This is a genomic window from Nocardia canadensis (assembly GCF_032656385.1).
Taxonomy (GTDB): domain Bacteria; phylum Actinomycetota; class Actinomycetes; order Mycobacteriales; family Mycobacteriaceae; genus Nocardia; species Nocardia canadensis.
Genome location: NZ_JAVCWB010000004.1, coordinates 339967 through 540000, shown reverse-complemented (window position 1 = coordinate 540000; position 200034 = coordinate 339967). Strand labels below are relative to the sequence as shown.

Annotated in this window: 203 protein-coding genes, 3 tRNA genes, 1 other RNA gene and 2 pseudogenes (2 of these 209 cut by a window edge); 101 read left to right on the top strand and 108 right to left on the bottom strand. The window is 70.1% G+C overall.

Annotation, left to right across the window (positions count from 1 at the left end; all coding sequences use genetic code 11):
- The 3 genes from Q7X29_RS11405 to Q7X29_RS11395 form a co-directional block, all read left to right on the top strand.
- Positions 1-519: the 3' portion of a SanA/YdcF family protein gene (locus Q7X29_RS11405; RefSeq protein WP_316574025.1), read on the top strand. The gene continues 105 nt to the left of window position 1, outside the view; only the last 519 of its 624 coding nucleotides appear in the window; its start codon lies beyond the left edge, outside the window; the stop codon is at positions 517-519.
- Positions 520-683: 164 nt separating this feature from the next.
- Positions 684-938: a hypothetical protein gene (locus Q7X29_RS11400; RefSeq protein ID WP_316574024.1), complete on the top strand. Its 255-nt coding sequence runs from the start codon at positions 684-686 to the stop codon at positions 936-938.
- A 90-nt stretch (positions 939-1028) separates the two neighbouring features.
- Positions 1029-4349: a DEAD/DEAH box helicase gene (locus Q7X29_RS11395; protein WP_316574023.1), complete on the top strand. Its 3321-nt coding sequence runs from the start codon at positions 1029-1031 to the stop codon at positions 4347-4349.
- Here Q7X29_RS11395 and Q7X29_RS11390 read toward each other — a convergent pair.
- Positions 4331-5389, bottom strand: a complete 1059-nt coding sequence (locus tag Q7X29_RS11390) for a methyltransferase domain-containing protein (RefSeq protein WP_316574022.1) — start codon at positions 5387-5389, stop codon at positions 4331-4333. The genes Q7X29_RS11395 and Q7X29_RS11390 overlap by 19 nt on opposite strands.
- 167 nt (positions 5390-5556) lie before the next feature.
- Here Q7X29_RS11390 and Q7X29_RS11385 point away from each other — a divergent pair, with 167 nt between their 5' ends.
- Positions 5557-5877 (top strand): hypothetical protein, encoded by a 321-nt coding sequence (locus Q7X29_RS11385; RefSeq protein WP_316574021.1) that lies wholly within the window; start codon positions 5557-5559, stop codon positions 5875-5877.
- A gap of 69 nt (positions 5878-5946) precedes the next feature.
- Here the strand turns inward: Q7X29_RS11385 and Q7X29_RS11380 are convergent, their stop codons facing one another.
- Together Q7X29_RS11380 and Q7X29_RS11375 are read right to left on the bottom strand one after the other, a co-directional pair.
- Positions 5947-6402 (bottom strand): PTS sugar transporter subunit IIA, encoded by a 456-nt coding sequence (locus Q7X29_RS11380; RefSeq protein ID WP_218721808.1) that lies wholly within the window; start codon positions 6400-6402, stop codon positions 5947-5949.
- On the bottom strand, positions 6399-6629 hold the full coding sequence (locus Q7X29_RS11375) for a glucose PTS transporter subunit EIIB (RefSeq protein WP_218721810.1): 231 nt from the start codon (positions 6627-6629) through the stop codon (positions 6399-6401). Before Q7X29_RS11375 ends, Q7X29_RS11380 begins: the two co-directional genes overlap by 4 nt.
- A 227-nt stretch (positions 6630-6856) precedes the next feature.
- Between Q7X29_RS11375 and Q7X29_RS11370 the strand changes: the two genes are divergently transcribed.
- The 6 genes from Q7X29_RS11370 (at position 6857) to Q7X29_RS11345 (ending at position 13007) form a co-directional block, all read left to right on the top strand.
- Complete coding sequence (locus tag Q7X29_RS11370; RefSeq protein ID WP_218721811.1) at positions 6857-8203, top strand: PTS transporter subunit EIIC; 1347 nt, start codon at positions 6857-6859, stop codon at positions 8201-8203.
- A gap of 4 nt (positions 8204-8207) precedes the next feature.
- Positions 8208-8468, top strand: a complete 261-nt coding sequence (locus Q7X29_RS11365; RefSeq protein ID WP_218721813.1) for an HPr family phosphocarrier protein — start codon at positions 8208-8210, stop codon at positions 8466-8468.
- Positions 8468-10132, top strand: coding sequence for a phosphoenolpyruvate--protein phosphotransferase (gene ptsP, locus Q7X29_RS11360; RefSeq protein WP_218721814.1), 1665 nt, complete (start codon positions 8468-8470; stop codon positions 10130-10132). The genes Q7X29_RS11365 and ptsP overlap by 1 nt, the downstream gene beginning before the upstream one ends.
- Before the next feature lie 208 nt (positions 10133-10340).
- Positions 10341-11495 (top strand): N-acetylglucosamine-6-phosphate deacetylase, encoded by a 1155-nt coding sequence (locus Q7X29_RS11355; protein ID WP_316574020.1) that lies wholly within the window; start codon positions 10341-10343, stop codon positions 11493-11495.
- Positions 11495-12274 carry a glucosamine-6-phosphate deaminase gene (gene nagB / locus Q7X29_RS11350; protein WP_218721818.1) on the top strand — a complete coding sequence of 260 codons (780 nt, stop codon included), beginning with the start codon at positions 11495-11497 and terminating at the stop codon, positions 12272-12274. Before Q7X29_RS11355 ends, nagB begins: the two co-directional genes overlap by 1 nt.
- A 1-nt stretch (position 12275) precedes the next feature.
- A complete protein-coding gene (locus tag Q7X29_RS11345; protein ID WP_316574019.1) occupies positions 12276-13007 on the top strand; it encodes a copper homeostasis protein CutC in 732 nt (243 codons plus the stop codon).
- Between the two features lie 115 nt (positions 13008-13122).
- On the opposite strand, the gene Q7X29_RS11340 is transcribed toward Q7X29_RS11345, so the two are convergent.
- Complete coding sequence (locus Q7X29_RS11340; RefSeq protein WP_218721821.1) at positions 13123-13764, bottom strand: HD domain-containing protein; 642 nt, start codon at positions 13762-13764, stop codon at positions 13123-13125.
- A gap of 62 nt (positions 13765-13826) precedes the next feature.
- Positions 13827-14483, bottom strand: coding sequence for a class I SAM-dependent methyltransferase (locus tag Q7X29_RS11335; RefSeq protein ID WP_255588699.1), 657 nt, complete (start codon positions 14481-14483; stop codon positions 13827-13829).
- Between the two features lie 100 nt (positions 14484-14583).
- Between Q7X29_RS11335 and Q7X29_RS11330 the strand changes: the two genes are divergently transcribed.
- Complete coding sequence (locus Q7X29_RS11330) at positions 14584-15165, top strand: TetR/AcrR family transcriptional regulator (RefSeq protein WP_316574018.1); 582 nt, start codon at positions 14584-14586, stop codon at positions 15163-15165.
- On the opposite strand, the gene Q7X29_RS11325 is transcribed toward Q7X29_RS11330, so the two are convergent.
- A complete protein-coding gene (locus Q7X29_RS11325; RefSeq protein WP_218721825.1) occupies positions 15098-15394 on the bottom strand; it encodes a hypothetical protein in 297 nt (98 codons plus the stop codon). The genes Q7X29_RS11330 and Q7X29_RS11325 overlap by 68 nt on opposite strands.
- A gap of 172 nt (positions 15395-15566) precedes the next feature.
- On the opposite strand from Q7X29_RS11325, the gene Q7X29_RS11320 reads away from it, so the two are divergent.
- Positions 15567-16502 (top strand): NAD(P)H-dependent flavin oxidoreductase, encoded by a 936-nt coding sequence (locus Q7X29_RS11320; protein WP_316574035.1) that lies wholly within the window; start codon positions 15567-15569, stop codon positions 16500-16502.
- A gap of 116 nt (positions 16503-16618) precedes the next feature.
- Here the strand turns inward: Q7X29_RS11320 and Q7X29_RS11315 are convergent, their stop codons facing one another.
- Together Q7X29_RS11315 and Q7X29_RS11310 are read right to left on the bottom strand one after the other, a co-directional pair.
- Positions 16619-18271, bottom strand: a complete 1653-nt coding sequence (locus tag Q7X29_RS11315) for a CocE/NonD family hydrolase (RefSeq protein WP_316574017.1) — start codon at positions 18269-18271, stop codon at positions 16619-16621.
- Between the two features lie 59 nt (positions 18272-18330).
- Positions 18331-19131, bottom strand: coding sequence for a thioesterase family protein (locus tag Q7X29_RS11310; protein WP_316574016.1), 801 nt, complete (start codon positions 19129-19131; stop codon positions 18331-18333).
- 118 nt (positions 19132-19249) lie between these two features.
- Here Q7X29_RS11310 and Q7X29_RS11305 point away from each other — a divergent pair, with 118 nt between their 5' ends.
- The 3 genes from Q7X29_RS11305 to Q7X29_RS11295 all read left to right on the top strand — a co-directional run bounded on the left by Q7X29_RS11305 (position 19250) and on the right by Q7X29_RS11295 (position 22064).
- Positions 19250-19876 (top strand): TetR/AcrR family transcriptional regulator, encoded by a 627-nt coding sequence (locus Q7X29_RS11305; RefSeq protein WP_316574015.1) that lies wholly within the window; start codon positions 19250-19252, stop codon positions 19874-19876.
- A 109-nt stretch (positions 19877-19985) separates the two neighbouring features.
- Positions 19986-20456 carry a hypothetical protein gene (locus Q7X29_RS11300; RefSeq protein ID WP_218721830.1) on the top strand — a complete coding sequence of 157 codons (471 nt, stop codon included), beginning with the start codon at positions 19986-19988 and terminating at the stop codon, positions 20454-20456.
- Positions 20457-20852: 396 nt separating this feature from the next.
- Positions 20853-22064, top strand: coding sequence for a lipase family protein (locus Q7X29_RS11295; RefSeq protein WP_316574014.1), 1212 nt, complete (start codon positions 20853-20855; stop codon positions 22062-22064).
- 228 nt (positions 22065-22292) lie between these two features.
- Here the strand turns inward: Q7X29_RS11295 and glnA (Q7X29_RS11290) are convergent, their stop codons facing one another.
- Positions 22293-23729: a type I glutamate--ammonia ligase gene (gene glnA / locus Q7X29_RS11290; RefSeq protein WP_218721833.1), complete on the bottom strand. Its 1437-nt coding sequence runs from the start codon at positions 23727-23729 to the stop codon at positions 22293-22295.
- 251 nt (positions 23730-23980) lie between these two features.
- Here glnA (Q7X29_RS11290) and Q7X29_RS11285 point away from each other — a divergent pair, with 251 nt between their 5' ends.
- Together Q7X29_RS11285 and Q7X29_RS11280 are read left to right on the top strand one after the other, a co-directional pair.
- Positions 23981-24436: an RDD family protein gene (locus Q7X29_RS11285; protein WP_218721835.1), complete on the top strand. Its 456-nt coding sequence runs from the start codon at positions 23981-23983 to the stop codon at positions 24434-24436.
- A 36-nt stretch (positions 24437-24472) separates the two neighbouring features.
- Positions 24473-24856 (top strand): YrdB family protein, encoded by a 384-nt coding sequence (locus Q7X29_RS11280; RefSeq protein ID WP_218721837.1) that lies wholly within the window; start codon positions 24473-24475, stop codon positions 24854-24856.
- A 54-nt stretch (positions 24857-24910) separates the two neighbouring features.
- On the opposite strand, the gene Q7X29_RS11275 is transcribed toward Q7X29_RS11280, so the two are convergent.
- Positions 24911-25654: a DUF4191 domain-containing protein gene (locus Q7X29_RS11275; protein WP_218721839.1), complete on the bottom strand. Its 744-nt coding sequence runs from the start codon at positions 25652-25654 to the stop codon at positions 24911-24913.
- 128 nt (positions 25655-25782) lie between these two features.
- On the opposite strand from Q7X29_RS11275, the gene Q7X29_RS11270 reads away from it, so the two are divergent.
- From Q7X29_RS11270 to Q7X29_RS11260, 3 genes are read left to right on the top strand one after another with little or no spacing between them, the layout of a single operon-like run.
- Positions 25783-27195 carry a M20/M25/M40 family metallo-hydrolase gene (locus Q7X29_RS11270; RefSeq protein ID WP_316574013.1) on the top strand — a complete coding sequence of 471 codons (1413 nt, stop codon included), beginning with the start codon at positions 25783-25785 and terminating at the stop codon, positions 27193-27195.
- Positions 27192-28028: an alpha/beta hydrolase gene (locus Q7X29_RS11265; protein ID WP_316574012.1), complete on the top strand. Its 837-nt coding sequence runs from the start codon at positions 27192-27194 to the stop codon at positions 28026-28028. Before Q7X29_RS11270 ends, Q7X29_RS11265 begins: the two co-directional genes overlap by 4 nt.
- 24 nt (positions 28029-28052) lie before the next feature.
- Positions 28053-28517 carry a 6,7-dimethyl-8-ribityllumazine synthase gene (locus Q7X29_RS11260; protein WP_218721845.1) on the top strand — a complete coding sequence of 155 codons (465 nt, stop codon included), beginning with the start codon at positions 28053-28055 and terminating at the stop codon, positions 28515-28517.
- Here Q7X29_RS11260 and Q7X29_RS11255 read toward each other — a convergent pair whose 3' ends face one another.
- Both Q7X29_RS11255 and Q7X29_RS11250 read right to left on the bottom strand, forming a co-directional pair.
- Positions 28518-29963, bottom strand: coding sequence for a neutral zinc metallopeptidase (locus Q7X29_RS11255; protein ID WP_316574011.1), 1446 nt, complete (start codon positions 29961-29963; stop codon positions 28518-28520).
- Positions 29964-30039: 76 nt separating this feature from the next.
- The gene (locus tag Q7X29_RS11250) at positions 30040-30990 is read right to left on the bottom strand and encodes an endonuclease/exonuclease/phosphatase family protein (protein ID WP_218721848.1); all 951 of its coding nucleotides are present in this window, start codon (positions 30988-30990) and stop codon (positions 30040-30042) included.
- 106 nt (positions 30991-31096) lie between these two features.
- Here Q7X29_RS11250 and Q7X29_RS11245 point away from each other — a divergent pair, with 106 nt between their 5' ends.
- Together Q7X29_RS11245 and Q7X29_RS11240 are read left to right on the top strand one after the other, a co-directional pair.
- Entirely contained in the window at positions 31097-31381 is a 285-nt protein-coding gene (locus Q7X29_RS11245) for a hypothetical protein (RefSeq protein WP_218721849.1), read from the top strand.
- Positions 31382-31410: 29 nt separating this feature from the next.
- Positions 31411-32076, top strand: a complete 666-nt coding sequence (locus Q7X29_RS11240) for a phosphoribosylanthranilate isomerase (RefSeq protein WP_218721851.1) — start codon at positions 31411-31413, stop codon at positions 32074-32076.
- Between the two features lie 18 nt (positions 32077-32094).
- Here the strand turns inward: Q7X29_RS11240 and Q7X29_RS11235 are convergent, their stop codons facing one another.
- Positions 32095-34608: a GmrSD restriction endonuclease domain-containing protein gene (locus tag Q7X29_RS11235; RefSeq protein WP_316574010.1), complete on the bottom strand. Its 2514-nt coding sequence runs from the start codon at positions 34606-34608 to the stop codon at positions 32095-32097.
- Positions 34609-34724: 116 nt separating this feature from the next.
- Positions 34725-35744 carry a hypothetical protein gene (locus Q7X29_RS11230; protein ID WP_316574009.1) on the bottom strand — a complete coding sequence of 340 codons (1020 nt, stop codon included), beginning with the start codon at positions 35742-35744 and terminating at the stop codon, positions 34725-34727.
- Positions 35745-35966: 222 nt separating this feature from the next.
- Between Q7X29_RS11230 and Q7X29_RS11225 the strand changes: the two genes are divergently transcribed.
- Complete coding sequence (locus Q7X29_RS11225; protein WP_218721900.1) at positions 35967-36170, top strand: cold-shock protein; 204 nt, start codon at positions 35967-35969, stop codon at positions 36168-36170.
- Between the two features lie 59 nt (positions 36171-36229).
- Here the strand turns inward: Q7X29_RS11225 and Q7X29_RS11220 are convergent, their stop codons facing one another.
- From Q7X29_RS11220 to Q7X29_RS11210, 3 genes are all read right to left on the bottom strand, one after another.
- Entirely contained in the window at positions 36230-39241 is a 3012-nt protein-coding gene (locus Q7X29_RS11220; RefSeq protein ID WP_316574008.1) for a bifunctional [glutamine synthetase] adenylyltransferase/[glutamine synthetase]-adenylyl-L-tyrosine phosphorylase, read from the bottom strand.
- A gap of 61 nt (positions 39242-39302) precedes the next feature.
- Complete coding sequence (glnA, locus tag Q7X29_RS11215) at positions 39303-40640, bottom strand: type I glutamate--ammonia ligase (RefSeq protein WP_218721857.1); 1338 nt, start codon at positions 40638-40640, stop codon at positions 39303-39305.
- Between the two features lie 121 nt (positions 40641-40761).
- Positions 40762-42294, bottom strand: a complete 1533-nt coding sequence (locus Q7X29_RS11210) for an alpha/beta hydrolase (protein WP_394358674.1) — start codon at positions 42292-42294, stop codon at positions 40762-40764.
- A 212-nt stretch (positions 42295-42506) separates the two neighbouring features.
- Between Q7X29_RS11210 and panB the strand changes: the two genes are divergently transcribed.
- The 4 genes from panB (at position 42507) to Q7X29_RS11190 (ending at position 45927) form a co-directional block, all read left to right on the top strand.
- Positions 42507-43364, top strand: a complete 858-nt coding sequence (gene panB, locus Q7X29_RS11205; RefSeq protein ID WP_218721861.1) for a 3-methyl-2-oxobutanoate hydroxymethyltransferase — start codon at positions 42507-42509, stop codon at positions 43362-43364.
- 296 nt (positions 43365-43660) lie between these two features.
- A complete protein-coding gene (locus tag Q7X29_RS11200; RefSeq protein WP_218721863.1) occupies positions 43661-44104 on the top strand; it encodes a hypothetical protein in 444 nt (147 codons plus the stop codon).
- Positions 44104-45066, top strand: a complete 963-nt coding sequence (gene pip / locus Q7X29_RS11195) for a prolyl aminopeptidase (RefSeq protein ID WP_316574007.1) — start codon at positions 44104-44106, stop codon at positions 45064-45066. The genes Q7X29_RS11200 and pip overlap by 1 nt, the downstream gene beginning before the upstream one ends.
- A 3-nt stretch (positions 45067-45069) precedes the next feature.
- Positions 45070-45927, top strand: a complete 858-nt coding sequence (locus Q7X29_RS11190; protein ID WP_218721866.1) for a CHAD domain-containing protein — start codon at positions 45070-45072, stop codon at positions 45925-45927.
- A gap of 284 nt (positions 45928-46211) precedes the next feature.
- Here the strand turns inward: Q7X29_RS11190 and Q7X29_RS11185 are convergent, their stop codons facing one another.
- A complete protein-coding gene (locus Q7X29_RS11185) occupies positions 46212-47642 on the bottom strand; it encodes an RNB domain-containing ribonuclease (protein ID WP_316574006.1) in 1431 nt (476 codons plus the stop codon).
- A 20-nt stretch (positions 47643-47662) separates the two neighbouring features.
- Entirely contained in the window at positions 47663-47995 is a 333-nt protein-coding gene (locus Q7X29_RS11180; protein ID WP_218721870.1) for a hypothetical protein, read from the bottom strand.
- A 412-nt stretch (positions 47996-48407) separates the two neighbouring features.
- On the opposite strand from Q7X29_RS11180, the gene Q7X29_RS11175 reads away from it, so the two are divergent.
- Positions 48408-48779: a hypothetical protein gene (locus tag Q7X29_RS11175; protein ID WP_316574005.1), complete on the top strand. Its 372-nt coding sequence runs from the start codon at positions 48408-48410 to the stop codon at positions 48777-48779.
- Positions 48780-48846: 67 nt separating this feature from the next.
- Here Q7X29_RS11175 and rnpB read toward each other — a convergent pair.
- An RNA gene (gene rnpB, locus Q7X29_RS11170) (RNase P RNA component class A) lies at positions 48847-49252 on the bottom strand.
- Positions 49253-49362: 110 nt separating this feature from the next.
- On the opposite strand from rnpB, the gene Q7X29_RS11165 reads away from it, so the two are divergent.
- Positions 49363-50250 (top strand): alpha/beta hydrolase, encoded by an 888-nt coding sequence (locus Q7X29_RS11165; RefSeq protein ID WP_218721874.1) that lies wholly within the window; start codon positions 49363-49365, stop codon positions 50248-50250.
- A gap of 16 nt (positions 50251-50266) precedes the next feature.
- Here the strand turns inward: Q7X29_RS11165 and Q7X29_RS11160 are convergent, their stop codons facing one another.
- A complete protein-coding gene (locus Q7X29_RS11160; RefSeq protein WP_316574004.1) occupies positions 50267-50701 on the bottom strand; it encodes an SgcJ/EcaC family oxidoreductase in 435 nt (144 codons plus the stop codon).
- Between the two features lie 185 nt (positions 50702-50886).
- Here Q7X29_RS11160 and Q7X29_RS11155 point away from each other — a divergent pair, with 185 nt between their 5' ends.
- A complete protein-coding gene (locus tag Q7X29_RS11155; RefSeq protein ID WP_218721876.1) occupies positions 50887-51429 on the top strand; it encodes an NUDIX domain-containing protein in 543 nt (180 codons plus the stop codon).
- A gap of 68 nt (positions 51430-51497) precedes the next feature.
- Here the strand turns inward: Q7X29_RS11155 and Q7X29_RS11150 are convergent, their stop codons facing one another.
- Entirely contained in the window at positions 51498-51890 is a 393-nt protein-coding gene (locus Q7X29_RS11150) for a hypothetical protein (protein WP_316574003.1), read from the bottom strand.
- 112 nt (positions 51891-52002) lie between these two features.
- Between Q7X29_RS11150 and Q7X29_RS11145 the strand changes: the two genes are divergently transcribed.
- Entirely contained in the window at positions 52003-52794 is a 792-nt protein-coding gene (locus Q7X29_RS11145; RefSeq protein WP_316574002.1) for a helix-turn-helix domain-containing protein, read from the top strand.
- Positions 52795-52799: 5 nt separating this feature from the next.
- Here the strand turns inward: Q7X29_RS11145 and Q7X29_RS11140 are convergent, their stop codons facing one another.
- The 6 genes from Q7X29_RS11140 to Q7X29_RS11115 form a co-directional block, all read right to left on the bottom strand.
- Positions 52800-53297: a GNAT family N-acetyltransferase gene (locus tag Q7X29_RS11140; RefSeq protein WP_316574001.1), complete on the bottom strand. Its 498-nt coding sequence runs from the start codon at positions 53295-53297 to the stop codon at positions 52800-52802.
- A 108-nt stretch (positions 53298-53405) separates the two neighbouring features.
- Positions 53406-54095 carry a S1 family peptidase gene (locus Q7X29_RS11135; RefSeq protein ID WP_218721884.1) on the bottom strand — a complete coding sequence of 230 codons (690 nt, stop codon included), beginning with the start codon at positions 54093-54095 and terminating at the stop codon, positions 53406-53408.
- A 143-nt stretch (positions 54096-54238) separates the two neighbouring features.
- Positions 54239-55390 (bottom strand): bifunctional RNase H/acid phosphatase, encoded by a 1152-nt coding sequence (locus tag Q7X29_RS11130; RefSeq protein ID WP_316574000.1) that lies wholly within the window; start codon positions 55388-55390, stop codon positions 54239-54241.
- Between the two features lie 4 nt (positions 55391-55394).
- Positions 55395-56132, bottom strand: a complete 738-nt coding sequence (locus Q7X29_RS11125; protein ID WP_218721888.1) for a zinc ribbon domain-containing protein — start codon at positions 56130-56132, stop codon at positions 55395-55397.
- Positions 56133-56242: 110 nt separating this feature from the next.
- Positions 56243-57358 (bottom strand): Nif3-like dinuclear metal center hexameric protein, encoded by a 1116-nt coding sequence (locus Q7X29_RS11120; protein WP_316573999.1) that lies wholly within the window; start codon positions 57356-57358, stop codon positions 56243-56245.
- Between the two features lie 241 nt (positions 57359-57599).
- Positions 57600-58949, bottom strand: a complete 1350-nt coding sequence (locus Q7X29_RS11115) for a pyridoxal phosphate-dependent aminotransferase (RefSeq protein WP_394358673.1) — start codon at positions 58947-58949, stop codon at positions 57600-57602.
- A gap of 44 nt (positions 58950-58993) precedes the next feature.
- Between Q7X29_RS11115 and Q7X29_RS11110 the strand changes: the two genes are divergently transcribed.
- Together Q7X29_RS11110 and Q7X29_RS11105 are read left to right on the top strand one after the other, a co-directional pair.
- Positions 58994-59497 (top strand): low molecular weight protein-tyrosine-phosphatase, encoded by a 504-nt coding sequence (locus Q7X29_RS11110; protein ID WP_218718870.1) that lies wholly within the window; start codon positions 58994-58996, stop codon positions 59495-59497.
- Entirely contained in the window at positions 59497-60366 is an 870-nt protein-coding gene (locus Q7X29_RS11105) for an SURF1 family cytochrome oxidase biogenesis protein (protein ID WP_316573998.1), read from the top strand. Before Q7X29_RS11110 ends, Q7X29_RS11105 begins: the two co-directional genes overlap by 1 nt.
- Positions 60367-60376: 10 nt before the next feature.
- On the opposite strand, the gene Q7X29_RS11100 is transcribed toward Q7X29_RS11105, so the two are convergent.
- A complete protein-coding gene (locus Q7X29_RS11100; protein ID WP_218718872.1) occupies positions 60377-60928 on the bottom strand; it encodes a dihydrofolate reductase family protein in 552 nt (183 codons plus the stop codon).
- A 55-nt stretch (positions 60929-60983) separates the two neighbouring features.
- Entirely contained in the window at positions 60984-61883 is a 900-nt protein-coding gene (locus Q7X29_RS11095) for a cobalamin biosynthesis protein (protein WP_394358681.1), read from the bottom strand.
- Positions 61884-62034: 151 nt separating this feature from the next.
- Here Q7X29_RS11095 and sigJ point away from each other — a divergent pair, with 151 nt between their 5' ends.
- Positions 62035-62973 (top strand): RNA polymerase sigma factor SigJ, encoded by a 939-nt coding sequence (sigJ, locus tag Q7X29_RS11090; RefSeq protein WP_316573996.1) that lies wholly within the window; start codon positions 62035-62037, stop codon positions 62971-62973.
- Positions 62974-62987: 14 nt separating this feature from the next.
- Here the strand turns inward: sigJ and ald are convergent, their stop codons facing one another.
- A complete protein-coding gene (ald, locus tag Q7X29_RS11085; RefSeq protein WP_316573995.1) occupies positions 62988-64100 on the bottom strand; it encodes an alanine dehydrogenase in 1113 nt (370 codons plus the stop codon).
- A gap of 81 nt (positions 64101-64181) precedes the next feature.
- On the opposite strand from ald, the gene Q7X29_RS11080 reads away from it, so the two are divergent.
- Positions 64182-64802, top strand: coding sequence for a hypothetical protein (locus tag Q7X29_RS11080; RefSeq protein ID WP_316573994.1), 621 nt, complete (start codon positions 64182-64184; stop codon positions 64800-64802).
- 41 nt (positions 64803-64843) lie between these two features.
- Here Q7X29_RS11080 and Q7X29_RS11075 read toward each other — a convergent pair whose 3' ends face one another.
- Positions 64844-65614: an MBL fold metallo-hydrolase gene (locus Q7X29_RS11075; RefSeq protein WP_218718877.1), complete on the bottom strand. Its 771-nt coding sequence runs from the start codon at positions 65612-65614 to the stop codon at positions 64844-64846.
- A gap of 71 nt (positions 65615-65685) precedes the next feature.
- Between Q7X29_RS11075 and Q7X29_RS11070 the strand changes: the two genes are divergently transcribed.
- The 3 genes from Q7X29_RS11070 to Q7X29_RS11060 all read left to right on the top strand — a co-directional run bounded on the left by Q7X29_RS11070 (position 65686) and on the right by Q7X29_RS11060 (position 68100).
- Positions 65686-66642 carry a GlxA family transcriptional regulator gene (locus Q7X29_RS11070; protein WP_316573993.1) on the top strand — a complete coding sequence of 319 codons (957 nt, stop codon included), beginning with the start codon at positions 65686-65688 and terminating at the stop codon, positions 66640-66642.
- 7 nt (positions 66643-66649) lie between these two features.
- On the top strand, positions 66650-67165 hold the full coding sequence (locus Q7X29_RS11065; protein ID WP_316573992.1) for a gamma carbonic anhydrase family protein: 516 nt from the start codon (positions 66650-66652) through the stop codon (positions 67163-67165).
- Positions 67166-67476: 311 nt separating this feature from the next.
- Complete coding sequence (locus Q7X29_RS11060) at positions 67477-68100, top strand: TetR/AcrR family transcriptional regulator (protein ID WP_218718881.1); 624 nt, start codon at positions 67477-67479, stop codon at positions 68098-68100.
- Here the strand turns inward: Q7X29_RS11060 and Q7X29_RS11055 are convergent.
- Both Q7X29_RS11055 and Q7X29_RS11050 read right to left on the bottom strand, forming a co-directional pair.
- Entirely contained in the window at positions 68094-69965 is a 1872-nt protein-coding gene (locus tag Q7X29_RS11055) for an Eco57I restriction-modification methylase domain-containing protein (protein WP_316573991.1), read from the bottom strand. The two genes, Q7X29_RS11060 and Q7X29_RS11055, sit on opposite strands and share 7 nt — an antisense overlap.
- Positions 69966-70169: 204 nt before the next feature.
- A complete protein-coding gene (locus tag Q7X29_RS11050; RefSeq protein WP_218718883.1) occupies positions 70170-70331 on the bottom strand; it encodes a hypothetical protein in 162 nt (53 codons plus the stop codon).
- A 266-nt stretch (positions 70332-70597) separates the two neighbouring features.
- Between Q7X29_RS11050 and Q7X29_RS11045 the strand changes: the two genes are divergently transcribed.
- Positions 70598-71293: a nitroreductase gene (locus Q7X29_RS11045; protein ID WP_316573990.1), complete on the top strand. Its 696-nt coding sequence runs from the start codon at positions 70598-70600 to the stop codon at positions 71291-71293.
- Between the two features lie 88 nt (positions 71294-71381).
- Here Q7X29_RS11045 and Q7X29_RS11040 read toward each other — a convergent pair whose 3' ends face one another.
- Together Q7X29_RS11040 and Q7X29_RS11035 are read right to left on the bottom strand one after the other, a co-directional pair.
- On the bottom strand, positions 71382-71846 hold the full coding sequence (locus Q7X29_RS11040; protein WP_316573989.1) for a winged helix-turn-helix transcriptional regulator: 465 nt from the start codon (positions 71844-71846) through the stop codon (positions 71382-71384).
- Between the two features lie 7 nt (positions 71847-71853).
- A complete protein-coding gene (locus Q7X29_RS11035) occupies positions 71854-72093 on the bottom strand; it encodes a hypothetical protein (protein WP_316573988.1) in 240 nt (79 codons plus the stop codon).
- A 460-nt stretch (positions 72094-72553) separates the two neighbouring features.
- Here Q7X29_RS11035 and Q7X29_RS11030 point away from each other — a divergent pair, with 460 nt between their 5' ends.
- The gene (locus tag Q7X29_RS11030; RefSeq protein ID WP_316573987.1) at positions 72554-73000 is read left to right on the top strand and encodes a DUF4279 domain-containing protein; all 447 of its coding nucleotides are present in this window, start codon (positions 72554-72556) and stop codon (positions 72998-73000) included.
- 75 nt (positions 73001-73075) lie between these two features.
- On the opposite strand, the gene Q7X29_RS11025 is transcribed toward Q7X29_RS11030, so the two are convergent.
- The 6 genes from Q7X29_RS11025 to aceE all read right to left on the bottom strand — a co-directional run bounded on the left by Q7X29_RS11025 (position 73076) and on the right by aceE (position 81525).
- The gene (locus tag Q7X29_RS11025; protein WP_218718887.1) at positions 73076-74506 is read right to left on the bottom strand and encodes an acyl-CoA carboxylase subunit beta; all 1431 of its coding nucleotides are present in this window, start codon (positions 74504-74506) and stop codon (positions 73076-73078) included.
- Positions 74507-74711: 205 nt separating this feature from the next.
- Complete coding sequence (locus Q7X29_RS11020) at positions 74712-75962, bottom strand: KasA/KasB family beta-ketoacyl-ACP synthase (protein WP_218718888.1); 1251 nt, start codon at positions 75960-75962, stop codon at positions 74712-74714.
- Between the two features lie 10 nt (positions 75963-75972).
- On the bottom strand, positions 75973-76272 hold the full coding sequence (gene acpM / locus Q7X29_RS11015; protein WP_019046010.1) for a meromycolate extension acyl carrier protein AcpM: 300 nt from the start codon (positions 76270-76272) through the stop codon (positions 75973-75975).
- Positions 76273-76353: 81 nt separating this feature from the next.
- Positions 76354-77268, bottom strand: coding sequence for an ACP S-malonyltransferase (locus Q7X29_RS11010; RefSeq protein ID WP_218718889.1), 915 nt, complete (start codon positions 77266-77268; stop codon positions 76354-76356).
- 127 nt (positions 77269-77395) lie between these two features.
- Positions 77396-78697, bottom strand: coding sequence for a PucR family transcriptional regulator (locus tag Q7X29_RS11005; protein WP_218718966.1), 1302 nt, complete (start codon positions 78695-78697; stop codon positions 77396-77398).
- Positions 78698-78741: 44 nt separating this feature from the next.
- Positions 78742-81525: a pyruvate dehydrogenase (acetyl-transferring), homodimeric type gene (gene aceE, locus Q7X29_RS11000; protein ID WP_394358680.1), complete on the bottom strand. Its 2784-nt coding sequence runs from the start codon at positions 81523-81525 to the stop codon at positions 78742-78744.
- Between the two features lie 492 nt (positions 81526-82017).
- On the opposite strand from aceE, the gene Q7X29_RS10995 reads away from it, so the two are divergent.
- The 6 genes from Q7X29_RS10995 (at position 82018) to Q7X29_RS10970 (ending at position 85886) form a co-directional block, all read left to right on the top strand.
- A complete protein-coding gene (locus tag Q7X29_RS10995; RefSeq protein WP_316573985.1) occupies positions 82018-82575 on the top strand; it encodes a hypothetical protein in 558 nt (185 codons plus the stop codon).
- A gap of 117 nt (positions 82576-82692) precedes the next feature.
- Entirely contained in the window at positions 82693-83115 is a 423-nt protein-coding gene (locus Q7X29_RS10990; protein ID WP_218718892.1) for a DUF3052 domain-containing protein, read from the top strand.
- 73 nt (positions 83116-83188) lie between these two features.
- On the top strand, positions 83189-83653 hold the full coding sequence (locus Q7X29_RS10985; protein WP_218718893.1) for a peroxiredoxin: 465 nt from the start codon (positions 83189-83191) through the stop codon (positions 83651-83653).
- 32 nt (positions 83654-83685) lie between these two features.
- Positions 83686-83757: transfer RNA gene (locus Q7X29_RS10980), tRNA-Val, on the top strand.
- A 580-nt stretch (positions 83758-84337) separates the two neighbouring features.
- Positions 84338-85159: a hypothetical protein gene (locus tag Q7X29_RS10975; RefSeq protein ID WP_316573984.1), complete on the top strand. Its 822-nt coding sequence runs from the start codon at positions 84338-84340 to the stop codon at positions 85157-85159.
- Between the two features lie 112 nt (positions 85160-85271).
- On the top strand, positions 85272-85886 hold the full coding sequence (locus Q7X29_RS10970; protein ID WP_316574032.1) for a histidine phosphatase family protein: 615 nt from the start codon (positions 85272-85274) through the stop codon (positions 85884-85886).
- Positions 85887-85966: 80 nt separating this feature from the next.
- Here Q7X29_RS10970 and Q7X29_RS10965 read toward each other — a convergent pair whose 3' ends face one another.
- The 5 genes and pseudogenes from Q7X29_RS10965 to Q7X29_RS10945 all read right to left on the bottom strand — a co-directional run.
- Entirely contained in the window at positions 85967-86257 is a 291-nt protein-coding gene (locus Q7X29_RS10965; protein WP_316573983.1) for a hypothetical protein, read from the bottom strand.
- On the bottom strand, positions 86238-86816 hold the full coding sequence (locus tag Q7X29_RS10960) for an RNA polymerase sigma factor (protein WP_218718897.1): 579 nt from the start codon (positions 86814-86816) through the stop codon (positions 86238-86240). Before Q7X29_RS10960 ends, Q7X29_RS10965 begins: the two co-directional genes overlap by 20 nt.
- Before the next feature lie 151 nt (positions 86817-86967).
- On the bottom strand, positions 86968-87768 hold the full coding sequence (locus Q7X29_RS10955; protein ID WP_316573982.1) for a class I SAM-dependent methyltransferase: 801 nt from the start codon (positions 87766-87768) through the stop codon (positions 86968-86970).
- 218 nt (positions 87769-87986) lie between these two features.
- Positions 87987-88562 (bottom strand): hypothetical protein, encoded by a 576-nt coding sequence (locus Q7X29_RS10950; RefSeq protein WP_218718967.1) that lies wholly within the window; start codon positions 88560-88562, stop codon positions 87987-87989.
- A 189-nt stretch (positions 88563-88751) separates the two neighbouring features.
- Positions 88752-88886 (bottom strand): annotated as a pseudogene (locus Q7X29_RS10945) (NAD(P)-binding protein); the annotation flags it as partial.
- A 182-nt stretch (positions 88887-89068) separates the two neighbouring features.
- On the opposite strand from Q7X29_RS10945, the gene Q7X29_RS10940 reads away from it, so the two are divergent.
- Positions 89069-90022, top strand: a complete 954-nt coding sequence (locus tag Q7X29_RS10940) for an ADP-ribosylglycohydrolase family protein (RefSeq protein ID WP_316573981.1) — start codon at positions 89069-89071, stop codon at positions 90020-90022.
- A gap of 3 nt (positions 90023-90025) precedes the next feature.
- Here Q7X29_RS10940 and Q7X29_RS10935 read toward each other — a convergent pair whose 3' ends face one another.
- Entirely contained in the window at positions 90026-90367 is a 342-nt protein-coding gene (locus tag Q7X29_RS10935) for a DUF4377 domain-containing protein (RefSeq protein ID WP_316573980.1), read from the bottom strand.
- A gap of 173 nt (positions 90368-90540) precedes the next feature.
- On the opposite strand from Q7X29_RS10935, the gene Q7X29_RS10930 reads away from it, so the two are divergent.
- Both Q7X29_RS10930 and Q7X29_RS10925 read left to right on the top strand, forming a co-directional pair.
- Positions 90541-91356, top strand: a complete 816-nt coding sequence (locus Q7X29_RS10930; RefSeq protein ID WP_316573979.1) for an SDR family oxidoreductase — start codon at positions 90541-90543, stop codon at positions 91354-91356.
- Positions 91357-91500: 144 nt separating this feature from the next.
- The gene (locus Q7X29_RS10925; RefSeq protein WP_316573978.1) at positions 91501-92079 is read left to right on the top strand and encodes a GNAT family N-acetyltransferase; all 579 of its coding nucleotides are present in this window, start codon (positions 91501-91503) and stop codon (positions 92077-92079) included.
- Positions 92080-92103: 24 nt separating this feature from the next.
- On the opposite strand, the gene Q7X29_RS10920 is transcribed toward Q7X29_RS10925, so the two are convergent.
- The 3 genes from Q7X29_RS10920 to Q7X29_RS10910 all read right to left on the bottom strand — a co-directional run bounded on the left by Q7X29_RS10920 (position 92104) and on the right by Q7X29_RS10910 (position 93971).
- The gene (locus tag Q7X29_RS10920) at positions 92104-92472 is read right to left on the bottom strand and encodes a hypothetical protein (RefSeq protein WP_218718902.1); all 369 of its coding nucleotides are present in this window, start codon (positions 92470-92472) and stop codon (positions 92104-92106) included.
- Between the two features lie 45 nt (positions 92473-92517).
- Positions 92518-93054 (bottom strand): DUF3145 domain-containing protein, encoded by a 537-nt coding sequence (locus Q7X29_RS10915; protein ID WP_316573977.1) that lies wholly within the window; start codon positions 93052-93054, stop codon positions 92518-92520.
- 101 nt (positions 93055-93155) lie between these two features.
- Positions 93156-93971, bottom strand: coding sequence for a serine hydrolase domain-containing protein (locus Q7X29_RS10910; protein WP_316573976.1), 816 nt, complete (start codon positions 93969-93971; stop codon positions 93156-93158).
- Between the two features lie 38 nt (positions 93972-94009).
- Between Q7X29_RS10910 and Q7X29_RS10905 the strand changes: the two genes are divergently transcribed.
- Positions 94010-95206 (top strand): serine hydrolase domain-containing protein, encoded by a 1197-nt coding sequence (locus tag Q7X29_RS10905; RefSeq protein ID WP_316573975.1) that lies wholly within the window; start codon positions 94010-94012, stop codon positions 95204-95206.
- A gap of 48 nt (positions 95207-95254) precedes the next feature.
- On the opposite strand, the gene aztD is transcribed toward Q7X29_RS10905, so the two are convergent.
- From aztD to aztB, 3 genes are all read right to left on the bottom strand, one after another.
- Positions 95255-96421, bottom strand: a complete 1167-nt coding sequence (gene aztD / locus Q7X29_RS10900) for a zinc metallochaperone AztD (protein WP_316573974.1) — start codon at positions 96419-96421, stop codon at positions 95255-95257.
- Positions 96422-96447: 26 nt separating this feature from the next.
- Positions 96448-97353, bottom strand: coding sequence for a zinc ABC transporter substrate-binding protein AztC (aztC, locus tag Q7X29_RS10895; RefSeq protein WP_394358679.1), 906 nt, complete (start codon positions 97351-97353; stop codon positions 96448-96450).
- Positions 97354-97484: 131 nt separating this feature from the next.
- Positions 97485-99665, bottom strand: a complete 2181-nt coding sequence (aztB, locus tag Q7X29_RS10890; protein WP_316573973.1) for a zinc ABC transporter permease AztB — start codon at positions 99663-99665, stop codon at positions 97485-97487.
- Here aztB and aztA point away from each other — a divergent pair.
- Both aztA and Q7X29_RS10880 read left to right on the top strand, forming a co-directional pair.
- Positions 99627-100301, top strand: a complete 675-nt coding sequence (gene aztA, locus Q7X29_RS10885) for a zinc ABC transporter ATP-binding protein AztA (protein WP_316573972.1) — start codon at positions 99627-99629, stop codon at positions 100299-100301. The genes aztB and aztA overlap by 39 nt on opposite strands.
- A gap of 49 nt (positions 100302-100350) precedes the next feature.
- Positions 100351-100707, top strand: a complete 357-nt coding sequence (locus tag Q7X29_RS10880; RefSeq protein ID WP_218718908.1) for an iron chaperone — start codon at positions 100351-100353, stop codon at positions 100705-100707.
- 1 nt (position 100708) lies between these two features.
- Here the strand turns inward: Q7X29_RS10880 and Q7X29_RS10875 are convergent, their stop codons facing one another.
- From Q7X29_RS10875 to Q7X29_RS10865, 3 genes are all read right to left on the bottom strand, one after another.
- Positions 100709-101839: an NDMA-dependent alcohol dehydrogenase gene (locus Q7X29_RS10875; protein ID WP_218718909.1), complete on the bottom strand. Its 1131-nt coding sequence runs from the start codon at positions 101837-101839 to the stop codon at positions 100709-100711.
- 105 nt (positions 101840-101944) lie between these two features.
- Positions 101945-102469, bottom strand: coding sequence for a DinB family protein (locus tag Q7X29_RS10870; RefSeq protein WP_316573971.1), 525 nt, complete (start codon positions 102467-102469; stop codon positions 101945-101947).
- Positions 102470-102539: 70 nt separating this feature from the next.
- The gene (locus Q7X29_RS10865) at positions 102540-103604 is read right to left on the bottom strand and encodes a phosphotransferase family protein (protein ID WP_394358678.1); all 1065 of its coding nucleotides are present in this window, start codon (positions 103602-103604) and stop codon (positions 102540-102542) included.
- Between the two features lie 49 nt (positions 103605-103653).
- Between Q7X29_RS10865 and pabB the strand changes: the two genes are divergently transcribed.
- A complete protein-coding gene (gene pabB, locus Q7X29_RS10860) occupies positions 103654-105702 on the top strand; it encodes an aminodeoxychorismate synthase component I (RefSeq protein ID WP_316573970.1) in 2049 nt (682 codons plus the stop codon).
- Here the strand turns inward: pabB and Q7X29_RS10855 are convergent.
- Entirely contained in the window at positions 105699-106187 is a 489-nt protein-coding gene (locus tag Q7X29_RS10855) for a hypothetical protein (protein WP_316573969.1), read from the bottom strand. The two genes, pabB and Q7X29_RS10855, sit on opposite strands and share 4 nt — an antisense overlap.
- Positions 106188-106439: 252 nt before the next feature.
- Between Q7X29_RS10855 and Q7X29_RS10850 the strand changes: the two genes are divergently transcribed.
- The gene (locus Q7X29_RS10850; protein ID WP_316573968.1) at positions 106440-108218 is read left to right on the top strand and encodes a TerD family protein; all 1779 of its coding nucleotides are present in this window, start codon (positions 106440-106442) and stop codon (positions 108216-108218) included.
- Here the strand turns inward: Q7X29_RS10850 and Q7X29_RS10845 are convergent.
- A complete protein-coding gene (locus tag Q7X29_RS10845) occupies positions 108215-108505 on the bottom strand; it encodes a hypothetical protein (RefSeq protein WP_110040221.1) in 291 nt (96 codons plus the stop codon). The two genes, Q7X29_RS10850 and Q7X29_RS10845, sit on opposite strands and share 4 nt — an antisense overlap.
- Before the next feature lie 205 nt (positions 108506-108710).
- Here Q7X29_RS10845 and Q7X29_RS10840 point away from each other — a divergent pair, with 205 nt between their 5' ends.
- On the top strand, positions 108711-108983 hold the full coding sequence (locus Q7X29_RS10840; protein WP_110040220.1) for a hypothetical protein: 273 nt from the start codon (positions 108711-108713) through the stop codon (positions 108981-108983).
- Between the two features lie 166 nt (positions 108984-109149).
- Here Q7X29_RS10840 and Q7X29_RS10835 read toward each other — a convergent pair whose 3' ends face one another.
- Positions 109150-109638: an FBP domain-containing protein gene (locus Q7X29_RS10835; RefSeq protein ID WP_218718914.1), complete on the bottom strand. Its 489-nt coding sequence runs from the start codon at positions 109636-109638 to the stop codon at positions 109150-109152.
- Between the two features lie 14 nt (positions 109639-109652).
- On the opposite strand from Q7X29_RS10835, the gene Q7X29_RS10830 reads away from it, so the two are divergent.
- Complete coding sequence (locus Q7X29_RS10830) at positions 109653-110444, top strand: nucleoside deaminase (RefSeq protein ID WP_316573967.1); 792 nt, start codon at positions 109653-109655, stop codon at positions 110442-110444.
- Position 110445: 1 nt separating this feature from the next.
- Positions 110446-110982 (top strand): annotated as a pseudogene (locus Q7X29_RS10825) (antibiotic biosynthesis monooxygenase); the annotation flags it as partial.
- Positions 110983-111312: 330 nt separating this feature from the next.
- Here the strand turns inward: Q7X29_RS10825 and hpnE are convergent.
- On the bottom strand, positions 111313-112671 hold the full coding sequence (gene hpnE, locus Q7X29_RS10820; protein WP_316573966.1) for a hydroxysqualene dehydroxylase HpnE: 1359 nt from the start codon (positions 112669-112671) through the stop codon (positions 111313-111315).
- A gap of 102 nt (positions 112672-112773) precedes the next feature.
- Here hpnE and Q7X29_RS10815 point away from each other — a divergent pair, with 102 nt between their 5' ends.
- The 3 genes from Q7X29_RS10815 to Q7X29_RS10805 all read left to right on the top strand — a co-directional run bounded on the left by Q7X29_RS10815 (position 112774) and on the right by Q7X29_RS10805 (position 114960).
- Positions 112774-113739 carry a GlxA family transcriptional regulator gene (locus Q7X29_RS10815; RefSeq protein WP_316573965.1) on the top strand — a complete coding sequence of 322 codons (966 nt, stop codon included), beginning with the start codon at positions 112774-112776 and terminating at the stop codon, positions 113737-113739.
- Positions 113740-113752: 13 nt separating this feature from the next.
- The gene (locus Q7X29_RS10810; protein WP_316573964.1) at positions 113753-114490 is read left to right on the top strand and encodes a DJ-1/PfpI family protein; all 738 of its coding nucleotides are present in this window, start codon (positions 113753-113755) and stop codon (positions 114488-114490) included.
- Between the two features lie 143 nt (positions 114491-114633).
- Complete coding sequence (locus Q7X29_RS10805) at positions 114634-114960, top strand: putative quinol monooxygenase (protein ID WP_316573963.1); 327 nt, start codon at positions 114634-114636, stop codon at positions 114958-114960.
- A 34-nt stretch (positions 114961-114994) separates the two neighbouring features.
- Here Q7X29_RS10805 and Q7X29_RS10800 read toward each other — a convergent pair whose 3' ends face one another.
- The 7 genes from Q7X29_RS10800 to Q7X29_RS10770 form a co-directional block, all read right to left on the bottom strand.
- A complete protein-coding gene (locus Q7X29_RS10800; protein WP_316573962.1) occupies positions 114995-116245 on the bottom strand; it encodes a vWA domain-containing protein in 1251 nt (416 codons plus the stop codon).
- 87 nt (positions 116246-116332) lie between these two features.
- Positions 116333-116596, bottom strand: coding sequence for a hypothetical protein (locus Q7X29_RS10795; protein ID WP_316573961.1), 264 nt, complete (start codon positions 116594-116596; stop codon positions 116333-116335).
- Positions 116597-117031: 435 nt separating this feature from the next.
- Entirely contained in the window at positions 117032-117652 is a 621-nt protein-coding gene (locus Q7X29_RS10790) for a response regulator transcription factor (RefSeq protein WP_316573960.1), read from the bottom strand.
- A complete protein-coding gene (locus tag Q7X29_RS10785; RefSeq protein WP_316573959.1) occupies positions 117649-118791 on the bottom strand; it encodes a sensor histidine kinase in 1143 nt (380 codons plus the stop codon). The genes Q7X29_RS10790 and Q7X29_RS10785 overlap by 4 nt, the downstream gene beginning before the upstream one ends.
- Entirely contained in the window at positions 118788-119591 is an 804-nt protein-coding gene (locus Q7X29_RS10780; RefSeq protein ID WP_316573958.1) for an ABC transporter permease, read from the bottom strand. The genes Q7X29_RS10785 and Q7X29_RS10780 overlap by 4 nt, the downstream gene beginning before the upstream one ends.
- Complete coding sequence (locus Q7X29_RS10775; protein ID WP_218718920.1) at positions 119588-120532, bottom strand: ABC transporter ATP-binding protein; 945 nt, start codon at positions 120530-120532, stop codon at positions 119588-119590. Before Q7X29_RS10775 ends, Q7X29_RS10780 begins: the two co-directional genes overlap by 4 nt.
- Positions 120533-120690: 158 nt before the next feature.
- Entirely contained in the window at positions 120691-121710 is a 1020-nt protein-coding gene (locus Q7X29_RS10770) for an aldo/keto reductase (protein ID WP_218718921.1), read from the bottom strand.
- A 132-nt stretch (positions 121711-121842) separates the two neighbouring features.
- Here Q7X29_RS10770 and Q7X29_RS10765 point away from each other — a divergent pair, with 132 nt between their 5' ends.
- The 3 genes from Q7X29_RS10765 to Q7X29_RS10755 all read left to right on the top strand — a co-directional run bounded on the left by Q7X29_RS10765 (position 121843) and on the right by Q7X29_RS10755 (position 124716).
- Positions 121843-122415: a TetR/AcrR family transcriptional regulator gene (locus tag Q7X29_RS10765; protein ID WP_316573957.1), complete on the top strand. Its 573-nt coding sequence runs from the start codon at positions 121843-121845 to the stop codon at positions 122413-122415.
- A 124-nt stretch (positions 122416-122539) separates the two neighbouring features.
- Positions 122540-123421 carry an alpha/beta hydrolase gene (locus Q7X29_RS10760; RefSeq protein WP_316573956.1) on the top strand — a complete coding sequence of 294 codons (882 nt, stop codon included), beginning with the start codon at positions 122540-122542 and terminating at the stop codon, positions 123419-123421.
- Positions 123422-123510: 89 nt separating this feature from the next.
- Positions 123511-124716 (top strand): NAD(P)/FAD-dependent oxidoreductase, encoded by a 1206-nt coding sequence (locus tag Q7X29_RS10755; RefSeq protein ID WP_218718924.1) that lies wholly within the window; start codon positions 123511-123513, stop codon positions 124714-124716.
- A gap of 108 nt (positions 124717-124824) precedes the next feature.
- Here Q7X29_RS10755 and Q7X29_RS10750 read toward each other — a convergent pair whose 3' ends face one another.
- Positions 124825-126537, bottom strand: coding sequence for an ABC transporter ATP-binding protein (locus Q7X29_RS10750; protein WP_316573955.1), 1713 nt, complete (start codon positions 126535-126537; stop codon positions 124825-124827).
- The gene (locus Q7X29_RS10745) at positions 126537-128321 is read right to left on the bottom strand and encodes an ABC transporter ATP-binding protein (protein WP_316573954.1); all 1785 of its coding nucleotides are present in this window, start codon (positions 128319-128321) and stop codon (positions 126537-126539) included. The genes Q7X29_RS10750 and Q7X29_RS10745 overlap by 1 nt, the downstream gene beginning before the upstream one ends.
- Before the next feature lie 180 nt (positions 128322-128501).
- On the opposite strand from Q7X29_RS10745, the gene Q7X29_RS10740 reads away from it, so the two are divergent.
- Together Q7X29_RS10740 and Q7X29_RS10735 are read left to right on the top strand one after the other, a co-directional pair.
- The gene (locus Q7X29_RS10740) at positions 128502-129098 is read left to right on the top strand and encodes a TetR/AcrR family transcriptional regulator (protein ID WP_218718927.1); all 597 of its coding nucleotides are present in this window, start codon (positions 128502-128504) and stop codon (positions 129096-129098) included.
- 255 nt (positions 129099-129353) lie between these two features.
- Positions 129354-129863 carry an anti-sigma factor antagonist gene (locus Q7X29_RS10735; protein WP_316573953.1) on the top strand — a complete coding sequence of 170 codons (510 nt, stop codon included), beginning with the start codon at positions 129354-129356 and terminating at the stop codon, positions 129861-129863.
- Positions 129864-129871: 8 nt separating this feature from the next.
- Here Q7X29_RS10735 and Q7X29_RS10730 read toward each other — a convergent pair.
- Positions 129872-129945: transfer RNA gene (locus tag Q7X29_RS10730), tRNA-Ile, on the bottom strand.
- Between the two features lie 107 nt (positions 129946-130052).
- Here Q7X29_RS10730 and Q7X29_RS10725 point away from each other — a divergent pair.
- A complete protein-coding gene (locus Q7X29_RS10725) occupies positions 130053-130493 on the top strand; it encodes a nitroreductase family deazaflavin-dependent oxidoreductase (protein ID WP_316573952.1) in 441 nt (146 codons plus the stop codon).
- Between the two features lie 190 nt (positions 130494-130683).
- Here the strand turns inward: Q7X29_RS10725 and Q7X29_RS10720 are convergent, their stop codons facing one another.
- Complete coding sequence (locus tag Q7X29_RS10720; protein ID WP_316573951.1) at positions 130684-131688, bottom strand: zinc-binding dehydrogenase; 1005 nt, start codon at positions 131686-131688, stop codon at positions 130684-130686.
- 71 nt (positions 131689-131759) lie between these two features.
- Here Q7X29_RS10720 and Q7X29_RS10715 point away from each other — a divergent pair, with 71 nt between their 5' ends.
- Positions 131760-132011, top strand: coding sequence for a hypothetical protein (locus Q7X29_RS10715; protein ID WP_316573950.1), 252 nt, complete (start codon positions 131760-131762; stop codon positions 132009-132011).
- A 226-nt stretch (positions 132012-132237) separates the two neighbouring features.
- Positions 132238-132741: a glycine-rich domain-containing protein gene (locus tag Q7X29_RS10710; RefSeq protein WP_218718932.1), complete on the top strand. Its 504-nt coding sequence runs from the start codon at positions 132238-132240 to the stop codon at positions 132739-132741.
- A 7-nt stretch (positions 132742-132748) separates the two neighbouring features.
- On the opposite strand, the gene Q7X29_RS10705 is transcribed toward Q7X29_RS10710, so the two are convergent.
- The 5 genes from Q7X29_RS10705 to Q7X29_RS10685 all read right to left on the bottom strand — a co-directional run bounded on the left by Q7X29_RS10705 (position 132749) and on the right by Q7X29_RS10685 (position 138426).
- Positions 132749-134521, bottom strand: a complete 1773-nt coding sequence (locus tag Q7X29_RS10705; RefSeq protein ID WP_316573949.1) for an SDR family oxidoreductase — start codon at positions 134519-134521, stop codon at positions 132749-132751.
- Positions 134522-134553: 32 nt separating this feature from the next.
- Positions 134554-135660 (bottom strand): PDR/VanB family oxidoreductase, encoded by a 1107-nt coding sequence (locus Q7X29_RS10700; RefSeq protein ID WP_316573948.1) that lies wholly within the window; start codon positions 135658-135660, stop codon positions 134554-134556.
- Positions 135657-136559 (bottom strand): metal-dependent hydrolase, encoded by a 903-nt coding sequence (locus Q7X29_RS10695; protein WP_218718935.1) that lies wholly within the window; start codon positions 136557-136559, stop codon positions 135657-135659. The genes Q7X29_RS10700 and Q7X29_RS10695 overlap by 4 nt, the downstream gene beginning before the upstream one ends.
- 132 nt (positions 136560-136691) lie before the next feature.
- Positions 136692-137687 carry a YdcF family protein gene (locus Q7X29_RS10690; protein ID WP_316573947.1) on the bottom strand — a complete coding sequence of 332 codons (996 nt, stop codon included), beginning with the start codon at positions 137685-137687 and terminating at the stop codon, positions 136692-136694.
- 52 nt (positions 137688-137739) lie between these two features.
- Positions 137740-138426: a rhomboid-like protein gene (locus tag Q7X29_RS10685; protein ID WP_308248511.1), complete on the bottom strand. Its 687-nt coding sequence runs from the start codon at positions 138424-138426 to the stop codon at positions 137740-137742.
- A 99-nt stretch (positions 138427-138525) separates the two neighbouring features.
- Between Q7X29_RS10685 and Q7X29_RS10680 the strand changes: the two genes are divergently transcribed.
- Positions 138526-139308 (top strand): DUF72 domain-containing protein, encoded by a 783-nt coding sequence (locus tag Q7X29_RS10680; RefSeq protein ID WP_316573946.1) that lies wholly within the window; start codon positions 138526-138528, stop codon positions 139306-139308.
- Positions 139309-139439: 131 nt separating this feature from the next.
- Complete coding sequence (locus Q7X29_RS10675; protein ID WP_316573945.1) at positions 139440-140705, top strand: FAD-dependent monooxygenase; 1266 nt, start codon at positions 139440-139442, stop codon at positions 140703-140705.
- Positions 140706-140777: 72 nt separating this feature from the next.
- Here the strand turns inward: Q7X29_RS10675 and Q7X29_RS10670 are convergent, their stop codons facing one another.
- A complete protein-coding gene (locus Q7X29_RS10670; protein WP_316573944.1) occupies positions 140778-142811 on the bottom strand; it encodes a CocE/NonD family hydrolase in 2034 nt (677 codons plus the stop codon).
- A 162-nt stretch (positions 142812-142973) separates the two neighbouring features.
- Between Q7X29_RS10670 and Q7X29_RS10665 the strand changes: the two genes are divergently transcribed.
- Positions 142974-143627, top strand: a complete 654-nt coding sequence (locus tag Q7X29_RS10665) for a TetR/AcrR family transcriptional regulator (protein WP_218718940.1) — start codon at positions 142974-142976, stop codon at positions 143625-143627.
- Positions 143628-143656: 29 nt separating this feature from the next.
- Positions 143657-143824 carry a hypothetical protein gene (locus Q7X29_RS10660; RefSeq protein ID WP_218718941.1) on the top strand — a complete coding sequence of 56 codons (168 nt, stop codon included), beginning with the start codon at positions 143657-143659 and terminating at the stop codon, positions 143822-143824.
- 16 nt (positions 143825-143840) lie between these two features.
- On the opposite strand, the gene Q7X29_RS10655 is transcribed toward Q7X29_RS10660, so the two are convergent.
- Complete coding sequence (locus Q7X29_RS10655) at positions 143841-144359, bottom strand: hypothetical protein (RefSeq protein ID WP_316573943.1); 519 nt, start codon at positions 144357-144359, stop codon at positions 143841-143843.
- Positions 144360-144559: 200 nt separating this feature from the next.
- Between Q7X29_RS10655 and Q7X29_RS10650 the strand changes: the two genes are divergently transcribed.
- Positions 144560-145570, top strand: coding sequence for a GlxA family transcriptional regulator (locus tag Q7X29_RS10650; RefSeq protein ID WP_218718943.1), 1011 nt, complete (start codon positions 144560-144562; stop codon positions 145568-145570).
- Here the strand turns inward: Q7X29_RS10650 and Q7X29_RS10645 are convergent.
- Both Q7X29_RS10645 and Q7X29_RS10640 read right to left on the bottom strand, forming a co-directional pair.
- On the bottom strand, positions 145551-146471 hold the full coding sequence (locus Q7X29_RS10645; RefSeq protein ID WP_316573942.1) for an alpha/beta fold hydrolase: 921 nt from the start codon (positions 146469-146471) through the stop codon (positions 145551-145553). The two genes, Q7X29_RS10650 and Q7X29_RS10645, sit on opposite strands and share 20 nt — an antisense overlap.
- Positions 146472-146528: 57 nt before the next feature.
- The gene (locus tag Q7X29_RS10640; RefSeq protein ID WP_316573941.1) at positions 146529-147293 is read right to left on the bottom strand and encodes an ankyrin repeat domain-containing protein; all 765 of its coding nucleotides are present in this window, start codon (positions 147291-147293) and stop codon (positions 146529-146531) included.
- A gap of 279 nt (positions 147294-147572) precedes the next feature.
- On the opposite strand from Q7X29_RS10640, the gene Q7X29_RS10635 reads away from it, so the two are divergent.
- Genes Q7X29_RS10635 through Q7X29_RS10620 form a run of 4 tightly spaced genes read left to right on the top strand, consistent with a single transcriptional unit; the run spans position 147573 to position 150467 of the window.
- Complete coding sequence (locus tag Q7X29_RS10635; protein WP_218718945.1) at positions 147573-148448, top strand: hypothetical protein; 876 nt, start codon at positions 147573-147575, stop codon at positions 148446-148448.
- Between the two features lie 38 nt (positions 148449-148486).
- On the top strand, positions 148487-148705 hold the full coding sequence (locus Q7X29_RS10630; RefSeq protein WP_218718946.1) for a three-helix bundle dimerization domain-containing protein: 219 nt from the start codon (positions 148487-148489) through the stop codon (positions 148703-148705).
- Between the two features lie 53 nt (positions 148706-148758).
- On the top strand, positions 148759-149844 hold the full coding sequence (locus Q7X29_RS10625; protein WP_316573940.1) for an S-(hydroxymethyl)mycothiol dehydrogenase: 1086 nt from the start codon (positions 148759-148761) through the stop codon (positions 149842-149844).
- Complete coding sequence (locus tag Q7X29_RS10620; protein ID WP_316573939.1) at positions 149841-150467, top strand: MBL fold metallo-hydrolase; 627 nt, start codon at positions 149841-149843, stop codon at positions 150465-150467. Before Q7X29_RS10625 ends, Q7X29_RS10620 begins: the two co-directional genes overlap by 4 nt.
- 75 nt (positions 150468-150542) lie before the next feature.
- Here the strand turns inward: Q7X29_RS10620 and Q7X29_RS10615 are convergent, their stop codons facing one another.
- On the bottom strand, positions 150543-150935 hold the full coding sequence (locus tag Q7X29_RS10615; protein ID WP_218718949.1) for a DUF6223 family protein: 393 nt from the start codon (positions 150933-150935) through the stop codon (positions 150543-150545).
- 212 nt (positions 150936-151147) lie between these two features.
- Here Q7X29_RS10615 and Q7X29_RS10610 point away from each other — a divergent pair, with 212 nt between their 5' ends.
- Entirely contained in the window at positions 151148-152248 is a 1101-nt protein-coding gene (locus Q7X29_RS10610) for a sensor histidine kinase (RefSeq protein WP_316573938.1), read from the top strand.
- Complete coding sequence (locus Q7X29_RS10605) at positions 152245-152916, top strand: response regulator transcription factor (protein WP_316573937.1); 672 nt, start codon at positions 152245-152247, stop codon at positions 152914-152916. The genes Q7X29_RS10610 and Q7X29_RS10605 overlap by 4 nt, the downstream gene beginning before the upstream one ends.
- 16 nt (positions 152917-152932) lie before the next feature.
- On the opposite strand, the gene Q7X29_RS10600 is transcribed toward Q7X29_RS10605, so the two are convergent.
- The 5 genes from Q7X29_RS10600 to Q7X29_RS10580 are packed head-to-tail and all read right to left on the bottom strand — an operon-like array spanning position 152933 to position 155469.
- Positions 152933-153532 carry a methyltransferase family protein gene (locus Q7X29_RS10600; RefSeq protein WP_316573936.1) on the bottom strand — a complete coding sequence of 200 codons (600 nt, stop codon included), beginning with the start codon at positions 153530-153532 and terminating at the stop codon, positions 152933-152935.
- 12 nt (positions 153533-153544) lie between these two features.
- Complete coding sequence (locus Q7X29_RS10595) at positions 153545-154207, bottom strand: cation transporter (protein ID WP_218718953.1); 663 nt, start codon at positions 154205-154207, stop codon at positions 153545-153547.
- Positions 154207-154524, bottom strand: a complete 318-nt coding sequence (locus Q7X29_RS10590) for an ArsR/SmtB family transcription factor (RefSeq protein ID WP_218718975.1) — start codon at positions 154522-154524, stop codon at positions 154207-154209. Before Q7X29_RS10590 ends, Q7X29_RS10595 begins: the two co-directional genes overlap by 1 nt.
- Positions 154525-154579: 55 nt before the next feature.
- Positions 154580-155059 carry a DUF1772 domain-containing protein gene (locus Q7X29_RS10585; RefSeq protein WP_218718954.1) on the bottom strand — a complete coding sequence of 160 codons (480 nt, stop codon included), beginning with the start codon at positions 155057-155059 and terminating at the stop codon, positions 154580-154582.
- A gap of 17 nt (positions 155060-155076) precedes the next feature.
- Complete coding sequence (locus Q7X29_RS10580; RefSeq protein WP_218718955.1) at positions 155077-155469, bottom strand: nuclear transport factor 2 family protein; 393 nt, start codon at positions 155467-155469, stop codon at positions 155077-155079.
- Positions 155470-155546: 77 nt separating this feature from the next.
- Between Q7X29_RS10580 and Q7X29_RS10575 the strand changes: the two genes are divergently transcribed.
- Entirely contained in the window at positions 155547-156134 is a 588-nt protein-coding gene (locus Q7X29_RS10575) for a TetR/AcrR family transcriptional regulator (RefSeq protein WP_316573935.1), read from the top strand.
- A gap of 10 nt (positions 156135-156144) precedes the next feature.
- On the opposite strand, the gene Q7X29_RS10570 is transcribed toward Q7X29_RS10575, so the two are convergent.
- Positions 156145-159372 (bottom strand): BTAD domain-containing putative transcriptional regulator, encoded by a 3228-nt coding sequence (locus Q7X29_RS10570; protein WP_316573934.1) that lies wholly within the window; start codon positions 159370-159372, stop codon positions 156145-156147.
- A gap of 109 nt (positions 159373-159481) precedes the next feature.
- Between Q7X29_RS10570 and Q7X29_RS10565 the strand changes: the two genes are divergently transcribed.
- From Q7X29_RS10565 to Q7X29_RS10555, 3 genes are all read left to right on the top strand, one after another.
- On the top strand, positions 159482-160378 hold the full coding sequence (locus Q7X29_RS10565) for an alpha/beta fold hydrolase (protein ID WP_316573933.1): 897 nt from the start codon (positions 159482-159484) through the stop codon (positions 160376-160378).
- Positions 160378-160959 (top strand): NADPH-dependent FMN reductase, encoded by a 582-nt coding sequence (locus Q7X29_RS10560; RefSeq protein ID WP_218718959.1) that lies wholly within the window; start codon positions 160378-160380, stop codon positions 160957-160959. The genes Q7X29_RS10565 and Q7X29_RS10560 overlap by 1 nt, the downstream gene beginning before the upstream one ends.
- Positions 160960-161035: 76 nt before the next feature.
- Positions 161036-162064 carry an alpha/beta fold hydrolase gene (locus Q7X29_RS10555; RefSeq protein WP_316573932.1) on the top strand — a complete coding sequence of 343 codons (1029 nt, stop codon included), beginning with the start codon at positions 161036-161038 and terminating at the stop codon, positions 162062-162064.
- A gap of 9 nt (positions 162065-162073) precedes the next feature.
- On the opposite strand, the gene Q7X29_RS10550 is transcribed toward Q7X29_RS10555, so the two are convergent.
- From Q7X29_RS10550 to Q7X29_RS10540, 3 genes are all read right to left on the bottom strand, one after another.
- The gene (locus Q7X29_RS10550; RefSeq protein WP_316573931.1) at positions 162074-163294 is read right to left on the bottom strand and encodes a serine hydrolase domain-containing protein; all 1221 of its coding nucleotides are present in this window, start codon (positions 163292-163294) and stop codon (positions 162074-162076) included.
- A 304-nt stretch (positions 163295-163598) separates the two neighbouring features.
- Positions 163599-164753 carry a S8 family serine peptidase gene (locus Q7X29_RS10545; protein WP_316573930.1) on the bottom strand — a complete coding sequence of 385 codons (1155 nt, stop codon included), beginning with the start codon at positions 164751-164753 and terminating at the stop codon, positions 163599-163601.
- An 11-nt stretch (positions 164754-164764) separates the two neighbouring features.
- Positions 164765-165784: a trypsin-like serine peptidase gene (locus tag Q7X29_RS10540; protein WP_218718962.1), complete on the bottom strand. Its 1020-nt coding sequence runs from the start codon at positions 165782-165784 to the stop codon at positions 164765-164767.
- A 302-nt stretch (positions 165785-166086) separates the two neighbouring features.
- Between Q7X29_RS10540 and Q7X29_RS10535 the strand changes: the two genes are divergently transcribed.
- Positions 166087-166596: a DUF1269 domain-containing protein gene (locus tag Q7X29_RS10535; RefSeq protein ID WP_316573929.1), complete on the top strand. Its 510-nt coding sequence runs from the start codon at positions 166087-166089 to the stop codon at positions 166594-166596.
- 36 nt (positions 166597-166632) lie between these two features.
- On the opposite strand, the gene Q7X29_RS10530 is transcribed toward Q7X29_RS10535, so the two are convergent.
- The gene (locus Q7X29_RS10530; protein ID WP_316573928.1) at positions 166633-167835 is read right to left on the bottom strand and encodes an FAD-dependent oxidoreductase; all 1203 of its coding nucleotides are present in this window, start codon (positions 167833-167835) and stop codon (positions 166633-166635) included.
- A gap of 456 nt (positions 167836-168291) precedes the next feature.
- Positions 168292-168364 (bottom strand) — tRNA-Asn (locus tag Q7X29_RS10525).
- A gap of 214 nt (positions 168365-168578) precedes the next feature.
- Between Q7X29_RS10525 and Q7X29_RS10520 the strand changes: the two genes are divergently transcribed.
- Positions 168579-168824, top strand: a complete 246-nt coding sequence (locus tag Q7X29_RS10520) for a hypothetical protein (RefSeq protein WP_218721605.1) — start codon at positions 168579-168581, stop codon at positions 168822-168824.
- Between the two features lies 1 nt (position 168825).
- Here the strand turns inward: Q7X29_RS10520 and dnaG are convergent, their stop codons facing one another.
- The 4 genes from dnaG to Q7X29_RS10500 form a co-directional block, all read right to left on the bottom strand.
- Entirely contained in the window at positions 168826-170760 is a 1935-nt protein-coding gene (gene dnaG / locus Q7X29_RS10515; RefSeq protein WP_316573927.1) for a DNA primase, read from the bottom strand.
- A 25-nt stretch (positions 170761-170785) separates the two neighbouring features.
- On the bottom strand, positions 170786-172039 hold the full coding sequence (locus Q7X29_RS10510) for a deoxyguanosinetriphosphate triphosphohydrolase (protein ID WP_218721602.1): 1254 nt from the start codon (positions 172037-172039) through the stop codon (positions 170786-170788).
- Positions 172040-172045: 6 nt separating this feature from the next.
- A complete protein-coding gene (locus tag Q7X29_RS10505; RefSeq protein ID WP_218721600.1) occupies positions 172046-172738 on the bottom strand; it encodes a YdcF family protein in 693 nt (230 codons plus the stop codon).
- A 720-nt stretch (positions 172739-173458) separates the two neighbouring features.
- Entirely contained in the window at positions 173459-174136 is a 678-nt protein-coding gene (locus tag Q7X29_RS10500) for an MBL fold metallo-hydrolase (protein ID WP_218721598.1), read from the bottom strand.
- Between the two features lie 72 nt (positions 174137-174208).
- On the opposite strand from Q7X29_RS10500, the gene Q7X29_RS10495 reads away from it, so the two are divergent.
- Both Q7X29_RS10495 and Q7X29_RS10490 read left to right on the top strand, forming a co-directional pair.
- A complete protein-coding gene (locus tag Q7X29_RS10495; RefSeq protein ID WP_316573926.1) occupies positions 174209-176224 on the top strand; it encodes a TPM domain-containing protein in 2016 nt (671 codons plus the stop codon).
- A gap of 45 nt (positions 176225-176269) precedes the next feature.
- Positions 176270-177088, top strand: a complete 819-nt coding sequence (locus tag Q7X29_RS10490) for a MerR family transcriptional regulator (RefSeq protein WP_218721596.1) — start codon at positions 176270-176272, stop codon at positions 177086-177088.
- A 9-nt stretch (positions 177089-177097) separates the two neighbouring features.
- On the opposite strand, the gene Q7X29_RS10485 is transcribed toward Q7X29_RS10490, so the two are convergent.
- Both Q7X29_RS10485 and Q7X29_RS10480 read right to left on the bottom strand, forming a co-directional pair.
- Complete coding sequence (locus Q7X29_RS10485) at positions 177098-178366, bottom strand: phthiocerol/phthiodiolone dimycocerosyl transferase family protein (protein ID WP_316573925.1); 1269 nt, start codon at positions 178364-178366, stop codon at positions 177098-177100.
- Between the two features lie 128 nt (positions 178367-178494).
- Positions 178495-179895, bottom strand: a complete 1401-nt coding sequence (locus tag Q7X29_RS10480; protein ID WP_378827429.1) for a glycine--tRNA ligase — start codon at positions 179893-179895, stop codon at positions 178495-178497.
- On the opposite strand from Q7X29_RS10480, the gene Q7X29_RS10475 reads away from it, so the two are divergent.
- The 10 genes from Q7X29_RS10475 (at position 179855) to Q7X29_RS10430 (ending at position 186866) form a co-directional block, all read left to right on the top strand.
- On the top strand, positions 179855-180103 hold the full coding sequence (locus Q7X29_RS10475) for a hypothetical protein (protein WP_316573923.1): 249 nt from the start codon (positions 179855-179857) through the stop codon (positions 180101-180103). The genes Q7X29_RS10480 and Q7X29_RS10475 overlap by 41 nt on opposite strands.
- An 11-nt stretch (positions 180104-180114) precedes the next feature.
- Positions 180115-180465 carry an ArsR/SmtB family transcription factor gene (locus Q7X29_RS10470; RefSeq protein ID WP_218721590.1) on the top strand — a complete coding sequence of 117 codons (351 nt, stop codon included), beginning with the start codon at positions 180115-180117 and terminating at the stop codon, positions 180463-180465.
- Between the two features lie 4 nt (positions 180466-180469).
- Positions 180470-180919, top strand: a complete 450-nt coding sequence (locus Q7X29_RS10465; RefSeq protein ID WP_218721588.1) for a Fur family transcriptional regulator — start codon at positions 180470-180472, stop codon at positions 180917-180919.
- Between the two features lie 128 nt (positions 180920-181047).
- Positions 181048-181338 (top strand): hypothetical protein, encoded by a 291-nt coding sequence (locus tag Q7X29_RS10460; protein WP_218721587.1) that lies wholly within the window; start codon positions 181048-181050, stop codon positions 181336-181338.
- Positions 181338-183194 (top strand): alpha/beta hydrolase, encoded by a 1857-nt coding sequence (locus Q7X29_RS10455; protein WP_316573922.1) that lies wholly within the window; start codon positions 181338-181340, stop codon positions 183192-183194. The genes Q7X29_RS10460 and Q7X29_RS10455 overlap by 1 nt, the downstream gene beginning before the upstream one ends.
- A complete protein-coding gene (locus Q7X29_RS10450) occupies positions 183191-183700 on the top strand; it encodes a hypothetical protein (protein ID WP_218721584.1) in 510 nt (169 codons plus the stop codon). The genes Q7X29_RS10455 and Q7X29_RS10450 overlap by 4 nt, the downstream gene beginning before the upstream one ends.
- A 138-nt stretch (positions 183701-183838) precedes the next feature.
- Positions 183839-184417 carry a DUF3558 domain-containing protein gene (locus Q7X29_RS10445; protein WP_316573921.1) on the top strand — a complete coding sequence of 193 codons (579 nt, stop codon included), beginning with the start codon at positions 183839-183841 and terminating at the stop codon, positions 184415-184417.
- Between the two features lie 13 nt (positions 184418-184430).
- On the top strand, positions 184431-184811 hold the full coding sequence (locus tag Q7X29_RS10440; protein WP_316573920.1) for a hypothetical protein: 381 nt from the start codon (positions 184431-184433) through the stop codon (positions 184809-184811).
- Positions 184808-186109 carry a hypothetical protein gene (locus Q7X29_RS10435; RefSeq protein ID WP_316573919.1) on the top strand — a complete coding sequence of 434 codons (1302 nt, stop codon included), beginning with the start codon at positions 184808-184810 and terminating at the stop codon, positions 186107-186109. The genes Q7X29_RS10440 and Q7X29_RS10435 overlap by 4 nt, the downstream gene beginning before the upstream one ends.
- Positions 186096-186866, top strand: coding sequence for an ESX secretion-associated protein EspG (locus Q7X29_RS10430; protein ID WP_218715958.1), 771 nt, complete (start codon positions 186096-186098; stop codon positions 186864-186866). The genes Q7X29_RS10435 and Q7X29_RS10430 overlap by 14 nt, the downstream gene beginning before the upstream one ends.
- Before the next feature lie 6 nt (positions 186867-186872).
- Here the strand turns inward: Q7X29_RS10430 and Q7X29_RS10425 are convergent, their stop codons facing one another.
- Entirely contained in the window at positions 186873-187676 is an 804-nt protein-coding gene (locus Q7X29_RS10425; RefSeq protein WP_316573918.1) for a hypothetical protein, read from the bottom strand.
- Positions 187677-187848: 172 nt separating this feature from the next.
- Between Q7X29_RS10425 and Q7X29_RS10420 the strand changes: the two genes are divergently transcribed.
- Positions 187849-189459, top strand: coding sequence for a GMC family oxidoreductase (locus Q7X29_RS10420; RefSeq protein ID WP_316573917.1), 1611 nt, complete (start codon positions 187849-187851; stop codon positions 189457-189459).
- Positions 189460-189568: 109 nt separating this feature from the next.
- Here the strand turns inward: Q7X29_RS10420 and Q7X29_RS10415 are convergent, their stop codons facing one another.
- A complete protein-coding gene (locus Q7X29_RS10415) occupies positions 189569-190543 on the bottom strand; it encodes a hypothetical protein (protein ID WP_316573916.1) in 975 nt (324 codons plus the stop codon).
- Between the two features lie 103 nt (positions 190544-190646).
- Here Q7X29_RS10415 and Q7X29_RS10410 point away from each other — a divergent pair, with 103 nt between their 5' ends.
- Positions 190647-191255, top strand: coding sequence for a TetR/AcrR family transcriptional regulator (locus Q7X29_RS10410; protein ID WP_218715962.1), 609 nt, complete (start codon positions 190647-190649; stop codon positions 191253-191255).
- A 107-nt stretch (positions 191256-191362) separates the two neighbouring features.
- Entirely contained in the window at positions 191363-192115 is a 753-nt protein-coding gene (locus Q7X29_RS10405) for an LGFP repeat-containing protein (protein WP_308248320.1), read from the top strand.
- A gap of 3 nt (positions 192116-192118) precedes the next feature.
- Here Q7X29_RS10405 and Q7X29_RS10400 read toward each other — a convergent pair whose 3' ends face one another.
- The 5 genes from Q7X29_RS10400 to Q7X29_RS10380 form a co-directional block, all read right to left on the bottom strand.
- Entirely contained in the window at positions 192119-192472 is a 354-nt protein-coding gene (locus Q7X29_RS10400) for a YbjN domain-containing protein (RefSeq protein WP_255586597.1), read from the bottom strand.
- 74 nt (positions 192473-192546) lie between these two features.
- On the bottom strand, positions 192547-193359 hold the full coding sequence (locus Q7X29_RS10395) for an isoprenyl transferase (RefSeq protein ID WP_218715964.1): 813 nt from the start codon (positions 193357-193359) through the stop codon (positions 192547-192549).
- 118 nt (positions 193360-193477) lie between these two features.
- Positions 193478-194254, bottom strand: coding sequence for a DNA repair protein RecO (recO, locus tag Q7X29_RS10390; protein WP_218715965.1), 777 nt, complete (start codon positions 194252-194254; stop codon positions 193478-193480).
- Between the two features lie 54 nt (positions 194255-194308).
- The gene (locus tag Q7X29_RS10385; protein WP_316573915.1) at positions 194309-194911 is read right to left on the bottom strand and encodes a TetR/AcrR family transcriptional regulator; all 603 of its coding nucleotides are present in this window, start codon (positions 194909-194911) and stop codon (positions 194309-194311) included.
- Positions 194898-195764 carry an alpha/beta fold hydrolase gene (locus tag Q7X29_RS10380; RefSeq protein WP_218715967.1) on the bottom strand — a complete coding sequence of 289 codons (867 nt, stop codon included), beginning with the start codon at positions 195762-195764 and terminating at the stop codon, positions 194898-194900. Before Q7X29_RS10380 ends, Q7X29_RS10385 begins: the two co-directional genes overlap by 14 nt.
- Positions 195765-195914: 150 nt before the next feature.
- Between Q7X29_RS10380 and Q7X29_RS10375 the strand changes: the two genes are divergently transcribed.
- Positions 195915-197342: an amidase gene (locus tag Q7X29_RS10375; RefSeq protein ID WP_218715968.1), complete on the top strand. Its 1428-nt coding sequence runs from the start codon at positions 195915-195917 to the stop codon at positions 197340-197342.
- Position 197343: 1 nt separating this feature from the next.
- Here Q7X29_RS10375 and Q7X29_RS10370 read toward each other — a convergent pair whose 3' ends face one another.
- Together Q7X29_RS10370 and Q7X29_RS10365 are read right to left on the bottom strand one after the other, a co-directional pair.
- Complete coding sequence (locus Q7X29_RS10370) at positions 197344-198936, bottom strand: serine/threonine-protein kinase (RefSeq protein WP_316573914.1); 1593 nt, start codon at positions 198934-198936, stop codon at positions 197344-197346.
- A protein-coding gene (locus Q7X29_RS10365; protein WP_316573913.1) for a DUF7373 family lipoprotein crosses the window boundary here: on the bottom strand, positions 198933-200034 show its 3' portion. The gene runs 107 nt beyond the window's last position; 1102 of the gene's 1209 nt are visible here — the last part of the coding sequence; the start codon falls outside the window, past its right edge — the gene reads right to left on this strand; its stop codon occupies positions 198933-198935. Before Q7X29_RS10365 ends, Q7X29_RS10370 begins: the two co-directional genes overlap by 4 nt.

Below are 200034 nucleotides of genomic sequence, written 5' to 3'. Positions count from 1 at the left end.
GCGATGTGGGTCTTGTCGTCCGGGCATCGCAGTGACGTGGGCGGGGCGGTGGGGGCGCCGGTGGTGATCGTGCCCGGGGCGAAGGTCGCGGAGGACGGGACGCCGATGGCCTATCTCCAGGGGCGGTTGGATGTCGCGATCGAGTTGGTGGCGGCGGGGAAGGCCGGGCAGATCCTGTTGTCGGGGGACGCGGGTGGGAGCTCCGGGGACGAGATCGCCTCGATGACGCGGTATCTGCTCGAGCACGGGATCGATCCGGCGATCGTGAAGGCCGATGGGGAGGGACTGTCGACGCGGGAGACCTGTGAGCGGGCGCGGTCGATGTTCGGGATCGAGCGGGCGATCATCGTGAGTCAGTATCAGCATCTGCCGCGGGCGGTGGCGTTGTGCCGGGCGGCGGGGATCGAGGCCGACGGAGTGGTCGCGTATTGCGATTGCCGGCGCAGTACCGAGGTGCGCAACAACGTCAGGGAGTGGCTTGCCGCGCCCAAGGCGGTCGCGGAGATGGTGTTGCGCTGAGGCGTCGTGCCGGGTCGGGGTGCGGTTGGCGAGGAATGGGCGGCGATGCAATTTCGAGGACGACGTTTCCTCGGCGAAGGATCGGTCAACCCTGTCGGTCGGTCCGGGAGCTGCGCGGACCGATTCCGATCATCGCGCTGATCAGCGCTTTTCAGGAGGACATTGTGCGAATCGTCAAGGCGGTAGCGGTCGGTCTGGCTGTTGCGGCCGCCACAGTCGTGGGGGCGGGCTCGGCCGCCGCGGAGCCGGAGCAGAAGGAGAACATCTACATCGACGTGTCGGTGCTCGGGTGCTCGGTCGGTGCCGGGCTGGGTGGTGACGTGCTCGTCGCGCTGGGCGGCGGCGGTGGGTCGAGCGCGCTGGTGAACTCGTCGCTGGCGGCGCGGCTGCGGGCCGCCGGCTGCCTGCCGCGACTGTAGGACCTGCGCCGATGGTCTCGCCACGCGCGGCGAGACCATCGGGGTGCCGTGCTCGGGGAATCGCGATCGCGTACCGTGATCGGGGTTGTCATGATGGCCGACGGAATGGGGTGCATCGTGGGCGGATCCGAGCACGCCGCGCGGCTCGTACGTTTCTGGCAGACCGTGGAGTTGTTCGGTCCGCAGCGGGTTCCCGAGGTCGGGGCGCTGCCCGAGGACGGACTCGTGGTCGAGCCGGCGGCCGACGATCTCGCGCCGTGGGAAGACCTGGCCGCGCTTCCGCCGCTGAAGGCGGGGCGAGTGTGGCAGTTCGTGGTGTACGGCGGACTGTTCGGAATCGGGCGGGCGCGGGAGGCGCTGGTTCGGGCGTTCGGGGAGGACCGGCTCGAAGCCGATGCCCGGCGTGCCGGTACCACTGCCGCTTTCGCGGTGACACTGACCGAGGACGGGGTGGTCGTCGGTGGTTCGGCGAGCCTGTCGGGGCTGGCCTGGGCGGTGAATCGGTTGCGGTCGCCCGGTCCGGCGGACAGTGGCTGGGCCGAGGGGTTCGAGCATGATTCGGCCGCGTTCACGGCGGCCTTCGATACGTTGACCCGCGAAGCCGCGGCCGCCGATCCCGAACAGGTCCAGCACTCGCCCCGGTGGCGGGCGCTGGACGTGGTCGGTCGTGGTGTCGGGGCTTCGCTGATCGCGGCGGGCGCGGACGGGGTCATCTCCCCCGGGCTCGCCGGCATGTCGGCGCTGGCCTTCGCCGAGCGACTGTTACCCCGGGACCCGGAGGAACCGGCCGAGGCGCCGCGGCTCACCGGGCGGGATCTACAGACGTTCACCGGCGAACTGTGTGGGGCGCTGGGGATTCGGTCGGAATTGCGCGCGGGTGGCGTGCGCGTCGCGTGTGTGCAGGTGGCGGCGCGCGACAGTGTCCCCGGCGAGGATCGGCTGAACAGCGGTTTGCGCGCGGACCTCGCCACGCTGGCGGCGGCCGTCGAGCGCGGCGATGTCGGTGCCGCGCTGCAGGACTATCTCGCGGCCACCGAGACGCTGCCCGTCGATGAACGCATCGATGTCCGCGAGCGCCAGGACGTGGTGGTCGAAGGGCTGCTCCCACATCTGGTTCCGGACGGCCGCTGGCCGGGTGATCCGCTGGTGTCGGGACAGCAGTTCGCGGTCGATCAGGCGCTGGCCGGATTGCGTGACAGTGCGGGGATTTTCGCGGTGCACGGCGCGCCGGGGACCGGCACGACGACGATGCTGCGCGATCTGCTGGCGGCGATCGTGGTGGAGCGGGCGGCGCAGCTGGCCTCGTTCGACAATCCGCTCGACGTGTTCACCGGGATCACCGAGCAGGTGCAGGTCGCGAAGAACTACACGGTGGGCGCGCAACGGCTGGCGTCGAATGTCACCGGGTTCGAGGTGGTGCTGACGACGGGCAGCGAGGAAGCCGCGGCCGACGTCGTCACCGAGATCCAGCGCCGCGACGCCATCGATCGCGAGTTCGACCATTTCACCGAGCTGGCCGATCTCGTCGGCGACGAACCCGCGTGGGGTCTGGTCGCCGCGGCGCTCGGCGATCAGCGGCGGAGCTTCGGCGAGCGGTTCTGGTTCGGCGACCGGTTCGCCACCGAGCACTTCTCCGGGTCGACGGCCGGCGGCATGCTCGACCTTCTCAAACAGGCCGAGGCCGACCCGGATTCGATCCCGGACTGGTCGACGGCGGTGCTGGATTTCGCCAATCGGCGCGCCGAGGTGCGCAGGCTCGCCCAGGAACGTCAGGACGTCGCCGACGCGGTGGCCGAACTCCCCGACATGCACGAGCAGCTGCGCTCGATCGCGGCGGAGATCGCCAATGCCGATACCGCGCACGCGCATTGGCGAGAGCGGCATCAGCTGGCCACCGAGCATCTGCGGGCGGCGCAGGCCACCCAGCATCGGGTCGGCAAGTTGCTCGCTGAGCACGGTGGGCAGAAGCCGGGGTTCGCGGCGTCGGCGTCGACCGGGTTCAGCGCGGGTCGGCGCTGGAGTGCCCGCAGCAACGAGCTGCTGCGCGAGCGGCATATCGCCGAATCGGAGATGCGACGGCGGCAGACCGAGGTCGAGTACACGCGGGCGCAGTGGGCGGAGGCGGCCGAGCACGGGCGCGCGCTCATCCGGGCGCATCGGGAGCTGACCGCGCGACGCGAGGTGGCGCTGGAGATCATCGAGCGAGCGCGCGAGAACTGGGCCGATACCATCCCGTTCGGCGATGCCGCCGGGGACGACGAACGGTTCCAGCTGTGCAATCCGTGGGCCGACGAGCAGTACGCGACGGCGCGCCGTGAGCTGTTCCTGTCGGCGTTGCGGCTGCATCGGGCGTTCCTGCTCGACGCGGCGCCGCGGGTGCGCGACAACCTGATCGTCGCGATCGCGCTGATCCGGGGTGAGCTGGCCGAGGCGCCGAAGCCGGAAACCGTCGCCGCCGCCTGGCAGACGCTGTTCTTGGCGGTGCCGCTGGTGGTCACGACGTTCACGGCCGCGCCGCGGTTGTTCGAGGGGCTCGGGCGGGAGGCGCTGGGCTGGTTGTTCGTCGATGATGCCGGGCAGGCCGCGCCGCAGTCGGTGGCCGGAGGGCTGTGGCGGGCGCGGCGGGCGGTGATCGTGGGTGATCATCGTCAGCTGGGGCCGATGGAGACATTGCCGACCTCGGCGCAGGAGGCGCTGGTGCGGCAGTTCGGGCTCGACGCGGAGTGGATGCCGGATCTGGCGTCGGCGCGGCGGGCGGCCGATCGCGGGGTGCGGTTCGGAACGTGGCTGACGCCCGCCGACGCCGCCGAACCGGTGTGGGTCGGGGCACCGTTGCGGGTACATCGGCGCAGTGACCTGCCGATCTTCGAGCTGACGCATCGGATCGCCTACGACGAGGATCTGCTGATCTTCGGGACGCCGGAACGGCCGGAGTTCCCCGGGCAGGATCGGTGGATCGATGTGCGATCGGCCCGGGCGGAAGGGAATTGGATTCCCGGGGAGGGCGAGGCGCTGGCCGAGTTGCTCGCCCAGCTGACCGAGGACGGGGTGTCGCCCGGCGATATCCGAGTGGTCAGCCCGTTCCGGGATGTCGCGCGCGGGGCGCGGGAGGTCGCGCGGGAGGTGCTCGGGCCGGAGTTCGCCGCGCATCAGGTGGGAACCGTCCATGCGATGCACGGGAATTCGGCCGAGGTGGTCGTGCTGATTCTCGGGACCTCGCCCGCCGCGGGTGGGTCGCGGCGCTGGGCGGCGATGAATCCGAATGTGCTCAATGCGGCGGTGTCGCGGGCGCGGCGGCGAGTGTATGTGATCGGAAACTACCGATTGTGGAGCAGCCAGCGGTATTTCGACGCGCTGGCCGCGCAGTGGACGGTGCAGGACGAGCCGGTGCGTCAGACGGTCAGCCGGTAGAAGCGCCAGAACCCGAAGTCCTCGATCGGGAGGACGTCGACAGCGGCGAAGCCCGCCCGCTCGGCGTACTCGGTCAGTTTCGCGGTGCGCAGGACGGTGCCGGTGCCCGCCGAACCGGGGTGGGCCATGCCGTCGGGCAGGCAGATCAGCAGGCTGAAGCCGTACATCAGGCGGTCGACATCGCCGGCCGGTGCGGTGAATTCCGCGTCGACGGCTTCGTCCATGACGATCACGACGCCGCCGGGCCGCAGGGCCTTGCGCATCGCGGTGAGGATCTCGACGGGGTGGGGCATGTCGTGCAGGCATTCGAAGGCGAACACCGCGTCGAACGTGGCTTCGGGCAGGTCGGTCGCGGCGTCGCCGTGGTGGAAGCGGACGCGGTCGCCGAGGTCGGCGGCATTGTCGCGGGCCATCACGACCGAGGGTTCGTCGATGTCGTAGCCGTCGACCCGCAGTTCCGGGTAGGCGCGGGCCAGCGCGATGGACGACCAGCCGCCGCCGGAGCCCACATCGGCGACGCGGGCGTCCTGGCCTGCGAGTCTCGCGTGCACATCCGGCACGCCGGCCAGGTCGATGGCGAGACGGTGCTCGAACCACGGGCGGTTCATGTCGGACTGCGATTCGCGCATGTCCACGCCGTATTCGGACCAGCCGACGCCCCCGCCCTCGCGGTAGGCGCGGATCAGGCCGGGCAGCTGGACCGCGGCACCGGCCAGCATTCTGGCCAGCGGCGCGAGGTAGTTCAGGCTGCTGGGATCGGTGAGGACTTCGGCGGGACCGGCGGGGRGGGTGAAGCGGCCGTCGCCGTCGACGGTCAGCACACCGGTCGCGGCCTGCTGCTCGAGCCATTCCCTGGCGTAGCGCAGGTCGCCGCCGGCGCGCGCGGTCAGTTCGACGGCGTCGGCGGGACCGTGCTCGGCCAGTGCCCGATACCAGCCGAGCCGGTCGCCGAGGTGCACCGCGAGGATGTCGACGGCGCCGAGTGCCGCGCCGAACAGCCGGTCGGCGAACTGCTCACTGGTCTGCTCCGTTGCGGCCACGTCGATCCTCCCTGGCTGTGTCACGGACCGATCGGCCCGCTGTAGCGAAGTACGTGGCGGCGCGGCCCGTGGTTCACTCCGGAGTCAACGATTCGGTCTCCGACCGGCTGGTTGCGCGGAGTTTGCGGGAGACTGGCCGATGCGTGTGTCGAATGATCGGAGTAGTCATGAGAACAGCCGCCGTCCTCGGATCGACCGCTGGCGCCGCGATCGCCGTCGTCCTCGCCCTGCCCGTGGAAGCCGGTGCCGATCCGGTCACCGACTTTTTGTGCAACAGCGGGTCCAGCCAGTTCTGTCCGCCGCCCCCGCCGCCACCCGGCGGGGACTGTCATCCGTCGTATGACCCGTGCGTGCCGTTCGCCGCCGACGTCGACTGCGCGGGCGGCGACGGGAACGGTCCCGCGTACACGGGACGGGTTCGGGTGATCGGGCCGGACGAGTACGGGCTCGACACCGACAACGATGGGATCGGCTGCGAGACCAGCTGACGCGCGGGGCGGCGTCGTGCCGCAGGCCGGTAGCCTGCCCGCGCACGCGCCGCGCGTCAGCTGGGTCTGCTACGGCGAATCGAACAGCAGGACACCGGAATCCACCTCGGTGCCGACGGCGTCGCTGACGATCGAGTCCTTCGGGGAGTCCATCACGACGATCGGGCAGATCGGGGAATTGCCGGTGGCGGCGATCTCGGTGGGGTCGAAGGTGACGATCGGGGCGCCTGCCTCGACCTCGTCGCCTTCGGCGGCCAGCAGGCCGAAGCCTTCGCCCTTCAGCTTCACCGTGTCGATGCCCAGGTGGACGAGGACGCCGACGCCGCTGCCCAGGATGACGAAGGCGTGCGGGTGGAGTTTGAGGATCTTGCCCGCGATGGGGGCGGTGACCGTGAGGGTGCCGCGGGTGCGGTCGGGGTCGATCGCCACGCCCGAGCCGACGATCTGACCGGCGAAGACCGGGTCGGGGACGTCGGCCAAGGAGACGACCTTGCCCGCGAGCGGAGCGAGGACGGGCACGCTCACAGGATGTCCTCGATGTCCTCGGCGAGGGTGTCGGCTTCGGGGCCGACGACGACCTGCACGACCGAGCCGGCCTTGAGGACGCCGTGCGCGCCCGCGGCCTTGAGGGCGGCTTCGTCGACCTTGCTGCCGTCCTTCACCTCGGTGCGCAACCGGGTGATGCAGGCCTCGATCTCGACGATGTTGTCCGCGCCACCCAGACCCTTGACGATCGCTTCCGCTTTGGACATGTGTTCTCCCTTTCCGCGGTGGTTGCCGGTTCCAGTATGGGAGCCTCGAATGTGCGCCACGTCATATTTCGCGGTTGACATCCGACAGCCACCTGGTCAAACTTACAACTGGTTATGACCGGACAGTACCCGTCAGGGTCACCGGTTCACAACAGTTAACCCGGACCGACTCCCAAGTCCGTTCGGCTCGCCGAGACCGCCGGAAACCCGGCACGAAGAAGGTCGACATGACTGCCGTTACCGACAGCCCCAAGCAAGAATCGAAGGTGTTCGCGGGTTTGCAGCGCCTGGGTCGCAGCCTCATGCTGCCGATCGCGGTGCTCCCCGCGGCGGGCATCCTGCTGCGCCTCGGCCAGGCCGATCTCCTCGGCCGGTTCTCCGCGCTGGAGAGCACCGCGTCGGTCATCTCGGCGGCCGGTCAAGCCGTGTTCACCTGGCTGCCACTGATCTTCGCCGTCGGCATCGCGATCGGCTGGGCCAAGAAGGCCGACGGATCGACGGCGCTGGCCGCGGTGGTCGGCTACATGGTGATCAACGGCGTGTTCGAGGCGATGTCCCCGATCGTGCTGGAGGGCAAGACCGATCCGAAGGGCGCGCAGGCGCTGATCAACTACGGCGTCCTCGGCGGCATCGTGATGGGTCTGCTCTCGGCGATCCTGTGGCAGCGGTTCTATCGCACGAAACTGCCGGATTTCCTGGGCTTCTTCAACGGTCGGCGGCTGGTGCCGATCCTGACCGCGATCACCGGTCTGGTCGTCGGTGTCGGCATGTCGTTCCTCTACCCGGCGTTCAACTCCGCGCTCACCTGGGTGGGCGAGACGGTCGCCGACAACACCGTCATCGGTGGCGGCATCTACGGTGCGGCCAACCGGCTGCTCATCCCGACCGGCCTGCACCACATCCTGAACTCGACCGTGTGGTTCCTCGTCGGCGATTACACCGACGCCTCCGGCCAGCTCGTGCGCGGCGACCTCAACCGGTTCTTCGCCGGCGACCCGACCGCGGGCACCTTCATGACCGGCTTCTTCCCGATCATGATGTTCGCGCTGCCCGCCGCCGCGCTGGCGATCTGGCACAACGCGCGCCCGTCGCAGAAGAAGCTGGTCGGCGGCATCATGCTCTCGACCGGTCTGACCGCGTTCGTCACCGGCATCACCGAGCCGCTGGAGTTCTCGTTCATGTTCGTGGCGTGGCCGCTGTATGTGGTGCACGCGATCCTGACCGGCACCTCGATGGCGCTGGTGAACGCGCTGGGCATCCACGACGGATTCACGTTCTCGGCGGGCGCGATCGACTATCTGCTGAACTTCGGCAAGGCGACCGACGCGTGGCTGCTGATCCCGATCGGCCTGGGCTACGCGGTGATCTACTACGTGCTGTTCAGCTTCGTGATCAAGAAGTGGAACCTGCGCACGCCCGGCCGCGAAGCCGAGACCGATGTCGAGGTGGGCGCGCCCGATGTCGCCACGGCCGAAGCCGAGGCGGCGCTGGAGGCGACCGGAGATACTCGCACCGACGCGCCGTTGGTCGCCGAAGTCGAATCGAAGCTGGACAAGAAATTGGAAGGTGAGTGAGGACATGACCACCCGCACAGTCGTCGTCGGATCCCAGGTGGGGCTCCATGCCCGGCCCGCAGCGAAATTCACCCAGGCCGTGCAGGCCACCGGAGTACCGGTGCGGATCTCGCTGGGAGCGGGCGAACCGGTCGACGCGGCCAGCGTGCTCGCCGTCATGACCCTGGGCGCCGGCCACGGCGCCGAGGTGACCCTGCACGCCGACGACGACGCGGTGCTCGACAGCCTGGCCGCGCTGGTGGCCTCGGATCTGGACGCCGCCTGATGGGCGAACAGGTGATTCGCGGCCTCGGCGTGAGCCCCGGCGTGGTGTGCGCGCCGTGGCTGCGGTTCGGTTCGCAGCTGGCGACCTCGGCGCAGGATCCGGTCGGCGGCTCGGTCGAGGACGAGATGGTCCGGGTCAAGGCGGCGCTCGGCGGTGTGGCCGACGAGATGCAGGCCAGGGCCGGTCGGGTGACCGGCGTCGCGGCGGAGATCTTGTCGATGTCGGCGACGATGGCCCGCGACCCTGGCATCGTCGCCGCCACCGAGAAGCAGCTGACCGACGGGATGCCGACGGCGCACGCGGTGCACCTGGCGTTCGAGGGTTTCTGCGCCAAGCTCGAGGCGCTCGGCGGGTACATGGCCGAGCGCGCGACCGACCTGCGCGATATCGGCGGGCGCACCGTCGCGGTGCTGCTCGGGGAACCGATGCCGGGCATTCCGGAGCCCGGCCATCCGTTCGTCCTGGTCGCCCGGGATCTCGCGCCCGCCGATACCGCGATGCTCGGTGACAGCGAGGTGGTCGGGCTGCTGACCACCGAGGGCGGGCCGACCAGTCACACCGCGATTCTCGCGAAGTCGCTGGGGCTGCCCGCGGTGGTGAACTGTCCCGACACCGACCGGCTGATCGAGGACGCGCCGGTCCTGCTCGACGGCAGCACCGGGGATGTCGTGATCGATCCGAGTCCGCTGCGGCAGCAGGCCGCGATCGAGCAGGCGGCGGCCGACGCGGCGCGGCTGGCGGCGGCCAGCGGGCCGGGGCATACCGCCGACGGGACGCCGGTGCAGCTGCTGGTGAACATCGGGACCGTCGACGACGCCGAGAAGGCGGGCCCCGTCGACAGCGAAGGCGTCGGGCTGTTCCGTACCGAGTTCATGTATCTCGGCAAGGCGACGGCGCCGAGCCTGGACGAGCAGATCGCCTCCTACACCACGGTTCTCGAAGCATTCGCCGGTCGCAAGGTCGTGGTCCGCACGCTCGACGCGGGCTCGGACAAGCCGCTGCCGTTCCTCGATCTGGGGACCGAGGAGAACCCCGCGCTGGGTGTGCGCGGGCTGCGGATCGGGACGGTGTTCCCCGATACCCTGGCCACCCAGCTCACCGCACTGGCCAGGGCGGGCGAGGCCACCGGAGCGGACCTGTGGGTGATGGCGCCGATGGTCGCCACCGCCGACGAGGCCGCCGGATTCGCCGCGCTCGCCAGGGAATCGGGGCTGCGCAAGGTCGGCGCGATGATCGAGATTCCGGCGGCGGCACTGCGGGCGGCCGATCTGCTGGCGCATCTGGACTTCGTCAGCATCGGGACCAACGATCTCAGCCAGTACACCTGCGCGGTCGATCGGATGGCGGGTGGGCTCGCCCATCTGCTCGATCCGTGGCAGCCCGCGGTGCTCGATCTGATCGCGATGGTCGGCGCGGCGGGGACGGCCGCCGGGAAGTCGGTCGGCGTGTGTGGCGAGGCGGCGTCGGATCCGACGCTGGCGCCGGTGCTGGTCGGGCTCGGGGTGACGAGCCTGTCGATGTCGGTGCCCGCGTTGCCCGGGGTGCGGGCGGCGTTGTCGGCGGTGGATATCGAGACCTGCCGCGACGCCGCCGATGCCGCGTGCGCGGCCCGGAATCCGCAGGTGGCGCGCGAGGCGGTCGCGGCGATCGTCGGGCGGGCATGAATCGGAGGACGGTGTGGGCGGTCCGGCCGGTGGTCGGGCCGTCGCACGATGGGTGTGTGCGGGGCCATTTTGTGGGCCCCTTCGTTGCCACCGCGCAGCGACCAACCGGCCTCAGGCAACAGCCGGTGCGGGCAGCCGACCAGCCTCAGCGGGCAGCACACGCAACCGACCACAGGCAGCGGGCGGCGCGGTGAGCGCACGAGGTGTCGTGCGGGGACGGCTTGTCGGGACGCCCGGCGGTGAGATCGCCGACGGGGTGGTCGAATTCGCGGACGGCCGGATCACCTGGGTGGGTGGGGCTGCGGATCATCCTGCGGCGGGGCAACTTCCCTCGGCGGGTGACGAGCTGGTGCTGCCGGGCCTGATCGACGTGCACTGCCATGGTGGTGGCGGATTCGGATTCCCCAACGCCGATACGAAGGGTGCGCGGGTCGCGGCGGCGAATCACCGCGGTCAGGGGACGACCGGGTTGCTCGGGAGTTTGGTGTCCGCGCAGCCGGAGGTGTTGCTTCGGCAGGCGGAGCTGCTCGCCGATCTCGTGGATGACGGCGTCCTGCTCGGGATTCACCTGGAGGGGCCGTTCCTCAACGCATGCCGTTGTGGCGCACAGGATCCCGCGGCGATCATTCCCGGTGATCCCACGTTGTTCGAGCGGATCTATGCGGCGTCGCGCGGCACCGTCCGATCGATGACGCTGGCGCCGGAGACTGCGCACTTCGCAGAACTACTCGCGGCCATGCGCCGCAACGATGTGCTGCCCAGTCTCGGGCACACCGACGCCGACGCCGCGACGACGGCGGCGCGGATCGCGGACGCGACCGGTGGACCGATCACCGCGACGCACCTGTTCAACGGCATGCCGCCCCTGCACCACCGCTCCCCCGGCCCGGTCGCCGCCTGCCTGGCTGCCGCCGGTCGGGGCGAGATGGTGCTCGAATTGATCGCCGACGGCGTGCATCTGGCGCCCGAGACCGTGGCGATGGTGTTCGACACGGTCGGGCCCGAGCAGATCGCGCTGGTCTCCGACGCGATGGCGGCGGCCGGGCTCGGCGACGGTGACTATCCGCTGGGGGCGCTGGATGTGCGCGTGCGCGACGGCGTCGCCCGGCTCGCCACGGCGGACGGGACACCGGGCGCGATCGCGGGCGGGACCGCGCGGTTGCTCGATGTGCTGCGCTGGACGGTGCGGGAGGCGCGGATTCCGCTGGTCGTCGCCGTCACCGCCGCCACTCGCACACCTGCCAGGGTGCTCGGTCTGCACGACCGGGGCGTCCTCGCCGTCGGCATGCGCGCCGATCTTCTCGTCACCGATCAGTCATTGCAGCCGCGGCGGGTGTACGTCGCCGGAACGGAAGGAACCTGATGGAAATCGTCATCCGGGCGGACGAGCACGAGGTGGCCACCACGGTCGCCGATATCGTCGGCGGCTATGTGGAGCGCGGCAACGCGATCCTCGGCCTGGCCACCGGGTCGTCGCCGCTGGGCAGCTATCAGGAGCTGGCGCGACGGTATCGCGAGGGCGAACTCGACTTCTCGACGGCGAGCGCCTTCCTGCTCGACGAGTATGTCGGACTGCCGAAAGAGCATCCGCAGTCGTACTTCTCGGTGATCCGTTCCGAATTCGTCGATCACGTGAATCTCGATCCGGCGCGGGTACTCAGTCCGAACGGCGAGGCGGGGGACATCGCGGGCGAGGGCAGGCGCTACGACGCCGCCATCGCCGCGGCGGGCGGGGTCGACGTGCAATTGCTCGGCATCGGCACCGACGGGCACATCGGCTTCAACGAACCCGGCTCGGCGCTCACCTCGCGCACCCGGGTGAAGACGCTCACCGAACAGACCCGCAAGGACAACGCCCGCTTCTTCGACGGGCCCGACGACGTGCCGCACCATGTCCTCACCCAGGGTCTCGGCACGATCGGCGAGGCCGGGCACCTGGTGATGATCGCGCTCGGCGCGGGCAAGGCCGACGCCATCGCCGCCGCCGCGGAGGGGCCGCTGTCCGCCTTCTGCCCGGCCTCGGTCATGCAGTGGCACCGGCACGTCACCGTGGTGATCGACGAGGCCGCCGCGAGCAAGCTGAAGCTGGCCGACTACTACAAGTACGCGCTGGCGAACAAACCTGCCTGGCAGTCGTTCTGAGATGACCGCGCTCGAGTTCGCGGTGCAGGACGTGGCGGGTGCGGTCGGCGCCCGCCGGGTCGGCGCGGAGCGGGTGGAATTGTGCGCGGCGCTGGGTAGTACCGGTGGGCTGACGCCGAGCATCGGGATGATCGAGGCGGTCGTGTCCACCGGGATTCCGGTGCACGCGCTGATCCGCTGTCGGGCGGGCGGGTTCGTGTATTCCGAGGCCGAGGAGATCGCGGTGATGAACGCCGATGCGAAGGCGGCGGTGTCGGCCGGGGCGGCCGGGCTCGTCGTCGGGGCGCTCACGCCCGCGCACCGGGTCGACCTCGACGCGCTGGAACGCATCCTCGACGGCGTTCCGGTCGACAGCATCGAGCTCACCTTCCATCGGGCCATCGACCAGATCGGTGACCGGTCGGCGGCGATCGACCGCCTGATCGCGGCGGGCATGACCAGAGTCCTCAGCTCCGGCGGCGCGACGTGTTGCGCCGCCGGTCTCGACGAGCTCGCCGCCATGGTCGACCAGGCGGCGGGCCGACTCCAGATCATGGCCGGTGGCGGCATCACGGTGGCCGATATCCCCGCACTGCGTCGCATCGGCGTCGACGCGGTCCACCTCTCGGCCCGTCGCGTCGTCGCCGATGACGGTGGACCGGGCGGTGGGGGCACCACCGGCCACGAACAGCTGGACGAGAATCTCGCCGCAGCGGTCGCGACGCGGCTCCGCGACGCGGCGTCGGCGGGCTGATCTGTCATCCGGATCGGGCCGCGAGGACATCGGGCGACCGGTGGCGGCATCGACCACAGCAGCCGGATGTCGAGCCGCCACCGGCATCGCAGGGCCACCAGCCGGCGCAGCGACCTCAAGAACGTTCGGCGAGAATGAGTTCCGCTTCACCGGGGTTGCAGTCGAACGCCGCCTGCACTGCTGCGATGGCTTCGGCGTGCTCCCCGGCCGCGACCAGCCGGTCGATCTCGGCCCACTGGTCGGTCGGGGCGGCTACCGACAGGTCGAGTCGGCGTTCGAGGCGTTCCCACATGCGGGCCACCGTCGGGTCGTCGGTGAGCAGTTCGCCCAGGTGGGCTTTGAAGGTGGGGTGTTCGGTGCGGTACATGCCCATCCAGCTGCTGTCGGGCGGGCTGGCCTCGGCGTTGGCGGTGCGGTCGGCGAGTTTGAGGATCACCGCCGGCGGGTGGGCGGCGATCTTGGCGTAGGCGTTGAGGTTTCGGGCCTTGCGGTCGGGGCCGATGCCGGTGACGGCCCAGACCAAATCGAGAACCTCACGACCGAAACGGGATTCGACCTCCTCGGCGGTGACCGGGGTGTCCTCGATGACGTCGTGCAACCAGGCGGCGGTACCGACCGCGCCGTCGTAGCCGAAGTCGTCGAGGACGGCCCGCACCGCCGCGAGGTGGGTGATATACGGATGCTCGCCGTAGCGCTGGTCGCCGTGGGACTCGAGGGCGAACGCCCGCGCCTCGGATTCCCGCTGATCGAACTCCATATCGCACCCCCGTGCTCGATTCGGATCGTGACGAGATCGACCCTAGCCGAGGCCACCGACAATCAGCGCGGCTTCCTGGCGGTGAGGATGCCGGTCTGGTACTTGCTCTGCGTGTACTCGAGCTCGGTGAAACCGGCCGTTCCCAGCTGGTCGGTGTAGTGGCGGATGTCGGCATCGGCGAAGGGGTTGCCGCCGCCGAAGAACGGGGCGAGAATCCGGCGCGCCCGCGGGGTGAGCGAGGCGTCGGCCAGCAGCAACCGGCCGCCGGGGCGCAGGACCCGCCACATCTCGGTGATCGCGGCCGCGCGGTGCTGCGCGGGGATGTGGTGCATGACGAAAGTGCAGGTGACGACGTCGAATTCGCTGTCGGCGAAGGGGAGGTCCTGGGCGGGCGCCTGTTCGTAGCGGTGCTGCGCCGCGCGATCGCGCTGCCGATTGTCGGCGACGGCGATCGCCGAGGGGTCGACCCCGACCGCCGCACCGGACGCGCCGGTCACCGCACCCGAGGCGCGCACGAGTTTGCCCGGCCCGCAGCCGATATCGAGCGTGCGCTGCCCCGGCGCGATACCGGCCGCCGCGACGAACTCGGCCAGCAGGCGACGCTGCCTGCCGAGGAAGAACACCGTGGTGAACAGGTTGTACCGGCGCAGGCCCGCGATGACGATGCCGGTGTCGCTGTCCTCGACGAACATGGGGGTGAGAAGCTGGTTTCTTGACATGGGTCCATGGTCGGACGCGGCCACGGCGGCGACCAGGATCAGAATCGCCGGATCTGTCCGTTTCCGGACAGATCCGCGGAATCCGTCCCGTGGAGGAACGATGGCCGAGCACACCGATCGCCGGGTCCGCCGGACCAGGGACAACCTGCACCGCGCGCTGATCGAGCTGATGATCGAGCGCGGCTACGACCGGGTGACGGTCAGCGACGTCATCGAGCGCGCCGATGTCGGGCGCTCCACCTTCTACGCGCACTATCGCGACAAGGACGACCTGCTGCTGGTCAGCTGCACCGAGTATCTGCGCCGCGAGATCGCTCGCACCACCGTGCCGGGCTCACCGCTCGCACCGCTGCGGGTGATGTTCGCCCTCGCCGCGCGGTATCCGGAGGTCTACCGACCGTTGATCGGGCCGAAGGCGACCACGACGGTGCTGCACGCCTACCAACGGTGCGTGGCCGACCTGATCGGCGAACTGGTCGAGGAGCTGCCCGGCGACACCGTCGCGTTCCTGTCGTGGGGACTGGTCGGGTTCCTCGGCGCCGTGATCGAGCCGAACGATCCGGTCGCGCCGGCGACCGCCTGGCAGCGCTTCGAAACGCTGGCCCTGTACGGGCTCAGCGGCGGCCCAGGTCGGGCCACGGCGGCCGGCGCAGCAGGGTCAGCGCCGCGATCACGCCCGTGAGCAGGCCGATCCATTCGCCGAGCTGAGCGATCCGGTTGGTGTCGACCGCGGGCGTCCAGTGGGCGCGGCCGTCGTGGATGACGAACACGCCGACCGGACGGGCGGCTCGGCCGAATCCGCCGCCGCGGGCGACGGTGATCACGGTCGCGCCGTCGGCGGTCGGCACCGGGTCGCCGAAGATCATCGGCGGCGTCGTGACCGCCTGTTCGAGCCGGTCCCTGATCGTCATCCGAACCCCCGTCGGTCGTCGCGGCACTGCTGTCGAACATACGCGCCGGACGATGCGTTGCCCGGCGGTTCGCGAACGCCGTGCCCGGGAGCGTCGGGCGCTCTTGGCATGATGGGTGAGCCCAGCCACGACGAGAGGGGTTGCGCCCATGACCACCACACCGGAGCTCGACATCCTGGCGACATCGTGGTCGCGTTCGCTCGGCCTGCGCGTGCCGGTGGTGAACGCGCCGATGGGCGGGGCGGCGGGCGGACGGCTCGCGGCGGCGGTGACCGCGGCGGGCGGGCTCGGCATGATCGGAATGGGCAGCGCCGGATCGGTGGCCGCGCTGGAGCGTGAGCTCGCGCTCACCGGCGACGCGGCGTTCGGGATCGGGCTGGTCGACTGGGTGCGGCAGCGCGAGGCCGGACTGCTCGACGCCGCGATCGCCGCCGGACCCCGTGCCCTGTCGATCAGTTTCGGTACCGACTTCTCCTGGGTGCCGGTGGTACAAGACGCGGGGATTGTCGCGATCACCCAGGTCTACGACGTGCCGGGGGCGCATCGCGCACAGGATGCCGGGATCGACGTGCTGGTCGCGCGGGGGTGTGAGGGCGGCGGGCACGGTGCCGACCGGCTCGGGCTGCTGCCGCTGCTCGACGCCGTCCTCGACATCGCGACCGTGCCCGTGCTGGCGGCGGGCGGGATCGGTTCCGGGCGCACCCTGGCCGCGGTGCTGGCGGCGGGCGCGGCCGGGGCCTGGTTGGGAACGTGCCTGGCCGCGGCGGAGGAATCCCTGCTGCCCGAGAACGCGCGCCGCGCGATGCTCGCGGCCGATTCCACCCACACGGTGGTGACCACGGCCTTCGACGAGACGCTCGACCTGCCGTGGCCGCCGATCTATCCGGCGCGGGTGCTGCGCAACGACTTCACCGATCCGTGGTCACGCCCGGAACTCGACGAGACCCGGCCGGACGCGGACCTGCTGCGCGCGGCCATCGCCGTCGACGACGCGACCATCGCGCCGGTCGACGCGGGACAGGGCGTCGGGTTGATCACCCACATCGAGCCCGCGGCCGCGATCGTCGACCGACTCTGCCGGGACGCGGCCGCCTTGTTGCGGCGCTGAGGGTACCGCGGTCTTGCGCTCAGCGGCCACGACCACGGCTACGCCGAACTCCCCCACCACTCTGCGGCTCGGCAGCCCCGAGGCTTCGGCGACGAGGCTCCCACGGACTCGGTGACTCAACGGACAGGATTGCGCAGGTCGACGACGCGCGCGGGGTCGTTCAGCAGACTCTGGTCGAGCTGAATCGTCTCCTCGGTCCGCCACCGGGCGTGCCAGATCGGTACGCCGCCGGGCAGATTCGTCTCCCGCGCGGAGGTGAGCAGCGGGAGTTCGAGGCGGGCCCCGGTCACCGTGACCGCGGCGTTGGCCGGGGTGTGTGACCAGACGTCGTCGACCACGTCGGTGATCCGGATACCGAGCCGGTGGCCGGTGGCCAGGCGGGCGTCCTGCCACAGCAGGCGGATCGCGGCCTCCGGGCGGACCGGAGCGATGCCGCGGGTCAGCACGGTAGCGCGGCCGTCGGGGGCGATGTCGTAGAGCTCCAGCGCGACCGTCGCTTCCGGCGGTCCGGAGAGCCGAACGGTCGCTGTCGCCCGGCCCGCGAGGTGCAGCGCTTCGGTGACGGGTGCCGAGATCGACCAGATCTCGCGGTCGGGGCCGGGGAGCAGGCCGCGATCGGTGTAGGTGCCGGTGCGCAGGTCGACGGAAACACGCTCGGAATCGACCGGCGGCCAGACGCTTTCCCCGCGCCAGCCGCCGTCGAACTGGCCGACGGTGACCGGTGGACCCGGCACCTCGACGGCGGCACCGGCAACGTGGCGGTCCAGGAACGCGGCCAGTTCATCGGTGAAATGCGGTGTGCCGCAGCGGCTGCGGCAGTCGGAGTGCCCCCACTGGCCGAACCAGGCCCGGTGCTCACCGGGACCCATCGCCTGCCAGGCGTCCAGGACACGATCGGCGCGGGTGTTGGAGTCGAGGAAGCTCTGGCCGAGGAACAGCGGGGTGGTGTTGCCGCGCAGGTCCTCGACGATGTCGCGGTCGCGCCAGCCCGGGTTGGCGCCGTTGTGGTCGGTGGTGAGGGCCAGATAGTTGTCGGTGCATTCCTTGGTCAGCGCGACGGCGTTGGCCTGATATTCGGGTGAGTCGTCCCAGCGGCCGGGGGTGTGGGCGATGGCGAGGTGTTCGGGGCCGGCGAGGTCGGCGGGGCGAAGTCCGTCCTCGGTCAACGGTTTTCCGCCGAACTTCCACGAGACGCCCTGCATGTACAGGTAGGTGTACGGGTCGACGACCGGCTCGAACGCGGCCACCGCGGCCAGACCCTTCGGCTTCGCGGCCAACGCGAGCATCCCGGTCCAGCCCTCGTAGGACGTGCCGACCACGCCGACCCGGCCGGTCGACCAGGGCCTGCTCGCGGCCCACTCGACGGCGGCGGCGACATCGGACTGCTCCCCCGGGCCACCGAAATCCGGGCAGCCGTTGGAGCCGCCGTAGCCGCGCAGATCCACGATCACGTAGGTGTAGCCGGCCTTCAACGCCCACTCGACCGGCAGGTTGTCGGTCGACGGGCCGCCCTCGTGGCGCGGCTGGGTGAGGTAGGCCAGGTGCGCGCGATAGGGGCTGGCCGTCAGCAGCACCGGGGTGCGCACGTCGTCGGCGATGCCGTGCGGACGCAGGATGTCGGCGTGCAGGCGGGTGCCGTCGGGCGCGGTCAGATAGTCCTGCGTCCACTGGAACGCCACATTCACCGGTTCGGCCGACACCGGCGCCGCCATACCAAGCACCAACGCCACACCGGCGGCCACCCGCGCCACCATCGCACCCCATTGCACGGATGGACTATCGCCGGTCGCGTCGCGCGCGTCCAGCCCCGAGATCCGGGGGCTGCGGATCAGGGCAGCGGTTGCGGGCGGACGGTGAGGATCTGCTGGGCAACGCCCACCGGTCCGCGCACGTCGTGCAGCACGGTGCTGGTCAGGCCCTGGCCGGCGTGGCCGAAGGTGACACTGGTGTCGAGGCCGGTCCACTCGCCCTCGGGCTGCCGGTACAGGTGGATCGTGAGATCGACGTTGGGGAACATCCACTTGGTGGGTTCCTGCCGGACCGCGATGCCGTTCGCGGTGTCGACCAGCGCGATGAAGGACGCGGGCGGCTCGCTCGGCTCGCCGGCCACCAGCTCCACCGCCGAGTGGATCCAGGCTCCGGTTCGCCCGGGTTGCGGATGCCCGACGGGCCGGGTGTCGAGGGTGGCGATATAGCCGCCGGGCCAGATCGAGCTGAGCGGCCACGAGGACAGCGTGTCCGGGGCGGGCAGCCGATCGGGCTCGCCGCCGGCGACGCTGTCGGTGTCCTGATCACTGAGCAGCCAGGCGCGGGCGCTCACGACGGCGCGGCCGGCGATGGTGACCGTGGCCTCCACCAGTTCGATGGTGCGGCCGGGGCGGACGATCCGAACGTCGATGTCGAATTCCTCGAAGCCGATCCGGCCGAGGATGTCGAAGCTGATCCGGCTCAGGGTCAGTGCGGGACGTTGTTCGCGCGCCCGCGTGCGCAGGATCTCGTGGACGATCAGGCCGCCGAGGGGGCTGAAGTGCTGTTCGTCGAGGTCCCAGGCGCCGCCCGCGTGGACGGTGGGCACGAAGCGGTGCGTGCCGACGCGCTGGAAGTAGCTGGGGGCGATCGTCTCCGTCACAAAACTCAACCTAAGGGTCGAATTTTCATCTCGCCAGTCGATTCGCCTTCCTTGTGGTCGACCTCACAGCGGCGACTTGCCCCGGCACGCCCGCCAGCGGCCCCGATATGATCGGCCGATGACTTCGATGGCGGACGAGAGCGTCGCGCCCGCCGGGCGCGCGGCCAGACGCCGCGACCGCCGCAAGGCGGAGATGATCGATGCCGCGTTGCAGATCCTGTCGAGCAGCGGTTATCAGGGAATGCGCTTCGAGGACGTCGCCGAGCGCTCCGACATCGCGAAAGCGACCCTCTACCACTACTTTCCGAGCAAGGACGCGCTGGTTTCCGCCGCGCTGGAGAAGCTGACCTCCGATGTGCTGACCCATCTCGGCGCGGCCCTCGACGGCGCGGCGGATCGGTCGGCCGCCGAACGGCTGCGCGCGCTCGTCGACGAGCAGCTGCGGGTGCTCACCGTGCTGTATCCCGAAGTGGGCAAGCTCTTCTCGTTCCCGGCGCCGTGGCCCGCCGAGCACACCGAGGCGATCAAGACCATGCGCAGGCGGCACGACCGGCTCTTCCGCGAGGTCGTCGACGCGGGCATCGCCGCCGGCGAATTCGATTGCCCCGACCCGCCGGTCGCGCTGCACTGCCTGCACGGCATCCTGAACCACGCCTCGATCTGGCTGCGCCCGGACGCCGATCCGGACGGGCGGACCCGCGCCGCCGTCGTCGACGAATCGTTGCGGCTGTTCGTCCGAGCCTGAAAGCTCGCAGATCGGGCACCGCGCGGACCCGCGGGGCAGGTGTCGGAGCGAAGGGGTAGTTTCTCCGGCACGGGCGGGGAATTCTCGCTCGTCACGGGAGGGACCCACTGTGGCTGAGCCGAGAACCCATCATTACCAATTCGCCCATCGGGTCCTGCCCGACCTAGCGCAGCGGCTCGGCGCGCGCATGGTCACCGACGAACCGCCGTTCGGCTACACCGAACAGCTGAAATACCTCTGGGACAGCGTCGGTGAGCGACTGGCCCCCGCCGACCGGCTCCCCTGCGACGACATCACCGGCCGACGCCTCGACGGCGACGGATTCCGGCTCCTGCTGGTCCAGCTCCCGACGCCGGCCGCCCCCGTGGAGGCGCATTTCGTCGCCGTCGTCCTCCCCGACGACTCCGACGACATCCGGATCTTCACCCTCGAACGCGCCGCCTTCCAGCCCCCGGACCGCTCCGACGCCACCACCCTCGGTTCCTGGGCCGACCACAGCCACTTCAACCTCGGCCCCGGCCCCCACCCCGACCCCACCGCCTTCGTCGCGGCCATCCACGCCAAGCTCGCCGCCCGCTAGTCCGGGTCGGGCCCCGCACCGACTACGCACCGCCCCCAGGGATTTCCCCACCGCCCGTCCCGCACCACAGCATTCGCCCCACGCCGACGCCGCTGGACGCGGGCCGAGGGCTGGTCGGCGGCCCGAAGCACCTCCGAAAACTCCACAGCCGCAGCGTATTGCCGCCGGCCTGCTCTCCTGCGCTTCGCGACGGTCGTCGAACCCGACGCGATCTTCGTCGTTCGGGTTTCCAGCCCGATCTCGGGAGATAGCCTGACTGCCTTCAGAGGGATTCGCGGGCTGTGGTCCCCCGGGAGGGAAGATCGAATGACAGGCAGTGTCGTCTCGCCCGGTGGTGCATGGGGTTCGGCAGTCCAACGCCGTCACCTGCGCTCGGCGGTGATCGCAGTTTCAGCAGTGTTGTGCTTGACCGGCACTTCGATAGCGATCGGTCATGCGGACCCGCTGACAACTCCGCAGAACGATCCGTTCTACACGCCGCCGTCGGGCTGGGACTCGGCGGCGCCAGGCACCGTCCTGCATTCGCGACCCGTCGAGGTGGCCTCGCTGAAACCCCAGGCACAAGACGCCGATGCCTGGCAGTTGCTGTACCGGTCGACCGATACCGACGGCCGACCCATGGCGACCGTGACGACGGTGCTGCGGCCACGGACCGGACAGGTCAAAGGCTTGATCTCCTATCAGCCCGCCACCGATGCCTCGGCCCCGCAGTGCGCGCCCTCGTTCGTGCTCCGGCAGGGAGCGCCCGACAAGTACGACTCCTCGCTGGACCTCATCCAGATCGACCAGATGCTGTCGTCCGGTCATGCGATTTCCATCCCCGACTGGGAGGGGCCGAAGGGGACGCTGTTCACCCCGAGACAGCCGGGTTACGCCGCGCTCGACGGAGTGCGCGCCGCCCAGGGCTTCGCGCCGCTCGGCCTGCCCGGCACCGAGACCCCGGTGGCCGCGATGGGCTACTCCGGCGGGTCGATCGGCACCAGCTGGGCCGCGCACGTGCAGCCGACCTACGCTCCGGAAATACAACTGGTCGGAGTCGCCATGGGTGGTTGGACAGCGCCCATCGGCAGCTACCTGGGAACGCTCGACGCCGGTCCGTTCTCCGGTTTCCTGCCGTCGCTCCTGCCGGGCATGCTGCGCGCCGACCCGCGTCTGGCGGCGGCTTTCGACAAGTATCTGACGCCTGCCGGACGCGCTCTGCTGGCAGCGGGTGACAGCAAATGCGTGACGGCCAACGTCGCTCAGCACGCGTTCGTGCGCATGGACGACTACCTGACGATCCCGTTCACACGCCTGCTCGAGGAGATACGACCGTCGTTGGACGCGCTGGACTTCAGCGCCGTGGCCTCGACGGCGCCGCTGTTCCTCTACAGTGCCGTGCACGACGAGATCGTCACCATCGCCGGACCCGACAAGGCGGTGGCGCAGTGGTGCGCGGCGGGGGCGCCGATCACCTACACGCGAGACCTGTTGAGCGAGCACGTCAGTCTGGCGATCAGCGCGACTCCCGCGGTCCTGCGGTGGATCGATGAACGTCTGGCGGGACAGACCGCGCCGGACGGTTGCTCTACGCGCACAGTGACGTCCATGTCGCTCGGTGGCGCGTAGCGCGGTAGGCACGGCCCCGACCTCGCCGCCGAGTGCGGGCAGCGCGACCATCGCGGTCGTGCAGGCTCGCGGCCACGCAGACGCGGCTCGACACACGGGCGCCCGGTACAGACGAGTCCACCCGCCGCGTGATCATGGGTGATCACGGAGCGGGTGGACTCGACACCGTCTACTGCGTACCCACTGCGGACGGAACGGGCCGATCAGGCCCGTTCCCGCAGGTCAGGCTTACACGTCGTAGTAGAGCTCGAACTCGTACGGGTGCGGACGCAGGTTGACCGGCGCGATTTCGTTGTCGCGCTTGAGCTGGATCCAGGTCTCGATCAGGTCCTCGGTGAAGACGTTGCCTTCGGTGAGGTAGTCGTGATCCTGCTCGAGGCGGTCGATGACCGTCGCGAGGCTGGTCGGGGCCTGCGGGATGTTCTTGGCCTCCTCGGGCGGCAGCTCGTAGAGGTCCTTGTCGACCGGAGCCAGCGGCTCGATCTTGTTCTTGATGCCGTCCAGGCCGGCCATCATCATGGCGGCGAAGGCCAGGTACGGGTTGCCCGAGGAGTCCGGCGCGCGGAACTCGATGCGCTTGGCCTTCGGGTTGTTGCCGGTGACCGGGATGCGGACCGCGGCGGAGCGGTTGCGCTGCGAGTACACCAGGTTGATGGGGGCCTCGTAGCCCGGCACCAGACGGTGGTAGGAGTTCACGGTCGGGTTGGTGAACGCCAGCAGCGACGGAGCGTGGTGCAGGATGCCGCCGATGTAGTGACGCGCCAGATCCGAGAGGCCACCGTAGCCGGCCTCGTCGTGGAACAGCGGCTTGCCGTCCTTCCACAGCGACTGGTGCACGTGCATGCCCGAGCCGTTGTCACCGAAGAGGGGCTTCGGCATGAAGGTGACAGACTTGCCTTCCTGCCACGCGGTGTTCTTCACGATGTACTTGAACAGCTGCAGGTCGTCCGCAGCGCCCAGCAGGGTGCCGAACTTGTAGTTGATCTCGGCCTGACCGGCGGTGCCGACCTCGTGGTGGCCGCGCTCGAGCTCGAAGCCCGCGTTCTGCAGGTTGGTCGAGATCTTGTCGCGCAGGTCGACGTAGTGGTCGTACGGGGCGACGGGGAAGTAGCCACCCTTGTTGCGGACCTTGTAGCCCAGGTTGCGGCTGCCGTCCGGGTTGAACTCCTTGCCGGTGTTCCACGAGCCCGAGACCGACTCGATCTCGTAGAACGAGCCGTTCATGCCCGAGCCGTAGCGGATGCCGTCGAAGATGTAGAACTCGGCCTCGGCACCGAAGTACGCGGTGTCGGCGATACCGGTCGAACGCAGGTACTCCTCCGCCTTGCGCGCGATGTTGCGCGGGTCGCGGGAGTACGCCTCACGGGTGAACGGGTCGTGCACGAAGAAGTTCAGGTTCAGGGTCTTCGCGGCACGGAACGGGTCGATCCGAGCGGTGCTGAAGTCGGGCAGCAGGAGCATGTCCGACTCGTCGATCGACTGGAAGCCACGCACCGAGGAGCCGTCGAACGCCAGACCCTCTTCGGCCAGGTCGGCGGTGAACGCCTTGGCCGGGATCGAGAAGTGCTGCTGGACGCCGGGCAGGTCGGAGAAGCGGATATCGACGTATTCGATGTCCTCTTCCTTGATGTACTGGATGACCTCTTCGGCCGTGCTGAACGTCACTTGTTCTCCTTACGGATCGGTTCCCAGCCAGTCACGATGCATGGGTTCGTCGCGACCTGACGCTAAGGACGCGGTGTTTCCCTACAGTCAAGGCTGTGTTTCGCCAGTGTTACGCGTGCCGGAGGCGGGGTGATGTCTGCCATCCGGGCGCGACCTGCATCGTAATCCTGCCATCCGTCCGACCGCGCGGTGACGTGACCTCCACTAATGCGGTCGTGAGCGGGCGATAGCCGGCCACTATCCTGGAAGCCATGGCGCGTATCACCGGCACATGGCTCTCCGGCAATCCGGCGGAACCGGGCGACCCGGAAACATCCGGCTACCCCGGCGAGCTCTACGGGCTGCCGCGCGAGGGCGCGGGCTCGCTGGCGCCGACCTGGCGCCGGGTGGTCGCGCTGTTCGTCGACTGGTTCATCGCGGTCGGCATCGCCGCCGTGATCACCCGCAGTTTCGCCTCGTCGTCGGTGCCGCTGCTGGTGTGGTTCGTGATCGGCGTCGCCGCGGTGACGCTGTTCGGGTTCACCCCCGGCCAGTACTTCCTGAAGCTGCGGGTGCTGCGGATCGACGCCCCGGTGGCGGTCGGGTTCGTGCGGGCGCTGGCCCGGCAGGTGCTGCTGGTGTTCGTCATCCCGGCGCTGTTCACCGATGCCGACGGGCGCGGCATGCACGACCGTGCGACCGGCACGGCCCTGGTCAACGCGCGCTGACCCGCAGCAGGCCCGCCACGGCCTTACGCTGTGGCCGTGTCACTGAATCCGGCCCTGCTGGCCGTGCGTTTCCTGCTCGAACTGATCGCCATCACCTCGTTCGGGGTCTTCGGCTGGCGGGCATTCGACTCCCCCTGGCGATATCTGCTCGTCGTGGTGCTGCCCATCGCGGCCGCGCTGCTGTGGGGCACCTTCGCCCTCGCCGATGATCCGAGTCGCGGCGGTGGCGCGCCGGTGCCGGTCCCGGGCCCGGTGCGGCTGCTCGTCGAGTTCGCCGTGCTCTTCGGCGGCGCCGCGGCACTGTGGGGCGCCGGGCTGCCCCGGCTCGCGCTGATCTCGACAGCGGTGCTGGCCGGCTATCACCTGCTGGCCTACGACCGGATCCTGTGGCTGCTGACCGGACGGCCGCCGAACTCCTGACACGACACGAGCCCGGCACCTGCGATCAGGTGCCGGGCTCGGTCGGTAGGCGGGTCAGCGGCGACGGATCGCGCGCTGCATGCCCTTCATCTTCGCGCCGGGGGGCATCGGGCCCTTCGGCATCGCGGGTCCGCTGCGCGAGCTCAGCGCGGTCAGCCTGCCCTCGATCTGGTCGATCCGCTTGACGTCGATGTTGCGCGGCAGCTTGGTGAGGAACTTCTGCAGATCCTTGAGCGGGGTCTGGCCCTCGTCGTTGCCGACGACGACCTCGTAGATGGGGGTGTCACCGATGAGGCGGGCGGTGCGCTTCTTCTCCTGGGCGATGAGCGACTTCACCCGCTGCGGGGAACCCTCGGCCACGAAGATCACGCCCGGCAGGCCGATGACGCGATGCACCGCGTCGAGCTGGGTGGTGGCCGCGACACCGTTGGCGACCCGCCACTTGCCCTGCAGGTTCTCCAGCACCCACGCCGCCGCGCCCGCCTGGCCCTCGGCCTTGCGGTAGACGTTCTTCTGCACGCGACGTCCGAAGATGATGAACGCGAACAGCACACCGAGCAGCAGACCCAGAGGCAGCAGGAACCACTGCATGTCGAAGATCAGACCGATGAGGAAGAAGACCACCGTGGTGCCGACGAGTGCGCCGATCATCAGCGGCAGCAGCGCCTTGTCTTCCTTGCGCTGCATGTTGAACGCCTGCCACAACTGCTGACGCCGTTCGCGTGATGCCTGCTTACGGGCCGCTTTAGCCGCGGCCTTGGCTTCCTTCGACGGCTTGCCGCCCTTGCCTCCTGCCATGGTGTCAGCTTAGATGGCCCCTCGCCGGGCTGTCGGACCGCATGACGCCCCGACCTCGAACACGGCGTTTCGGACGTCTTTGACGGCGAACCCGCCGGGCACGGGCAACAATGGCGAGGGTGCGCCCGATGACCGAGAAACCGACCGGATCCCCCGTCACCGACGGAGTCGACGAGGAGATCGCCGAGCGACTGGCCGCGGCGCTGCGCTGCGTGACGGTGTCCACCGAGGACCCGACCCAGACCGCCGACGCGGAGTTCGCCCGCCTGGCCGACCACCTCGAGGCGTCGTTCCCGCGCGTGCACGCCGAGCTGACCCTGACCACCTTCGGCCACAGCAGGCTCTACCGCTGGGACGGCGCCGAGCCGGGACCGGTGGCGGCGATCCTGCTGGCCCACCAGGACGTCGTCCCGGTCGACGATCCGCAGCGCTGGACCCATCCCCCGTTCGCCGGCGTCGTCGACGCGGAGTTCATCTGGGGCCGGGGCGCGATCGACGACAAGAGCCGGGTCCTCGCCGTGCTCGAGGCCGTGGAGCAGGCGCTGACGGCCGGGGTCCGCCCGCGGCACACGATCTACCTGGCCTTCGGCCACGACGAGGAGGTCTTCGGCGACGGGGGCGCGGTCCGGATGGCCGAGCACCTGCGCGCCGAGAACGTGCGGGCCGAGCTGCTGCTCGACGAGGGCGGGGTGATCACCGACGGGGTCGCCGACGGGGTCGACCGGCCGGTCGCGAGCATCATGCTGGGTGAGAAGGGCTACGCGACGGTGCGGTTGTCGGTCAGCGAGACCGGCGGCCACTCCTCGATGCCGGGCAAGCAGACCGCGGTCGGGCGCCTGGCGCGTGCCGTGGCCCGGGTACAGGACCATCCGATGCCGCTGCGGCTGACCCCGGTGATCACCGACATGCTCGCCCGGATGCGGGTGGCGCTGCCCGAACCGCGCCGCAAGCTGCTCGAACTCACCGACCGGCGCGGGCTGGCCACGCTGACCGGACCACTGCTCACCCGGATCCTGGCGGCGGGCCCCACCACCGAGGCGCTGGTCCGCACGACGACGGCGCCGACGGTGATCCGGGGCGGGGTGAAGGCCAATGTGCTGCCGCAGAGCGCGGAGGCACTGGTGAATTTCCGCATCCTGCCCGGCGATTCGGTGTCGACGGTGCTCGCGCACTGCCGCCGGGTGATCCGCGACCTCGGTGTGGCGATCGAGCTCGTCGGGCCCGCGTCGGAGCCGTCGCGGGTCGCCGGTCCCGGCCCCGCCTACGCATTGATCGCCGAACTCGCCGCCGAGTTGGTCCCCGGCATCGTGACGACCACCGGGCTGGTGCCCGGCGCCACCGACTCCCGCCACTACGACGGTCTGGCCGCCACCCGCTGCAACTTCGCGCCGATCGTGCTGACCGCGGCCGATCTGGCACGGATCCACGGAACCGACGAGCGGATCTCCCGGCTCAACTACGCTCGACTGATCGAGTTCAATCGGCGCCTGATCGAGCGGCTCGCGGTGGCGCCCGGCGACGAAGGAGCAGCGCAGCGATGACGACGGACACGGGCGAATTCGCCGGCAACGGCGGCCGGATCGCCTGGCGCGCTTGGCAACCCGACACCACACCGCGCGCGGTGGTGGTGCTGGTGCACGGCGTCGCCGAGCACTCGGGGCGCTACGAGTACGTGGGCGACGCGCTGGCCGCGCAAGGTTTCGCGGTGTACGCGCTCGATCACATCGGACACGGCCTGTCCGAGGGCGCGGCGGCCAATATCGGTTCGATGCACGCCGCCGCCGACAATGTGGCGACCCTGCTCGACCTGGCGGGCAAGGCCCATCCCGACGTGCCCCGATTCCTGCTCGGCCATTCGATGGGCAGTCTGGTGGTGCTGCACCTGGCCACCCGTGGACCGGTCGACGTGGCCGGGATCGTGGTCTCCGCGCCGCCGCTGGACATCCCGCTGGGCAATCCGGTGCAGCGCCTGGCCGCTCCCCTGCTCACCCGGCTGGCGCCGAATCTCGGTGTGCTGACCCTGGATTCGTCGACGATCAGCCGCGATCCCGAGGTCGTGCGCGCCTACGACGCGGACCCGCTGGTGTTCCGCGGCAAGCTGCCCGCCCGCACGGCGGTGGAGATCCTGCAGCACACCGCGCTGGTGAAGCAGCGTCTCGACGCGCTCACCGCGCCGCTGCTGGTGCTGCACGGCACGGCCGACACCGTCGCCGCGCCGTCGAGTGCGGACCTGCTCGAGAGCGACGCGGGTTCGTCCGATGTGACGGTGCTGCGCTATCCCGGGCTGTTCCACGAGGTGTTCAACGAGCCCGAGCGCGACCAGGTGATCGGCGACGTCGTCGACTGGCTTTCCCAACATGTTACCGATGAGTAGCTTAGAGCCTAGTAGACTCCGCCCATGGGAACCACGTCTACCGGCGCCGTCGCCTTCATCCGCGCCAGCTGGCACAGCTCCATCGTCACCAAGGCCCACGAGGGCTTCGTCGCCGAATACGCCGGTCTAGGGCTCGACCCGGCCGCCGTCGAGGTGTTCGACGTCCCCGGCGCCTTCGAGATCCCGCTGCACGCGCAGCGTCTGGCCCGTACCGGCCGCTACGAGGCGATCGTGGCCGCCGCGCTGGTCGTCGACGGCGGCATCTACCGCCACGACTTCGTCGCCACCGCGGTGATCGACGGCTTGATGCGCGTCCAGCTCGACAACGACGTCCCGGTGTTCTCGGTGGTGCTCACCCCGCACCACTTCCACGAGCACAGCGAGCACGTCGACTACTACACCAACCATTTCGTGACGAAGGGAGCCGAGGCCGCCCGCGCGGTGGCGAACACCCTCAGCTCCCTGCGGTCACTGCCCGCGGCGCGCTGACTACTCGAACCGGGTCAGGCAGGCCTGTTCGCCGTCGAGCACGCCGGTGCGGAACGCCTCGAGGCGCTGATACCCGCTCGGCACCACCTTGCCGTTGACGTCGGCGGCCGCGAGGCCGTCGGCGAGCAGGCCCGACACGGCCTCGTCCAGATCACCGGCCGACAGGCGCGGATCACTGCTCGGCTCACTGAGTTTCGTCGTCAGCGCGCCGGACAGGCACGCGGTGCGCAGTCCCGCCGATTCGGCGCCGGTCAGTGACAGCTTGCGGTCCTGCTGCACCGCCAGGGCGTAGCGGGACACGAAGACCACCGCGGCGTTGTAGTCGCCGGTGACGACCGCCGAGAGCGGTTCCTCCTTGCCGGTGGACCCCTCCCCCGCGCGCTTGGCCATGGCGGGCAGGTCGGTGCCGATCGTGTTGCTGCCCGGGCAGTAGGACACCGGTTCGGTGGTGGTCGTCGAGGCGCAGTTGCGGGTGACGCCCGCGTAGTCGAACTTCGGCGCGTTCTTCACCGGCATCGACTTGCCCAGCTGGGTCGCCAGCGAGCTCAGGTTCTCCTTGTTCACCGGCAGCTGCTGATCGCGCTCGCCGTCCTCGAAGGTGACCGGCAGACCGCCGCGGCGCTTGCTGATCTCGTCCTTGTCGATCCCCTTGCAGGACCCGGCGCCCTCGGTATAACCCTTCTGCACCGCGGTGACGCGCTCGAAGGCCGAACCGTGCACGGCGTCAGGGTCGTTGGGGTCACGGTCGCGCACGGCGACGGTCGCGCCGAGCACGCCGTTGAGGCCGTCGGTGGTGTTGAGGGTGAAGTGCTTGGACTTGCCCTCGGCGACGTGACGCAGGAACACACCGGCCAGGCAGTCGGCCTGCTGCTCCTTCACCAGCGCGTCGGTGAGGAAGCCGCGCAGCAGATCGGCCTGGGACTGGATGGCGTGGCCGTACTCGTGGGCCAGCACCATCACCACCGACATCTCCTTGTACTTGTCGACCAGCAGCGGCAGCAGGACCGAGCGGTCCCAGCCGATGGTGTGGTCGAGCGGGCAGTACGCGGCGTTGACCAGTTTGTAGGTGCTGCTCTTGCAGAACTGCACCGACTCCGATTCCGGTGCCTTCGCCGACCACGAGATGTACTTCGAGGCGGGCTTGAAGTTGCCCCGGAAGGTCTTGGAATACTCGGTCTGCCAATACTCTTCGATATCGGCGATGGCGTTGAGCGCGAGCTTGTCGATCTTGCCGTTGTCGCCGTTGTCGGCCTTCTTGTCGGTGTCGGGCACACCCGGACGGGTGCCGCTGGGCCCGGTGTTCGACGTCGCGCCCGCCACCTCCCACGGGTTGTCCATCGTGGGCATCGCCTGGTCGCCGGCGACGGTCGTCGCCGCGCAACCGGTGGCGAGCAGGCCGACGCTCACCAGTGCCGCCATGGCCATGGCGAACCGATGTTTGATCATCCGCTGATTCCTCCCCGGGGAATGACATGGACGCCGAGCGGTCCGATGTCGAGCGCTCACATGGTAATCGACGCCGTCAATCCCGCATTCTGACCGTGGCGAGCACCGCGCGATGGTCGGAGCCCGGAATCGTCAGCGTGCGTACCTGTTCGGCCACGCCACCGGCGACGAGGATGTGATCGATGCCGATCACCGGTCCCCACCGGCGATCCGCGGGAAAGGTCAGCAGGACGCCGTCGCCCGTCTGTTCCGCCGCGGCCGCGAACGGACCGTCCAGCAGCGCGCGGTAGGCCGCGTGGTTCTGCGTCGCATTGAAATCCGCGCCGACGATCGCGGGTGTGGGCGCCGTGGCCAGGATCTCGTCGACCCGGCGCAGCTCGGCGGTCCACGCGGCGAAATCGATGTTCGGCGGGATCGGATGGAAGGCGTACACCGAAATCGGGCCGCGCTGTGGATGTTCCATCGTCGCGGAGATGTTGCTCATGATGAAGCCGTCGTACTTCACGGTCTGGCGCAACGGGTATCGACTGTAGATGCCGGTACCGCCGCCGCCGGATTGCGCGGGTTCCAGATAGAAGTAGGGCAGCCGGTCCTCCAGGCCCGCCGCCCGCAGCCGCGTGATCGAGTCGACGGTCAGTTCGTCGGCGGTGAGCACGTCGACGTCGTTGTCGCGCACCGCGGCGACCACCGCGGCCGGATCCGCCTGGCCGAACAGCAGATTCGACTGCAGTACCCGCAGCTGCGGCCCCTCGGCGGCACCGGCCGCCGGAATGTAGGCCGGAACGACCAGCCACGCCGCGCCGGCCAGCACCACGCCCCCGGCGATCGCGCTGCGCCATCCGCGCGCGAGGAGGACCAGGACCACCCCGATCACCGCGCCCAGCATCAGCCACATCGCCCCCGACGCCAGCAGCACCAGCGACTGCTGCCGCCAGCTGCCCAGATGCAACACGATCCCCGCCGTCGCCGCGATCAGTGCGCCCCACCCCAGGACCAGCAATGCCCGGTCCAACCATTTCCGCATCATGGGGCCGAGCCTAAGCCGACGTCCTTGGCGCGCCCTTATGGTGCCGCTAAAGGTTCTCTGAGGTGCCCGCGTCGGCCTACACTGGCGCCGCAGAAGGAGGTGGCGCGTGTACATCGAGGAATTCCCCGCCGCGGGCCCGCTCACCGAGGACGCCGTCGACGCGCTGATGACCGTCGCGGGCCGCTACACCTCGGCATTGACCCTCACCGTCGCCGACCGGACCGTCCAGCTCCCGGTCCTGCCGGTCTGCTGGACCGAGCTCCCCATCCGCGCGGGCACCCCGATCACCATCGAAGCCGCCCGCGGTCACCGCCCACCCGACACCGAGGACCGCACCGCCCTGCGCGATTTCGTCACGACGTTCCAGCACGCCACCGGCGCGCGGGGCTGACGTGCTCGCGGCCCGATAGTCTTCGGTCCATGACCGTGCGCGCCAAGATCTGCGGAATCCGCTCGGAAGCCGACCTGCGGATCGCGATCGAGGCGGGCGCGGACGCGGTCGGCCTCATCTCGGGCATCACCCACGTCAGCGAAGACGGGCTCGACGCCGCGACGGCACGGCGATTGGCCGCGCTGGTCCCGCCGTTCGTCAACACCGTCCTGGTGACCCACCTCGACGACGCCGCGGCGATCATCGAGCTCGCCGATCACCTCGGCGTCGACACGATCCAGGTGCACGGGCTGGTATCGGCGCAGACACTGCGGCAGGTCAGGGCCGAGGCGCGGGGCCGGACCATCCTGCGCGCCGTCCACGTCGCCGGGGCGGACGCGATCCTGGAGGCGAAAGCCGCTGCCGCCGACTGTGATGCGGTCCTGCTGGATTCCCGCACCGCCGACCGGCTGGGCGGCACCGGCCGCACCCACGACTGGACCATCAGCGCGCGCATCGTGACCGAGTTGGCCGCACTCGGCTGCCCGGTCGTGCTCGCGGGCGGACTCACCGCGGACAATGTCGACGCGGCGATCAGCGCGGTGAAACCGTTCGGGGTCGACGTCAACAGCGGCGTCGAGGAAGCCGCGGGCGACAAGTCGAAGCAGGCGTGCGAACGCTTCGTCGCCGCCGCGCACACCGCACGGCACAGCTGAGACAGGCCATCGGCACGGTCAGAGCGGCAGGCCCGCCTCGATCCAGTTGTAGGCCTGGATCTTTCGCGAGGCCGGATCGTTGACGACCTGGTTGATGAGGTCGTTGATCTGGTCGGTGGACAGGGGGTAGCCGTAGTGCTCGGCGGCGCCCGCCGAGGCCCAGAGGGAGGCGAAGAGGCCGGGGCCGCCGAGGAGGTGGGACAGGGCGGTGGCGACATCCTCGACCACCTCGAGGACGCCGTGCACCATGGCGATCGCGATGTCCTCGTCGCCGGGGGTGGCGCCGGGGGCCAGCGCGCCGGAGGCGACAGCGCGGCGGGCCAGCCAGTCGCGCGGGACCAACGGGTTCGGGCCGATCGCGTCGCCCAGGTAGTACCGCCACTCCCCCGGATTGCCCTGGTCGAAGGCGTGGATGTAGAAGGTGCGGGTCAGCGCCCACAGCGCGATGTAGCGCAGGGCGACCTGTTCGGGCTCGAGCGCCGCGTCGGGGCCCTCGGCGCGGTCCCGCTCGAGCTGGTTCCAGGCGAAGCGGAACCAGACCTGCTCGGAGTTGCCGACCCAGGTGGCGGGCAGGCGATCGGCCAGCGCGGCCACGTCGGCGGCGGGGCCGTAGAGGCCGGTGTCGCCGGAGACCTCGACGCGCAGGTTGTCGACATAGCCGCGCAGCGCGTCCACCGAGGTGAACACGGCGTAGCCGAGCTGGGCCAGGCGGGTGAGGTCGGCGTTGGCGGGCTCGAGCACCAGCACCACCGGCATGCCGACGCCGGGCTGCAGGCCCTCGGGCCAGAACGCTTCGGCGACAGCGAGTTCGCGGCCGGTCACCGGATCGGAGACCTCGCTGTCGAGCAGCGGGAACCCGAAGCCGTCGGCGACCAGGTCGTCGACCAGCGCGTTCACCAGGTCCACCGCCGGGTCACCGAGGCTCACCCCGGCCACGCCGACCGACAGCAGCGTCGGCCGGTGCAGGGTGCCGGTGCGCAGCTGCTCGAGGAAGGCGTCCGCGGCCGCGGACAGCAGTTTGCGCCGCGCGCGCAGGAATTCGCGGTAGTTCTCGACCCGCCACAGCGTGGGGTCGGTCGGAATCCACTGCGAGGCCAGCACACCGGGATGACGCCGCTCGACCTCGGCGAGGTAGTCGGCCGGTTCGCGTTCGCCCAGTTCGGCTTCCGAGCCGGGGCTGAGGAAGCAGAAGTTGGCGATCGCGTTGATCTCGTTGCGTTCGTAGCCCGCGTCGCGCAGCGTGGTCTTCGGGAACAGGTAGTGCACCTGCACCGGGGTGCGCTCGCCGAACTGCTCGATGCCCAGTTCGTCGCCGGTGCCCAGGTCACGGGAACCGTCGACGCGGGTCAGCAGGTACAGCAGCGGATAGAACCGGGAACCGCGGGTCGCGCCGCCGAAGTCGTCGGCGCACAGGTCCAGTGAGCCGCCGCGCAGCCGTTCCAGCGAGCCGATGAGGCCGTTGATGCCGCCGCGTTCGAGCGTCTCGTAGTCCTGCTGCAGGAACGTCTCGGTGGACCCGCTGAACCGGCCCCACAGCGCGGAATGGATGTACCAGTACAGCACCCGGTCGCGGTGCAGGTCGTCGTCGAAGCGGCCGCCGTTGAGGAACAGCAGCCGGGTGATGACCGGAATCGCGTAGCGCCCCATCAGGACTCGGTCGTGGTCGAGGCCGAGGCGGCCTGCCACGGTGTCGAGGAAGGTGTCGACCTGGGTGGCGGTATCGCTGAGCGCCTGCTCGAACTCCGCGGGCGACAGATCACCGAGCGCGTCGAAGTGGGCGCGGCCGTTGCCGACGGCGATCACATTGCGCAGCAACCAGTCCAGGGTGAAGGTGTAACCGTCCTTGTCCCAGCGGATCAGGTGGTCGCGCAGGTTGCCGCGGGCCTGCGGCCACTGCGCGCACAGCGTCGCCAGCGCCAGATCACCCTTGGACAGTTTGGTGCCACCGGAGTTGACGCGGTTGAAGATGTCGACGACCTCGTCGACGGTGCGGTCCGAGCCGGTGATGGTCTCGACATTGAACTCGCGGTGGGTGATCTCGCGCAGCTTGTTGAGCCGGTCGAGGTAGACCGCCAGCGTCTCCGGCGGGACCTCGGTGAACCGGGGCAGGTAGTGCACGGGCCCCAGCGCGAACAGCTCGGTGACATCGATCCAGGTCGGCGCGGTCTCGCGGCCGGGCACCTGGAACTCGAAAACCTCACGGTCGACATCGAAATGGAGTCCGGTGAACGCGACGGCGTCGCCCTCGAAGAACGAGGGCGCGGTGCCGCGCAGGATGCCGTAGAGGGTGGTGATGCGCTGCTGGCCGTCGAGCAGCAGCTGCCGCAATCCCGAGCCGCCGCCCTGGCCGCGTACCGCGATGTCCTCGGATCCGGTCTCCCACACCAGGAGCCCGCCGACCGGATACCCGAGATACAGCGACCGCATCAGTCCGCGCACCTGGTCCCTGTTCCAGACGTAACCGCGCTGGAATTCGGGCAGCAGCACCGCTCCGGAGTCGATCTGGTCGAGCAGGGAGGACAGACGTGTCACGGCAGCCTTTCATCGCGATCCGGTAGCGCAAGCGCTCCATCGTTGCACGGATCGTACCGACAAACACCGACGCACCAGCGGCCGAACAGAACTCACGGTCCGCGGGTTCGCGAGTCCTAGGTTCCGGTCACCGCGGCGCGGAACGCCGGGGAGGCGTAGAAGGGCGCCAGCCTGCGCCGGACGACGGCGTCCAGATAGCCGCGCTCGTCGAGTGTCGCCAGCACCGAGGGGCCGAAACGCAGCGCCTCCTCGATCATGTCCGCGCGCCCGATGCCCAGCTCGGCCAGCAGTTCGGCCAGCGGAGTGTCGCCGTATTTGTCGAAGACGTGATCGATGCCCTCGTCGAGCAGGGCGTGGAAGTAGTCGGTGTCGCGGAAGGTGCGCCAGAACTCGAAGGTGAGGACGACGGCGTCCTCCACGTCGTTGGCCGAGACCAGCTCGCGGAAGGACCCGATGGAATCGCCGGTGTGCTTGCGCCAGGTCTCGCGGGCGGCGTCGAGCAGCATGTCGTCGGCGTCGTCGCGATTGCCGCGCAGGACGAATCGGGCACCGGTGCGGGTGATCCGGCCGACGCCGTTCTCGATCGCGGGCAGCGCCGGCTCAGCCAGCCGGGCCAGCGCGCCGCGCAGCGACTGCGCCAGACCGCCGCCCTCGGCGTGCTTGCCGTCGTCGACGGCGGTCACGACGGCGCGCTGCACCGCTTCGACGCAGGCGTCGACGGTGACCGGGCTGTTGAGCACCAGCCGCACCAGCCGGTGCGAGACCTCCATGTCGGCCACGGCCGAGACCAGTTCGTCGAAGCGGCGGTTGTCCACCACGTCGCCGACGGGGATCTCGTCCTGGGCGCGATGGTTGTACAGCCGGGCGGCGATCTCGCCGACGAGTTCGGGGATCGCGCCCTCGACCGGGATCTGCACCGCGTACTTGTGCGCGACGCCCTTGATCTGCTCGCGGGTGACCGCCTCGGCCAGGGTCAGCACGGCGCACTCGGCCAGGACGCCGTCGACCTCCTCGGTGACGAGTTCGAGGAAGCCCGCGGGCGTCAGCAGCTGTTCCTTGGCGAAGGCCACGTGCGCGTCGAGCACCCGCAGTGCCAGATCGACGTGTCCGGAGTCCGCCTCGTTGCTCTCACCCATGCCGCCCAGATTGGCACATCGCGGGCGACAGTGTGACCTCGGCGCACCCGTCGCCGATCGGCCATGGCGACACGCCGTGCGCGAGGCGCAGACTCCGCCCACATCGCGGTGCCGAGACCCCCTGCGCGCAGTTTGTCGGCGAGTATGGCATACTTGGCTGCTGAGACTGGGCTGATCACAGAGATCGCCATGGCTCATCGACTGAAAAGACTTGTAAAACACATGACTCAAGGCACTGTTAAGTGGTTCAACGGCGAAAAGGGCTTCGGCTTCATCGCCCAAGACGGAGGCGGCCCCGACGTCTTCGTGCATTACTCGGCCATCAGCGGCTCGGGCTTCAAGTCCCTCGAAGAGGGCCAGCGGGTCGAGTTCGAGGTCGGCCAGGGCCAGAAGGGCCCCCAGGCTCAGGACGTCCGCGCCATCTGATTCCGGCGTGAACGAGAAAGGCCCCGCACCCTCGGTGCGGGGCCTTTCTCTTGTCCGCGTTATCCCCCGAATACCCGCTCGACGACCGCCTTGGCCCGGCGGGTGATGCGCATGTAGTTGTCGAGGAACTCGCTGCCGTCGTCGGTCGGCCAGCCCGCCACCCGCGCGACCGCCGAGAGCAGTCGGCCCGGACCGGGCAGCTGATCGGTCGGCTTGCCCTTGACCAGCACGAGCGCGTTGCGGGCCGCCGTCGCGGTGATCCACGATTCCCGCAGCAGCGCGACGTCCTCGGGTTCCAGGATGCCCTCGGCCTCGATGACGTCGAGCGCCTCCAGCGTCGAGGTGTTGTGCAGCGCGGGCACCTCGTGCGCGTGCCGCAGCTGCAGCAGCTGCACGGTCCACTCGATATCGGCCAGACCGCCGCGCCCCAGCTTCGTGTGGGTGGCCGGATTGGCCCCGCGCGGCAGGCGCTCGGCGTCGACGCGGGCCTTGATCCGGCGGATCTCGCGCACCGACTCCGCCGAGACGCCACCGGCCGGATAGCGGATCGGGTCGATGACGTGCAGGAACCGCACGCCCAGATCCTGATCGCCGGCCACCTGGTGCGCGCGCAGCAACGCCTGCACCTCCCACGGCTGGGCCCACTGGGCGTAATAGGCCTGATAGGCGGCCAGCGTGCGGACCAGCGCACCGTTGCGGCCCTCCGGGCGCAGGCCCGCGTCGACCTGCAGCGGCGGGTCGGTGCTCGGCGCGCCGAGCAGGCGCTGGACCTTCTCCGCGACGCCGGTCGCCCACTTCACCGCCGTGGTCTCGTCCTCGCCGGGGCGGGGGTCGCAGACGAACAGCACGTCGGCGTCGGACCCGTAGCCCAGTTCCATGCCGCCGAGCCTGCCCATACCGATGACCGCGAGGTCGGCGGGCGCCGGCGCGCCCCGCTCGGCCACCGACGCCCGGATGACCGCGCTGAGCGCGGCCTCGAGCACCGCCACCCACACCGACGACAGCGCCGCGCACACCTGCGGCACGTCCAGCATGCCCAGCAGGTCGGCCGAGGCCACGCGAGCGAGCTCGTGCCTGCGCAGCGACCTGGCCGCGGCGACAGCGCGAGACGGATCGTCGTAGCGGGCCGCGGCGGTCTGGATGCCGCGCGCGACATCCTCGGGCTGCGGGCCGAGCAGCTGCGGACCGCCGGGGCCGTCGGCGTACATGCGGATGGTCTCGGGGGCGTTGATCAGCAGGTCGGGCAGGTACTCCGAGGAGCCGAGCACGATCATCAACCGCTGAGCGATGGCGCCCTCGTCGCGCAGTTCGCGCAGGAACCAGATCTGGTCGTCGAGACCTTCCGAGACCCGGCGGTAGGCGAGCAGGCCCGCGTCGGGATTCGGGGTGTCGCCGAGCCATTCGAGCAGCGTCGGCAGCAGTAGCGCCTGGATGCGGCCTTTGCGCGAGACGCCGCCGGTGAGCGCCTTGAGGTGGCCGAGCGCGTTGGCGGGCGCGCCGTAGCCGAGTGCGGCGAGCTGGCGCACCGCGGCGTCGGGGCTCAGCCGCAGCGCGTCGGAGTCGAGCCGGGCGACCGACTCGAGCAGCGGCCGGTAGAACAGCTTGGCGTGCAGCCTGCGCACCCGCATCGAATTGCGGCGGATGTCGGTCTCGAGCACCCCGACCGCGTCCTGCCTGCCGTCGGGCCGGATGTGGGCCGCGCGCGCGAGCCAGCGCATGCCCTCCTCGTCGTCGGAGGCGGGCAGGGTGTGGGTGCGCTTGAGCCGCTGCAACTGCAGCCGGTGCTCGAGCAGCCGCAGGAACTCGTAGGAGGCGGTGAGGTTGGCCGCGTCGTCGCGCCCGACGTAGCCGCCCGCGGCCAGCGCGGTGAGCGCCTCGACGGTGTTGGTGACATGCAGCGAATCATCGACCCGGCCGTGCACCAATTGCAGGAGCTGTACGGCGAATTCGACATCGCGCAGGCTGCCCGCGCCGAGCTTGAGTTCGCGTTCGCGCAGGTCGGCGGGGACCAGATCCTCCACCCGGCGACGCATGGCCTGCACGTCGGCGACGAAGTCGGGGCGCTCGGAGGCGGTCCACACCATCGGCATGATCGCGTCGCGGTACTGCTGCCCGAGTTCCAGATCGCCGGTCATCGGCCGGTTCTTGAGCAGCGCCTGGAACTCCCAGGTGCGGGCCCAGCGCTTGTAGTAGGCGAGGTGGGAGTCGAGCGTGCGCACCAGCGCGCCCGCCTTGCCCTCGGGGCGCAGCGCGGCGTCGACCTCGAAGAACGCCGAACCGGCGACGCTCATCATCTCCGCGGCCAGCCTGGTCGCGGTGGCGTCGGCCGGCTCGGCGACGAACACCACGTCGACATCGCTGACGTAGTTCAGTTCGCGCGCACCGCATTTGCCCATCGCGATGACCGCCAGGCGCACCGGCACCGGGCCGTTCTTGCACACCCGCGCCACGGCGACCGACAGCGCGGCGGTGAGCGCGGCGTCGGCCAGATCGGACAGATGCCTGCCGACCACCTGATACGGCGGCACCGGCTCGTTCTCGACAGTGGAGGCCAGGTCGACCGCGGCCAGCAGCATCAGCTGATCGCGATACCGGCTCCGCAGCAACGCGATCGCCTCCGGACCGGCGATCTCGGCCCGGAACAGCATCGGCCCCGCGTTGGGCCCGCTCTCGGGTTTCGCCTCGACCGCGTCGAGCAGGTCGGCGATCAGTTCGTCGCGTTCGGGAAGCCGGTTCGCGCGCAGCACTTTCCACGCGGCGGGCGTGGCGACGAGGTGATCGCCGAACGCAGTGGACGAGCCGAGCAGCCCGAACAGTCTGCCGCGCAACGTGGCATCGGAGCGGATGGCCGAATCCAGTTCGGCCCAGTCGGTTCCGAGCGACTCCCGCAGCCGGATCAGCGTGGACAGGGCCAGATCGGCGTCGGGCGAACGCGACAGCGCCCAGAGCACTGGTACGCCGTCGACATTGTCCCAGCCGAGCTGGTGCAGGGAATCCGCTGCGGTGGGCTCGAGCAAGCCGAGCCGGCCGACGCCGGGGACAGCGGAGCGGGCAGTCGGTGGCCGGACCATGCCCTAAAAGTACATGGTCCGCGCATCGACCGCGTCACGCCCGGCGCGGCCGGGCGCGGTGTCACAGACTGAGGTATTCCTCGAGCTCCCACGGGGTCACCTGGCTGCGGTAGGCGGCCCATTCCCGGCGCTTGTTACGCAGGAAGAAGTCGAAGACGTGCTCGCCGAGCGTCTCGGCGACCAGCTCCGAGCGCTCCATCACCTGCAGGGCCTCGTCGAGGGTGCCCGGCAGCGAGCGGAAGCCCATCGCGCGACGCTCGGCGTCGGTCAGCGACCACACGTCGTCCTCGGCCTCGGGGGGCAGCGTGTAGCCCTTCTCGATGCCGCGCAGCCCGGCCGCGAGCAGCACCGCGAAGGTCAGGTACGGGTTGCAGGCCGAATCAGGGCTGCGGATCTCGACCCGGCGCGAGGACGACTTGTTCGGCGTGTACATCGGCACGCGCACCAGCGCCGAGCGGTTGGACCGGCCCCAGGAGGCGGCCGTCGGGGCCTCGCCGCCGTGGATCAGGCGCTTGTAGGAATTGACCCACTGGTTGGTGATCGCGCTGATCTCGGGGGCGTGCTCGAGGATGCCCGCGATGAACGAGCGCGCCGTGGCGGACAGGTTCTCCGGATCGTCGGGGTCGGCGAAGGCGTTGGACTCGCCCTCGAACAGGCTCATGTGGGTGTGCATGGCCGAGCCGGGGTACTGGGCGAACGGCTTGGGCATGAACGTCGCGCGCACGCCCTCGTCGATCGCGACCTCCTTGATGAGGTAGCGGAAGGTCATCACGTTGTCGGCCATCGAGAGCGCGTCGGCGTAGCGCAGGTCGATCTCCTGCTGGCCGGGGGCGCCCTCGTGGTGGCTGAACTCCACCGAGATGCCCATCGACTCGAGCGCGTCGATGGCGTGGCGGCGGAAGTTCGGGGCCGAGTCGTGCACGGCCTGGTCGAAGAAGCCGCCGTTGTCGGCGGGCACCGGAGCGCCGTTCTTCAGGCCGTTCTCCAGCAGGAAGAACTCGATCTCGGGGTGCACGTAGCAGCTGAAGCCCACGTCGGCGGCCTTGTTGAGCTGACGCCGCAGCACGTGGCGCGGGTCGGCCCACGACGGCGAGCCGTCGGGCATGGTGATGTCGCAGAACATGCGGGCGGAGTGCTGGTGGCCCTTGGAAGTGGCCCAGGGCAGCACCTGGAAGGTCGACGGATCGGGCCGCGCAACCATGTCCGCCTCGGACACGCGCGCGAAGCCTTCGATGGCCGAGCCGTCGAAGCCGATGCCCTCCTCGAAGGCGCCCTCGAGCTCGGCGGGCGCGATGGCGACGGACTTCAGGTAACCCAGCACGTCGGTGAACCAGAGACGTACGAAGCGGATGTCCCGCTCTTCGAGCGTCCGCAGCACGAATTCCTTCTGGCGATCCATACCGGCGAGCGTAAGCACCCGGCGTTAAATCCGTGTTACATACGCGCTCGCGTTTGCTATCTCGTCACATCGTTCGCACATCTCACCCGCGGTGACGGGGCGCGCTGAGCCGCGATCCGCCTCAGCAGGTGAGTCCGGCGCCGGGCGCGGCGAGGTCGACCAGATAGTCGATGACGGCGTCGTCGAGGCAGCGGTCGCCCGCGACGAGGGCGGCGGTGTGCCGGTTGCCGCGGAAGGTGATGAGGTCGGCACCCAGCTGCGCGGCCAGATCGACACCGGCCTGGTACGGCGTCGCGGGGTCGTCGGTGGTCGAGACCACGACCGTCTTCGGCGCGCCGGGGGCGCTGACCCGGTGCGGGGTGCTGGTGTTGGGCACCGGCCAGGCGGCGCACAGTTCCAGCGGAGCGGCGCCGGTGCCCTTGCCGTCGTCGAGGAACGGCGCGGCCTTGCGGTACTCGGTGTCCTGGCGGCCGGTGACCGCCGGATCGGTGACGCGCGGATCGTCGACGCAGCGGATGGCGTTGAAGGCGTCCTGGGTGTTGGCGTAGGTGCCGTCCTCGCGGCGGCCGTCGTACATGTCGGCCAGTTGCAGCAGGGTGTCGCCGCGTCCGTCGCGCAGTTCGGTCAGGCCCTGGGTGAGCACGTTCCACAGGTCGTCGGTGTAGAGGGCCTGCTGGACGCCGGTGATGGCGTCGCCGTAGCTGAGCCCGCGCGGGTCGGCGGTGGCGGCGGGCGTGGCCTCCAGCGGGGAGACCAGCGCGCGGAACCGGGCCACGGACTGGGCCGGATCGGTGCCGAGCGGGCAGTCGGCGTTCTTCGCGCAGTCGGCTGCGTAGGCGTTGAACACGCCCTGGAAGCCCGCGGCCTGGCGCAGCGACTCCTGCACGGGGTCCTGGGAGGAGTCCACCGCGCCGTCGAGGACCAGGGCGCGCACGTTCTGCGGGTACTTCTCGGCGTAGGCCGAGCCGAGCCGGGTGCCGTAGGAGTAGCCGAGGTAGCTCAGTTTCGGGTCGCCGAGCACCGCGCGCAGCACGTCCATGTCCTGGACGACCTCGCGGGTGCCGACATGGGCGAGCAGGTCGGTGCCGGTGCGCTGGGCGCACCGGTCGGCGTACTCGCGATTGTCGGCCTCGGCGTCGGCGATGCCGGCCGGGGTGTTGTCGGTGGGCGGCTCGGCGCGTTCGGCGTCGGCCTGCTGCGGGGTCAGGCAGACGATCGCGGGCAGCGAGGACCCGACGCCGCGCGGATCGAATCCGACCCGGTCGAACTTCTCGGCCAGCTCGGTCCGGTTGCCGACGGCGACCATCGACAGCCCGGAGACCCCGGGGCCGCCGGGGTTCAGCAGCAGCGAGCCGATCTTGTCGCCGGTGGCCGGGATCCGCGACAGCGCGATCTGGGCGGTCGGGCCGTCCGGGCGCGTGTAGTCGACGGGCACGGTGATCCGCGCGCATTCGGTCTTGGGCGGCAGCCGGTCCTCGGGGCTGCCGAAGCCCTCGCACGAACCCCAGTCGAGTGGCTGGTCGTAGAACTTCTCCAGACCGGGCGGCGGTGGCGGCAGCTCCGCGCGCGGCGCGCTGGTCTCGGCGCTGGTGCAGCCGGAGACGATCAGCGCCGCGAGAGCGCCGAGGAGCACGACGAGCCTGCCACGCTGCACTGTGGGCCCACCTTTCCGCGCCGCACGGCGCACAACACGATGCGCCCGATCCGCGCGAAAGGGCTCTCCTTCACGCTAGCCGAACCACCGCTGTGACCGATCACACCGGTACCGGCCCTTAAGTCGGCTCGGCCCGAGGTGGCACACTGGATTCGTCAGAAAAACCCGGGGACCCGGTACGGGCCTCGAGGAACCAGACGAAAGGGACGATGATGTCCGTATCCGATGAGCAGACCCCTGCCTACGGTGCCGCTCCCGCCGCCGAAGCCAAGCCCCGCCGCAAGACCCGCGTCCAGCATCTGCAGCAGATGAAGGCCGAGGGCGAGCGCTGGTCGATGCTGACGGCCTACGACTACTCCTCCGCGCGCCTCTTCGAGGAAGCGGGCATTCCGGTCCTGCTGGTCGGCGATTCCGCCGCCAACGTGGTGTACGGCTACGACACCACCGTGCCGATCACCATCGACGAGCTGATCCCGCTGGTGCGCGGCGTCGTCCGTGGCGCGCCGCACGCGCTGGTCGTCGCCGACCTGCCGTTCGGCACCTACGAGTCCTCGCCGCAGCAGGCGCTGGCCACCGCCACCCGGTTCATGAAGGAGGGCGGCGCGCACGCGGTCAAGCTCGAGGGCGGCGAACGCGTCGCCGAGCAGATCGCGCTGATCACCGCCGCCGGCATCCCGGTGATGGCGCACATCGGCTTCACCCCGCAGAGCGTGAACACCCTCGGCGGGTTCCGGGTGCAGGGGCGCGGCGACGGTGCCGAGCAGCTCATCGCCGACGCCATCGCGGTGCAGGAGGCGGGCGCGTTCTCCGTCGTCATGGAGATGGTCCCGGCCGAGCTGGCGGGCCAGGTCACCCACAAGCTGACCATCCCGACCGTCGGCATCGGCGCCGGCGCCGACTGCGACGCCCAGGTGCTGGTCTGGCAGGACATGGCCGGCTACACCAGCGGCAAGACGGCGAAGTTCGTCAAGCGCTTCGGCAATGTCGGTGACGAGCTGCGCTCGGCCGCGGCCGCCTACGCCGACGAGGTCCGCCGGGGCACCTTCCCCGGCCCGGAGCACAGCTTCTGAGTTTCTGGAGCGCTGGCGCGCTCGAGGTCGCGGCCCCTCCTGTCCCGTCGGTCGGGCACCGTTGCTTGCTCCTTCGTCGCCTACGCAACGGCACCTGACCGACGGGACGGCCGCGACGGCCGCTGCGCGGCCTGCCCCTCCTCAGGGTCGGGGCGCGCGGGGCCGTGTTCACGGTGTGCCTGGCCGAGAGCGGGGCGTGCGGGGCCGCGTGTCGAACTCAGGGTTCGGCCGGATGTGCGCGGTGGCACCGGATGGCAGACTCGATACCGACATAGTCGACACGAGTAGAGGTATCGATGCCGCACCGCCGTTGGAAGACCCGTCCCGCGCTGCTGCTCGCGGGCGCGCTCGCCGTCGCGAGCCTGAGCGCTTGCGGCAGTGGGGAAACCACCCCGACCGGCAGTTCCGGCACCACGACCGCCGCGACGACCAGCGTGGCGAAGCCGAGCACCTCCGGCACGCCGGGGAGCGTGACGATCACCGACACCGCGGCCGCGCAGCTGTGCGACATGATCCGGCCCGAGCTGTCCAACTTCCGGGTGCAGGGCCCGACGCTGGGCCGGTTCGCGCTCAACGCGATGGTGCACGAGTGGGCGCTGCGCAACGGCGGGATCAACGCCCAGGTGCTGGCCGACAAGGCGATCGTCGACCGGGTCACCACCGAGGCCTGCCCGGACGTGCGTACCGAGGCGATGACCGCCCTGGATCTGCCGAATCTCGCTGCGGGACTGGCGTTCTGATGCGCGACCTGTACCCGGAGATCGAGCCGTTCGCGCACGGCCTGCTCGACGTCGGCGACGGCCAGTCGGTGTACTGGGAGGTCAGTGGCAATCCCGACGGCAAGCCGGTGGTGTTCGTGCACGGCGGGCCGGGCGGCGGCACCGGGCCGCTGCAACGGCGGTTCTTCGATCCCGCCGTCTACCGCATCGTGCTCTTCGATCAGCGCGGGTGCGGCCGGTCGGTGCCACACCTCGCCGACGGCGCGGACCTCGGCGTCAACACCACCGGGCATCTGATCGCCGACATGGAGTTGCTGCGCGAGCACCTCGGCGTGGACCGCTGGCAGGTGTTCGGCGGCTCGTGGGGATCGACCCTGGGCCTGGCCTACGCCCAAGCCCATCCCGAGCGGGTCACCGAGCTGGTGCTGCGCGGGATCTTCCTGTTGCGGCGCAAGGAGATCGACTGGTACTACAACGGCGCGGCGGGCAACGTCTACCCGGCCGAGTGGGCGAAGTTCCTGGCTCCGGTGCCGGTCGCCGAGCGCGGCGAGGACCTGGTGGAGGCGTATCACCGGCTGCTGCACTCGCCCGATCCGCAGGTGGCGCTCGACGCCGCCGTGGCCTGGTCGACGTGGGAGGGCGCGACGAGTTCGTTGCTGCCGCAACCGGATCGGGTGGCCGAGACCGGCGAGGCACGCTTCGCGCTGGCGTTCGCGCGCATCGAAAACCACTATTTCCGGCACGGCGGATTCCTCGACGAGGGACAGTTGCTGCGTGACATGGACCGGATCGCCGACATCCCCGGGGTGATCGTGCAGGGCCGCCACGACATCGTGTGCCCCGCGGTGAGCGCGTGGGATCTGCACAACGCCTGGCCGGGTTCGACCCTGCACATCGTCGAGGACGCCGGGCACACCGCCCACGAGCCCGGCATCACCCACCATCTGGTGGAAGCGACCGACGCGTTCGGGAAGCGAGGCTGAATCATGGCGCCCAAGGCCGGCAAAGCCGTCGTCGCGGCACTGCGGGACGACATCGACCGGCTGCTCGCCGCCGAACCCGACGTGCGTGCCGACGCCGAGGACTCGGTGCACCAGATGCGCGTGGCCACCCGCCGCCTGCGCAGCGTCCTGCGGTCCTATCGCAGGCTCTTCCACACGAAGCGGGCGGCGGCCACCGAGGCCGAGCTGAAGTGGCTGGCCGATCTACTCGGCGTGGCCCGCGATGCCGAGGTCCGTGCCGAGCGCTTCGTCGACCTGCTCGCCGAGCACGACGAGGTCCCCGACGAGGTCACCCAGGCGCTGGTCGGTGCCTCCCTCGACGCCTACACCGACGCCCACGCCGAGGTGCTGAGCGCGCTCGACGGCAAGCGCTACCGGCGCCTGCGCAAAACCCTGACCGCCTGGCGCACCGATCCCCCGCTGGACCGCGACCTGGCCCGCACGCCCGCGCGCAAGGTCTTCGACGGCGTCCTGCGTCGCGACCGCAAGCGCCTGCGCGCACTGGTCCTCGCCGAACCCACCGCCGCCCCCGCCGACCGCGTCGAGCTTCTGCACGATATCCGCAAGGGCGCCAAGCGCTTGCGCTATTCCTGCGAAGCGGCAGGCACCGTCCTCGGCGACGACGCGACCGACCTCGGCTCGCGCGCCAAACGCCTGCAAACCGTCCTCGGCGACCACCGTGACGCCGTCGAATCCCGCGAGGCCATCCTCGCCGCGGCCGCAACGTCGCCCACCGCGACCGCGACCCTCTACGAACTCCTCGCCGACACCGAGGAAGCCGCCGCGGGCCGAGCCATCGCCCACTATCCCGCCGCCGCGGCCTTCGCCACCGCCGCCGACTAGCGGTCGGCCGCGTCGGTTCGTCACGGACACCAGTCCTCCCGGTCCCGGTCCCGCTCCCGAAGCGCCCGGTCGAGCAGCGGCCAGCCGTCCAGTTCCCTGGTGCGGTCGAAGCCCGTCCTCGGCCGACGCGAGGTCGAGCAGGGTGCGGACCACACCCGGCCGCAGCCGGCCTCGCCGGTCAGCTCGTGCCGATGCGAGACGGCCCACCGGTAGGTCGTGTCGCCGGCCAGGAGACGGCGGTTGCGACGGCTGCCCCCACCCCGAGCCTGCCCGCCGGTGTCGGATCAGGGTCGGGCGTAGTCGAATCCGATGGTGCGGGTGGCGATATCGGCGGTCACGAGCCGGACCGGGACGTGCTCGCCTTCCGGCGGTTTGCCCGCGCAGCGGCCCAGGATCGGGGGTTCGCTGACGAAGATCTCGGCGTCGCGGGTGCCGTTGGCTTCGCGCAGGACCAACGCCGGGAACTCGGTGCCGACCCGGGGCGCCAGCACGGTCGCCTCGGTCAGGTCGACGCAGGCGCGGTCGACCTTGCTCGCGACGGAGTCGGTGCGGCGCAGGGTTTCCGCGGCGGGCCCGAGACCGTCGATCACCCAGGTGGGGACCTCGGTGCCCGCGCAGTGGGCCAGGCAGATCTCGGTGGTGAAGCGGTCGGCCAGACGGCGCAGCGGGGCGGTGACGTGGGCGTAGGGGGCGCCGATCGCGCTGTGGGTGAGCTGCTCCGCGGTCGGCTGGTCGAGGTCGGCGAGCAGCGTGTAGCCGGCGCCGCGCAGCAGGCTCGTCGCCTCCGACATCAGGACCAGGGCGGCGGGGGTGTTCGCGTCGAGGCCGGCCAGCAGTCGGCCGACGGGCATGTCGGCGGGCCAGGCGACGCCGAGCGCGGCCGCGGTGCGCCGCATCGAGGCGATCGCGCTGTCGGGCGGCGGCGGCATGGTGCGCAGCAGACCGATCGCCGGGCCCTGGTGCGCCAGCATGATCTGGGCCGCGCACATGCCGGTGAGCAGCGAGACCTGCTCGTTCCAGTCGTCGGCGGCGGTGCGCGGTTCCAGTTCCAGGCGCCAGTTGTCGCCGTGGCGCACCACATCCTGGGCGGGCAGTCGCAACGCGATCGCGCCCCGGTCGAGGCCTGCCTCGATCCGCAACCTGCCGAACTCGGGCAGCGCGACCAGCGAGGGGTGCAGCGTGCCCGCGTCGGCGGCGGCCTGGACCTGCGCGTAGTCGAAGCGCTCGCGGGAGCGCACCAGCGCGCGCGTGACCGAGAAACGCTGTGGGACAGCGCGTTCGTCGAGGTCGATGGTCCACAGCGCGGCGGGCCGGTCCACGCCGGGCAGCAGGCTGGCGGTGCCCTCGGACAGCACCGTCGGGTGCAGCGGGACGGTGCCGTCGGGCAGGTAGAAGGTCTGGCCACGGGTTTCGGATTCCCGGGCGAGCGCACCGCCCGGCACGATCACGGCGCCGAGATCGGCGATCGCGTACTGCAGGGTGAAGCCGGTGGGGGTGCGTTCGAGGTGCAGCGCCTGGTCCAGATCCATGGCGCCGGGCGGGTCGATGGTGACGAACTCGATGTCGGTCCGGTCGACCCGCGTGCCCGCGAACGCGTCGACCGCGTCGCGGGCCTCCGAGACGGCCTCGGCCGGATAGTCCGAGGCCAGCCCGAATTCGGAACGGATGGCGCCGAAGTCGACCGGCGCCGAGACGATCCGCTGATGGAGTTCCATCCTGGCAGGTTAGCGAGTGCCTACTGCAGGGCCAGCATGGTGCCGTTGAGCTGGTCGAACGGGCCGTACACGGTGAAGGTGACCCGACCGTTGGGGACCGACGAGGAGACGGTCGCCGCGGCGTCGAGCGCCTGACCGAACGAGGCCGCCGAGGGGTGCGGCAGACCGGCGACGGTCAGACCGAACCGGGTCTGGTGGACCCAGGCGGTATCGGCCGGGCTGAGGTCGACCTGGACCCCGCCCGCCAGCGGGGTCACCGCGACCGCGCTCGCCGATCCGGCACCCAGCGAGGTGAAAACCGCAGCGGCTCCGGCGATCAGTGCACCGGCGACAATGGAACGAACTACCCGCATGTAAATGTGACCTGCTTCCGCGATCGAATGTGTTGGGCTCACCACCCGGGCAGCGAGCCCTGCCGACGGCGAACACTCTATGACCTCGCTCACGTTTCCGGCGACTTCCAGCGCATTTTCACGCAGGCGACACACTTTTCCCGCGCTCGTCCCGCCAGTTGTTACTGTGTCGGCGGCACACCCGGCAGCTGCCGGGCAGTGCGGCACCCACGTCGATAAATGGGAGTTCCGAGCGTATGTCGTCGCTGATTTTCGATTACCTGTTGCCGATCCTCGGCCCGGACCAGGCGTCCTACTGGGCCCAGCTGTTGGTGATCAACCCCGCGTAGCTCACCGAGCAGATCGAGCACCTGTCGCCTCCCGTTAACCTCACGGGAGGCGGCTTGTTTTCTGGGGCGCTAGCATCCCGCGCGTGAGTAGAACTACCGCCGCTCTCGCGGCCAGCGCCACCGTCTTCGCCCTGCTTCTGACCGGCTGCAGCGACGACTCCTCCTCTTCCGCCGCCGCGGGCTCCTCGGCCACCACGACGCCCGAGTACAAGGTCGATCCGAGCAAGGCGGGCATGTTCGTGGTGAGCTACCGCAACGCCTTCCCGAAGCTGGCCGCCGGGCGTGACGATGCCGCCGTCGCGACCGTGCTGAACCAGTCGTGCGGTGACATCAAGGCGGGCAAGTCCGAGGCCGACACCATCGCCGGGATCATCAAGGCCACCAAGAACGGCGCCGACGCCGCGACCGAGGACGAGGCCAAGGCGATCTACCAGATGTCCACGCTGATGTGCTGAGCCGGATTCCGGCGCGACCGGGGCGGCGGTTCCCCTGGGGGGAGCCGCCGCCTCGTCGTTCGACAGGCGGACGAGCCGGCCTGTAAGCCGGATCCTGTCCCCGGTTCACACCGGGGGACGACCATCCATCTGGACACACCGTCGCCGGGTGCCTCGAGCGGTCCACCCGCAGGCTCGGGCGAGCAGCCCTCGAACACCTGCGCAGCCGCACCGTGAGGTGCGACCTTCGACCTTGCTCCGGGCGGGGTTTACCGAGCCGCCCCGGTCACCCGGGGCGCTGGTGCGCTCTTACCGCACCGTTTCACCCTTACCGCACGTGCTGTGCGGCGGTCTGTTCTCTGTGGCACTGTCCCGCGGGTCACCCCGGGTTGCCGTTAGCAACCGCCCTGCTCTGTGGAGTCCGGACTTTCCTCGGTACCGAGCAGCGGCGCGCACGCGCCCGTTCTCGTCACCGCGGTCGCCCGGCCGACTCGTCCGCTCGTACAGAGTACCGTGGCGCGAACGACGGCCTCGGCGGCGGCAGCCCGCGTGACCGCGCAGGGCCCCGGGAGCGCCGCCCGAAAACGCAGTACGGTAATCACCCATGGAACGTGTCGACGTCAGTTTCCCCTCGGGTGACCAGCAGTGCGCTGCCTGGCTCTACCTGCCCGACGGTGCGCCCCGGCCGCGCCCGCTGGTGATCATGGGACACGGGCTGGGGGCAACCCGCGAAATGGGGTTGGATCGATATGCGCGGCGGTTCGCCGCGGCGGGGATGGGGGTGCTGGCGTTCGACTACCGGCATTTCGGCGCCAGCGAGGGTGATCCGCGCCAGGTGCTCAACATCGCCCGTCAGCGGCAGGACTGGAAGGCCGCAATCGCCTACGGGCGCAGTATCCGGGGGTTCGACGCGACCCGAATCGCGTTGTGGGGCACCTCGTTCGGCGGCGGGCACGTGTTATCCGTGGCGCCCGACGACGACTACCTCGCCGCGGTGGTCGCACAGGTACCGTTCACCAGCGGGTGGGCCTCGGCGATGGCGAAGGGACCGATCAGCGTCACCAAGGTCGCCACCATCGCCGCCACCGACCTGCTGTTCGGCCCGATTCGGCGCAAGCCCGTGCGGATCCGGCTGGCGGGCCGCAAACGGGCCGCGGCGCTGATGAGCGCGCCCGATGTCCCGGAGGGATTCGGCAGGCTCGCCGAGGAGAGCGAGACCTACCGGCCGAAAGTCGGTGCGCGGGTGGCATTGTCGACCCTGTTCGACGCGCCGGGCCGCCGCGCGAAGGCGCTGAAGGTACCGGTGTTCTACGCGATCGCCGAGAACGATTCGGTCGCCCCGGCCGGCCCGACCCGCAAGGCGGCCGAGCGCACCAAGCACGCGGTGGTCAAGCAGTACCCGGTCGGCCACTTCGACGTGTACTTCGACGACGTCTTCGAGCAGGTCGTGCGCGACCAGACCGATTTCCTGGTGTCGGTGTTGCGTCCCTGAACCCGCCGAGGTCCCGTCAGCGCGGGGGCCGGCCGGCGATCCGGGTGTTCTGGAACGATGTGAAGCGCCAGCCTCGTTCCGTGCGCACCGCGGTTCGGATCTGGATGCTGCGCTCCTGCGGTTCGGTTCGCGGCGCGCCCGGCGGCAGGGGCCGCACGCCATAGGTCACCAGCACCGCGGTATCGCGGGTGGGGAACCGCAGACTCGCCCCGTCCGGCTCCGACAGGCAGGTGCCCCGCATCATGCCGTCGAACCCCGCTTGCATGACGGTCGCCAATTCCGCGCGGCCCTGGACGAATTCACCGAAGACCGAGACGAAATCGGCATCGTCGGTGAAGGTGTCGGCGAAGGCGCTGCCGTCTCCGGCCGCCCAGGCCGCGGCTTGGGCGGCGAACAGCGCGCGCACGACGCGCTCGTCGGGTTCGGCCATCGGCCCGCCGAGAGTGGTCATATCCGTCTCCTGTCTCGAAGTGACGGTTCGACCCTTCCGTGCCATCGGCAGGCGCCGCAATGACCTCCGAGGTCATGGCCGGACATCCACCCGGATACGCCGGCGAGAGGCCGACCGGAACGGATACTTCGATCGAGGCCCGGCACTTGCCCTATGTCGAGTCCCGAGTCGGGCACCATGGAGGCATGGAACAGCTCAGCTCGCGCACGATCTACACCAATCCGTGGATGCGGCTGCGGGAGGACACCATTCGCCGGTCCGACGGGTCGGTGGGGATCTACGCCGTGGTCGACAAGGTCGACTGGGCGATGGTGATCCCGTTCGACGGCGCGGGGTTCCATCTCGTCGAGCAGTACCGGTACCCGCTGGGCGAACGCTACTGGGAGTTCCCCGCGGGCACTCCCCCGCAGGGCACGGCGCCGTCGCCGCTCGAGCTGGCGCACAACGAATTGCGCGAGGAGACCGGGTTGCGAGCCGGGCGGATGACGCCGCTGGGCATCCTGGCGACCGCACCGGCCTCGACCAGTCAGCGTGGCCATTGTTTCCTGGCCACCGACCTCACCCCGGGTGAGCCGCAGCGCGAACCCGAGGAGCAGGACATGCGCACCGCGTGGTTCTCCCGCGCCCAGTTCGAGGCGATGATCCTGCGCGGGGAGATCATCGACGCCCACGCGGTAGCCGGGTACGGCCTGCTGCTCATGCACGAACGCGGCCTCAGCTCACCGTAGGTCTTCCCAGCCGGGTGACGCGGGTGCCGTCGCCCACCGGCCGTACTGATTCGGTCCGCGGGTGGCCGTCATCGGAGGGCCATTCGCAGGCCCGCGAATTCGAGTGCGGCGAAGGTCGCGACCAGGACCGCGCCGGTGAGCAGGAAGCCGATGCCGAGGGCGGTCAGGGGCAGCAGACCCGAACAGGCCAGAGCCGTCATGCCCAGGGCCGAGGCGGCGTTGACAGCGACGACCACGCGGCCGTAGCGATGCGGACGGTGACCGGCGATGGACAGCAGGGCCGCGCCGCCGGTGATCATGACGGCGCCGAAGAGCAGCGACAGCGCGGTCGGCAGACCGAGCGGCGCGCGCAGCAGTGGCGCGCACAGGGTCAGCCCGACGCCGAAGAGCGCTGTGCTCCAGCCGTCTACACGCAGGACGGTGGGCAGTCCAGCGCGGCGTCGGTCGGTGATCGTGGTCATCGTCGGCTCCTGTTCTCCGGGGGGACGAGGCCACTGTGCGGGGCGCGGGTCATGCTCGCAATGACCTCCGAGGTCATGGCCGGGCCGTGGTCGCGCTGGATACGCTGGGCCGATGACGGATCCGCGGATCGGGCCGCTGCTGCGGGAGTGGCGGCAGCGGCGCAAGCTCAGCCAGCTCGACCTCGCGCTGGCCGCCGACACTTCCTCCCGGCACCTTTCCTACGTCGAGACCGGTCGCGCCGAGCCGAGCCGAGCGATGGTGCTGCGACTGTGCGACACCCTCGATGTGCCGCTGCGGGAGCGCAATACGCTGCTGCTGGCCGCCGGGTTCGCGCCCGCGTTCCGGGAGTCCGCGCTCGACGATGTCGCGCTCTCGCCCGCGCGCGCCGCGATCGAGACGATGCTCGCCGCGCACGAGCCGTATCCGGCGGTGGTGGTCGATCGCTGGTGGGATGTGGTGGCGGGCAACGCCGCCATGCCCGTGCTGATGGCCGGGGTGCCCGAGCACCTGCTCACCCCGCGCCCCAACGTCTTCCGGCTGGTCCTGCATCCGGATGGGCTCGCGCGCAGGCTGGAGAACCTGCACCAGGTCCGCGAACTGTTCCTCGAACGGCTCCTGCGCCAGCTCGGCGCCACCGGAGACAGGCGACTGCGCGCCCTCTACGACGAGGTCAGAAGCTATCCGGCACCGGCTGATTCGCCCGGCACCGCCGAGCCGACCGGCCCGTTCCAGGTCCCGATCCGCATCAACTCACCGCTGGGCCCCCTCACCATGTTCTCGACCATGGCCACCTTCGGCGCCCCGGCCGACGTCACCCTCTCCGAACTGGCCATCGAGTTCTTCTACCCCCTCGACGACGCCACCGCCACCGCGCTGCGCGCCATGGCCGCCACGGCCCACTGACCGGTTCAGAGCGAGCGGCGCATCTCGAATTCGGTGCGCGGATCGCCCGGCTCCACCGGACCGCGCCGGCCGGTCGGTGCGAAACCGTGTCGCCGGTAGAGGTTTTCGGCGGCCTCGTTGCCGTCGGTCAGTTCGAGGTACACCGCGGTGCAGCCCTGTTCGACCGCCCAGGCCAGGGCGGTGGTGATCAGCTGATCGGCAATGCCGCGGCCGCGAGCGCGGGGCGCTACCCACATCGAGATGAGATGAGCAGCCGACGAATCCGTCGTCACGCCGACGGTCCCCACCGTCATCTCGGACATCGTCGCCACGAACTGGGCGCGGGTCCGCAGCACCTCGCGCCAGTCGTCGGGGGTGCGTGCCAGCGCCTGCTCGATGGTCTGGCCGAAGGCGGTCGGCGCGTCCCGCAACGCACGCAATCGCACCTCGCGAAACACCGCCCACTCCGCGGGTTCCAGCTGCCGTATCGCGACGGTGGCGCCGCAACGGCGCGTCTCCCCCATGCCGGTGATTGCAGCACGCCGCCCGTGGCGGAGCAACCGGTTTCGAGCGGAGATGACGGCAGGGGSGCACCMCCGCGTCGGTGATGCGCCCCTGCCGGGTCAGCCGGATCAGATCGGCTGGAAGCCCGCGCCGACGCCGCCTGCCCGGTTCAGCACGTCCAGGATGACCTGGATGGGCTGGAAGTAGGCGGGCGAGTGGATCGGGTTGGCGCCACCGGTGCACGGGATGTCGAAGTCGACGGGGCCCAGGCCGGTGAGCCTGCCCTGGTTCATGCCGACCAGCCGGTCGCCGACGACGACCGGGCCGCCGGAATCACCGGGCTGGGAGCAGTACTGGTTGATCGAGGTGCCTTCGAGCTCACCCCACACCACGCCGCAGCTGCGACCGCTGGTGCGACCGTCCGAGCACACGGTGGTGCCGGGGCCGGGCGCGCCGCCGATGCCGACGACGGTGGTCTGGCCGATGGTGCGCACCGGCAGGACCTTCGACGCGTCCAGCTGCAGGACCGCGAAGTCCAGGTAGTCGCCGTCGTCGGAGAAGGCGACGGTGCCGATGACGCCCGCGTTGAGCGCCTGCTCGGCGCCGACCCGAGCCCCCGTCGGCGCGCAGTGCCCGGCGGTCAGGCCGACCAGGCGACCGGCGTTGTCGTGGCCGATGGCGGTCAGCGAGCAACCGGAGTTGTTGTCGAAGACGATGCCCGAGGCCGCGCCGAGCACCACGCTCGGATCGGCCGACACGCTGCCCGCACCAGCGGACGCGGTGAGCGCCCCCGCGATGGCCGCCGCGAACGCCGCCATCCGTAGAAACCTCATCAAGTACCTTTCTCGACGGCCGCGGCATCTCCGCACGCCCGAGAGACTTCTCGGGCGCCGGGGCATAGTCGTTACGCCGACCGCGAACCGGGGCGACCGTACCGCGCCCGGGTGACCGACGGCCAGCGCTAAAGGTACGAGACGTCGTTGACCAGACGGACGGAAGCGCCGCCGTCGGGGTAGAACTCCGCGATGCACAGCGAGGCCAGGTCCAGGTGCAGGCGATACAGCAGCGACGGGCCGACCCCGAGCGCCAGCTGCAGCAGGGTCTTGATCGGCGTGACATGGCTGACCACGACGATGTTCTCGCCCGGATACAGCCCCACCAGATCGCGCCGCACCGATTCGATCCGCTCGCGCACCTGATCGAAGCTCTCGCCACCGGGCGCGGGCACCGACGGGTCGCCCAGCCAGTCCGCGTGCAGCTGCGGATCGCGCTGCGCGGCCTCGGCGAAGGTGAGCCCCTCCCAGTCGCCGAAGTCGGTCTCGATGAGCCCGTCGAGCACGCGCAGCGGCACGTCGAGCGCGGCCGCTGCGGCTTCGGCGGTGGCGCGGGCCCGCTGCAGCGGCGAGGTCACCACCGCGGCGATATCGCCCTTGGCGGCCAGCATCTTCGCGGCCCGCTCGGCCTGGTCGCGGCCGAGATCGGTCAGCGGCGGATTGCCGCGACCGGAGTAGCGGCGCTCGATCGACAGCTCGGTCTGGCCGTGCCGCAGCAGCAACAGCCGCGTCGGCCTGCCGACCGCGCCGGTCCAGCCGGGGGTGGCCGGAACACGCTGGGCGGCAGCGGAATCGCGCGGCTCGGTGACGGGCACGGCGACCTCGTCGCCCGCCGCGTGCCCGGCCGCCACGGCGTCGCGGACGGTGCCGACGACCGCGCCGTCGTCCATCGCCTCGTTCGCCAATCGGTCGGCGTGGGAGTTCTCCGCGCGCGGAATCCAGGTGAAGGTGACCCGATCGAACCCGGCGGCCAGCCCGCGCGCCTGCTCGGCGAGCGGAATCATCGACGGGTGCTTGACCTTCCAGCGTCCCGACATCTGCTCGACGACGAGCTTGGAATCCATCCGGACGGTGACCACCCGCGCGCCGAGTTCGGCCGCGGCGGCCAAACCGGCGATGAGACCGCGGTATTCGGCCACGTTGTTGGTGGTGACGCCGACATACTCCTTGCGCTCGGCCAGCACCCGCACATGATCGGCGGCGAACACCACCGCGCCGTAGCCGGCGGGGCCGGGATTGCCGCGCGACCCGCCGTCGGCCTCGACGATCACCTCGTTCATCGGGTTACAGTCCGGATTCCTTGGTACGCACCATGATCGCGCTGCACTCGGGGCAGCGCAGGACCGCGTCGGGGGCGGCCTTGGCGATGCGCTGCATCTCGCCGCGATCGATCTCGATCCGGCAGGCGCCGCAGCGCCGGGCCTGCAGCAGGGCGGCGCCGACGCCGTGGGCGGCGCGCTGCTTATCGTAGATGGCGAGCAATTCGTCCGGGAACAGGCCGACCAGCCCGGCCCGGTCGTTCTCGCATCGCCGCTGGGCCACTTCCAGATCGGCCATCGCCTCGTCGCGCAGCCGTTCGGCGTCGGCGAGGTCCTGATCGGCCTTGCTCAATCGGGCGCCCGCGTGGTCGTGATCGGCGACCATGGCCTCACGCTGTTCCATCACGGTCAGCAGCTCGTCCTCGAGCACCGAGCGGCGACGCTCCAGGCTGCTCAGCTCGTGCTGGATCTCGGAGAGCTGCTTGGCGGCGACGGTGCCCGCGGTGAGCATGCCGCGGTCGCGGTCCTCACGCTTGCGGACGGCGTCGACCTCACCCTCGAGCTTGCGGATGTCGCGGTCCAGATCGTCGATGCCGATCTCGACCGCGACGGCGGCGTCCTTGTAGCCGTTGCGCTCGGCCGCCAGGCGCGCCACCTCCTGCTGTTCGGGCAGCGCGTTCCTGCGGTGCGCGATCCGCGTCAACTCGGCATCGACAGCGGCGAGCTGGAGCAGCTTGGACTGGACCGACGGTTCGACATTCAACGCGCACGAACTCCTGAACACGGTGGACGGATGGGTTGGTCAACCGTACCGCGCCGCGCGGTGTGGGTACGCCATGACCCGAGGACCTGGGCCCGGGCTCCCCGGCGGGGTCAGCCGGTGACCGTCCACGGGTCGGTGCGCAGGGTGCAGACGCGGGTCTCGATCCCGGGCAGGGCCGCGCGGACCACCTGCTCTGCCTGCCCGCACCAGGGGAACTCCGTGGCCCAGTGGGCGGCGTCGACGAGGGCGGGGCCGCCGCGGCGCAGGTGTTCGTCGACGGGGTGATGACGCAGGTCGGAGGTGAGGTAGGCGTCGACGCCCGCGCGGACGGCCGCGTTCAGGTAGGAGTCGCCCGCGCCGCCGCAGACGGCGACGCGCCGGATGACGCGGTCCGGATCACCGGCGGCGCGCACGCCCCAGACGGTGCGCGGCAGGCCGACGCCGACCCGGGCGGTGAACTCGCGCAGGGTCTCGGGTTCCGGGAGTTCGCCGATGCGGCCGATGCCGAGCGAGGACGGCAGCGGCGCGCGCTCGGTGACGTGATAGGCCGGTTCCTCGTACGGGTGCGCCGCGCGCAGGGCCGCCAGGACGGCCAGGCGGGAGGTCGGCGGCGCGACCACTTCGACGGCGTCCTCGGTGACGGTCTCGACCGTGCCGACGGCCCCGATCGCCGGATTCGCGCCGGGCAGGGGACGGAACTGGCCGGTGCCGGAGGTGTACCAGGCGGCTTCGCGGTAGTCGCCGATCGCGCCCGCGCCCGCGGTGAACAGTGCCGACATGAGCGAGGCGGTGTGCGTCTGCGGGACCTGGATCACCCATTTGTCCACGGCGGCAGCGGGCTTGGGGTCGAGCGGGCCGGTGACGGTGAGGCCGACGGCGGCAGCGAGCGCGTCCGAGACGCCGGGATCGGCCGAATCGGCGTTGGTGTGCGCGGAGAACAGGGCGCAGCCGGAGCGGATCAGCCGGTGCAGCAGCGCGCCCTTGGGGGTGTCGGCGGCGACGGTGTCGACGCCGCGCAGCAGCAGCGGGTGGTGCACGACCAGCGCCTGGGCGCCCCACTCGATCGCCTCGTCGACGACGGCGGCGGTGGCGTCGACGGCGAACACCACCTTGGTCACCTCCTGGCCCGGGTCACCGCACACGAGCCCGACCGAATCCCAGGTTTCGGCCAGCGGCGGTGGGTACGCCGCGTCGAGTACCCCGATCAGTTCGGCCAGGTCGGTCACCGCCGCCTCCTTCGTTCCGTTGCCTTACCCCGACACCATCGAAGCGGCGGGATCACCTTGCACCACAATGCTTTCCACTACTCGCGCCGGGAACCTGCGGTGGCCCCGACCCGATCCTCCGGCACCACAGCACCACCCGCCGCGGCCACCACGGGCCAGCCCGCCTGTGCCACCACAGGCCCGGTCGCGTCTGGCACCACGGGCCAGCCGGCCGCCACCACGACGGGCCCAGTCGCTCCTGTCACCACAGCGAGGCCCGCAAACCCTCGACCAACCGATCGACCTCGTCCGCGCCGCGCACGGCGACCCGCAGGTGATCGGGCCCCAGCCCGGGGAAGGTGTCGGCCCGGCGCACCGCGATGCCCCGGTCGGCCAGGCGCTTGCGCAGCAGTTCCCCGTCGGGGACGCGCAGCAGCAGGAAGGGGCCCGCGGCCGGGGTGTGCACGTCGAGACCGAGGGCGGTGAGGCGCTCGATCATGCCCGCGCGTTCGACGGCGATCTCGTCGGCGTGCCGACGGGACGCGGTGACGGCCGCCGGTTCGGCGGTGGCGATGATCGCCTCGAGCTGCAGCGTGCCCAGCGGCCAGTGCGGGCGGCCCTGGGTCAGCCGGGCCAGCACCTCCGGCGCGCCGAGCACATACCCGCACCGCAGTCCGGCCAGCGCCCAGGTCTTGGTGAGGCTGCGCAGGACGAGGACGTCCGGAGCGGCCAGCGCGGCCAGCGACTCCGGTTCCCCGGCGATGTGCGACGTCGGGGAATCCGACCCCGGTCGGGAGGTCGATCGCACCGGCGCTCCCGGTTCCACGTCGACGGCCGGCGCCGTCCGGATGGACGATGCCGCCGGCGCACTCGGGGTCGACGACAGGTCCGGCGTCCGGCGCGCGGACGACGACGCGGGCCGCGCACCACCAGGATCGGCCACCGCGCCGCGCATCACGGCACCGGACGCGACGTTCCGGGCAGCGCCGGCCACGTTGTCGCCCGTACCTCCGAATTCCCGGCCGCCGCCGGGTCCTCCGTCCACTGCCGCACCCGCGACGGTGCCGTCCGCGACCGCGTCGGCGAACGCCTCGTCGACCACCACGAGACGCCCCGGCCGACGCAACGCCGCGATGACGGCCGCCGGGTGCAGTACCGAGGTCGGGTTGGTGGGATTGCCGAGGACGACCAGATCGGCCTCCTCGGGAATGAGATCAGGATCGAGCGTGTACGGCGGTTCCAGGATCACCCGCGTCACCGGGACACCGGCCTCCCGCAGCGCCAGCTCGGGCTCGGTGAAAGAGGGGTGGACGACCGCGGCCAGGCGCGGGGCGAGCCGGGGCAGCAGGGCGAAGCCCTCGGCGGCGCCGGCGAGCAGCAGGACCTCGTCGGGGCGGCGACCGTGGCGGGCGGCGACGGCGGCGCGGGCGGCGGCCTCGTCCTCGGCGCTCGGGTAGCGGCCCAGGTCGTCCAAGCGGGCGGCGAGGCGGTCGCGCAACCAGGCGGGCGGGGCGGTGCCGCGCACGTTCACCGCGAAATCGAGCATGCCAGGGCGCGCGTCCACGTCGCCGTGGTGGCGCAGCATCGCGGAGTCGACGGAGTCCTGGAACACAACTGAACACCCTACGTGGCGGCGATTCGGCGGCACGGGCGACAATGGCAGGCGTGGGTCAGCTGCACGTGTCATTCATCTGCACAGGGAACATCTGCCGGTCGCCGATGGCGGCGAAGATGTTCGAAGCGCACCTGTACCGTGCCGGTCTCGCGAACCGGGTACGGGTGACCAGCGCGGGCACCGGATCGTGGCATGTCGGCGATCCGGCCGATCCGCGTACCGAGACGACGCTGCGCCGGGCGGGCTACCCCACCGAGCACACCGCGGCCACCTTCGGTCCCGAGCATCGCGACGCCGACCTGATCGTCGCCCTGGACACCGGGCACGACCGGGAGCTGGCCCAGCGCGGCGTCGCCACCGACCAGCGCAGGCTGCTGCGCAGCTTCGACCCGGCCGCCGACGGCCGTGACGTGCCCGACCCGTACTACGGCGACCAGACCGATTTCGACCTGGTCCGCGACCAGATCGAAGCCGCCATCCCCGGCCTGCTCGACTGGGTGCACGCCGAACTCGACGCCCGCGCCACCGCCGACGCGCACCGCTGATGCGCAAACTCACCTTCCTGCTGCGCCCGAGCTGGCTCATCCTCGCGGTGATCGTCGTGGCGTTCGCTTATCTGTGCTTCACCGTGCTCGCGCCGTGGCAGCTGGGCAAGAACACCAGCACCGAGCACCGCAACCAGCTGATCGCCGACTCCGTGCAGGCCGATCCGGTGACCGTCGACAGCGTCCTCGACGGCGACCCGAGCGCGCACACCGAATGGCGCAAGGTCACCGCGAGCGGCACGTATGTCCCGGAGTCGACCGTCCTGGTCCGGTTGCGTCATCTCGACGGCGCCCCAGGCTACGCCGTGCTCAACGCGTTCCGCCTCGACGACGGCCGCACCCTGCTGGTCGACCGTGGCCTGGTCGCCGCCGTCGACGGCACCCGTCCCCCGGCGATCGCCGCGCCACCGACCGGCCCGCAGCGGCTCGAGGCCCGGGTGCGCGCCTCCGAAGGCGTCGTCGCGGACAAGCCGCCGAGCACCCAGGACGGCTATCGCCAGGTCTACACCGTCGACACCGGGCAGGAATCCACCGTCCTCGGCATCGCGCTGACGCCCATCCCCACCGGCACGGACAAGGGCGGCTACCTCCAGCTCGCCGCGGGCCAGCCCGGCGCCTTCACCCCCAGCCCGCTCCCCCAGCTCGACGCGGGCCCGTACCTGTCCTACGGCCTGCAGTGGCTCGCGTTCGGCATCATGGCCCCGCTCGGCCTCGGCTATTTCGTCGTCGCCGAACTGCGCGCGCGCCGTCGCGACCGCGCGCAAGCGCCCGCGGCACCCGAGTCCGCGACCGTCTCGACCGAGCCGAGCACGCAGGCCGCGCCCACCACCGAGGCCCGTCTGGCCGACCGCTACGGCCGCAACCGCTGAGTTCCGCGCCTCATTCGGCGAGGTAGCGCAGCAGCACCGCGGTCGCGAAGTGCCGCGTCTCCACCAGCCGGAGCCCGATGCGCTGATCCAGCGCGGGGAACATCGGCGTGCCGCCGCCGAGCAGCACGGGCGAGATGTACACCTGGTACTCGTCGATGAGCCCGTGCGGGATCAGCGAGGACGCCAGGCTCGCGCCACCGACCTCCATCACGCCGTCACCGTCGGCCTTGAGCCTGCGGACCTCCTCGACCGCGTTCGCCGCGACCAGCCTGCTGTTCCACCGGACCTCGGTGAGCGTGCGGGAGAACACGACCTTGGGTTTCTCCGTCCAGAGCCGGCCGAAGTCCCGTTGGATCGGCGGGGCGTCCTCGGGGACGTGCGGCCAGTAGTCGGCCATCAGCTCGTACAGCCGACGGCCGTTCAGCACGATCTCGAGATCGCGGAACCGATCGTTGTGGAACTGGTGCAGTTCGTCGTCGGGTTCGGTCCAATCGATGTTGCCGTCGCGGTCGTTGACGTAGCCGTCCAGGGACACGCCGAATCCATAGATCAGTTTCCTCATGTGGGGTAGACCTCCTCCACGCTCGAAACTCATCGGTCCAGCGAGAGATAGCAGGCTAACCGCGACGCGCGCGCCGCAACACTCCGGCGATCGCCACCGCGACCACCAGTGCCCCCAGCTGCACCGCCTCGGACATGCGCACCGCGCGCCGCAGATCGGCGGTGCTCGGCGCGGGCCCGTCGCCGAGCGTCGGCCGCAGTTCGGCACCATGCCGGTACTGGGTGCGGCCGCCGAGCCGGACGCCGAGGGCCCCGGCCATGGACGCTTCCACCACGCCGGCGTTCGGGCTCGGATGCTTGCTCGCGTCGCGCCGCCAGGCCCGCCATGCGGCGGCGGGCGTGCCCCCGACCAGCGGGGCGAGTGCGGCGGTGAGCAGCCCGGTCGCCCGGGCGGGCAGCACGTTCGCCAGGTCGTCGGTTCGCGCGGCGGCCCAGCCGAACCGCAGGTAGCGCTCGTTGCGGTAGCCGATCATCGCGTCGAGCGTGTTGACCGCCCGGTACCCGAGCAGTCCGGGCACCCCGGCGACGGCGCCCCACAGCAGTGGCGCGACGGTCGCGTCGGAGGTGTTCTCGGCCACCGACTCCAGCGCGGCCCTGGCCAGCCCGTCCGCGTCCAGGACCGACGGGTCGCGTCCGCACAGCGACGGCAGCAGTTGCCTGGCCCCGTCGAGGTCGCCGGCGTCGAGCCGCTCGGCCATCGCGTGCCCGGCACGCGCCAGACTGCGCCCGCCCAGCGCGGTCCAGGTCGCCAGCGCGGTGGCGACCACGCCGCCCCGTGCCGCGAGCAGCCCGAAACCCAGCACCGAACCCACCGCGACCACCTCGTGGACCACCCCGGCCCGCCGCTCGTCGGCGTAGGTCACCTGTTCCAATGCCGCTGCCGCGGAGCCGAATCCGGCTACCGGATGCCACCGGCGCGGATCGGCGAACACCCGATCGAGCGCGAACCCCAGCATCAGCCCGACCGCGGTCGATGTCCCCTTCTGCACCCGGCCGAGGGTAGTCGACCGCGGGAATGTCACACCCGTGCCCGCTGGTTCGTCCTCTCTGCGACGACCCTCATACACTCGCCCGGACCCGGGCCAGACGACCGAACGGCGAACCACGATGACCGACGTACCCTCGCAGATCGACCAGGCACAGCTGGCCCGCCGTTTCGAAGAACACCGCCCCTACCTGCGCCGACTCGCCTACAGCACGCTCGGCAGCCTCACCGACGCCGAGGACGTCGTGCAGGACGCGTGGCTGCGCCTGCAGCGCCACCACGAGGCGGGCAGGGCGGGCGAGATCGACAACCTGCGCGCCTGGCTCACCACGGTCACCGGTCGGCTGGCGCTGGATCAGCTCGGCTCGGCGCGGGCCCGTCGCGAGCAGTACGTCGGCGAATGGCTGCCCGAGCCGGAGGTCACCACCTGGGACGACCCCGCCGACCGCATCTCCCAGGACGAGCGGGTCACCACCGCGCTGCTGGTGGTGCTGGAATCGCTGTCGCCCGCCGAGCGCACCGCGTTCGTCCTGCAGGACGTCTTCGGCATGACCGGTCCCGAGGTCGCCGAGGTCGTCGGGCGCACCCCGGCCGCGGTCCGCCAGCTCGCCTCGCGCGCCCGCAAGCACGTCGAATCCGGGACCCCGCGGTTCCCGGCGTCACCGGCCGAACAGGAGAAGGTCGTCTCGGCGTTCGCGCTGGCCTGGCGTTCGGGTGATCTGAGCTCGCTGCTCGGCGTGCTCGACGAGAACGTGGTGCTCACCGCCGACGGTGGCGGCAAGGTGCCCGCCGTCCGCCAGCCGCTGCGCGGCGCCGAGCTCATCGCCAAGGCCCTGCTCGGCTGGTACCACGCGCCGTCGGCGTCCGGCGCCTGGGGCCGCGCGGTCCTGGTCAACGGCGTGCCCGGCCTGGTCGTCTTCGACGGCGCCAACACCGGCGTGTTCTCGTTCGTCGTCGACGCAGGCCGCATCGTCGCGATCAATATCGTCCGCAACCCCGACAAGCTCCACGATCTGCCCACCGACGGCGAGCCGGACTGGTACCTGGGCGCGGGCGAGTAGCGCGCGATCAGGCCTCACGCACTCAGCGAATACCCGTGCGCCGCAGCCACTTCGGCGGAGAGCAGTTTTCCGTCGACGGCAGTGAGACCGGCCGCCAGGCCGGGGTCGGCGGTGCACGCGCCGCGCCAGCCCTTGTCGGCGATCGCGAGCGCGTAGGGCAAGGTGGCGTTGGTGAGGGCGACCGTGGAGGTGTGCGGCACGGCGCCGGGCATGTTCGCGACGCAGTAGAACAGCGAATCCGCCACGGGGAAGGTCGGATCGGCGTGCGTCGTCGGCCGGGTGGAGGCGAAGCAGCCACCCTGGTCGACGGCGATGTCGACGAGCACCGAACCCGGCCGCATCCCGGCGACGAGCTCGTCGGACACCAGCTTCGGCGCCTTGGCACCGGGCACCAGCACCGAGCCGATCACCAGATCCGCGGCGAGCACGGCCTTTTCGATCTCCAGCGCGTGCGAGGCGAGGGTCCCGACCCGGCCGCCGAAGCGGGCGTCGAGCTCGCGCAGGCGCGCCAGGTTGGTATCGAGCACGCTCACTCGCGCGCCCATCCCGACCGCGACGCTCGCCGCGTTGGTGCCGGCCACCCCGCCACCGAGCACCACCACATCGGCGGGACGGACGCCGGGCACGCCGCCGAGCAGCACGCCCTCGCCACCCATCGGCGCCATCAGGTGATACGCGCCGACCTGGGTGCCGAGCTTGCCCGCCACCTCGCTCATCGGCGCGAGCAGCGGCAGCGAACCGTCGGCGGCCCGCACGGTTTCGTAGGCGATGGCGGTGATCCCGGAGTCCAGGATCGCGTCGGTGCATTCCTTCGACGCGGCCAGGTGCAGATAGGTGAACAGCACCTGGTCGCGCCGCATCCGCGAATACTCCTGCGCGATGGGCTCTTTCACCTTGAGGATCAGCCCGGCCGTGGCCCAGAGCGTATCGGCGTCGGGCACGATCCGGGCGCCGGCGGCGAGATAGTCCTCGTCGCCGAAGCCCGATCCGGTTCCGGCACCGGCCTGCACGAGCACCTCGTGCCCGTGCGCGGTCAGTTCGGTGGCACCGGCCGGGGTGAGCGCCACCCGGAACTCCTGCGGTTTGACCTCCGCCGGCACACCCACCGTTCCGCCTGTTCCCGTCATTGCGCCAGCTTAGGACGCCCACCGACGGGAATCAGGCGGTTGCCGGTCGTGTGTCGTCGCTAGGCGGGCGGCGCCGTCGCGGTGGTCGTCACCGCCGGGTCGGGCGCGGCCGTGGCCGAGGTGGTCGCCGGGGCCGTGGTGGTCGCCTCCGGCGTCGTCGCCGGGGGCGAGGTGGTGGTCGGGGTGGGAGCGACCGTGGTCGTCACGGGCGGCACGGTCGTGCCGCACTGGTCGTGCTGGGGGCCGCAGCTGTCGATGCCGCAGATCGGAACGCCCGGCGGGCATCCTTCCGTCGTCATGCCGCATTCGGTGGGGCCGCAGCTGTCGGTCCCGCAGTCCGGTCCCGGCACACAGTTGTGGCCCGGCGGGATGGTCGGCTCGGTGCCGCCCGGCGCGGCTGTCGGCGCGTTCGTCGCGGGTCCCGGCGGGGAATCGTGGCTCGGTCCCGAGGTGCCGCCGTCACCCGGGTTCGCCGAGGGCGGGGTCGAGCTCGTCGCCGCAGTGGTCGCGGTGACCGAGGTCTTCGACGCGGTGCTCGTGGCGGGTCGGTCCGAGCCGGACCCGTTCGACGAACACGCCGACAACGCCAGCACCAACGCGACCAGGGCCAGCAGTAACCGCACCATCGTGCGCGATCGGCTGCCCATCCGTGTGTTCGGCAAGTCTGCTCCTGCGATCGTGGGAAAAACCCGCGCCCGATGATTCGGGCGCGGGTGACGGAAATCGGTGCCGGGTACGGTCGCTCAGACCGCGAAGACCTCGCCCCGCACCGGAATCCGGAGCTGCGCGGCGCGATCGGCGTAGGCGAAGGTGCGCTCGAGGTAGTCCAGCGACTCGCTGAAGTGACCCCAGCCCTCCGCGTGCACCGCCACCACGACGGCGTCACCGAGGACGGCGGCGGCCTCGACGGCGGTCCTGGCGTTGAGCGTGACGTCGCTGTCGCCGAACCGGCCGACATTGGCGGCGCCGATATTGAGCACCGCGACGTCGATCCGCCCGATCCGCTCGACGATCCGCCCGACCAGCTCCACCGACGCGTTGTCACCGGAGACATAGACCGTCGGCTCGCCCGCCGCGCGCAGCACGAACCCGGTCACCACACCGCTGAGCGGCTCGCAGCCCTCGGGACCGTGCAGCGCGGGCACCGCGGTGACCTCGACCTCGCCGATCGTCACGACCTCCCACGGCACCAGCCCGCGCACGCCCGCGATCCGGCCGGCGGCATCCGGGGTGGAGAGCACGGTCGCGACGTCGGCCAGCAGGGCGCGGCCCGCGGTATCGAGGTTGTCGGCGTGCTGATCGTGCGAGAGCAGTACGACGTCGATCGCGCCGATCGACTCCACCGGCACCGCGGGACCGCTGAGCTTGTGCAGCGTGATCGGGCCGGGGTAGTCGCCGGGTTCGTCGAAGGTCGGGTCGGTGAGCCAGGTCAGGCCCCCGTACCGGAAGCGCAGGGTCGGACCACCGATGTGCAGGACGTCGAGCAGGGTGGGGCGGGTGATCGTCTCGGTCATGTCGACAACTGTCGCCGACCGCGACACCCCACGACAGTGGCCTCCAGGCCGACCATCGCTAAGATCGGGCCATGCGTTCGGTGGCGGTCGTCGCGTTCGACGGGATCAGTCCCTTCCACCTGTCGGTGCCGACCCTGGTGCTCGGCCGCTCCGGCACCGGTGTCGACGACGCGTCACCCTACGACGTGCGGGTCTGCGCCGAACACCCCGGAACCCTGTCCACCGCAGCCGGTTTCGACATCACCGTGCACCACGGCCTGGACACCGTCGCCGGCGCCGACATGGTGGTCTTCCCCGGCTGGCATCGCGACCTGGAGGTCTCCCCCGCGCTCAACGACGCCGTGCACACCGCGCACGCGAACGGTGCCCGGCTGGTCGGTCTGTGCCTGGGCTCGTGGGCGATCGCGGCGACCGGCCTGGCCGACGGCCGCGAACTCACCACGCACTGGGCCGCCGCCGAGGCGATGGCCCGCGCCTATCCGCGGGTACGGGTGCGCGCGGACACGCTCTGGACCGATCTCGGCGACGTGATCACCTCCGCGGGCGTGGCCGCCGCGCTGGACTGCTGCCTGCACATCGTGCGCGGCGATCTCGGCGCCCGCGCCGCCACCGATCTGGCTCGCGCGCTGGTCACCGCGCCACACCGCAACGGCTCGCAGGCGCAGTTCATCCCGGTCGCGGTCCCCGCCGAGGACAGCGACGACCCGATCGAGCACGCCATGGTGTGGGCGCGCACGCACCTCGAGACCGGCATCGACCTCGATCTCTGGTCGCGCGAGGCGCTCATGTCGCGACGCACCTTCACCCGCCGGTTCCGCGAGCGCACCGGCACCAGCCCGCAGCAGTGGTTGTTGCAGCAGCGCACCGACCATGCCCGGCTGCTGCTGGAATCGACCGACGAGACCGTCGACCGGATCGCGCGCGACACCGGTTTCGGCAGTGCCGTGAGTCTGCGGCACCATTTCCATCGCATGCTCGGCACCAGTCCGGCGGCCCACCGCGCTCAGTTCCGCGGCGCGGCGCAATAATCACCGCATGATCATCAAGGTGTCCGGGTTCGCGCCGGAAATCGACGACACTGCCTGGATCGCGCCGAACGCGACCGTCATCGGCCGGGTGCGCCTGGCCGCCGAGGTCGGCATCTGGTATTCGGCGGTACTGCGCGGCGACCTCGAACAGCTCACCATTGGCGCGCGCACCAATATCCAGGACGGCTGCGTGCTGCACGCCGACCCCGGTTTCCCGCTCACCGTCGGCAGCGGAGTCTCGGTGGGGCACAACGCGATCCTGCACGGCTGCACCGTCGGCGACGACGTCCTGGTCGGCATGGGCGCCACCGTGCTCAACGGCGCGGTGATCGGCGCGGGCAGCCTGATCGCGGCCAATGCCCTGATCCCGGAGGGGGCTCAGATTCCGCCCGGTTCGCTGGTCGCCGGCGTGCCCGGCAAGGTGCGCCGCGAGCTCACCGAGGCCCAGCTGGACGGGATCAAGCTCAATGCCGCCGTGTACCTCCACAATCTGGCGACTCATCGCGACGCCGAGGTGTTGTGACACGTCACACTGAGCAAGTGACCAGTAGGGATACCTGATAACATTTGCCCTGCGTATTGCGTCCGGCCATGAGTGTGGCGGCCGGCACCGGGTACGCGAGGTAGGAGGTATCACGGTGGCATACGTGCAGTCCGGTGTGCACCGAGCGGGGGGACGGCTCAGCGTGGCCGATATTGCCGCCCAGCCGGGCGGAATCGAGGCACTCCAGTGCCGGGTCCACGAACTCCGCTCCCGCGGCGTCCATTTCGCGGCGAACGCGATCGAACAAGAGATGGCCGCACTGGATCTGTCCCCACAGGGATAATGGGGCCATGCCCACTGTCTCGTCCATCCTCGCGCGGATACTGGAAAAGCCCGTCACCGACGGGGAGAAGCTGCTCGACAGCGCGCTGTCGGCGTTTCTCGATTTCGGGATCAAACGCACGAGTATGGGCGAGATCGCCCGGCGGGCGGGGATCAGTCCGGCCACCCTGTACCGGCGCTTCGAATCCAAGAACGACCTGGTCGAAGCGGTCGGGGTGCGGGAGGCGCAACGCTATGTGGCCGAGATCGATGAGCGGGTACGGGCGGTCACCGAGCCGGGCGAACAGCTCGTGGAGATCTTCGTCGCGTTCGTGACGACCCTGGCGGGCAACGAACTACTACGCAGGCTGCTCAGCACCGAGCCGGAGGCCATCCTGCCCAAGCTCACCACCGAAGCAGGCCCGATCCTCGCGGTCGGCCGTGGATATCTCGCCGACAAACTGCGCGAACTCCAGGCAGGCGCGACGGTGCCCGACTTCGAACCCGATCTCGTCGCCGAGATCATGGCCCGGCTCGCGCTGTCGCTGGCGCTCACCCCCGACGGCCTCATCCCGCTCGACGACCCGGCCGCGGGCCGCGACTTCGCCCGCCGCACCCTGCTGCCGATGGTCGGCATCCGCGTCGCTCACTGAGCGGGCACGCCGAACGCGGCGGCCACCGCCTCGTCGATGCCCGCCGCCGCCGCGGGGACCCCGTCCTCGAGCACGCCACGCACCCGGCCGACGATCGCGGCCGCGGCCGGGTCCGCCGGATCGGGCAGCGGCAGCCGGGCCACGTACTGGGTGATCCAGCGCCGTCGGCCCGAATACAGCCGGTTGCCGCACACCGCGTCGTAGAATCGCAGTCCCAACGCCGAATTCGCCACGCCCATCAGCAGATACGCGAGTTCGGTCGCCTGCTCGCCGATGCCGAGATCGGTGAGCGAGATCCAGTAGCAGTCCCCGTTGACCACCGCGCCGGAGCGATCCAGTGCGAACCGCGGACGCTCACTGATATCCGGGAACACCAGTTTCGGCGCACCCCACAGGTGCGGTCGCTGCGGCACCCAGATCTCGAACCACTTCCGCCCGCCGTCGAGCACATACCGGCGACCGGCGAGCACCTCCTCGTGCGACCGCAGATACTCGGCGGCACCGGGGAATTCGGCGAGATCGATGGGCGTGCGGCGCGGCTGCCCGAGATCGTAGGGATAGAGCACCCTGGTGCCGCGATCCCGCCCGATCCGCCACGGTTGCAGATCGTGGTGAGTGATCAACTGCCGCAACAGTTCCGGCTCCGGCCTCGGATCCATCTGATCCCAGCGGTCGGAGATGAACACCCGGTCCGCGGTGGTCTTGATGCCGACGCGGATGCGGGCGGTGTCGCCGAAGGTGCGCCACGTGCGCTCGGCGATGCGGCCGAGCCAGCGGTCGACGGCGGGGCGTGACATGCGCCAGGCGGTGTCGCCCGGGGGCACGACACTCGACCGGTCGACCTCGCCGGAAAGACTCGCTGCTTCGGCGCGCCGCTCGGGGCCCGGTGGCGCCGGTCCCCGACGACCGCTCCGGAATGACGCGGGCGCCTTCCCCGGCGCCATGGAGCCCACGCCGGGTCGAACGCTCGGTCGGCCGCGAACCTGGTCGCCGTGCCCGATCGGTGTGTTGTCCGAGGACGGCGCCGACATCGGCGCACCGACCGACCCGGTGGACAACACACCCACCTCGACCGCGAACACCCGCCCGCCCGCGCCGACCACGCAGGCCGCGTCCCCGGCCAGCGCGTCGAACAGGTCGGTCGCGCAATCGGGTTCGGCCCCGAGCTCCTCGTAGACCGAGACGTACCGGCAGTCGCACTCCTGGGGCGCGCGCGTCGCGACGGTGACGGCGGGCAGCACCGCGGCCGCGAAGAGCTTGGTGTCACCGAGGTCGTAGAGCTCGGCGGGATGCAGTTCGCTGGTGAGGATCCGGCGCAGATTCGCCCCGGCCCTGGTGGTGAGAAATCGGTTGGCGCACAGCAATCCGAGCACGCCGTCGGCGGCGAGCAGCCGGGGTGTGATCGCCACGAACGGATGGGTGAGGTCGATGCGCCCGCGCAGCCCGAACCGCTTGCTCAGCAGCTGCGCGGTCGACCCGCCGAGCTGTTGGGTCCGCACGTACGGCGGATTGCTGATGACGAGATCGAAGGAACCGTCCGCGATCCGGGTCGACGCGGCGAGGAAATCCCCGGCTCGGCAATCGATCTCGACCCCCTCGGCGGCGGCGCGCGCTGCGGTGTCGCCGACCGCACGCCGGTCCAGGTCATAGCCGGTCAGCCGTACCGTGACGCCGGACGAGGCCAGCTCGCGATGTACCGCCAGCAGCAGCTCACCGTCACCGCAGGCCGGATCGAGCACCCGGAGCTCGCCGGTGCGCGGTGCGTGCAGCAGCGCCCGTCGCGCCAGGAACCTCGCCAGCGCGGGCGGGGTGTAGTGCCTGCCGTGCCGTTTGCGCTCCTGGGCATCCCGGGCCTGCGAAGCCATGCGCTCGATTCTGCCCCGGGAGGCCGGTGTCGTGCCGCAGGCGCGAGGCCGCGCACCGGTATCCGAGCGAAAAACCGATCGTTACCTGCCGAAACATCATTTCGTCCGGCAAACAGTGGCTCGTGCCACCGATTTTGGGGTTACGCCCGGCCCTGACCCACTCCGAGCTCACCTGGGACGAGGCCCGGCTGGCAGGCCACGCGGCTAGTGGTCGGCATGGAGCCCGGGGGGCACCGATTCCGGCCCGAGCTCGGTCACCGCGGAGACCTGGTTCGCCGAACCGGCGGACCCTGCGACGCCGGCCAGCGGCGGCGGATCGTTCACCGTCGCCAGCGCGCTCGACGCCAACGGCGCGTACACCGACACGATCCGGTCCGGCTGGTACGTCTTCTACACGTGCGCCTGAATTGGGACCAGGGGCTGGCCAATCACGTGCGGTTCGCCGAGATCGGCGGCGCGGGATCGGCATCGGCGTCGCTTTCCGGGTGCTCTCCCGACCTCGCGCCTGAGCGCACCGCGGAACCCGTTCGCACCCGAATTCATAGGTGCGGGCGGGTTCCGCGTCGCACGCCCGGCTGCTAACGTGGTCTCAAAATGAGACTAGTTCTCCGGATCGACCGAGGAGCCGCGCCATGGCGCCGACCGACCACGACAACGGCGATTTCGCCGCCCTCCAGCGCCTCGCCGACGAGCGCTGGACCTGCAGGCAGTTCCTTCCCGACGAGGTCGACCGGGCGACGATCGACCGGCTGCTGAGCCTGGGCGCGCGCACCCCGTCGTGGTGCAACACCCAGCCGTGGCAGGTCGTCGTCACCGCGGGCGAGGGCACCGAGAGCTTCCGCAAGGCGCTGCTCACCCACATCCAGACCAGCGGCGCCGCACCGGATTTCGAGTTCCCCGCGCAGTACGACGGCATCTACCGGGAGCGCAGGCGTGCCTGCGGCTTCCAGCTCTACGACAGCCTCGGCATCGCCAAGGGCGACCACGAGAACACCATGCGCCAGATGGTGCGCAACTTCGAGTTCTTCGACGCACCCCACGTCGCCGTCGTCACCTCCGAAGCCGACCTGGGCACCTACGGCGCCGTCGACTGCGGCCTCTGGCTCCAGAGCTTCCTCCTCGGCGCCCAGGCCCTCGGCCTCGGCGCCGCCCCCCAGGCCGCCCTGGCCTCCTACTCCCCCTTCATCCGCGAGTACTTCGGCCTCCCGGACCACCGCAAGGTCGTCTTCGGCGTCTCCTTCGGTCACCCCGACCGCACCCACCCCATCAACACCTTCCGCACCGCCCGCGCCGCCCTCCCCGACCAGGTCACCTGGCACACCAGCTGACCTCGCTCGAGATCACCACGCGCGGGGGCGACCGGTTCTCTGCCGATGGCACCCCAGAGCATGGTGCGCGTTTGTCCAGGTGATGGCGTCAGGCGGGCCGGGCGGTGGAGGTGATGCCGGGGCCCGGTTCGGGGACGATGTCGCGGGCGGTGACCTCGGCGGCGCACTCGTCGCAGCTGAGGTGGACGTGGGCCTCGCCGGTGCAGTCACGGTGACGGTATTCGACCGGGGGGCCGTCGGGGGCCATGTAGGTGTCGCCCCAGTCGCGGATGGCCATCAGGATCGGATAGATGGCGTGCCCCTTCTCGGTCAGGCGGTATTCCTCGTAGGCGCCGTCCTCGGCGGGCCGCTTCACCAGGATCTCGTGCTCGATCAGCCGGTCGAGACGGTCCTGGAGCCGACCGCGCGAAATCCCGAGCGCGCTCTGGAAGGCGTTGAAGCGCCTGATCCCGGTGAAGCAGTATTTGAGGATCAGCAAGGTCCAGCGGTCCCCGAAGATCACCAACGGCCGCGTGATCGAGCACGGGACCTCGGCGAGTTCTTCATAGCGCACCCTGCCATTATGCGCGCCCGTTCCCCGAACGCGCGGCAGCGGACAGGTGCGCACGAAGATCATCGTCGGGTTCGACCGCGGCTACCGCCGCCACCCGGTCGACGAATTCTCCGGGCAGGTCCTCGCCGAACCACGTGGTCAGGACACCGAGTGCCGCACGCCGCAGCCGCACGGAGTAGCCACGGAGTCCGGCCCACACCAGAGGCTCCCCGGTGCCCGGCGCGGCGCGGCACAGCATCGAGAGCACGGATTCGACAATGCCGTCGCTGTTGCCTTCCGGATCCCACCGGAGGACCTCGGTTCCCGGGCCGCGAGCGATCCGATCGAACGGGAGTACTGTGCGGGCGAGTCGGGTTCCGCGAAGTGATGCGTCTGGACACCGTCCAGCACAGTCGAACTCGGAAAGGTCTGCGCACCGGGCACTTCGTCCGGATACGGATGCCCCTCCCGCGGCCACGGTCCCGGACCGTGCACAGCGGCGAGTGCGAGCGCATCAGCGAGATACGTGGTCTGGTCAGCATCGGGAGCCGGCCACGCGCCGGGGTTCACCGGCAGGGGCGCCCAGCGCCCTTTCCACGAGAATCCTTCACGGCCACACCGTAACCGACTCCCTGCGCCACTTCGCCTGGTCGACAGCGGTTCGGCGCCCGAATTCGTGCGCGCGAAAATCGTTCGGCAACCGGCCGGCCGCGTGGTGGGATCTCGCGGTGATCAAGATCCGACAGTATTCCTACTTCGCGCTGTACAGCGAGACGATGACCGCGGCCGATATGACCGTTCACCTGAGCATGGAGCCGGACGAGATCCGGGTGCTGGGAAGCAGGTCCGCGGAGCATCGCCTTCCCCGGTCTCACAGCTGGCAGATCCACCGGCACAGCCCCGAGAGCATCGACGAACAGATCGAGTACCTGATCGACCGGCTGACACCGGTACTCCCCCGCCCGCTCTCCCTGATCGACCGGCCGGATGTCGGCGCGAGTATGCAGGTCGTGCGCCATTACGACGATCCCGATGGTGTCCATGGTGCACCCGGCGGCACAAGTCTGGCCGATGTCCACAACTGGCCGCGTCCACTGGGTTGGCACCTCACGACGGCCGTGCTCGAGTTCCTGGTGGCGACCGGAGCGGAGCTCGATATCGATGAATACAACTGAGGTGGGCGTGAAACGGCCGTCGGCTCGTCCTGAGGCAGGACGAGCCGACAGGCGGGTAGGACTACCGCGCTGGGGTCAGAGCGGGATGTTCTTGTGGTGGCTCTTGCGGGCCGGGGCCGAGGCCAGGGCCGCGGCGATGATGCTGCGGGTCTTGGCGGGGTCGATGACCTCGTCGACGACGCCGATGGCCACGGCGCGTTCGACGCCGCCGGCGATCTGCTCGTGCTCGGCGGTCAGGCGCTCGTGGAGGGCTTCGCGCTCGTCCTCGGGGGCGGCCGCGAGTGCCTTCTTGTGCAGGATGCCGACCGCGGCCTTGGCGCCCATGACGGCGACTTCGGAACCGGGCCAGGCGTACACGGCGGTGGCGCCCAGCGAGCGGGCGTTCATCGCGATGTAGGCGCCGCCGTAGATCTTGCGGGTCACCAGGGTGACGCGCGGGACGCGGGCCTCGGCGAAGGCGTGCAGCAGCTTCGCGCCGCGGCGGACCACGCCCTCGAGTTCCTGGCCGACGCCGGGCAGGTAGCCGGGGACGTCGGTGACCACGATCAGCGGGATGCCGAACGCGTCGCACAGGCGCACGAAACGCGAAGCCTTCTCGGCGCTTTCGGAGTTCAGGCAGCCGCCGAGGCGCAGCGGGTTGTTGGCGAGCACGCCGACGGTGCGGCCGCCGAGACGGCCGAGGCCGACGACCATGCTGCGGGCGTAACCACCCTGCAGTTCCTCGAAGGAGGATTCGCCGTCGACGTTGTCGAGCAGCTCGTGGATGATCGGCTTCACGTCGTAGGCGCGCTTGGCCGAGGCGGGCAGCATCGCCTTCAGGTCGACGTCACCGTGCTCGGCGACGGCCTGATCGAATTCGCCCTGCTCGGCGAACATCGAGACCAGCCGGCGAGCGCGATGCATGGCATCGGCCTCGTCGTCGGCGGCGATGTGGCACACGCCCGACTTCTTGAAGTGTGTGGTGGGACCACCGAGGGTCTCCATGTCGACGTTCTCGCCGGTCACCGAACGCACCACGTCCGGACCGGTGACGAAGACACGGCCCTCGGGCGCCATGATGACGATGTCGGTGAGCGCGGGGCCGTACGCGGCGCCACCGGCGGCGAAGCCGAGCACCACGGAAATCTGGGGAACCAGGCCGGACGCGCGGACCATGGCCTCGAAGACCAGGCCTACCGCGTGCAGGGCCTCGACGCCCTCGGCCAGGCGAGCGCCACCGGAGTGCCACAGGCCGACGACCGGGAGGCCGGAATCGATGGCGGTGTCGATCGCGTCGACGATGTGCTTGCAGCCCTCGACGCCCATCGCGCCGCCCATGACGGTGGCATCCGAGCAGTAGGCCACGGTGCGGACACCGTCGACCTCGCCGATCGCGGCCAGCACACCGGACTTGTCCCGCGGGTGCAGCGGAAGCACCGTGCCGGGATCGAAGAACCGCTGCAGGCGGCCGAGCGGGTCGCGCGGATCGGTCGTCGTGTCGTGAAACGCGGGAGCAATGATGGTCATCGCGTTCGTCTCCTGCCTTCGAAGAAGAGTTGCCGCTGCGGCGGCTGCGTATGGCGAACCGCCGGTGGGGTCGAACCATTCAGTTGGCGCGAACCCCACCGGGGATCGTGAATGCAGTCGATCGGTGCGGCTGTATCAACCAGCCCGACCTGGAGGGCCTACGTGGTGACGCAAGCTGCCTCCTTCGGCCCTTGACCAGGTCGAGCTATGCCCGACCGAAGGCGAGCGCGACGTTGTGCCCACCGAATCCGAAGGAGTTGTTGATCGCGTACTCGATTTCCTGGTGACGGGCCTGCCCGTGCACCACGTCGAGATCGATCTCCGGATCCTGGTTGTCCAGGTTCAGCGTCGGCGGAACGACGCCGTCCCTGATGGCGAGCACGGTGAGCACGGACTCGAGGGCACCGACGGCGCCGATCGAGTGGCCCAGTGCCGACTTCGGCGCGTAGACCGAAGCGTGGTTGCCCACGGCCAGGTTGATCGCGTTGGCCTCGGCGGTGTCGCCGATGGGGGTCGCGGTCGCGTGGGCGTTGATGTGGGTGATGTCCTGCTTGGTCAGACCGGCGGTCTGGATCGCGCGGGTCATCGCCCTGGCCGCACCGGTGCCCGCGGGATCGGGGGCGACCAGGTGGAAGCCGTCGGACGTGATGCCCGCACCCAGCAGTCGAGCGTGGATGGTGGCACCGCGAGCCTTGGCGTGCTCCTCGGTCTCGATGACCATCAGCGCGCCCGCTTCGCCGAAGACGAAGCCGTCACGATCCTTGTCGAACGGACGCGAGGCGCCCTTCGGATCGTCGTTGCGAGTACTCATCGCGCGCATCATGGAGAACGCGGCGATCGGCACCGAGTCGATGAAGCCCTCGACGCCACCGGTGACGACGATGTCGGCGTCACCCATCACGATCATCCGCCACGCGTTGGCGATGGCCTCCGAACCCGACGAGCACGCCGAGACCGGAGTGACCACTCCCGCCCTGGCCTTCAGCTCGAGACCGACGACGGCCGACGGACCGTTCGGCATGACCATCTGAACAGCCAGCGGCGAGATCTTGCGATAGCCGCCGTTCTTCAGCTTGTCGACCGAGTCGATCAGCGCGTCGCCACCACCGAGACCGGTGCCGATCGCGACGCCCAGGCGGTCGGGGTCGACCTCCGGGCTGCCCGCGTTCTTCCACACCTCGCGACCGAGGACGGTCGCCAGGCGCTCGACATACGCCATCCGGCGGATCTCGACCCGGCTCAGCAGGGTGTCGGGGCTGACTTTCAGGTGACCGCCGATACGCACCGGCAGGTCGTATTCCTCGATGAAGGAATCCTCGAGAACGTCGATTCCGCTCTCACCGTTGAGGAGTCCCTTCCACGTCGCATCGACATCACCCGCGATCGACGTGGTCGCCGCCATGCTGGTGACGACGACGTTGGGGAAATTCCCGTTCAAGGTGGAAGGAGTGGTCACTGGTTCAGCCCTACTCGGCGTCGAACTTGGCCTTGAGCTCCGCGGCGGCGTCGGAGTTCTCCGCCTCGAGCTTCTGGATGTAGGAGACAGCGTCACCCACGGTCTTCAGGCTGGCGAGATCCTCGTCGGGGATCTTGACGCCGTACTTGTCCTCGGTCTGCACAGCGATCTCGACCATGGACAGCGAGTCGATGTCCAGGTCGTCGACGAAGGACTTCTCGATGGTCACCTCGGAGGGTTCGATACCCGTAACCTCTTCGATGATCTTGCCGAGTTCTTCGACGATCTGTTCCTGGGTCAGAGCGGCCACTTTGGTGGCTCCCTTCTTGTTCTCATTTGTAGGGGTCTTGTACGGCCGGCACTTCGTCGTGCGCGACCGCCGGGGGGAAAGCTAGCCGGAGATGGTCAGTTCGACCAACGCGGGGAGGTCTTCCGGAGTCTTCAGGGCCAGGTTGGGCGTGCCCTTCAGCTCCCGCTTGGCGATACCGACGAGGGTGCCCGCCGGCGGCAGTTCGGCCACCGCCGAGACGCCCGCCTCGCGAACGGTCTCGGTGCACAGGTCCCAGCGCACGGGGCGAGTGACCTGGGCGGCGAGCTTGTCGATCGCGTCGGCGCCCGAGGTGACCGGCTTGCCGTCGAAGTTCGACAGCAGCGTCCGGATCGGGTCGCTCGGCGAGATCTGAGCGATGGCATCGGCGACAGCAGCCTGGGCCGGGGCCATGAAAACGGTGTGGAACGCACCGGCGACGGGCAATGCGCGGACCCGTGCCTTCTCCGGCGGGTTCGCGGCGAGCTCCGCCAGAGCTTCCAAGCGACCCGCCGCCACGATCTGGCCGACCGCGTTGCGGTTGGCCGGGACGAGATCGAGCTCGGCGAGCCGTGCGAGCACGGTGGCTTCGTCACCACCGAGCACAGCGGACATACCGGTCGGCTCCTGCGCGCACGCCTTGGCCATCTCCCGGCCGCGGATGGCGGCCAGGGTGACCGCTTCGTCGGCAGTGATGACGCCGGCGACAGCGGCCGCGGCGAATTCGCCGACCGAGTGTCCGGCGACGATGGTATCCGCCGGAATCGCCTCGGGGGCGATTTCGGCGAACGCGAGCAGTGCGGCCGCGACGACGAGCGGCTGAGTCACCGCCGTGTCGACGATCTCCTCGGCCGTCGCGGTGGTACCGAGACGGACCAGGTCGAGGCCGGCGGCCTTCGACCACAGCTCGAGGCGGTCGGTCGCACCGGGGAGGGCGAGCCAGGGCGCGAGCATGCCGGGTGTCTGGGACCCCTGTCCAGGGGTGAACAACGCGATCACTCCCTAAGAAAACACTGTGACCCCCGCCGCACGAGATGTCGGCGCGAATGAAGCTTTCGAACGGGTTTTGTAGGGGTCCCACAAAATCCGAGGTGGAGTGTCCCGATCGACCGATTCCCCGATCTCGTTACAGGGGGTCGTAGCCCACTGGGGTAGGCGGTGTTTCTGTGACGGAGGGTGACGATTCGTTATGCGTTCGTGTCAAACGGCCCACGGTGGCCGCGATTCGGAGCACATACGCGTCTCGGGGATTCATGGGATCACGTCCGGTGATCTCGCCGATTCGTTTGAGACGGTACCGAACGGTATTTGGATGGACGTACAGCTGACGCGCGCACGTTTCTACTGCTCCACCACAATCCAGATAGGCGTCGAGTGTGTCGGATAACGAAGATCCGGCAGCAGCCAACGGGAGCACAAGATACTCGTTCAGCGCCTCGATCGCAGCTCTATCGCCCAGCAGGGCGCGTTCGGGGAGCAATTCCGAGGCGTGAACGGGCCTTGGCGCGGCGCGCCAGCCCACCACGGCCTCCATTCCGGCCAGCGCCTCGATCGCGCTGGCGTGCGCGGCGCCCAGCGTCCGCATGGTCGGGCCGATCACCACCGGGCCGTCGGAGAAGACGTCTGCCAGCAGATCGGACAGGAAGGGCGAGCCGATCCCGGCGTCGCCGAGATGCCCGCTGACCACCATCACCAGCCGCGCGCCCTGCACGACCGCCAGCGCGGCCCTGCCGTGCCGGGTCGCGATGGTGTGCACCGCGCCGACCGTCGACACGCCCTGATCGGCGGGCGGCGTACCGACGAGCACCGTGGCGGGCGCGGTGGCGTCCCAGTTCAACGTGGCGGCCCGGGAGAGCATGTCGGGACCGGTGTCGCCGCGGACGACCGCGTCGACCACCAGCGCCTCCAGGCGGGTGTCCCACGCGCCGCGCGACTCCGCGGCGCTGGCGTACACCGAGGCGGCCGCGAAACCGAGCTCACGCCCGTATCGCAGCACCGCCTCGGTGAGCGCGACCAACTGCCGGTCGTTGCGCGCCAGCGCGGGCAGCCACTGCTCGAAGAAGTCCATGGCCACCCGGACCATGTCCACGGTCTGGCGCAGCGTCAGCCGCCGCGCCAGATCCTGCGGAATCACCTGGAACGCGTCCAGGCTGAAGCGGATATCGGAGTCGGGATCCTGCAACCACTCCAGGAAATTCACGACCGCCGTCTGCACCAGCATCTGGACGCCCGCGCGCTGCGCGGCGTCCAGATCGGCGAAGAACGGCAGCCGGTCCTGCATCGACCCCACCGCCTCGGTCGACAGCCGGCCCGAGAACTGCTTGACCCGCTTGAGCAGCGTGTCGGGCAGCGGATCACGGGTCTGCCGATTCGGGGACAGTGCCCCGGTCGGCAGGTAGACCTCGTGTTCGCTGGTGCCCTCGGTGATCCGACGGGGCCGCGGCGGTTTGCGCTCCACAGTCCAATAGTCCGCTACGCGAGTTCCTCGGCCGCGTCCGCACTGGGCTTCGGCGCGGCGGAGACGTCGTCGATGCGGTATTTCGCCGCCGCCTCGACCGCCTTCGCCTTGTCCAGCGTGCCGTCCTTGACCAGGCCCTCCAGCACCGCGACCACGATCGACTGCGCGTCGACGTTGAACACCCGGCGGGCGGCCGGGCGGGTGTCGGAGAAGCCGAACCCGTCGGTGCCCAGGGTGATGTAGTCGCCGGGCACCCACTGCCGGATCTGATCGGAGACCGCGCGCATCCAGTCCGTGGCGGCCACGACCGGGCCCTGCGTCGGCGCGAGCGCCTGGGTGACGTAGGGCACGCCCGGATCGGTGTCGGGGTGCTTGAGCGCCTGGATCTCCTTGTCCAGCGCCTCCCTGCGCAGCTCGCCGAACGAGGTCACCGACCACACGTCGGCGGCCACGCCCCACTCCTGCGCCAGGATCTCCTGGGCGCGCAGACCGTCGGGCACGGTCACGCCGGAGACGAGGATCTGGGCGCGGATGCTGCCCTCACCACCGCGCTGGTACAGGTACAGACCCTTGAGCAGACCGGCCACGTCGAGGTCGTCCGGCTCGGCGGGCTGCTGGTAGGGCTCGTTGTACAGGGTGATGTAGTAGAAGATGTTCTCCCCGGCGAAGGCGCCGCTCTCCGGCGGATTCGTGCCGGGCAGCGGGCTGGTCTCGGGGGTCGTTCCGCCGTACATCCGGCGCAGGCCGTCGCGCATGATGTGCGCGATCTCGAACGAGAACGCCGGGTCGTAGGTCACCACGGCCGGATTGGTCGACGCCAGCAGCAGCGACTGTCCGTCGTTGTGCTGCAGGCCCTCGCCGGTCAGCGTGGTGCGGCCCGCGGTGGCACCGAGGACGAAACCGCGCGCCAGCTGGTCGGCGGCGGCCCAGAAGCTGTCGCCGGTGCGCTGGAACCCGAACATCGAATAGAAGATGTAGAGCGGGATCATCGGCTCGCCGTGGGTGGCGTAGGAGGTGCCCGCCGCGGTGAAGGTCGCGGTGGAACCGGCCTCGTTGATGCCCTCGTGCATGATCTGGCCGACGGTGCTCTCCTTGTAGGCGAGCATCAGTTCCGCGTCGACCGAGGTGTAGAGCTGGCCGTTGCGGTTGTAGATCTTCAGCGTGGGGAACCACGAGTCCATGCCGAAGGTGCGGGCCTCGTCCGGGATGATCGGCACGATGCGCTTGCCGATCTCCTTGTCGCGCAGCAGTTCCTTGACCAGGCGCACCAGCGCCATGGTGGTGGCGACCTTCTGCTTACCCGAGCCCTTGCGCACCGAGCGATACGCCTCGTCGCCGGGCAGCGTCAGCGGCTTGGCGGCCGAGCGGCGCTCCGGCACGAAACCACCGAGCGACTGACGCCGGCTCAGCATGTACTGGATGGCCGGGTTGTCCATGCCGGGGTGGTAGTACGGCGGCAGGTACGGATCTTTCTCCAGCTCGGCGTCCGTGATCGGGATGCGCTGCAGATCGCGGAAGTCCTTGAGGTCCTGCAACGCCAGCTTCTTCATCTGGTGGGTGGCGTTGCGGCCCTCGAAGTGCTTGCCGAGGGTGTAGCCCTTGATCGTCTTGGCCAGGATCACCGTCGGCTGACCCTTGTGCGCCATCGCCGCCGCGTAGGCCGCGTAGACCTTGCGGTAGTCGTGACCGCCACGCTTGAGGTTCCAGATGTCGCTGTCGGACATGTTCTGGACCAGCGCCTTGGTCCGCGGGTCGCGACCGAAGAAGTGGTCGCGCACGTAGGCGCCGTCGTTGGCCTTGTACGTCTGGAAGTCACCGTCGGGGGTGGTGTTCATCAGGTTCACCAGCGCGCCGTCGCGGTCGGCGCCCAGCAGCGCGTCCCACTCGCGGCCCCAGACCACCTTGATGACGTTCCAGCCCGCGCCGCGGAAGAACGACTCCAGCTCCTGGATGATCTTGCCGTTACCGCGCACCGGCCCGTCGAGCCGCTGCAGATTGCAGTTGATCACGAAGGTCAGGTTGTCGAGCGCCTCGTTGGCGGCCACCTGGATCAGGCCGCGCGACTCGGGCTCGTCCATCTCGCCGTCGCCGAGGAAGGCCCAGACATGCTGGTCGGAGGTGTCCTTGATACCGCGGTCGTGCAGGTAGTGGTTGAACCGCGCCTGGTAGATCGCGTTCATCGGGCCCAAGCCCATCGACACCGTCGGGAACTCCCAGAAGTCCGGCATCAACCGCGGGTGCGGGTAGGACGGCAGGCCGTGGCCCGGTCCGCCGTGGCTGTATTCCTGCCGGAAACCGTCGAGCCGGTCGGTGCTCAGGCGGCCCTCGAGGAAGGCGCGGGCGTAGATGCCGGGCGAGGCGTGGCCCTGGATGTAGATGTGGTCGCCGCCGCCGGGATGGTCCTTGCCGCGGAAGAAGTGGTTGAAGCCCACCTCGTAGAGCGCCGCCGAGGACGCGTAGGTGGAGATGTGGCCGCCGACGCCGATGCCGGGGCGCTGCGCGCGGTGCACCATGATCGCGGCGTTCCACCGGATCCAGGCGCGGTAGCGGCGCTCGACCTCCTCGTCGCCGGGGAACCAGGGCTCGTTCTCGGTGGGGATCGTGTTGACGTAGTCGGTGGAGGTGAGCGCGGGGATCGAGACGCGACGCTCGCCGGCGCGCTCGAGCAGTCGCAGCATCAGGTACCGGGCGCGGCCCGGCCCTTCGCGGTCGAGCATGTCGTCGAAGGATTCCAGCCATTCGCTGGTCTCCTCGGGGTCGATATCCGGAAGATACGACGCCACTCCCTCGCGGATCACCCGAACCCGCTCACCGGTAGGTCTGGTGGCGGACTCGGCGCCTGCGGCGGGTGCCGCCGCGGCGGGATCGTTCGCGGAATTCGCTGACACAGAGTGGATCAGGTCGGTCAAATCTGCTCCTCGTACTGGGGGCTGAACTGCTTGTTGGCGTCGCTATCCCCGGGCCTGCCCGCTTGGTGTGCGGGCCACCCGTCACGAAAGTTTCGGGCGCACCTTTCATCCTTACCGAAAAGGCAGCCCGGGTCATCCCTCCCGAGCAGGTACTGCCCGGTATTTCGCTGGACCACAGCCTGACGCTCCCCCAGCGGCCCGTGCCCCGGGCGACAGCGGCGCGAAACCGGCCGCCGCACCACCTCGCGGACACCCCTCATTCATATCACTTCCCTATGGATTCCGGACCGGCCGAAGTCGCAGCGCAGCGCCGATCCACGTGTCCGCGGAATCCACTAAGTTCTGCAGGGGAAGCAACCGAGTGAGAGGGATCGGGGAACGATGAGGCTGCTGGACGTGCGCCGGCTCGGGCTGGTCTGTGCCGCTGTCGCCGTGACCGCGGGCATGGTCGTGGCCGGCTGCGCCGAACAGGTGCCCGGCGCCGCGACCACCGATCCCGCCGAGGTCGCCGCGTACAAGACCTCCGCCGCCGCGTCCGCCTCGGCGGCCGCCGCCGCCAAGGCCGCCGCCGCGCAGACCAAGGCGATCAGCGACAACTGCACCCAGTTCCCGACCACGACCGGTGCGGGCGTCACCGCCTTCAACGAGTTCGTCACCGCCCACGACCGCAACGCTCCCGACTACGCCGACAAGCGCGAGGCGGCGGCCACCACCCTCGACAACGCCGCGACCAAGGTCGAGTCCGGCGTCACCGCCGCGGCGGGGGCGCTGCCCGCCGATCTCGCCGAGAAGTTCACCGCCTACGTCGTCGCCGCGCGCGAACTGTCGGCGGAGACCAGAAAAATGACCTACAGCTCCCAGGTGACCCGGCTCAACGACGCCAGTCGCAAGATCAACCAGGCCCGCACCGCGGTCCACGACGCCTGCCCGAGCCGCTGAATTCGTCCCGCCGACACGCGGCATACGGTCCCAATTCACCCGATCGGCTTGCGCTGCGGCCGATAACCATGTTCGCTTGCACCTATCTACTGTCGGCAGTTTAGGGAGGACACCACCGTGGTCGCCGCGGCGGACGCGCAGAACTACGCTCAGAAGCTTGGCATTTCTCACGGCTTGGTCGTTCAGGAATTGGGCTGGGACGAGGACACCGACGACGACTTGCGCGCCGAGATCGAGGAGGTCAGCGGCGGCGAGATGGTCGACGAGGACTCCGACGAGGTCGTGGACGCCGTCCTGTTGTGGTGGCGAGAAGGTGACGGCGATCTGGCCGACGAGCTGATGGATGCCATCAGCCCGCTGGCCGACGAAGGCTTCATCTGGGTCCTCACCCCCAAGACCGGTCAACCGGGCCATGTCGATCCGAGCGAGATCGCCGAAGCCGCGCCCACGGCCGGCCTGACCCAGACATCCACTATCAGCCTCGGCAGCTGGACGGGCTCGCGCCTGGTCCAGCCGAAGGCACCGTCCAAACAGCGCTGAATCCGCCGTTCGCTAAGGTCTCAGCCGGACGAGAACGCTCGGCTGAGACCCGACACGACGGAGGATTCGCTGTATGCCGCTAGAGGTTGGCACTCTCGCGCCGGACTTCACGCTCAAGGACCAGAACAACCAGCCTGTCTCGCTGTCGGATTACCGCGGCAAGAAGAACGTCCTGCTGGTGTTCTATCCGCTCGCCTTCACCGGCATCTGCCAGGGCGAGCTGTGCAAAGTGCGTGACGAACTGCCCAAGTTCCAGAACGACGACGCCGAGATCCTCGCGATCTCCGTCGGACCCCCGCCCACCCACAAGATCTGGGCCGCCGAACAGGGCTACCTGTTCCCGCTGCTGTCCGATTTCTGGCCGCACGGCGCCGTCACCCAGGCCTACGACGTCTTCAACGAGAAGTCCGGTTACCCCAACCGCGGCACCTTCGTCGTCGACAAGTCCGGTTACATCACTTTCGCGGAGATGAACGGGCCCGGAGAGGCCCGTGACCAGGCGGCTTGGGAGAAAGCGCTCGCCGCGCTAGATTCATAAACCGTCACCGCCGGTTCCCGCCGGCGGTGCCAGGGCGTATAGCTCAGCGGTAGAGCACTGGTTTTACACACCAGCGGTCGGGGGTTCGATCCCCTCTGCGCCCACAGAAGATGTTGCAGGTAGACGATCCGCTCGCGGCTTGCGACGTATGCCCCACGTCGCCCACGTGGGGCAGAGAACCCCAACTTTACGCGCTGCTCCTAGAACTCCGGGTCCACAGTCCGTAGCAAACGAGCAGGTCGCTTATCCGCTGTTGGTCGCGCCAGACCCGCGGATCGTCCGGGTCAAGGCCAGCGGCGATAAGAGCTTCACGGTCGACAGCGTCCATTCCCATGTTCAGGTTGGACGGCGCTCATGCCTGGACGGTTGCGGCGGCGATCTGACTGTCCACTGTTTGACGTCACCGCGGAGTCAGCGCCCGTGGCGAACACCACTGCTCGACATCGAGGCGGCCGCGCCCGTTCGCAGTCGCCACGCTGCATGAAACTCTCGCAATCCAAGCGCCGCGGACGGGGCTTCTTGGCCGGGCGCCGCAGCCACTTCGCGGCCTGTACACGTTCCGATGCTCTACACGGACCGATTCGATCAATGCGGGAAGTGCCAGCAGAGCCACGCTTGTCGCGCGCTGCGAGTCGCAGACCGAACCGATTGGTCATAGTGAGGTTCTGTGGTCAAAATGACGTTGTGGACCTTGCTGGAACGCAGACCGGTGAACACGTACTCCTCGCCGCAGTCGCCCACGCGCGCACAGAGTTCGGCGAGAATTTGGCAGCGTGCTACGCCATCGGAAGCCTCGCCCATGGCGGCTTCGCACCGCTCGTCAGCGACGTCGACCTCGTAACCGTGCTGAACGATGGCGATGCAGAGGTAAAAGAAGGAATTCTCCGTGTCACCGATGCCGTCCGGCAGCAGTTCGAAAGCCCACTGGCGCAGCGACTGTCCGTCTTCTGGTCCGACTGGTCCGGCGTTCGATCCGGCGCCGGCCCGACACATCGACTCCCCGCGATCGACCGCCTGGACCTGCTGGAGTCGGGCCGATTGCTGTATGGCCAGGACAATCGTCAACCGGCCACCGTGCCCACCCATAACGAATTGATCATCGACTCGGCAGAATTTGCGCTGAGCAAGATCGACGAAAGCTACCGCGCGGATCTGCACCATCCGTCGCGACTTGTCGCCGCAGGCACACGCGCGGTCACCAAGAAGACACTGTTCCCGGTCAGGTTCCTCTACACCCTCGCTACCAGCAAGATCGGCCGCAACCAGGACGCGATCGAATGGTACCGAGGGCGGTCCTATCAACTGGTGCAAGCGGCAGCTCGGTGGCGAAACGAGGGGCTCGACGCAACCGCTGATGCACTGCTCGCCGTCCATCTGAACGAGTTGTATATCGAATTCGTCGACGCCTACATCGACGCCGCCACAACTCTGAACCAAGCCGACTACACGCTGCGACTCATCCAGCTCCGTGGATACCTTGTGAAGGAAGCCGAGAATGGTCGGTGACCGATTCCTGCATGACACTCGGCGTCCCACCGCAATCGCCAGACACGAACCGCGCCACACTGCGGTCGGCTTGACTTTCCCACTCCCCACCTATGTGCGCACCGTCTACGTCGTGACGCATCCGGAAGCGACGCACCACGTCGACCATCTGGTGGGCGGCTGGTACGACTCCGCGCTCACCCCCGCCGGACTGCGTGACGCCGAAGCGATCGCCGCCGCCGTCCGCGCGCGCATCCCCGCCGACGCCGAGGTCGAGTTGTACTCCTCCGATCTCCGATGCACCGCGCAGACCGCCGACGCCCTCGCCGCGCGACTGGGAGTCGTTGCGACCCTGGACGACCGACTCCGCGAGAAGTCCTACGGCGAAGCGGGCGGGCGCCCCCAGCGATGGCTCGACGACCGCTTCCGTCCACCCCCACCCGTCGGCGACCGCATGAACCACGACGAGGGCATCCCCGGCGCCGAAACCAAAGCCGCTCTCGCCCACCGCATCTACACCGTCATGGACGACATCCTCACCAGCGACTGCCGCCACCAGGTCATCGTCACCCACGGCGGCGCACTGACTTTCGTCCTCACGTCCTGGATCCGCATGCCCCTCGAGTCAGCGGGCTACGCCCACTTCCACGCCACCCCCGGCGGCATCACCGAACTCCGCGAAGACCCCTACTTCCACAACCGCCGAATCCACACCCTCGACGACACCCGCCATCTCGCCCCGCGATGAGCAGGGGCGGATCAGGCGCCGGGCAGGGGGCAGCGTGCCCCGCGGTGATGGTGTGGGGCACGCTGCGATCCGGTGCGGGACTACGAGGCGACCTTGTCGCGGTCGGCGACGGTGAGGGTGCAGACGCCCCCTTCGCAGGAGCGCCGCAGCTTGCCTCGGGACAGGGTCTGCATCAGGCCGATCGCCCAGCAGGTCGGGCAGCCGCGGAGGGCGAACAGGCCGACGGGCAGGAGCAGGAGGCTGAGCAGGCCGGTGATCGGGATGAGGGCGACGGAGCCGGTCAGGGCGAGGAAGCCCAGGGCGCCGCGCAGTAGGTGGACGGGCAGCGAGGAGCTCGCGTAGTCGGGCGTGTCAGGTTTCGTTCCGGTCATCGTGTCCTCCTGGATCCGGGTGGGTGACGGTGTTCAGGGATTCCCGGACGGTCGCGCGGGCGCGGTGCAGGCGGGATTTCATGGCGGCCGTGCTGAGGCCGAGGGCGTCGGCGACCATCCGCCCGCTGTAGCCCTGGATGTCGCGCATGATCAGCACTTGGCGCTGATCGGCGGGCAGGGCGGCGACCGCGGCCGCGACCCGGCCCGCTTCCAGGCGCTGTAACACCTCGTCCTCGGCGGAGGCGACCGCGGCGATCTCCGGCGACACCGGCGTGCGGTCGCGCATCCCCTTGCGTGCCCGTCGCAGGCACTCGTTGCGCACGATGCGGAACATCCACGACGCGAGCGCCCCGGAGGCCCGCAGCATCCCGATCTTGCGATACAGGATGATCAGCGCCTCCTGCGCCGCGTCCTCCGCGTCCTCCGGGGTGGCGCACAGAGATCGCGCGAAGCGCTGGATGTTGGGGTGCGAGCCCGACACCAGCGCCGCGATCGAATCGACGTCACCGCCCTGCGCGGCGACGATCAACTGATGGCCGGGCCAGCTCGCCTCAGCCACGCCCGGCTCGTTTGCGCCGCACGACGACCATGCACGTGCACAGCGCCACCAAGCCGACGACGATACCGATTCCGATGAGCACGACTACCTCCGTTTCCGTCCCGACAGTGTGTCGGGACATGGATAAGAGGCGCACACCGCGCAAAAGGATTCAGAATCCCGCTCGCGGAGGCCGACGGGCGGTGACCAGCCACGCGCGCGAGTCGAAGTACACGCCGTCCCCGGAGTGATGCGCGTCGAGCAGTGCCCGCAGCCGCTCCCGCGCCGCCTCGGCGCCCTCGACCCCCAGCCCGGCGATGATGTCGCGGAACTCCACCAGCCGCAGCACATTGTCGAAGGCGGCCGCACTGTCCCGGCCGTAGTAGACGGGCTCGTGGACCTCGGCGAACGCGATATCGGTGAATCCGGCGGCAGCCAGGACGGCTTCGGTGACGGCCGGATCGGCGAGTGCGAACGCGCCGGGCCCGTCGCCGGCGATCGCCGCCTCGGTGGTGAGGGTCTCGCGGATCACCGACGTCCACTCGTTGCAGTCGCGTCCCTGCCACACCAGCAGCACGAGCCGTCCCGAGGGACGCAGCGCGCGACCGATATTGGTGAACGCGGCCACCGGGTCGGCGAAGAACATCGTGCCGAACCTGCTGATGCACACGTCGAAATGCCCCGGCGGGAAGGGATGTGTCTGGGCGTCCGCCAGCTGATAGCTCACATTGGCGAGGCCGACGCTGAGCCGACGAGCGCGTTCGAGCATCCGCTCCGAGACGTCGACGCCGACCACCGTCCCCTCGGCGGCGGCGCGTGCCGCTTCCCGTGTGGTCTGCCCCGCACCGCACCCGATATCGAGCACCCGGTCGTGCACCCGCACCCGGGCGGCGGCCCGGAAGTGGGCGTTGTGCAGACGCAATTCCGCGTCGTAGTCGAATACCTCGGCAGGCTTGTCCTCTGGTGCTGTCACCGGATCCCCTCCACACTCGACCGGACCGTCGCGCACCCGGTCCGCCGTCTGCGACGCGACCGGCTGTCGAGTCGCCCCCGCCCCAGCGTAGAGCGTCGGATCGGTCTCGCACGGCAGCGACGTCGAACGGGCTCGCGTTCCCCGGACGCGAGTCGGTGCGTGATCCGTCGAGGTCGGCGACGCGGTGGCCGGGCCTGCCCGGCCACCGCATCCGTTCACTAAGGCGTCGAGTAGCCGATGAGGGCGCCGATGCCCGCACCGATCGGCACGGTGACCAACGCGCCGACACCACCCAGGAAGAACCCGAGGACCGCACCGATGCCCGCGCCGATCAGGGCGCCGATGCCGGCGTTGTGCTGCTTGCGGGCGAGAGTGTCACTCGCCTCGTCGACGAAGGACGCCAGGTTGTCGGTGACGAAAGCCGGTGCGGCGACCGGTCGTAACGTGACCGACTGCCCGTCGGCGGCGATGCCCGCGGCCAGGTCGACCTCGCCGGCGCCGGTGACGAGGCGAGTCGGCACGGCGGCGACCACCCGGCCCGCCCGATCGGTGAGCGTGACCGCGCCCCCGGCGAGCTGGAACCTGCCGTCGGCGACGGTGGCGGTGAGTCCGGAGCCGTCGGCGAGCGGACTCGCCGTGAACGCCACTCCCCCTTCGACGCCCTGGACGGTCGGAACGGCTGCTGCTGGTCCGGCATGCGCGGTGGTGGCCGCGAGGCCGAGAGCCCCTACCGCGAGAACGGCGACCGTGCCGAATCGTCGTGCGCTGGAACTCGTTCGAGACGAGAAAAACATCTTGCCCCTCCAGTCTGCCCGCCGAGATCGGCGGAACATCCTCTGCTGGACCGGATCTCGATCCGCCGACATTTTCGCATCGTTAACGATCAAGTGGAACCCCACCTGCGGTGATACCGGAAAAACATCACCGGATCGGCCCGAATTCAGGTGAGGTTGTGTTCGTAGGCGAATGCGGCGGCGGCGGTCCGCGAAGTCGTCGCCGATGCGGTCGCCGCGATCGACGATGAGGAACGGCTCTCGCGCCCTCCGCAGCGCACTACCGGTCGCCAACCCGGCTTGACCTGCGCCGATGATGAGGGTGTCGATGTACTGGATGGTCATGATGGTGTCCTTTCGTCCTGGATTCCGACGCTAGGGAGCCACCCGCCGCCGCCGCATCGGCCGGATCACCCATTCGCCGGATGCTCGGTCTGGGTCGTTTCACGCACACGCTTTCCGCCGCGCGCCGCAGGCCCGCCTACAGTCGTGGACGGCATCCACCGCGCGGAAGGACTGGTCGAGAGATGGCTGTGTGGCGGCGTTCCGGCGCTCGGGAGCGCCGACGGGAACTGATGCGCGACGCGCTGGACGGCCTGTCCGTCGGCGACGCGCTGGGCGCGCAGTTCTTTCTCATGGGTCAGTCGATTCCGGAGCTGCGGGCGGGACGGCCGCCGGCGGGACCGTGGGTCTGGACCGACGACACCGAGATGGCGGCCTGCCTGGTGGCCGAGCTGCACGTGCGCGACGAAGTCGACCAGGATCGGCTGGCCGCGGTCTTCGCGCGGCGCTGTGATCCAGCGCGCGACTACGGCCACGCGACGGTGACGACGCTGCGGCGTATCCGCGAGGGCGCGCATTGGCGGGCGGCGGCCGGCGCCTCGTTCGGCGGGCAGGGATCGTGCGGCAACGGCGCGGCGATGCGGGTCGCGCCGCTGGGCGCGTTCTACGCGCAGGAGCCGGAACGGATTGTCGCCGAGGCGATTCGGTCGGCGCAGGTGACACATCTGCATCCGGAGGGTGTGACCGGCGCGGTGGCGGTGGCAGTGGCGGCGGGCGAGGCGGCACGAGCACGGTCGACCGGAATGCGGCCCGGCCCAGGGGAATTCCTCGCGACGGTACTCGAGCGCCTCGAACCCGGCGAGACGACCCGGGCGCTGCACCGAGCCCGTGCGCTGCTCGGTGTTTCCGTCGCGGACGCGGTGCGCGAGCTGGGCAACGGCTCGCGGGTGACAGCGCAGGACACGGTGCCGTTCGCGCTGTGGGCCGCGGCGACGCATCTGGCGAACTATCCCGCGGCGATCACCGCCTGTATCGAAGCGGACGGCGATCGGGACACCACCGGCGCGATCGTGGGCGGGATCGTGGCCGCCTACACCGGAATCGGCGACCGACCCGGGGTGATCGGGGTGCCGCCCGCGTGGCGGTCGGCACGGGAACCGTTGCCCGCCTGGCTGGATCCGCGCGGGCGCGGGCGGTGAGGATCAGACAGGCGTCTTCGCGTCGACCCGGACCAGGTCGTAGCGGCGGCTGGAATGGTCCGCGGGCGGGTCGTCGACGGGTGTGACCCGCACGGTCAGCTCGTAGTCGTAGCCGGGCTCGTAGGAGAACCCGGCGATGCCCTCGGAGAACAGCTGCCAGCGCTCGTCGGGCGAATACCGGATCTGCAGACAGCGCATCGGCGCGACGCCGACGCAGTCGACCTGCTCGGGCGCGACGAACATCCGGACGGTCTCGTCCCTCGCCGCGGGCTGCTCTTCGGCGGGACTCCCACAGCCGAGGACACCGACGGCGAGCATCGCGCCGAGCGGGAGGAGTCGTCGCATCAGGGTGTCCTTCGGCCGCCGGGATCAGGTGTCCCGTCAGGGTAGCTGATCGGTAACCATGACTCGGGCGGACGAGCGCGACCGACGGCGAGAAGGCCGAAAATCGGTACGTGCCGCCGGCGAATTCCGTTGGCAGAATGGGTTCCTCATCGAGTAGTACCGGAGGGAAATACATGACCATCCTGGTAACCGGGGCCACCGCGAACATCGGCCGCAAGGTCGTCGACCACCTGCTCGCCGCGGGACACACCGATGTCCGAGCGCTCACCACCAACCCGCACAAGGCCGCGCTGCCCGCCGGCGTGCAGGTGGTCGAGGGCTATCTCCGTCGCCCCGAAACGCTGCCCGCGGCGTTCGAGGGAGTGCAGCGGATGTACCTGGCGCCCACCCCGGACAATGCCGCCGAGGTCCTGGCGCTGGCCCGCGCGGCGGGCATCGAGCACGTCGTCGATCTGTCGGGCGAACCGGAGAGTTGGTGGGGCACGGTGTGCACGGCCGTCGAGGACAGCGGCCTGGCCTGGACCCACCTGTGGCCGGCCGACTTCATGGAGAACACGCTCACGTGGTCGCAGCAGATCCGCGACACCGCCACCATCCGCGAGCCGTACCCCGACGCCGCGACGGCCCCGATCGCCATGGACGACATCGCCGCCGTCGCCGCCACCGCCCTGCTCTCCGATTCCCACCGGGGCCGCGCCTACCCCCTGGCGGGCCCCGAGGTCCTCACCCGCACCGCCCTCGTCGCCCACCTCGCCGCCGCCCTGGACCGCGACCTCACCTTCCGGCAGTCCACCCGCGAGGAGACCATCACCGCCCTCACCCCCACCATGGGCGACAACACCATCTGGTACGTCGACAACGTCCTCACCGGCTACACCCCCGACCCCACCACCCTTCCCCTCACCAGCGTCCCCGACATCACCGGCAGGCCCGCCACCACCTTCGCCCAGTGGGCCACCACCAACGCCCCCCGCTTCCGCACTCCCTGACCCAGGTCATCCGGTCCGCGCGCGTCGCTCGCCGAGCCGCCGACCGCCATACCGGGACAACCCGGCGACCCATCTCGCCGGCCGCATCGTCATGGGTGTCGAATTGCGTTGCGTGAGTCCCGATCCGTGGACGACCATCGGAGCGTGGACACCGAACATCCCCCGGCGCTGCGGACCGGGATCGTGCCGCCCGATCGGGTCGAGGTCGGGGATCTGGTGATGCGGCGGTGGCAGGTCGGGGATATGGCCGCCAAGTTCGCGGCGATCAGCGCGTCGTTCGAGCAGTTGCATCACTGGATGGAGTGGGCGGCGCAGCCGCCGGACTTCGAGGAGATGGCCGCGACGCACGCGCGGTTGTCGGCCTGGCCGACACCCGACGGCGGGTTCAACTACGGCGTCTTCGATCGCGCGGGCACGGTGCTCGGAGTGGTGGGTCTGCACGATCGGGTCGGGCCCGCCACGCTGGAGATCGGCTACTGGTGCCACTCCGAGCACGTCGGCCGCGGGGTGATCACCCGCACGGCAGGCGCGCTGACCACCGTCGCGTTGAGCCTCCCCGGCATCGACCGCGTCGAAATCCATTGCGACGCGGCCAATCTCCGCAGCGCCGCCGTGGCCCGCCGCCTCGGCTATCGACTCGAGAGCACCGGCCCACGCGCCGTGTGCACGCCCGGCGAATCGGGTCGCGGGATGCGCTGGGTCATGGACCGCGCCACACCGTAGCGCCCGCGGTGTGGCACGGGCGGATCAGGCGCGCCCGAGCCACTCCTTCACCAGCTTGGCACCGTCCGTCTTGCACATGGCCTGCACGATCTTGTAGTTGCTCGGATTCACGAGCGTCTTGTACCCGAGCTGGTCCGCCAGCGCGGGCAGCGTCGATTTCTGGGTCGGATCGTCGAGCGCCAGGAACTGCGCGCAGGTCATCGTCGTCAGATCTCCGGCGGGCACCGGCGCGCCGGACGTGCTCGCCTTGGTCGAGGGTGCCGCGGTCGACGCCGCCGCGCTCGACGATGCCGGTGTCGCCGTCCCCGCCGTATTCCCCGAACATCCCGTCAGCGCCAGCACGGCACCGACAACCACGATCGCCCACCCGAATGTCCCGCCCCCACGTGTCATACCGACGAAGGTAGCAGCGTCGAGGTCCGCGCGAGGATCGAGTGCTCAGCCCACGTCGCGGCGCAGCCAGGTGACTTCGGCGCCGACGCAATCGGTGCCCTGCCGGAACGCCTCGAGGTCCTCGTCCCACGCGGTGCCCAGGGCGCGGTCGATCTCGGCGGACAGGTCGTAGGTGCCGTGGCCGCCGAGTTCTCGCGCGGCCTGGAGTAAGGCGCGTAATCGCATCTCGCCGAGCATCACATCGCCGTTGGCGCCGGTGGAGCCGTGCCACAGGCCCAGCGCGGGGACGAAGCTGTAGCGTTCGCCGTCGACGCCTTCGCTGGGGTCCTCGGTCACCTCGAAGCGCAGAACCGGCCAGGCGCGCAATGATTGGGCAATCCGCGATGCCGTGCCGACGGGACCGATCCAATCGCTGCTGGCGCGCAGTTGTCCGTCGGCCGGTTGCGCGGTCCAGCGCAATTTCGCGGGCGAGGAGAGCGCGGTGGACAGTGCCCATTCGACGTGCGGGCACAACGCGGCGGGCGATGAGTGGATGTAGACCACACCCGCCGTCGCATCAGCGAACTGACTCGATGCGCGCACTGCACAACACCTCCAGCCTCGACAAGGAGCGTCTTCCCCAACGACCCGTCGGACTGGCGTGGCCCGAGTGTACTGAAGTGTTCGGTGTTACGGGTGTTACTTCACAGCGTGTTGTGTGTCTCTGCGATCACGGAATCGCTGAATTTCGGCCACGCCGCTCGAGCCCAGTCGCCGAAATTCTCGTCGCTCAGGGCGATCGTCGCCACCCCTATTTCCGGGTCCACCCACAGGAAGGTGCCGGACTGCCCGAAGTGTCCGTAGGTCCGCCCGGAATTGGCGGATCCGGTCCAGTGCGGGGATTTCCCGTCGCGGATTTCGAATCCCAATCCCCAGTCGTTGGGTCGCTGGGAGCCGAATCCGGGCAGCACTCCGTCCCGGCCCGGGAATTGCACCGAGGTCGCGTCGGCGAGAGTTTGCTCCGATATCAATTGAGGTGTCAGCAACTCGGCGGCGAATCGAACCAGGTCGTCCACGGAGGCCTGCGCCGCGTGCCCGGCGGAACCGTGGAGAACGGCGGTGCGCATTCCGAGCGGTTCGAAGACCGCCTCGTGCAGATACTGCGGGAAAGCGATGCCGGTGCTCTCGGTGAGGAAGTCGGCGAGCAGTTCGAAGCCCGCGCTGGAGTAGATGCGCCGGGCGCCGGGCGCGGCGATGACCTCGGGGGTGGCGAAGGCGACACCGGAGGTGTGGGCGAGCAGATGACGCACGGTCGATCCGGGCGGCCCGGCGGGCTGATCGAGTTCGATCGCGCCTTCCTCGAGCGCGACGAGCGCGGCGTAGGCGACCAGGGGCTTGGTGACCGAGGCGAGCCGGAACACCCGCGCGGTGTCGCCGGTGGCCGACACGCCGCTCGCGGTGAGGACCGCGGCGGCGGCGTTGGCGACCGGCCAGTGCTGGATCTGCTCGAACGAACGCATATCGGCAGCGTACGAGACGCCGCTACGATCGAGTCACCATGAGTCCCGCACCATCGATCCACGGCGACGTGGCGGCCGGTTTCGGCCCCGTCGCCGACGCCTTCCGCCGCAACTTCACCCAGCACGGGGAAATCGGTGCCGCCGTGGCCGTCTACGCAGGTGGCGAGCCCCTGGTCGACCTGTGGGCCGGCCATCGCGACCGCAGGCGCGAGGTGGCCTGGGAGCGCGACACCATCGTGCCGGTGTTCTCCTCGTCGAAGGGGATGTCGGCGTTCACGATCGCCACGGCCGTCTCGCGCGGCCTGCTCGACTACGAGCAGCCGGTGGCGAAGTACTGGCCGGAGTTCGCCGCCAACGGCAAGGACGAGATCACCGTCCGGCAGCTGATCGACCATCAGGCCGGGCTGTCCGGGCTGGACCGAATCGTGAAATTGCGTGAGCTCACCGACCGCGACGCGCTCGGCGCGCTGCTGGCCGAGCAGAAGCCGGCGTGGCAGCCCGGCACCCGGCACGGCTACCACGCCCTGACCCTCGGGCTCTACCAGAGCGAGCTGCTGCGCCGTGTCGATCCGGCGGGCCGCAGCCTGGGCCGGTTCTTCGCCGAGGAGATCGCGGCTCCGGTCGAGGCCGACCTGTTCATCGGGCTCCCCCAGTCCGAGCCGATGGAGCGCGTCGCGGAGCTGTCGGCGACGAAGGGCCTCGACATCCTGCGCTACGAGCTCGCCGACATTCCCGTGCGGATCGGCGCCGAGGTCTACGCCAAGCGGGGGCTTTCCTATGCGGCGCTGACCAATCCGCGCCCCGGCGCGCCGGCCCGCGCCGCCCGCCGGGAATTCCTGGAGATCGAGTGGCCCGGCATGAACGGCGTGGGCAACGCCCGCGCGCTGGCTCGCGTCTACGGCGCGGCGGCCGGGCGCACCGGTGCCCTGCCGATCAGCGACCCGGTCCTCGACCTGCTCGGCGCGGCCGACACCGCCGACGACGTTCCCGCCGACGACCTGGTGCTGCACACCAAGAGCCGCTATCACCTCGGCTTCCGCAAGTCGCGCGGTAGTTTCCGCTTCGGCTCGGACAAACGCGCCTACGGCACCACGGGATTGGGCGGCTCGTTCGGCTTCGCCGACCCGACGACGGGTCTGGGCTTCGGCTACAGCATGAACCGGCTCGGCATGGCGATCCTCGACGACGTGCGCAGCCGCAACCTGCGCGAGGCCGTCGTGCGCTGCGCTGGCTGACCTCGGCGCGCACCGGGGCAGGTCCCACCGGTGCGCGCCGACGGCCGATCAGTGTCCGGCGACGCCGCTGATCTCGTTCGGCGCCGACGCCAACGTCACGCTAGCCGTGACCTTTCCGTCCGCCAGGTCCACCCGATGCACCTGCTTGGTCGCCGGGTCCGAGACGTAGGCGATCGAACCACGCACGAACAGCGCGGGCCGGGCGTCCTGCCAGTCCAGCGGTTCCTGCCAGCTGCCGAGCACCGGAATGGTCCGGGTGACGGTGCCCGCGACCGGGTCGATGACGTGGATCTTGCCGTCGGTGCCGAGCACCAGCGCCTCGCCCTGCGGGCCGCGACCCAGCGAGCGGAAGGTGTAGCTGGTGCCGATATCGATCAGGCGCAGGGTGCCGTCGGCGGTGTTCACCAGCGAGATGCGCTGCGGCCGTTCCAGTTCGGCGTCCTTGTCGACCTTGTAGTCGCCGAGCACGATCGGCGAGACCGCGCTGCCGGACATGTTGCCGATCCGGCCGTACGGATCCGGGCTGGCGACCTTGGTGAACGTCCCGTCGCGGTAGACGACGGCACCGGTCTGGCAGCCGATCACCACCGCCTCGTGCTGGGCGGTCGCCTCACCGTGCACGCCAGGGCAGTCCTCGTTCCTGGTGATTTCCTTGCGGCTCCGGTCGAGCGCGACGGCGCCGACCCGCTTGTCCTCGGTGCCGAGGGTCACCACCAGCTCGCCGTTGGTCAGCTGGATCGCGACACCGTGGTGGGGCGCGGCCGCCTGGTAGACCTCGGTCTTCGGCGTGCCCTGCGCGAGTTGGTCGGAGTCGAAGACGGTGACCTCGCCCGACCCGTCGGCGAACAGCACGGTCTTGCCCGCATGCCGCACCACATGGCCGGGCTTGCTCGCGGCGAATTCGGTGCCGGTGAATTCCCGGTCGTAGGCATCGAAGACGCGGAATCCCGCCTTGGTCGACACCATGAGGTGGTCCTCGTCGCCCGCCGGGTTGAGCCGGTTGTATCCGTCGAGCTTCACCTCGCCCTGCTGAGTCAGGGTGGCGCCGTCGAGGACGTAGATGCCGCCGTTGTAGGTGAGCGCGATCGGTTCCGCGCCCGGCGTGTGCTCGTGGTCGTGGGCGGCGTCGTCCGTGCCGCACCCGCTGAGCGCGACCACCGAGGCGAAGACCCCGGACAGGGCCACCAGCGTGGTGGTCCGTGACCGACTGTGCATGTGCTGCTCCATTTCTCCTGCGTGAACTACGTTGTGGGCCCGGCCAGACCACGGGCGATGGCCTCGGTGTTGGCGCGGGCCATCTCCAGATAGGTGGCCGCGCCACCACCGGGCGCGGTGAGCGATTCGGTGTGCAGCGCGATCACCTGCACGCGCAGACCGGTGTGCTCGGCGAGGACGCGCGAGAGCCGATCGGGCTGGGCGGAATCGGCGAAGATCGCGCCGACGCCCGCGGCCCGGATCGCGGCGGCGAGTTCGTCGAGATCGGCGGCGCTGGGTGCGGCCAGCGTGGTGCCGCTGGGGATCACCGCGCCGATCACCCGGAACCCGAATCGCTGTGCGAGATAGCCGAAGACGTGGTGGTCGGTGACCAACTGCCTGCGTTCGGCGGGGATCACGGCGAACCGGTCGACCATCCACCGGTCGAGCCGATCGAGTTCGGCGAGGTAGCGGTCGGTGTTCGCGCGCACCGCGGCGGCGTCGATGTCGTCGACCCGCGCGAGGACTTCCGCGCTGATCGCCTCGACGGCCTTGCGGACCCGCTGCGGGTCGGTCCAGAAGTGTGGGTCGGGCTTGCCCGCCGACTCGTCGGAGGTGTAGGCGAGCGGGTCCACCCGCTCGGCCACCGCCACCGTGGGGACCCCCGCCTCGGCCGCCGCCCGCACGTGCCGGGCCACTCCTTCCTCGAGGCCGAGCCCGTTGTGCACGACCAGCGCCGATCGCTCGATGTCGGCCGCCTGCCGGGCCGAGATCGCGAACGAATGCGGATCGGCGCCGGCCTGCATGAGCACCGTGACCGGCACGGTGTCGCCGACGACCGCCCTGGTCAGGTCGCCGAGGATATTGGTCGTCACGACGATGCCGGATCGGTCGCTGTCGGTCGAGCAGGCGCTGACCAGCGCGGTCAGCACGGCCACGACGAGGGCCACCACCACCAGCGCGGTCGGCCATGACCTCCGCCCCTCCGGGCGACGGCGCCGGACGCCGATCAGCAACTGCCGCCGCGCAGCCCGGTCACCGTCGCGGGAGCGGAGTTCGCCTGTCGGCCGGGCCCGATTCGCGTTCACAGTCCGGTCTCCACGATCAGCGTCGGTGCGATCTCCACGGGGAGGGTGCGCGCCAGGCGGAGGTTGCCGTTGTAGGCGATCTCCGACACCGTGCGCGCGCGAACGTCGTTGACGTAGGCGCGATTCGGATCCACGTGGATCGTGGCCGTCTCGACCGCGCCGTCGGTCAGCTGGAGCTGCGCTGTCTGCGCGCCGGTCACCGGATCGATGCCGTGTAGGACGCCGTCGCGGGTGAGCACCAGCAGCGACGCGCCTTCGCCCGCGGTGTTCACCGCCACCGCGTCGGCGATCGGCGTCAGCGTCCAGGACTTCGCCCTGATGTCGAGCGTCCAGGCACCGGTACGACCGGCGAGCGCGGTCAGCGTGGTGCTCCCCGGCCGATGGGTGAAGGCGGTGGCGCGCTCGGCGGACGACGCCGGGTACGGGATCTTCTCGCTGACGAACGCACCGTCGCGTCGGGCCACCACGAGCGCGCCGTCAGCACAACCGAACACGACCCCGCGCCTGGTCACCGCCTGTCCGCGCGGCTGCGCGCACGTCGCGGGCTGCGCTTCCCCGGCCGTGCCGTCGCGCCCGCGCACCTCCACGCGTCCCGCGCGGTCGACGACGATCAACCGCTCCCCGTATGGCACCGCGACACCCGGGATCCGTCGCGGCTCGCCCACCGTCCCCTCGCCCAGCGCGACACGATCGAACACGATCGTGTCGCCGCCGTCCGAAACGACCGCTGTGACAACAGGATCGCTGTGCGCCGAGAGCACCGCACCGCTCGACCGGGGCGCACCGCCGGGCTCGGCCGGTGTCTTCGGTCCGGCCGCGCCGCTCGGCTCGCCGGCACCGGTCGCCGCCGGGAAGTCGGTCGACCCGACCACACGGATCGGCGCGCTGTAGTAGTGCCGATGATCGCCGTGATCGACCGTCCACGCCCCGCTGTCGACGATCGACAGCCGACCACCGGCAGCGACGAAACCGAATCGGCCGTCTCCGGCGAGTCGCACGCCGTTCGCGTCGGAATCCGTCGAATGCGTTCGCGGGGACAGGGTTTCCTTCGCGTCGAGGGCGGTCACCTGTTCGGTGAGCAGATCGACGACCCGCACCTCCCCCGTCCCCGCGTCGGCCACGATCACCCGCGTCTGCGGCTCGGCCATCTCCTCGGCTCCCGCGACGAACCCGTGCGGCGTCTCCTCCACCACCGCGGACTCCCCCGACCCACAGCCGACCAGTGGCACCGCGGCGAGCGCGGCCACCGCGGCGGCACCGAGCCGACGCGCGCCGAAGCGGTCCCGCAGCGCGGCGACGATCGCCGAGAGGAAGAACGAGCCGACCGCGACGGCGGCGATCGTCGCGCCCGCCGCGGTCTCCGCGTGCCACGAGACGAGCAAGCCGACGGCGGTCGAAGCCGCACCGATCAGCGCCGCGCCCATCATGACCACCGGAATCCGGTCCGACCAGTACAGCGCCGCGGCCGGTGGCGCGATGAGCAGGCCGAACACCAGCAGCGTCCCGACGACGTGGAACGACGCCACGATCGCCAGCGTCACCAGCCCGATCAGGGCCACCTGCGCGAGTTTCGGCCGCAACCCGAGCGTATGGGCTTTGCGCGGATCGAAGGTCGAGGCGACGAACGCGCGGTGCCCGAGTACCGCCACGATGAGCGCGATCACCAACGCCGCACCGAGGTACACCAGGTCTACGGCCCGCACCGCCAGCACGTCACCGAACAGGAACCCGGTCAGGTCCACGGCGAACGATTGCGAGCGCGACACGATGATCACTCCCGTGGCGAGCATGCCGACGAACAGCAGCCCGATGGCGGTATCGGGTGCGAATCGTTTGCTGCGTCCCAGCGCCGACACCCCGAAAGCCATGGCGGCGCAACTGATCGCGGCCCCGAGCAGCAGGTTGCCACCGAGCAGGGCCGCGACCGCGACGCCGGGCAGCATGCCGTGCGACATCGCGTCACCGAGAAAAGCCATGCCGCGCACCACCACCCAGGTTCCGGCGAGGGCGCACACGCACGACACGAGCAGCCCACCCCACAGCGCGCGTTGCACGAAGGCCACCTCGAACGGGGCGAACAGCCAATCCATAGCGCGGAACGATATACTGAAAATGATTATCGTTTCAATTGAGGTGAGATGCAGCACACAGAGGACAGCGCGATCGAGATCGAGCATCTGACGGCGGGCTACGGCGCCACACCGGTGCTGTGCGAAGTGTCGACGAGCATTCCGCGCGGCCGGGTGACAGCGATCGTCGGACCCAACGGTTCGGGGAAATCGACACTGCTGGGCGTCCTGGCGGGCACCGTGCCGATCCAGGCGGGCCGGGTGACGCGCGACACCACGCGACGACCGGCAATCGTGGTGCAGCACACCGCGATTCCGCCGACACTGCCGCTGAACGTCTGGGACACGGTGGCCATGGGCCGGTGGGCGCATCGCGGACCGTGGCGACGCCTCACCCGCGCGGACCGGGCGATCACGGACTCCTGCTTGGAGCGGATGGATCTCACCGCGTTGGCAGCGCGGCGGCTCGACACCCTCTCGGGCGGACAACGCCAGCGCGCCCTGCTCGCCCAGGCGCTGGCCCAGGAGTCCGATCTACTGCTGCTCGACGAACCGGCGACCGGCCTCGACGCGGCCTCGCAAGCCACCATCGCCCTGGTCATCACCGAGGTCAGCGCGGCCGGGGTCACCGTCGTCCAGGCCACCCACGATCCGTCGGAGGCGGCCAGGGCCGATCATCTGCTGGTGCTCGCCGAGGGGCGGATCACCGCGGGTCGCCCTCGCGAGGTGGACGCCCGGTCGTAGAATCGCCGGGCATCCGCTCCACCCGCTCGCCCGCGCAGCAGGAGGAATCATGGCCGCGACACCGATCTCCGTGGACGCCTACCTGGCCGATCAGCCGGCGGCCCAGCGCGCCGCGCTCCAGCGGATCCGCGAGACGATTCATCGCGTGCTGCCGGAGACGGGCGAGAAGATCAGTTACGCCATCCCGGCCGTCACCCTCGACGGCCGGGCGTTCATGTCCTTCGCCGGATGGAAGGAACATGTGAGCGTGTACCCCATCCCGGACGGGGACGAGGCGTTCGACCGTGCCATCGAGCCCTACACCGCGGGCCGTGGCACCCTGAAATTCCCGCTCGGGGAACCGATTCCGTACGACCTGATCGCGCAGGTCGCGGTTCGGCTCGCCGAGCGGGAACGGCGGCGCTGACTTACCAGTCGGCTTCGGTGAAGCGGATGATGCCGCGAATGTTCTTGCCGTCCAGCATGTCCTGGTAGCCCTGGTTGATCTCCTCGAGCGAGTAGCTGCGGGTGACCATGTCGTCGAGGTTGAGCTGACCCGACTTGTAGAGCGACAGCAGGCGCGGGGCGTCCTGGCGGGCGTTGCCGCCGCCGAAGATGCAGCCCTTCACCGTCTTCTGCAGCATGGACAGCAGGAAGCTGTTCATCTTCACGTCGCCGGCGTCCATGCGGCCCATCGAGGTGACGACCAGGGTGCCGGCCTTGCCGGTCAGGATCAGGCCCTCTTCGATGTAGTCGCCGTGCATCTCACCCATGGTGAGGATGACCTTCTCGGCCATCCGGCCCTCGGTGGCCTCGATCATCGGCATGATCGCGGCGGCCATGCTCTCGTAGGTGTGGGTGGCGCCGAACTTCTGCGCCTGCTCGCGCTTCCACGGGTTCGGGTCGATGGCGATGACCTTCGACGCGCCGGAGAGCACCGCGCCCTGCAGCGCGCTCATGCCGACGCCGCCGATGCCCGCGATCACTACGGTCTCGCCCGGCTTCACCTCGGCGACGTGGGTCGAGGAGCCGAAGCCGGTCGGCACGCCGCAGCCCACGAGGCACGCGACCTCGAACGGGATGGTCGGGTCGATCTTCACGACCGAGGTGTGGTGCACCGTCATGTACGGAGCGAAGGTGCCCAGCAGGCACATCGGGATGACGTTCTCGCCACGCGCCTGGATGCGGTAGGTGCCGTCCGAGATCGCCTGGCCCATCAGCAGACCGGCGCCCAGGTCGCACAGCGCCATGTTGCCCGCGACACACGCGGGACAGCGGCCACAGGCCGGGATGAACGACAGGATGACGTGGTCGCCCACGGCCAGGTCGCTGGGGCAGTTCGGACCGAGCTTGGTGATGACACCCGCGCCCTCGTGGCCACCCATCACGGGGTAGCCCGGCATCGGCGTGGCGCCGGTGACGATGTGATGGTCGGAGTGGCACATGCCCGCCGTTTCCATCCGGATCTGCACTTCACCGGCGACGGGATCGCCGACCTCGATCTCCTCCACCGACCATTCCTGATCGATGCCCCACAGGATCGCGCCCTTCGTCTTCATGTCCGGTCGACCTCTCGCCAAGCTTGTGCCTCGTTGTGACTGCACTCACCCTAACGAAGAATCGGCCAATTCTGAAACACGTTCTAGAAATTATCCGAGAAATATCTATCCGCGCACGTCATGGACGTGATGGACGAGGTCGTGCAGGAAGTATCGAGCCAGCGACGTGACCGTGAACAGCGATCCGTCGCTGCGCGCGCCCCGCGCGCCGAGCCGATCGGCGGGCACCGCGGCGAAGGCGGCGGCAATCCGCTCGGCGGCCGCTGCGAGTTCGGTCGCCACCACTGCCGGGTCCTGCCGGTCGTAGCGGTCGGCGACGGCGGTCGCGTCCTGGTCCCAGTTCTCGAACCGCGGCGGCTCGGCGCCGTCGTCGGTGAGCATCAGCGCCAGCCGGGTGTCGAAGATCCGGCACACGTCGCGCACGTGGGCGCCGTATTCGAGCACCGACCAGGTCGCGTCGTCGGGGCGCACCCGCGCGTCGTCGCGTTCGAGAGCGGCACCGATGCGCGCCGCGCTGTCGACGGTCCGGTCGGGCACCGCCGCGTAGGCGATCGACTCGGCGTCGAAACCACAGTCGGGACAGGCACGTTCGAGGACCCAGGTCCAGTTCTTGGCGTCGGGAACGATCATGTCCACAGCCTAGAATGTCCGCATCTTGCGATCCATCAATATTCCGCCAACCATCGGCGAGATCCGGGCATCACACGGTCAGCTGCCGGGCCTTCTCGAACAGTTCCAGGGTCACCGCGTGCAGGAAGTCACCGACCGGCTTGGGCGCCTTGCCGGCGAAGGCGCGGGCGTGGGTGCCCTCGAGCACGATGCCGAGCTTGAAGCAGGCCAGCACCTCGTACCAGGTCACCGCGCTCAGATCGCGCGCGGAGAACCGACCGTAGTGCTCGATCATCTCCTCGGGGGTGGGCAGACCGCCGACCGTGCCCAGGGTGCCCATCAGCCCGGCGCCGACGGTGCCCGGCACCGGCCGGGTCGCCAGCTGCCAGCCCAGGTCGAGCAGCGGGTCGCCGATGGTCGACATCTCCCAGTCCACCATCGCCGCCACCTGCGGGCTGTCGTAGTCGAACATCATGTTGGCCAGGTGACAGTCGCCGTGCATGATGCCCGGGGTCCAGGTGGTCGGGCGGTGGCGTTCGAGCCAGTCGCCGACCTGCTCGACGCCCGGAATCCGCGGCCCGGGGTAGCCCTCGTTGGCGGTGTAGGAGTCGAGTTCGCGCAGCCAGCGCGGCACCTGACGCTCCAGGAAACCCTCGGGCTTGCCGTAGTCGGCCAGGCCGAGCGCCTGATAGTCGAGCTCGCCGAGGCGGGCGATGGCCTCGACCGCGGACAGACCCATCTGCCTGCGGATCTCCGGGTCGTGCGCGTGCAGGTCGGGAAGTTCGGTCTGCGGGTTGAAGCCGTGGATCGGTTCCATCAGGTAGAACACCGCGCCGATCACCGTCTCGTCGTCACAGGCGGCGATCACCCGGGGCGAGCGCACCTCGGTGTCGTCGATCGCGCCGAGCAGCCGCGATTCGCGCCGGATCACGTCGTTGCTCTTGGCGCGCAGATGCTTGGGTCCGCGGCGCAGCACGTACTCGCGACCGCCACGGGTGAAGCGCAACATGATGTTCTGCGTGCCACCGCCGATCGAGCTGACCGCGCCGACCTCGCCGGCGGGCAGGCCACGCTCGTCCATCCATCGGCCGATCGCCGCGAAATCCGCGATCGCCGGGTCCACGTCGACCGGTTGCGAAACAGACATGGCGATCATTGTGCCCGAGGCGAGTCGTCCGTGGGCCCGGCGTAGGGTTTCTGCCACGATGCGCACGCTGTTGATCGACAACTACGACTCGTTCACCTACAACCTCTATCAGCTGATCAGCGAGGTCAACGGGAACGAGCCGATCGTCGTGCGCAACGACGAGGCCGCCGGGCCGGCGCTGGACGGTTTCGACAATGTGGTGATCTCGCCCGGTCCCGGCCGCCCCGATCGCGACCGCGACATGGGGATGTCGACGGCGGTGATCGCGGAGTCGACCCTGCCGCTGCTCGGCGTCTGCCTCGGTCACCAGGGCATCGTGGTCGGCGCGGGCGGCACGGTCGGCCGGGCGCCGCAAGCCCGGCACGGGTTCCTCGATCGGGTCATGCACGACGATCGCGACCTGTTCGCCGGTCTGCCGCAGGACTTCACCGTCGTGCGGTATCACTCGCTGGCCGCGCAGGAGCCGCTGCCGCCGGTGCTCGAGGTGACCGCCTCGACCAGCGACGGCGTGATCATGGGGGTGCGCCATCGCGAGCGGCCGCAGTGGGGTGTGCAGTTCCATCCCGAGTCGGTGTCGAGTGAGTTCGGTGCGGCGCTGCTGCGCAACTTCGCCGATCTGACCAAGGCGCGCACGCACAGCGGCGCGCCGGTCGTCGTGCGCGGACCGCGCGAGCAGCCGCGGCGCCCCGCTCTCGGACGTCGATTCCGGTTGCGGCACAGCGTGATCGAGCGGGCCATCGATACCGAGGCGATCTTCCTGCGCCGCTACGCCGAGTCACCGACCGCGTTCTGGCTCGACAGCGAACACGTCGAGCCGGGCCTGGACCGGTTCTCCTTCCTGGGCGACGCGACGGGTCCGCACGCGGAGATCGTCGAGTACCGGGTGGGCGAGGGCGCCGTCACGGTGACGGACGCCGCGGGCGTCCGCACCGTCCCCGGGACCGTGCTGGACTATCTCGACCGCGAGCTGCGGCACCGGCACTGTGATACTCCCGGCCTGCCGTTCGACTTCGCCGGCGGATACGTCGGCTATCTCGGCTACGAGATCAAGGCCGACTGCGGCGCGAGCGCGGTCCACCGCTCCCCCACCCCGGATGCCCAGTGGATCTTCGCCGACCGGCTGATCGTCGTCGACCACGAAGCCGGCCACACGCATCTGCTCGCCCTCACCGAGCACGACCCCGCCTCGGCGGATCGCTGGCTGGCCGAGACCGCCGCGGCCCTGGCCGATCTGCCGACCTGGGTCAATCCGGCCGACCTGCCCGTGCCCGCCGATCCGGACGCCGTACCGGCGCATCTGGTGCGTGGGCGCGAGCGCTACCTGGCCGATATCGCGGTCTGCCAGGAGCGGCTGCACGCGGGCGAGTCCTACGAGATCTGCCTGACCGACACGGTGGCCGTCGCCGCGGCCCCCGACGACGGGCTCGCCTTCTACCGACGGCTACGCCGCTGCAATCCGGCGCCGTATGCCGCGTATCTGCGGTTCGACGGGCTCGATGTCGCCTGTTCGTCGCCGGAGCGGTTCCTCAAGATCGACCGCGACCGGGTGGTGGAGAGCAAGCCGATCAAGGGCACCGCGCCGCGCGGGCGGACCGTCGCCGAGGACGAACATCTACGGCTGTCGCTGGCCGACGATCCGAAGACCAGAGCCGAGAACCTGATGATCGTGGACCTGCTGCGCAACGATCTGGGGCGGGTCTGCGAGGTCGGCTCGGTGCACGTGCCGGAGCTGATGGCCACCGAAACCTATTCCACCCTGCACCAATTGGTGTCGACGGTGCGGGGGACACTGCGCCCCGACGCCGGAGTGATCGACTGTCTGCGGGCCTGCTTCCCCGGCGGCTCGATGACCGGCGCGCCCAAGCTGCGCACCATGGAGATCCTCGACGAGCTGGAAACGCAGGCGCGCGGGATCTATTCGGGCACAATCGGCTTCCTCGGCCTGGGCGGCACGGCCGACCTGAACATCGTCATCCGCACGGCCGTGCGCTTCGACGACGAGTGGCGCATCGGCGCGGGCGGCGCGATCGTCCTCGATTCCGACGCCGAGGACGAGTACGCGGAGATGGTGCTCAAGGCCGCCGCGACCTTCCGTGCGCTGGCCTAGCGACGCGGACGCTTGCCCTTGCCGAGGTCCGGCGGCGGTTCCTCGCCGGCCCGGCCGGTGATCCGGCCGAGCAGCCCGACGCCCGGCAGTTTCGCCAGCGCGCCGAAGAGATCCTCGCCCAGTGAGATCATCGCCTCGAGCCTGGGCAGCAGCCGGTCGTAGGTGGCGAAGACCGGGTCGGCCAGCGCCAGGGTGCGGTCGAGCCGGTCGATGGTGCTGTTGAGCCGGTCGACCGCGATCGACAGGTTCTCCACCAGATCCGGCAGCTGGGCGGCCAGCTGGGCCGAGGCCGGAGGCAACCGCACCGCCGCGTCGAAGGCGTATCCCGCCGTCTGCTGCGCCGCATCGATAGCCTGTCCCGCCGCCGTCTGCGCCGCCCCCACCGCGGCCTGCGCCGCCGAGAGCAGGTCGGCCCCCGGCACCTTGCGCCCCTGCGGCTCCGGCGTGGGCTCCGCAGCGCGTCCCCGCTTCTTCGGGTTCGTCATGCCACCACTGTGCCGCACCGAGCACGCCCACGCAGGGATGCGCCCCACCCGTGTCTGCGGGCCACTGCCCATAACCGTCGCCCCAACTCGCCCGCAGTCGGCCGTCGCGGCCGTCCCGCCGATCAGGCGCCGTGGCGCAAGCGACGAAGGAGCAAACCACGGCGCCCGATCGGCGGGACCAACGGGCCGCGACCTCGAGCGCGCCGGCGCTCCAACAACCCTGTCGGTGGGGCATGACATCATGCGAGCACCATGGAACTCCGCAAGGGCGCGCACGCGCCGGTCCCGACATCGCTTCTCGCCGTGGTCCTTTCATGGCGGTCGGCGCATGCCGTCGACGCGCACGCGCTGCTGGTCACCGAGTCGGGGCTGGTGCGCGGCGACCGGGATTTCGTGTTCTTCAACGCCCCTCGGCACGCCTCGCAGGCGGTGACGCTGGATCAGGAGCCCGCGCCGGGCACCGCGCGGCTGAGTGTGTCGCTGCCGCGGACCGAGGCGGAGGTGGCGCGCATCGTCGTCAGCGCCTCGCTCGACGAGGGCACCTTCGATCAGCTGACCGAGCTGACGCTCACCGTGCACGCCGCCGACGGGCCGGTGGCCCGGTTCGCGCTGGACGGCATCGAGGACGTGCAGGCGATGATGTTCGGCGAGTTCTACCGGCGCGACGGGCAGTGGCGGTTCCGGGCGATCGGGCAGGGCTGGTCGGGTGGACTGGCCGGGCTGGCCACCGAATTCGGCGTCACCGTGGACGAACCGGGCGCGGATCGCGCGGCGGCGCGGCCCGCGCCGGCGATGTCCGCCCGCGTCGCCGATCGGGCGGAGTTCGCCCACGGCGCGGAGGGCGACGCCCCGGCGTATCCCGACGACGCGCGCATCGATCCGGCCGAACCCGGGCGTGCCGGACGCGCACAGTCGCGCCCGCCCGCGCTCACCCGCCGTGTCATCGATGTCCCGCCACCGCCACCGCAGGACCCGGAGCTCGCCGACTGGCATCCCGACCCACAGGTCCCCGACCAGTTGCGCTGGTGGGACGGCCACGAATGGACCACCAGCACCCGCAGGCACGTGCAGGACAACCGCGCCCGCTGCCCCCGCTGCGACACCCCGTTGCGCCGCAAACTCTTCGGTGGGCACGGCCAGTGCCGGTCGTGCGCGGGCGAGATCGAGGAGTTCCTCACCCACTGGCGTACCCGCGCCCGCCGGGTGCTCACCGGCCCCGGCACCCTGTCCGAGGACTGGATCGAGGTCTGGTCGGCCCTGCGCTACCAGCGCATCGACGAGGAGCGCGGACGCGCGGTACTGCGCGATGCCGGACTGACCCAGGTGGAACGGATGGTCGCGTTCGCCTTCGCCGACGGCGAGGTGTTCGCCGACGAGCTCGACGCGTTCGAGCACGTGGTGAGCGAGCTGGCGCTGTCGGGCCCGCTGGTCGAGGACCTGCGGCGCCGGATGCACCGGGGCCGCACCCTGTCGCGGCTGCGCGCGGGCGAACTGCCCACCATCGATACGCCGGGCCTGCACCTGGATCCCGAGGAACGGGTGCACCTGGACCTGCCCGCCGTGCACATCAGGATGCTGGCGCGCGGCCCGCGCAACACCGAGGGCCGGTTGATCGGCAGCTCCAAGAAGCTGCGGTTCGTCGGCGACGGTACCGGCATCGAACTGCCGTGGAACCGGGTCGTCTCCGTGCATCCCGAACACGGCACCGTGGTGCTGGCCGCGACCTCGGCACGCGGCGGCGCCACCTTCGGCGTCACCGATCCCGACTATGTGGCGGCCGCCCTGGAAGGCGCGCTGCGCGTGGCGAAACGCCTGGTCCTGACGCCGGGTCAACGGGACAGCCGCAGCATCCCGCAGGACGTGAAAGCCCAGGTGTGGCAGCGCGACGGTGGTCGCTGCGTCGAATGCGGTGACGGCCACTACCTGGAGTTCGATCACATCATCCCGCTCAGCCGCGGTGGTGCGACGAGCGCGGCGAACCTGCAGATCCTGTGCCGGGCCTGCAACCGCGCCAAGGGCGCTCGGATCTAGCCGAGAATCGCGTTCATGATCGTGCCGCCGCTGGTGGCCACCACGCCGCCGATCATCGCGCCGGCGATCATCTTCGGCGACTCCATCGCGCTGCCGTTCCACTTCTCCCAGGCGAACTTGCCACCCGCCACGGTGATCGCCAGCACGCCCGACAAGATCATGAACCAGGTCAGGTACTGGACCATCTGCATGATCTTGTCCGACAGCGGCGGCGCCTCGGGCGTGGGGTTGCCGACCTGCGCGAACGTCGTGACAGTCTCGGCCATCGACGTCAGAATGATGCTCATAGCCTGCTCCCCTTTTCGCGTGATGCGAACTGCGTTCCAGCACTGCCGTATTCGGACGAGTCCAGGATAGGGGCGCGAACCCCCAGCACGCCAACAAAACCGATCGGTCCGCTGCGGGTGGGCGGCTGCGGCACCCGATTCGACCGGATAACATCAGCGTCAGCAGTTCATCGCCGTTCCCCCCGAGTACCGAGTGAGAGCAAACATGATTCTGGCCGCCGTCACCGATACCCTGGCGCAGATCGGCAATCCGACTCCCGAAGCACCACCGATGTCGGACAAGATCTTGCAGCTGGTGCGCTACTTCACCTGGTTCATCCTGCTGTCGGGCGTCATCGCCATCACCTACGCCGGCGGCAAGTTCGCCTGGGAGAAGTGGACCGGTGGCGGACTCGAGTCGCCGAAGATGATCGCGGGCGCGATGATCGGCGGCGCGGTCGCCACCAGCGCGGGCACGATCATGAACGCCATGCTCTGACCCCTGTCCGCTCGGCGCGGTCCGGACAACTCCGGGCCACCTCGACCGGCAAGGCATCGCGACCCGAGTTCTCTTGTTCGGCAAGAGAACTCGGGTCGTCTGGCGTGCGAGGTCTCGAGTGTCGGCACATGGCAGCTACCTCCTTTCGTGCGCTGGGGCCGCGCGGCTAGGCGGCGAGGCGGTCCAGGAAGGCGAACAGGTTCTCGCGGACCCGCTGCGCCTTCTCCTCCGGCGTCAGATCCTCGCGATACCGGCTGCCCAGCGCGGGCCGCTTCTTGTTGCGGGCGTACAGCGAGCAGGCCAGATCGGTGCAGATATAGCTGCCGATCGTGTTGCCGCGCCGTCCCGATTCCCCGGCCTTGTTCGCGGTCATCAGCGAGACGCCGCCGCCGGTGTGGGTGGTCAGGCAGAACGCGCACATCTGCGTCTTGCCCGATCCGCCGGTCTCGTGCCGGAGGGCGACGCTGACCAGCTCGCCGTCGCGCGGGACCGACAGATAGCAACGACCCGGGTACGAGGGATCGGTCCAGCCGAGGAAGTCGAGGTCGTCCCAGGGACGAGCGTCGAGGTCGCGCGGCACGGACAGGCGTTTGGCGTCGCCCTTCGAACAGTTGACGAACGACGACCTGATGTCGCGTTCGGTGACGGGCTCCATGGGGTGTCCTTTCGGTGCGGTGGTCACAAACGATAGACACGCTAACGATGTGCTCAGCGGGCGACAACCGATTTTCGGCCGCCGGCCTCGGCCGCCCGGTCGCGCTATTTCGCGCGGACCGGCCCAGCGGTGGATTCGAAAGGTATCGCGAGCCGTCGACAGGACGCCGGACCAGCATTCCGGATGTCAAATGCGCATCGAACAGCAGCCGTGACCCGACACCGCGAGGGACGATTTCGATGGCACCGGACGAACTCATGGAAGAGGCATACAGACTGGCCGAGGAGTCGGTCGACAACGATTGGGGTGGACCGTTCGGCGCCGTCATCGCGAAGGACGGGGAGATCGTCGCCCGAGGTCAGAACCGGGTTCTGCTCACCGGCGACATCACCGCGCACGCCGAGATCGAGACCATCCGCAAGGCGGCCCAGGTACTCAACGGTGAAGCGCCGACGATTTCCCCGGCACACCAGAACGAATCCACCCTCGAATTGGTCCCCCGGCCCGAAGGATCCGCCGACAGACTTCCGAAACGCGCGAAAATGCTGATGGGCATGGAGATCTATATCAGCGGCGCTCCCTGCCCCATGTGTATGAGCGCGATCTATTGGGCGCGGCTCGACGCCGTGCATTTCGCGAGCGATCTGGCCGACACCAGCGCCATCGGATTCGACGACGCGTTCCAGTACGAGGACTTCACCAAACCGCAGTCCGAGCGGCGGGTGCGCATCGAACAGTTCCGCCGCGATCTGGGCGCCGTCGCGTACCGGGCGTGGGCCGAGAAGCCCGACAAGCACCCGTACTGACATGCCTGCCGCGAAGGCTGTACCGCCCGCCGCGGCGACGGTGGTCATCACCCAGCAGCTGCGCGCGGGACGTGAGGCGGAGTTCCGGCGGTGGCAGGCGGAGGTCGACGATGCCGCGGCCACCTTCCCGGGATTCCTCGGCGCCGACGTCACGCCACCGGTCGACGCCGGGGCCGAGTGGTCGGTCCGCTACCGGTTCGACGATGTCGGCCACCTGAGACGCTGGCTGGACAGCGCGACGCGGCGCGAGCTGCTCGCGCGCGGAACCGGGTTCTTCGAGCGGCCGTCGACCCAGCACGTCCTGCTCGACGAGCCCGGCGACGAGGTCGCGACCGTCGTCGTGTCCCACCCCGTGGCGGCCGACCGTGAGGCGGAGTTCGTCGCCTGGCAGGCCCGCATGACCGAGGCCGAGCGGACGTTCACCGGCTTCCGCTGGTCCGAGCTGCACCGGCCGATTCCCGGCGTGCAGGACGAGTGGACGATTGTCTGTTCCTACGCCTCGGTCGAGCATCTCAACGGCTGGCTCGACTCTCCTCAGCGCAAGGCACTGCTCGCGGCGGCCCCCGACTTCCGCGACTTCGAGGTCCACCGCATCGCCAACCCCTACGGCTCGTGGTTTCCACCGACCGGGTCCGCGACCGACGAGGGTCCCGCGTCCTGGAAGACGGCACTGTCGGTCCTGGTGGGGCTGTATCCGACGGTGGTGATCCTCACCCTGACGATCGACGAACTCTGGCCGGGCGCTCAGCTGTGGCTGAGCCTGCTGGTCGGCAACATCCTGTCGGTCAGCCTGCTGACCTGGGTGGTGCTGCCGGTCGTCACCCGCGCGCTGGGATTCTGGATACGTGCGTCCGGTGTCTGCCTGCCGCTACTGCTCGAGCAGTGCCGCGACGGCGCGTTCGGCGCTCTGGACGGCGCTCTCCATCGTCGCCGACCAGTCGGTGCGGGTCCAGTCGCCGGCCAGCATCAGGTTCGGGACCGAGGTGCGCTGACCGGGGCGCAGGTTGTCGGTGCCGAGGACCTGGGAGAACGTCGCTCTGGGCATCTTCACCACATGGCCGGTCACGACCTTCGCCTCGGCGGCTTCCGGATAATAGCGGCGCAGGAGGTCGATCTGCTCGGCGACGATCTCGGCATTGCTCTTGTGGATCTGCTCGTAGGCGCCGCTGGTGGTCAGGCAGTACAGCCAGGTGCCGTCGGGTGTGCGACCGTGCATGCGCTGGCGGTCGAAGACCTGGTCGATCACGCCGGTGCCGCCGATCAGCGCCTCCATGGCCGACTTGGTCCGCAGTGGCCGGTCCAGATACAGGTTCGTGCTCACGATCGGGGTGGCACCCAGCTTGTCGGCGGCGGCATAGATCTCGGCATGCTCGGGCAGGTCGTCGAGGAGCCCGCCGATCGTGGAGTTCGGAACCGCGCAGATCACCGCGTCGGCCTCGATCACCGAGCCATCCGCCAGCTGCACGCCGGTCGCCTCGCCGTCGGTGATGACGATCTTGCGGGCCACCGCCCGGTAGCGCACCTCGACGCCGTGGCGTTCGAAGACCTTGTGGGCACCGGCGATGTAGAGGGTGTCCAGGTCCACGGTGGGGTAGCCGATCGTGACGCCCGCCCGGTCGCGCACTCCGATCCGCACGCCGGTGGCCAGCACATCGGCGAACACCTTCGCCGACTCCCGGTCCACCGGCTCGGCCGCGATGCCGAGCGCGAGCCAATCCCACAGGGCTTCCCGCGCTTTCGCCGGCATGCCGACGCGCTGGAACCACTGCGCGGTGGTGATGTCGGCGAGGTCCCGCGGCTGCCACAGCGCCTCGCGGACCAGTCGCAGCGAGGACCGCAGCGCCCGCAGCCGATCCAGCGGCCCGGCATCGGGGTGCGCGCCCAGCAAGGTGCACAACGCGCCGAAACCCTTGGTATACAACATGATCGCGCGACCGCCCGGCCAGCGCAGACTCCCGGCGCCCGGAAACTCCACGTACTGCCGGGTGCCGACGCTGTCCAGATACCGCCACAGGCTGTGATACCCGCTCGCGACCACGTGCTGGCCGTTGTCGGCGAGGTCGTTCACCTCGGCGACCCGCATCGCCTGCGTGCGCCCACCCAGCCGCGCGCGCCGCTCCAGCAACGTCACCTGTTTTCCGGCCTCTGCCAGCCACACCGCGGCGGCCAAACCGGCCAGCCCACCCCCGATGACGACGAACCGGCGCGAATCGCTTGTGCCCACCATTGAGACAATGTAGCTCTAGTTCTCTCTTCATATCGTCGGATGTCCTGATATGTGGGGTCGACGGCCTGGACGCCACGGCTGCACGTCACCAACACTGAATTCGTGCAGACCGTCCTCATTCTCGGCTTTCCGGGCGTCCAAGCCCTCGACCTGGTCGGCCCGTTCGAGGTGTTCACGGCCGCGTCCCTGTACCTGACCGGCCAGGGGCGGGGCGAGGACGGCTATTCGGTCCGCGTCGTCACCCGCGCGGGCGAACCGGCCGCCGCCCACACCGGCCTCGCCCTGCTCAGCGAGCCGCTCCCCGATCCGCGCGATCCCCTCGACACCTTGGTGCTGCCCGGCGGGTTCGGCGTCGACGCTGCCCGGCGAGACCCGGAGCTCATCGCCTGGATCCAGGCTGCGGCCGGGCGGGCCCGCCGCGTCGTCAGCGTCTGCACCGGCGCCTTCCTCGCCGCCCAGGCCGGCCTGATCGACGGCTGCGTGGCCACCACACACTGGGCTTTTGCCGGACACCTGGCTCGCGAATTCCCTTCGGTCACTGTCGATCCCGAACCGATCTTCATTCGCAGCGCCGAGCGCGTCTGGACGGCGGCGGGTGTCACCGCGGGCATCGATCTGGCCCTGGCGCTCGTCGAAGACGACTACGGCCACGAGGCCGCGCAGATGGTGGCGCGCTACCTCGTCCTCTATCTGCGCAGGCCGGGCGGGCAGACCCAGTTCGCCGGGCCCCTATGGACGCCCCGCGCCAACCGTGCGCCCATCCGCGCGGCGCAGGAGGCGATCGAGTCCGAACCCGCGGGGGCACACAGCATTCCCGCCTTGGCCCGTCGCGCCGCGATGAGTCCGCGGCACTTCACCCGGGTGTTCACCCGGGAGGTCGGCGAGGCGCCCGGCGCCTACGTCGAGCGAATCCGCACCGAGGCCGCCCGCCGCCGGCTCGAGGAGACCGACGACACCGTCACCGCCATCGCCGCCGGTTGCGGCTTCGGCAGTGCCGAGTCGCTGCGCCGCATCTTCGTTCGCCGACTGGGCATTTCGCCCGATCAGTACCGCAAGACCTTCGCCTGACAGAGGAGACGACATGCAGATCGCCATCGTGGTGTATCCGGGATACACCGCACTGGACTTCATCGGCCCCTACGAGGTGCTCGGCCGTCTGCCCGACGCCGAGGTCCGCTTCGTCTGGCACGAGCCGGGCCCGATCCCCGCGGACTCGGGAGTGCTGCTGATCGGCGCGACCCACTCCTTCGACGAGACCCCCTCGCCCGACCTCGTCCTGGTGCCCGGGGGCATGACCTCGATGGAGCACGCCCGCGACGACAAGCTGCTCGACTGGCTCCGCCGCGCCGACGCCACCTCGACCTGGACGACATCGGTGTGCTCGGGCTCGGTGATCCTGGCGGCCGCCGGCCTGCTGCGCGGCCGCCGCGCCACCTCGCACTGGCTCGTGCTGCCCGTCCTGCGGACATTCGGCGTCGAGCCCGTCGGCGACGAGCGGATCGTGCGCGAGGGCAAGATCGTGACCGCGGCGGGAGTCTCGGCCGGAATCGACTTGGCGATCTGGCTTTTCGCCCAGATCGCCGGCGAACCGGCGGCCAGGGCCGTCCAGCTGCTCATCGAGTACGACCCCCACCCGCCGTTCGACTCCGGCCACGTCAGCAAGGCGTCGGCGGCCACCAAGGCGCGCGCGACGGCCCAGCTGACCAAGGAATCCCTCCAGCTGCGCCAGGTACTGCCCGCCGTCCAACTGCTGTGGACTGCGGCTATCCAGCGGGTGCGGCGCCGACATGCTCCCGCGCTCACCGGCCCGAGCGCCTAGCCTGCTCGACCTGACCTCCCCGGGCAACAGATTCACCCCGAAGGCAGTGGTACGGGCCGGACACGACATGCGCATCAAGGCTTGGCCGGTCGATGTCGCCTACCCTCGCCGTGTCCGGACCTCCATGCCGAAAGGAAGTTCCCATGATCTTCATCGTGGTCAAGTTCAAGGTCGCCGACGACTACCTCGACGACTGGTTGAGCCGCACCGCGCCGTTCACCGAGGCCACTCGCGCAGAGCCGGGGAACCTGTGGTTCGAATGGCACCGCAGTGTGGACGATCCCGCCGAATTCGTCCTCGTCGAGGCGTTCCGGGACGACAAGGCCGGAGCCGACCACGTCGGCTCCGAGCACTTCCGCAAGGGGCTGGAAGCGATGCGTCCGGCGCTGCGGGAGACACCACGGATTCTGCACGCCCAGTTGCCCGAATCCGATTGGGCGCGGATGGGTGAACTCGACCTCGACGACTGAGCGTCGTCGAGGTCGGTGAGCGATCCAGCTGTTGCTAGCCGATGATGCCCGCGGTGCGGGCGGCGCGGAGCCAGTCCGGGAATTCGCCGAGCAGACGGCGGTAGAGTTCGGCGTCGTCGACCTGGTCGATGTCGTCGAGGGCGAAGAAGCCGGCGTTGTCGACGATGCGGCCGTCGAGTTCGTCGAGGGTGCGCAGGACGCCGAAGTTGGCTTTGCCGAGGCCGATGAATTGCCAGAAGGCGGGCAGTGCCGCGGCTTCGCGCATGAGGGCGGCGATTTCGCGCTTCTTGGCGAAACCGCCGTCGGTGAAGAACAGGACCAGGGTGGGGGCGGCGCCGGCGGTGAGGGTGTCGATGACGGCGCGCATCACCGGGAGCTCGTCGTTGCGGCCGCCGATGCTGTCGTAGTCGATGCCGTCGTGGGTGCCGGTCAGGTGCAGGTAGGTCTGCGCCCAGTGCTCACCACCGGCGACCGTGATGTCGGGCAGTTTGGCGAAGGTCAGCGCGTAGAGGTAGGCCTCGAGGGAGCCGTCGTCGTCGAGCTGGGTGGCCACCGGGATCATTCGCTCCACCACACGGTGGACGGTGCCGCCGCGGTACAGCTTCTGCATGCTGCCGGTCTTGTCGATGACCAGCACGACCCGCGCCCGCGTGCCGAACGCGCTCTTGTCGACGAGTACCTTCGCGACCTCGCGCTTGCGCAGGTCCAGCTTCTCGCGCTGCTCGAACGACAGGGCCGCCTCGCCGGGCACGGTCCGCACCTCCCACCGGTCCGAGGCCGGTGCCGCCACCTCGGGCTCGTCGTCCACGCTGACCCCGTGATCGGTGACCAGGTCGGCGAACCCGCCGGCGTACCCCTGCCCGACAGCGCGCACCTTCCACTGCTCACCGCGCCGGTACAGCTCCAGCGCGATCACCACCGACTCCCGGTCGAGACCCTCGATCACATACTCGTACAACGGGTTCCCGGCCGCATCGGCCACCGACGCCACCGGCGCGACGGCCGCGCCGAGCGTATCCCCTTCGGCCGCGACGGTGATCACCGCGCGAATCTGTTCGATGTCGGCGGGCACGGTCGCGAACGTCACCACCAGTTCCGACCCGTCGAGCCGAACCCCCGGCGCCTCGGGCTGATTGAAGAACACGAAATCGGCGTCCGAGCGCACCTTCCCGGCCGCGGTCACCAGCAGCGCGGACAGATCCGCGGGCACACCGCCCCGCACGGTCAGCATCACCTTCGGCTGCGCCAACCCCGCGTTCTGCCCCTTCACCAGCCCAGCAGCCACCGCCACTCCTTCTCCGTCGGCCGTTCTGCCCTCACCCTAAGGGCAGTGACCCCGGTGGGCAGCGGATCCCGGGACGAGGCCCCACTGTCAGCAGCCTTGGTACCTTCGCGCGAAATGCGCCGACTCCGGCGAGGTATCGCGGTCGAGTTCGAGACAGCCGCCGACCAGCACGCGGATATCGGAGGTTGTGCGCCGAACGACCCGGTAGTCGACCACCGCGTCCGGCCGGGCCAGCAACGGAAGGTGTCGTTCGGCGAGCTGCCGTATCCGGGCGGCGCCGAATTCCTCGGTATCAGGCGGGAACACCGTGACTTTCATCGTGCGACCCGCCGTGTCGGGCAGGTCGATCACCGACTCCTCGACGATGGCCGGGGTGGGTGGATCGGTCAGGAGCCGCTCCCACAGCGCGAGTTCGCTCTCGGACGGAAAGCGGGGCGGCGGTCTCGGAGCAGGCCGGACTCCAGCTTCGAATAGCTCTGCTCGAACCGCCGATCCCCGAAGTAGGAGTCCGATCCTCGGCCGAGGTCGATCAGGGTCGTATCGCCGTGATACCGCGGCGGGAGTTGCACCGCGCCCGTGACCCGGACGACCTATGCCGCCTCGGGCGGAGTGGCCTCGTCGTCGAGTCGCACCTCGAGCTTGGAGATGTAGTACGAGTTGTCGCCGTAGAACAGCCGCCATCATCGACGCCATGGTCGGCACAGTGAAGCGCATGTCATTCGTCCTGCCGGCCATAGGTACGAGTTTCGGGTCGAGCGGCGACGGCATCGACTGTAGGGGCGCGTCCTAGATCCAGCCCTTCTCCCTCGCTTTGAGGGCGGCCTCGTAGCGGTTGGCGACGCCGAGTTTGCTCATCGCCGAGGACAGGTAGTTGCGGGTGGTGCCCGGCGACAGGTGCGCGCGGCGGGCGATGTCGTCGACGGAGGCGCCGTCGGCGGCGAATTCCAGGACGTCGGCCTCGCGGGCGGTGAGGACGGTGTCGCCGGCGCTGATGGCCTCGGCCGCCAGCTCCGGGTCGACGTAGCGGCCGCCGCGGTGGACGGTGCGAATCACCTCGGCCAGGGTCGCCGCCGAGGCCGTCTTGGGCAGGAAGCCGCGAACACCGACGGCGAGCGCGCGTTTGAGATAGCCGGGCCTGCCGTGGCTGGTGACGATCAGCGTGCCCGCGCCCGGGGTGATCCGCTGCAACTCGACGGCGGTGTCGACGCCGTCGATCCCCGGCATCTGCAGGTCGATGACGGCCACCGCCATCGGTGCGGCCGCCTCGGCGCGACGCCGCCACAGGTCGACCAGTTCGGCGCCGGAACCCACGTGCGCGACGACCTCCAGGTCGGCTTCCAGGTCGAGCATCGTCGCCAGCGCGGCGCGGATGAGGGTCTCGTCGTCGGCGAGGTAGACCGGAATCACAGCTTCTCCCAATGGATTTCGAGGGTGAACTCGGTGTCGGTGGCGGTGACGTCGAGCCGCGCGCCGACCGCCGCGAGCCGTTCGGTCAGGCCGCGCAGCCCGGATCGCTCGCCGATGGTGCCGTGCGGTCGGTCGTTGCGCAGCGACATGCCCCCGCTGCCGAGCGCCAGGGTCGCCAGCGTCGCCGCCGAGTGTTCGACGATGTTGGTCGTCCCCTCGCGGACCACCCAAGCCGCGACATCGTGGAATCGTCGGGGCACCTTGGCGGCGTCACCTTCGACGACGAGTTCGCAACCCACCGCCGACAACAGCGACCGCGCCCCGGCCACCTCGCCGCGCAGGTCGATATTGCGGTAGCCGCGCACCAGCGTGCGCATCTGGCCCATCGACTCCACCGCGAGCCCGCGCACCGCCTCCATCTCCGCGACCGCCCGCTCCTGGTCGCCGGCACGCGAGAGCGCCACGGCCAGTTCGCTTTTCACCGCGATCGCGGAGAACCCACGACCGACCACATCGTGCAGGTCGCGCGCGAAGCGCAGGCGTTCCTCGGCGACCTGGAGCTCGGCCTCGACGAGTTTGGCGCGGTCGAGCTCGTCGATGATGCCCAGGGCCCACACCGTCAGCAGCGTCATGCCGACGGCGAAGATCCCGCTGATCAGCAGTACCGCCGCGGTCCGCACCCCGCCTTCCGGCGACGGCGCGAAGACCAGCCCGGTGACGAGGCTCAGGCCGACCATGATCCACCACTTGTGCCGGGTGAACGGAACGACCGCGAACAGCGCGAGCAGCGCCGCGAACACTCCGCTCAGGCGAGCGACGGCGACGATCGATTCGGCGGTGGCCAGCTGCGAGACGACCGCGCCACCGACCCACAGCGCGGCCAGCGTCGCGGTGGCGACCGGCAGCATCCACGGCCGCGTGACCATGCCGGCCACCGTGGCGAAATCTGGTTGCGCCTCCACCGCGACGACGGCCGCGGCGGCACCGACGAGGATCGCGGGGATCGCGGCCGCCGAACTCAGGCTGGTCGTCGACGCGATGACCAGCCCGGCGATGGCCGCCTGGAAGGTGAGCCGCGAGTACAACCGGAACTTGGCCGCGCTCGACAGCTCGTGCCACCAGGCGGTCCAGCGCCTCACCCCCGGTCGTCCCAGCGGAAGCTCTTGCGGGTCAGCGCGAGCGCCAGGACGGTCCATATCGCCAGTGTCGCAAACGCCGGGCCGGACGCGGTGAGGGTCTCGGCCGGGGTCAGCACCGGATCGGCCGCCGCGGCCGTCGCGGTCTTGCCGGACGCGCCGAGGAACACCAGGTCGGAGACGGCGGCGAACGGTGTCCAGTCGGCGAGCGCGGCCAGCCGGTCGGGCAGCACCGCGCGGATCGACGCGAGCCCGAGCATGGCCAGCAGCATCACCGGCAGGGAGGTGATCTGGGCGGCCTCGGCGTTCTTGGTGACCGCGCTGGTCGCCAGCGCGAGCAGCGCGAACACCGCGATCCCACCGAGGAGTGCGGCGATCATCAGCGCCGGATTCACCGGTCCGGGCGCCCCGCTGCCGTAGACGACAGCGAGAACGGCCACCGCGCACGCGAGGGTCACCAGCACGCCGGGAACCGCTGGGGCGGCCTGGATCTGCCAGTCGGCGGCCTCGCCGGTGCGCAAACGTTTCAGCACGCCCTCGCTGCGGCGGGTCGTCACCATCGACAGCACCGAGTAGTACTGCACGAACACCAGCGCCATGAGCGCGAGCATCTCGATGGCCACCGCGGCCATCGCGGCCGTGGGTTCGGTGTCCTTGCGGGCGATGAAGTAGGTGACCAGCGGAATCCCGACCGGGAACAGCGTCGCCAGGTAGACCAGGGTCTTGTTGCGCCGGAACTGCAACCATTCCGCCGCGGCGAGGGCGGCGAGCGGGCGGCGACGAGGCGCGGTGGCGGTGGTCATCGGCGGGCTCCGATCAGAGCGGTGGCGGGCGCGGGGGTGGTGTCGTGGTCGCCCGCGATGTCGAGGAAGACCGATTCGAGGGAGGCGGCGCGGGCTTCGAGCCCGGTCAGCCGGACCCCGGCCTCGCGGGCCCAGTCCAGGAGTGCGAACAGATGCCCTTGGAGGTCGTCGGTGCTGACGGTGACGCGCTCGTTCGCCTCGATCCGCGCGCCGTGCAGTGGCGGCACCGGCAGGCCGGGATGGTCGAAGACGATCCGCGACGGATGGCCGTCGACGATCTCGCGCAGCGTTCCGCGTCGCGCGACCGTGCCCTTGTCCATGATCACGATGCGGTCGGCCAGCGACTCGGCCTCGTCGAGGTAGTGCGTGGTGAGCACCATCGTCACCCCGGCCGCTTTCAGATCGGCGAGCAATCGCCACGTCGCGCGGCGGCTTTCGGGGTCCAGGCCGGTGGTCGGCTCGTCCAGGAACAGCAGGCGCGGCTGCCCGAGCAGCGCGCAGGCCAGGTCGACGCGGCGCTGCTCGCCGCCCGAGAGCGACCCGACTCGCACCGCGGCGCGCTCGACCAGGCCGACCTGGGCGAGCACCGTCTCCACGGTGGTCGGATCGCTGCACGTCCCGCGCCACATCTCCAGCGTCTCCGCGACGGTCAACTCGGCGGGGAGTCCGCCGGATTGCAGCATGATCCCGACCTGCGGTCGCACCTGATCGCGGTGCCGGAGCGGGTCGAGGCCGAACACCTCGACCCGGCCCGCCGACGGCGCGGCGAGCCCCTCCAGCAGATCCAACGTCGAGGTCTTGCCCGCGCCGTTGGTCCCCAGCAGCGCGAAGACCTCTCCCCCGACGATGTCGAGGTCTACCCCGGCGACCGCCTCGAACGCCTGCGCACCGCGACCGTAGGTGCGGCGCAGCCCCCGCGCGGAGATGACGATGTCGTTCATCGTGTGCCCCTTTCTCACACTCCCCACGGTCGTCGACGCGGGTGCCGTCCGGTAGTACGCGCGATCACCGTTCAGCGATGAGTCCTGCACGGGCGGCCGATGACAAAAGTCATGCGGCCGGGCGGACCGGATCGACCACGGCCCGTGGATATCCGGGGTCAGCGGCGGCGCAGCGCCGGGTCGAGCAGAGACGGTGGGGTGTCGTGCTTCTCGTCGGGGGCGAGGTCGGTGCCGGGGGTGACGATGGCATCGATCGCGTCGAGGACGTCGGCGGACAGGGTCGTGTCGGCTGCCGCGAGCTGAGAGTGCAAGTGCGCCATCGTGCGTGGGCCGATGATGGCGCTGGTGACGCCGGGGTGAGCGGTGACGAAACCGAGGGCGAGCTGGATCAGGGTCAGCCCGGCCTGATCGGCCACCTCGGCCAGCTGTTCGACGGCCGCCAGCCTGGCCTGGTTGACCGGGAGGGTGGTGTCGAAGCGTTCGGGCATGAACGCCGAACGGCTGGTGGCGATCTCGCGGTCGGCGCGGATCGCGCCCGAGAGCCAGCCGGAGGCGAGCGGACTCCACGCCAGCACACCCAGGCCGTACTCCTGGGCGACCGGCAGCATGTGGGTTTCGATGCCGCGCTGCAGGATCGAATAGCTGGGCTGCTCGGTGACATAGCGACCCAGGCGATGTTCCCGCGCCGCCCACTGCGCCTCGACGATGCGGTAGGCGGGGAAGGTCGACGAGCCGAAGTAGCGGATCTTGCCCGCCTGCCGCAGGTCGGTCAGCGCCGACAGCGTCTCCTCGTCGCGCACGCTCGGATCCCACCGGTGGATCTGATAGAGGTCCACGTGATCGACACCGAGACGGCGCAGGCTGTCGTCGAGCGCGGTGACCAGCCAGCGGCGCGAAGCGCCGCGGCGGTTGCGCTCCTCCCCCATCGGCAGGCTCGCCTTGGTGGCCAGCACGAGATCGTCGCGACGGCCCGCGACGGCCTTGCCGACGAGTTCCTCCGACTCGCCGCTGCCGTAGAAGTCGGCGGTGTCGATGACATTGATGCCGCCCTCGATCGCGACGTCGATCATGGCGGTGACCTCGGCCTGCGTGGAATTCCCGAGCGCGCCGAAGTTCATCGCGCCGAGCGTGAGGCTGCTGACCCGGACACCGGTCCGGCCGAGGCTGCGGTACTGCATGCGTTGCTCCTTCGTGAGCTGTGCGAGTTGGTTCAGGTCGCCGGATCTGACATCCTGAACAAACGGAACGACGTTCCGATAATCAACATACGGAACGTGGTTCCGTTTGCCAACCCTGGAGGTGACGGCACTGTGGCCGACAACGACAGCTCGCCGCCGCGCAAGCGCGCCGACGCCCGACGCAACCAGCAGAGCCTGCTCGAGGCGGCCGCGGCGGCCTTCGTCGCCGCTGGCGTCGACGTCCCGGTCCGCGATATCGCCGCCGCGGCCGGCGTCGGGGTCGGCACCATCTACCGCCACTTCCCCACCCGTGCGGACCTGATCGTCGCCGTCTACCGGCACCAGGTCCAAGCCTGCGCCGAGGCGGGACCCGCCTTGCTCGCCGCCGAGGACTCACCGCATGCCGCCCTGACCGCGTGGATCGAACTGTTCGTCGACTTCCTCGTCACCAAACACGGTCTCGCCGAAGCCCTGCAATCCGACGACGCCGCCTTCGACACCCTGCACGCCTACTTCCTGGACCACCTGCTGCCCGTCTGCGCCCAGCTGCTCGATGCCGCCACGGCGGCGGGCGAGATCGGCCCCGGCACCGATCCCTACGAGTTCCTGCGCGCGGTCGGCAATCTGTGCATCGGCGCGGGAAACGATCCCCGCTATCAGCCGCGTCGCGTGGTCGGGCTACTCGTCCGGGGATTGCAGAGGTAGGAATTCGTCATCGCCGCACGAATCATTTCGGCACCGGAGCGAGCTGCTCGCGAGCTCCCGCGCGCGGCGACGGGTTTCGAACCAGCCTTCGGTGCCCGCCTTTCGGCGGGCTACCGTCGATCACGTGACCGATCCCGGAGCTGTCCGATCCGCCCGTAGCCGAGTCGCAGCACGATCCGCAGCGGCGGCTCGACCGACGTTCGTCCTCGTCCACGGCGCACACGGCAGTTCCGCCTCGTGGTCGGCCCTGTTGCGGGAACTGGCGCTGCTCGGCCATCGCGGCCTGGCCGTCGACCTGCCCGGACACGGCCTCGACGCCCACTTTCCGCTCGCCTACCAGTCGCCCCAGGACCTCGACACCCTCGCGGCGCAGCCCTCGCCGTTGGCGTCGATCACCTTGGACGACAACGTCACCCACGTCCTGGACACAGTGCGCCGAGTCCACGAGTACGGGCCGGTGGTTCTGGTCGGCACCAGCGGTGGCGGTGCGACGATCTCCGGCGTCGGAAACAGGGCACCGGAGCTGCTGGCCGGAATCGTCTACGTCTCGGCCTGGTGCTGTGTCGAATTGCCCAGCGTCGCCGCCTATCTGGCCGCGCTCGGACATCACGGCGTCGCCGAGACGATGGCCAATTGGCGCTCGGCCGATCCCGGGCACCTCGCCGCGCTGAAGCAGGGCCTGATGGCTGACGCCACCGACGATCAGTTCCGCGCGTGCCTCAACATGCTCGAACCGGCCGACTCGGCGCAGGTCCTCGCCGCCGACAGTCGCGTGCGCGTCGCCACCTGGGGACGAATCCCCCGCACCTACATCCGCCTGTCCCTGGACCGCGCGATCCCCCTGGACATGCAGGACCGGATGATCGCCGAAGCCGATGCCCTGACCCCACACAACCCGTTCACCGTGCACACCGTCGAGGCCAGCCATCTGGGCGTTTGCCTCCGCGCGGCCGAGATCGCCGCGATCCTGGCCGGCCTCTCCCCGCCGAGCGGAACGTTCGGGTGATCGACTGTTAGTGACCTGCGTCACTCCTTGTCACATCCGGTGGGCCGGTGACGTCTTATGCCCGAAGCCCTCGAGTGAAGGAGAGACCGATGAGCGAGAAGATCGATGTGGTCGTGGTCGGTGGCGGGTACGCGGGTGTGATGGCGGCCAATCGGCTCACGCAGCGGGCCGACGTGGCGGTCACGGTGATCAATCCGCGGGGGCGATTCGTCGAGCGGATTCGGTTGCATCAGCTGGTGGGCGGGACCGATGACGCGGTGGCCGAGTACAGCGATGTACTGGCGCCGGGGGTGCGCCTGGTGGTCGACGCGGCGACCGGGATCGACGCGGCCGCGCGCACCGTGGCGCTGGCCGGCGGCGACACGATCGGCTACGACTATCTGATCTACGCGGTGGGCAGCGGCAGTGCCGCGCCGCGGGTGCCGGGCGCGGCCGACTTCGCCTATCCGATCGCGAGTCTGGAGGAGGCGCAGCGGCTGGCGCCGGTGCTCGACGCCACGGCGGCGACCGCCGCGGTGACGGTGGTCGGCGCGGGGCCGACCGGGATCGAGACCGCTGCCGAGCTGGCGGAGCGGGGCCGCGCCGTGACGCTCATCTGCGGCGATGTGCTCGGCCCGTACCTGCACGCCCGCGGGCGGCGCGCGGTCACCAAGCGACTGAGCGCGCTCGGCGTGACCATCCTCGACGGTCCCGACGCGAAGGTCGTCGAGGTGACCGCGGAGGCCGTGCGGCTCAGCGGCGGTCATACCCTGCGCAGCGCCGTCACGATCTGGACCGCGGGCTTCGGTGTGCCCGACCTGGCGACCCGCAGCGGCCTGCGCACCGATGCCGTCGGCCGCTTGCTCACCGACGAGACCTTGACCAGCGTCGACGACGAGCGGATCGTCGCCGCGGGCGATTCGGCGGCGCCGTCGAACCTGCCGTTCCGGATGAGCTGCCAGGCCGCGGGCCCTTTGGGCGCGCACGCCGCCGACACCCTGCTGCGCCGGATCGCCGACGAGCGCCCCGACCCGATCGACCTGGGCTTCGCTGGTCAGTGCATCAGCCTCGGCCGTCACGCGGGCATCTTCCAGTTCGCCGACAAGGACGATGCCGCCAAGTGGTACCACCTCGGCGGGCGCCCTGGCGCGAAGCTCAAGGAGTTCGTGTGCGCCCACACCATCAAGCAATTGGCCACCGAAGCGCGGAAGCCGGGCACGCACAGCTGGGCCAAGGGCGACCAGCGCGCGCAGCTGTTGCGGGACCGGGCCGACACCGACGCGACGCGCACCGCCGCGCACGCCGGGCACCGGTGACCGCGCGGCCGGGGCGGCCCCGAGGACCGCGGTAGGTCATCGGGGCCGTCGGTCCGGGCGTGCGGACCAGCAGAGTGGCGCGCACGGCCGACGAGCGGACAGCGCCGGTCAGATCGTCAGCGGCGAAGTGGTGAGGCTCCAGAAATCGGCGTAGCGGCCGCCGCGATCGAGCAGCTCTTCGTGGGTGCCTTCCTCCACGATGCGCCCGCTGTCGACGAAGACGACGCGGTCGGCGCTGCGGACGGTCCGCAGCCGGTGCGCCACCAGCACGACGGTGCGGCCCGCCATCAGACGTTCGATGCCCTGGTGCACGGCCGCCTCGTTCACCGGGTCCAGGGCGGAGGTGACCTCGTCCAGCAGGACGATGGGCGCGTCCTTGAGCAGCGCGCGGGCGATCGAAACCCGTTGCCGCTCACCGCCGGAGAGCAGCGCACCGCCCTCGCCGACGGCGGCGGACCAGCCGCCGGGCAGTCGTTCGATCACCTCGTCCAGACGCGCGGCCGTCGCCGCCGCGCGGACCTCGGCGTCGGTGGCGTCGGGACGGCCGAGGCGGATGTTGTCCTCGATGGTGCCGTCGAAGAGGTAGACGTGCTGGAAGACGATGGCGATGCGCGACATCAGCGTGGCGGTGTTCATCTCGCGAACATCGACGCCACCGATCCGGATCGCGCCGGCGTGCACATCATGGAACCGCGCGAGCAGTTGGAGCAGCGTGCTCTTGCCCGCGCCGGACGGCCCGACGATCGCGAACCGCTGTCCCGCGGGCACCGTCAGCGACAGGTCGTCGACGACGGTGCGATCGCCGTGCCGGAAGCCGACTCCGGCGAACTCCAGGTCGTGCCGATCCGGGACGATCGGCTGCTCGGGTTCGGGCAGCGGCTCCAGCCCGAGCAGCTCGTCCAGCCGGGTCAGTTGCGCTCGCGCGCTGCGCAATCGACCGCCGATCTCGGCCAGCGACAGCAGCGGCTCGGCGCAGCGAGCCGCCAGGACGAGGATCGCCAGCAGTTCGGCCGCGCCGATCTGACCGCCCAGAGCGAGGGCGGCGCCGAGCGCGAGCAGCGCGGTGAACACGACCTGCACGGCCAGCGTCAGCCCGACGATCCCGGGCAGGGCCGACAGCGCGGATCGGCGCGCGGCGCGCTGGAGTCCGCGCAGCGCGTCGTCGAGCAGGCCGAAGCGTTCGGTGGTGCGGCCACCGGCCCGCAGTACCGGCTGGGCCTGCAGGTATTCGATCACCCGCCCCGCGGCCTGCTGGTCGCGGTCGTGTCGTTCGGCGTCGGCGGCGGCCATCGCTCGCCCCGTCCACCCCTGGATCGCCGCCACCAGCGGCACCGCGATCAGGGCCGCCAACCCCAGCTGCCAGTGGAACGCGAGCATCACGACGACGATCGTCAACGGCGTCACCACCGCGCCGACGAACGGCGCGAGCAGATGCGCGATCACGCTCATCGCCTCCAGCACTCCGCGACTGGCGAGCACCGACACCTCGCCGACCCGGTCGGGGCCGTACCAGCCCAGCGGCAGCCGGGCCAGATGGTCGCCGAGCCGGTGATAGGTGCCGCGCAGCAGCGTGGTGCCCGCGCGGAAACCAGCCAGATCGCTGAGATAGCGCAGTGTGCCGTAGCAGGCGACCGCGATCCCGAACCCGAGCAGCCACGGCCGGGCGCCGGCCGGATCGTCCCCGAACAGTTCCCGGAGCACCGGCACCAGCAGGGCATAGGACAGGCCTTCGAGGATCGCGGTGGCCGTCATCAGCGCGACGGTGCGGCGCACCGGACCGGCATACCGATGGCCGAGCACCCGCAACAGGGTCCGGATCATCACTCGTCTCCTTCGTGGGATCGCCGCAACCCGGCGAACTTGCCGTGGCCTGCCAGCAGGCGCGCGGGCGCGCCGCGCTCCACGATCACGCCGTCGTCCACCATGACGACGGTGTCGGCATCGGCGATCGTCTCCAGCCGGTGCGCGATGACCAGGATCGTCCGGTCCGCGCGCAGGCTCGACAGTGCTTGGCGCACCGCTTGTTCGGTCTGTGGATCGGCGAAGGACGTGGCCTCGTCGAGCACCAGGATCGGAGTGTCGGCCAGCAAAGCGCGCGCCAGGGCGAGTCGTTGCGCCTCACCACCGGACAGGCCGGCCTCCACGCCGAGCACTGTGTCGTATCCGCGCGGGAGTTCGGTGATCCGGTCGTGGATGCCCGCCAGCCGGGCCGCGTGGACCACCCGCTCGTGGTCGGCGTGCGGGACCGCCAGCGCGATATTGTCGGCCACCGACGCCCGCAGCAAGCGCACATCCTGGAAGACGAACGACACCTCGCGATACAGCCGGTGACTGCTGATCTCGCGCAGGTCGACGCCGCCGAGGGTGATCGTGCCGCCCGTCGGATCGAAGAATCGCGGAAGTAGCCGCACGAGCGTGGATTTGCCGCTGCCCGACGGCCCCACGAGGGCGGTGACCGTCCCCGGCTCCAGCACCAGGTCGATCCCGCGCAGCACCTCACGGTCGGCGTCGTAGCCGAACCGGACGCCGCGCAGTTCCACGCGATGCCCGCGCGGCTCGACGGGCGCGGCCGGCTCGGACAGCGGTTCGACGTCGAGGACGTCCCGGATCCGCCCGACCGCGCGGCCCGCGGCCTGCAGGTCGTCGAAGCCGTGGCCCAGCGCCGCGACCGGGGCGGTCAACCCGAGGCCGAGCAGCAGGAACGGCAGCAGATCGGCGGGCGCCATCGCGTCCGTCGTGATCAGGAACGTGCCGCCGACCAGGACCACGAGCAGCACGAACGGGGGCGACAACGCCAGCTGCATCGCGGCGGCGATCGGCGAGAGCCCGCGCGCCCAGCGCAGGAACGTATCGGCGAAATCGTCCACCGCCGAACGGAATCGACGGTGCGCCCGGTCGCCGCCGCCGAACGCCTTGACCTCGGCGATGCCCTGCACGAACTCCACCACCGCGTCGGCGATGCGGCCCATCGCCGCGTCGAACTCGGTTTGCTCGCGCTGCCGGGCCCCCGTCATCATCAGCGGGACCAGCGCGATCGCCGACAGCACCGGGATCAGCGTGATCAGCGTCAGTCGCCAGTCGACGGTCACCAGGTAGATCAACGACACCAGCGGCACCACGAACGCCGATACCAGCTCGCCGGGCGCGTGGGCGATGAACGGATGCACCGCGCTCACATCCTCACCGACCACCTTGGCCAGCTCCCCGGTGCCGCGCCGGGAGAACCAGCCGATCGGCACCCGGCCCAGATGGTCCGCCAGCTGCCGGCGCAACGACAGCTGCACCGTGCTGTCGAGGACGTGCCCGAGCCCGGAGGACGCGGCGGTGCAGACCAAGCGGACGAACAGTCCCGCCGCCCCCAGCACCACCACCAGCCACACGTGACCGTGGTCGACCGGGCCGGCCGACAGCAAGGTGCGCCCGAGCTCGACCACGGCCAGCAGCGGCGCCAAGCCCGCGACGGCGCCGACGACTTGCAGGATGAGCACGGCCGCGAATCCCCCGAGATGCGGGCGCAGCAGCGCGGTGAGGCGCGGACCCGCGGACCCGATATCCGGCGGCGGGGCGGACATCTCCCTTACCTCGACAAGGTCGGTGGTGGTCATCGCTGTCCCTTCTCCTCGCACAACCGCGGCATCAGCACAGGTCAGCGACCTGATGTCGACACTCGCGTCGTTTGAGAAAGTCACTATCTCTAGCAAGTGACTGTAGGTAAGCAATTACAGACAGTCAATGTCTATAGCGAGTCACTTTCTGAAACGAGTAGCTCTTGCTAACCTGCTCGCATGACCGGACTTCGTGAGCGGTGGCGGCTCAAGGCCATGCACACCATCCAGGAACGCGCCCTGGATCTGTTCGACGAGAAGGGCTTCGGCGCCGTCACGATCGACGAGATCGCGGCTGCCGCCGAAGTCTCACCGTCGACGGTCTACCGGCTGTTCGGCACGAAGGAAGGGATCATCGTCGCCGACGAGTTCGACACCATGAGCGAGGCCGAGATCGCCGAGATGGTCGACCCCCACGACCCCGTCGAGAGCCTGCTCCGCTCGGTACGCGCCGACGAATCCACCGGCGAGGAACCCGCCCCGGCCGACAAGGGCCCGTGGCGCCGGGTCCGCTACCACTTCACCGAGCCCTCGGTCCGCATGGCCGCCTGCGCCTCCGCCGATCGCACCAGCCGGCGACTCCTCCCGCTGATCGCCTCGACCGGGAAATTCACCGAAACCCAGGCCCGCGTCGCCACCAATGCCCTGACCTTCGGCTATTTCGCCGCGCTCGAACAGTGGTACCTCGACGGCGGCGACCGCCCGATCGCGGACTACGTCGAAGACGGCCTGCGACCCCTGCGCGCCCTCTGGACCTCCGACGACGGGCCCGCCTGACCCCAGAATCCGGCCACGGCCGGGCGAACTCCCCGACCGAACCGCACTGCTGGGCAATGCCGTTCACGCGCTGCCGGCGGAACCGGCGCGACGGGCGACCCGGAAAACGAACGAGTTCCCCCTCGACAACAGCTGCGTCACGATCGGCGACAGTTCCGGCACCGTGGTGCTGGAATAGGGAACTACCAGCCGTTCTTTGTCGACCCGGAACCGGTCGGGCGCCACGCCCGCCGGTTTCGCCGAGGAGGCAGGCCGATGAGCACCCCGTACCGCCACGACGAGGACCTGTTCCCCGCGGCCGCCGGCGAACCCGCCGATATCTGTCAGCGTCTGCACGCCGAGCTCGAGTCCCGCAGCACCGTGGTCATCCTGCACGTGCACGGCGAGATCGACGCCTTCACCCTCCAACGCTGGCATCGCATGGTCGATACCGCCGTCGACCGCGCCATCGAGTGCGGTCACCTCGTCGTCGACATCAGCGACACCGAATTCATGGCGTGCCGCTCGGTGCTGGACCTGGCGGCCCGCGCTCAGCAAGCCGCCGCCCACGGCGTGCTCGTCAGCGTGGTCGATCCGGGCCCCTCGGTGGTCGCGCGCGTCGTCGCCGTCGCCGGGCTGACCGAGTGGCTCCCGTTGCACACCACCTTGATCGACGCTCTCGCCGCCCACACCCCGCGCACATCCCCCTGCCCGACCCCGCCCCGATCTCCCCGACACGCCAAGCCACCGCGAACCACCCGAAACCGACCGATTCCCCCACCCTGACAGGACAGTGGGGCGGGTGGGGCTCGAACCCACGACCAGCGGATTATGAGTCCGCGGCTCTAACCGACTGAGCTACCGCCCCTGGCCAGGGGTGTCCCCGGGCGAGTCGCATGGTACCCGGTGGGGTGCGACGTTGACCACTCGGCGAGCCGGGTGGCGGGGGTCGGCGAGGCGGGCGAGGATGGGGGTATGGCCGATCTTTTCGTGCGAGTTCTGGCGGGGCATCAGTGGATCTACGAGCACAGCGGTGGGCTGGTGGGGCACCGTTTGCTGTTCGGGAATCCGACCCTGTTGCTGCGGACGGTGGGGCGCAAGACCGGGCAGGCGCGCACATCGGCCTTGACCTATGCCCGCGACGGGGCGGACTTTCTGGTGACCGCGTCGAACGGCGGGTCGCCGCGGCCGCCGGGATGGCTGGCGAACGTGACCGCGCGGCCGGACTGCGAGATCCAGGTGGGGACGCGCAAGATCGCGGTGACCGCGCGGGCGACCTACCCGGACGATCCGGACTACGCCCGGCGCTGGGAACTGGTGAACGCAGTCAACGGCGACCGGTACCGCGGCTATCAGACGAAGACGCGGCGACCGATCGCCGTGGTGGTACTGCACCCCAGAAGTGAACCCAGCTAAGCCTTTTCGGCTTTCTGCCGCGGCACCTGTGCCCGCCGCTCGCGGTCGCGGCGCTCGATCGTGCCCCCGGGGTTGCTGGCTAGCTTGATCACGCCGATAACCAACAGAAGAACCGCGACTATCACTGCTATGACAATTATTCCCTGCACAGTATGAACTTATCGCGTATTCCGTTGCGGCGCAGACTAAGTTACAATGACGCGCCGATCGTCAACAGGGTCCGGCCGAGTGCCGATCGGCTCTCGATGACCGCGTGCGCGCGCTCGACTTGCTCGATCGGGAACGTCTGACCGATCACCACCTCCAGTCTGCCTGCGGCGACCTCGGTTTGAGCGCGTCGAGCGATGGCCGTCCAGTCGATTTCGCCGGCGACGACATCGAACAGACCGAGCACGGTGATGCCGCGGGCGGCGGCCGCCTCGGCGTCGGCGTGAGCGAAATCACCTGCGGCGGACCCGTATCCGAGGAAGATGCCGCCGTCGGCCGCGGCGGTCAGGGCCAGGCCGCCGAGCGCGCCGCCCGCGCCGTCGAAGACGACATCGGCACCCCCGCCGGTGATCTCACGCACCCGCTCGTCCCAGCCGTCGACCGTGTAGTCGACGACCTCGCTCGCGCCGAGCCGCTGCGCGAGGGCGAGCTTGTCGGCGCCGCGCGCGGCGGCCACCACCTTCGCGCCCGCCGCCACCGACAGCTGGGTGAGCAGCGTGCCGAGACCACCCGCGGCCGCGGTGATCAGCACCCACGAATCCGGGCCGACGGCCGCGTGGTCGAACACGGCGAACGCGGTGCGGCCGTCGTGGGCGAGCGCGACGGCCTGCTGGGTGCTCAGCCCGTCGGCGATCCGCACCAGGGTCTCGGCCTTGGCCAGGGCGTGTTCGGCGTAGCCGCCGGTGGGCACGCCGCCGCCGACACCGCTGGCGGCGGTCTGGGTGACGACGCGCTTGCCGAGCCAGCCGGAGTCGACCTCGGCGCCGACCGCCGAGACGACGCCGCCGATCGCGCCGCCGGGCACGTACGGCAGGCTCAGCGGGAAGAAGTCCCGGCCCCAGCCGCTGCGCAGCCGGGTGTCGAGGAACATCACATCGGCGACCTCGACATCGACCACCACTTCGGCCGGACCGGGTTGCGGCGCGGGCAGTTCCCGCACCTCGAGCACTTCCGGTCCACCGAATTCCTTGACCTGCACAGCACGCATCGCGACTCCCTCGTGGTATCTACACCGACGCGCTCAGCATGGAACCTGAAGTCGAGTTCAGGTCAAGAGGGGTGCGGCGTGGATCACCCGATCACGAGCCGCCACCGCAACTGCTGCTGGAACCACCGCCACAGCTGCTGCTCGATCCGCCGCCACAACTGCTGCTCGAACCACCGCCACAACTGCTGCTCGATCCGCCGCCGCAACCACTGCCGCTGCCGGAGCAACCGCTGCTACTGCCCCCGCCACAACTGCTGGTCGCGCCACCGCCGCAGCTCGATCCGGAGCCGTGCGGCCCGGTCGGCCCGTCGAAGAACCCGTAGGTCCCCGCCGACCCGGCCAGCCAGCTCTGATCGGTGAAACCCTGCGGGCCACGCGGCGGACTCAGCTTGCGAACCAGCACCACTACCGCCGTGACCAGCACCGCGAGACCGACCACCAAGAACGCGAGCACGATCACCAGCATCACCACCATGTCTGCAGGCTAGCCGCCCCACCCGTCCGCGGCAGCGCAGACGAGCGACCACCCAGGGGGCTTACAGTGACATCGTGGCGCTCTCGTTCCTTCGACGCGGTCCGCGACCGATCGACCTCGGCGCGGTCGATCGCACCGTCGCCGACCTGCGTTTCCCCGACGCGATCTTCAAGACCTGCCCCTGGCAGCCGCGCGAACTGGTGGAAACCGGTCTGCGCCAATGGTTGCGCTGCTGCGGCGCGGCGATGCGCGACGACCAGGTGATCGGGATGCCCTCGCACGCGGTCGACGAAGCCTGGCACGGGTTCATCCTGTGCACCCAGCAGTACGCGCGATTCTGTACCGACGCCTACGGCCGGTTCCTGCACCACTTCCCCGACGGCGCCGGCGACAGCGCACCCGATCACGGGTCCATGCTCGACCAGCTCGGCCGGACCGTGGTGGCCTGGTCGCTGGTGGCCGGACCGGACGAACAGTGCGTGCTGTGGGACCTCGACCGCAAGGTCGGCGTCGAGCAGCCGTGGGGCGTGGACGCCCGGCACGTCGCCGCCGTGCGGGAGCGACTGCGCCGGGCGTGACCGCGCGTCAGACCAGCTTCATCCGGCGGGCCGCGAACCGCACCGCGCCGGGCGCGAGCCGGTTGATCCGGTACTGCACCCACGATTCCGGCGTCACCGGCACGATGTCACGGCCGCCGCGCACCGCCTTCACGATCTGCGCCGCGACCTTGTCGGGGGTGTAACCGCGCCGCTCGTAGAGCTTGTCGAACTTGCGCTGGGTGGCCGCCTCGTCCTCGGCGGAGACACCCGAGATGCGGGTGGTGGCCACGATATTGGTGTGCACGATGCCCGGGCACACGGTCGAGACCGAGATGCCGCGCTCGGCCAGTTCGGCCCGCAGGCAGTCGGAGAACATGAACACCGCCGACTTGCTGGTGGCATAGGCGGCCATGTCGCGCTGCGGGCTGTAGGCGGCCATGCTGGACAGGTTCACGATGTGCCCGCCCAGGCCGCGCTCGGCCATCGCCGCGCCGAAAGCCCGGCAGCCGTTGACCACACCGCCCAGGTTGATCCGCAGGACCCGGTCGAATTCCGCGGACGGGGTGTCGAGGAAGCCGCCCGCCTGCCCGACACCGGCGTTGTTGATCAGGACGTCGGGCACGCCGTGCGCGGCGATGACGTCGTCGGCATGCGCACGGACCGCGGCCTCGTCGGACACGTCCAGCGCGTAGGCGTGCGCGACACCACCTTCGGCGACGATCAGCTCCGCTGTCTCCTTGGCGGCGTTCTCGTTCACGTCCGAGACCACCACCTCGCCGCCGAGCCGGGCGAAGGCCAGCGCGGTCTCACGACCGATGCCGCTGCCCGCACCGGTGATCACCACCAGCTTGTTCTCGAATTCCTTACGGGTGCGGCCCACTTCGGCGCGGGCGAGCCCGCGCGGGACCTCACCGCCGGCGAGCGCGTCGATCAGTTCCGTGGTGGCGGTGGCCAGCAGGTCGGGGTGCGAGAACGGCATCCAGTGCCCGGCGGGCACATCCCGACGCCACAGGCGAGCGGTCCACTTGCGGGAGTCGTCGTAGCCCGCGGGGCGCACGGCCACGTCGCGACCGGCCACGATCAGCTGCACCGGCACCTCGGTGCGGCGCTCGCGCGGCGACAGCATGCGCTGCACGATGTTCGCGCGATAGATGAGCAGGCCGTCGACCATGTCGCGGCGGAACGTGGGGCCGAGCACGACATTGCCGGGCGCGGTGTCGTTCATCAGCGCGACGGCGCGCTGCCACACCTTCTCGGTGCCGATGGCGCCGAAGGTGGCGCGCGGCAGCACCGGGGTCATGAAGAACGCGGTGTAGGCCGAGGACAGCGCCTGAGTCACCGGCTGCCAGATGTTGCGCGGGGTCGGTCGGGAGAGCCGGTCGCGCACCCAGGCGGCCAGGTGGTCGAGGTTCGGGCCCGACACCGAGGTGAACGAGGCGATCCGCTCGGTCGCCTGCGGCTCGCACACCGCCTCCCACACCTGCACCGAACCCCAGTCGTGGGCGAGCACGTGCACCGGACGGTCGGGACTGACCGTGTCGATGACGGCGTAGAAGTCGCGGGCGAGTTCGTCGAGCCGGAAGTCGGCGGTGCGCTGGGTGCGGGTGGACTCGCCGTGGCCGCGGGTGTCGTAGGCGACGACGTGGAAGCGCTGCGCGAGTCGTGGAATCACCTTGTCCCACAGGTGGTGGGTGTCGGGCCAGCCGTGCACGAGCACGACGGTGTCGGCCGCGGGGTCGCCGTATTCGAACACGGCGAGCTCGAACTCGCCGTTGCGGACGGTGCGCCGGTTGGCGGCCTGCGTGGTGTCGACAGACATCTCTCTTCGGACTCCTTGTCCTGGAATCGAACTCACAGGTCGAGCACCAATCGCTCACCGTGCGAACGGGATACGCAGGCGAGCAGCTCGCCCGCGGCATGGTCGGCATCGGAGAGGGTGTTCTCCCGATGATCGGGCTCGCCCGCGAGCACCCGCACGACGCAGGTGCGGCAGAAGCCCTGCCGGCACGAGTAGGGCTGGTCGGGGCGGGTCGCGAGGATGGCGTCGAGCGCGCTGCGGTCGGCGGGGACCTCGATCACCGCACCGGTGGAGGCGAATTCGATCTCGAAGGCGGTGCCGTCCACGATCGGCGGCGGCGAGAACCGCTCGAAGTGCAGTTCCACCTGGGGCATGGCGCGCACCGCGGCGACGATCGCCGAGGTCATCGGGGTCGGGCCACAGGCATAGACCGCCGTGCCCGCGCCGACCCCGGGCAGCAGCGCCGCCGCGTCGGGCAGACCGTGCTCGTCGTCGGTGCGCACGACGACATGCTCGCCGAAGCTCTCCAGCTCGGCCAGGAACGGGATGGTGTCGCGCGAGCGCCCCGTGTAGACCATCGTCCACGGCACGCCGAGCCGGTGCGCGAGCCGCGCCATCGGCAGGATCGGTGTGATGCCGATGCCGCCGGCGACGAAGTGCAGGCGCTGCGCGGGCGAACCATGACCGGGAACCGCGAACGGGAAGGCGTTACGCGGACCGCGCACCACGAATCGGCTGCCCACCGGCAGTTCGTCGTGCACCTCGCGCGAGCCACCGCCGCCGTCGGGGATGCGGCGCACCGCGATCCGGTAGGCGCGCTCGTCGGCGGGGTCGCCGCACAGCGAGTACTGCCGCAGCAGGCCGGAGGGCAGCTCGAGATCCAGGTGCGCGCCGGGACGCCACGCGGGCAGCACCCGGCCGTCCGGCGCCTCCAGGCGCAGACTCACCACGTCCTGGTCGTGCGCGACGATCCGGCGCTCGGTGACCACCACCGGGAACCGGCGATCGTCGACGCGCGGGCGCACGTCACGACGGTTGACCAGGGCACTCCAGCGCAGCCGGGCGGTCGCGATCGCGTCGAGCACGCGGGTGCCGGGATCGTGGCGATGCTTGCCGTAGAGGTCGCCGGGCAGCGCCTGCGGCACCTCGCGCACCGTCACGAGGCCGCCGCCCTGGCCGCGGGCGACTGCGCGAGATAGGCGACAGCCTGCGCGGTCGAACCGACGTTCTCCGGGCTGTAGCCGGGCTGGAAGGTCGACAGCGCACTGATCAGCAGCGACGGGATGCCCGGCAACGCGCCGCGCCACATCGCGCCCAGGACCGAGGAGATCACCCGCGGGTACCCGTGATCGGGCAGCTGCGGATCCTGCTGCACCAGGAACTTCGCGCCACGCACCAGCAGCGCGATGAAGATCGGGAACACCAGCATCATCGAGGCGCAGCGGCGCACGTAGCCGACGCCGAAGTACTCGGCGACGTCGTGGGCGACGTTGCGGTGCTCGACCTCCTCGGCACCGTGCCAGCGGAACAGATCGGCCATGCGCGGGTCGGCGCCGAACTTCTCCAAATCGGCGTTGATCACCCAGTCGCCGAGCCAGGCGAAGAAGTGCTCGAGGCAGGCGATGAACGCGAGCCGTTCGATCAGCATCTGCCGTCCGGCGCGGTCGTCACCGCCACGGGGGCCCAGCGTCTTGCGGAACAGGTATTCCATCTGCCGCACGTAGGGCGCCGCGTCGATGCCGTTGGCGGTGAGCACGTCGTGCAGGACCTTCTCGTGGGTCTCGGCGTGCATCGATTCCTGCCCGATGAAACCGAGCATGTCCTCGCGCAGCTTCTCGTCCTTCACGTAGGCCAGCGCCTCGCGGTAGGTCACGATGAACATCCGCTCGCCCTCGGGCAGCAGCATGTTCAGCGCGCTGATCAGGTGGGATGCGTACGGTTCGGCCGGCATCCACTGCAGATCGACATCCGACCAATCGAAGGTCACGTTGCGGGCATGCAGGGCGACCTTGCCGGGATCTACCTCCGGTCGCCGTACGGCCCGGCGAAGTAGCTTCATCGGTACTCCTCGTCCTACCGCGCGTTGCTCGGTCGAGCGCCGGCGCCACGGTGCGCCGGTCGTGCGGTAAGGAAATGATACATGTACGTAGTATTCGAGGTAACACCTATTTTGCCGCGTTTTTCGCCGAAGTCAGGAGGCGAGCAGTGCCACGAACGGGAGCGCGACCAACATCGCGCAGACGGCGATATTGAGCCGTTTGTACTCGACGAGCACGGCGGCGAACTCCCGCAGGATGGCGCTGGGCAGGTAGTAGCGGGCGGTCGGCGCACCGACCGCCTGGGCGTCGAGGCCGACGGATCGGGCGAGCAGCGCGGTGCGCAGCACATGGAAATTGCTGGTGACCAGCACAATGTCGCGGTCGACCCCCTGCCTGGCCAGCAACTCCCTGCTGAACAGCAGGTTTTCCCTGGTGCTCGTCGACCGGTCCTCGGGCAGCACGTCCTGGGCGGGCACGCCGTGTTCGGCCAGGTAGGCGCTCATCGCGTCGGCCTCGGAGACCTTCTCGTCGGAGCCCTTGCCACCACTGGGCACCAGCAGCGGGGTGCGGCCCCGTGCCTGAGCCGCGTGCCAGATGCCCAGCGCCCGGTCCAGCCTGCTCGCCAGCAGCGGCGGCACCCGGTCGCCCAGCAGTCCCGCGCCGTGCACGACGATCGCGGCGGCGTTGTCGGTGCGGGTGGCCATGCCGTAGACCACCGAATAGAGCAGAAACGCCGACAGCACGAAGCCCAGGTAGGCGGCGACGAGGACGACGGCGAGCAGCAGCACGCCGAGCACCTGCCACCGCGCGACCACCGCGACCACCAGCAGCCCGTACGGGACGAGCAACGCCAGGCCCAGGCCGAGCGAGAGCAGATTGGCCGCCCGCACGCCTTCCCGGCGCAACATCACCACCCCGTTGACCATCAGCAAACCCGCCAGCACCAGCACGAGCAGCGGCGACAGCACCAGCGCCAGCGCGAGCAACAACTCCGGCCCCGCTCCCTCCGCGCCGGCGGACACCAGCGCCCCACCCGCGCACAGCAGCCCGAGCAGCAACAGCACCCCGTTACCGAACCGGCGACGCTCCTGACGGAAGCGCAGCGCGAAGATCCCGAGCAGAACCACACCGACCACCAGCAAGATCACCAGGCCACCCTATCCGGCTACCGGCAGGCAACCTCGATGTCGCAGGTAGGGGTCATCCGGCCGAGGCGCGGTGCCGGAACCGGCGCACCAGCGCCGCCGGATCCCAGGCACCGCCGCGCCCCCGGGTGAGCGGGTAGCAGGCGAAGCCGAGGGCGGCGGCGCTCGCGTGTCCCACGTCGGTGAACGTGCGATCGACGAAGACCGGCGGCAGCACGACCGCGAGCACGCCCAGGACGTAGAGCCACCGCCACGGCGTCACCAGCCGGTAGGCCAGCACCGCCGCGACGCCGGCCAGCGCGTAGCTGACGCCCACGTCGAGGGTGTACATCGCGCGTTCGGGTGCGTCGTCGTGGCGGATCGCCCACAGCAGCACGCCTTCGCTGAGGTAGGTGGCGCCGACATGGGCGAGCACCGCCACCGCGAGCCAGCGCAGCGTGCCGAGCCAGCGTTCGGCATTGGCGTGGAAAAGAGTGAACAGCACCGCGTAGGCGAACCAGCTGCCCCCGTCGGTCCAGAACGCGCTGCCGATCAGCACCCGGATGGGGTCCTCGGCCAGATGATGCAGATTGGTCGACCGGTGGCCCAGCCATTGGCGCGCCTCGTCGTCGGGCAGCCGCCGGATGATGATCGTGGTCACCGCCAGCGCGGCCAGCCACAGGTAGGTCCCCGGCGCGCTGCGGACCCACCGCCCCACCGCCACCGCGCCGGTTCGAGCCCGCCCGCTGCCAGATGCGCTCACCACCTCAGTGTGCCGGACCTGCCCCGGGACCGTGGTGCGCGGCGCGAGGACCGTTTCCGGACGGGCTGCCCGGGTAGTCGCCGGATGCGGGGGCACCGAGTGAGCGTGCGCGAGGGGCAGGTGAGTGGCGTGATCCGGGTCGGCACCTCCGGCTGGCAGTACCGCGATTGGCGCGGTGTGCTGTATCCGGAGGGCCTGCCGACGCGACGCTGGCTCGAGCGCTACGCCGACGCGTTCGCCACCGTCGAGTCGAACAATGCCTTCTACCGGCTGCCGAGCCGGGAGACCTTCACCGCCTGGCGGGAGCGCACTCCGGCCGACTTCGTGATCGCGGTGAAGGCCAGCCGCTATCTCACCCACATCAAGCGATTACGGGATCCCGCCGAACCGGTGCAGCGCCTGCTCGACCGGGCCGACGGCCTCGGCGACCGGCTGGGCCCGATCCTGCTGCAACTGCCGCCGACCCTGCGCGCCGATCCCGCGCTGCTCGACGACTGCCTGCGCTGCTTCCCCGCCACGGTGCGGGTCGCCGTCGAGCCGCGGCACGCGTCGTGGTGGACCGACGAGATCCGTGCGGTCCTGGAATCACGGAACGCGGCGCTGGCCTGGGCCGATCGCGACTCGCGCCCGGTCACCCCGCTGTGGCGGACCACCGGCTGGGTCTATCTGCGCCTGCACGCCGGACGCGCCGCTCCCCCACCGCATTACGGTCGCCGGGCGCTGGCGAGCTGGGTGGACCGACTACTCGACGCCGGGCCGGGCGATGCCGACGGCTACGTCTACTTCAACAACGACCACGGCGGTGCCGCCGTCGAGGACGCCGTCACCTTCGCCCACCTCGCCGACGCGGCGGGCGCGCGGGTCAGCCGAGTGCCCGGGTAGGTGTGGACACCCGACCGCGACCGCACCGATGAATTCTGGGTGGAGCCGTCGTCGATACCGGTGGATACACCGACAGCGGTGGGCCTGTGCCGGGACCGTTCCAGCGCGGGCAGAAGCACACGGAGGCAACGATGAGCGTCGACAACCCCGCGCACGAACACCCGGACGAGATGGGCGAGCGGGCGGGCGGGCCGCACAGCCCCAGGGTGCTGGTAGCGGGGGCGAGCATCGCGGGGCCCGCGCTCGCGCACTGGCTGCACCGGCGCGGGGCCGAGGTGACGGTGGTGGAACGGGCCCACACGCTGCGTCCCGGGGGACAGGCGGTGGACGCACGCGGGGTGAGCAGGGAGGTCATCCGGCGCATGGGGCTCGACGCGCGGGTGCGCGCGGCCCGCACCGAGACCGCGGGCGCGCACACCGTGGACGCGACCGGGACCGTGCTGGAGACCGTCCGTGCGGACGACGACGGCGGCGACGGCTACATCGCGGAGATCGAGATCCTGCGCGGTGACCTGTCCCAGGTGCTCTACGACGACACCCGCGACGACGTCGAGTACCTGTTCGGCGACCGGATCGCGACGCTCACCCAGGACCCGGACGGGGTCGACGTGACCTTCGAGAGCGGCGACCGGCGGCGCTTCGACCTGGTGATCGGGGCGGACGGGCTGCACTCGGCACTGCGGGCGATGGTCTTCGGGCCGCACGAGCGATTCCTCCGCCACCTCGGGCTCGTGCTGGCCTTCTACAGCGTGCCCAACGAGTTCGGGCTGGACCGCCGGCTGATCGAGTACCAGCAGTCCGGTCGCACCGCGATTCTGCGGCCGCTGCGGGACACCACCCGGGCGATGGCGATCTTCTCCTTCCCCTCGGGGGACTTCGACGTCGACCACCGCGACATCGCGGCCCAGCAGCGCCTGCTGCGCGAGCGGATGGCCGGTATGGGCTGGTCGACCTCGCGCATCCTCGCCCACCTGGACGACACCCCGGACTTCTACCTCGACCAGGTCGCCCAGGTGGTGATGGACCGCTGGTCGACCGGCCGGGTGGGGCTGCTCGGGGACGCGGCCTTCAGCTCGTCGCCGATGTCCGGGCAGGGCACCGGGCTGGCTCTGGTCGGCGCCTATCTGCTGGCCGGCGAGCTGGCCGCTGCCGGCTGGGACCCGGAGGCCGGATTCACCGGCTACGAGCGGCGGATGCGCTCGTTCGTCGAGGCCAACCAGGAAATCGGCAGGCTGCACGCGCAGAGCTTGACCGCCGCGCCGGGCGAGGCCGCGACCGAGTGGGACTTCGACCTGATCGACCGCGCGATCAACGGCATCGAGCTGCCCGACTACGCGGGACTGCCGGACTCCGGTGTTCCGGTCGAAGCGCCGGTCACGGCGTCGCCGAAGCCATGAAGGCCCCGCCGCGGGGCGGGGCCTTCGGCCGAAAGGCGAGCCACGATCAGCGCTGCGCCGCGCGGGCGGCGATCACCAGCCGGGATCGGTATCCAGCGGAACGTTGATCCAGCTCGGGCGAGCGGGGTCGAGTTCGAGGTGCTGGGTGCGCAGGCCGCTCTCGTTCAGCAACGGCCGCAACGGGATTCCGCTGGGGAAGTTGCTCGCGAAGACGTCGATGCGCAGCCGGTGCCCCGGCAGCAGGACGCCGTCGGTGGCGCGGATGCCGATGTCGATCGTGGTCGGCTCGCCCGGGACGACCGGCTGACGGGTGTCCAGGGTGAGGATCGGGTACGGGTCGGTGTAGTCACCGTTGGGCGAGCGGGTCGACTTGCCGTCGTCGACCGCGCGCAGCGAGGCCACCAGCTGACCCTGCGACCAGACCGTCGACCGGCCGTCGGGCGCGACGTCGTTCACCGTGACGGTCCAGTAGCCGTCGGTCGCGTCGAGCACCGTGTTCAGGTGCGCGGCGATCGCGCCGGAGATCCGGGTCGCCTGGGTGACCGGAGCGGTGGTGAAGGTCAGCGCCGCGCCCTCACTGATCCGCGCGTCCTTGGCGCACACGTCCGGCAGCGGGATCAGCCCCGCCGTGCCCTGCGCGGCGTCCCGCGAGCAGATGGTCGTCAGGCTCGGATCCACCGATACCCGCTGCGCGGCACCGGGTGCGCCGACGAGACTGCCGTCGAAGCGGGCGCCCGGCGCCGAGCCGGACGACGCGGGGTCGAGGTACATCCGCCGGTACTGCATGCCGGGCCGCGGGAAGGCGACGTCGGTCGTCCACTGCTCACTGCCCTGCTGCCACAGGGTGACCGGCTCGTAGCGGTCGACTCCGTTGTCGATGCCCTTGAGCCACTTGTCGAACCACGCCCGCTGCAACGACTCCAGCGGCGCGGGCGCACCGGCCTGGCCCAGACCCGAACTCACGGTCACGTGGTAGACGTTGCCCATGACGAGCTTCTTCTGCTCGGCGGGCACATCGACGGCGTTGTAGATGCGCGGGGTCGAGTAGGTGAAGATGTCGTGCCAGCCGCCGTAGAGGAAGGTCGGCACCCGCACCTGGTCGGGCTGCCCGACCCAGGCGGTGCGCAGCGGGCTCTCGTCGTCGAGGATGCTGGCCATCTCCGGCGGGATCTGGTCCACGCTCGGCGTGGTCAGGGCCGCGATGAGCACATTGAAGAAGGTGAACGGGTCACGCACCCGGTCGCCGAGCCACGTCCAGTCGAACTTGCCGGAAAAAATCGACACCAGGTCCGGCAGCAGCTTCGCCCCGTCGACGGCGAGCAGCCACGGCGGGATGAAGCCGACGCCCAGCGCGCCGCCGGGCGCGGCCACATCGCGGATCAGGTCGCTGCCGGGCACGATCGGGAAGATCGCCTTGAGCGCGGCGGGATGGCGCTGCGCGGTCTGGAGCTGATTGATCCCCGAGTAGGAGATGCCGCTCATCCCGATCTTGCCGTTGGACCAGCCCTGCGCGGCCGCCCAGTCGACGACCTCGACGCCGTCGAGCTGTTCGCGTTCGCCGAACACCTGCCAGGTGCCCTGGGAGAATCCGGTGCCGCGCACATCGACGACGACCTGGGTGTAGCCGCCGCGGATCAGGTTCCGGTCGACACCGAAGGTGCGGGCGGCGCCGCCGGGCAGCGCCTTCATCATGTCGCTGAGGCTGCTGAAGCCGAACGCCGAGAAGTCCAGGTTCTGCAGCACCGGCAGCAGCACGTCGGACAGGCCGGGCACGGCGAGCGCCGAGTCGGCGACGTTGGACACCAGCTTCGTGTACGGCGTCATGTTGACGATGGTGGGCGTCGGCTCGGTGATCGGCTGGCCGTCGGCACCCGCCGGGTGATAGACGTTGGCTTTCAATACCGTTCCGTCACTCATCGTGATCGGCACGTCCCACTCGATGAAGACGTTCGGGTATTGCTGCGGGCCGTTGTGGGTGGCGACGAACTGCGCGTCCAGCCCCCCGTCGGGCGGCAACGCCTGGCCGACCGGGGCCGATGCGACAGCGCCCGCGAACACGACGACGGATGCGACCAGCGCGGCCAGTCGCCCTCGATTTTTGATCATGCTTCGGTCTCAGCCCTCCACCATCGGGAACCACGACGTTCCCGTACCGGGAAGTAACGTAGCCTGCGTCACGTTCGATCGCAAGAACATGTTCTCGGCCCCTCCCCCGCAACCACCGGCCGCCGCGCCGACCCGCACGAGCCACCTGACAGAATCGATGGCGTGAACGCGCCCGATATCGATGCCGACGGACGCAGGTACCGCGGCGCCGCACCCGGACAGCGTCAGCAGGAACGGCGTGCCCGGCTCATCGAGGCGGCCACCGAAGCCTTCGGCACCGACGGCTACCGCAACACCACCGTCACCACCATCTGTGCCGCGGCCGGCGTCGGGAAGCGGTACTTCTACGAATCCTTCACCGACAGCGAGGACCTGCTGCTCGAGGTGTATCGCGAGGTCACCGCGCGGATGCTGGAGGCGATCCACGTCGGCATCGGCGACCTCGACGCCGATATCGACACCAGGGTGCGCGGCACGCTCACGGCGTACTTCCAGCTCATCCTCGACGATCCCCGCGTGCCGCGGATCGCCTTCTTCGAGATCCTCGGCGTGAGCCCGACCGTCGACCGCGCCTACCACGATGTGCTCGACGCGCTGGTCGACATCTGCCTGGCGCTGTTGACGCCGTATGTGGATCTGGACTCCCATCCCGCGCCGAGCGCGCGGATGGTCGTGCTCGGGCTGGTCGGCGCGATCCTGATCATCGCCCAGAAATGGGTGCTCGACGACTACCGTCAGCCGCTGGCCGATGTCGTCGACAGCGGTTGCCTGGTGGTCGGCGCGGTGCTGGACCGGATCAGCGCGGACGCCGAATAGGGTTGCCCTGGAGCGTTCTCCGTGCGCCGATGCCGTCGAGCAGAGCGGCGAGACCGAACCGGAACGTCCCGTCCGGGGCGGCGTTGCAGCCCGTGCCCGCCGGCTTCCCGGCGTGGACCTGGACCCTCCAGAAGGTCCGCAACACCGTGGATTTCGGCGGCGCCCTGCTCGGCCTGGCGATCTCGGTCCTCGGCTGAGATCGCCGAACCCCGGTCAGGGGATCGCGAGGACGGCCACTCCCACGAGTACGTCGACCAGACCGCAGAACTCCGCGAAGGTACGCGCGACCGTGCGCCGCGCGTGCCGATGTTCGTAGTCCCACAGACCGTGCCCGATCCAGCCCGCCGCGACCAGGACCCGCGCCCACCCGGTATCCACGTGCTGCGCCGCCACCGCGAGCACCGTGAACAGCGCGAAACCCGAGAGCTGCGCCAGAAACGGCCGATCGACCCGGTCGTGGCGCAGCGCCAGGGCCACCGCGAGCGCCGCCACCACCGCCAGCACGACCGTGGTCGGCACCAGGTTCTGCACCGACAGCAGGCCGAACAGGACACCGAGCGCGCCGAAGACAGCCCATGTGCGATCCGGCCTGCCGAGGGCCGCGGTGACCAGATAGATCAGCGGCAACACGACCAACAGCTCCGCCAGCGCCCGCACCGTGCTCTCCGCGCCCGTCGGCCAGATCAGCAGCACCAGCCCGAGCGCGACGACACTCGGCCAGCGCCGCGGCATCGCCGCACCGATTCTTCTGTATCCCAAGGACATTCGCTGGTCCGATACCGTCATGACCCGCCTCCGTCGATCGCCGTTCCCTCAGCCTGGTGCGCGCGAACGCGACATTCGACAGCCGCGGCCGACCCTGTCTGTTTTCTTGTGATTCCTGGCAGAACAGACCCGCGAGGACGACGCCCGGCCCACCTACACTGGGCCCTATGGGCGCACGGACTGTTGCCGTCATCGGCTACGACGGCGCCGAGCTGCTCGACCTGGCCTGCGTCACCACCACCCTCGACGGCGCCAACCGGCTCGGCGCCGATCCGCCGTACCGGGTCGAACTGGCCACGCGCGGCGGGCGGACCATCACCTGCGATTCCGGGCTGCGGTTGCACGGGCAGGCCCGGTGGGAGCGCCTCACCGGCCCCCTCGACACCTTGATCGTCTCCGGCGGTCTCGGCCATCTGGACGCGGCGCGCGACACCGCACTGGTCGCGCATGTCCGCAGGCTCGCCGCGGTGAGCCGCCGCGTCGCCTCGGTCTGCACCGGGGCGAGCGTGCTGGCCGCGGCCGGACTGCTCGACGGCAGGCGGGCGACCACGCACTGGATCGCCGCCGACATGCTGGCCGCCGAATATCCGCGCGTCACCGTCGATCCCGATCCGATCTACATCCGTGACGGCCGCGTCGCCACGGCGGCGGGGATGACCAGCGCGATCGACCTCATGCTCGCCTTCGTCGAGGAGGACCACGGCGCCGAGCTGGCCCGCCAGGTCGCCCGCGGCCTGGTGACCTACTTGCAGCGGCCCGGTTCACAGGCGCAGATGAGCATGTTCACCGCGCAGCCGCACGCCGAGCACGCGCTGGTCCGGCGGGTCACCGCGCATATCGCCGCGCATCTGTCCGAGGACCTGTCCACCGCGACGCTGGCCGCCAGGGAAGGCGTGAGCGCACGTCACCTGACCAGGCTGTTCGGCAAGCATCTCGGCGTCACTCCCGGCCGCCACATCCGCCGCGCGCGGGTCGAGGCCGCCGCGCAACTGCTCGTCCACACCACGACCCCGGTCGCGGTGATCGCGACCCGCTGCGGCTTCGGCACCGCCGAATCACTGCGGCAGGCCTTCGTCCGCCGATTCGGGGTCGCCCCCGCCCACTATCGGGCAACGTTGTCGCGTCCTGCTCCCGACGCCGACCCGGAACCGTTGCCGGTCAGCCGATCCCGGCGGTGAAGGCGGTGAATCGCTCGGCGATGCGGTCGGGGTACTCGCCGTTGATGGCGTGGGACGCGTCGGGCCAGACCTCGACCTGCGCGCCGGGGATCAGGCGCGCGGTGGCGGCGGCCCGGTCGGCGTCGTGCACGATGGAGCGGCCCGCGAACAGGGCCAAGACCGGCACCGTCAGAGCGCGCAGCTGGTCCTCGGTGGGGCGCGGGAGCAGCGGCTGGGCGCCACGGTAATCCGTCATCCCGGCGGCGATCAGCCTGCCCTCGGGAATCGAGTCGTCGACCGGGACACCGCCGGAGATCCAGCCCAGCAAGCGGTTTCGCAGCCCGGTCGGCAGGGCGGGGACCGCACTGCCCAGCGAGACGACGATCATCTTCCAGCTCAGCCGGGCGAAGGTATCGGCCGGATCGAGCAGGGTGATCGAGGCGACGCGCTCCGGACGATGCAGCGCGGTCTGCACGGCCAGGTTCGCGCCGATGCTGACACCGAGCAGATGGGCCCGCCGGACCCCCAGTCCCACCAGGGTTTCGGCGATCCAGGTCGCCTGATCCGACCCATCGGTCAGCGCCGTGGTCTGCCCGCTCGCGCCCGGCTCACCCACGCTGTCCACCGACCAGACCGTGCGCCGCGCCATCAGGCCCGGCAGGTTGGTGGCCCACATCGGCGTCGAGGCCTGGCGGCCGGACAGCAAGACCACGGGGGTGTCGCCGCCGGGACCGAAGCGGTAGGCGCGCACGGGACCGAACGAGGTCGGCACCGCGGCGATGGCATCGGGCGGCGGAAGTTGGGCCATGCCCGCGCGGTAGGCGGCGGCGAAGTGCTCGAAGCTCGCCCGGTCGGGGAAGTATCCGACCTTGTCCGCGGGTCGGCCGATCGTGGGAGCAAGGAACAACCCGTCCGCGGCCATATCGCCGAGCGTAGACCGCTGACCTGAGCGTATCCCGCAGCCGCGGTCGGCACGTGGTCAGCGCCCGCGCAGCAGGGCGACGATCGCGTCCTGATTCCTCCGCTCGGCGTTGTCCAGCGCGGTGCGGCCGTCCGCGTCGCGGATCCGCGGGTCGGCGCCCGCGTCGAGCAGCGCGGTCACGGTCTCCTGGTAGCGCTGCGAGCCGTCGCCGTAGACGATCGCCTCCTGCAGCGCCGTCCATTTCGGCGTGTTGACGTGGTTCACGTCGACGCCCGCCGCGATCAGCAGGCGCACGGTGCTCACGTGCCCGTGCTCACTGGCGGGAATGAGCGCGGTCCCGCCGTAGCGATTGACGCTGCGCAGGTCGGCGCCGTGGCGCAGGACCGGCTCGAGGATCTCGTCGAAGCCCTCGGCACCCGCGTAGAGGTAGGCGGAGTCCTGCAGGTCGTCCTTGGCGTCGACGTCGGCGCCCGCGTCGATGAGAGCCACCGCCGCCGCACTCGCCCGGTTCTTGGTGGCGGCGACCAGCGGCGTCCGGCCCTGGTCGCCGCGCGTTTCCAGATCGGCGCCCCGAGCGATCAGGTCACGTACGCGCGCCGCGTCGTTGCTCGCGGCGGCGGCGAACAGGTCGTCGTCGAGGCTGTGGTCGAGCTGCCGGGTGGTCGGCGGCGCCTGGATGGGGGCCTCGGTGGTCACCGTGGTGGCCGGAGCGGCGGACCGTACGTCCGGATCGGCGGAACAGGCGCCGATACCCACCGCCAGCACGGCGAGCGCGAGCACGCTCGCGCGGGCGCCACGGATGGTCGAACGAGCCGGGTGCATGGGTTCTCCTCTGGTCAGGTCCCCTCCACCGTGCCCAGCGAGTGCCATCGCGTCCAGGACGCAGTACCGATCATCGCCATCGACACCGTCTATGGCGTGTCGCGGTAACCACGCGGTGAACAGCGCAGAACCATCGCGCTCGCCGTATTGCCCTGCGCGCCAGCCGATGTCCACACTGAGAGCCGTCCGACAGCGCGGTCGACACCTCCGCGGCCCGCACGGTCTCCCTGCCCCGCGCATCACGACGGGCGGCGATCACCACGAGCCGAAGGACGCGCGATGCCGTTTCTGCTGATCTCCGGAGTCTTCGTCGCCAAGGGCGCCCAGCCCGACGGCGACTCGGTGCGCTTCCGTCCCGACGACCCCACCCTGTGGGACCGGGTGGGCGGCCCACATCGGGTGAAACGCAACGCCTCCGGCGCCGCGCAGTTGCGGCTGGACGGCATCGATTCGCTGGAGACGCACTACACGCCCCGCCACGGCACCCGCACCCACCAACCGTTGCCGCTCGCCCACGCCGCCGCCGAGGAGCTGCTCGCCTGGCTGGGCTTCACCGGCGTGGTGCGCGATGCGAACGAGACCGTCACCGCCGCGGATCAGGCCGAGGTGCCCGGTTTCATCCTGACCCGGGGCGCCGATCTGCACGGCCGGTGTGTCGCCTTCGCCGGGCGCGGCGCCTCGCCCGACAGTGCGGGCGCCGAGATGTTCGTCGACGTGGCCCTGCTGCGACTCACCCTCAATCACCACCAGCTGGCCACCGGCCTGGCCTACCCGACGTTCTATCGCAGCCTGTTCCCCGCCCTGCGGACCGAGTTCGCCGCGGTCGCCACGGCCGCCGCGACCGCGGCGACCCCGCTCGGTGTCTGGGCGGCCGACGCGACGACCACCGGCGCCGCGATCACCTCGCCGACCGCCCTGTCCGACGAGGTGGTGCTGCTACCGAAGCTGTTCCGCCGCCTGGCCGACTACCTCGCGCTCGGCGACGGCGATCTCTCGCTCGACGGCTTCCCCGCCTTCCTCGCCCAGGCGGCCGACCGCTTCTTCATCCTCTCCACCGGCCACTCCACCACCGGTCTCGACGCGATCACCGTGGTCGACGGCCCGACCGTGCGCCTGACCCACCCGCCGACGGATCTGGTCTTCGACGAGAAGTAGCCGGGTGAGATACCTCGTTCCCGGGGTACCCCTGGGACATGACTACTCACGAGGACCAACAACTCGACGAGGTCATCGAACGGTTGACCATCCGGTATCCGACCGTCGCCCCCGCCGAGATCGCCGACATCGTCCGCCGGACCCACGACCAGTTCGCCCGGGCCCACGTCCGCGACTTCGTCCCGCTGCTCGTCGAGCATCACGTGCAGGACGCGCTCGGCACCCGGACCGGCCGGATCCCACCCATCCCGATGTGATCCGGCGCTGGACCCCGCTAGCGTTGACGACGACGTCAACCTAGGAGGTCCGCATGCCCGACACCGTTCGCGGAGTCATCGCCCGCGCGAAGAACGCGCCGGTCGAAACCGTCGATATCGTGATTCCCGATCCCGGGCCGCACGATGTGGTCGTCCGCGTCCAGGCGTGCGGGGTCTGCCACACCGATCTGCACTACCGCGAGGGCGGGATCAACGACGAGTTCCCGTTCCTGCTCGGCCACGAGGCGGCGGGTGTCGTCGAGTCGGTCGGCGCGGCGGTCACCCATGTCGCCGAGGGCGATTTCGTCGTGCTGAACTGGCGCGCGGTCTGCGGCGAGTGCCGGGCCTGTCGGCGCGGTCGCCCCTGGTACTGCTTCGACACCCACAACGCCAGCGTGCCGATGACGCTCACCGACGGCACCCCGCTCACTCCGGCGCTCGGCGTCGGCGCGTTCGCCGACAAGACCCTGGTGCACGAAAAGCAGTGCACCAAGGTCGATCCCGAGACCGATCCGGCCGTGGCCGGACTGCTCGGCTGCGGTGTGATGGCCGGCATCGGCGCGGCGGTGAACACCGGCGCGGTCTCGCGCGGCGACAGTGTCGCGGTGATCGGCTGCGGCGGCGTCGGTGACGCGGCCATCGCCGGCGCCTTCCTCGCCGGCGCGGGCACCATCATCGCGATCGATCGCGACCCGCGAAAGCTGGAGTGGGCCAGGGACTTCGGTGCCACCCACACCATCGACGCGAGCACCGCCGATGTGGTCGAGCAGATCAAGGAACTCACCGACGGATTCGGTGCCGACGTGGTGATCGACGCGGTCGGGCGCCCGGAGACCTGGAAGCAGGCGTTCTACGGCCGCGACCTGGCAGGCACCGTGGTGCTCGTCGGCGTCCCGACCCCGGACATGACCCTGGACATGCCGCTGATCGATCTGTTCTCGCACGGCGGCGCGCTGAAGTCGTCCTGGTACGGCGATTGCCTGCCCGAACGCGACTTCCCGATGCTCATCGACCTGCACCGCCAGGGCAGGCTGCCGCTGGATCGCTTCGTCACCGAGCGCATCGGCGTCGACGAGGTCGAGCAGTCGTTCGCCGCCATGGGCGAGGGCAAGGTGCTGCGCTCGGTGGTGGTCTGGTGAGTGCCCGCATCGAGAAGGTCGTCACCTCGGGCACTTTCGCGCTCGACGGCGGCACCTGGGACGTCGACAACAATGTGTGGCTGATCGGTGACGACACCGAGGTGCTGGTGGTCGACGCCGCTCACGATGCCGACGCCATCGCCGCCGCGGTCGGTGCCCGGCACGTCACCGCGATCCTGTGCACGCACGGCCACAACGACCACGTGACCGTCGCGCCGGAGCTGTCCCAGCGACTCGACGCGCCGGTCCTGCTGCATCCGGGCGACGAGCCGCTGTGGCGGATGACCCACCCCGACGCCGCCTACCGCTCGCTGGCCGACATCGACCGGATCACGGTGGCGGGCACCGCTATCGACCTGCTGCACACTCCGGGCCACTCCCCCGGCTCGGTCTCGCTGCACCTGCCGGAGTTGTCGGCCCTGTTCACCGGCGACACCCTGTTCGCGGGCGGACCCGGCGCCACCGGCCGTTCCTTCTCCGATTTCGGCACCATCATCGATTCCATCCGCGACCGGCTGTTCGCCCTCCCGGACGATACGACGGTGCACACCGGCCACGGCCCCGACACCGCGATCGGCGACGAACGTCCCGCGCTCGCGGACTGGATCGCCCGCGGTCACTGAGCCCGCCGGAAGTGTCCGCCGCATCCGTCGGCGGGCACTCCCGGACGCTCGAATCCATCGCGCCCCAGGAGCCGGTCAGCCGATCCGTCGGGCGCGAACCAACGCCAGCCCGCCGAGCGCCGCGCCCAGCACCCCGACCACGCCGGCGATGTACCCGCCCGCGATCCCGTTGCCGGTGCCGAGACCACCGTCGGCGGTGACCACGACGAACACTCCGACAACGGCGGCGATCACCGCCGCGCCCACCGCGAACGCGGCCCGGACACTCGACGGCCGCGCCAGCGCGATCCCGCCGAGGACGGCCCCGAACAGGGCGAGAAACGCGGCCGAGGTCGCGATCGCGCGGTCGGCGGTCAGGCCGTAGGCGTCCGCGACGAGAACGGTCGACGCGGACGCCGGCGCGGCCGAGACGAGCCCGGCGCCCAGAACGGCGGCGACGGTGCCGGGGAGGTGACGGAAAGACGACATGGGGTGCTCCTTCGATCTGCTGCGTACCGCTCGATCGTCGCCCCGCGCCCCGGGTCCGGTCGTCGTGCGACCGTGGACAATCCACGCTGCCACGCCCGCGGTACCGGCTACCACCGAGGCGGTAGCACCGGCTCGGATACCGCGAGCGCGGTAGTCGCGGGATCATCCCGCCGGCGGACTCGCCGCGCCGCCGATCGGACTAGGGTGCTGGCATGAGCAGGGCATGGATCGGCGACTGGGCGATCGCGGTCGGCGTGGCTGCCGTCCTGCTGATCACCGCGCTGACCCGGCAACCGTCCCCGACCGAGACGCGGCCCCTCGGATACGCGTTGCTGGTCGCCGGTGGACTGGCGCTGGCGGCCCGGCGCCGGGCGCCGGTGGCGGTGCTGGTGGCGACCGGAGCCTGCGCGCTGGGGTCCCAGGCACTCGGATTCGACGTGCCCGCCGTCGCGTTCCTGTTCGCGGTGTACTTCGCCATGCGCGCGGGCCACCGCTGGGTGACGCTCGCCGCCTCGATCCTGCTCCTGGCGACCCTTCCGCTCGCCGCCATGCTCTCCCTGCACGACACCGCCGCCGCGCTCGCCCGGTCCCGCGACGCGCTCGAGATCGCCTGGCTGATCGCGGCGGCCGCCGCCGGTGAGGCGCTGCGGCAGGCCGAGCGCCGCGCCGACGAGGCCGAACGCACCCGGGAGGAGACCGCGCGCCGCCGCGCCGACGAGGAACGCCTGCACATCGCCAGGGAACTGCACGATTCGCTCACCCATCAGATCTCGGTGATCAAGGTGCAGTCCGAGGCGGCCGTCCACGTCGCGCGCAAACGCGGCGAGGAGGTGCCCGAGGCGCTGCTGGCCATCCGGGAGGCCGGGCGCGAGGCGGCCCGCGAGCTACGGGCGACGCTGGAAGCGCTGCGCGACGACGGCGCACCGCGGCCGGGGCTCGCCCACGTCGGCGAACTGGTCGAGCGCGTGCGCCTGTCGGGCGTCGACGCGACGCTGACCATCGCGGGCACCCGCACCGATGTCCCCGCCGCCGTCGACCGGACCGCCTACCGGATCGTGCAGGAATCGCTCACCAATGTCACCCGCCACGCGCACGCGGACACGGCTTCGGTGCGCATCGATTACGGCGCGGACACTCTCGTGGTCGACGTCGCCGACGACGGCCGGGCCACCCCCGCCACCGCGCCGCTGCCCGGTGTCGGCCTGCTCGGGATGCGCGAGCGGGTGACCGCGCTCGGTGGGCACCTGCATGCCGCGCCGCGCGTCGGCGGCGGATTCGCCGTGCACGCCGAATTACCGGTGGTGCGAGCATGATCCGGGTGCTGCTGGTCGACGACCAGCCGCTCATCCGCAGCGGCTTCCGGGCGCTGCTCGACATCGAGGACGATATCGAGGTCGTGGCCGAGGCGGCCGACGGACGCGAAGGCGTCGACCTGGCCCGGCGGCACCTGCCCGACATCGCCCTCATCGATATCCAGATGCCGAGCGTCGACGGCATCGAAGCGACCCGCCGCATCGCGGCCGACCCGGCTCTGGCCGCGGTGCACGTCGTCATCCTGACCAACTACGGCCTCGACGAATACGTCTTCGACGCGCTGCGCGCGGGCGCGGCGGGGTTCCTCGTCAAGGACATCGAACCCGAGGACTTCCTGCACGCCATCCGGGTGGCCGCCCGCGGCGACGCCCTGCTCGCCCCCTCGATCACGCGCCGCCTCATCGCCCGCTACGTCACCCAGCCCCCGCACACCCCCACCACGGATTCGGCACTGCGCGAACTCACCGCCCGCGAACGCGAAGCCGTCGCCCTGGCCGCTCACGGCCTGTCCAACGACGAGATCGCCGCCCACATGGTGATCAGCCCGCACACCGCCAAGACCCACCTCAACCGCGCGATGACCAAGCTCCACGTCCGCGACCGCGCCCAGCTCGTCGTCATCGCTTACGAATCCGGGTTGGTCACGCCGCGCACGCGGCCGTCCTGATCGGGCCAAGCTGCCGCTACCGCCCGATTCCGGGCACGAATCGTGGTGTCCTGGCGCAATATTCGCGATAGCCGACGCCGTGGACGCGCGCCAGATACGGCTCCTCCACCACCCGAACCTGTCCCTCGATCGTCCCGAACAGCAGCGCGAACGCCGCCAGGGCCACGATGTTCGGGACGATCAGCGCGATCCCCGCCGCGAAGACGAGCATGGCGGTGAAGATCGGGTTGCGCACGAGGGCGAACACGCCGGTGTGCACCAGCGCCGTTGTCTCACTGGCGTCGACGCCGATGCGCCACGAGGCGCCCATCTGGTTCTGAGCGACCAGGGTCGCGCCGATACCGGCCACCGCCAGCACGACGCCGATCAGCTGAATCATCGTGGCGGTGAGGAACTCGAGCGGAGCCACGATGCCGGTCAGCTGGAGCGCCACCCCGGCGAGGCCGACGAGGATCGCCGCGACGAAGCCCACCCCGGCCAGCCATTCGAGCGAGCCGGGACGGCCGCTGACGCCACGGAATCCGGTGGAGCCGGTCGTTCGATACTGCCGCAGGCTGCGCCACCCGAATCCGAGCGCACCGAAGATCACATACAGGACCAGTGCCGTCACCGCCATGGCCGATTCCTCTCATCCAGCACAGCAGTCGCGAGCGCCGATCGGCGGTGTCGCACAGCAGGTGTCGCCGCGCCAGGCGTCGCGCCCTTCCTTGACGGCGATGACCGCGATCACCAGCGCGGCGATCGGGTCGGCCCACGACCAGCCCAGCGAGGCGTTGAGCACGAGCCCGACCAGCAGCACCGCGGACAGATAGGTGCACAGCATGGTCTGCTGGGAATCGGCCACCGCCGACGCGGATCCGAGTTCACGGCCCGCCCGGCGCTGCGCGGTCGACAGCACCGGCATGATCACCAGACTCAGGGCGGCCAAGGCGATGCCGATCGGCGAGTGTCGCGCGTCGTCCGCGCCGGTCAGCGCCCGGATCGCGTCGACGGTGACGTAGGCGGCCAGCGCGAAGAACGACACCGCGATGATCCGCAGCGCGACCTTCTCCCGCGCGTGTGGGTCCCGGCCGGCGAACTGCCAGGCCACCGCCGCCGCGGACGACACCTCGATCACCGAATCGAGCCCGAACCCGATCAGCGCCGTCGAGGACACCCGCGCGCCTTCGGTCAGCGCGATGCCCGCCTCGACCACGTTGTAGGTGATCGTCGCCGCCACGAGCCACCGGATCCTGGTCGCCAGCACCCGTTGTCGATCCGAAACCAGCAGCGGTACCCCGAGTTCCGCCATCAGCAGCAGTCCTGGGTCGCGGCGGCCGGGCAGCAGGCCGGATCGACCGCGAGCACCAGCCCGACCAGGTCGTCGAGCGCGCGCCCGATCCGGGGATCGGCCAGTTCGTATCGGCTGCGCCTGCCCTCGGGCACGGCGACGACCAGTCCACAACCGCGCAGGCAGGCCAGGTGATTCGACAGGATCTGCCGCGATACCCCGATCTGGTCCGCCAGCTCCGACGGATAGCCCGGCCCGGCGCGCAGGCTCAGCAGAATCCGCGTCCGGGTCGGGTCCGAGAGCGCGTAGCCGAATCGGGACAGCGCGTCGCCGTGCATCGTGGTGCTCACATCTCCGATAGTACAGCTGATTCTGTATTCAGAAAACAGTGAATCAACTCGGCCGCTCGATGTCACGTTCCCCCACCCGCCGCATCCCCACGACGAGGGCGATGACCAGGGCGAATGCCACGAACGACGTGCCGGTGCGCAGGAAGTGGAACAGATCCCAACGGGCCAGGATCGCGGCATAGTCGGTCGGCGCACCGTCGGTCACCCACCGGTTGATCCGGTGATTGATCGGCACATTGCCCCAGCGGGTGATCAGGAACGAGGCGACCACCAACGCCGTGGCGGCCGCGGCGGCGACCCGGCGCCGGCCGGACGTCAGCACCGCGAAGGCCAGGCAGCTCAGCGCCGCCGCGGCCATCGTGGCCTGCATGCTGATGCTGTTGTTGCGCATGAGTTCGGTATGGAATTCCAGGCGCATCCGCAACGGCACACGATGGAACGTCGGCACCAGATTGGCGGCGCCGTAGCCGAAGGCACCGGCGAGCAGGCCGGTGGTGGCCAGGGCGAGCGAGCGGACGAGCACGGGTTCTCCTCGGCCGGTCACGCGGCGGCGACGCGGCGGGTGAGCTGGTCGGCGCGACGGAGCTTGCCGTCGGGCGTGAACTCACCGAACAGGAAGACCTCCGTGGCCACGGACCCGGTGGTGCGCAGCGTGGCGTGCACAGTCAGCCGGGCGGCCATCCGGGTACCGTCCGCGATCACCTCGTGCACCTCGAATCGGTAGTCGCGCAGGTTCTTGCGCACCGGCCGCAGGTGCGCGATCAGCCGGTCACGGTCGAGCCGGATCCCGTCGGCGACCTGGATCACCTCGGGCGCGTGGAACCGGTCGACCACCTCGGCCGGATCGGCGTCGCTGTCGAGGGCCGCGGCGGTGAAATCGGTGAAGAAATCGGCGATGAACCGCTCGGGCGAGCGGGGTGATGCGGGGTCCATGACACTCCAGCCGTAGAATTCTTACAGTGCTGTAAAGATTAGACTCGACCAGGTAACTTTGACAAGGGTGTAAGACTTTGACCGCATCACGGGCACCGAAGCGACGGGCCGACGCCACCCGCAGCCGGGCGGCCGTCCTCGACGCCGCCACCCGCCTGCTCGCCACCCGACCGGACGCGGGCATGGCCGCCATCGCCGCCGAGGCGGGGGTGACCCGGCAGACCGTCTACGCGCACTTCGCTTCGCGCGAGGACCTGATCAACGCGGTCGTCGACCGCACGACCGGCCGCGCCGCCGAAGCCATGCAGGCCGCCGACCTCGACAGCGGGCCGGCTACCGCGGCGCTGCTGCGCATGCTCGACGTGGGCTGGCAGTTCTTCCGCGTCTCGCCCCTGGCTCACCACGTCGGCGCGTTCGCCCGGCAGCGCGACGAGGACCGCCAGCTGCCGGTCAACCACCGCCTGCTCCGCCTCGTCACCCGTGGGCAGCAGGCGGGCGAATTCACCGACACGGTCACACCGCAGTGGCTCGTCACGGCGATCGTGGCGGTCAGCCATGCGGCGGGCGACGAGGTCAGAGCCGGGCGGATGACCCAGCCGGAGGCTCAGATCGTATTGCGCGACAGCGTTCTCCGGCTCGTCGGCGGCCGCCTCGACCACCCCTGAGCCTGCGGGATCAGACCACGGCGACCGTGTCGAGGAGTGCGCGCGCCGCGCCCGGTGTCAAGGCGAGTCCGGCGGTGTGGGCTTCGGTGAAGGCGTCCGCGCCCAAGCCGGTGCGGACCATGGCGGTGGCGCGGTCGATATCGGGTTCTTCGGCAGGCAGCAGCGGCATGCCGGTGCCGGCTCGCAGCGCCTCGGCAGCGCCGAGCAGGCGTGCGGCGGTAGCGAATTCGCCGAGCGCAGCGGTGGCGGCGGCCGCGCCACCGAGGGCGAACGCGGCGTCGCGGGGCGCGTCCATCCGCTGGGAACCGTCGAAAGCGCGCAGATGTTGGGCCAGACCCGCGGCGGGTTCGCCGCCCAGTTCCAGCAGATAGCCCAGTTCGACCTGGAGCATCGGGACGAACAGCGGGATCTCGTCGTCGCCGGCGGGGTCGGTGGGGGCATCGGCGAGCAGGGCGCGCAGCAGTCGCTCCGCTTCCTCGGGACGGCCGTCCCGGCGCGCGGTGAAAGCGAGCACGATCGAGGCGAACAACCGGCCCGCGCCGTCGCCCTGTTCGGCCGCGAGCACCATCGCCTGCTCGGCGAAATCACGCGCTGCGTCGAACTCGGTGTGCTGCATGGCGATCCAACCGAGCCAGCACAGGTGCGACGCGGCCTGCCCCCACAACTCCAGCTCTCTGGCCAGCACCAGGGCTTCGCGATGGATCTCGGCGGCACCGGCCAGATCGCCGGTCAGCTCGGCCAGACCACCGAGCCATTCGGCGGCTTGCAGCCTGCCCCACCGATCGCCGAGCTCGGCGAACAACCGCGCCGCTTCGTTCGCGTAGCGAGTCAGCGCCGCCACATCGGCTCGGCTGTGCGCGGACTTCGCCAGCGCCACCTGGATGGTCGCCACGCTCCAGCGGTCGCCGAGGTCCCGGCACTCCGAAAGCAACTCTCGCACCGAGGTTTCCAGGTCCTGGTTGGCGCCGGCGTCCAGCGCCGCGGTCAGCAGGACGACTTCGGCGCGCACCCGCACGGCGGGGTCGTCGAGGGCGGCGAGCCCCGCCGACACCTGCGCGCGGCGCGTGCTCGCCTCGGTGAAGTCGCCCTGCTGGAAGGCCGCGGTGAGCTGCCAGGCCGCCACCGGCGCCCGTCGGTGCGCGCTGCCACCCAGCGCGAGGGCCGCGTCGAACCAGCGTCGGGCCAGGCCGAGGCGGCCACGCAACAGCCAGTACCACGACAGGGCGTCGGTGAGTCCGAGCGCCGCGTCGGCGTCGCCCTCCCGCAGCGAATCATCGAGCGCCAGGCGCAGATTCGCGTCCTCGCTGTCGAGCTGACACAGCCATCGTTGCTGGTCGGCGCCGTGGAGTTCGGGCGCGGCGCGCTCGGCCAGCGCACGGTAGTACCGGTGATGCGCCCGCCGCACCGCGACGTCTTCCCCCGCCTCGGCCAGCCGGTCCAGACTGAACGCCGCCACCGATTCGAGCAGCCGATACCGGCGCCCGCTCTGCTGGACCAGCGATCGGTCGACCAGCCGGGCGATCACATCGGCGACCACGGCGGGCGCGACCGGCGCCGCCGCGCCGTCGATCTCGGCGGCGCACACCGATTCGGCCGCCGCCAAGGTGCAGCCGCCGGCGTGGACGGCCAAGCGGCGCAGCACGACTCGCTCGTCCTCGTCGAGCAGCCCCCAGCTCCAATCGATCATGGCCGCGAGGGTCTGCTGGCGCGGCGGGGCACCACGATGCCCGGTCGCCAGCAGCCGGAACCGGTCGTCGAGCCGGGCCACCATCTCGTGCACACCGAGCGCGCGGACCCTGGTCGCGGCCAGCTCCAGCGCCAGCGGGATGCCGTCGAGCCTGCGGCACAGCGTGGCGACCGCGTCGGCGTTGTCCGCGTCGAGCGCGAACTCCCGCGCGCCCGCCTGCGCGCGAGTCACGAAGAGCCGCACCGCGTTCGACTCGGCGATCGTGGACACGTCACTGCCGGCGGGCGGCACGGTGAGCGGTTCGACCGTGACGACGTCTTCACCGGCCAGACGCAGCTGTTCGCGGCTGGTCGCGAGGATGCGCAGCCGCGGAGCCGCGCCGAGCAGGGCCTCGGTGAGGTCGGCCACGTGTTCGACGATGTGTTCGCAGTTGTCCAGCACCAGCAGCAGATCCTGCTCGGCCAGCGCCTCCCCCAGCGCCGCCGCCGAACCCGCGCCGTCCGCGAGCCGGACGCCCACGGCCTGTGCCACCGTGTCGGCGATGCGGTCGGCATCGGTGGTGGCCGAGGCCAGCGGCGCGAGCTCGACGAGCCAGGTGCCGTGCGCGGCGCGATCGCCGCGGGCCGCCGCGGTCGCCGTGGCGAGGCGGGTCTTGCCGACGCCGCCCGGGCCGATCAACGTCACCAGGCGCGAGTCGTCCAGAGCGCGGCTCAACGCGTCGAGATCGGCTGTGCGGCCGATCAATGCGGTGCGCGGCGCTGGGATGTTCGTCATGCGCCTGCGGACGACGGCGCGCGGACGAGCGACCACCAGGTCGGGGTCGTGGCCGAGGATCGACCGGTGCAGGTCGACCAGTTCCGGGCTCGGGTCCAGCCCCAGTTCGTCGGCCAGTTGCCTGCGCAGGTCCTCGTAGCCGTCGAGCGCGTCGGCCTGCCTGCCCGCGCCGTAGAGGGCCCGCAGCTGGGCCGCGCGCAGCCGTTCCCGCAGGGGATGTTCCGCGACGAAACGAGTGAGCTCACCGACGACCGCGCCGTATTCGCCCTCGGCGAGCCGGGCCTCGGCCAGTTCCTCGACCGCGACCAGGCGCAGCTCTTCCAGCTGGGCGATGGCCGAGCGGGGGAATTCCGCGTCGCGGAAGTCGGCGAAGGCCGGTCCGCGCCACAGTGCCAGCGCCTCGGTCAATGTCGCGATCCGCTGTCCGGTGTCGGTGTGGGCGCGGGCCTGGGCCAGGAGAGCGCGGAACCGCAAAGCGTCGACCGCGGTGGTGGCCAGGCGGTATCCGGGCGGCGGCGACACGACCAGATCGCGACCGCCGGGTTCGGCGTCCTCGAGCGCGCGGCGCAGCTGCGAGGCCTTGGCGGCGAGGGTGCCCGCGGGATTGCCGGGCGGGTCCTCGCCCCAGATGTCATCGATCAACCGGTCGGCCGACACCGGCTGACCGGCGGCGAGCAGCAGGTCGGCCAGCAGGGCGCGAACCTTGGTCCCGGGGACCGGCACGACGTCACCACCGTCGGTCCACACCGTCAGCGGACCGAGCACACCGAAACGCATAACCGCACCCTAGCGGGTTCCGCGCGCACCGGAATCCGACCGTAAACAAACCGGAAGCCCCCGGGCGCACTGTGGTCCCAACGAGATCGACACACCACAGGAGCACGACATGAAACTCACCGCCCTCGCCCTGATCGCCGGCATCGCCGCCACCGCGCTGCTGTCCGCCTGCGGCACCGACAAGACCGCCGCGCCCAGCTCGCCCGGCGCTTACGCCGAGGTCAACGGCCTGCACATGTACTACGAGCGCCATGGCGTGGCGACCGACCAGCCGCCACTGGTGCTGCTGCACGGCGCGCTGTCTGGCATCGGCACCGACTTCGCCGAGCTGATCCCCGAGTTGTCCAAGACCCGTGAGGTGATCGCGATCGAGCAGCAGGCACACGGCCGCACCGCCGATATCGACCGCCCGCTGCGCACGCCACAGATGGCCGAGGACACCGTCGCGCTGCTCGGTCAGCTCGGCATCCGGCGGATCGACCTGCTCGGCTACAGCATGGGCGCCGGCGTCGCGCTCGACATCACGCTGCGCCACCCGGAACTGGTGCGCAAGCAGGTCCTGCTCTCGGGCGGACTCGGCGTCGAGGCCATGCACCCCGGGCTGATGGACGGGATGGACGAGCTGAAGCCCGAGCACCTGCACGGCTCGACGTTCCACACCGACTACCTGGCCAATGCTCCGCGACCGGAGGACTTCCCCCAGCTGGTGGCCCGGGTCGTCGACCACGACGTGCACGGCATGCCGTCGGTGTCCCCGGAGGCCGCCCGCACCATCAAGGCCCCGACGCTGACCGTGATCGGCGACTCCGACATCGTCCGGCCCGAGCACGCCGTCGAGATGTTCCGGCTCTTCGGCGGCGGCATCATGGGTGACACCCCCGCGGGCCTGCCGAATGCCCAGCTGGCGATCCTGCCCGGCACCTCCCACATCACCGCGCCCCATCGCCCGGAGCTGCTGCTGCCGATGATCCCCGCCTTCCTCGACGCCCCCACCAAGGACGCCTGATGCGCGAGCCGATGCGGGTGGCCCTGATCGTCGGGTCCACCCGCACAGGCCGTTTCGGCCCGCTGGTGGCCGACTGGTTCGCCGGTCGCCTCGCCCGCCGCCCCGAACTGAGCCTGGACCGGATCGACCTGGCCACCGCCGAGCTGCCCCACCAGCTCCCCGACCTCGACGACGACCGCCCGGACCCGGTGCGCGCGTTGGGTTCCCGGCTCGCGACCGCCGACGCCTTCGTCCTCGTCACCCCCGAGTACAACCGGAGTTTCCCGGCGCCGGTGAAGAACGCGATCGACTGGTTCGACATCGAATGGGCCGCCAAGCCGGTCTGCGTGGTCACCTACTGCCGCGATGCCGAAGGCGGCCACGGCGCCGCCCAGCTGCGTCAGGTCTTCGGCGAACTCAACGCCGTCCCGATCCGCCGCACCGTCACCATCACCAAGGCCTGGCAACGCTTCGCCGTCGACGGCTCCTGGCCCCGCCGCGACCCCGAGCTCGACGACACCGTCGAAACCACCCTCGACCAGCTCACCTGGTGGGCCACGGCCCTGCACACCGCCCGCACCACCACCCCCTTCGTGCCGTGACGGCCTGCGCGGACCGATGAGTTCCGGGCCGGGCCGTCGTCTCTTCTGACAAGACGCACCCAGCGGAGGAGTCGCCGTGCCCGTTCGACAATCACCCGAGCAGCTGGTCGCCGTCGGCGATGTCGACCTGTGCGCGACCACCTTCGGCGATCGGCGACAGCCCCCGGTGCTGCTGCCGTGCACCTCGGTGCTGTTCTGGGAAGACGAGTTCTGCCGCAAGCTGGCCGACGCGGATCGGTTCGTCCTGCGCTACGACATCCGCGACACCGGCCGCTCGACCGCCTATGCGTGCGGCTCCCCCGGCTACACCCTCCGTGACCTGGTCGCCGACCTCCTCGGCCTCCTGGATGTCTTCGAGCTCGCGCGGGCCCAGCTGGTCGGCTTCTCCGTGGCCGGGTGGATCTGCCAGCTCGCCGCACTCGACCACCCCGACCGGGTCTCGGCGCTGACCCTGATCAACACCCGCCCGACCGCGCCCGGCCCCGCCGACCCGGACCTGCCCGAACACGCGGACCGGGTCATGGCGTCGTTCACCCGCAACCCGCTCCCGGACTGGTCCGACCGGGCGGCGGTGATCGACTACCGCGTCGAACAGGCCCGGGTACTCGCGGGCGCCCACGGCTTCGATGAACAGCAGGCGCGACAGCAGGCGACCGCGATGGTCGACCGCACCACCGATGCGGCCGCGAGCGCGCTCAACCTGGCCTATGTCGACTCGGGACCGCGCTGGCGCGAGCGCCTGGGCGACATCACCGCGCCGACCCTCGTCGTCCACGGCACCGACGACCCGTTCTTCCCCTCCGGCAACGGTCGAGCCCTGGCCGACGAGATCCCCGGCGCCGAACTGCTCGCTCTGGACGGCATCGGCCACGAACTCCCGGCCGTCACCTGGGATCGCGTGCTCACCGCCCTGGTTTCGCAATATCCCGACCGAAGCGGCGACGTCGCTGCCTCGCGCGCGATCGTCGCGGGCACGGGAACCGCCATCGACCCTCTATCGGGTGACACACAGCCCCTGCCGCGATCGACATCGCGCCGCGGCGATGAGCCCCCGGCGTCGGCGCACCACGATCGACCACCTGGCGACTCGCGCACCGCGAAGTAGCGAAACGGGTCAGACCGCCAACGGCAGCTCGACCGGATCGCCGGCTTCGGCGCCCGCGCCGCGCACCACCGCGGCCAGCAGCCCGAGCAGGACGAACTGGTCGCGTGGCAGCAACAGTGCCTCCGGCGCCCAGTTGTGCACGAACCCGACGGCCAGCCCCGACGCGGGATCGGCCCAGCCGCCGGAACCGACGAAACCGATGTGCCCGAACGCGTTTCGCGCACCCGGCACCGGCATGGAGTGGTAGCCCAGCCGCCAGCCCATCGGCAGCAGGAGATTTCGGTCGGGCAGTACCGATTGCAGCCGCGCCATGGTGCGCACCCGCTTGCGGGAGAACAGCGGCGACTCGGTGGCGATCGCGTTGTAGACGGCGGCCAGCGAGCGCGCGGTGAACACACCGTTCGCGCCGGGCAGTTCACCGCGGAGGATGGCCGGGTCGGCGCCGTGGGCCAGGCGGTCGATGCCCTGGGTGTAGATCGACCGCAGGAAGCCCGCGCCGGGCACCGGCGTACGCGAGGCGAGCCGAATCATCATCTCGGCCTGCGGAATTCCGAGCGGCGTTGTCGATCCGTGCGTCACGGCCACGGTGGTGCGCGCGTCGGGGCCGGGAGCACCGAGGTGCAGACCGTCGACACCCAGCGGCTCGGCCAGCTCCGTGCGATACAGCTCGCCCATGCTCTTGCCGGTCACCGACCTGGCGATGCCCGCGATGATGGTTCCGTACGAAATCGCGTGGTAAGCGGGAATTCCGCGGAATCGGTCCGGTGCGGCGGCGGCGAGGCGTTCCTCGATCAACCGATGATCGGCGAGTTCATCGGCGGTATGGGCGAACACGCCGATCCGCGACAGCCCGGCCCGATGACTCATCGCCTCCGCGACGGTGATCTTCGCTTTGCCGTTCACGCCGAACTCCGGCCAGTACTCCGCAACCGGCGCCCGGTAGTCCACCAGCCCGCGTTCGGCCAGAATATGCAGCACCGTCGAGGTGACGCCCTTCGACGTCGAATACGACAACGCCGCGGTGTTCTCCTGCCACGGCACCGTGCCCGCGGCATCCGCGCACCCGGCCCACACGTCGACAACCCGCCGTCCGTGCTGGTACACCGCCAGCGCACCACCGCCGCGCCCGCCGTCGAACAGCCGCCCGAACCGGTCGATAGCCTCCCGGAACTGGGGTGCGGCGCTCCCGCGAATCGCGGTGGCCTGCGGCCCGGACGATGCTCCACGCATTAGAAAACCTCACATGTCACCATTGACAGACGGATTCCGGAGCACTGTCCGCAACCAGTCGGAGTGTTTACGTTACCGGAGATCAACAGGCATTTCGAGACCACGTCACCACCTCGATACCCGCCTGCTCACATTCCTCTCCTCCGGAGAATTTCGCTTAACAAGTTTGTCTCAGGAGACCAACCGACCTCGGACCGCGCCGCTTCGCCGCCGGCCCGGCTCGCGGGCTCGAAGAACAGCCCGCCGATGGCGCCCGGGCGCGGGTCGAACCCGCGCCCGGCCGAACGATCGGCGTTCCTGGTCCTCAGACCCGCGAACGGTCGATGCCCGCTTCGATCAGCGCGGTCCGCGCGACGTCCTTCGCGCACGCGGTGAGCGCACCGAGCGCGCTGATCCGGCTGAAGGTCTGCCCGGTGTGGACGACATTGTCGTGCTCGTCGTCACCGTCGACGATCGGCACCGCGCCCGCCAGCAGCCACTTGCGGACATCGGCGACCGAGGGCAGCGTCCCGGTCGCCCGCAGATGCAGTTGCTGCACCAGCAGGATGACGCCGGCGACCACGGGGGTGGCCTGACTGGTGCCGTGCTGGATCGACTCACCGGTGTCGTTGCGGATCCCCGACGAGGTCGTCGGGGCGCCGGGCGCGAAGATGTCGGTCGCGCAGTCGCCCCCCGCTGTCGCGTGCAGGCGCTGCGAGAACGGCGTGATCCGGTCCGGCGCCGTGGACAGGGCGGTCGCCCCGGATCCGTAACTGAACGATCCCTCGTCGGCGTCGTAGACCGCGCCGACACTGATCGTCTGACGGAAGATCGCCGGGTAGCTCATCCCCTGGGCGCTGCTGTGCCCGAAGTAGTCGTTACCCGCCGCGACACAGCAGGCGACCCCGGCGTCGGTGAGCTTGCGCAACTCCGCGCCGATGCCGTCACCGGCGAAACCCGCGTCCGAGGTGTTGTTGTCCGAAGCGCCGAGCGACATACAGATCACGGAGATGCCGAGCGCCGCCCGATTGGCCAGCACCCACCGCAGCGCGTCACGGATCGCGAGAAAGCTACCGCCACCGGAGTTGTCGAGCACCTTGACGGGCACGACGTTCGCGCGCGGCGCCATCCCGGTGTGCACGCCGCCGGCGCAGATGATGCCCGCGACATTGGTGCCGTGCCCCTGGCCGTCGGTCGCGTCGGTGGGCGAACCGTTGTTGTCGGTGGTGAAGTTCCGGCTCGCCCGGACCCGACCGGCGAAATCGACGTGGGTGGTGCGCAGCCCGGTATCGAGCACGGCGACGGTCATGCCGGTTCCGTCGACGTTGAACTTGGCCCGCGCCTCGGCCGCGCGCACCAGCAGATCGACCTCGAGCAGTTCGGGCAGCACCGACAGGTCGGACTGCAACGGCTTCTCGACGGGGACGACCGTGTCGAACGCGACGCCGGCTTCCGGCTCGGCGGAGATGATGTCGGACATGATGATTCCTCCTACAGCGCCGAGTACTCGACGATGAAGTCGAAGACGTCGCGCGTCATCCGACGGCCGAAATTGGGCTTCGAGTTGTCACCGATCGCGCCCGCGGCCCCGCGGAGCACGCCGACCACGTAGGGCCAGCCGTCGGTGTCGTACACGTAGAGGCCGGAACCGCTGTCGCCGTACCACGCGTCCATGAAGAAGTTGATGTACTGGCCGTTGAGCAGCCCGTTGCCTTCGTTGCCCCAGATCTGCGGCTGCGCCTTGTCACTGGGATGTCCGTACAGATACATCCGGTTGCCGGTCACCACGTTGTCGGGCGCGACCCACAGCCCCTTCCACCCCGAGGCCCGGCCGGGAAAGTCCCCGTAACCGGAGAACTCGATGACGGCGTAATCGAATCGCGCGTCACCGCCCGCGTTGTTGACCCAGCCCCCGGGCACCGTCACGTTGTAGCCGCCGTGGCTGCCGAAAGGCATCGGGGTGGGGTCCTGACGATCGGTACCGGGCGCGAAGGACGCGAACGGCAGCCAGTTCGTCCCGTTGTGCACCACGTGCGCCGCGGTCACCGCGGTCGATGGCCCGACCATCGTCCCTGACCCGGCGTATCCGCCGCCCGGCAGCGCGAGGTAGGTGACCGTGCTCATCGGATACACCGTGTTGTCACGGCGCACGACACGGTTGTCGGTGCCGATGATGCCCGACAACGCGTGCAGCGACTTGGCGTCGATGTGTTCGGACTCCGAGCGCGGCAGCGCGGTGTAGGACGACGTGCGCCGATCGCGGTCGGCCCGCAGCAGCTCGACGAACGAGGTGTTCGGCGCGTCGGTCGTGTATTCCTTGCCGTCGTTGAAGATCACCGGCCGCAGCGCTTCGGCGAGCTCGTAGTCCGACATCTCGAGAACGGAGCCGAGTTCGTCCCCGTACGGCGGTTCGACGCGCGGATACACCGAGTTCGGCGACACCCTCGCATCACCGACGAGCGTCAGCGGTTTCCCCTTGGGCGATGTCAATGTGGTCATGGCGGTAGACATGCGGACTCCTCGTTTTCCGAGCGGCTTCCGATGCCCATCGCCACGTCAGCCGCGGATTGTGTGCCGCTCTCAACGTACGAAGAGGTGAACCGGCCGACGCGAGTACACGGCTACCCCAATTCCCGGGCGTACTACCTGCGTCCTGCACATGCCCAGCTGGCGACGCAGCGACGACGGCCCGCATCGACGTCGATCCGACGAGGGGTTTCGCTATCTCATCCGGTACGGGTGATGACCGGCCGAAGTCGACGGAGAACCCTGGCTTCGTGGTCGACCGACCGCCTATCGGAACGGAGAACACGATGTCCAAGACCGACGACGAAACATTCCTCTATCTCGCGACCTATCCGGACGAAGCCACGGCTCGACAGGACTACCAGGTCGTCAAGGACCTGCACGCCGAGGGCTTGGTCGGATCGTACGACGCGGCGGTGGTGACCAAGGACGCCAAGGGCAAGGTGCACGAGAACAAGGATGAGACCGCCACCCGCCACGGCGCCTGGGGCGGTATCGCCGCAGGCGCGGTACTCGGAGTGATCTTCCCGCCCGGGGTCCTCGCCTCGGCCGCCGTCGGCGGCGTGATCGGAAGCGTCAGCGGCCACCTCGCCCGGGGCATGTCCCGCTCGAAGGTCAAGGAACTCGGTGACTTCATCGACCCCGGCCAAGCCGGCCTCGTCGTCATCGGTGAACTCAAGGTCAAAGAAGCCATCGAGAAGGCGGTGACCAGGGCCGAGAAGGAAGTCGCGGAGGAGCTCGGGGTCGCGCCCGAAGACATCGACCGGGCGCTGCAGGAGGCCTTGAAGGGGCTCTAGCGCGCCGATCGTCCGCCGTCCGGCCGGAACCGGCGGCTAGTTGTTGGCGCGTTGGATGGAGCGTCGGACCAAGCCGCGGATGCCGGGGAGCTGGATTGCGCGCAGCATCATTTCGCCCGCCCACACCTGTGCGCGTGATGCCGGGGCGAACCGGCTGATTCCCTTCCGCGCCAACGCCTGTCGCTTGTCCACCTCGGGCCGCAACGCCGTTTCCCAGGCACCGAGGGCGGCGGGGATATCGTCGCCGTGTGCCGCGAGCGCGGTGCCGAGCCGGTCGGCGCCGTCGAGGGCGAGGGCGGCGCCGTACCCGGCGAAGACCGTTACGCACCAAGCCGCGTCACCGACCAGGACGACGCGGCCCTGGCTCCAGCGGTCCATCACGATCTGGCCGACGGAATCGAAGTAGGCGGTGTCGGGCTCGAGCTGACGAAGCGCCTCGGCGACACCGCCGCCGAGATCCCCGAACGCTCGGGTGAGGGCGGGGGCGGCGCCGAGAGCGAGTTCGGCGGCAGGGTCGGGGCAGCGATAGGCGAAGAACGCCGACGACCTTCCCGGCCCCAGGTTCATCACCGCGCCCGTGCGGCCGGGACCGATGAACGTGGTGCCGACACCGTCGGGCAGGTGGACAGGCGAGGTTTCCAGCGGAAATGCGCCGACCATATGGCCCAGGTCCACGAAATACTCCGACTCGGCACCGAATACGAGCTCTCGAACCCGGGAGTGCACGCCATCCGCGCCGACGAGGAGTTCGCTGCGCAGGCGGGTGTCGTCACTGAGGGTGACGTCGACCTCCCCGGCGGTCTGGGTAATGGCCCGCACCGTGACGCCGAAACGGATATCGGCGAACTCGGCGACGGCGTCATACAGTGCCGACTCCACATCACCGCGGAACACACTCAAGGCCCGGCCCCCGACGGCGGCCTCGGTGACGGCGGCGGGAATCCTGAGTTTCTCCCGCCCATCAGCGTGGACGAGGACCGAGGTGAAGAAGCCGATATCGCGCGGGGTCAACGCCGGCAGCAACCCGAGCCGCTCGGCAGCGGCGTACCCGGGCCCGTGCAGGTTCACCAGGTAACCGCTACTGCGCCGACTGGGCGCACGTTCGACCACGACGACATCCCAGCCCTCCTGCCGCAATCGCACCGCGGCAGCCAGCCCGGCGATCCCTGCCCCGATGACCGTCGCCCGTCTGCCCGATGACTCGGCTTGCCGGTGCGCTGCGCTGTCGATGGCTTCCATTGCCGCTCCTCGGTTCGATGTGCTGTCGGCGAGCACTACTCACGAACTCTCGCCATGCGTCAACTAGTAGTTGACGCGTGGGCTATCGTCAACCTTTAGTTGACGATCAGTTCGGCCGACATCCCGCAACGACGAGGAGTTGAAGCCCGTGAAACCTCTTAGTACACAAGTTCATTCGTGTCATGGCCCGCCTCGACCCCGCTGAGCCCACCTCCCGCAGCAACCTGATCGTCGCCACCTGGCACGTCCAACGCGCTGCGGGCAGTGAGATTCAGCGAGGAATCCGCCGCCGGGTCGGAAGACTCCGGGCGGCCAGATCTCGCGAAACGAGCGACCCGCATTGCCAGACGGGTTGACGCCACCGAGTGCGAGCAGAGAATCTTGGCGCACTATGGTTGCTCTTCGCAAACGCAAAAAGGTCAGGCACAATAACCGTGCCTGACCTTTTTGGTAATGCTCCCCCATCTGGACTCGAACCAGAAACCTGCCGATTAACAGTCGGCTGCTCTGCCAATTGAGCTATAGGGGAATACTCTCCTGAACCGTTAGACTCAGGCGGTCTGCCTTGGCGGGCTGACCGAGATGAAACTTTAGCGCATGGCATCGCAGGTTCCCAAATCGGGCCGCTACCTGCGGACATGCGGCGTATAACGATGTGCCGACGAACGGTGGCCGGATCGACAGGGGTGGGGCCGCTGGGGCAGGATGGAGCCCGCACACAGACGTGGGAGGAGCTCCAGGAGATGCTGCGGTTGATCATCGGCGTAGCGGCCGGTTATGTGCTGGGCACCAAGGCCGGGCGCGCGCGCTACGAGCAGATCAGTGCGGCGACGCGGGCCGTCGCGGGGAGCCCGGTGACGAGGAAGCTGGTGTCGGTGAGCCGGCAGAAGCTGTCGGACAAGTTGAGCACGCAGCCGAAGCTGGAGCCGATGGAGCCGATCGACGAGCGCACCACGGTGCTGATCCCACACAACCAGCTGCGCCGCTGACTCAGGCGCCGGCCGCGTAGCCCTCGCTGCCCATCGCCTGGGCGGCGAGGCTCTTGCGGTACTGCTCGAGCGCGACCAGGTCGCCGAACAGGGTCATGTAGGTGTCGGGCTCTTCGCTGGCCGACAGCCGCTGCAGCTTGGACTTCAGTTCGGCGATCTGGCGGCCCACCCAGGCCTCCTGGGTGCGCGCCATGACGCCGGTGATGAAGCGCGGGATGTCGTTCTGGGACCGCACCGGCAGCTGCTCGTTGGCGAGCTCGGAGACCAGGGCACGTGTCATCAGGTCGTCGGTGTGGTCGGCGACAGCCGCGACCCATTCCGCGCCGCCGAGGCCGGCCGCGGTGCCACCGGCCTGCGCGATCATGATGCGCAGCGCCACGTAGGCCGGGTGGGTGAACGCGGCGGTGTCGATGGAGTCGAAGACCACACCCGCGATGCCGGGGTATTGCAGTGCGGCGCTGAGGGTTTGACGCTGGGCGAGCAGCACCGGATCGTTGGGCGCCGGGCGCACCGAGCTCTCCTCGACCCGCGGCGCGGCGAACTGCTCGCCGCCGGACTTGCCCGCCTGCTTGGCGCCCGCACCGGCGGTGCCGCCCATCCGGTTCTTCTTGGCTTCCTCGCCGACGCGACGAACGACGAGCTGGATGTCGTCCCAGCCGACCCAGCCCGCCAGTTTGGTCGCGTAACCCTTGCGGGTCGCGTTGTCCTTGATCTGGGCCACCACGGGCACGGTGCGGCGCAGCGCCTCGACCCTGCCCTCGACATCGTCGAGGTTGTGTTCGGCGAGCAGACCGCGAATCACGAACTCGTAGAGCGGGGTTCGGCGCGCGACCAGGTCGCGGACGGCGGCGTCACCGGAGTGCTGACGCAGCTCACACGGGTCCTGGCCGTCGGGGGCGACGGCGATGTAGGTCTGGCCCGCCAGCCGCTGGTCGCCGCTGAAGGCTTTCAGGGCGGCGGCCTGGCCCGCGGCGTCACCGTCGAAGGTGTAGATGATCTCGCCGCGCCAGAAGTTGTCGTCCATCAGCAGCCTGCGCAGCACCTGCAGGTGCTCCTCGCCGAAGGCGGTGCCGCAGGAGGCGACGGCGGTCTTCACCCCGGCCAGGTGCATGGCCATCACGTCGGTGTAGCCCTCGACGACGACGGCCTGGTGCCCCTTGGAGATCTCACGCTTGGCGTGGTCGAGGCCGAAGAGCACCTGGGACTTCTTGTACAGCAACGTCTCCGGCGTGTTCACGTACTTGCCGGGCATGGTGTCGTCGTCGAAGAGCTTGCGCGCGCCGAAGCCGATCACCTCGCCGCCGAGGTTGCGGATCGGCCACAGCAGCCGACGGTGGAACCGGTCGATCGGGCCGCGCTTGCCCTGCTTGGACAGCCCGGCCGCTTCCAGTTCCTTGAACTCGAAGCCCTTGCGCAGCAGGTGCTTGGTGAGCACGTCCCAGCCGCCCGGGGCGTAGCCGCAGCCGAACTGCTGAGCGGCGGCGGCATCGAAGTTGCGGTCGGTCAGGTACTTGCGCGCGGTCTCGGCCTCGGGTTCGCGCAGCTGCGCCACGTAGAACTCGTGCGCGGCGGCGTTGGCGGCGACCAGCCGGGAGCGGGTGCCGCGGTCGCGCTGGACCGAGGTGCCGCCGCCCTCGTAGTTGATCTGGTAGCCGATGCGGTCGGCCATCTGCTCGACGGCCTCGACGAAACCGATGTGCTCGATCTGCTGCAGGAACTTGTAGACGTCACCGCCCTCGCCACAGCCGAAGCAGTGGAACAGGCCGTGGTTGGGCCGCACATGGAACGACGGCGACTTCTCGTCGTGGAAGGGGCACAGGCCCTTGATCGAGTCGGCGCCCGCGCGCTTGAGCGCCACGTACTCACCGACGACATCTTCGATCCGGACCCGGTCACGGATCGCCGCGATATCGCGATCTGGGATTCGTCCGGCCACGATGAGTGAGTCTAGTCGGGTCCGCTCAGCGGCAGTCCAGCGAGGCGGCGACGCGCTCGAAGCGGCTCTCGGTGTAGGAGGCGATCTGGTCGATCACCACGCGCACCCGGGCGGTGTCGTCGGTGGCGGCGTTCCACCACGGCAGCATCTGGTCGTCCAGGTGGGCGGGCGCGGTGGTGAGCAGGCGGTCGGCGACGGCCTGCACCCGCTCGCGCTGGGTCTGCTGACGGGCCAGGTGGCCGCGGTCGGAGCGCACATAGCGCAGCGCGACGGTCTTGAGGACCGCGACCTCGGCGGCCACGATCGGCGGCACGATCAGATCGGCCTCGTAGCGCAGGAGCGGGCCCGGCCCGTAGCGCTCGTGGGTGGCGGCGATCGCGGCGGTCGCGAACCGGCCGACCAGCTCGCTGGTGAGCCGCTTCAGCGCGACCGAGGCGGCGAAGGTGCCGTCGTAGTCCACCGCGTCGGCGACGACGTCGAGTTCGGACAGCCGCTGCGCGGCGGCGGCGAGCGCGTCGATCGACTGGTCGGGATGCTGGCCGTGGCCCTGTTCGGCGAGGGCGGCCTGTTCGCTGGGGTCGGCCAGGGCGCGCAGGTCGATCCGGCCGACGATCACGCCGTCCTCCACGTCGTGCACCGAGTAGGCGACGTCGTCGGACCAGTCCATGATCTGGCATTCCAGGCTCTGCTTGCGGTCCGGCGCGTCCTTGCGGACCCAGGCCAGGCGCTCGAGGTCGTCCTCGTAGGCGCCGAACTTGGTGCCGGAACCGCTTCTGCCCCACGGGTATTTGAGGGTCGCGTCGAGCGCGGCGCGGGTCAGGTTGAGGCCGGCGCTGTCTCCGGCGGGGTCGAGAACCTTCGGTTCGAGGCGGGTCAGGATGCGCAGGTTCTGCGCGTTGCCTTCGAAACCGCCGTATGCGTCGGCGAATTCGTCGAGGGCGCGTTCGCCGTTGTGACCGTAGGGCGGGTGGCCGATGTCGTGGGCGAGGCCGGCCAGGTCGACGAGGTCGGGGTCGGCGCCGACGCCGTCGGCGATGCTGCGGCCGATCTGGGCGACCTCGAGCGAGTGGGTGAGCCGGGTGCGCGGGGTGTCGCCCTCGCGCGGGCCCATGACCTGGGTCTTGTCGGCCAGACGGCGCAGCGCCGCGGAGTGCAGCACGCGGGCTCGGTCGCGGGAGAACTCACTGCGGTGGCCCTTGTCCGCGGCGCCCGGCCAGGCCGTCTTGCCCGGCTCGTGAACCATCCGTTCCCGGTCGTGCGGGGTGTAGCTGTCGGTCATCGAATCTCACTGTCCCGCCGTGTAAGAGAAGTCTGCCGAGAAATGGGTGAGCTGGTACCAGAGCAGCGCGCCGGTCTCGCGGGCGATGCCGTGGAACTGCGATTCCCTGGTGTAGACCGCCGGTCCGGTGCGGGTCGGCGCGGTCCACGCGTCCAATCCGGCGTCGCGAGCCATCGTCCTGGTCCGCAGTGAATGCCACGGATCGCTGACGAGTACGGCCGATGACATCCCGCGCGCCTGCATGGCGGTCGAGACCGCTTCGACGCTGCGCAGGGTGTCCGATCCGGTCTCCACCGCGAGGATGTCCGCGCTGGGGACGCCCTTGTCCTCGAGGTAGCGCTTGCCCGAGGCTGCCTCGGTGTAGAGGTCGCCCTCCTGTTTGCCGCCGACGGTGATCACCCGGGGCGCGACACCGGCTTCGTAGAGCCGCCACGCCTGGTACAGCCGCGCCTCGAACACCGACGAAGGGGTGCCCGAATACTGCGCGGCGCCGAGCACCACGATCGCGTCGGCGTTGGTGTAGTCGTCGATCCGGGCGACCTGCCACACCCGGAAGGCCGTTCCGGCGACGAGCACCACCCCCATCAGCACCGCCCCGGCGATGATCCGGCCGATCCACCGCGAGACCGACGACGCGAGCCCGTGCGGGCGCCGAGCATCCGGGGCAGGTGCGGCCGTTCGCGGGAAACCCGATTTCATCCTGATCAGTCTGCCAGGTCGGGCCGACCGCCGATCATGCCAGCGGTCACCACCGGATTCCGGTCCGGTGAACTACCGATGGCGCGACCGCCGGTCCAGTCCAGGCGCGCGGCGATGTCGACCATCGAGCGGACCAGTGGACGGTGTCCGCCTACGCCTCGGATCTGGGTTTCACCCTGACCGGACCCGCCTTCGCGGCGCACTGACCCCACCGCGGACAGCGGACGCGACACCGATTCGAGTAGTCCAACCACTCGACAATCGCCTGGTCAGGGGCGTGTACTGGGATTGGTGCCCTGCGACGACACCAGGACACCGAGTTGGGCGGTCTGGTCAACCGGGTAGCCCTCCCACTGGTCGTCCGCCAGGCGGGCGGCATCTCCCGGTCCCCCTGGACCGGGAGCACGCAGGTTCCACAAGCATCCCTCTGTTGCGCGAACCCTCGTTTTCGTACCAACGGCTCCTCGAAGGAGGTTGCCCTCAGAGATCTCCGCGCGACCCCCCACCATCGCGATCCGGAGTCGCATGACCCGCCAAGAATCTGCTGGCCGGGGCGTTGTCGGCAGGCCGACAGCCTGATCTACTGTCCATCCTGCTCGCGATGCCCATGGCCGGCATCGGGTCGGCGGTGTAACCCACCGTCAGGAGTCGGCGGCGTCAGAACCGTCGGAGGAACGGCATCATGGCCCGGGCCAGGTGCCGTTTTTCTGTCCGTCGGACTCACCAGCCCCGTTCGCGCCACTCGGCGAGGTGCGGACGCTCGTCGCCGAGGGTGGTGTCGTCACCGTGGCCCGGGTAGACGACGGTGTCGTCGGCGAAGCGGTCGAACAGCTTGGTGGTGACGTCGGTGAGCAGGGTGTCGAAGTCGGCCGGGTGGTGGGTCTTGCCGACGCCACCGGGGAACAGGGAGTCGCCGGTGAAGAGGTGGGCCCGGCCCGCGCCGTCGACGAGGGCCAGCGCGATGGAGCCGGGGGTGTGGCCGCGCAGGTGGATCGCTTCGAGGACGATATCGCCGACCTGGACCGTGTCGCCGTCGGCGAGCAGGCGGTCGGGTTGCACCGGCAGCGGAGCGGCGTCGAGGGGGTGGGCCGCGGTCGCGACGCCGAGGGCGCCGGCGACCTCGGACAGCGCCTGCCAGTGGTCGGGGTGCTGATGGGTGGTGACGATCAACTCGATCTGGCCCGGGGTCTCCTGGCCGGTCAGCTCGAGGATGCGGGCGGCGTCGTTGGCCGCGTCGATCAGGATCGCGGCACCGGTGGCGGTGCTCTGCACGAGGTAGGTGTTGTTGTCCATCGGGCCGACGGACATCTTCACGATGCGGGCGCCGGGCACATCCCGCTGCTGGGCGGCCCCGCTCGCGGTGACATGTCCGGTGTAGAGGCGATCGACTGTGGCCATGCGCCGATCGTAGAAGCCACGCTGCGCGCCGTCGTACCCGCGTGGTCGCCGTGCGCCCGTTAGATTCGACACATGCGGCAGTCGAGGAAGAGTTCGGCCCCACGTCCGGTTCCGGTACGCGCCATGGCCGGTCTGCTGTGCGCGATGTTCGCCGCGCTGAGCCTGCTGTGCGCGCCGGGCGCGACCGCCGAGCCGCCGTCGCGGATGGGACCGCAGGTGGTCGATGCCGCCGAGGTGCTCAGCGGCGCCGACGAGGCCGGGGTGCTCGAGGCGGTCGATCGGCTCTACCGCGACCACCAGGTGAAGCTCTGGGTGATCTACGTGCGGAACTTCGCCGCGATGGCGCCGCGCGACTGGGCCGCGCGGACTGCCGAGCTGTCCGGGTTCTCCGATCGCGATCTGCTGTTGGCGGTGGCCGTGGACGATCGCGGCTACTGGCTCCACGGCGTCCTGCCCGACGGCGTCAGCGACGGGGAGCTGGACGCGCTGCTGGCCGGCACGGTGGAACCGGATCTGCGGGACCGCGAATGGGCGCAGGCCGGGATCGACACCGCCGACGGCATCGGGTCGGCGATGCGCGGCGCGAGCGTGCCGTGGGGCTGGCTGGTCGGCATCGGGCTGGTGGTCGTCGTCGGCACGGGTGGGCTGATCCTGTTCTCCCGCAAGCGTCGTCGCGATCAGGATCGGGCCGAACTGAGCACCGCCCGCGAGGTCGATCCGGCGGATTCGGGTGCGCTGGCCAAGCTATCGCTGCCGACGCTGCAAGCGCTCTCGCGCGAACGGCTCGTCGAGATCGACGACGCCGTGCGCACCAGCGCCGAGGAATTGGCCCTGGCCACCAGCGAATTCGGCGAGACCGCCGTGACGCCGTTCCGCACCGCGCTCGACGCCGCCCGCGCCGCCACCGCGAAGGCGTTCACGATCCGCCAGCAGCTCGACGACGCCGTCCCGGAGACCCCGGACCAGCAGCGCAGCATGCTGATCGATCTGATCTCCACCGCGGGCAGGGCCGACCGTGAACTCGACACCCAGGTGACCGACTTCGACGCCATGCGCGATCTGCTCATCGACGCGCCGGCCCGGCTGGACGGACTGACCCGCGACATCGTCGACCTGACCGCGCGCCAGCCCGCGTCCGAAGCCGAACTGGCCCGGCTGAATTCGGCCTACCCGGCCTCGGTGCTGGCGCCGATCCACGACAACGTGCGGATGGCGGCGGAACGGATGACCTTCGCCGAGCAGAACATCGATACCGCCCGCACCGCGCTGACCAGGCCGGTCGGCCAGCAGGGCGGCGCGGTCGCGGCGATCCGCGCGGCCGAGGGCGCGATCGGCCAAGCCCGCACGCTGCTCGACGCGGTGGACCAGGCCGCGACGAACATCCAGCAGGCTCGCGACGGGCTGCCCGCCGCGCTCGACGAACTCCGCGCCGACCTGGCCGCGGCGGCCGCCCTGACCGAGTACGGCGGTCCCGAACTGGCCGCCGCCGTCGGCGCGGCCACCACCACGGTGAACACCGCGGCCGCCGGGGTCGACGCCGATCCGCTCGGCGCCTTCCACGACGCCGTGACCGCCGACGCCGAGCTGGACCGGGCCATCGCGGCGGCCTCGGATCGCAAGCTCGCCGTGGAGGATCTGCGACGCAGGCTCGATCGGACGCTCACCGACGCGGCCGGGCGCGTCGACGCCGCGTCCTCGTTCATCACCACCCGGCGCGGCGGCGTCGACGCCGAGGCGCGGACCCGGCTCTCGGAGGCCCAGCGCCATCTCGACGAGGCCCGCCGCCTCGCCGCCACCGCGCCGGATCGCGCGCTGGTCAGCGCGCAGACCGCCGCCGACCTGGGTGGACGGGCACTGGAACAGGCGCAGGCGAGCGTGCGCGCGTGGGAATCGCGACAGCCGATGGCGGGCGGTTCGCAGGCCGGGGCGGTGCTCGGCGGCATCCTGCTCGACGGTTTCCTGCGCGGCTCGATCGGCGGCGCGACCCGGCGGGGCGGCGGCGGTTTCGGGGGCGGCGGCGGGTACCGGCCCGGTTCCTACGGCGGGTCGTCCGGGTCGCGCCGGGTCAGCCGGGGTGGCCGATTCTGAGTGCTTGACCCTCACACCGTGTGAGGTTCTACACCGGAAGACGTCATGTTCAGTATCGGAGATTTCGCCAGACACGGTCAGGTGTCGGTGCGCATGCTGCGCCACTACGACGCCGTGGGGTTGTTGCGGCCGGCCCGGGTCGACCCGGCCACCGGCTACCGGTTCTACACGGCCGCGCAGCTGGCCCGGCTCAACCGGATCGTCGCGCTCAAGGAGCTCGGCTTCACGCTCGAGCAGGTGGGCCGGATGCTCGATCCGGGACCTGCCCCGGAGGAACTGCGCGGCATGCTCACCCTGCGCCGGGCGGAGCTGGAGCAGCGGATCGCGGCCGACCACGCCCGGTTGACCGATGTCGAGGCGAGACTCCGAATCATCGAAAAGGAGGGCGTCATGCCCGAACAAGAGGTGGTGCTCAAGCCGGTCGCCGCGGTGCGGGTGGCCGAATCGACCGGATCGGCGGCGGGTTTCGAGCCACAGGCGATCAGTCCGGTGATCCAGCCGCTGTTCGGCGATCTCGCCGACCGGCTGGCGCAGGCCGGCATCGCGATCGCGGGACCGGCGATCGCCTATTACGACGCGCGCGAGGACGGCACCGTCGGGGTGCACGCCTGCATCCCGGTCGCGGTGGAACCCGAAGCGGCGCCGGGATTCTCGATCGTCGACCTGCCCGCGCTGCCGACGGCGGCCACGACCGTCTACCACGGCGATGTCGCCGGGATCGGCACGGCGTGGCAGGCGCTGGGCCGCTGGGTGGAGGACAACGGCTACCGCACCGCGGCGCCGGTCCGCGAGGTCACCCTGGCGTGGACGCCCGATCCCGCGGGCTGGGTCACCGAGTTGCAGGAGCCGCTCGCGCCCCGCTGACGGTCGGCCTCAGGCGGTCGCGGCCTCGTGATCGGCCCGCCAGGTCAGCTCGGCGGCGACCGCCGACAGCAGTTCGGCGGCCCGCACGCCGCCGCCGAGTCTGCCGATGGTCAGCCTGCCCAGGAAGGTGTAGACCAGGAACGTGACCGCCGCCGAGGCGCCGGTCGAGGGCCGCGGATGCGCGGACAGGTAGACGATCTCGTAGTCGTCGAGGATCAGCCCCGCCGGAGCGCGGAAGGCGGGCACCGTGCCGGTATTGGTGAGCGCGATGTGCCCGGCCGTCGAGTGGACGCGGGTGGGACCGAAGAAGTCGGGAAAATGCAGCACCGACTGTTCGATCACGCCGGTGGCCAGGTCGTCGTGCAGGTGCGTGCCGATCCGGCGGGCCAGGGCGACGAGGTCGTCGGTGTCGACGACATCCGTGGTGAAGGCGGCGAGGCCGGAGATGTTCGTGCCCGCGGCCGCCGCGAGCGGCGGGTCGACTCGCCTGCGCAGGTCGACCGGGTAGACGCAGCCGACCTGGGTCACGTCGTAGACCGACGCGAACGCGCGCAGCACCGCCGCGGTGACCAGCCCGTTCACACTCACCGCGTGCGTGCGGGCCTGCTCGAGCACACGGGCGGTCTCGGTCGGGTCGAGCTGGATGCGCGCGGGCCTGGCCAGCGCGGGGGTGGCGGGCGGCGACGGCTCGACGAGCCCCACCGCGTCGGCGACGACCAGCGGCCGGGTGACGGTCTCCAGTCCCGAGCGCGGTCCGCGTTCGGTCCCCCGCTGCGCCAGCAGCGACTCCACCGACACCGGGTACTCCCGTGACCCGGCCGCGATCGACCCGGTCTCCACGTGATCGGTGTAATACCCCCACAGCCGCGCGAACAGCTCCACGCAGTGCCCCGCGTCGGCGACGCTGTGGTGCACGAACAGGGTGACCCTGGCCCGATCCTCCTCGGCCAGCACCACATCCAGATAGCCCAGCTGTGCGGCGGGATCCATCGACTCGGTGGGAATCCGGACCTCGTCGGGCTCGCCGAAACTCACCCACGCGCCGACGGGCTCGATGTGCCCGGGACGCAACAGGATTCCGTTCTCCTCGGCGTCCTCGACGATCCGGCACACCAGGATCGGGAAGGCGCGCTGCAGCGCCGCGAACGCCGCGCCGAGGGCGGCCGCGTCGAGTTCACCGCGCAGGGTCACCGAGCGCCCGGTGAAGGTGGCGTGCCGAACGAATCGTTGTTCCGACGGGTCGAGCCCCCGCAGCACGTCTTCCGGTTCCCACAGCACAACGGAAAGAGTGAGGCACGCGGCCGGGCGACGCAAACCGCCGGGTACGCACTGTGATCACCTCCACGCCCCGCAACGCGAGGAGCCCGCATCGCGCGTGGCGATACGGGCTCTGCGTCGGTCTGGTGTCAGGCGCCGAGGAGGCGGGTGGCGAGGTAGGACTCCACCTTGTCCAGGGCGATGCGCTCCTGCGCCATCGAGTCGCGCTCGCGGATCGTGACGGCCTGATCGTCGAGGGTGTCGAAGTCGACGGTGATGCAGAACGGGGTGCCGATCTCGTCCTGGCGACGGTAGCGGCGGCCGATGGCACCGGCGTCGTCGAAGTCGACGTTCCAGTGCTTGCGCAGCTGCGCGGCGAGGTCCTTGGCCTTGGGCGTCAGGTCCGCGTTGCGCGACAGCGGCAGCACCGCGGCCTTGACCGGCGACAGGCGCGGGTCAAGCCGCAGGCTGATCCGCTCCTCGGTGGTGCCCTTGGCGGTGGGCACCTGGTCGACGGTGTAGGCGTCGACCAGGAACGCCATCAGCGAGCGGGTCAGACCGGCCGCGGGCTCGATGACGTACGGGATGTAGCGCTCACCGGAGGCCTGATCGAAGTAGCTCAGGTCGGTGCCCGAGTGCTCCGAGTGCGTGCGCAGGTCGTAGTCGGTGCGGTTGGCGATGCCCTCGAGCTCGCCCCACTCGCTGCCCTGGAAGCGGAAGCGGTACTCGATATCGGTGGTGCCAGCCGAGTAGTGCGACAGCTTTTCCTTGGGATGGTCGTAGAGGCGCAGGTTGTCGGGATCGATGCCGAGGTCGGTGTACCAGGCCAGGCGGGTCTCGATCCAGTACTTGTGCCACTCGGCGTCTTCGCCGGGCTTGACGAAGAACTCCATCTCCATCTGCTCGAACTCGCGGGTCCGGAAGATGAAGTTGCCGGGGGTGATCTCGTTGCGGAAGCTCTTGCCGATCTGGGCGATGCCGAACGGCGGCTTCTTGCGCGCGGTGGTCTCGACGTTCTTGTAATTGACGAAGATGCCCTGCGCGGTCTCGGGGCGCAGGTAGTGCAGGCCCTCTTCGTCGTCGACCGGGCCGAGGAAGGTCTTGAGCAGGCCGGAGAAATTCTTCGGCTCGGTCCACTTGCCGGGCTGACCCGTCTCGGGGTCGTTGATGTCGGCCAGGCCGTTGGCCGGCGGGTGGCCGTGCTTCTCCTCGTACGCCTCGAGCAGGTGGTCGGCGCGGTAGCGCTTGTGCGTGTGCAGCGACTCGACCAGCGGATCGGAGAAGGTCTCGACGTGGCCGGAGGCCTCCCAGACCTGGCGCGGCAGGATCACCGAGGAGTCCAGACCGACGACGTCGTCGCGGCTGGTCACCATGGTGCGCCACCACTGCCGCTTGATGTTCTCCTTCAGTTCGACGCCCAGCGGACCGTAGTCCCACGCCGACTTGGTGCCTCCGTAGATCTCACCGCACGGGTAAACCAGGCCCCGGCGCTTGGCGAGGTTGGCAACGGTGTCCACCTTCGACTTGGGTGCCACGCGAGATTTCTCCATCCCTTGGGAGTCGGACAAGTATGCCGACAAGCGTATCGGCACCGGCCGACCGGTCGTGCACCGCACGGGCGAAGTAGCGCCCCGACGGCCGCTCGACGGCGGGTTCACCGTCGAAACGGTCGTCCGGCGACTGCCGATCGCCCCAGCTCAGCGCGTCACGTTCGACATGCGCACGTCTGCATGTCAAAATGGCATCGGTTTCCATTAAGGAGTTGGTTGATGACCACCGATGCCACGGCCGCACACGCGCACACCCCGTACCACTCCCCCGCCCCCGCCACGGTGCCCGCGCGCCAGGTACTCGAGGACGCGGGTGAGCTGCTGCGCGCGCTGGCCGCCCCGGTGCGGATCGCGATCGTGCTGCAGCTGCGCGAGTCGCCGCGCTGTGTGCACGAGCTGGTCGACGCCCTCGGGGTCACCCAGCCGCTGGTCAGCCAGCACCTGCGCATCCTCAAGTCGGCGGGCGTCGTGCACGGCGAACGCTCGGGTCGCGAGGTGCTCTACGAACTCGTCGACGACCACCTCGCGCACATCGTCGTCGACGCCGTCGCCCACGCCGAGGAAGGGTAATCCGTTGGCAGACAATCCCTCCGGCAAGCAGGTCGGAGTCCGCAGCACCCGGCAGCGCAGCGCGATCTCGGCGCTGCTCAGCGATATCGACGAGTTCCGGTCCGCCCAGGAACTGCACGACGAGCTCCGCAAGCGCGGTGAGGGCATCGGCCTGACCACCGTCTACCGGACCCTGCAGTCGCTGGCCGACGCGGGCATGGTCGACGTGCTGCGCACCGACTCCGGCGAGTCCGTCTACCGCCAGTGCTCGAGCGGGCACCACCACCATCTGGTCTGCCGCCACTGCGGCCGCACCGTCGAGGTCGAGGGCCCGACGGTCGAGGCGTGGGCTGCGACGATCGCGGGCGAACACGGCTTCACCGAGGTCAGCCACACCCTGGAGATCTTCGGCACCTGCCGTGACTGCGTCGACGCGCGCGCCCGCGCACAGAAGGACGAGACCGCGACGGTCTAGTTTTTGTGACTCACATCACATGATGGAACCCTCGGTTCGACAGCTCCGTCCAACCTTCACGAAGAGACCGATCCGCACGGTGGTACCGACGGCCCGTGGCCGCCTCGGCGCCGAAGGAGGGGGCAATCGTGAGCACACTCGGTGTCGAACCCGATCAACTGACAGCGCTGGCGACGACGTGGCGGCAGGAGGCCGACGAGGTCGGCGAGCTCGCCTGGACCGCCATGAGCGAGGCCACCGGCGACGGCAGTGACGTCCTGGCCACCGTCCGCGGCCTGGCCGATCCCGCCCAGCAGGCGATGTCGTCGATCGCGACCAGATACACCACCCTGGCCGGCCTGATCGACAAGTTCTCCGCCGACATCCAGGCCAAGGATGCCGAGATCGCGGGCGAGATCGGGAAGCTGGGATCGCGCTGATGCGCCCGACCCTCCCCCAGCTCGACGGCTGGAATCTCGACGGCCTGCACCGCGCCGCCGACACCGCCCGCGCCAATGCCGATGTGGTGTCCACCGCGGTCGACGACTGCTCACGCGCCGTCTCGACGGCGGGCGGCTGGCACGGCCGGACCAGGGACGCGGCGGGCCGGCGGATCGACGAGGAGGTCGACCACGGCTACGAGGTGCGCACCGTGCTGCTGCGGATCGCCGACGACGCCGACGACGCGTATCGGAGCCTGCAGCATGCCCGCGCCTACGTCCTCGATCAGCGGACGCTCGCCGTCGACCAGGGCTTCCAGGTCGAACCCGACGGCCGGGTCTCCCACACCGATCCCGAGCAGGAGGGCGCGGCGGGCGTCTTCCAGCTCAACCTGTTCGGCGGCCTCGACGAGATCGAGCGCCTGGACAGCCGGCTCGGTACCCGCCTGAAGGAATCACTCGCCGACCTGACCGCGATCCGCGACGGCCAGCCCGACATCACCCTCGCCGACGGCACCGTCCGCGACCCCGATGCCGTGGCGATCCAGCTGGCCGCGATGTCGGCCGACGAGCGGGCCACCTACCTGGCCGGTCTGAGCCCGGAGGCACAGCGTCAGCTGGTGATCGCCGCGCCGGAGAAGCTCGGCAATCTCAACGGCGTCCCGTTCGGCATGCGGATCGAGGCCAACGAGATCAACATCCGCAACGCGCTGACGACGGAGAAGGCGAAGCCGGACCCCGACGAATCACGGGTCAGGCAACTCGAGGCGATGCTCGCGCCGATCCCGAACCCCGAGGGCACCGGCACGCTCACCACGGCCGCCGCCGCGACCGGCGACAACGCGACGCCCCGGCTCGACATGGTCGACCGCAAGTTCGTGATGTTCAGCACCGAGGGCAACGGGCGGATGATCGAGATGCTGGGCTCGATGAAGGCGGGCTCGCCCGGTGTCGGCGTGTACGTACCCGGCACCTCCACCAACCTCAACGGTTCCGGCTCCAATCACGTCGCCGCCTGGAATCTCGCCGACCGGACCGACAGCCCCGTCTTCCTGTACATGGAAGGCGATTTCCCGCAGAGCCTGACCAGTCTCGACGACGGTGCGCCGAGTCCCCGGTTCGCGGCCGACATGGCGCCGAAGCTGGTCGAGTTCGGGCACGAGATCGACCGGGAGGTGGGCGCGAATTCCCCGGGCACGCCGGTGACCTATGTCGGCCATTCCTACGGCGGCTCGATCGTGGGCTCCGCCGAGCAACTCGGCCTGCGCGCGGATCGCGTGCTGCACGCCTCGTCCGCGGGGACCGGCGTGTTCGACACCGGCTGGAACAACCCGAACCCGAACGTGCAGCGGTATTCGATGACGGCCCCCGGCGACCTCATCGGGGTGGTGCAGTCGTATCCCGAAGGGGGACTGACTGTTCCGGGCGGTATACACCTGCCGGGCAACCCGCACGCATCCGAGGTGCTGGGCGGGGATCCGGACGAGGTGCCCGGCGTCACCCGCCTGGATACCGGCTTCTACAGCGGCAGTTCCGGGGAGCACGCGAACGAGGTCGTGTTCGGCGTCGAGGGGCACGGCGACTACTGGGACGACGCGGGATCGACGGCCTTCGAGAACATCGTCGGCGTCATCAAGGGCACCGACGCCATCGGCTACGTCGAGCGTGGGATCGAAACGGACTGGGTCGACATCGGATTGGGCGACAACGGCAACGGCGGCAGGGAAGCCTTCGACGCCGCGAAAGCGGCCGCCGCGGCTCGCGCTGCGTCGTCGCTGGGCATTCGGATCGACCCCTACGCACACCCGCAGATCACGGACAACCCCGGCCTCGGCCCGAGGATCGATGTCGAATGAAGTCGATGACGGTTGCCACCGTAGCCATGGTGGCGGTCACGCTCGCCGGGTGTTCCGGCTGGATCTCCGAGGGTCCGACCAATCAGCAGGTCAAGGACGCCACCGGGTTGACCGTGGCCGACGCGCGCCCCATCGTTGCCGACAATTTCGAGCTCATCTGGCCGAAGCCGATCACCGTCGAACCGGACATGGTCGATGTGGGGTCGGGCTGTCGGACCGACCCGAACTCGCTGCGGTCGGCGGGACCGCCCTGGCACCCTCGGTACGAGCGGCAGGAGCTCAACCCTTCGCAGGAGTTCATCGATCAGGCGATGGCGAATCTCGAGGCGATGACCGCCCGCGGCTTCACCCTCGTGCCCAGCCAGAATCCGGCCGAAGACCCCGTCAGCAGGTATTACCGGGACTCCCGCGGCTTCTCGGTCGCGTCGTCCCGGACGCGTGCGGGCAGGAACGACGAGGAGGTCCGGTTCATCATGGCCTCCACGTCCCCCTGCGCCGCGGAGTGACGGATCGACCGGCACGGTCGGCTGGACCCAGCACCGCGGGCCGTCGGACGACTCGGCCGCGAGATCCGGGTTCCGACTAGACTCTGCACAGCCGTCATCGCTCGGAATAGAGCGCGCAGCTGTCTACACCAGGAGGGGATGGTCGAGATGACAGTGGGAGGCCATGGGTGGAAGGCCGTCGGCATCGCCGCCCTCGGGCTGGTAGTCGCCGGTTGCGGGGGCGGCGAGAGCGGGACGGCCGCGCCGACGACCAGCGGGGTGAGCGTGGCCGCGAGCCCGACCTCGGTGGATGCCGAGGCGAAGGTGTGGGATCCGTGTTCGCTGCCGGATTCGGCGATCAGCGGAGTGGGGTTGAACGTCGGCAGCAAGAAGAAGGACGTCGCGGGCGTCGACTTCACGGGGTGGAAGGTCTGCAGCTGGATGGATCCTGGCAAGCAGTACAGCCTCGCAGTCCTCTCGTCGGAGCACACTCTCGCCGAATCGCGTGCGCGCAGCGACTTCTCCGAATGGGAAACCTTGACCGTCGGCTCGCATGCGGCACTCGAATTCCGTCAGTCCGGCGCGTCCCATGATCTGTCGTGCTTCGTTGCCGTTGAGGTGCCCAATGGATCGGTGATGTTCAGATTTCAGAATCGGGTCAGTGCGGACAATCCCCTCGCTCCGTGCCCAGAAGCTCGTCGACTGAGCTCAGGCCTGGTTCAGAACCTTCCTGCGTGAGAGGTGATCGGCCATGCACTTCAACGTTGACCCTGCGCAGTGGAACCAGCTGCTGGTCCAAGCGGAAGCTGGTCAGCTCGCTCTCGACCCCGCGATCGGCAGGGATTTGGACCGCGTGTGCGACGACCATCTGGACCGATTGGAAGAAACATTCGAGCAGGTAGCGATCGTCAGCGCGATCTCCGGTTTCGGCGACCTCAACTCCGGCAAAGCGTTGGAGCGAAAATTCGCTCTCACCGCCTCCGGCGGGGACCGGGCGCTCGATGAAGTGCTCAAGCAGCACATCGACGCCGTCCAAACGGCGAAAGAGGTTGTCGCCAAAGCGATTGCCAACTTCGTCGCCCAGGACGGCGCCCTCGCCACCGACCTCTCCGCGACCGGAGAGCCGGCGTGACCTACGACGAATACAAGAGCAGAGTCATCGCCGCGCAGGAGCAGTGGAACCAGGAGCGCACGGGCATCTACAACCGGCAGCAGCAGGGCAACTACGCCACGATCTTCGGCGGCGACATCCAGCCACCACACATCACCACGCCCGACAGCTACGACAGCATGTCGCTGGCGCAGATGCAGGCGGCCGTGGCGGCGATGAAGCCGAAGCTCGTCGATGACGCGGTGACGGCGTGGGCCAATATCGGGATGAACCTGATGGGCACGTTCTCCAAGTTCAATCAGGAGTTCGCCCGCACGGTCACCGGCGCGAACGGTCACAGCGGGTGGACGGGCGCCGCCGCTTCCGCAGCGGTGGCCGCGGTGAACAACTATGCGGAGCAGTCGATTCCGCTGTCCCAGGCGGCGACGGCGATCAGCTTGAAGCTGTCGGAGATGCGGACCGGGATCGAGGAGACCCAGGCGCTCATGCCGGGTTTGACCTCGCGCGAGTCCGTCACCGGCAAGACCTTGCCCGGTGACGGGGTGATGAAGGTCGACGAGCACAACCAGAAGGAAGCCGAGGACGAGGGCCGCCGCATCCTGCGCACCGTCTACGGCCAGGTGGCTGCCCAGACCGACAACGGCGTCCCCTTCCTGCCGTCGGCGCCGACTATCACGAGCGGTACCGGCGACAACGGCGTGACAGGCGGCAACGGCGGCACGAATACCGGTGGGACACAGGACCGGACAACCGGCGGCACGAACACCGACGGCACCACGCCGGAAACGCCGGGCGAGGGCACCTCCGCCGAGGACTCCGACACCTCGTCCTCGACCACGCCGTCGTCCACCGATACCGGGTCGACCACGGCACAGAGCACCACGCCGCAGTCCACCGCACCGAGCTCGACCACACCGGGTTCGACCACGCCCGGCACCACGACCACCCCGGGGACGACCCTGGGCACGACCGCGCCGGGAGCGGGTCGCCCCACCGGCACCGGGCGAGGCTCGGGCGGCGCACCGGGCGGCGGGTCCCCGTCGACCCCGGCGCCGGGCCGCAGCGCGCCGGGCGGTCAATCCCCTGCCGCGGCGGCCGCCGCGGCAGGTCGAGCGGGTGCGGCGAGTGGAGCCCGCGGTGCGGCGGGGATGGGTGGCATGGGCGCACCGGGCGCGCGCGGCGGGTCCGACGACGAACGGACCAAGGGCGTGCCCGACTACCTGATCACTCAGGAGAACGGCGAACTATTGATCGGCACGGACGGGCTGCGGACCGTGCCCCCGGTGATCGGCGGAGACAGCGACAGTGCAGCGGGCTGAGTTCACCGGCATCGAGTTCGAGATCCTGTGGTCGGGGTACGGCCGTGACCGTCTTCCCTACCCGTTGCAGTACCGCACCGATATCGCCGACTTCGAGGAGCTGAAGCGGCATCGGGAGGCTGCGGTCGAGAATCTGCTCGGCAAATACGATCCGGCGGTCGAGCACGCGCTGGCCGTCCTGCTCGAACCCGACGCCAGGGTCGAATCCAAAGGCTATATCGGACAGGATGATTCGAATGTGGTCCGCTTCCACGGCGCGATCCGCGGTCGCGCAGGCGCGACCCTGACGCAGGCCCGCGGCCCCGCCGAGGACGTCGGCGGTGACGTCGTCATGACCTACTGCACGGCCGATCAGGTCGCCGCCCTCGCGGTCGCGGCGCTGCCCCGCGCCAAGCCGGGCACCAAGCCCCCGGTGGAGGTCCGCCGCGAACAACTCGCCGCCGAAGAGGAACACTTCGAGTACCGCGCGGGTCAGCTCAGCTCCGCCGACCAGCTCAATCGCATCTTCCGCCGCAGACGCCACGCCTTCGGCGAGATCTCGGCCTTCTCCGGCCCCGCCGTCGACGCCCGCCCCAGCCCCGGCCGCACCTTCTGGTGGATGGACTACGACGACGGTCGCTACTACGTCAAGACCGGCGATCCCATCATCGCCGAACCCCTGCCCACCGACCGCATGGTCGCCGGCATCCGCCGCATGCTCGCCCGCGCCCAGCGCTACCACCAGGAGTTCGGGGAACCCGACGAACGCCTCGCCTGAGCTCGCTCACCACCCGCCGTCGAACAGTGCCTGCAACGCGGGCACGGGTTCGGCGACCGTCGAGGTATTCGCCACCGCGACAACGACGAACACCACGGTCAGTCCCATCGTGAGCAACCCGAGCCCGGCGAGAACGCCCCGCTCCGCCGAGGACTTTCCGGCCCGCCGCCGCCACAACACCACCGTCGCGACGGCACACCCCACGGCGACCATGGACGCGATCACCACCATCGCGACGTGATAGCGCGTGAAGTCACCGATCATCATCTCGAGCGCGGGCGACGAACCCGCTGCGGCCAGCTGCCGACCGACGTCTGTCACGGTCCCCGCGAGTTCCGGACCCACCGGGTCGTCGAACAGCATCGGCAGCAGGGAGGCGTAGGGCGCCACCGCGCCTTGCACATTCGCCATCACGGCCAGCACCGCGACGAGCGCGCACGTCGTGACGCCCGCACCGGCCGCCCCGAGGGCGACGCGGCGCCCCCACCGCGCGTCCTCTTCCCGGCCGACGGCGTTCCACAACGCGACGGCCAGCACCGTCAGAACCCCCAGCAGCACCGCCGCGATCACGGCTTTGGCCACGTGATACCGAAACCAGTACGCCACCACCTCATTCAGCGCGGGCGAGAATTCCCCTGCCCCGGAACTCCAGTACCCGACGAACGCCACCCGCAACGCGTCTCGCAGCTCCCCCTCGTTTCCGATCCCGCCCGCGGAACCCCACCCCGCCGCCATCCCCGGAACGACCACGAACGAGACGCCGAGCAGCACCGCCGCAATCGCGAGCAGCCCTATCCCCCGCCCGGACATTCGCCTCACCCGCGATACCACCGCCAGACCGCCCACGACGATTCCTCCACTCAGAAACGGCCACCGCGACACCAGCAGTCGCTCACACCGATGCTAACGAGCGCTTTCTGATGTGACACGTGCCGCGCTAGAATTCGGAGGTCGTCGGGTCGACTCCCGACCGGAGAGCGCTGTGACCGAGACCGACTACGTCGTTGTGGGAGCGGGAAGCGCGGGCTGTGCGGTCGCGCGCAGGCTCGCCGAGAGCGGCGCGTCCGTGGTGCTGCTGGAAGCGGGTGGCCCGGACGACAAGGGCTGGGCCCGAATGCTGTTCCGGATTCCCGGCGCGATCAACGTCATGCACTCGACGCCGCAGCTGAAGAAGCTGTTCGATTGGGGCGACAAGTCGATCCCGCAGCGTCACGCGCTCGGCCGCCGGATCCCCATGACGCACGGCCGGATCCTCGGCGGATCGAGTTCGGTCAACGGGATGCTCTTCGTCCGGGGTCACCGGAAGAACTTCGACGACTGGGCCGCCGAGGGCTGTCACGGGTGGGCCTACGAGGACGTCCTGCCCTATTTCCAGCGGATGGAGGACTGGGAGGACGGCGCGAGCGAATGGCGTGGGTCCGGTGGTCCGATCAAGGTCACCCGCCAGCACACCATCACCGACGCGGCGCGCGCGTTCATGGACGCCACCGAAACGCGCCTGGGTGTGCCGAGAATCGACGACTACAACGGCGAGAGCCAGGAAGGGGTCGCGGTTTTTCAGCAGAGCGCCGCGAACGGTGTGCGGTACTCCGCGGCCAAGGGCTACCTGCACGAAGATCCGCTGCCCAATCTCACCGTGCGCACGCAAGCGCGAGTGACGAAGATCGTGATCGAAGGCTCCCGCGCGACGGGCGTGCAGACCGTGGTCGACGGCGGCACGCAGGTGATCGGGGCCTCGCGCGAGGTCGTCGTCTCGGCCGGCGCGTTCGGATCACCGAAGATTCTGCAGTTGTCCGGGATCGGCCCGGCCGCGCACCTGACAGAGCACGGCATCGCCGTCGTCGCGGATCTGCCGGTGGGCGACAATCTGCACGACCACCTCTTCGTCCCCCTGTCCTTCGCGATGAATTCGGCGTTGCGCAGGCCGACGGCTCCGTATTTCCTGCGCGGTCTGGCGGCCGAACGGATTCGTCCGGGATCGTCGTGGGCCGCCGGTTCCTCCTTCGAATCCGTCGCCTTCGTGCGCACCTCGCATGCCCACGACATTCCCGACCTGCAACTACTCAGCCTCTACTGGGTGTATCCGTCGCCGAATCAGGACTCCGACAAGCGAGTCGTTCCGGCCACCAAGAAGCCGGGTCACAGCGTCTTCCCCGCCCTCATCTACCCGGAGAGCCGTGGCACCGTGCGGTTGGCCTCGGCGGATCCGGCCGCCGCACCGCTCATCGATCCGGCGTATCTGACAGCACCCGAGGACACCGAGGTGCTGCTCGAGGGCATCGACATGGTCCGCGCGATCATGGCGGGAACCGGCGACAACGAGGGCGAAATCGTTCCCGGCGCGCCCTTCACCGATGAAGCGGCGATGCGCGAAGAACTACCGAACCGCATCCACACCGTCTATCACCCGGTCGGTTCGGTCCGCATGGGTGTCGACGAGCGCGCGGTCGTGGATCCGCAACTGCGAGTGCGCGGAATCGACGGCCTCCGAGTCGCCGACGCCTCGATCATGCCGAGCGTGACCGGCGGCAACACCAACGCGCCCACCATCATGATCGGCGAGAAATGCGCCGACCTGATCCTGAAGGGCTGAGGTTCAGCCGAACGGGTTCGATCGCTCGCACTCCTTCGACGGAAACCGGAGCGATCCGGAAGGCGCCGATGTTCCGCACGAAGATTCGTGCGGAACATCGGCGGGGATGTCAGGCGGCGACGGCGACCGGGATGGAGGTGGCGTCCGGGGCGGGCGTGGGGCGGGAGCGCAGGGCGCCCAGGCCGAGCAGGGCGAGACCGGCAGCCGACCAGGTGAGCAGGACCGCGAGGGGGGCCAGGGCGCCCGCGCCGTCGAAGTAGGCGACCGAACGGAGCAGGGACGCGGCCGCGCCGGGCGGGCACAGCTGGCCGATGGTGCCCCAGGGCTGCGGGAGGAGTTCGGGGGCGGAGGTGGCGGCGGAGAACGGGTTGCCGATGAGGAGCATGGTCAGGGCGCCCAGGCCGATGCCGGGGCGGCCGATCGCGGCGGCCAGGCCGACGAGGGTGGCGGCGACGGCGAACGCGGCCAGGCCGGCGATCGCGGCCAGTTCCAGGTAGGAGCCGGGAACGATCGAGAGCCAGGTGTGGAAGACCAGGGTGCTGAGCAGACCGCCGGCGACAGCGAAGGTGACCAGGCCGACGAGCCGGGCGGCGAAACCGGGGATCAGCAGGGTGAGCAGCACACCCGCGGCGATGCCGGACATCACCAGGGGCAGCACCATCGAGCCGAAGCCGGCGCCGCGCGGGTCGTCGGGGTCGGTGGCGACGACGTCCTGAACCGGCGTGGCGGGCGCGCCGCCGAACTGCTGGGCCAGGGCGGTGAGTTGCTGGGCGACCGCGGGTGAGGCGGCCGAGGCGACCAGGACCTGCGGTGCGCCCTGGCCGGTGACGATGGCGCCGTAGACCTCGTTGTCGGTGAGCGCGGTGCGGGCGGCGTCCGCGTCGGCGAGGGTGGTGATCTCGAAGGCGTCGGGGCTGCGCTGCTGCAGCTGCTGGGTGACCTGCGCGGCCTGCGGACCGGTGACGGCGATGGGCAGGTCGCGCGGAGCGAGGTTGACGGCGGGCCAGGCGAAGGCGATCAGGAGCAGAGCCTGCAGCGCGGTGGCCGCGAGACCGAGCGCGACCGCTCGTCGAGTGATCGTCATGGCGGTTCTCCCCTTAAAGCGAATGTTCGTTCTTTTTGGTGGTTCCACGGTGGCATCGAGAGCCCGCGCTTGTCAAGAACGGATATTCGTTTTACTTTGAGTCATGCCCCGAGTCAGCGAAGAACACCTCGAACGTCGCAGGCAGCAGATCCTCGACGCCGCGCAGCTCTGCTTCGCCAAGAGGGGTTTCCACGAGACCTCGATGCAGGATGTGTTCGCCGAGGCCGGGTTGTCGGCGGGGGCCGTCTACCGGTACTTCACCAGCAAGAACGAGATCATCGCGGCCCTGGTTCTCCAGACGATGGTGCCGCTGAGGTCGCGGTTGGCCGAGATCATCCGCGCCGAGACGCCGCCGGTGCCCGCCGAAGTCGTCCGGCTGCTCACCACCGAGGTGATCAAGCACAGCGGCGCGGACGGGCCGTTGCGCTTGGCGCCGCAGGCCTGGGCGCTGGCACTGGTGCAGCCGGAAGCCGGTCTACCGGTGCGCGAGGGCATCGCCACCATGCGGGATCTGTGGCGCGAATACGTGGTGCGGATGCGCGAGCTCGGCTGGATTCCGGCCGACGCCGATGTCGACGCACTGGCCAAGACCATCATCGGGATCATGCCCGGCTTCATCCTGCAACATCTGCTGCTCGGCGACGTCGATCCGGAAGAGATGGCCAGAGGCGTCGAGGTGCTGCTGCCGATCGACCCGGCCCGGGATCGTTAGAAAGCTCACTGTTACCGACGCCAGGGAACGGGTAGGTTCGGGTGCGGCACAGGTGGGGTCGTGGGGCCACCGAACCGCCGACAATCGATCCGACCAGGGAGTTTCCTGTGGCATTGCACCGACGAACCCTTCGATCACGCGGCATCGCCGCCCTCGCCACCGCGACCGTGGCGGCCGTCCTGCCCGTCGCCGTGGCAGGCACCGCGCAGGCACGCATGATCGGCGGATTCGAGGTGGGCGGCGCGATCGAGATCGAATACGACCAGGCCGGCGGCCCCGCGCTCGGTGACCCCACCTCCCCCGAATCCGACGCCGCGGCGGGCGGCAAGTACCAGACCTTCGCCAACAACGCGGCGATCTACTGGCACCCCGACACCAACGCCAACACCGTCGCCGGGCAGATCCGCGACAAGTTCGCCGAGCTGGGCAACGAGGGCGGCAAGCTCGGCTATCCGGTCACTCGCGAGGAGTCGACCCCGGGTGGCACCGGCCGCTACAACCACTTCCAGAAGGGGTCGATCTACTGGTCGGTCGGCACCGGCGCGCACCAGATCAGCGGCCCGATCCGGGACAAGTGGGCCGCGCTCGGCTGGGAGTCGAGCCCGCTGGGCTTCCCGCTCAGCGACGTCTCCAAGGCAGGCAAGGGCGACGGCCAGTTCTCGATGTTCCCGACCGGCGCCATCTACTGGTCCTCGTCGACCGGCGCGCACGCGGTGTGGGGCAGCATCCAGGCCGACTGGATCCGGGCGGGCTCCGAAGGCGGCCGCTACGGCTACCCGACCAGCGACGAATACGACTACCAAGGCGGCAAGGCCCAGGATTTCCAGGGCGGCAAGATCACCTGGAAGCCCTCGAACTGACGCCTACGGCGCGAGCAGCCCCTGCCTGGCCCTGCTCGCGCCGGACAGCGTGAGCAGCAGCATGGTGGTCAGCGCCTGATCGTCGAGGCCCTCGGCGGGGAACGTGTAGCGCAGGATGACATCGCCCAGTTTGCCGCGCCCGATCAGGGTGACCGAGCCGAACTGGATCTCGTTGTTGCGCTCGGCGACGCGCTTGTGCAGCTGCGGCTTGAGCGGGCGATCCCAGGCCAGCACGCTGGTCAGCGACAGCACGGTGAGGCCCGGCGCCAGGGTGACCGCGCGGATCGAGCACAGCGCGCCGTCGTATTCGAAGCCGAGCGAGCCGTCGGCGTCGACGCGGACATCGATGTCCTGCATCTGCAGACAGGCGCCGGTGCGCGCCTGCAGGTCCAGTTCGGGTGTGACCACCGCGTCCATCTCGGCTCCGTCGCTCATTTGGTGCCGCCGAAGCGACGATCGCGCTTGGCGTATTCCAGGCACGCGTCCCACAGGTTACGCCGGTCGAAGTCGGGGAAAAGCGTGTCCTGGTAGACGAATTCGGCGTACGCGGCCTGCCAGATGAGGAAGTTCGAGCTGCGGAACTCCCCGGAGGGACGCAGGAACAGGTCGACGTCGGGCATATCGGGTTCGTCGAGGTACCGGGCGACGGTGGCCTCGTCGATCTTCTCCGGATCGATCTCCCCCGCCGCCACCCGGCGCGCGATCTCGCGTGCGGCGTCGGCGATTTCGGCGCGGCCGCCGTAGTTGACGCACATTGTCAGCGTCATCACGTCGTTGTCCTTGGTGAGCTCCTCGGCGATCTCGAGCTCCTTGATCACGCTGCGCCACAGGCGCGGTCGGCGACCGGCCCAGCGCACGCGCACACCCATCTCGTGCATCTCGTCGCGGCGGCGGCGGATCACATCGCGGTTGAAGCCCATCAGGAAGCGCACCTCGTCGGGGCTGCGCCGCCAGTTCTCGGTGGAGAAGGCGTAGGCGGACAGCCACTTGACGCCGATCTCGATACAGCCCTCGACGGAGTCCATGAGCACGGCCTCGCCGCGTTCGTGTCCGGCGGTGCGCGGCAGGCCACGTTCCTGCGCCCAGCGGCCGTTGCCGTCCATCACCAGCGCGACGTGGTTGGGGACCAGCTCCGGCGGGATCGCGGGCGGACGCGCACCGGAGGGATGCGCAGACGGCGGGCGCACGGTGCGGGCGGGCTTGCTCGCGGTGGAGGAGTCACGACGCAGGATCACGGCATCCATCCTGCCTGATCGTCGAGCACGGCCCGCACGGGCTCCGCGGATGGCCCGGATCGAGGGTTGCGGCGGCAGGTGCGCGACCGATCCGGCCGGACCGGCCCGCTCGCCGCGGTCGGGCCGCTCAGCCGACGCCGCCCGCGACCGAGCGGTACTCGCCCGTATCGGCACGGCTTCGCTCGATCAGCGGCAGCGTGCGCAGCTGCCGTTCCAGATGCCACTGCAGGTGAGCGGCGACCAGGCCGCTGGCCTGTCGGCGGATGTTGTCGGGGACGCCGGCGATGTAGTCCCACTCCCCCTTCAGCAGGGCGACGAGCAGGTCGAGGACCCCCGCGGCCGGGGTGCTCGCGCCCGGCGGCCTGCAGTGCACGCAGACCGCGCCGCCCGCCGCGACATGGAACGCGCGATGCGGGCCCGGCGTCGCGCAGCGGGCGCAGTCGTCCAGGGCGGGCGCCCAACCGGCGAAACCCATGGCGCGCAACAGATACGCGTCGAGGATCAGTTCGTGCGGGCGCTGCTTGGCGGCGATGGCGCGCAGGGCGCTCGCGGTGAGCGCGTGCAGTTTCGGCGCCGGTGCGCGTTCCTCGCCCGCCAGGCGTTCGGCCGTCTCGAGGATCGCGCAGGCGGTGGTGTAGCGGCCGTAGTCGTCGATGATGTCGGCGGCGAACGCCTCGACCGTGGTCACCTGGGTGACGATGTCGAGTGTGCGGCCCGGATGCAGCTGCACGTCGATGTAGGCGAACGGCTCGAGCCGCGCCCCGAACTTCGACTTGGTGCGCCGCACTCCCTTGGCGACCGCGCGCACCAGACCGTGTTGCCTGGTCAGCAGCGTGACGATGCGATCGGCCTCGCCCAGCTTGTGCTGACGGACCACCACCGCCTCATCCCGATACAACCGCACGGCCTCAGTCTTCCACGTCGACCCGACACCGCCACCACGGACACGGCGGGCCGGTCAGTCCCGCCGGAGCAGACCGGCGATGAGCAGCAGCAGGGACTGCTGGGTCTCGGCGCGGGCGCGCTCCGCGTCCTCGGCGTGCGCGACGATGAGCGAGGCTTCGGTGATGGCGCTGAGCAGCAGCTGCGCGAGGACCGGGACCGGGACGGCCGGGACGAGACCGGAGTCGACGGCGCGTTGCAGTTGGCCGGTGATCAGGCCGAGGCCGTGCCGGGATTCGAATTCGCGGAAGGCGGGCCAGCCGAGGACGGTCGGGGCGTCCATCAAGACCACACGCAGCATTTCCGGGCGAGCACAGATGTCGAGGAAACAAGCCAGACCCGCGGTCATGCCCGCGACGACATCGTCGGGGGCGACGGCGGCGACCGCGCTCGCGATCTCCGCCGTGGCTTCGGTCTCGATCTGCTCGAGTACGGCCAGGAACAGCCCGCGCTTGTCGCCGTAGTGGTGCTGCAGGGCGCCGCGGGTGACACCGGCGGCGGCCACCAGCTGTTCGGCCGAGGTCGCGGCGAAGCCGCGCTCGGCGAACAGGCTGCGGCCTGCCTGCTCGAGCGCGGCTCGGGTGGTGCGGGAGCGATCCTCCTGACTACGGCGCTGCATGCAGCCGAGTGAACTCCACGATCAGTTCGGCGAGCAACTCCGGCCGGTCCTCGGGCACGAAGGTGTAGGAGTCGTCGACGGTACGCAGACTCGCCTTCGGCAGGGCGGTGACGAGCCGCTGCGCCAGTGTCATCGGGAACAGCCGGTCCTCGGTGGACCACACCACCAGCACCGGGAAGTCGACCTCGGCGAAGCGTTCGGCGGCCGCGAGGGTGACCCGGTTGTCCACGCCCGCGGCGAAGCGACGCAGGTCGGCACGGATCGCGGCACTGCGCTGGGCGGGCCCCAGGTAGGACCGTGCGATGTCGGCCGGCAGGTGATGCTTGGTCACCAAGCCGAAGGCGAGCGGCAGCCGCTGCATCGGCTTCCACCGGATCGGCGCGAGCAACGGGGCGACCGCACCGGGCAGTTTCGCCACCTTCAGCAGCGCCGCGAACGGCTGCGGCGGGAAGACCTCGAAGCAGTCGACGGCGGCCAGCACGACCCGGCCGATCCGTTCCGGCCTGCGGGTCATCAGGATCTGGGTGAGCGCGCCGCCGGTGTCGTTGGCGACGACGGTGACGTCGGTCAGGTCGAGCGCGTCGAGGAACTCGGCGATGAGATCCGCGATGCCGGTGGGGGTGAGATCGGCGTCGGGCAGCGGGATCGAGTGCGATCCGAGCGGCCAGTCGGGGGTGAGGCAGCGGTGTCCGGCGGCGACCAGGCCGGGGACCACCCCGCGCCAGAGGTCGGCGTTGACGAGCAGGCCGTGCACGAACACGACCGGCGAGCCGGCGCCGGTGTCGTGATAGCGGATGCGGCCGGACGACAGGGCGATCTCGCGCGCCGGGCCGAGTGCTGAGCTGATTCCCATGGGGTCCTCCCCTGGTCGAATGCTGGGCCTCTTCACTGTTACATACATACGGAATGTATGTCTATACCCGAGAAATCCACCCAGGGTATGTGGACGAGCGACCAGCTCGGGGCTACGGTCGACCCCACTACCTGCAGAGACGGAGCTCACATGTCCGCGCCCGACCGCCTCGCGCCGAAGCCCTCGGCCGACCTCGGCCTTTCCGAAATGTCCGCCGCGCTCGCCGACGGCAGCGTCTCCTCCGTCGCGGCCGTGACCGAGGCGCTCGACCGGATCGAGGCCGCGCAGCCGACGCTCAACGCCTTCCGGACCGTCCGCCGCGAGGCCGCGCTCCGGGAAGCCGCCGACGCCGACGCGCGTCTGGCCGCCGGCGAACGGCTGCCGCTGCTCGGCGTCCCGATCGCAGTCAAGGACGACACCGATATCGCCGGGGAGATCACCGCTTTCGGCTGCGGCGGCGAGTTCGCGCCGAAGACGGAGGACGCCGAATCGGTGCGCAGGTTGCGGGCCGCCGGTGCGGTGATCGTGGGCAAGGCCAATACCTGTGAGCTGGGCCAACTCCCGTTCACCAGCGGAGAGGCCTTCGGCCACACTCGCAACCCCTGGGATCGCACGCGCACCCCCGGTGGCTCCTCGGGCGGTTCCGCCGCGGCGGTCGCGGCCGGATTGGTGCCCGCCGCACTGGGTTCCGACGGCGCAGGCTCGGTGCGCATCCCCGCGTCGTGGAACAACCTGGTCGGGATCAAGCCGCAGCGCGGGCGCATCTCCACCTGGCCGCACGCCGAGGCGTTCTACGGGCTCACCGTCAACGGGCCGTTGGCGCGCACCGTCGGCGATGCCGCTCTGCTGCTCGACGTCACCGCCGGACCACACCGCGGCGACCTGCACACCCCGGCGCCGATCGACGCGAGCGCCGCCGTGGGGCGCGACCCCGGCAAGCTCAGAATCGCGCTCTCCCTGCGGATTCCGTTCACCGCGACCAAGACGGCGCTGGACCCGCAGATCGCGGCGGCCGTCCACGCACTGGCGACGACGCTGCGCGGCCTCGGGCACACGGTCACCGTGGCCGACCTGCACTACGGACTGATGATCGGCGCGTCGTTCCTGCCGCGCTCGATGGCGGGGATCGCGCGCGTGCGCGACGCGATGCCGGAGGCGATCGTCGACCCGCGCACCACGGCCAACGCCCGGTTGGGCGGACTGCTCGGCGGTCCCGTGCTCGCGGCCGCACGCCGCGCCGAGCCGTTGCTGCGCACACGGATCGGCGCGTTCTTCGACGACTACGACCTGGTCCTGGCCCCGACCACCGCCACCCCGCCCCCGCGTGCCGAGGAGATCGACGGGATCGGCGTCGGGGCGACCAACGCTCTGATCACCGCCGCCTGTCCCTACACCTGGCCGTGGAATGTCCTGGGCTGGCCGAGCGTGAACGTGCCCGCCGGTTTCACCGACGCCGGACTGCCGATCGGCGCGCAGCTGATGGGTACCGCGAACTCCGAGCCGATGCTGATCTCGCTGGCGGCTCAGCTGGAAGCGGAACTGCGGTGGGAGCGGGCGCGACCCACGCCGTGGTGGTGAGTCAGAACGGGGCGGTCGGCCACCACCGGTCGTAGAGCTCGGCGCCGTTGGTGGCGCCGATAATGCTGACCAGGCAGAAGTTCCGTGCCGGGTCGTCGAATTGGACGACGAGCGCCCCCGACGTGGTGCCCGCGCGCAGACCCGGCATGTTCTGGACGATGAGCCTGCCCCGCCCCGAGGACCGCTCCCAGTTCTCCTCCCGGATCTCGGTCGCTTCCACGAACGGCCGGGCGTTGCTCGGCGTGCGGTCGCCGTTGCAGTACACCGTCATACGTTCCACGGGATCGCGGTCACCGTTGCAGCTGAGCCGGCCGACGCCGTCGTGCTGGTCGAGCGCGATCGGCCGGTGCTCCTTGTCGACGGCCGCGCACCGTGCGCCCTGGTAGCCGCTCGCGAACGGCGTACGCGGGAGCAGCTCGGGCAGAGCACGGACGATGTATTCGTGCGCGCCCCATGCCGATTCGGCAGCCGTGGTCGGCGCCGCCGAGGTCGTGGGCGCGGCGGCGGGCGACTCGTCGCGATTCAGCGCGACGGCACCGGCCGCTACCAGCGCGAGGGTGAGTCCGGCCACCGCCCCGGCGGCCAGGAGCCGACGACGGGACACCGGCGCTGTCACGGCGCGGGGCGACGGAGTCGGTGCCCAGGAGTGGCCGACCGGGACACCGGTGGGCGGGGTCCCGGCGGCGGGGCCCGGATGACCGATCGGTCCGCGCGGAGTTCCCGGACCGGCGACGCGCGCCGTCGGCGCCACCGGCGCGCCGAACGCGGCGGCCGCGGCGGCGGCCAGCGCGCCGCAGCTGGAGTACCGGTCGTCGGGATTCTTCGCCATGGCCCGGGCGATCACCGCATCGATCGCCGGCGGCAGCCCCGGGTTCACCTGGGTCGGCCGGGGCGGTGGCTCGGTCAGGTGCGCGTTGATCACCGCGGCGACGGTATCGCGCGGAAACGGCGTGCGGCCGGTGAGCAGTTCGAACAGCGTGCAGCCCAGCGAATACAGATCGGCACGATGATCCACGGCGTCGAGCCGGATCAGTTCCGGCGCCGCGTACGCCAGGGTGGCCAGGAAGGCGCCGGTCTCGGTGAGCGCGGTGCTGTCGGTGCCGGATTTGGCGATGCCGAAGTCCGCGACGAGGACCCGGTCCGGTTCCCCGGGCCGCCTTTCCAGCATCAGATTGGCCGGTTTCACATCGCGGTGCAGCAGCCCGGCCCGGTGCGCCGCGTCCAGCCCGGCGGCCGCCTCGGTGACGATGTGCAGCGCGTGCTCCGGGCGGGGCACACCGGCGCGCAGCACCGCCGCGGCGTCGGTCCCCGCGACGTACTGCATCGCGATCCACAGCGCGCCGTCGACGAGGCCGCGATCGTGCACGGCCACCACGTTCGGATGATCGATGCGGGCCGCGAGCTCGGCCTCCCGAATGAACCTCGCCCGGAATTCCGGTGCGCCGCTGTGCGCTTCGCTCAGCACCTTGATCGCGTCCAGCCGCGGCAGCCGCGGATGGCGCGCGGCGTAGACGGTGCCCATCCCGCCGCTGCCGAGGACCCGCTCGATCACGTAGCCGGCGAAGACCGAGCCGGGCCGCAGCCGTGCGGTCATCCGGCGCGCACCAGCAGGCTGTACTGAGCCGCTGCCTTCTGCTTGACCTGCCGCTCCTGCGGCGCGAACACGGTGGCGACGTAGCGGCCGTGCAGCACGCGGCAGGCGTAGCGGACGGCCGGCTGGCCGGTGTCGTCGTCGAGGCACTGGATGTCGGCCAGGCCGGCCGGACCGGTGACGGTCCGCAATCCGTCGGCGGCCAATGATCGGGTCCCGCGATCGAAGGCGCGGCGAGCCTCCACCGCGTCGGGATACCGCATCAGCCCGTCGAAGCCGATCATCGCGAACGCGTCGGCCGAGGATCGCTGCTGCCTGGTGCCGTTCAGGTAGCTCACGTTCGGGCCGTATACGACACCGCTGGCATGCAGCAGCGTCTTACCTCCGGCGATCTGTTCCCGATCGATGAGCAGCACCGCGGGCCGCGACCAGCGCCCCAGCTTCTCGGGGACCAACCGGGTCAGCATCTTCTCGCCGTCGAGCGGCAAGCTCGCGAGCTGGTCGACCGGCGTGGCGACGAATCGATCGAGTTCGGGCAGTTGCGCGTCGAAGGCCTTGCCGATGAGCCCGATCAACGCCGCGGCATCCGGCGTCGGGTGCGTGACCAACACGCTCACCACGAAGGAGCCGCGCGCGACGGTGGCGGCCATGCTCGCCACGGTCGGTCGCCAATGAGCGCGCGCGGCAGCGTAGTTCGGGATGGTGACGGCGACATTGTCGGGGCTGACCGCCGCGTCGGCGGCATCCAGATCGGCGGCGGCCTTGGTGGCGGCGGTGGAATCCGTCATGCGCAGCGCCAGCAGCGACAATCCCCTGGCGCGGGTCGAATCGGTACCGGCGACCTGGAATCCGGCGATCATGCCGTACTTGTCGAGCACGGCGCGGGCCTGCTCCGACAGCACACCGGACACCTTGGCCGGGGTCGGCAGCGGCACCGTGGGCTTGGATTCGGCGGGCAGGGACAGGGCGGCGTCGGCCCTGGCCGGATTGATCATCACCTCGCCGATCCGCACCGACTCGATCACCCTGCCCGAGTAGTCGTCGCCGTTCGGCGCCTCCAGCGGAACATGCTGGTAGGTGCCGTAGTCCAGCGTCGACAGG

Excerpts from the sequence above, each read along its gene's own strand:
- Q7X29_RS10880 (WP_218718908.1), top strand. The coding sequence starts at position 100,351 with ATGGCCGCGACACCGATCTCCGTGGACGCCTACCTGGCCGATCAGCCG.
- Q7X29_RS10470 (WP_218721590.1), top strand. The coding sequence starts at position 180,115 with ATGACCACCGATGCCACGGCCGCACACGCGCACACCCCGTACCACTCC.
- Q7X29_RS10605 (WP_316573937.1), top strand. The coding sequence starts at position 152,245 with ATGATCCGGGTGCTGCTGGTCGACGACCAGCCGCTCATCCGCAGCGGC.
- Q7X29_RS10840 (WP_110040220.1), top strand. The coding sequence starts at position 108,711 with ATGATTCTGGCCGCCGTCACCGATACCCTGGCGCAGATCGGCAATCCG.
- panB (WP_218721861.1), top strand. The coding sequence starts at position 42,507 with ATGTCCGTATCCGATGAGCAGACCCCTGCCTACGGTGCCGCTCCCGCC.
- Q7X29_RS10625 (WP_316573940.1), top strand. The coding sequence starts at position 148,759 with ATGCCCGACACCGTTCGCGGAGTCATCGCCCGCGCGAAGAACGCGCCG.
- Q7X29_RS10985 (WP_218718893.1), top strand. The coding sequence starts at position 83,189 with ATGCCGCTAGAGGTTGGCACTCTCGCGCCGGACTTCACGCTCAAGGAC.
- Q7X29_RS10845 (WP_110040221.1), bottom strand. The coding sequence starts at position 108,505 with ATGAGCATCATTCTGACGTCGATGGCCGAGACTGTCACGACGTTCGCG.
- Q7X29_RS10450 (WP_218721584.1), top strand. The coding sequence starts at position 183,191 with ATGAAGTCGATGACGGTTGCCACCGTAGCCATGGTGGCGGTCACGCTC.
- Q7X29_RS11345 (WP_316574019.1), top strand. The coding sequence starts at position 12,276 with ATGACCGCGCTCGAGTTCGCGGTGCAGGACGTGGCGGGTGCGGTCGGC.
- Q7X29_RS10445 (WP_316573921.1), top strand. The coding sequence starts at position 183,839 with ATGGTCGAGATGACAGTGGGAGGCCATGGGTGGAAGGCCGTCGGCATC.
- Q7X29_RS11265 (WP_316574012.1), top strand. The coding sequence starts at position 27,192 with ATGACGACGGACACGGGCGAATTCGCCGGCAACGGCGGCCGGATCGCC.
- Q7X29_RS11135 (WP_218721884.1), bottom strand. The coding sequence starts at position 54,095 with ATGGCGGCGTTCGCGGCGGCCATCGCGGGGGCGCTCACCGCGTCCGCT.
- Q7X29_RS10775 (WP_218718920.1), bottom strand. The coding sequence starts at position 120,532 with ATGAACGACATCGTCATCTCCGCGCGGGGGCTGCGCCGCACCTACGGT.
- Q7X29_RS11285 (WP_218721835.1), top strand. The coding sequence starts at position 23,981 with ATGGCGCGTATCACCGGCACATGGCTCTCCGGCAATCCGGCGGAACCG.
- Q7X29_RS10510 (WP_218721602.1), bottom strand. The coding sequence starts at position 172,039 with ATGACCGACAGCTACACCCCGCACGACCGGGAACGGATGGTTCACGAG.
- Q7X29_RS10495 (WP_316573926.1), top strand. The coding sequence starts at position 174,209 with ATGCGGCAGTCGAGGAAGAGTTCGGCCCCACGTCCGGTTCCGGTACGC.
- Q7X29_RS10505 (WP_218721600.1), bottom strand. The coding sequence starts at position 172,738 with ATGAAATCGGGTTTCCCGCGAACGGCCGCACCTGCCCCGGATGCTCGG.
- Q7X29_RS10415 (WP_316573916.1), bottom strand. The coding sequence starts at position 190,543 with ATGACGATCACTCGACGAGCGGTCGCGCTCGGTCTCGCGGCCACCGCG.
- Q7X29_RS11275 (WP_218721839.1), bottom strand. The coding sequence starts at position 25,654 with ATGGCAGGAGGCAAGGGCGGCAAGCCGTCGAAGGAAGCCAAGGCCGCG.
- Q7X29_RS11240 (WP_218721851.1), top strand. The coding sequence starts at position 31,411 with ATGACCGTGCGCGCCAAGATCTGCGGAATCCGCTCGGAAGCCGACCTG.
- pip (WP_316574007.1), top strand. The coding sequence starts at position 44,104 with ATGCGCGACCTGTACCCGGAGATCGAGCCGTTCGCGCACGGCCTGCTC.
- ald (WP_316573995.1), bottom strand. The coding sequence starts at position 64,100 with ATGACGGGAACAGGCGGAACGGTGGGTGTGCCGGCGGAGGTCAAACCG.
- Q7X29_RS10615 (WP_218718949.1), bottom strand. The coding sequence starts at position 150,935 with ATGTCGTCTTTCCGTCACCTCCCCGGCACCGTCGCCGCCGTTCTGGGC.
- Q7X29_RS10400 (WP_255586597.1), bottom strand. The coding sequence starts at position 192,472 with ATGCAGGACATCGATGTCCGCGTCGACGCCGACGGCTCGCTCGGCTTC.
- Q7X29_RS10910 (WP_316573976.1), bottom strand. The coding sequence starts at position 93,971 with ATGCGTTCGTTCGAGCAGATCCAGCACTGGCCGGTCGCCAACGCCGCC.
- Q7X29_RS10440 (WP_316573920.1), top strand. The coding sequence starts at position 184,431 with ATGCACTTCAACGTTGACCCTGCGCAGTGGAACCAGCTGCTGGTCCAA.
- ptsP (WP_218721814.1), top strand. The coding sequence starts at position 8,468 with ATGGGCGAACAGGTGATTCGCGGCCTCGGCGTGAGCCCCGGCGTGGTG.
- Q7X29_RS11370 (WP_218721811.1), top strand. The coding sequence starts at position 6,857 with ATGACTGCCGTTACCGACAGCCCCAAGCAAGAATCGAAGGTGTTCGCG.
- aztB (WP_316573973.1), bottom strand. The coding sequence starts at position 99,665 with ATGCTCGATCTCGATCGCGCTGTCCTCTGTGTGCTGCATCTCACCTCA.
- Q7X29_RS10720 (WP_316573951.1), bottom strand. The coding sequence starts at position 131,688 with ATGCGTGCTGTGCAGGTCAAGGAATTCGGTGGACCGGAAGTGCTCGAG.
- Q7X29_RS10870 (WP_316573971.1), bottom strand. The coding sequence starts at position 102,469 with ATGATCGTTCCCGACGCCAAGAACTGGACCTGGGTCCTCGAACGTGCC.
- Q7X29_RS10380 (WP_218715967.1), bottom strand. The coding sequence starts at position 195,764 with ATGGGAATCAGCTCAGCACTCGGCCCGGCGCGCGAGATCGCCCTGTCG.
- Q7X29_RS11150 (WP_316574003.1), bottom strand. The coding sequence starts at position 51,890 with ATGACCACGATCACCGACCGACGCCGCGCTGGACTGCCCACCGTCCTG.
- Q7X29_RS11140 (WP_316574001.1), bottom strand. The coding sequence starts at position 53,297 with ATGGGGGAGACGCGCCGTTGCGGCGCCACCGTCGCGATACGGCAGCTG.
- Q7X29_RS10670 (WP_316573944.1), bottom strand. The coding sequence starts at position 142,811 with ATGATCAAAAATCGAGGGCGACTGGCCGCGCTGGTCGCATCCGTCGTC.
- Q7X29_RS11100 (WP_218718872.1), bottom strand. The coding sequence starts at position 60,928 with ATGAGGAAACTGATCTATGGATTCGGCGTGTCCCTGGACGGCTACGTC.
- Q7X29_RS11065 (WP_316573992.1), top strand. The coding sequence starts at position 66,650 with ATGATCATCAAGGTGTCCGGGTTCGCGCCGGAAATCGACGACACTGCC.
- Q7X29_RS11045 (WP_316573990.1), top strand. The coding sequence starts at position 70,598 with ATGGCGCCGACCGACCACGACAACGGCGATTTCGCCGCCCTCCAGCGC.
- pabB (WP_316573970.1), top strand. The coding sequence starts at position 103,654 with ATGCGCACGCTGTTGATCGACAACTACGACTCGTTCACCTACAACCTC.
- Q7X29_RS10635 (WP_218718945.1), top strand. The coding sequence starts at position 147,573 with ATGCCGTTTCTGCTGATCTCCGGAGTCTTCGTCGCCAAGGGCGCCCAG.
- Q7X29_RS11325 (WP_218721825.1), bottom strand. The coding sequence starts at position 15,394 with ATGACGATCAGGGACCGGCTCGAACAGGCGGTCACGACGCCGCCGATG.
- Q7X29_RS10370 (WP_316573914.1), bottom strand. The coding sequence starts at position 198,936 with ATGACCGCACGGCTGCGGCCCGGCTCGGTCTTCGCCGGCTACGTGATC.
- Q7X29_RS10805 (WP_316573963.1), top strand. The coding sequence starts at position 114,634 with ATGATCTTCATCGTGGTCAAGTTCAAGGTCGCCGACGACTACCTCGAC.
- Q7X29_RS10530 (WP_316573928.1), bottom strand. The coding sequence starts at position 167,835 with ATGGAAGCCATCGACAGCGCAGCGCACCGGCAAGCCGAGTCATCGGGC.
- Q7X29_RS10725 (WP_316573952.1), top strand. The coding sequence starts at position 130,053 with ATGGCCGATCTTTTCGTGCGAGTTCTGGCGGGGCATCAGTGGATCTAC.
- Q7X29_RS10375 (WP_218715968.1), top strand. The coding sequence starts at position 195,915 with ATGTCCGCGCCCGACCGCCTCGCGCCGAAGCCCTCGGCCGACCTCGGC.
- Q7X29_RS10560 (WP_218718959.1), top strand. The coding sequence starts at position 160,378 with ATGCGCGAGCCGATGCGGGTGGCCCTGATCGTCGGGTCCACCCGCACA.
- Q7X29_RS10740 (WP_218718927.1), top strand. The coding sequence starts at position 128,502 with ATGACCGGACTTCGTGAGCGGTGGCGGCTCAAGGCCATGCACACCATC.
- Q7X29_RS10500 (WP_218721598.1), bottom strand. The coding sequence starts at position 174,136 with ATGGCCACAGTCGATCGCCTCTACACCGGACATGTCACCGCGAGCGGG.
- Q7X29_RS11070 (WP_316573993.1), top strand. The coding sequence starts at position 65,686 with ATGCGTTCGGTGGCGGTCGTCGCGTTCGACGGGATCAGTCCCTTCCAC.
- Q7X29_RS11340 (WP_218721821.1), bottom strand. The coding sequence starts at position 13,764 with ATGGAGTTCGATCAGCGGGAATCCGAGGCGCGGGCGTTCGCCCTCGAG.
- Q7X29_RS10650 (WP_218718943.1), top strand. The coding sequence starts at position 144,560 with ATGGGCGCACGGACTGTTGCCGTCATCGGCTACGACGGCGCCGAGCTG.
- Q7X29_RS11255 (WP_316574011.1), bottom strand. The coding sequence starts at position 29,963 with ATGATCAAACATCGGTTCGCCATGGCCATGGCGGCACTGGTGAGCGTC.
- Q7X29_RS11225 (WP_218721900.1), top strand. The coding sequence starts at position 35,967 with ATGACTCAAGGCACTGTTAAGTGGTTCAACGGCGAAAAGGGCTTCGGC.
- Q7X29_RS10545 (WP_316573930.1), bottom strand. The coding sequence starts at position 164,753 with ATGTCCGACATCATCTCCGCCGAGCCGGAAGCCGGCGTCGCGTTCGAC.
- Q7X29_RS11055 (WP_316573991.1), bottom strand. The coding sequence starts at position 69,965 with ATGGCTTCGCAGGCCCGGGATGCCCAGGAGCGCAAACGGCACGGCAGG.
- Q7X29_RS10580 (WP_218718955.1), bottom strand. The coding sequence starts at position 155,469 with ATGGACCCCGCATCACCCCGCTCGCCCGAGCGGTTCATCGCCGATTTC.
- Q7X29_RS10600 (WP_316573936.1), bottom strand. The coding sequence starts at position 153,532 with ATGGCGGTGACGGCACTGGTCCTGTATGTGATCTTCGGTGCGCTCGGA.
- Q7X29_RS10755 (WP_218718924.1), top strand. The coding sequence starts at position 123,511 with ATGAGCGAGAAGATCGATGTGGTCGTGGTCGGTGGCGGGTACGCGGGT.
- Q7X29_RS10565 (WP_316573933.1), top strand. The coding sequence starts at position 159,482 with ATGAAACTCACCGCCCTCGCCCTGATCGCCGGCATCGCCGCCACCGCG.
- Q7X29_RS10780 (WP_316573958.1), bottom strand. The coding sequence starts at position 119,591 with ATGACCACCGCCACCGCGCCTCGTCGCCGCCCGCTCGCCGCCCTCGCC.
- Q7X29_RS10490 (WP_218721596.1), top strand. The coding sequence starts at position 176,270 with ATGTTCAGTATCGGAGATTTCGCCAGACACGGTCAGGTGTCGGTGCGC.
- Q7X29_RS11130 (WP_316574000.1), bottom strand. The coding sequence starts at position 55,390 with ATGAACGAGGTGATCGTCGAGGCCGACGGCGGGTCGCGCGGCAATCCC.
- glnA (WP_218721857.1), bottom strand. The coding sequence starts at position 40,640 with ATGGATCGCCAGAAGGAATTCGTGCTGCGGACGCTCGAAGAGCGGGAC.
- Q7X29_RS10875 (WP_218718909.1), bottom strand. The coding sequence starts at position 101,839 with ATGAAGACGAAGGGCGCGATCCTGTGGGGCATCGATCAGGAATGGTCG.
- aztD (WP_316573974.1), bottom strand. The coding sequence starts at position 96,421 with ATGCACAGTCGGTCACGGACCACCACGCTGGTGGCCCTGTCCGGGGTC.
- Q7X29_RS11160 (WP_316574004.1), bottom strand. The coding sequence starts at position 50,701 with ATGACCACTCTCGGCGGGCCGATGGCCGAACCCGACGAGCGCGTCGTG.
- Q7X29_RS10750 (WP_316573955.1), bottom strand. The coding sequence starts at position 126,537 with ATGATCCGGACCCTGTTGCGGGTGCTCGGCCATCGGTATGCCGGTCCG.
- Q7X29_RS10810 (WP_316573964.1), top strand. The coding sequence starts at position 113,753 with ATGCAGATCGCCATCGTGGTGTATCCGGGATACACCGCACTGGACTTC.
- Q7X29_RS10950 (WP_218718967.1), bottom strand. The coding sequence starts at position 88,562 with ATGTTTTTCTCGTCTCGAACGAGTTCCAGCGCACGACGATTCGGCACG.
- Q7X29_RS10630 (WP_218718946.1), top strand. The coding sequence starts at position 148,487 with ATGACTACTCACGAGGACCAACAACTCGACGAGGTCATCGAACGGTTG.
- Q7X29_RS10570 (WP_316573934.1), bottom strand. The coding sequence starts at position 159,372 with ATGCGTTTCGGTGTGCTCGGTCCGCTGACGGTGTGGACCGACGGTGGT.
- Q7X29_RS10640 (WP_316573941.1), bottom strand. The coding sequence starts at position 147,293 with ATGCACCCGGCTCGTTCGACCATCCGTGGCGCCCGCGCGAGCGTGCTC.
- Q7X29_RS10535 (WP_316573929.1), top strand. The coding sequence starts at position 166,087 with ATGTCCAAGACCGACGACGAAACATTCCTCTATCTCGCGACCTATCCG.
- Q7X29_RS10610 (WP_316573938.1), top strand. The coding sequence starts at position 151,148 with ATGAGCAGGGCATGGATCGGCGACTGGGCGATCGCGGTCGGCGTGGCT.
- Q7X29_RS11395 (WP_316574023.1), top strand. The coding sequence starts at position 1,029 with ATGATGGCCGACGGAATGGGGTGCATCGTGGGCGGATCCGAGCACGCC.
- Q7X29_RS10645 (WP_316573942.1), bottom strand. The coding sequence starts at position 146,471 with ATGGCCGCGGACGGGTTGTTCCTTGCTCCCACGATCGGCCGACCCGCG.
- Q7X29_RS11025 (WP_218718887.1), bottom strand. The coding sequence starts at position 74,506 with ATGACCATCATTGCTCCCGCGTTTCACGACACGACGACCGATCCGCGC.
- Q7X29_RS11075 (WP_218718877.1), bottom strand. The coding sequence starts at position 65,614 with ATGACCGAGACGATCACCCGCCCCACCCTGCTCGACGTCCTGCACATC.
- Q7X29_RS11155 (WP_218721876.1), top strand. The coding sequence starts at position 50,887 with ATGGAACAGCTCAGCTCGCGCACGATCTACACCAATCCGTGGATGCGG.
- Q7X29_RS10705 (WP_316573949.1), bottom strand. The coding sequence starts at position 134,521 with ATGTCTGTCGACACCACGCAGGCCGCCAACCGGCGCACCGTCCGCAAC.
- Q7X29_RS10595 (WP_218718953.1), bottom strand. The coding sequence starts at position 154,207 with ATGGCGGAACTCGGGGTACCGCTGCTGGTTTCGGATCGACAACGGGTG.
- Q7X29_RS11330 (WP_316574018.1), top strand. The coding sequence starts at position 14,584 with ATGGCCGAGCACACCGATCGCCGGGTCCGCCGGACCAGGGACAACCTG.
- nagB (WP_218721818.1), top strand. The coding sequence starts at position 11,495 with ATGGAAATCGTCATCCGGGCGGACGAGCACGAGGTGGCCACCACGGTC.
- Q7X29_RS10745 (WP_316573954.1), bottom strand. The coding sequence starts at position 128,321 with ATGACCACCACCGACCTTGTCGAGGTAAGGGAGATGTCCGCCCCGCCG.
- Q7X29_RS11060 (WP_218718881.1), top strand. The coding sequence starts at position 67,477 with ATGCCCACTGTCTCGTCCATCCTCGCGCGGATACTGGAAAAGCCCGTC.
- Q7X29_RS11105 (WP_316573998.1), top strand. The coding sequence starts at position 59,497 with ATGCGCAAACTCACCTTCCTGCTGCGCCCGAGCTGGCTCATCCTCGCG.
- Q7X29_RS10695 (WP_218718935.1), bottom strand. The coding sequence starts at position 136,559 with ATGAAGCTACTTCGCCGGGCCGTACGGCGACCGGAGGTAGATCCCGGC.
- Q7X29_RS10660 (WP_218718941.1), top strand. The coding sequence starts at position 143,657 with ATGCCGTCGAGCAGAGCGGCGAGACCGAACCGGAACGTCCCGTCCGGG.
- Q7X29_RS10855 (WP_316573969.1), bottom strand. The coding sequence starts at position 106,187 with ATGACGAACCCGAAGAAGCGGGGACGCGCTGCGGAGCCCACGCCGGAG.
- Q7X29_RS11110 (WP_218718870.1), top strand. The coding sequence starts at position 58,994 with ATGGCAGGCGTGGGTCAGCTGCACGTGTCATTCATCTGCACAGGGAAC.
- Q7X29_RS11230 (WP_316574009.1), bottom strand. The coding sequence starts at position 35,744 with ATGGGTGAGAGCAACGAGGCGGACTCCGGACACGTCGATCTGGCACTG.
- Q7X29_RS10835 (WP_218718914.1), bottom strand. The coding sequence starts at position 109,638 with ATGGAGCCCGTCACCGAACGCGACATCAGGTCGTCGTTCGTCAACTGT.
- Q7X29_RS11200 (WP_218721863.1), top strand. The coding sequence starts at position 43,661 with ATGCCGCACCGCCGTTGGAAGACCCGTCCCGCGCTGCTGCTCGCGGGC.
- Q7X29_RS10850 (WP_316573968.1), top strand. The coding sequence starts at position 106,440 with ATGGAACTCCGCAAGGGCGCGCACGCGCCGGTCCCGACATCGCTTCTC.
- Q7X29_RS11250 (WP_218721848.1), bottom strand. The coding sequence starts at position 30,990 with ATGATGCGGAAATGGTTGGACCGGGCATTGCTGGTCCTGGGGTGGGGC.
- Q7X29_RS11185 (WP_316574006.1), bottom strand. The coding sequence starts at position 47,642 with ATGGAACTCCATCAGCGGATCGTCTCGGCGCCGGTCGACTTCGGCGCC.
- Q7X29_RS10410 (WP_218715962.1), top strand. The coding sequence starts at position 190,647 with ATGCCCCGAGTCAGCGAAGAACACCTCGAACGTCGCAGGCAGCAGATC.
- Q7X29_RS11365 (WP_218721813.1), top strand. The coding sequence starts at position 8,208 with ATGACCACCCGCACAGTCGTCGTCGGATCCCAGGTGGGGCTCCATGCC.
- Q7X29_RS10965 (WP_316573983.1), bottom strand. The coding sequence starts at position 86,257 with ATGACCGGAACGAAACCTGACACGCCCGACTACGCGAGCTCCTCGCTG.
- Q7X29_RS10865 (WP_394358678.1), bottom strand. The coding sequence starts at position 103,604 with ATGATCGCCATGTCTGTTTCGCAACCGGTCGACGTGGACCCGGCGATC.
- Q7X29_RS10675 (WP_316573945.1), top strand. The coding sequence starts at position 139,440 with ATGAGCGTCGACAACCCCGCGCACGAACACCCGGACGAGATGGGCGAG.
- Q7X29_RS10770 (WP_218718921.1), bottom strand. The coding sequence starts at position 121,710 with ATGCAGTACCGCAGCCTCGGCCGGACCGGTGTCCGGGTCAGCAGCCTC.
- Q7X29_RS11145 (WP_316574002.1), top strand. The coding sequence starts at position 52,003 with ATGACGGATCCGCGGATCGGGCCGCTGCTGCGGGAGTGGCGGCAGCGG.
- Q7X29_RS11305 (WP_316574015.1), top strand. The coding sequence starts at position 19,250 with ATGACTTCGATGGCGGACGAGAGCGTCGCGCCCGCCGGGCGCGCGGCC.
- Q7X29_RS11260 (WP_218721845.1), top strand. The coding sequence starts at position 28,053 with ATGGGAACCACGTCTACCGGCGCCGTCGCCTTCATCCGCGCCAGCTGG.
- Q7X29_RS10655 (WP_316573943.1), bottom strand. The coding sequence starts at position 144,359 with ATGCCGCGGCGCTGGCCGAGTGTCGTCGCGCTCGGGCTGGTGCTGCTG.
- Q7X29_RS11165 (WP_218721874.1), top strand. The coding sequence starts at position 49,363 with ATGGAACGTGTCGACGTCAGTTTCCCCTCGGGTGACCAGCAGTGCGCT.
- aztA (WP_316573972.1), top strand. The coding sequence starts at position 99,627 with ATGCAGCACACAGAGGACAGCGCGATCGAGATCGAGCATCTGACGGCG.
- Q7X29_RS10425 (WP_316573918.1), bottom strand. The coding sequence starts at position 187,676 with ATGTCCGGGCGGGGGATAGGGCTGCTCGCGATTGCGGCGGTGCTGCTC.
- Q7X29_RS11335 (WP_255588699.1), bottom strand. The coding sequence starts at position 14,483 with ATGTCAAGAAACCAGCTTCTCACCCCCATGTTCGTCGAGGACAGCGAC.
- sigJ (WP_316573996.1), top strand. The coding sequence starts at position 62,035 with ATGACCGACGTACCCTCGCAGATCGACCAGGCACAGCTGGCCCGCCGT.
- Q7X29_RS10455 (WP_316573922.1), top strand. The coding sequence starts at position 181,338 with ATGCGCCCGACCCTCCCCCAGCTCGACGGCTGGAATCTCGACGGCCTG.
- Q7X29_RS11180 (WP_218721870.1), bottom strand. The coding sequence starts at position 47,995 with ATGCGGGTAGTTCGTTCCATTGTCGCCGGTGCACTGATCGCCGGAGCC.
- hpnE (WP_316573966.1), bottom strand. The coding sequence starts at position 112,671 with ATGGTGGGCACAAGCGATTCGCGCCGGTTCGTCGTCATCGGGGGTGGG.
- Q7X29_RS10540 (WP_218718962.1), bottom strand. The coding sequence starts at position 165,784 with ATGTCTACCGCCATGACCACATTGACATCGCCCAAGGGGAAACCGCTG.
- Q7X29_RS10480 (WP_378827429.1), bottom strand. The coding sequence starts at position 179,895 with ATGGAGAAATCTCGCGTGGCACCCAAGTCGAAGGTGGACACCGTTGCC.
- Q7X29_RS11385 (WP_316574021.1), top strand. The coding sequence starts at position 5,557 with ATGAGAACAGCCGCCGTCCTCGGATCGACCGCTGGCGCCGCGATCGCC.
- Q7X29_RS11375 (WP_218721810.1), bottom strand. The coding sequence starts at position 6,629 with ATGTCCAAAGCGGAAGCGATCGTCAAGGGTCTGGGTGGCGCGGACAAC.
- Q7X29_RS10905 (WP_316573975.1), top strand. The coding sequence starts at position 94,010 with ATGAGTCCCGCACCATCGATCCACGGCGACGTGGCGGCCGGTTTCGGC.
- Q7X29_RS10920 (WP_218718902.1), bottom strand. The coding sequence starts at position 92,472 with ATGACACGTGGGGGCGGGACATTCGGGTGGGCGATCGTGGTTGTCGGT.
- Q7X29_RS10735 (WP_316573953.1), top strand. The coding sequence starts at position 129,354 with ATGAGCACCCCGTACCGCCACGACGAGGACCTGTTCCCCGCGGCCGCC.
- Q7X29_RS10385 (WP_316573915.1), bottom strand. The coding sequence starts at position 194,911 with ATGCAGCGCCGTAGTCAGGAGGATCGCTCCCGCACCACCCGAGCCGCG.
- Q7X29_RS10550 (WP_316573931.1), bottom strand. The coding sequence starts at position 163,294 with ATGCGTGGAGCATCGTCCGGGCCGCAGGCCACCGCGATTCGCGGGAGC.
- Q7X29_RS10930 (WP_316573979.1), top strand. The coding sequence starts at position 90,541 with ATGACCATCCTGGTAACCGGGGCCACCGCGAACATCGGCCGCAAGGTC.
- Q7X29_RS11190 (WP_218721866.1), top strand. The coding sequence starts at position 45,070 with ATGGCGCCCAAGGCCGGCAAAGCCGTCGTCGCGGCACTGCGGGACGAC.
- Q7X29_RS10935 (WP_316573980.1), bottom strand. The coding sequence starts at position 90,367 with ATGCGACGACTCCTCCCGCTCGGCGCGATGCTCGCCGTCGGTGTCCTC.
- Q7X29_RS11270 (WP_316574013.1), top strand. The coding sequence starts at position 25,783 with ATGACCGAGAAACCGACCGGATCCCCCGTCACCGACGGAGTCGACGAG.
- Q7X29_RS10590 (WP_218718975.1), bottom strand. The coding sequence starts at position 154,524 with ATGCACGGCGACGCGCTGTCCCGATTCGGCTACGCGCTCTCGGACCCG.
- Q7X29_RS11220 (WP_316574008.1), bottom strand. The coding sequence starts at position 39,241 with ATGGTCCGGCCACCGACTGCCCGCTCCGCTGTCCCCGGCGTCGGCCGG.
- Q7X29_RS10940 (WP_316573981.1), top strand. The coding sequence starts at position 89,069 with ATGGCTGTGTGGCGGCGTTCCGGCGCTCGGGAGCGCCGACGGGAACTG.
- Q7X29_RS10995 (WP_316573985.1), top strand. The coding sequence starts at position 82,018 with ATGAGGCTGCTGGACGTGCGCCGGCTCGGGCTGGTCTGTGCCGCTGTC.
- Q7X29_RS10520 (WP_218721605.1), top strand. The coding sequence starts at position 168,579 with ATGCTGCGGTTGATCATCGGCGTAGCGGCCGGTTATGTGCTGGGCACC.
- Q7X29_RS10395 (WP_218715964.1), bottom strand. The coding sequence starts at position 193,359 with ATGGATGCCGTGATCCTGCGTCGTGACTCCTCCACCGCGAGCAAGCCC.
- Q7X29_RS11095 (WP_394358681.1), bottom strand. The coding sequence starts at position 61,883 with ATGCTGGGGTTCGCGCTCGATCGGGTGTTCGCCGATCCGCGCCGGTGG.